Annotated in this window: 223 protein-coding genes, 1 tRNA gene, 2 pseudogenes and 1 riboswitch (1 of these 227 cut by a window edge); of the genes and pseudogenes, 143 read left to right on the top strand and 83 right to left on the bottom strand. The window is 63.5% G+C overall.

Translation table 11 applies throughout. From position 1 onward, the window contains the following. The first annotated feature begins 334 nt into the window (after window positions 1-334). Window positions 335-742, top strand: coding sequence for a hypothetical protein (locus JGU71_RS14810; protein ID WP_199704899.1), 408 nt, complete (start codon window positions 335-337; stop codon window positions 740-742). Here JGU71_RS14810 and JGU71_RS14815 read toward each other — a convergent pair. Further along, entirely contained in the window at window positions 724-1,551 is an 828-nt protein-coding gene (locus tag JGU71_RS14815) for a PIG-L deacetylase family protein (protein WP_199704900.1), read from the bottom strand. The two genes, JGU71_RS14810 and JGU71_RS14815, sit on opposite strands and share 19 nt — an antisense overlap. Before the next feature lie 157 nt (window positions 1,552-1,708). On the opposite strand from JGU71_RS14815, the gene JGU71_RS14820 reads away from it, so the two are divergent. After that, window positions 1,709-2,368 carry a hypothetical protein gene (locus JGU71_RS14820; protein ID WP_199704901.1) on the top strand — a complete coding sequence of 220 codons (660 nt, stop codon included), beginning with the start codon at window positions 1,709-1,711 and terminating at the stop codon, window positions 2,366-2,368. Between the two features lie 42 nt (window positions 2,369-2,410). Further along, entirely contained in the window at window positions 2,411-3,112 is a 702-nt protein-coding gene (locus tag JGU71_RS14825) for a hypothetical protein (protein ID WP_199704902.1), read from the top strand. Between the two features lie 13 nt (window positions 3,113-3,125). Here the strand turns inward: JGU71_RS14825 and JGU71_RS14830 are convergent, their stop codons facing one another. Next, on the bottom strand, window positions 3,126-4,331 hold the full coding sequence (locus tag JGU71_RS14830) for an amino acid deaminase/aldolase (RefSeq protein WP_199704903.1): 1,206 nt from the start codon (window positions 4,329-4,331) through the stop codon (window positions 3,126-3,128). A 102-nt stretch (window positions 4,332-4,433) separates the two neighbouring features. Next, window positions 4,434-6,809, bottom strand: a complete 2,376-nt coding sequence (locus JGU71_RS14835) for a lysylphosphatidylglycerol synthase transmembrane domain-containing protein (RefSeq protein WP_199704904.1) — start codon at window positions 6,807-6,809, stop codon at window positions 4,434-4,436. Window positions 6,810-6,993: 184 nt separating this feature from the next. Between JGU71_RS14835 and JGU71_RS14840 the strand changes: the two genes are divergently transcribed. The 5 genes and pseudogenes from JGU71_RS14840 (at window position 6,994) to JGU71_RS14860 (ending at window position 8,899) form a co-directional block, all read left to right on the top strand. After that, on the top strand, window positions 6,994-7,293 hold the full coding sequence (locus tag JGU71_RS14840; RefSeq protein ID WP_199704905.1) for a trypco2 family protein: 300 nt from the start codon (window positions 6,994-6,996) through the stop codon (window positions 7,291-7,293). Between the two features lie 102 nt (window positions 7,294-7,395). Beyond that, window positions 7,396-7,635 carry a hypothetical protein gene (locus tag JGU71_RS14845; RefSeq protein WP_199704906.1) on the top strand — a complete coding sequence of 80 codons (240 nt, stop codon included), beginning with the start codon at window positions 7,396-7,398 and terminating at the stop codon, window positions 7,633-7,635. A 12-nt stretch (window positions 7,636-7,647) separates the two neighbouring features. Further along, window positions 7,648-8,100: pseudogene (locus JGU71_RS14850) on the top strand (RDD family protein); the annotation flags it as partial. Window positions 8,101-8,136: 36 nt separating this feature from the next. After that, window positions 8,137-8,592: a DUF2752 domain-containing protein gene (locus JGU71_RS14855; RefSeq protein WP_199704907.1), complete on the top strand. Its 456-nt coding sequence runs from the start codon at window positions 8,137-8,139 to the stop codon at window positions 8,590-8,592. A 109-nt stretch (window positions 8,593-8,701) separates the two neighbouring features. Beyond that, complete coding sequence (locus JGU71_RS14860; protein WP_199704908.1) at window positions 8,702-8,899, top strand: hypothetical protein; 198 nt, start codon at window positions 8,702-8,704, stop codon at window positions 8,897-8,899. A 5-nt stretch (window positions 8,900-8,904) separates the two neighbouring features. Here the strand turns inward: JGU71_RS14860 and JGU71_RS14865 are convergent, their stop codons facing one another. Next, entirely contained in the window at window positions 8,905-10,224 is a 1,320-nt protein-coding gene (locus JGU71_RS14865; RefSeq protein ID WP_199704909.1) for a M1 family metallopeptidase, read from the bottom strand. Beyond that, complete coding sequence (locus JGU71_RS14870; protein WP_199704910.1) at window positions 10,221-14,192, bottom strand: Pls/PosA family non-ribosomal peptide synthetase; 3,972 nt, start codon at window positions 14,190-14,192, stop codon at window positions 10,221-10,223. Before JGU71_RS14870 ends, JGU71_RS14865 begins: the two co-directional genes overlap by 4 nt. Window positions 14,193-14,423: 231 nt before the next feature. Between JGU71_RS14870 and JGU71_RS14875 the strand changes: the two genes are divergently transcribed. Genes JGU71_RS14875 through JGU71_RS14885 form a run of 3 tightly spaced genes read left to right on the top strand, consistent with a single transcriptional unit; the run spans window position 14,424 to window position 17,615 of the window. Beyond that, on the top strand, window positions 14,424-14,840 hold the full coding sequence (locus JGU71_RS14875; RefSeq protein WP_199704911.1) for a TIGR03667 family PPOX class F420-dependent oxidoreductase: 417 nt from the start codon (window positions 14,424-14,426) through the stop codon (window positions 14,838-14,840). Between the two features lie 55 nt (window positions 14,841-14,895). Further along, on the top strand, window positions 14,896-16,131 hold the full coding sequence (locus JGU71_RS14880; protein ID WP_199704912.1) for an acetyl-CoA acetyltransferase: 1,236 nt from the start codon (window positions 14,896-14,898) through the stop codon (window positions 16,129-16,131). After that, the gene (locus tag JGU71_RS14885; RefSeq protein ID WP_199704913.1) at window positions 16,128-17,615 is read left to right on the top strand and encodes a carotenoid oxygenase family protein; all 1,488 of its coding nucleotides are present in this window, start codon (window positions 16,128-16,130) and stop codon (window positions 17,613-17,615) included. Before JGU71_RS14880 ends, JGU71_RS14885 begins: the two co-directional genes overlap by 4 nt. A 69-nt stretch (window positions 17,616-17,684) precedes the next feature. On the opposite strand, the gene JGU71_RS14890 is transcribed toward JGU71_RS14885, so the two are convergent. Together JGU71_RS14890 and JGU71_RS14895 are read right to left on the bottom strand one after the other, a co-directional pair. Continuing rightward, window positions 17,685-18,302: a LysE family translocator gene (locus JGU71_RS14890; protein WP_199704914.1), complete on the bottom strand. Its 618-nt coding sequence runs from the start codon at window positions 18,300-18,302 to the stop codon at window positions 17,685-17,687. Between the two features lie 47 nt (window positions 18,303-18,349). Further along, window positions 18,350-19,264: an aminoglycoside phosphotransferase family protein gene (locus JGU71_RS14895; protein WP_199704915.1), complete on the bottom strand. Its 915-nt coding sequence runs from the start codon at window positions 19,262-19,264 to the stop codon at window positions 18,350-18,352. Window positions 19,265-19,387: 123 nt separating this feature from the next. After that, a riboswitch (SAM riboswitch) is annotated at window positions 19,388-19,505 on the top strand. A gap of 48 nt (window positions 19,506-19,553) precedes the next feature. Here JGU71_RS14895 and JGU71_RS14900 point away from each other — a divergent pair. The 3 genes from JGU71_RS14900 to JGU71_RS14905 all read left to right on the top strand — a co-directional run bounded on the left by JGU71_RS14900 (window position 19,554) and on the right by JGU71_RS14905 (window position 21,640). After that, on the top strand, window positions 19,554-20,888 hold the full coding sequence (locus tag JGU71_RS14900) for an aminotransferase class V-fold PLP-dependent enzyme (RefSeq protein WP_199704916.1): 1,335 nt from the start codon (window positions 19,554-19,556) through the stop codon (window positions 20,886-20,888). A gap of 19 nt (window positions 20,889-20,907) precedes the next feature. Then, window positions 20,908-20,994, top strand: coding sequence for a putative leader peptide (locus JGU71_RS30580; protein WP_372433189.1), 87 nt, complete (start codon window positions 20,908-20,910; stop codon window positions 20,992-20,994). Between the two features lie 76 nt (window positions 20,995-21,070). Then, window positions 21,071-21,640 (top strand): LLM class oxidoreductase, encoded by a 570-nt coding sequence (locus tag JGU71_RS14905; RefSeq protein WP_199704917.1) that lies wholly within the window; start codon window positions 21,071-21,073, stop codon window positions 21,638-21,640. 51 nt (window positions 21,641-21,691) lie between these two features. Here JGU71_RS14905 and JGU71_RS14910 read toward each other — a convergent pair whose 3' ends face one another. The 4 genes from JGU71_RS14910 to JGU71_RS14920 form a co-directional block, all read right to left on the bottom strand. After that, entirely contained in the window at window positions 21,692-22,159 is a 468-nt protein-coding gene (locus JGU71_RS14910) for a flavin reductase family protein (protein WP_199705315.1), read from the bottom strand. Between the two features lie 154 nt (window positions 22,160-22,313). Continuing rightward, on the bottom strand, window positions 22,314-22,382 hold the full coding sequence (locus JGU71_RS30585; protein ID WP_372433190.1) for a putative leader peptide: 69 nt from the start codon (window positions 22,380-22,382) through the stop codon (window positions 22,314-22,316). A 64-nt stretch (window positions 22,383-22,446) separates the two neighbouring features. After that, complete coding sequence (locus tag JGU71_RS14915) at window positions 22,447-22,920, bottom strand: YbaK/EbsC family protein (protein WP_199704918.1); 474 nt, start codon at window positions 22,918-22,920, stop codon at window positions 22,447-22,449. A 10-nt stretch (window positions 22,921-22,930) separates the two neighbouring features. After that, window positions 22,931-23,251, bottom strand: a complete 321-nt coding sequence (locus tag JGU71_RS14920; RefSeq protein WP_199704919.1) for a 2-oxo-4-hydroxy-4-carboxy-5-ureidoimidazoline decarboxylase — start codon at window positions 23,249-23,251, stop codon at window positions 22,931-22,933. A 148-nt stretch (window positions 23,252-23,399) separates the two neighbouring features. Between JGU71_RS14920 and JGU71_RS14925 the strand changes: the two genes are divergently transcribed. The 5 genes from JGU71_RS14925 to JGU71_RS14945 all read left to right on the top strand — a co-directional run bounded on the left by JGU71_RS14925 (window position 23,400) and on the right by JGU71_RS14945 (window position 27,841). Continuing rightward, window positions 23,400-24,221, top strand: a complete 822-nt coding sequence (locus JGU71_RS14925) for a crotonase/enoyl-CoA hydratase family protein (RefSeq protein ID WP_199704920.1) — start codon at window positions 23,400-23,402, stop codon at window positions 24,219-24,221. Window positions 24,222-24,300: 79 nt separating this feature from the next. Continuing rightward, window positions 24,301-24,831, top strand: a complete 531-nt coding sequence (locus JGU71_RS14930) for a MarR family winged helix-turn-helix transcriptional regulator (RefSeq protein WP_199704921.1) — start codon at window positions 24,301-24,303, stop codon at window positions 24,829-24,831. Beyond that, the gene (locus JGU71_RS14935; RefSeq protein WP_199704922.1) at window positions 24,828-26,570 is read left to right on the top strand and encodes an MDR family MFS transporter; all 1,743 of its coding nucleotides are present in this window, start codon (window positions 24,828-24,830) and stop codon (window positions 26,568-26,570) included. Before JGU71_RS14930 ends, JGU71_RS14935 begins: the two co-directional genes overlap by 4 nt. A 16-nt stretch (window positions 26,571-26,586) precedes the next feature. Beyond that, the gene (locus JGU71_RS30415) at window positions 26,587-27,405 is read left to right on the top strand and encodes a helix-turn-helix domain-containing protein (RefSeq protein WP_199704923.1); all 819 of its coding nucleotides are present in this window, start codon (window positions 26,587-26,589) and stop codon (window positions 27,403-27,405) included. Between the two features lie 46 nt (window positions 27,406-27,451). Then, complete coding sequence (locus JGU71_RS14945; RefSeq protein ID WP_199704924.1) at window positions 27,452-27,841, top strand: DUF1761 domain-containing protein; 390 nt, start codon at window positions 27,452-27,454, stop codon at window positions 27,839-27,841. A gap of 12 nt (window positions 27,842-27,853) precedes the next feature. On the opposite strand, the gene JGU71_RS14950 is transcribed toward JGU71_RS14945, so the two are convergent. After that, complete coding sequence (locus JGU71_RS14950; protein WP_199704925.1) at window positions 27,854-28,342, bottom strand: inorganic diphosphatase; 489 nt, start codon at window positions 28,340-28,342, stop codon at window positions 27,854-27,856. 118 nt (window positions 28,343-28,460) lie between these two features. Here JGU71_RS14950 and dacB point away from each other — a divergent pair, with 118 nt between their 5' ends. Genes dacB through hpt form a run of 4 tightly spaced genes read left to right on the top strand, consistent with a single transcriptional unit; the run spans window position 28,461 to window position 32,510 of the window. Further along, window positions 28,461-29,846, top strand: coding sequence for a D-alanyl-D-alanine carboxypeptidase/D-alanyl-D-alanine endopeptidase (gene dacB, locus JGU71_RS14955; RefSeq protein ID WP_307829680.1), 1,386 nt, complete (start codon window positions 28,461-28,463; stop codon window positions 29,844-29,846). Further along, window positions 29,837-30,961, top strand: a complete 1,125-nt coding sequence (locus JGU71_RS14960) for an Rv3626c family coenzyme F420 biosynthesis-associated protein (RefSeq protein ID WP_199704927.1) — start codon at window positions 29,837-29,839, stop codon at window positions 30,959-30,961. The genes dacB and JGU71_RS14960 overlap by 10 nt, the downstream gene beginning before the upstream one ends. A gap of 6 nt (window positions 30,962-30,967) precedes the next feature. After that, window positions 30,968-31,930 (top strand): tRNA lysidine(34) synthetase TilS, encoded by a 963-nt coding sequence (tilS, locus tag JGU71_RS14965; protein WP_199704928.1) that lies wholly within the window; start codon window positions 30,968-30,970, stop codon window positions 31,928-31,930. A 13-nt stretch (window positions 31,931-31,943) separates the two neighbouring features. Further along, complete coding sequence (hpt, locus tag JGU71_RS14970; protein ID WP_199704929.1) at window positions 31,944-32,510, top strand: hypoxanthine phosphoribosyltransferase; 567 nt, start codon at window positions 31,944-31,946, stop codon at window positions 32,508-32,510. Here hpt and JGU71_RS14975 read toward each other — a convergent pair. The 3 genes from JGU71_RS14975 to JGU71_RS14985 are packed head-to-tail and all read right to left on the bottom strand — an operon-like array spanning window position 32,507 to window position 39,592. Beyond that, complete coding sequence (locus tag JGU71_RS14975; protein ID WP_199704930.1) at window positions 32,507-34,798, bottom strand: serine/threonine-protein kinase; 2,292 nt, start codon at window positions 34,796-34,798, stop codon at window positions 32,507-32,509. The two genes, hpt and JGU71_RS14975, sit on opposite strands and share 4 nt — an antisense overlap. 10 nt (window positions 34,799-34,808) lie before the next feature. Further along, window positions 34,809-37,313 (bottom strand): serine/threonine-protein kinase, encoded by a 2,505-nt coding sequence (locus JGU71_RS14980; protein WP_199704931.1) that lies wholly within the window; start codon window positions 37,311-37,313, stop codon window positions 34,809-34,811. A 2-nt stretch (window positions 37,314-37,315) separates the two neighbouring features. Further along, a complete protein-coding gene (locus JGU71_RS14985; RefSeq protein WP_199704932.1) occupies window positions 37,316-39,592 on the bottom strand; it encodes a serine/threonine-protein kinase in 2,277 nt (758 codons plus the stop codon). 112 nt (window positions 39,593-39,704) lie between these two features. Here JGU71_RS14985 and JGU71_RS14990 point away from each other — a divergent pair, with 112 nt between their 5' ends. Continuing rightward, window positions 39,705-41,063: an amidase gene (locus JGU71_RS14990; RefSeq protein ID WP_199704933.1), complete on the top strand. Its 1,359-nt coding sequence runs from the start codon at window positions 39,705-39,707 to the stop codon at window positions 41,061-41,063. A 56-nt stretch (window positions 41,064-41,119) separates the two neighbouring features. On the opposite strand, the gene JGU71_RS14995 is transcribed toward JGU71_RS14990, so the two are convergent. The 7 genes from JGU71_RS14995 to JGU71_RS15025 are packed head-to-tail and all read right to left on the bottom strand — an operon-like array spanning window position 41,120 to window position 48,013. Next, window positions 41,120-42,322: a TetR/AcrR family transcriptional regulator gene (locus JGU71_RS14995; protein ID WP_199704934.1), complete on the bottom strand. Its 1,203-nt coding sequence runs from the start codon at window positions 42,320-42,322 to the stop codon at window positions 41,120-41,122. A 22-nt stretch (window positions 42,323-42,344) separates the two neighbouring features. After that, a complete protein-coding gene (locus JGU71_RS15000; RefSeq protein WP_199704935.1) occupies window positions 42,345-43,892 on the bottom strand; it encodes a long-chain-fatty-acid--CoA ligase in 1,548 nt (515 codons plus the stop codon). A 38-nt stretch (window positions 43,893-43,930) separates the two neighbouring features. Then, entirely contained in the window at window positions 43,931-45,082 is a 1,152-nt protein-coding gene (locus JGU71_RS15005) for an acyl-CoA dehydrogenase family protein (RefSeq protein ID WP_307829663.1), read from the bottom strand. Between the two features lie 13 nt (window positions 45,083-45,095). Next, window positions 45,096-45,926, bottom strand: coding sequence for an SDR family NAD(P)-dependent oxidoreductase (locus JGU71_RS15010; RefSeq protein WP_199704936.1), 831 nt, complete (start codon window positions 45,924-45,926; stop codon window positions 45,096-45,098). A gap of 28 nt (window positions 45,927-45,954) precedes the next feature. Beyond that, window positions 45,955-46,365: a MaoC/PaaZ C-terminal domain-containing protein gene (locus JGU71_RS15015; RefSeq protein ID WP_199704937.1), complete on the bottom strand. Its 411-nt coding sequence runs from the start codon at window positions 46,363-46,365 to the stop codon at window positions 45,955-45,957. Further along, window positions 46,362-46,823, bottom strand: coding sequence for a MaoC family dehydratase N-terminal domain-containing protein (locus tag JGU71_RS15020; protein ID WP_199704938.1), 462 nt, complete (start codon window positions 46,821-46,823; stop codon window positions 46,362-46,364). Before JGU71_RS15020 ends, JGU71_RS15015 begins: the two co-directional genes overlap by 4 nt. A 5-nt stretch (window positions 46,824-46,828) precedes the next feature. Beyond that, complete coding sequence (locus tag JGU71_RS15025) at window positions 46,829-48,013, bottom strand: lipid-transfer protein (RefSeq protein WP_199704939.1); 1,185 nt, start codon at window positions 48,011-48,013, stop codon at window positions 46,829-46,831. A 185-nt stretch (window positions 48,014-48,198) separates the two neighbouring features. On the opposite strand from JGU71_RS15025, the gene JGU71_RS15030 reads away from it, so the two are divergent. Next, on the top strand, window positions 48,199-49,050 hold the full coding sequence (locus JGU71_RS15030; protein WP_199704940.1) for a LysR family transcriptional regulator: 852 nt from the start codon (window positions 48,199-48,201) through the stop codon (window positions 49,048-49,050). Between the two features lie 9 nt (window positions 49,051-49,059). After that, window positions 49,060-50,295, top strand: a complete 1,236-nt coding sequence (locus tag JGU71_RS15035; RefSeq protein WP_307829664.1) for a PucR family transcriptional regulator — start codon at window positions 49,060-49,062, stop codon at window positions 50,293-50,295. A 3-nt stretch (window positions 50,296-50,298) separates the two neighbouring features. Here the strand turns inward: JGU71_RS15035 and JGU71_RS15040 are convergent, their stop codons facing one another. Continuing rightward, window positions 50,299-50,580: a DUF2277 domain-containing protein gene (locus tag JGU71_RS15040; protein WP_199704941.1), complete on the bottom strand. Its 282-nt coding sequence runs from the start codon at window positions 50,578-50,580 to the stop codon at window positions 50,299-50,301. A 9-nt stretch (window positions 50,581-50,589) separates the two neighbouring features. Beyond that, window positions 50,590-52,917: a serine/threonine-protein kinase gene (locus tag JGU71_RS15045; protein ID WP_199704942.1), complete on the bottom strand. Its 2,328-nt coding sequence runs from the start codon at window positions 52,915-52,917 to the stop codon at window positions 50,590-50,592. Window positions 52,918-53,169: 252 nt separating this feature from the next. On the opposite strand from JGU71_RS15045, the gene ftsH reads away from it, so the two are divergent. The 13 genes from ftsH (at window position 53,170) to JGU71_RS15110 (ending at window position 64,047) form a co-directional block, all read left to right on the top strand. Continuing rightward, complete coding sequence (gene ftsH / locus JGU71_RS15050; protein WP_199704943.1) at window positions 53,170-55,512, top strand: ATP-dependent zinc metalloprotease FtsH; 2,343 nt, start codon at window positions 53,170-53,172, stop codon at window positions 55,510-55,512. A gap of 114 nt (window positions 55,513-55,626) precedes the next feature. Next, window positions 55,627-56,262, top strand: coding sequence for a GTP cyclohydrolase I FolE (gene folE / locus JGU71_RS15055; protein WP_199704944.1), 636 nt, complete (start codon window positions 55,627-55,629; stop codon window positions 56,260-56,262). Between the two features lie 41 nt (window positions 56,263-56,303). Next, the gene (gene folP / locus JGU71_RS15060; protein WP_199705318.1) at window positions 56,304-57,122 is read left to right on the top strand and encodes a dihydropteroate synthase; all 819 of its coding nucleotides are present in this window, start codon (window positions 56,304-56,306) and stop codon (window positions 57,120-57,122) included. Next, on the top strand, window positions 57,115-57,516 hold the full coding sequence (gene folB / locus JGU71_RS15065) for a dihydroneopterin aldolase (protein WP_199704945.1): 402 nt from the start codon (window positions 57,115-57,117) through the stop codon (window positions 57,514-57,516). Before folP ends, folB begins: the two co-directional genes overlap by 8 nt. Further along, window positions 57,513-58,031, top strand: coding sequence for a 2-amino-4-hydroxy-6-hydroxymethyldihydropteridine diphosphokinase (gene folK, locus JGU71_RS15070; RefSeq protein ID WP_199704947.1), 519 nt, complete (start codon window positions 57,513-57,515; stop codon window positions 58,029-58,031). The genes folB and folK overlap by 4 nt, the downstream gene beginning before the upstream one ends. Further along, on the top strand, window positions 58,031-58,498 hold the full coding sequence (locus JGU71_RS15075; RefSeq protein WP_199705319.1) for a DUF3180 domain-containing protein: 468 nt from the start codon (window positions 58,031-58,033) through the stop codon (window positions 58,496-58,498). Before folK ends, JGU71_RS15075 begins: the two co-directional genes overlap by 1 nt. A 112-nt stretch (window positions 58,499-58,610) precedes the next feature. Continuing rightward, a complete protein-coding gene (locus JGU71_RS15080) occupies window positions 58,611-59,618 on the top strand; it encodes a DUF6779 domain-containing protein (protein WP_199704949.1) in 1,008 nt (335 codons plus the stop codon). 109 nt (window positions 59,619-59,727) lie between these two features. After that, the gene (locus JGU71_RS15085; RefSeq protein ID WP_199704951.1) at window positions 59,728-60,669 is read left to right on the top strand and encodes a Rossmann-like and DUF2520 domain-containing protein; all 942 of its coding nucleotides are present in this window, start codon (window positions 59,728-59,730) and stop codon (window positions 60,667-60,669) included. Beyond that, complete coding sequence (gene panC, locus JGU71_RS15090) at window positions 60,666-61,613, top strand: pantoate--beta-alanine ligase (RefSeq protein ID WP_199704953.1); 948 nt, start codon at window positions 60,666-60,668, stop codon at window positions 61,611-61,613. The genes JGU71_RS15085 and panC overlap by 4 nt, the downstream gene beginning before the upstream one ends. Window positions 61,614-61,626: 13 nt before the next feature. Beyond that, window positions 61,627-62,046 carry an aspartate 1-decarboxylase gene (gene panD, locus JGU71_RS15095; protein WP_199704960.1) on the top strand — a complete coding sequence of 140 codons (420 nt, stop codon included), beginning with the start codon at window positions 61,627-61,629 and terminating at the stop codon, window positions 62,044-62,046. Window positions 62,047-62,059: 13 nt separating this feature from the next. Beyond that, window positions 62,060-62,863, top strand: a complete 804-nt coding sequence (locus JGU71_RS15100) for a type III pantothenate kinase (protein WP_199704961.1) — start codon at window positions 62,060-62,062, stop codon at window positions 62,861-62,863. Window positions 62,864-62,989: 126 nt separating this feature from the next. After that, a complete protein-coding gene (locus tag JGU71_RS15105) occupies window positions 62,990-63,595 on the top strand; it encodes a cysteine dioxygenase (protein WP_199704963.1) in 606 nt (201 codons plus the stop codon). 2 nt (window positions 63,596-63,597) lie between these two features. Further along, window positions 63,598-64,047 (top strand): rhodanese-like domain-containing protein, encoded by a 450-nt coding sequence (locus tag JGU71_RS15110; protein ID WP_199704965.1) that lies wholly within the window; start codon window positions 63,598-63,600, stop codon window positions 64,045-64,047. A 31-nt stretch (window positions 64,048-64,078) separates the two neighbouring features. On the opposite strand, the gene JGU71_RS15115 is transcribed toward JGU71_RS15110, so the two are convergent. After that, on the bottom strand, window positions 64,079-65,242 hold the full coding sequence (locus JGU71_RS15115) for an epoxide hydrolase family protein (protein ID WP_199704966.1): 1,164 nt from the start codon (window positions 65,240-65,242) through the stop codon (window positions 64,079-64,081). An 83-nt stretch (window positions 65,243-65,325) separates the two neighbouring features. Here JGU71_RS15115 and JGU71_RS15120 point away from each other — a divergent pair, with 83 nt between their 5' ends. The 3 genes from JGU71_RS15120 to JGU71_RS15130 all read left to right on the top strand — a co-directional run bounded on the left by JGU71_RS15120 (window position 65,326) and on the right by JGU71_RS15130 (window position 68,006). Further along, the gene (locus JGU71_RS15120; RefSeq protein ID WP_199704968.1) at window positions 65,326-65,967 is read left to right on the top strand and encodes a TetR/AcrR family transcriptional regulator; all 642 of its coding nucleotides are present in this window, start codon (window positions 65,326-65,328) and stop codon (window positions 65,965-65,967) included. A gap of 21 nt (window positions 65,968-65,988) precedes the next feature. Then, on the top strand, window positions 65,989-67,500 hold the full coding sequence (lysS, locus tag JGU71_RS15125) for a lysine--tRNA ligase (RefSeq protein ID WP_199704970.1): 1,512 nt from the start codon (window positions 65,989-65,991) through the stop codon (window positions 67,498-67,500). Window positions 67,501-67,649: 149 nt separating this feature from the next. Next, window positions 67,650-68,006, top strand: a complete 357-nt coding sequence (locus JGU71_RS15130; RefSeq protein ID WP_199704972.1) for a histone-like nucleoid-structuring protein Lsr2 — start codon at window positions 67,650-67,652, stop codon at window positions 68,004-68,006. A gap of 67 nt (window positions 68,007-68,073) precedes the next feature. Here the strand turns inward: JGU71_RS15130 and JGU71_RS15135 are convergent, their stop codons facing one another. Then, the gene (locus JGU71_RS15135) at window positions 68,074-71,085 is read right to left on the bottom strand and encodes a serine/threonine-protein kinase (protein ID WP_199705320.1); all 3,012 of its coding nucleotides are present in this window, start codon (window positions 71,083-71,085) and stop codon (window positions 68,074-68,076) included. Between the two features lie 194 nt (window positions 71,086-71,279). Between JGU71_RS15135 and JGU71_RS15140 the strand changes: the two genes are divergently transcribed. Both JGU71_RS15140 and JGU71_RS15145 read left to right on the top strand, forming a co-directional pair. Beyond that, on the top strand, window positions 71,280-71,621 hold the full coding sequence (locus JGU71_RS15140) for a chorismate mutase (RefSeq protein WP_199704974.1): 342 nt from the start codon (window positions 71,280-71,282) through the stop codon (window positions 71,619-71,621). Between the two features lie 79 nt (window positions 71,622-71,700). Further along, the gene (locus tag JGU71_RS15145; protein ID WP_199704978.1) at window positions 71,701-72,324 is read left to right on the top strand and encodes an FHA domain-containing protein; all 624 of its coding nucleotides are present in this window, start codon (window positions 71,701-71,703) and stop codon (window positions 72,322-72,324) included. 12 nt (window positions 72,325-72,336) lie between these two features. Here JGU71_RS15145 and JGU71_RS15150 read toward each other — a convergent pair whose 3' ends face one another. Further along, on the bottom strand, window positions 72,337-73,263 hold the full coding sequence (locus JGU71_RS15150) for an AraC family transcriptional regulator (RefSeq protein ID WP_199704979.1): 927 nt from the start codon (window positions 73,261-73,263) through the stop codon (window positions 72,337-72,339). Between the two features lie 119 nt (window positions 73,264-73,382). On the opposite strand from JGU71_RS15150, the gene JGU71_RS15155 reads away from it, so the two are divergent. Together JGU71_RS15155 and JGU71_RS15160 are read left to right on the top strand one after the other, a co-directional pair. Then, complete coding sequence (locus JGU71_RS15155; protein ID WP_199704980.1) at window positions 73,383-74,246, top strand: NAD(P)H-binding protein; 864 nt, start codon at window positions 73,383-73,385, stop codon at window positions 74,244-74,246. A 4-nt stretch (window positions 74,247-74,250) separates the two neighbouring features. Then, window positions 74,251-74,751, top strand: coding sequence for an anthrone oxygenase family protein (locus JGU71_RS15160; RefSeq protein WP_199704981.1), 501 nt, complete (start codon window positions 74,251-74,253; stop codon window positions 74,749-74,751). Between the two features lie 10 nt (window positions 74,752-74,761). Here JGU71_RS15160 and JGU71_RS15165 read toward each other — a convergent pair whose 3' ends face one another. Next, window positions 74,762-75,718: an alpha/beta fold hydrolase gene (locus JGU71_RS15165; RefSeq protein WP_199704982.1), complete on the bottom strand. Its 957-nt coding sequence runs from the start codon at window positions 75,716-75,718 to the stop codon at window positions 74,762-74,764. Between the two features lie 391 nt (window positions 75,719-76,109). Here JGU71_RS15165 and JGU71_RS15170 point away from each other — a divergent pair, with 391 nt between their 5' ends. The 3 genes from JGU71_RS15170 (at window position 76,110) to JGU71_RS15180 (ending at window position 80,920) form a co-directional block, all read left to right on the top strand. Then, window positions 76,110-78,644 carry an ATP-dependent Clp protease ATP-binding subunit gene (locus JGU71_RS15170; protein WP_199704984.1) on the top strand — a complete coding sequence of 845 codons (2,535 nt, stop codon included), beginning with the start codon at window positions 76,110-76,112 and terminating at the stop codon, window positions 78,642-78,644. 129 nt (window positions 78,645-78,773) lie between these two features. Then, window positions 78,774-80,294: an LVIVD repeat-containing protein gene (locus JGU71_RS15175; protein WP_199704985.1), complete on the top strand. Its 1,521-nt coding sequence runs from the start codon at window positions 78,774-78,776 to the stop codon at window positions 80,292-80,294. Continuing rightward, entirely contained in the window at window positions 80,291-80,920 is a 630-nt protein-coding gene (locus JGU71_RS15180; protein ID WP_199704987.1) for a DUF305 domain-containing protein, read from the top strand. Before JGU71_RS15175 ends, JGU71_RS15180 begins: the two co-directional genes overlap by 4 nt. Before the next feature lie 2 nt (window positions 80,921-80,922). On the opposite strand, the gene JGU71_RS15185 is transcribed toward JGU71_RS15180, so the two are convergent. From JGU71_RS15185 to JGU71_RS15195, 3 genes are all read right to left on the bottom strand, one after another. After that, the gene (locus tag JGU71_RS15185; RefSeq protein WP_199704988.1) at window positions 80,923-81,384 is read right to left on the bottom strand and encodes a hypothetical protein; all 462 of its coding nucleotides are present in this window, start codon (window positions 81,382-81,384) and stop codon (window positions 80,923-80,925) included. Between the two features lie 133 nt (window positions 81,385-81,517). Then, window positions 81,518-82,324, bottom strand: a complete 807-nt coding sequence (locus tag JGU71_RS15190) for a CbtA family protein (protein ID WP_199704990.1) — start codon at window positions 82,322-82,324, stop codon at window positions 81,518-81,520. Beyond that, on the bottom strand, window positions 82,315-82,509 hold the full coding sequence (locus JGU71_RS15195) for a CbtB domain-containing protein (RefSeq protein ID WP_199704992.1): 195 nt from the start codon (window positions 82,507-82,509) through the stop codon (window positions 82,315-82,317). The genes JGU71_RS15190 and JGU71_RS15195 overlap by 10 nt, the downstream gene beginning before the upstream one ends. Window positions 82,510-82,884: 375 nt before the next feature. Between JGU71_RS15195 and JGU71_RS15200 the strand changes: the two genes are divergently transcribed. Both JGU71_RS15200 and JGU71_RS15205 read left to right on the top strand, forming a co-directional pair. Next, window positions 82,885-83,289 (top strand): hypothetical protein, encoded by a 405-nt coding sequence (locus JGU71_RS15200; protein ID WP_199704994.1) that lies wholly within the window; start codon window positions 82,885-82,887, stop codon window positions 83,287-83,289. 82 nt (window positions 83,290-83,371) lie between these two features. After that, complete coding sequence (locus JGU71_RS15205) at window positions 83,372-83,998, top strand: DUF305 domain-containing protein (protein ID WP_199705002.1); 627 nt, start codon at window positions 83,372-83,374, stop codon at window positions 83,996-83,998. Window positions 83,999-84,061: 63 nt separating this feature from the next. Here the strand turns inward: JGU71_RS15205 and JGU71_RS15210 are convergent, their stop codons facing one another. After that, on the bottom strand, window positions 84,062-86,203 hold the full coding sequence (locus JGU71_RS15210; protein ID WP_199705004.1) for a heavy metal translocating P-type ATPase: 2,142 nt from the start codon (window positions 86,201-86,203) through the stop codon (window positions 84,062-84,064). A 195-nt stretch (window positions 86,204-86,398) separates the two neighbouring features. Between JGU71_RS15210 and JGU71_RS15215 the strand changes: the two genes are divergently transcribed. Genes JGU71_RS15215 through JGU71_RS15225 form a run of 3 tightly spaced genes read left to right on the top strand, consistent with a single transcriptional unit; the run spans window position 86,399 to window position 91,198 of the window. Next, a complete protein-coding gene (locus JGU71_RS15215) occupies window positions 86,399-88,192 on the top strand; it encodes a hypothetical protein (protein ID WP_233529217.1) in 1,794 nt (597 codons plus the stop codon). Between the two features lies 1 nt (window position 88,193). Next, on the top strand, window positions 88,194-90,026 hold the full coding sequence (locus JGU71_RS15220) for a hypothetical protein (protein WP_199705006.1): 1,833 nt from the start codon (window positions 88,194-88,196) through the stop codon (window positions 90,024-90,026). A 47-nt stretch (window positions 90,027-90,073) separates the two neighbouring features. Continuing rightward, window positions 90,074-91,198, top strand: coding sequence for a PucR family transcriptional regulator (locus JGU71_RS15225; RefSeq protein WP_199705008.1), 1,125 nt, complete (start codon window positions 90,074-90,076; stop codon window positions 91,196-91,198). Between the two features lie 13 nt (window positions 91,199-91,211). Here JGU71_RS15225 and JGU71_RS15230 read toward each other — a convergent pair whose 3' ends face one another. Beyond that, window positions 91,212-91,520: an antibiotic biosynthesis monooxygenase family protein gene (locus JGU71_RS15230; RefSeq protein WP_199705010.1), complete on the bottom strand. Its 309-nt coding sequence runs from the start codon at window positions 91,518-91,520 to the stop codon at window positions 91,212-91,214. A gap of 46 nt (window positions 91,521-91,566) precedes the next feature. On the opposite strand from JGU71_RS15230, the gene JGU71_RS15235 reads away from it, so the two are divergent. Further along, entirely contained in the window at window positions 91,567-92,307 is a 741-nt protein-coding gene (locus JGU71_RS15235; protein ID WP_307829665.1) for an alpha/beta fold hydrolase, read from the top strand. Here the strand turns inward: JGU71_RS15235 and JGU71_RS15240 are convergent. Next, complete coding sequence (locus tag JGU71_RS15240; RefSeq protein ID WP_307829666.1) at window positions 92,265-93,194, bottom strand: HhH-GPD family protein; 930 nt, start codon at window positions 93,192-93,194, stop codon at window positions 92,265-92,267. The genes JGU71_RS15235 and JGU71_RS15240 overlap by 43 nt on opposite strands. A gap of 98 nt (window positions 93,195-93,292) precedes the next feature. Here JGU71_RS15240 and JGU71_RS15245 point away from each other — a divergent pair, with 98 nt between their 5' ends. Together JGU71_RS15245 and JGU71_RS15250 are read left to right on the top strand one after the other, a co-directional pair. Next, the gene (locus tag JGU71_RS15245) at window positions 93,293-93,916 is read left to right on the top strand and encodes a carbonic anhydrase (protein WP_199705012.1); all 624 of its coding nucleotides are present in this window, start codon (window positions 93,293-93,295) and stop codon (window positions 93,914-93,916) included. Window positions 93,917-93,995: 79 nt separating this feature from the next. After that, a complete protein-coding gene (locus JGU71_RS15250; protein WP_199705014.1) occupies window positions 93,996-94,697 on the top strand; it encodes a hypothetical protein in 702 nt (233 codons plus the stop codon). Between the two features lie 43 nt (window positions 94,698-94,740). On the opposite strand, the gene disA is transcribed toward JGU71_RS15250, so the two are convergent. From disA to JGU71_RS15270, 4 genes are all read right to left on the bottom strand, one after another. Further along, window positions 94,741-95,820 carry a DNA integrity scanning diadenylate cyclase DisA gene (disA, locus tag JGU71_RS15255; RefSeq protein WP_199705016.1) on the bottom strand — a complete coding sequence of 360 codons (1,080 nt, stop codon included), beginning with the start codon at window positions 95,818-95,820 and terminating at the stop codon, window positions 94,741-94,743. A 120-nt stretch (window positions 95,821-95,940) separates the two neighbouring features. Continuing rightward, window positions 95,941-97,287 carry a VWA domain-containing protein gene (locus JGU71_RS15260; RefSeq protein WP_199705018.1) on the bottom strand — a complete coding sequence of 449 codons (1,347 nt, stop codon included), beginning with the start codon at window positions 97,285-97,287 and terminating at the stop codon, window positions 95,941-95,943. Window positions 97,288-97,324: 37 nt separating this feature from the next. Beyond that, complete coding sequence (gene radA, locus JGU71_RS15265; RefSeq protein WP_199705019.1) at window positions 97,325-98,707, bottom strand: DNA repair protein RadA; 1,383 nt, start codon at window positions 98,705-98,707, stop codon at window positions 97,325-97,327. 66 nt (window positions 98,708-98,773) lie between these two features. Further along, entirely contained in the window at window positions 98,774-99,424 is a 651-nt protein-coding gene (locus JGU71_RS15270) for a copper chaperone PCu(A)C domain-containing protein (protein WP_199705021.1), read from the bottom strand. Between the two features lie 282 nt (window positions 99,425-99,706). Here JGU71_RS15270 and carD point away from each other — a divergent pair, with 282 nt between their 5' ends. The 11 genes from carD to JGU71_RS29895 all read left to right on the top strand — a co-directional run bounded on the left by carD (window position 99,707) and on the right by JGU71_RS29895 (window position 109,660). Beyond that, the gene (gene carD / locus JGU71_RS15275) at window positions 99,707-100,195 is read left to right on the top strand and encodes an RNA polymerase-binding transcription factor CarD (RefSeq protein WP_007528440.1); all 489 of its coding nucleotides are present in this window, start codon (window positions 99,707-99,709) and stop codon (window positions 100,193-100,195) included. A 72-nt stretch (window positions 100,196-100,267) separates the two neighbouring features. Further along, window positions 100,268-100,990 (top strand): 2-C-methyl-D-erythritol 4-phosphate cytidylyltransferase, encoded by a 723-nt coding sequence (ispD, locus tag JGU71_RS15280; protein WP_199705023.1) that lies wholly within the window; start codon window positions 100,268-100,270, stop codon window positions 100,988-100,990. After that, complete coding sequence (gene ispF, locus JGU71_RS15285) at window positions 100,987-101,463, top strand: 2-C-methyl-D-erythritol 2,4-cyclodiphosphate synthase (RefSeq protein WP_199705025.1); 477 nt, start codon at window positions 100,987-100,989, stop codon at window positions 101,461-101,463. Before ispD ends, ispF begins: the two co-directional genes overlap by 4 nt. A 300-nt stretch (window positions 101,464-101,763) precedes the next feature. Further along, complete coding sequence (locus JGU71_RS15290) at window positions 101,764-104,442, top strand: sensor histidine kinase (protein ID WP_199705027.1); 2,679 nt, start codon at window positions 101,764-101,766, stop codon at window positions 104,440-104,442. Further along, window positions 104,439-104,858 carry a roadblock/LC7 domain-containing protein gene (locus tag JGU71_RS15295; RefSeq protein WP_199705034.1) on the top strand — a complete coding sequence of 140 codons (420 nt, stop codon included), beginning with the start codon at window positions 104,439-104,441 and terminating at the stop codon, window positions 104,856-104,858. The genes JGU71_RS15290 and JGU71_RS15295 overlap by 4 nt, the downstream gene beginning before the upstream one ends. 2 nt (window positions 104,859-104,860) lie before the next feature. Next, complete coding sequence (locus JGU71_RS15300; protein WP_372433191.1) at window positions 104,861-105,232, top strand: DUF742 domain-containing protein; 372 nt, start codon at window positions 104,861-104,863, stop codon at window positions 105,230-105,232. Continuing rightward, window positions 105,213-105,794, top strand: coding sequence for a GTP-binding protein (locus JGU71_RS15305; RefSeq protein ID WP_199705038.1), 582 nt, complete (start codon window positions 105,213-105,215; stop codon window positions 105,792-105,794). Before JGU71_RS15300 ends, JGU71_RS15305 begins: the two co-directional genes overlap by 20 nt. A gap of 48 nt (window positions 105,795-105,842) precedes the next feature. Beyond that, window positions 105,843-106,760, top strand: a complete 918-nt coding sequence (locus JGU71_RS15310; RefSeq protein ID WP_199705040.1) for an MHYT domain-containing protein — start codon at window positions 105,843-105,845, stop codon at window positions 106,758-106,760. 62 nt (window positions 106,761-106,822) lie between these two features. Next, a complete protein-coding gene (cysS, locus tag JGU71_RS15315) occupies window positions 106,823-108,247 on the top strand; it encodes a cysteine--tRNA ligase (RefSeq protein ID WP_199705042.1) in 1,425 nt (474 codons plus the stop codon). Next, entirely contained in the window at window positions 108,247-109,212 is a 966-nt protein-coding gene (gene rlmB, locus JGU71_RS15320; protein ID WP_199705044.1) for a 23S rRNA (guanosine(2251)-2'-O)-methyltransferase RlmB, read from the top strand. Before cysS ends, rlmB begins: the two co-directional genes overlap by 1 nt. A gap of 43 nt (window positions 109,213-109,255) precedes the next feature. After that, entirely contained in the window at window positions 109,256-109,660 is a 405-nt protein-coding gene (locus JGU71_RS29895) for a DUF4190 domain-containing protein (protein ID WP_233529218.1), read from the top strand. Between the two features lie 66 nt (window positions 109,661-109,726). Here JGU71_RS29895 and JGU71_RS15330 read toward each other — a convergent pair whose 3' ends face one another. From JGU71_RS15330 to kstR, 8 genes are all read right to left on the bottom strand, one after another. Beyond that, entirely contained in the window at window positions 109,727-110,896 is a 1,170-nt protein-coding gene (locus tag JGU71_RS15330; protein WP_199705046.1) for an acyl-CoA dehydrogenase family protein, read from the bottom strand. Window positions 110,897-110,980: 84 nt separating this feature from the next. After that, complete coding sequence (locus tag JGU71_RS15335; RefSeq protein WP_199705048.1) at window positions 110,981-111,700, bottom strand: serine hydrolase; 720 nt, start codon at window positions 111,698-111,700, stop codon at window positions 110,981-110,983. 92 nt (window positions 111,701-111,792) lie between these two features. After that, window positions 111,793-112,644: a metal ABC transporter permease gene (locus JGU71_RS15340; protein ID WP_233529426.1), complete on the bottom strand. Its 852-nt coding sequence runs from the start codon at window positions 112,642-112,644 to the stop codon at window positions 111,793-111,795. A gap of 29 nt (window positions 112,645-112,673) precedes the next feature. After that, window positions 112,674-113,528 carry a metal ABC transporter ATP-binding protein gene (locus JGU71_RS15345; protein WP_307829682.1) on the bottom strand — a complete coding sequence of 285 codons (855 nt, stop codon included), beginning with the start codon at window positions 113,526-113,528 and terminating at the stop codon, window positions 112,674-112,676. Window positions 113,529-113,575: 47 nt separating this feature from the next. Further along, window positions 113,576-114,556 carry a metal ABC transporter solute-binding protein, Zn/Mn family gene (locus JGU71_RS15350; protein ID WP_199705059.1) on the bottom strand — a complete coding sequence of 327 codons (981 nt, stop codon included), beginning with the start codon at window positions 114,554-114,556 and terminating at the stop codon, window positions 113,576-113,578. A gap of 160 nt (window positions 114,557-114,716) precedes the next feature. Further along, the gene (locus JGU71_RS15355) at window positions 114,717-115,448 is read right to left on the bottom strand and encodes a DUF8020 domain-containing protein (protein ID WP_199705061.1); all 732 of its coding nucleotides are present in this window, start codon (window positions 115,446-115,448) and stop codon (window positions 114,717-114,719) included. Between the two features lie 384 nt (window positions 115,449-115,832). Next, window positions 115,833-118,388 (bottom strand): trehalose-phosphatase, encoded by a 2,556-nt coding sequence (gene otsB, locus JGU71_RS15360; RefSeq protein WP_199705063.1) that lies wholly within the window; start codon window positions 118,386-118,388, stop codon window positions 115,833-115,835. Between the two features lie 74 nt (window positions 118,389-118,462). Next, window positions 118,463-119,107: a cholesterol catabolism transcriptional regulator KstR gene (gene kstR / locus JGU71_RS15365; protein ID WP_199705064.1), complete on the bottom strand. Its 645-nt coding sequence runs from the start codon at window positions 119,105-119,107 to the stop codon at window positions 118,463-118,465. A 153-nt stretch (window positions 119,108-119,260) separates the two neighbouring features. On the opposite strand from kstR, the gene JGU71_RS15370 reads away from it, so the two are divergent. The 6 genes from JGU71_RS15370 to JGU71_RS15395 all read left to right on the top strand — a co-directional run bounded on the left by JGU71_RS15370 (window position 119,261) and on the right by JGU71_RS15395 (window position 126,236). Further along, window positions 119,261-121,423 carry an acyl-CoA dehydrogenase family protein gene (locus JGU71_RS15370; RefSeq protein ID WP_199705065.1) on the top strand — a complete coding sequence of 721 codons (2,163 nt, stop codon included), beginning with the start codon at window positions 119,261-119,263 and terminating at the stop codon, window positions 121,421-121,423. A gap of 100 nt (window positions 121,424-121,523) precedes the next feature. Beyond that, window positions 121,524-122,570 carry an acyl-CoA dehydrogenase family protein gene (locus JGU71_RS15375; RefSeq protein WP_199705066.1) on the top strand — a complete coding sequence of 349 codons (1,047 nt, stop codon included), beginning with the start codon at window positions 121,524-121,526 and terminating at the stop codon, window positions 122,568-122,570. Continuing rightward, complete coding sequence (locus JGU71_RS15380) at window positions 122,555-123,709, top strand: acyl-CoA dehydrogenase family protein (protein ID WP_199705067.1); 1,155 nt, start codon at window positions 122,555-122,557, stop codon at window positions 123,707-123,709. Before JGU71_RS15375 ends, JGU71_RS15380 begins: the two co-directional genes overlap by 16 nt. A gap of 9 nt (window positions 123,710-123,718) precedes the next feature. Further along, the gene (locus JGU71_RS15385) at window positions 123,719-124,660 is read left to right on the top strand and encodes a bifunctional MaoC family dehydratase N-terminal/OB-fold nucleic acid binding domain-containing protein (RefSeq protein ID WP_199705068.1); all 942 of its coding nucleotides are present in this window, start codon (window positions 123,719-123,721) and stop codon (window positions 124,658-124,660) included. Next, window positions 124,657-125,070: a MaoC family dehydratase gene (locus JGU71_RS15390; protein ID WP_199705324.1), complete on the top strand. Its 414-nt coding sequence runs from the start codon at window positions 124,657-124,659 to the stop codon at window positions 125,068-125,070. The genes JGU71_RS15385 and JGU71_RS15390 overlap by 4 nt, the downstream gene beginning before the upstream one ends. Continuing rightward, the gene (locus tag JGU71_RS15395) at window positions 125,067-126,236 is read left to right on the top strand and encodes a lipid-transfer protein (RefSeq protein ID WP_199705069.1); all 1,170 of its coding nucleotides are present in this window, start codon (window positions 125,067-125,069) and stop codon (window positions 126,234-126,236) included. Before JGU71_RS15390 ends, JGU71_RS15395 begins: the two co-directional genes overlap by 4 nt. 41 nt (window positions 126,237-126,277) lie before the next feature. Here the strand turns inward: JGU71_RS15395 and JGU71_RS15400 are convergent, their stop codons facing one another. Continuing rightward, window positions 126,278-126,889, bottom strand: a complete 612-nt coding sequence (locus JGU71_RS15400) for a TetR/AcrR family transcriptional regulator (protein ID WP_199705070.1) — start codon at window positions 126,887-126,889, stop codon at window positions 126,278-126,280. 45 nt (window positions 126,890-126,934) lie between these two features. Here JGU71_RS15400 and zapE point away from each other — a divergent pair, with 45 nt between their 5' ends. The 8 genes from zapE to JGU71_RS15440 are packed head-to-tail and all read left to right on the top strand — an operon-like array spanning window position 126,935 to window position 133,990. Then, window positions 126,935-127,921, top strand: a complete 987-nt coding sequence (zapE, locus tag JGU71_RS15405; protein WP_199705071.1) for a cell division protein ZapE — start codon at window positions 126,935-126,937, stop codon at window positions 127,919-127,921. Between the two features lie 10 nt (window positions 127,922-127,931). Next, window positions 127,932-129,281 (top strand): GntP family permease, encoded by a 1,350-nt coding sequence (locus tag JGU71_RS15410; RefSeq protein WP_199705072.1) that lies wholly within the window; start codon window positions 127,932-127,934, stop codon window positions 129,279-129,281. Continuing rightward, window positions 129,278-129,796, top strand: coding sequence for a gluconokinase (locus JGU71_RS15415; RefSeq protein WP_199705073.1), 519 nt, complete (start codon window positions 129,278-129,280; stop codon window positions 129,794-129,796). Before JGU71_RS15410 ends, JGU71_RS15415 begins: the two co-directional genes overlap by 4 nt. Window positions 129,797-129,837: 41 nt before the next feature. Then, window positions 129,838-130,764, top strand: a complete 927-nt coding sequence (locus JGU71_RS15420) for a DUF4129 domain-containing protein (RefSeq protein WP_199705074.1) — start codon at window positions 129,838-129,840, stop codon at window positions 130,762-130,764. After that, window positions 130,761-131,246, top strand: a complete 486-nt coding sequence (locus JGU71_RS15425; protein ID WP_199705075.1) for a hypothetical protein — start codon at window positions 130,761-130,763, stop codon at window positions 131,244-131,246. The genes JGU71_RS15420 and JGU71_RS15425 overlap by 4 nt, the downstream gene beginning before the upstream one ends. Before the next feature lie 13 nt (window positions 131,247-131,259). Next, the gene (locus JGU71_RS15430) at window positions 131,260-132,219 is read left to right on the top strand and encodes an AAA family ATPase (protein WP_199705076.1); all 960 of its coding nucleotides are present in this window, start codon (window positions 131,260-131,262) and stop codon (window positions 132,217-132,219) included. After that, window positions 132,216-133,478, top strand: coding sequence for a DUF58 domain-containing protein (locus JGU71_RS15435; RefSeq protein ID WP_199705077.1), 1,263 nt, complete (start codon window positions 132,216-132,218; stop codon window positions 133,476-133,478). The genes JGU71_RS15430 and JGU71_RS15435 overlap by 4 nt, the downstream gene beginning before the upstream one ends. Then, entirely contained in the window at window positions 133,475-133,990 is a 516-nt protein-coding gene (locus JGU71_RS15440; RefSeq protein WP_199705078.1) for a hypothetical protein, read from the top strand. Before JGU71_RS15435 ends, JGU71_RS15440 begins: the two co-directional genes overlap by 4 nt. Here JGU71_RS15440 and chsH3 read toward each other — a convergent pair. Together chsH3 and kstD are read right to left on the bottom strand one after the other, a co-directional pair. Continuing rightward, window positions 133,952-134,812 carry an enoyl-CoA hydratase ChsH3 gene (gene chsH3, locus JGU71_RS15445; protein WP_199705079.1) on the bottom strand — a complete coding sequence of 287 codons (861 nt, stop codon included), beginning with the start codon at window positions 134,810-134,812 and terminating at the stop codon, window positions 133,952-133,954. The genes JGU71_RS15440 and chsH3 overlap by 39 nt on opposite strands. 9 nt (window positions 134,813-134,821) lie before the next feature. Next, window positions 134,822-136,525 carry a 3-oxosteroid 1-dehydrogenase gene (gene kstD / locus JGU71_RS15450; RefSeq protein WP_199705080.1) on the bottom strand — a complete coding sequence of 568 codons (1,704 nt, stop codon included), beginning with the start codon at window positions 136,523-136,525 and terminating at the stop codon, window positions 134,822-134,824. A 96-nt stretch (window positions 136,526-136,621) separates the two neighbouring features. On the opposite strand from kstD, the gene JGU71_RS15455 reads away from it, so the two are divergent. The 4 genes from JGU71_RS15455 to dmpG are packed head-to-tail and all read left to right on the top strand — an operon-like array spanning window position 136,622 to window position 141,024. Continuing rightward, entirely contained in the window at window positions 136,622-138,241 is a 1,620-nt protein-coding gene (locus JGU71_RS15455; protein WP_267908412.1) for an FAD-binding protein, read from the top strand. Between the two features lie 16 nt (window positions 138,242-138,257). Continuing rightward, window positions 138,258-139,043, top strand: a complete 786-nt coding sequence (locus JGU71_RS15460) for a 2-keto-4-pentenoate hydratase (protein ID WP_199705082.1) — start codon at window positions 138,258-138,260, stop codon at window positions 139,041-139,043. Between the two features lie 8 nt (window positions 139,044-139,051). Continuing rightward, window positions 139,052-139,954: an acetaldehyde dehydrogenase (acetylating) gene (locus tag JGU71_RS15465; RefSeq protein WP_199705083.1), complete on the top strand. Its 903-nt coding sequence runs from the start codon at window positions 139,052-139,054 to the stop codon at window positions 139,952-139,954. 11 nt (window positions 139,955-139,965) lie between these two features. Further along, entirely contained in the window at window positions 139,966-141,024 is a 1,059-nt protein-coding gene (gene dmpG, locus JGU71_RS15470; protein ID WP_199705084.1) for a 4-hydroxy-2-oxovalerate aldolase, read from the top strand. On the opposite strand, the gene JGU71_RS15475 is transcribed toward dmpG, so the two are convergent. From JGU71_RS15475 to JGU71_RS15485, 3 genes are read right to left on the bottom strand one after another with little or no spacing between them, the layout of a single operon-like run. Further along, complete coding sequence (locus tag JGU71_RS15475) at window positions 141,021-141,512, bottom strand: hypothetical protein (RefSeq protein ID WP_199705085.1); 492 nt, start codon at window positions 141,510-141,512, stop codon at window positions 141,021-141,023. The genes dmpG and JGU71_RS15475 overlap by 4 nt on opposite strands. Next, complete coding sequence (locus JGU71_RS15480; protein WP_199705086.1) at window positions 141,509-142,582, bottom strand: DNA polymerase III subunit beta family protein; 1,074 nt, start codon at window positions 142,580-142,582, stop codon at window positions 141,509-141,511. The genes JGU71_RS15475 and JGU71_RS15480 overlap by 4 nt, the downstream gene beginning before the upstream one ends. 17 nt (window positions 142,583-142,599) lie before the next feature. Then, window positions 142,600-144,336, bottom strand: a complete 1,737-nt coding sequence (locus tag JGU71_RS15485; RefSeq protein ID WP_233529222.1) for a dihydroxyacetone kinase family protein — start codon at window positions 144,334-144,336, stop codon at window positions 142,600-142,602. Between the two features lie 552 nt (window positions 144,337-144,888). Here JGU71_RS15485 and JGU71_RS15490 point away from each other — a divergent pair. Then, a complete protein-coding gene (locus tag JGU71_RS15490; RefSeq protein WP_199705088.1) occupies window positions 144,889-145,392 on the top strand; it encodes a transglycosylase family protein in 504 nt (167 codons plus the stop codon). Window positions 145,393-145,455: 63 nt separating this feature from the next. Here the strand turns inward: JGU71_RS15490 and JGU71_RS15495 are convergent, their stop codons facing one another. After that, window positions 145,456-145,803, bottom strand: coding sequence for a hypothetical protein (locus JGU71_RS15495; RefSeq protein ID WP_199705089.1), 348 nt, complete (start codon window positions 145,801-145,803; stop codon window positions 145,456-145,458). A 3-nt stretch (window positions 145,804-145,806) separates the two neighbouring features. Beyond that, window positions 145,807-146,976, bottom strand: coding sequence for a 3-ketosteroid-9-alpha-monooxygenase, oxygenase component (locus JGU71_RS15500; RefSeq protein ID WP_199705090.1), 1,170 nt, complete (start codon window positions 146,974-146,976; stop codon window positions 145,807-145,809). A gap of 192 nt (window positions 146,977-147,168) precedes the next feature. On the opposite strand from JGU71_RS15500, the gene hsaA reads away from it, so the two are divergent. The 5 genes from hsaA to JGU71_RS15525 all read left to right on the top strand — a co-directional run bounded on the left by hsaA (window position 147,169) and on the right by JGU71_RS15525 (window position 151,678). Further along, complete coding sequence (hsaA, locus tag JGU71_RS15505; protein ID WP_199705091.1) at window positions 147,169-148,344, top strand: 3-hydroxy-9,10-secoandrosta-1,3,5(10)-triene-9,17-dione monooxygenase oxygenase subunit; 1,176 nt, start codon at window positions 147,169-147,171, stop codon at window positions 148,342-148,344. 9 nt (window positions 148,345-148,353) lie between these two features. Further along, window positions 148,354-149,232 carry a 4,5:9,10-diseco-3-hydroxy-5,9,17-trioxoandrosta-1(10),2-diene-4-oate hydrolase gene (gene hsaD / locus JGU71_RS15510; protein WP_199705092.1) on the top strand — a complete coding sequence of 293 codons (879 nt, stop codon included), beginning with the start codon at window positions 148,354-148,356 and terminating at the stop codon, window positions 149,230-149,232. After that, window positions 149,232-150,137 carry an iron-dependent extradiol dioxygenase HsaC gene (gene hsaC, locus JGU71_RS15515; protein WP_199705093.1) on the top strand — a complete coding sequence of 302 codons (906 nt, stop codon included), beginning with the start codon at window positions 149,232-149,234 and terminating at the stop codon, window positions 150,135-150,137. Before hsaD ends, hsaC begins: the two co-directional genes overlap by 1 nt. 7 nt (window positions 150,138-150,144) lie before the next feature. Beyond that, on the top strand, window positions 150,145-150,711 hold the full coding sequence (hsaB, locus tag JGU71_RS15520; protein ID WP_307829667.1) for a 3-hydroxy-9,10-secoandrosta-1,3,5(10)-triene-9,17-dione monooxygenase reductase subunit: 567 nt from the start codon (window positions 150,145-150,147) through the stop codon (window positions 150,709-150,711). 88 nt (window positions 150,712-150,799) lie between these two features. Beyond that, a complete protein-coding gene (locus JGU71_RS15525; protein WP_199705094.1) occupies window positions 150,800-151,678 on the top strand; it encodes an SCO6745 family protein in 879 nt (292 codons plus the stop codon). Window positions 151,679-151,729: 51 nt separating this feature from the next. On the opposite strand, the gene JGU71_RS15530 is transcribed toward JGU71_RS15525, so the two are convergent. Genes JGU71_RS15530 through JGU71_RS15550 form a run of 5 tightly spaced genes read right to left on the bottom strand, consistent with a single transcriptional unit; the run spans window position 151,730 to window position 157,398 of the window. Beyond that, window positions 151,730-152,809, bottom strand: coding sequence for an acyl-CoA dehydrogenase family protein (locus tag JGU71_RS15530; RefSeq protein WP_199705095.1), 1,080 nt, complete (start codon window positions 152,807-152,809; stop codon window positions 151,730-151,732). Beyond that, window positions 152,806-153,807 carry an acyl-CoA dehydrogenase family protein gene (locus tag JGU71_RS15535; RefSeq protein ID WP_199705096.1) on the bottom strand — a complete coding sequence of 334 codons (1,002 nt, stop codon included), beginning with the start codon at window positions 153,805-153,807 and terminating at the stop codon, window positions 152,806-152,808. Before JGU71_RS15535 ends, JGU71_RS15530 begins: the two co-directional genes overlap by 4 nt. Continuing rightward, entirely contained in the window at window positions 153,804-154,943 is a 1,140-nt protein-coding gene (locus JGU71_RS15540; protein ID WP_199705097.1) for an acyl-CoA dehydrogenase family protein, read from the bottom strand. The genes JGU71_RS15535 and JGU71_RS15540 overlap by 4 nt, the downstream gene beginning before the upstream one ends. Next, window positions 154,943-155,824 carry an enoyl-CoA hydratase gene (locus JGU71_RS15545; protein ID WP_199705098.1) on the bottom strand — a complete coding sequence of 294 codons (882 nt, stop codon included), beginning with the start codon at window positions 155,822-155,824 and terminating at the stop codon, window positions 154,943-154,945. The genes JGU71_RS15540 and JGU71_RS15545 overlap by 1 nt, the downstream gene beginning before the upstream one ends. After that, entirely contained in the window at window positions 155,821-157,398 is a 1,578-nt protein-coding gene (locus JGU71_RS15550) for a FadD3 family acyl-CoA ligase (RefSeq protein ID WP_199705099.1), read from the bottom strand. The genes JGU71_RS15545 and JGU71_RS15550 overlap by 4 nt, the downstream gene beginning before the upstream one ends. A gap of 53 nt (window positions 157,399-157,451) precedes the next feature. Between JGU71_RS15550 and JGU71_RS15555 the strand changes: the two genes are divergently transcribed. From JGU71_RS15555 to JGU71_RS15575, 5 genes are all read left to right on the top strand, one after another. Next, window positions 157,452-158,639, top strand: coding sequence for an acyl-CoA dehydrogenase family protein (locus tag JGU71_RS15555; RefSeq protein WP_372433182.1), 1,188 nt, complete (start codon window positions 157,452-157,454; stop codon window positions 158,637-158,639). After that, a complete protein-coding gene (locus JGU71_RS15560) occupies window positions 158,636-159,433 on the top strand; it encodes an SDR family oxidoreductase (RefSeq protein WP_199705100.1) in 798 nt (265 codons plus the stop codon). The genes JGU71_RS15555 and JGU71_RS15560 overlap by 4 nt, the downstream gene beginning before the upstream one ends. Before the next feature lie 48 nt (window positions 159,434-159,481). Continuing rightward, a complete protein-coding gene (locus tag JGU71_RS15565; RefSeq protein WP_199705101.1) occupies window positions 159,482-160,093 on the top strand; it encodes a TetR/AcrR family transcriptional regulator in 612 nt (203 codons plus the stop codon). A 29-nt stretch (window positions 160,094-160,122) separates the two neighbouring features. After that, entirely contained in the window at window positions 160,123-161,277 is a 1,155-nt protein-coding gene (locus JGU71_RS15570) for an acetyl-CoA C-acetyltransferase (RefSeq protein WP_199705102.1), read from the top strand. A 90-nt stretch (window positions 161,278-161,367) separates the two neighbouring features. Further along, window positions 161,368-161,907 carry a hypothetical protein gene (locus JGU71_RS15575; protein WP_199705103.1) on the top strand — a complete coding sequence of 180 codons (540 nt, stop codon included), beginning with the start codon at window positions 161,368-161,370 and terminating at the stop codon, window positions 161,905-161,907. A 51-nt stretch (window positions 161,908-161,958) separates the two neighbouring features. On the opposite strand, the gene JGU71_RS15580 is transcribed toward JGU71_RS15575, so the two are convergent. Then, window positions 161,959-163,365 carry a cytochrome P450 gene (locus JGU71_RS15580; RefSeq protein ID WP_307829668.1) on the bottom strand — a complete coding sequence of 469 codons (1,407 nt, stop codon included), beginning with the start codon at window positions 163,363-163,365 and terminating at the stop codon, window positions 161,959-161,961. A 101-nt stretch (window positions 163,366-163,466) separates the two neighbouring features. Here JGU71_RS15580 and JGU71_RS15585 point away from each other — a divergent pair, with 101 nt between their 5' ends. After that, window positions 163,467-164,069, top strand: coding sequence for a TetR/AcrR family transcriptional regulator (locus JGU71_RS15585; protein WP_199705105.1), 603 nt, complete (start codon window positions 163,467-163,469; stop codon window positions 164,067-164,069). On the opposite strand, the gene JGU71_RS15590 is transcribed toward JGU71_RS15585, so the two are convergent. The 5 genes from JGU71_RS15590 to JGU71_RS15610 are packed head-to-tail and all read right to left on the bottom strand — an operon-like array spanning window position 164,063 to window position 168,227. Then, on the bottom strand, window positions 164,063-164,728 hold the full coding sequence (locus tag JGU71_RS15590) for an NAD(P)H-binding protein (protein WP_199705106.1): 666 nt from the start codon (window positions 164,726-164,728) through the stop codon (window positions 164,063-164,065). The genes JGU71_RS15585 and JGU71_RS15590 overlap by 7 nt on opposite strands. Before the next feature lie 19 nt (window positions 164,729-164,747). Further along, window positions 164,748-165,809, bottom strand: a complete 1,062-nt coding sequence (locus JGU71_RS15595) for an NAD(P)H-dependent flavin oxidoreductase (protein ID WP_199705107.1) — start codon at window positions 165,807-165,809, stop codon at window positions 164,748-164,750. Then, window positions 165,806-166,558 carry a CoA-transferase subunit beta gene (locus JGU71_RS15600; RefSeq protein WP_199705108.1) on the bottom strand — a complete coding sequence of 251 codons (753 nt, stop codon included), beginning with the start codon at window positions 166,556-166,558 and terminating at the stop codon, window positions 165,806-165,808. Before JGU71_RS15600 ends, JGU71_RS15595 begins: the two co-directional genes overlap by 4 nt. Continuing rightward, complete coding sequence (gene ipdA, locus JGU71_RS15605; RefSeq protein ID WP_199705109.1) at window positions 166,555-167,454, bottom strand: cholesterol ring-cleaving hydrolase subunit IpdA; 900 nt, start codon at window positions 167,452-167,454, stop codon at window positions 166,555-166,557. Before ipdA ends, JGU71_RS15600 begins: the two co-directional genes overlap by 4 nt. Next, entirely contained in the window at window positions 167,454-168,227 is a 774-nt protein-coding gene (locus JGU71_RS15610) for an enoyl-CoA hydratase family protein (protein WP_199705110.1), read from the bottom strand. The genes ipdA and JGU71_RS15610 overlap by 1 nt, the downstream gene beginning before the upstream one ends. A gap of 60 nt (window positions 168,228-168,287) precedes the next feature. Between JGU71_RS15610 and JGU71_RS15615 the strand changes: the two genes are divergently transcribed. The 5 genes from JGU71_RS15615 (at window position 168,288) to JGU71_RS15635 (ending at window position 172,832) form a co-directional block, all read left to right on the top strand. Beyond that, entirely contained in the window at window positions 168,288-169,106 is an 819-nt protein-coding gene (locus JGU71_RS15615; RefSeq protein ID WP_199705327.1) for an SDR family oxidoreductase, read from the top strand. Next, window positions 169,107-170,015: an SDR family oxidoreductase gene (locus JGU71_RS15620; protein ID WP_199705111.1), complete on the top strand. Its 909-nt coding sequence runs from the start codon at window positions 169,107-169,109 to the stop codon at window positions 170,013-170,015. 161 nt (window positions 170,016-170,176) lie between these two features. Continuing rightward, complete coding sequence (locus tag JGU71_RS15625; protein ID WP_199705112.1) at window positions 170,177-171,331, top strand: hypothetical protein; 1,155 nt, start codon at window positions 170,177-170,179, stop codon at window positions 171,329-171,331. Then, window positions 171,331-171,843 carry an ImmA/IrrE family metallo-endopeptidase gene (locus tag JGU71_RS15630; RefSeq protein ID WP_199705113.1) on the top strand — a complete coding sequence of 171 codons (513 nt, stop codon included), beginning with the start codon at window positions 171,331-171,333 and terminating at the stop codon, window positions 171,841-171,843. Before JGU71_RS15625 ends, JGU71_RS15630 begins: the two co-directional genes overlap by 1 nt. Continuing rightward, the gene (locus tag JGU71_RS15635; protein ID WP_199705114.1) at window positions 171,840-172,832 is read left to right on the top strand and encodes a hypothetical protein; all 993 of its coding nucleotides are present in this window, start codon (window positions 171,840-171,842) and stop codon (window positions 172,830-172,832) included. The genes JGU71_RS15630 and JGU71_RS15635 overlap by 4 nt, the downstream gene beginning before the upstream one ends. A 12-nt stretch (window positions 172,833-172,844) precedes the next feature. Here the strand turns inward: JGU71_RS15635 and JGU71_RS15640 are convergent, their stop codons facing one another. Next, window positions 172,845-173,261 (bottom strand): helix-turn-helix domain-containing protein, encoded by a 417-nt coding sequence (locus JGU71_RS15640; RefSeq protein ID WP_199705115.1) that lies wholly within the window; start codon window positions 173,259-173,261, stop codon window positions 172,845-172,847. A 612-nt stretch (window positions 173,262-173,873) separates the two neighbouring features. Between JGU71_RS15640 and JGU71_RS15645 the strand changes: the two genes are divergently transcribed. After that, the gene (locus tag JGU71_RS15645) at window positions 173,874-174,116 is read left to right on the top strand and encodes a hypothetical protein (RefSeq protein WP_199705116.1); all 243 of its coding nucleotides are present in this window, start codon (window positions 173,874-173,876) and stop codon (window positions 174,114-174,116) included. 42 nt (window positions 174,117-174,158) lie between these two features. Here JGU71_RS15645 and JGU71_RS15650 read toward each other — a convergent pair whose 3' ends face one another. Further along, window positions 174,159-175,322 carry a steroid 3-ketoacyl-CoA thiolase gene (locus tag JGU71_RS15650; RefSeq protein WP_199705117.1) on the bottom strand — a complete coding sequence of 388 codons (1,164 nt, stop codon included), beginning with the start codon at window positions 175,320-175,322 and terminating at the stop codon, window positions 174,159-174,161. 174 nt (window positions 175,323-175,496) lie between these two features. On the opposite strand from JGU71_RS15650, the gene JGU71_RS15655 reads away from it, so the two are divergent. After that, complete coding sequence (locus JGU71_RS15655; RefSeq protein ID WP_199705118.1) at window positions 175,497-176,744, top strand: cytochrome P450; 1,248 nt, start codon at window positions 175,497-175,499, stop codon at window positions 176,742-176,744. A gap of 78 nt (window positions 176,745-176,822) precedes the next feature. Here the strand turns inward: JGU71_RS15655 and JGU71_RS15660 are convergent, their stop codons facing one another. From JGU71_RS15660 to JGU71_RS15680, 5 genes are read right to left on the bottom strand one after another with little or no spacing between them, the layout of a single operon-like run. Next, a complete protein-coding gene (locus JGU71_RS15660) occupies window positions 176,823-177,236 on the bottom strand; it encodes a nuclear transport factor 2 family protein (protein WP_199705119.1) in 414 nt (137 codons plus the stop codon). Window positions 177,237-177,239: 3 nt separating this feature from the next. After that, entirely contained in the window at window positions 177,240-178,112 is an 873-nt protein-coding gene (locus JGU71_RS15665) for a TIGR03619 family F420-dependent LLM class oxidoreductase (RefSeq protein WP_199705120.1), read from the bottom strand. Then, complete coding sequence (locus tag JGU71_RS15670) at window positions 178,109-179,302, bottom strand: thiolase family protein (RefSeq protein WP_199705121.1); 1,194 nt, start codon at window positions 179,300-179,302, stop codon at window positions 178,109-178,111. The genes JGU71_RS15665 and JGU71_RS15670 overlap by 4 nt, the downstream gene beginning before the upstream one ends. Beyond that, on the bottom strand, window positions 179,299-180,348 hold the full coding sequence (locus JGU71_RS15675; protein ID WP_199705122.1) for a thiolase family protein: 1,050 nt from the start codon (window positions 180,346-180,348) through the stop codon (window positions 179,299-179,301). Before JGU71_RS15675 ends, JGU71_RS15670 begins: the two co-directional genes overlap by 4 nt. 8 nt (window positions 180,349-180,356) lie before the next feature. Further along, window positions 180,357-181,358 (bottom strand): Zn-ribbon domain-containing OB-fold protein, encoded by a 1,002-nt coding sequence (locus JGU71_RS15680; protein WP_372433192.1) that lies wholly within the window; start codon window positions 181,356-181,358, stop codon window positions 180,357-180,359. Between the two features lie 80 nt (window positions 181,359-181,438). Between JGU71_RS15680 and JGU71_RS15685 the strand changes: the two genes are divergently transcribed. From JGU71_RS15685 to JGU71_RS15700, 4 genes are all read left to right on the top strand, one after another. Then, window positions 181,439-182,479 (top strand): LLM class F420-dependent oxidoreductase, encoded by a 1,041-nt coding sequence (locus tag JGU71_RS15685; RefSeq protein WP_199705123.1) that lies wholly within the window; start codon window positions 181,439-181,441, stop codon window positions 182,477-182,479. 29 nt (window positions 182,480-182,508) lie between these two features. Further along, entirely contained in the window at window positions 182,509-184,071 is a 1,563-nt protein-coding gene (locus JGU71_RS15690) for an acyl-CoA synthetase (protein ID WP_199705124.1), read from the top strand. Between the two features lie 42 nt (window positions 184,072-184,113). Beyond that, window positions 184,114-184,518 (top strand): Rv0361 family membrane protein, encoded by a 405-nt coding sequence (locus JGU71_RS15695; protein WP_199705125.1) that lies wholly within the window; start codon window positions 184,114-184,116, stop codon window positions 184,516-184,518. 270 nt (window positions 184,519-184,788) lie between these two features. Next, window positions 184,789-186,219, top strand: coding sequence for an MFS transporter (locus JGU71_RS15700; RefSeq protein WP_199705126.1), 1,431 nt, complete (start codon window positions 184,789-184,791; stop codon window positions 186,217-186,219). Between the two features lie 13 nt (window positions 186,220-186,232). Here the strand turns inward: JGU71_RS15700 and JGU71_RS15705 are convergent, their stop codons facing one another. Beyond that, window positions 186,233-187,087, bottom strand: a complete 855-nt coding sequence (locus tag JGU71_RS15705; RefSeq protein WP_199705127.1) for a crotonase/enoyl-CoA hydratase family protein — start codon at window positions 187,085-187,087, stop codon at window positions 186,233-186,235. 79 nt (window positions 187,088-187,166) lie between these two features. On the opposite strand from JGU71_RS15705, the gene JGU71_RS15710 reads away from it, so the two are divergent. The 4 genes from JGU71_RS15710 to JGU71_RS15725 all read left to right on the top strand — a co-directional run bounded on the left by JGU71_RS15710 (window position 187,167) and on the right by JGU71_RS15725 (window position 190,694). Then, on the top strand, window positions 187,167-188,819 hold the full coding sequence (locus JGU71_RS15710) for an acyl-CoA synthetase (RefSeq protein ID WP_199705128.1): 1,653 nt from the start codon (window positions 187,167-187,169) through the stop codon (window positions 188,817-188,819). After that, complete coding sequence (locus tag JGU71_RS15715; protein WP_199705129.1) at window positions 188,819-189,958, top strand: NAD(P)H-dependent flavin oxidoreductase; 1,140 nt, start codon at window positions 188,819-188,821, stop codon at window positions 189,956-189,958. The genes JGU71_RS15710 and JGU71_RS15715 overlap by 1 nt, the downstream gene beginning before the upstream one ends. A 239-nt stretch (window positions 189,959-190,197) precedes the next feature. Beyond that, window positions 190,198-190,395, top strand: coding sequence for a hypothetical protein (locus tag JGU71_RS15720; RefSeq protein WP_199705130.1), 198 nt, complete (start codon window positions 190,198-190,200; stop codon window positions 190,393-190,395). Window positions 190,396-190,424: 29 nt separating this feature from the next. Further along, the gene (locus tag JGU71_RS15725; protein ID WP_199705131.1) at window positions 190,425-190,694 is read left to right on the top strand and encodes a hypothetical protein; all 270 of its coding nucleotides are present in this window, start codon (window positions 190,425-190,427) and stop codon (window positions 190,692-190,694) included. A gap of 4 nt (window positions 190,695-190,698) precedes the next feature. Here the strand turns inward: JGU71_RS15725 and JGU71_RS15730 are convergent, their stop codons facing one another. Then, complete coding sequence (locus JGU71_RS15730; protein WP_199705132.1) at window positions 190,699-191,820, bottom strand: acyl-CoA dehydrogenase family protein; 1,122 nt, start codon at window positions 191,818-191,820, stop codon at window positions 190,699-190,701. A gap of 28 nt (window positions 191,821-191,848) precedes the next feature. After that, window positions 191,849-193,030: an acyl-CoA dehydrogenase family protein gene (locus tag JGU71_RS15735; RefSeq protein WP_199705133.1), complete on the bottom strand. Its 1,182-nt coding sequence runs from the start codon at window positions 193,028-193,030 to the stop codon at window positions 191,849-191,851. Window positions 193,031-193,173: 143 nt separating this feature from the next. On the opposite strand from JGU71_RS15735, the gene JGU71_RS15740 reads away from it, so the two are divergent. The 12 genes from JGU71_RS15740 to JGU71_RS15795 all read left to right on the top strand — a co-directional run bounded on the left by JGU71_RS15740 (window position 193,174) and on the right by JGU71_RS15795 (window position 204,844). After that, window positions 193,174-193,365 carry a ferredoxin gene (locus JGU71_RS15740; RefSeq protein WP_199705134.1) on the top strand — a complete coding sequence of 64 codons (192 nt, stop codon included), beginning with the start codon at window positions 193,174-193,176 and terminating at the stop codon, window positions 193,363-193,365. Window positions 193,366-193,408: 43 nt separating this feature from the next. Further along, a complete protein-coding gene (locus JGU71_RS15745; protein WP_199705135.1) occupies window positions 193,409-194,329 on the top strand; it encodes a 3-oxoacyl-ACP reductase in 921 nt (306 codons plus the stop codon). A 480-nt stretch (window positions 194,330-194,809) separates the two neighbouring features. Beyond that, window positions 194,810-195,574: an MlaE family ABC transporter permease gene (locus JGU71_RS15750; protein WP_199705136.1), complete on the top strand. Its 765-nt coding sequence runs from the start codon at window positions 194,810-194,812 to the stop codon at window positions 195,572-195,574. Between the two features lies 1 nt (window position 195,575). Then, the gene (locus tag JGU71_RS15755) at window positions 195,576-196,430 is read left to right on the top strand and encodes an MlaE family ABC transporter permease (RefSeq protein WP_199705137.1); all 855 of its coding nucleotides are present in this window, start codon (window positions 195,576-195,578) and stop codon (window positions 196,428-196,430) included. A 9-nt stretch (window positions 196,431-196,439) separates the two neighbouring features. Next, the gene (locus JGU71_RS15760; protein WP_199705138.1) at window positions 196,440-197,606 is read left to right on the top strand and encodes an MCE family protein; all 1,167 of its coding nucleotides are present in this window, start codon (window positions 196,440-196,442) and stop codon (window positions 197,604-197,606) included. Then, the gene (locus JGU71_RS15765; protein ID WP_199705139.1) at window positions 197,606-198,649 is read left to right on the top strand and encodes an MCE family protein; all 1,044 of its coding nucleotides are present in this window, start codon (window positions 197,606-197,608) and stop codon (window positions 198,647-198,649) included. Before JGU71_RS15760 ends, JGU71_RS15765 begins: the two co-directional genes overlap by 1 nt. Further along, entirely contained in the window at window positions 198,646-199,704 is a 1,059-nt protein-coding gene (locus tag JGU71_RS15770; protein WP_199705140.1) for an MCE family protein, read from the top strand. Before JGU71_RS15765 ends, JGU71_RS15770 begins: the two co-directional genes overlap by 4 nt. Continuing rightward, window positions 199,701-200,966: an MCE family protein gene (locus tag JGU71_RS15775; RefSeq protein ID WP_199705141.1), complete on the top strand. Its 1,266-nt coding sequence runs from the start codon at window positions 199,701-199,703 to the stop codon at window positions 200,964-200,966. The genes JGU71_RS15770 and JGU71_RS15775 overlap by 4 nt, the downstream gene beginning before the upstream one ends. Further along, entirely contained in the window at window positions 200,963-202,186 is a 1,224-nt protein-coding gene (locus JGU71_RS15780) for an MCE family protein (RefSeq protein WP_199705142.1), read from the top strand. Before JGU71_RS15775 ends, JGU71_RS15780 begins: the two co-directional genes overlap by 4 nt. After that, a complete protein-coding gene (locus tag JGU71_RS15785; RefSeq protein WP_199705143.1) occupies window positions 202,183-203,595 on the top strand; it encodes an MCE family protein in 1,413 nt (470 codons plus the stop codon). The genes JGU71_RS15780 and JGU71_RS15785 overlap by 4 nt, the downstream gene beginning before the upstream one ends. Beyond that, window positions 203,592-204,341 carry an Rv1363c family protein gene (locus JGU71_RS15790; protein WP_199705144.1) on the top strand — a complete coding sequence of 250 codons (750 nt, stop codon included), beginning with the start codon at window positions 203,592-203,594 and terminating at the stop codon, window positions 204,339-204,341. Before JGU71_RS15785 ends, JGU71_RS15790 begins: the two co-directional genes overlap by 4 nt. Next, entirely contained in the window at window positions 204,338-204,844 is a 507-nt protein-coding gene (locus tag JGU71_RS15795) for an Rv1363c family protein (protein ID WP_199705145.1), read from the top strand. The genes JGU71_RS15790 and JGU71_RS15795 overlap by 4 nt, the downstream gene beginning before the upstream one ends. On the opposite strand, the gene JGU71_RS15800 is transcribed toward JGU71_RS15795, so the two are convergent. Beyond that, window positions 204,841-206,292 (bottom strand): alpha,alpha-trehalose-phosphate synthase (UDP-forming), encoded by a 1,452-nt coding sequence (locus JGU71_RS15800; protein ID WP_199705146.1) that lies wholly within the window; start codon window positions 206,290-206,292, stop codon window positions 204,841-204,843. The two genes, JGU71_RS15795 and JGU71_RS15800, sit on opposite strands and share 4 nt — an antisense overlap. Window positions 206,293-206,443: 151 nt before the next feature. Beyond that, window positions 206,444-206,611 carry a hypothetical protein gene (locus JGU71_RS15805; protein ID WP_199705147.1) on the bottom strand — a complete coding sequence of 56 codons (168 nt, stop codon included), beginning with the start codon at window positions 206,609-206,611 and terminating at the stop codon, window positions 206,444-206,446. 160 nt (window positions 206,612-206,771) lie between these two features. Here JGU71_RS15805 and JGU71_RS15810 point away from each other — a divergent pair, with 160 nt between their 5' ends. Next, on the top strand, window positions 206,772-207,575 hold the full coding sequence (locus tag JGU71_RS15810) for an alpha/beta fold hydrolase (protein ID WP_199705148.1): 804 nt from the start codon (window positions 206,772-206,774) through the stop codon (window positions 207,573-207,575). A 5-nt stretch (window positions 207,576-207,580) separates the two neighbouring features. Here the strand turns inward: JGU71_RS15810 and JGU71_RS15815 are convergent, their stop codons facing one another. Next, window positions 207,581-208,384, bottom strand: coding sequence for an alpha/beta fold hydrolase (locus JGU71_RS15815; protein ID WP_233529226.1), 804 nt, complete (start codon window positions 208,382-208,384; stop codon window positions 207,581-207,583). Window positions 208,385-208,515: 131 nt separating this feature from the next. Between JGU71_RS15815 and JGU71_RS15820 the strand changes: the two genes are divergently transcribed. Next, the gene (locus JGU71_RS15820; protein ID WP_199705149.1) at window positions 208,516-208,755 is read left to right on the top strand and encodes an MbtH family protein; all 240 of its coding nucleotides are present in this window, start codon (window positions 208,516-208,518) and stop codon (window positions 208,753-208,755) included. Window positions 208,756-208,811: 56 nt separating this feature from the next. Here the strand turns inward: JGU71_RS15820 and JGU71_RS15825 are convergent, their stop codons facing one another. Further along, on the bottom strand, window positions 208,812-209,189 hold the full coding sequence (locus tag JGU71_RS15825; protein WP_199705150.1) for a nuclear transport factor 2 family protein: 378 nt from the start codon (window positions 209,187-209,189) through the stop codon (window positions 208,812-208,814). 59 nt (window positions 209,190-209,248) lie between these two features. Between JGU71_RS15825 and JGU71_RS15830 the strand changes: the two genes are divergently transcribed. The 5 genes from JGU71_RS15830 to JGU71_RS15850 all read left to right on the top strand — a co-directional run bounded on the left by JGU71_RS15830 (window position 209,249) and on the right by JGU71_RS15850 (window position 211,447). Then, window positions 209,249-209,323 (top strand) — tRNA-Thr (locus JGU71_RS15830). A gap of 265 nt (window positions 209,324-209,588) precedes the next feature. Continuing rightward, window positions 209,589-209,789 carry a hypothetical protein gene (locus tag JGU71_RS15835; protein WP_199705151.1) on the top strand — a complete coding sequence of 67 codons (201 nt, stop codon included), beginning with the start codon at window positions 209,589-209,591 and terminating at the stop codon, window positions 209,787-209,789. Between the two features lie 93 nt (window positions 209,790-209,882). Beyond that, complete coding sequence (locus JGU71_RS15840) at window positions 209,883-210,041, top strand: hypothetical protein (protein ID WP_199705152.1); 159 nt, start codon at window positions 209,883-209,885, stop codon at window positions 210,039-210,041. 131 nt (window positions 210,042-210,172) lie between these two features. Then, on the top strand, window positions 210,173-210,742 hold the full coding sequence (locus tag JGU71_RS15845; RefSeq protein WP_199705153.1) for a LemA family protein: 570 nt from the start codon (window positions 210,173-210,175) through the stop codon (window positions 210,740-210,742). 3 nt (window positions 210,743-210,745) lie between these two features. Continuing rightward, complete coding sequence (locus JGU71_RS15850; protein ID WP_199705154.1) at window positions 210,746-211,447, top strand: dienelactone hydrolase family protein; 702 nt, start codon at window positions 210,746-210,748, stop codon at window positions 211,445-211,447. Here the strand turns inward: JGU71_RS15850 and JGU71_RS15855 are convergent. After that, window positions 211,438-212,151 (bottom strand): ABC transporter, encoded by a 714-nt coding sequence (locus JGU71_RS15855; RefSeq protein WP_199705155.1) that lies wholly within the window; start codon window positions 212,149-212,151, stop codon window positions 211,438-211,440. The two genes, JGU71_RS15850 and JGU71_RS15855, sit on opposite strands and share 10 nt — an antisense overlap. A 144-nt stretch (window positions 212,152-212,295) precedes the next feature. Here JGU71_RS15855 and JGU71_RS15860 point away from each other — a divergent pair, with 144 nt between their 5' ends. Both JGU71_RS15860 and JGU71_RS15865 read left to right on the top strand, forming a co-directional pair. Beyond that, window positions 212,296-213,015, top strand: a complete 720-nt coding sequence (locus JGU71_RS15860; RefSeq protein WP_307829670.1) for a response regulator transcription factor — start codon at window positions 212,296-212,298, stop codon at window positions 213,013-213,015. Window positions 213,016-213,068: 53 nt separating this feature from the next. Beyond that, window positions 213,069-214,427: a sensor histidine kinase gene (locus JGU71_RS15865; protein WP_199705331.1), complete on the top strand. Its 1,359-nt coding sequence runs from the start codon at window positions 213,069-213,071 to the stop codon at window positions 214,425-214,427. On the opposite strand, the gene JGU71_RS15870 is transcribed toward JGU71_RS15865, so the two are convergent. Continuing rightward, complete coding sequence (locus JGU71_RS15870) at window positions 214,403-214,828, bottom strand: HIT family protein (RefSeq protein WP_199705156.1); 426 nt, start codon at window positions 214,826-214,828, stop codon at window positions 214,403-214,405. The genes JGU71_RS15865 and JGU71_RS15870 overlap by 25 nt on opposite strands. 79 nt (window positions 214,829-214,907) lie before the next feature. Here JGU71_RS15870 and JGU71_RS15875 point away from each other — a divergent pair, with 79 nt between their 5' ends. From JGU71_RS15875 to purD, 3 genes are read left to right on the top strand one after another with little or no spacing between them, the layout of a single operon-like run. Next, window positions 214,908-216,134, top strand: coding sequence for a bifunctional glycosyltransferase family 2/GtrA family protein (locus JGU71_RS15875; RefSeq protein WP_233529227.1), 1,227 nt, complete (start codon window positions 214,908-214,910; stop codon window positions 216,132-216,134). Beyond that, window positions 216,131-218,104, top strand: a complete 1,974-nt coding sequence (locus JGU71_RS15880; RefSeq protein ID WP_199705157.1) for a glycosyltransferase family 39 protein — start codon at window positions 216,131-216,133, stop codon at window positions 218,102-218,104. The genes JGU71_RS15875 and JGU71_RS15880 overlap by 4 nt, the downstream gene beginning before the upstream one ends. Window positions 218,105-218,155: 51 nt before the next feature. Continuing rightward, window positions 218,156-219,409, top strand: a complete 1,254-nt coding sequence (gene purD / locus JGU71_RS15885; protein WP_199705158.1) for a phosphoribosylamine--glycine ligase — start codon at window positions 218,156-218,158, stop codon at window positions 219,407-219,409. 65 nt (window positions 219,410-219,474) lie between these two features. Here purD and JGU71_RS30695 read toward each other — a convergent pair. After that, window positions 219,475-219,855, bottom strand: a pseudogene (locus JGU71_RS30695) (M23 family metallopeptidase); the annotation flags it as partial. Between the two features lie 546 nt (window positions 219,856-220,401). Between JGU71_RS30695 and JGU71_RS15895 the strand changes: the two are divergent. From JGU71_RS15895 to JGU71_RS15910, 4 genes are all read left to right on the top strand, one after another. Then, complete coding sequence (locus tag JGU71_RS15895; protein WP_199705159.1) at window positions 220,402-221,553, top strand: pyridoxal phosphate-dependent aminotransferase; 1,152 nt, start codon at window positions 220,402-220,404, stop codon at window positions 221,551-221,553. A 74-nt stretch (window positions 221,554-221,627) separates the two neighbouring features. Beyond that, window positions 221,628-222,239, top strand: a complete 612-nt coding sequence (locus JGU71_RS15900) for a TetR/AcrR family transcriptional regulator (RefSeq protein WP_199705160.1) — start codon at window positions 221,628-221,630, stop codon at window positions 222,237-222,239. A gap of 42 nt (window positions 222,240-222,281) precedes the next feature. Next, window positions 222,282-223,703 (top strand): adenylosuccinate lyase, encoded by a 1,422-nt coding sequence (purB, locus tag JGU71_RS15905; RefSeq protein ID WP_199705161.1) that lies wholly within the window; start codon window positions 222,282-222,284, stop codon window positions 223,701-223,703. 3 nt (window positions 223,704-223,706) lie between these two features. Continuing rightward, window positions 223,707-224,126 carry an HIT family protein gene (locus JGU71_RS15910; protein ID WP_199705334.1) on the top strand — a complete coding sequence of 140 codons (420 nt, stop codon included), beginning with the start codon at window positions 223,707-223,709 and terminating at the stop codon, window positions 224,124-224,126. Between the two features lie 32 nt (window positions 224,127-224,158). Here the strand turns inward: JGU71_RS15910 and JGU71_RS15915 are convergent, their stop codons facing one another. Next, on the bottom strand, window positions 224,159-225,232 hold the full coding sequence (locus tag JGU71_RS15915; protein WP_199705162.1) for a DUF2330 domain-containing protein: 1,074 nt from the start codon (window positions 225,230-225,232) through the stop codon (window positions 224,159-224,161). Between the two features lie 132 nt (window positions 225,233-225,364). Here JGU71_RS15915 and JGU71_RS15920 point away from each other — a divergent pair, with 132 nt between their 5' ends. Together JGU71_RS15920 and JGU71_RS15925 are read left to right on the top strand one after the other, a co-directional pair. Then, the gene (locus JGU71_RS15920; RefSeq protein WP_199705163.1) at window positions 225,365-226,249 is read left to right on the top strand and encodes a phosphoribosylaminoimidazolesuccinocarboxamide synthase; all 885 of its coding nucleotides are present in this window, start codon (window positions 225,365-225,367) and stop codon (window positions 226,247-226,249) included. A gap of 23 nt (window positions 226,250-226,272) precedes the next feature. Continuing rightward, on the top strand, window positions 226,273-228,373 hold the 5' portion of the coding sequence (locus tag JGU71_RS15925) for a S9 family peptidase (RefSeq protein ID WP_199705164.1). Its footprint extends 47 nt past the window's final position; the window shows 2,101 of its 2,148 coding nt (coding positions 1-2,101); it begins with the start codon at window positions 226,273-226,275; its stop codon lies beyond the right edge, outside the window.

Genomic DNA, 228,373 nt, shown 5'->3' on the forward strand with positions numbered 1-228,373 from the left:
CGGGGTCTAAGTCACGCGCGCTTCCCTCCTTCTCTGGTCGCTCCGCTCCCGCCGTCGTCAGTCCAGCTCGCGTGGACCCCTTCGCCGTGACACTGGCTCGCTTCGCTCGCTGGCTTCGGGGTCTGAGACGGAACTGCGCAGTGCCGGGACGCGCTGCGCAGTGCGGGAGCGCGTTGCGTAGTTGGGCGGTGTAATCGGTTCGTTCCCAACGAGTGTTAACACTGCACACACCCGTAGTAGCAGGACACCGATTCGTCGGACGGATCCGCAAACTCTGTGTTAGCTTCCCTGAAATCTGCCGCAGCTGGCGGCGGCTTCCTCCGAGGAGTGCCGTATGTCCCGTCGATGGATTGCTATTGCCGGATTGGCTGCGGCGCTGATGGTTCCGGGTTGTTCCGCCGACGAGAAGACGGGCTCACCCGTGGCGGAGTCGAGCAAGACCTCGTCCGCCGCGTCGACGTCATCGGAGGACGAGTCGGCTTCGGACGACGAAGCAGTGACGCCGCTCGACCTGAATGGGTGCGTCGAAGTGACCGACGCCAACCTCGACCTCTTCGTTGCCACTACCAAGGAAGACGCGCAGAAGGCGGCGGATGTGCTCGAGAGCTACGATCCGCCTGCCTCGGCCAAGGCTGCGATCGACCACTTCGTCGAAACCGGTGGCATTCAGTTCGACGACCCGGATTACGACAAGTACAACGACGCCATGGAGAAGTGGATCGATCAGCTCTGCCCGTCCTGAGACAGGTAACCATCCGTGGCGTCGAGAAACCAGCCGTCCACCATTCCTGCCGGCCGACCCGGTTCGATGTAGAACTCCGTCCCGAATGCGCCCGCGAACATCTCGGGCGGCATCGCCATGAACATTCCTATATCGGTGACCTGGCTGGCATGGGCTTGCATTGCCGCGCGTCGGTGACCGATGTAGGGAGACACGTCCACCTGCCAGTGAATGTCGGATTCGGGTGTGCCCATTGGGTTTCCGTCGTCCATCGGCCCATCGGGATCGAATTCGGATTCGGTACCCGATGCCTTCGCAAGGTCGCGCCACATCCGCATCCGGTCGCGGTTGGACGTCGCCTCTAGCACCCGTGGCTTCCGCGCGGCGAGCTCGGCTGCTCGATGGGCGACGTGATGCACCTTGATGTGGTCCGGGTGGCCGTAACCGCCGTGCCAGTCGTAGCCGATCAGAATGTCGGCGTCTTCCTCGTCGAGAATGAGGACCAGTCGTTTGGCAGCTTCGTCGAGATCGACCTGCAGGAAGGACTCGGGCGCGGTGTTCTCCACCCAACCGGTCATGCCCGAATCGACGTAGTCGAGCCAGGCGACACGGTGTGTTCCCGTTGCGGCTGCGGACGCGTCGGCTTCCTTGCGGCGGCGATCTACGAGGGACTCCCCGGGTGCAAGATCGTCCGGGACTTCGCCGTGATCACCGTTGGTGGCGTAGACGACGACCACACGATGACCTTCCTCGGCCGCACGAGCCATCGATCCGGACGTCAGCGAGCTTTCGTCGTCGGGGTGGGCGTGGAGAAAAACCAGAGTCGACACTCGGTCATCTTGCCTGATGGCGGCATTGACGCAGTGCAAAAGCGGTGTCGGTTACGCTCAGCCTGCTCGTTCATCGGAGGGGTGACGACGAAATGCTTGGGGGAATCTTTTGAAGCGGTCAATCAACTTTTTGGCGTGCGCGTCCATATGCTGCGCTGTGGTTATCGTCGTATCCGGCTGCGGGTCAACGGCCGCGCAGGATTCCGGCAAGCCTGCTTCCCCGCGTGACGAGTTGCTCCTGAGTGAGTCGGAGTTCCCGGCGGGCAGCAAAATGCAGCCGATCACCACAGAGCAACTCGAAGATGGAGCCAGCGAGTTCGCCGAGATTCTCGAGCGCGCCGTGACTACGCCGCCGGAGTGTGCGACCGGACAGTTGGGCCTCGCTGCCACGATGAAAGGCTTCTACGAAGATGCCTCGGTTGCTGCGGCTCTCACGGATTCGACGATTTACACGACAACAGTGGCCGATCGCGAGTTCGATCTCGGGAGCCAGTCCGACGCGACTAGCGATAAGTGCGCAGACACCACTCAAAAGTTCGATATCGGTGGCACTGCCGTTGCCGGTGTGACTCGCAACGAGAAGATCGACCTTCCATCCGATCTTCAGGGCGACAACGTGGTTGCGATCCGCAGCAAGACCACGATCACTTTCGGTTCGGACTCACCGCGTGACGAAGTCAGATACCAAGGGTTCGCCGTAGTCCGAGGAATGTCCGTTGGTGTGAGTGTTGCTGACCTCGACGGCGGTTCGCCTGACACCGCTGAATTCGTCGATTTCTTCGCCGCAGCAGTGCGTAAGGTCGAGAACGCGAAATAGCTGGTTCGACGTCAGCTGACAATTACTACCCGGAGGATTTCGATGCGCTCGTTTACTACGAGAACTGTTGTCGGTCTGGCCGCAGGAATGCTCCTACTCACCGGCTGCGGTGGGTCGTCGGAGTCCGATTCGGATAACCCCAGCACACCTCGGGAAGAAATGCTGCTGAGCGAAGCGGAGTTCCCAGAGGGAAGCAAGGTGCAGCCGATCACGGCGGCGGATCTGCAGGCCAAGTCCGACGAGCAGGCGAAGCTCCTCGAGACCGCCGAGATCGATCCGGCCGAGTGTATGTCCAGCGAGAAGGATGTTGCGGGTGCAACGAAGGACCTGTTGAACGAGGCGTCAGTGATCGCCGCGTTCGCCGAGTCGACGCTGTATTTCGAAGCAATCATCGACCGTGAACAGGATCTCTCCAAGCTGGCTGCTGCCACGACCGATCCGTGCGCGGAAACCACCCAAAAATTTGTGACCGAGGGTAAGTCGGTCGTCGTCGTCAACAGCAACAAGAAGCTCGAGCTACCCGACGATCTGCAGGGTGACAACGTGCTCGCATACGGCAGTTCGACGAAAACGTCGATCGGAGAGGGCGAGCCGATCGAGGGAGGCTCGTACCAAGGCTTTGCGAACGTCCGCGGCGTCACGGTGCTGGTGAACGCCGTGAACATCAGCGAGGGGACGCCGGATGCACAGGCGTTCATCGACCTGTTCGCGGCTGCGGTTCGCAAGGTCGAGGACGCGAAGTAGTCGCCCGACTACCTCAGAGAAACGCGTGCCCCTCGCCGCGGTAGGTGGGGACCTCGTCGACGATCGCTTCGCCGGAAATGAGGTGAACGCTGTCGAAGCGCTCGAACAGTTCGCCGGCCTTGGCATGCCGCATCCATACTTTGTCGCCGATCTTCAGTCGGTCGGCAGCCTCGCCGAGTAGCGGCGTCTGAGCTTCGCCTGCGCCTTCTCGTGCGTCTAGTCGCAGGCCCGAAGGGTATTCCGGCTGCGGCAAACGATCGGGTCCTGTTGCGCCGGACGCAACATATCCGCCACCGAGAGCGGTGACGACACCTTTGCCTGGACGACGCACGATCGGAAGTGCGTAGAACGCGGCAGGGGTTGGATGGAATCCGGCGTAGGTGTCGAAGAGGCGCGGCGCATAAAGCCCCGAACCGGCTGCGACCTCGGTGACGCCGGGTTCGGCCGATGACGTTTCCAGGCTTCCCGTTCCGCCCGCATTTACAAACTCCAGCGGCGTCAACGCGCGGATGCGTTCGACGGTTTCGGTTCTGCGAGAGACCAATTCGCGCGCAGACAGATGTTGCATGCCTCGAATCAGCAGATTGGTGAGCGGCGCGCCTGCGACGTTGTTGCCGACCCCGGCGATCTGACCTTCGTAGCCCATCAGTCCGACGAGGCGCAGACCCGGCCGACGCAGAACTTCCTCGGCAAGGCCGACCACGTCGGCAGGAGTGTGTAGCGGTGACCGGCGAGGCCCGAGTTTGATCCGCCCGCCGAGCAGCCACAGGCCCGCGTCGAGTTCGAGGCACACCCGCACGGGCTCCGCGGCGTTGGCGCCGGCTGCTTCGATGAGGTCGAGATGCTCGACGCTGTCGACCATGACCGTGATCCGACCGCCCGCGCCGACCAACGACGCGAGTGCAGCCCGATCTGTGGACGGGTACGCGACGACGATGTCCTCGAAACCCTCCTTCGCCAACCACAGCGCTTCGGGGAGCGTCAATGCGAGGACGCCCTGAAATTCGGGTGAGCTGTCCAACGCGCGCTGTACCAGCGCGCGCACCCGTATCGACTTGCTCGCTACGCGGATGGGAGTGCCACCTGCGCGGCGAACGAGGTCGGCAGCGTTGGTGTCGAAGGCATCGAGGTCGACGACGGCAAAAGGTCCGTCGAGGTCTGCGCACGCGCGTTCCAGCCGGTCGTATTGGGTGCTCGAGGCCGTGATCGCGCGGGTCATGGTTCCAGTGTCAGTGGTATCGGTCTGGGAGTGAAACAGGCATGTCGAACCAATTCACAACGGTGCGTTGTAGAAGGGACCCGGCGGCGAAGGCGTCGGGGATCAGATCATGTCCTTCTTGGTCAGCCACCGCATCGTCGGCCAGCCGCAGAAGACCGGTAGCCAGCAGGTGAGCACCCGGTAGAGCAGCACCGACGGCACCGCAATCGTGGCAGGAAGTCCGAAAGCTGCGAGTCCACCGATCAGTGCGGCCTCGACAGCGCCGACCCCGCCTGGTGTCGGTGCTGCCGACGCGAGAGTGCCGCCGATCATGGTTACGACTGTGACGGTCACGAACGTCGTGCCGCCACCGAACGCCTCGATGCTCGCCCACAGCACCAGCGCGGCACCGAGAGTCTTTGCGCCGCAACCGAGAAAGATCACGGCGAAACGCTTGGGGTCGCGGACCAATTCGACCAATTCGCCGAAAACCTCCTTGACCTGTGGGCGTACCGAATAGCGAAGCCATCGACGAAGTTTGGGGACGAACATAAACGTCCCAACCACCCCAAGGGCGGCGCCGCAGATCAGAAAGATCACGGTCGGGTCGGGAACGAAATGCCCGAGGTCCGCCGATGTCCCGGCCGCGATGCTGAAGAAGATCAGCAGTCCGACATGGGTGATTACCTGAACCGACTGTTGCAGTGCCACAGCGGCAGTCGCGCGAACAGTGCCAAGTCCGCCCTTCTGCAGGAAGCGAACGCTCAGTGCGAGTCCGCCCACGCCTGCGGGGGTCGTGGTGGCCGCAAAGGTGTTGGCCACCTGCATGATCACGAGATTCCGGTACTTGACCAACCCGGACGCGCAGGCCCAGAGCGCGGCCGCAGCACCGAGGTACGTCATTGCCGAGACTCCGAGGCCGAGGAGCGCCCACAGCCAGTTGGCCGTTTTGAGCTGGCTGAAGAACGTCGGAACCGAACTTATGAACGGGTACGCGACGTAGACAAGTCCGATCAGCAGTACCAACTGGATGATCTGATTGCGGCTGAACCGGGTGACCTGTTCGGTCTTGATTTCGTCGGTGCCGGTCTGTACGACGACCTCGTCGCGTAGTGCGGTCAGCGCAGCACCGGCCTCTTGTACCGAGTTTCGAATACGAGATGGCATGGCGGCTTTGGTCAGCCGCCGTGACGCTGTCAGAACAGCTTTCGAGCCGAATATGTCGATCGCTGTTCGCACAGCGCGCTCGGCGCCACACAATGCTGACGTCGATAGCAGCAGTTGCGCGATGTCGGACTGCAGTTGTGCTTGCGACGCACCGAGTTCGGATACTTCGAAACCTCCGAAAAGTACTGTGTCGTCTTCGATCCTAAGGTTGGAGAGTTGTAGGTCACCGTGTGCGATCTGGTTGGCATGCAGCACGGCAAGCGAACGCCAGATGTTGTCGCTAAGCTCGTCGTCCGAGTCGGCCGTGATCGCTCTTCCCTGTAAAGGGCTCTGCGCGTACAGCTCCCAGCCACGTCCGAGCGTGGCAATGGCAACAGGCTTGCTACTTGCAAGTCCGAGATCGCCGATCGCGATCCCCATCAAAGCCCTGTGCTCGACCGCCCTGTGCAGCGACGTGTGTATGGGTGCGCTTTCGCTTTTGCGAAAAGTCAGCCAGCGCCAGAACTGTCGCAGTGCGCCGCCGCTGCGCTGATTCTGTCCGTAGAGGTCGACGATCAGATTGTCGTGTGGCACCTCCCGTGCGGCCGACAACACGAGCGGACCAGGTCCGGCCGGCCTCAACACTGTGAATCCGGTTACGACATAACCACGTTGGGCGAGCAGGCGAACCGCCTGCGCGAGAGGGACCTCCAAAGCGGGTGTCCCGACGACCAGAACGATCATCGCGCCGACGAACCAACCGACCGACAGTCCGAGCATCGACCTGGCAGGAACAACGGTGCTGACCACGAGGTGGATCGGTACGAACGCAAACAGCAGTACCCACCACCAGCGTCGCCACCGCGCGGGCAGCCACGGACTCGACACCGTGAGCACGGCGGCGAGCATGCCGATCCACCGTGAGTCGTCGAGGAACTGGCCGAGGAAGGTATCGAGTCGCTCGGGAACGCCGAGATGCACGTCGGGGAGGGACAATCCGGAGTCTGTGATCGAAAGAGCAAGTCCCGCCACGATTGCGGCAGTCGCGTAGCCGGCGAGCAGTTTCCACTGCCTGCTCGCGATCAGGCCGATGAGGATCGCGAACGGCAGGGCGAGGATTGCGATGCCGTAGCAGATGTAGACCAGATTGGACTGATCCGGTGTGAGCACTCCGACGATGTTCGATACCGACGTCTCGAGCGCATCCCACTGATTGCGTGTGATCAGCGAACCCGCGACGACGGTGACGAGGAACAGGCCCGACAGTGCTACGCGAACGATATCGCTCGTCCGCCGGATCAATGGTTGCAGCAGGCTCCCTGCAACCGTGATCTCCCGCCCATCGACTCGCATGTCGGTCAACCTATCGCGGGTAACCCGGCAATCAGCCGAGGTCGTCGATTCAGCCTCTCTTCGTCGTCGCCGAGCGAACTTTGCGCAGCCGTGCCATTGTTGAGCACGCACAATAGCTGTACCTGATCCCTGATTGCACGGGCAATTACATATAGAACGGTCGGGTTATGTCGGGAGGGTGAGAATGGCGGATCAAAACTGGGTCGGGCTTTCCGACGCGCTCGAAGTGCTGAAACGGCAGTTGATCGAGTCGGAAGCGAAGAATCGGGACGAGCAGGTCTCCTTCTCCTACGGCAAATTGGAAGTCGAGTTGGCTCTCCAGCTACGCGGTAGCGACTCCGCCCCCGACGGTCTGGAGTTCGGTCTCACGACAGTGAACGACGACGCAACTGTCGCGACCGCGCCGATCCATCGAATTTCGCTACAACTGCAGCTTCGGGACAACGGATTGCCATTGAAAGGCGCACGACACCGCCGCGCGTGACGCAGCGTGTGTGATGGGCGCCGAAATGGACTCTCACCCGGCCTTTTCGAGCTCGGTCCGGTTACGCTAGGGCGCCCTCGTACTTCGATCAGGAGCGTCGCAGTGTCCTACCCCCAGAACCCAGATCCCAACAAGCCGCCCCAGTACGGGCAGCAGCCGAATTACGGCCAGCAGCCACCGCAGTACGGACAACCTCAGTACGGTCAGCCGCAGCAGCCTCAGTACGGTCAGCAGCCCCCGCAGTACGGACAACCGCAGTACGGGCAACCGCAGTACGGACAACCGCAGTACGCCGGTGCCTTCGGTGCTCCTGGGGGCCAGTACCCGGGCGCAGGCAACTAAGCATCATGGGGATCACGCGTCCTCGCCTACATCCTCGATGCGCTGGTTTCCCTGCCCGGCACGATCATCATGATCATCGGCTACGTCGTGCTCTTCTCGAGCGCCGAGACCTCGACCGACAGCTACGGCTACACCACCGTCGACGACGTCGATTCAGGCGGCGCTGGACTCGGCATCGGACTGATCTTCCTCGGAGCCGTCGTCGGCCTGGCGATTGCGGTGTGGAACCTCGGCTTCCGCCAAGGCAAGACCGGCCAGTCCCTCGGCAAGAAGTGGCTGAACATCAAGGTCGTCAACGAGGCAAGCGGCCAGCCGCTCGGCGTCGGCGGCGCGATCCTTCGTTGGATCCTGCTCGCCGTTCTCGGCGGCCTGTGCTTCCTCGACTTCCTGTGGCCACTGTGGGATCAGAAGAAGCAGACCTGGCACGACATGATCATCAAGTCGGTCGTTCTCAAGACTCAGTAGGCTTGACGTATCGATCACAGCGAAAGCTCGAACTCCATGACGTCCCGTACCCCGAACCATGCCGTTGCGCACTCGAGCGTCGGCAGGCCTGCCCGATCGCGAGCGTTGTTCACACCCGCGATCGTGGCAGGCGTCGGGGTCGGTGCTGTGGCGTTGCTCCATTTTCGCGATCCGCATGTGCAGAACTCGTACGGGATCTGCCCGTTCCACTACCTGACCGGATTGTGGTGTCCCGGATGTGGCGGGATGCGTGCCGTCAACGACCTGACCAACGGTGATCTGCTCGGATCGTTGTCCAGCAATGTGATCGCTTTGCCGCTGCTTGTGGTGCTCGTCGGTGCCTGGGTGCTGTGGGTGCGCCGAAGGTTGCGAGGCGACTCGGGTCGAATGATCGTGCTGCACAAGCCCGCAACGATCGCGGTGATTGTTTTCCTGATCGTCTTCACCGTTTTTCGAAATACGCCGTGGGGCCATTGGCTCGCACCGGCCTGACGAGACGAGTACCCATGCTTCTCGAAATCGTGTCGATCATCGTCCTCGTCGGCGCGCTTGTCGCACTGATACCGGTTGCCCGGCAGGTCTTTCGGAAGGGTGACGACGAATGACCGATTCGCTCAAAGAACGGTTGCGAGCAAAGCTGCGCCGCCAGATAGCCGAGGACGGTGGCGATGCAGCCGACATTGCCGAAGGCGACGACCCCCGATTGATCGTGTTGGAGAACGATCTCGCTGTCCTCGACGAGGTCGCCGACGACGACCCCATCATCGAAGAACTGGCAGCCAAGTATTGGGTGCCGTAACTCGCTTACCTGGGTGGCAGTTCCGGCAGCACCTTCTCGCCGAGCCACTGGTCCCACAGCGGATGCAGCGGGATGTGGGTGAAATGTGCTGCCAGATCTGTGAATTCGTCTGTGCTGATCCAGGAGTGGCGATGCCGAGTGGTCCAGGTGCGGAGCAGTTCGAAGAAACGTTCGTCGCGTAGTTCAAGGCGCAACGCGTGCAACGTCAAGGCGCCCCGCTTGTACACGCGGTCGTCGAACATCAATTCCGGACCCGGATCGCCGATCGTGATGTCCTGGGGCAGCCGAGAAAGGTTGTGCCGCGCTGCCTTTGCCAACTGCTCGGCTGTCGGTCCGCCGGATTCCTCCGACCACAGCCACTCGGCGTACGTCGCGAAACCCTCGTGGAGCCAGATGTCTTTCCACGCCTTGATCGTCAAGCTGTTGCCGAACCATTGGTGGGCGAGTTCGTGCGCGACCAACCGCTCGGCGCCGCGCCTGCCGTCGCAGTGGTTGGAGCCGAAGATCGAGATGCCCTGTGCTTCGATCGGGATCTCGAGTTTGTCGTCGGTGACGACCACGGTGTAGCCGCTGAACGGATACGGACCGAACATCCGCTCGAAGGCAGACATCATCAACGGTTGACGACCGAAATCGTGGTCGAAGGCGTTTCTGAGGTTCGTCGGAATGACGGCGTTCATCGGCACTGGCTTCTGCCCGACCCGGCGGCGTTCGTAGCGTCCGATCTGAATCGTCGCGAGGTAACTTGCCATGGGTTCGGTCTGCTCGTACACCCACGTCGTCTGGCTGGCCTTGGTCTGCTTGCGCAGCAGCGTGCCGTTCGCCAACGCGTAGAACGGCGAATCGGTCGTGATCGAAATCCGGTAGCTCGCTTTGGAACTCGGGTGATCGTCGCAGGGGAACCAGGAAGCCGCGCCGTTCGGCTGACTTGCCACGATCGCGCCTTCGGTGAGTTCCTCCCAACCGACCGTGCCCCACAGCCCGCGGATCGGCTTCGGGGTTCCGCCGTAGTGCACGACGATCGACAACACACCGCCTGCCGGAATTCGATCCTGCGGCGTGACGATCAGCTTGCCGCGCTGATGCTGGTGCTTGGCCCCTTTGCCGCCGTTGACGAAGACCTTCGACACCGAAAGGCTCTGGGACAGATCGAGTGTGAACTTCGTCCTGACGTCGGTGGTGACAGCCGTGATCGAGGCCTTGCCCATAAGTCTGTTGCTCGCGACTCTGTAGTGCAGTTCGAGCTCGTATCGAGAAACCCGGAAACCGCGGTTCCCGTTCTGTGGGATATAGGGGTCGATCGGCTCTTCGTAGAACTTCGTCATCGACCATCACCCCGTTCGGTCGGTTCGGTTGCAGGCGAATCATTCCATGGTGCAATCGGATTGCCCTGCCAGCGGGTAGAGGGTGGCACCGTGTCGCCGCGCATGACGAGTGACGCCGGACCGACGGTTGCGCCGTCGCCGATACCAGCGGCAGGCAGAGCGACGCAGTGCGGACCGAGGGTCGCGCCCGCGCCGATCGTCACCGTGTCCATAGCCATGATCCGATCATGAAAGAGGTGAGTCTGCACGACACACCCCCGCTCGACAGTTGCGCCGTCACCGAGCGTCACGAGATCAGCCTCAGGGAGCCAATAGGTTTCGCACCACACGCCGCGTCCGATCTTCGCGCCGAGTGCGCGAAGCCACACATTGAGAACCGGAGTACCCGTTGCAGCGCGGGCAAACCATGGTGCTGCGACCGTCTCGACAAACGCGTCCGACACCTCGTTGCGCCAGACGAAAGAACTCCACAGTGGATGCTCGACGTTGGAGATTCTGCCGACCACGAGCCATTTCGCGATCACGGCACAGGTTCCCGCTATCGCTCCCGCGACGAGTAGCACGACGCCGCTGACCAGGGCGGCAACCCAGTAATCGGCGGCTGCGGCGATCGCGGCAAGGGAGAACAGCACACCGAGTCCGATCCCGAACGTGACGACCATCGGGATCAGACGGCACGTCTCCACGGCCGCACGCGCAAGTTTGAGTTTGCGCGGCGGGTCGAAGGTGCGTTCGGAATCGTCCGCCTCGTTGGTTGCGCGGCGCAGTCGAACAGGAGGACTACCCAGCCACGACGACCCAGCTTTCGCCTTCGACGGCGCTGCGGACAGCACTGCGACGAGGCCGTTCTTCGGAACTCTTCGCCCCGGCGCGGTCATGCCGGAGTTGCCGAGGAATGCGCGCTTGCCGACCTTCGCTTCCGCGATGTGCAGCCAGCCGCCGCCGAGTTCGTAGCTTGCGATCATCGTGTCGTCGGCGAGGAAAGCGCCGTCGGCAACGGTCGTGAATTTCGGCAGGAGCAGGACGGTCGACGCTTCGACGCCGTCGCCGATGTTCGCGCCGAGCAAACGCAGCCAGCCGGGGGTCAGCAGGCTCGCGTACAGGGGAAACAGGAAGGTCCGCGCGGAGTCCATCAGTCGTTCGGTCGCCCAGACCTGCCAGCCGACGCGGCTGCGAACCGGATAGTGGCCCTCGGTCAGCCCGATGCCGAGCAGTCGGACCGCGATCAACGTCGTGAGCGCGAACACGACCATGCTCAGAATGGTCGCGAGGGGAAGCATGACGAACGATTGCGCGGCTGCCGACGCGAGCGTGTCCGCGTCCGAGATCCACCAGCCGATGAGAGCGACACCCGCTGCCAGACCGAAGATCGGCATGCCCGCAAGAGCGAACGACGTGATCGCAAAAACGATGACCCAATGTGGTGCGCGAGGTGGGGTCTGATCGGGCCACGCGTGCCCTGCCTTGCCGACCTTCACCGCGGGCGAGCCGGCCCATTCCTGTTCGGCCTTTACCTTGCCGATGACGGCCGACCCCGCAGCGACCTCGGCGTTGCGGCCGATCCTGGTACCGGGGAGCAGAGTCGATCGCGCACCGACCACCGCGCCGGGACCGATGCTGACGGAACCGATGTGGACGACATCGCCGTCGATCCAGTGTCCCGAGAGGTCCACTTCGGGTTCGACCGAGCAACCGTCGCCGAGTTCGAGCATGCCCGTCACCGGCGGCAAGGTGTGCAGGTCGACCCCGCGTCCGATCTTCGCGCCGAGTGCGCGGGCATAGGGGACCATCCAGGGTGCGCCCGAGAGGTTCTCGGCACCGCTCGCCTCAGACAACCGCTGGGTGATCCACAGTCGCAGGTGCACGCTGCCACCGCGTGGGTAGGTACCCGGCTGCACGTTTCGGAGCAGTAGCCGTGCACCGACGACGCAGATGGCCATCCGCCCGATCGGGGTTATGAAGAGCACGAAGCCGAGCGTGACCCACCACCACGAAAGGGTCGGAAGTACCGGGTTGATGTGGGAAAACACGTTGGCCACGATGGCGAGCCAGGTGACCCACTGCAGCCCGGTGAGTGTGGTGAGCGGGACCGTGCAAGCGACCTGCAGCAGTTGCGAGCGCCGCGGCGTCGGTCGCACGGTTCGTGGTTCCGTCGCGACGGTCGGTGCGAACTCGTCGAGCATGTCGGCAAGGGATCCGAGCCGAGGATGATCGTAGAGTTCGGCGACCGTCACCTTGGGGAAGCGCTCTCGCAGGGCTGTGACGAGTTGCGCCGCTGCCAGCGATCCGCCACCGACGTCGAAGAAGTCGTCGTCCGGGCCGGTGATGTCGGCGCCGAGGATCGAGTACCAGAGTCCGGCGACCCATTCCGACGTTCCGGTCAGTCCATGGTCGGCTGCATCGGGACCCGAACCTGGGATCGGCCACGGCAGCGCTGCGCGATCCACCTTGCCGGAGGTGCGGGTCGGTAGCTCGTCGAGCAACGCAAGACGAGGCACGAGAGCAGCAGGCAGTTGCACGGCGAGACGCTCGCGCGCCGCCTTCATGTCGAAGTCACCGTCGGCGCTGGCGACGTAGCCGACCAGAATCTGGTGCCCCGCACCGGTCGTGCGGACGGCGGCCGCGCCACCCGCGACGCCGGGCAGGTTCTGTAGAGCGGCGTCGACCTCGCCGAGTTCGATACGGCGTCCGCCCAGCTTGACCTGGTCGTCGGCACGGCCCTGGAACATCAATCCAGTCTGTTCCAGACGGACCAGATCGCCACTGCGATAGGCGCGTTGCCAGCCCAAAGTTGGCATGGGAGCATACTTTTCGGCGTCCTTCTCGGCGTCGAGGTACCTGGCGAGACCGACGCCGCCGATGACAAGTTCACCGATCTCGCCGTCGGCGACCGGGTGGTCGTACTTGTCGACGACGGCGAGATCCCACCCGTCGAGCGGCAGACCGATGCTGACGGGCTCACCGGCAACGCACTTCGCGGCGCACGCGACGACGGTGGCCTCGGTGGGTCCGTAGGTGTTCCACACTTCACGACCGTCCACGGCAAGACGTTCGACAAGATCCGGTGGGCATGCTTCACCGCCGAAGATCAACAGCCGCACCGCTTCCAGTGCCTCGGCCGGCCACAGGGCGGCGAGCGTCGGCACCGTGGACACGATGCTGACATCGTGCGAAACGAGCCATGGTCCGAGGTCGACGCCGCTTCGGACGAGCGCGCGCGGCGCCGGAACCAGGCAGGCTCCGTAGCGCCACGCCAACCACATTTCTTCACAGGACGCGTCGAATGCGACGGAGAGTCCCGCCAGCACCCGATCGCCGGGGCCGATCGGCGCCTCCTGCAGGAACAGCCGGGCCTCGGCGTCGACGAATGCTGCAGCGTTGCGATGGCTGACAGCAACACCTTTGGGTGTGCCCGTCGATCCCGATGTGAAGATGACCCAGGCGTCGTCGTCCGGCGTCGGACGTCGTTTCGTTCTGTTCGGGTCGCTCTCGCGCTGTGTCAACTCCTCGGGCGAGAGCTTCGACTCGATTCCGTGTTCGGTGATGATCGCCGTCACTTCGGCTTCGCCGAACACCAACTCAGCCCGCTCTTCGGGGTCGTCGGCGTCGACGGGGACGTAGGCGGCACCGACCGAGAGGATCGACAGGATCGCGGCGTAGAGGGAATAGGACCCCGAGGGCATCCTGACGCCGACCCGGTCGCCCGCCCGAACGCCTGCGCTGTCGAGCCAATGCGCGCCCTCGTCGATCGCTTCGAGCAATTCGGAGTAGGAGAGACTCACTGAACCGTCGTCGATGGCGGGCGCGTCGGGGAATTCGGCAGCGGTGGCGGTCACGACGTCGACGAGGGTGCGCTCGTCCGCAGCGAGGGAGGAGCGCAGGTACGCACTCGGCACCTGTGCCAGGAGTGCAGCATCCTGCGGCTCTTGCTGCTGCGTCGGGTCAGCGTCGCGAGACTGGAGAGACAACCGGCCTACCTTCGTATCGAGCGAACCCGCGTATCGGGTCCACGCGCAGACTCGTTATCCCACGGTTGTCTTTCCAACAGGTGAACGGCGCGCGTTCTCGACACGGTGTCGAATGTCCGGTCTCAGGCTAACGCCAGGCCATGCGGTTCGCTGCGCTGCAAAGGAAGATCGCGGCCGTGTCCTGTGTTGTGCCACACAGTGGTCTCGTGGGAGTCGACGAAGGAGCTTCAGATGGCGCTCGACGTATCGGAAATCTCGGAGAAGGTGACGGGCCGGCTGAACGCCGAAACCGTCATCTGGTTGACGACGGTCGGCAAGACGGGCACACCCGCCCCGACCCCTGTGTGGTTTCTGTGGTCGGGAACGGAGTTTCTCGTCTTCAGCCAGCCGGGTGTCGGCAAGCTCGCCAACATCGGTCGCAATCCAGCGGTGGCTTTGAACTTCAACAGCAGCGCCCAGGGTGGCGCGGTGGCAGTGTTCACCGGTATCGCCCGGGTCGACGACACCGGACCGACCGACGCCGAATGGCAGCGTTACGTCGCGAAATATGCAAACGACATCGTCGGGCTCGACTACACGCCCGAGAAGTTTCGCGCCGACTACTCGGTGCTCGTTCGGATCGAGCCGGACAAGCTGCGCGGTTGGTGATCATCGATCCGTGAACTTCCTGGCTGCGGCGTCGTGGCGCGAGTAGCGTGGCGTCGTGTCCGGATCGGATTGCTACGTCGTCGGCGGGTATCAAACCGACTACGCGCGTAACTGGCATCGAAGCGGCCTCGGCTACGACGCCTTGTTCGCCGAGACGATCACGCGTTCGTTGACAGCCGCGGCAGTCGACGTCGACGAAATCGAGGTCGTCCACGTCGGCAACGCCTTCGGTCAGTTGTTCACGGGCCAGGGCCACCTCGGTGCCATGCCCGCGACGGTGCTGCCCGAACTGTGGAACGTCCCGTCGTCCCGTCACGAAGGTGCTTGTGCGTCAGGCAGTTTGGCTGTTCTCGGTGCGATGGCAGACCTCGAATCGGGCCGTTACGACTGTGCCTTGGTCGTCGGCGCCGAACTGGAGAAGACTGTGCCCGGCGAGGTCGGTGCGAAGCACATGGGCGCCGCCGCCTGGGTCGGTCACGAGGCGCAGGACACGAACTTCGTGTGGCCGCGGATGTTCGCCCTGTTGGCGGACGAGTACGACCGCCGCTACGGACTCGACGAGACCTATCTGCGTGCTATCAGCGAGCTCAATATCAACAATGCGCGCGCCAATCCATGTGCGCAGACGCGGGACTGGGAGTTCGGTCCCGCCAGCTTCGCCGCCGACGACGCCGCAAATCCCGTCGTCGACGGGCGGCTGCGGCGCCAGGACTGCAGCCAGCTGACCGACGGCGCTGCGGCAGTCGTGCTCGTGTCGGATCGATTCCGACGAACGCCCGATCGGGCACGGATCGCCGGGTGGGGGCACCGGACCGTCGGACTTCCGCTCGATCGGAAACTGCAACGCAGCGCCGACGACGTCTACGTCCTCCCGCACGTCAGGCAGACCTTCGTCGATGCACTCGGGCGTGCGGCGCGAGGGTCGGTCGACGACGTCGACGGGGTCGAGGTGCACGACTGCTTCTCGATGTCGGAGTACCTGGCGATCGACCATCTCGGCATCACACCGCCCGGGGAAAGCTGGAAGGCCGTCGAAGCCGGTGTGCTGGCACGCGACGGTCGGTTGCCGGTGAATCCGAGTGGTGGCCTGATCGGCGGTGGACATCCTGTCGGAGCAACTGGCGTTCGGATGCTGTTGGACGCCTACAAGCAGGTCACCGATCAGGCGGGTGCCTGCCAGGTCGACGGCGCGCGGACGTTCGGGACTGTGAACATCGGCGGCAGTACAACGACTGTTGTCAGCTTTGTCGTAGAGACCGATTCGAGTACACAGAAGTCAGGGGCGTTGTGACAAATATCGAGCTGGTAGGCAGGGTCCTGAGTTCGTTGCCTGCCGATGACGATCACCCGTACCGGACCGGAGCCTGGGCGCCTCAGACCACCGAGTGGGATGCGCCGGATCTCGAGCTGGTCGAAGGCGCGATACCCGACGACCTCGACGGCGTCTACCTGCGCAACACCGAGAACCCCGTGGCTCCGTCCATCGGTCGCTACCATCCGTTCGACGGTGACGCGATGGTGCACGTCGTCGGCTTCCGTGACGGAAAAGCGTTCTACCGCAACAGGTTTGTACGCACCGATGGTCTGCTGGCCGAGCAGGAGGCCGGACATGCGTTGTGGGCGGGCATATCCGAGCGACCGTCCAAGGCAATCCGGGAAGACGGCTGGGGTGCCCGCGGGCGGATGAAGGATTCGTCGAGTACCGACGTCGTTGTCCATGCGGGCGTTGCGATCACAAGCTTCTACCAGTGCGGTGACATGTACCGGCTCGACCCGCTGACCCTCGACGATCTTGGCAAATCGACATGGCACGGGCAGTTCCCCAGTGACGTAGGGGTTTCCGCGCACCCGAAGGTCGACGAGCGCACCGGCGAGATGCTGGTCTTCAACTACGGCACCGAAGCGCCCTACATGCACTACGGCGTTGTCGACGCCGACGATCGTCTGGTGCACTACGTCGACATCGAGTTGCTGGGTCCACGTTTGCCACACGACATGGCCTACACCGAGAACTACGCGATCCTCAACGACCTGCCGTTGTTCTGGGACCCCGACATCCTGAAGAAGGGCGGTCACGCGTCGAGGTTTCGGCCGGACCTGCCCACCCGGCTCGGAGTCATTCCGAGGCGCGGACAGTCGAGTGAAATCCGTTGGTTCGAAGCGGATCCCACGTATGTGCTGCACTGGTCCAACGCCTACGAGGACGGCGAGGAGATAGTTTTGGAGGGCTACTTCCAGGACAATCCCGAGCCGACGGTGCCGCCCGAATCGAGCTACTACCAACGCCTTTCGAGGTTCCTGTCGCTGGACGGCATGCAGACGAGATTGCATCGATGGCGCTTGAACATGCGTACCGGCGCGACGACCGAAGAGCGGCTCAGCGAATCTTTGAGTGAGTTCCCGATGCTGAACCCCGACTACATCGGTCGGCCGCATCGCTACACCTACGCCACGACCGGCGTTCCGGGGTTCTTCCTGTTCGACGGGCTGCTCAAACACGACGGCGCGACGGGCAAGGAGGAGCACTACTCGTTCGGAGACGGCGTCTTCGGCAGTGAAACCGCGATGGCACCCCGAATCGGGTCCACGGCCGAGGATGACGGCTACCTGATCACGCTCACCACAGATGTCGGCAACGATCGCTCGGAGTGCTTGATCTTCTCGGCGGCCGACGTAACCCTGGGACCAATTGCGAGGCTGCGTCTGCCCGAGCGCATTTCCAGTGGCACCCACAGCACCTGGGCCTCCGGTGACAGTCTCCCGAATTGGCGATAGGGCCTACGGCCTCGTGAGTCCTTTTGGTGGGCAGGCCCTGGCGAAAAGACTCACCAGCGGCGTAGCCGCCTATGCGGAGGCGAGGGTCCCGATGCCGAGTGCTGCGAGCATGCCCGCGCTCACGCGAGCCAGCCACTGAATGACTTTGGGCTTCTTCAAAACGACGACCGCGCGTGACGCCGCGAAGGCAAGCGCGGCCATCACCGTGCCCGCCACGGTGGCCTCGATCACGCCTAGCGTCAAGGTGTTTCCGAACGTCACCTCGGTGACGAACTGCGGAACCACAGCGAGGTAGAACAGGCCGACCTTGGGGTTGAAGACGGTCGAAAGGAACCCTGCGACGGCCGCGGACTTCATAGATGCCGCGACCGCAGTCAACGGTTCGCCTGGCTTGGCCGCGTTGCGCCGATGCTCCAACAGCGCGTGCACACCCAGGTAGACGAGGTACATACCGCCGACGATCTTGAGCGTCCGGTAGGCCACAGCCGACTGCTCGAGCAACGCGGCAAGGCCAGCCGCGACGACGATAGCCCAGGCGATCCCGCCGAACGCGGACCCGACCGCTGCAGCCAGGCCCGGTCGCACACCCGCGATGCTGTAACGCACGACCAAGAACATGTCCGGTCCGGGCGTTACTGCCAGCAGCACGCAAAGGCCGGCGAAGCTGAGGAGCAGAGTGATCGTCACCTAGCGATGAGAACGCACTGGTAGACCGTTTGGCAAACCATTTGACCTCAGGGGGCGAGTTGCTCGGCGACCGCTATCAGTTCGGGGCTGTCGAGCGACTCCTGGACGCACCGCGCGAACAGCCAGAGTCGGAGCCGGTCGCGGTCCAGATCGAGTAGCGCGGCCATCCGCCCGACGAATGATTCAGGATCGGCGGTGAGCCGGTCGGAGGCGTCGAGCATGTACTGAATCGGGTCATAGGCAGGGTCGCCGAGGTAGGGATTCGGGTCGATCGCGAGCCATGGTTCGCGTGCAGCAGCGCGGATGTTCCCGGCATGTAGGTCGGTGCACAGCAGTACGTGCCGGGCTGCGGTCGATGGCAGTGTTCTGAGCAACTCGATCCCCGCGGCTGTGATGCCCGGGTCTAGTCCATGGCTGGGTGCGTCCTGCAATTTCAGGTCGAACTCGTCGGCCCACAGATCGCACATACTGCTCAGCGGACGAAACGGATGTGGCGCGGCGGGCTCGATCCAGAGGCGTTGCAGGAGTTCGGATATCACTTCGTCTCGTTGCAGCGGTGGCAGTGCGGCAGACAATGCGGTCCCGGGATCACATTCCTCGATCAGTAGCGCGCAAGTGTCAGTGGTTGTGACCGAATCGACCAGTCGCACAGCGCCGTTGCCGTTCCACACTCGGAGTGCGTCGGCCTCGTGCAGTGCCTCTTCGTGCCGCCACCCTACTTTGAGAACGAGGTGGTCGCCATTGTCGTTGCGCGCCTTCGCAACCCATGATGCGACCCCGCCAGGTTGGAACGGCCGACCGACCGTGAGGGTCCACCGCGCGGACAGCTCGTCGATAGTGCCGGGCAGGTGCTCGATCCAGGTCCGTCGCCCGACCGTGGCGAAACCGCGGGCGATCAGGTCGGCATCGTCGTCGTCCTGCACCGACTCGAGCAGCAGGGCTGGCAGCTCCAATTCGCTCACGTCGATTCAACGTACAGGGCCTCCGGCCTCGTGCGTCCTTTCGGCGGGCCCGACCTCCGAAAGGACGCACGACTGCGGCGGCCCGGTTGACAAATTCGCGAGGGTTCTGCCAATCTTGGCGCAGGTCATGAGTACCAGCGCTTAGCCCCGGCTTGCTGGTCGGCAACCCTCCTCCGCGGTGGGGTGCTCCGGGTGACGACCTGGCTGACGCCCAAATGCCTGGGCGCGGCAAGCGCGGACTCCGAGGTTTACAACCACCGACGGGTCCCTGGGACGATGGGATTTCGTGATGACTGCTGTATTGACCGCCGCTGTTGCCTGTGCGCCGCTCGCCCGAGTTTCGGGCTGTGACCTGCAAGTTCCGCTTGTGCAGGGTGGCGAATGCACGTACGCAAACCTCGACTACGCGGCGAGTGCGCCTGCCTTGGCTGCAGTGACCGACTGCGTTGCCGACGTGCTGCCGTACTACGCAAGCGTCCACCGTGGCGCCGGTTACGCGTCTCGCGTTTCGACCGACTGCTACGAAGGAGCCCGCGAATCCGTCGCCCGTTTTGTCGGCGCGGCCGACGACCAGGTCGTCGTCTTCACCAGGAACACCACCGACTCGTTGAACCTCCTTGCCTCCTGTGTCCCGGGCGACACCGTTGTGCTCGACATCGAACATCACGCAAATCTGTTGCCGTGGAACAAGAACGGCCGTCGAGTGGTGACTGCCGCCGCGACGATCGACGAGACCGTCCGTCGTGTGATCGCAGAATTGTGCAGCCGACCTGCGGCACTCCTCGCAATAACCGGTGCCTCCAACGTCACCGGTGAAGTACTGCCCATTGCACGACTTGCCGACGCTGCACACCGTTGTGGCGCAAGGATTCTCGTCGATGCCGCGCAGTTGGCGCCGCACCGTCGTATCGACCTCGCGAGCAGCGGCGTCGACTATCTCGCCTTTTCAGGACACAAGCTGTACGCGCCGTTCGGTGCGGGAGTCCTTGTCGGACGCCGTGATTGGCTCGACGCTGCCGAACCGTACCTCGCCGGTGGGGGAGCGGTCCGCGAAGTCGGCCTCACCAGCACGGAGTGGGCACCGGCTCCGCAGCGTCACGAGGCGGGCAGCCCCAACGTCATCGGCGCAGCAGCAGTGGCGGCGGCCTGCGAGTACCTGTGCACCCTCGATTGGGACGTCGTTGCCGATCACGAACGTGACCTCGCCGATCGGCTTCGTAGCGGCCTGGAACAACTGAACGGCATCGAGGTCCTGCAGATCTGGGACGACACCGCCGATGCCGTCGGCATCGTGACCTTCACGGTCGACGGCTACGCCCCGAGTTATGTAGCTGCCTATCTGTCCGCCGAGCATGGCATCGGCGTACGTGACGGACGATTCTGTGCGCACCCGCTTCTCGCGCGACTCGGAGTATCCGCGGCGGTAAGGGCGAGCGTCGGTCTCGGCACGTCGAGTTCCGATATCGATCGACTGGTCGACGCCGTCGCCACACTGTGCGAAACCGGCGCGACCTGGCATTACGAGGAGACCGACGGCCGTTGGGACCCGAGCCCAGACACGAGATCCTTTCCGCGTCCCCGGTTTCGATCACCGCGAGGAGATGGCTCGCCTGCCTGCAAATAGCGCGAGTACGCTCGCACTTATGGCATGGGAATCGAAGGGGCGTCGGCTGGAACTCGTCCAGCGTCGACACGTCGATCTGTGTCGTACCGCGTCCGGCACCTGTTGAGGTTTTCGAACTGTTTCACGTTCGAATCCGTTTGGACCTTCAGCCCGTCACGCACGCATTTCGAGGGAATGTACCCATGTCATCGTCGGTTGTCCTTGCTCCAACCCGTCCGTTTCGTGTTGCGCTCGAACTGAGAAGTCAGACAGCGCATTCCGATTACTGGATCGAACTGACCAACCCGCACGGACCGTCGGGGCCGCTGGATCTCGTGGCGGTTCCCCCGACCGTCGTTCGCATCACCGCGACCGACCTCCGTGAGGCGCAGCGGATCCGGCACGGCATTCGTGCCGACCTCATCGGCACCGGCCGGGACCCTGAATCGGTCACGGTGTTACTCGACATCGAAACCATCGTTGCCGCAACCGCTGCAGACGCCCGAGTTCGGCTCGCCGAGGTCGAGTCCGATCCGCGGACCCGCCGTCGGAACGACTCGATCTCCTACATCGGGACGCCGTCCGGCTTGGTCGGACTGATCGCTGACATCCGGACCGCCGAGGTCGCCGACGGTGTGACGATCCGCCCGCTCGAATTGCCGGGATCGTTGGATTTGATTGTGCAGCAGGTGGTTCCGGGGCTGGGGCAGCGCGGCGTTGCCGTCGGCGCCGATGTGAACTCGGATGTGCTCAGGGCGCTTCGCGCCTCGTGAGCACTTTCGGAGGGCCGGCCCTCCGAAAGGACTCACGAGCGGCGGAGCCGCCTAGCCGTCGAGTGGAGTCGGCCGGTAGTAGCGACCGTTGTGATAGAGCAACGGCGCCGCTGCCGGCTCGTCACCTGTCTCGTCGTGGACGCGTGTGACCAACCCGATGACCAGGGTGTGATCGCCGATCGGAATCAGCTGATCGACAACGACCCGCAACCACAGCGGTGTGCCGTGTAGCACCGGCTCGTGTGTGTCTAGCTTCGTCCACAGCGACCGGTCGGTGAAGCGCTGATCCGCCGACCTCGCAAAACGTTGCGCCAGATGTTGCTGATGTTCGCCGAGGAAGTGGATCACCAGCGAGTCCGCTGCATGCAGTGCTCGAATGCTCGACGACGTGTGCGCGATATTGAACGAGACGAGCGGCGGATCGAGTGAGATCGACGCGAAAGATGTCGCGGTGAAGCCGACAGGGCCTGCCTCGGAATCGAGCGTGATGATGGTGACGCCAGCGGGAAAGTGCCGCATCGCCGATCGATACTGATCGCTGGTTATGCCACTGGCGTCGTCGGGGACAGCGAAGTCGGTCACGTCGTGAGAATGTGCTTGCTCGGACACAGCAGTAACTCCGGACCGCCCGGCGTGGGCGCGAGATGTGATATTCGGTCGTGAGTAGATACGACTACGAACAGATACTCGTTGAAATACGGCACAAGTCTACGTGCAGTCGCCGCCAGACCCGTGTCGTCATGATCCGTCGAGATTATCAGCGGGTCGCAGGGGTGAAACGGGTTACGAAACCCTCGAGCGAAAGGCTAGTCGACGTCTATCGCCAACCCCGCCGTGACTCGTAGCAACTCGGCGAACGAGGAACGGAACAACGTGTTCGGGTGCCCACCCGCAGCCCACAGTTCGGGGAATTTGGCCAGCGCATTGTCGAGGTAGGTCGGGAGATTCGTCGGGTGCCCGACAGGCGCGACCCCGCCGATCGGCTGACCGGTCGCATGCTTGACGACGTCGGCCGAAGCCCGGGTCAACTCGCCCTCGAGGCGCTCACCCGTGTTCTTCAGATTCACGTTGTGAGCGCCCGAGACGAGTATCAGGATGGGATCGTCGTCGAGGAGAAACACCAGCGACTTGGCGATCGCGCCGACGTCGATACCAAGTGCGGTCGCGGCTTGAGCAGCCGTTCGGGTTTCTTCCTCGCGCGTGACGATGACGCCGTGGTGCCCACGGGAGATCAGAATATCGGCGACGTGTGAAGCATTCGGGTGCAGCAGCTTCCGCATGTCCTCAAGACTAATATTCCGGATAGCCGCCGACGGGTCCAAGCATGCGAGAGATTCGTGCACGGGTGACCCGAGAGAGTTCTTCGACGGAGTTGTCGGAGGTTTCGCAGTGGACACAGGACTCGAACACGCGATTCAGGTCAGCCTGAGAAAACGCGAGTAGTTCTATGTCGCACTTCGTGAGCAAGTCTTCGTGAGTGTCGTACGGCCTCGCGTCGGCTACCTTGCGCGCCCATGTGACGCAACAGCAGCATTCGAACAACGCGTGGATCGCGCGTTCGCGCGGTATCGCGTTGAATCGGTCGAGGCCGAGACCTTGGTGCATCAACATCCCGGAACCTTTCGGAGGCGAGGTCATTTTTGCTGGCGAAATTCGATCATCCGCGTCCTCTCGTCGGTTTTTCTACACATGAGTACCCATTTGACAGAGTCTTAACGCGGCGTAACAGTGTGACGTCGCACTCGCTAGGCTGACCGGCATGACTGACTGGAAGGCTTTCACCGTCGAGACCACCGACAATGTCGCTCAGGTGACGTTGACGGGGCCGGGTAAAGGCAACGCGATGGGACCCGATTTCTGGGCTGAACTCCCGCAGATTTTCGGCCAATTGGATGCAGATCCGCAGGTCCGAGCGGTTGTGCTGGCCGCATCGGGGAAGCACTTCTCGTTCGGGCTCGACCTTCCTGCCATGTCGCCGCTGTTCGGTCCGCTGCTCGCCGACCGTGCACTCGCGGCGCCGCGCACCGACTTCCACAATCACCTCAAAGGTCTGCAAGCCTCGGTGACCGCAGTCGCCGATTGCCGCAAGCCGGTCATTGCCGCTGTTCAGGGTTGGTGCATCGGCGGCGGTGTCGACCTGATCGCCGCGGTCGACATTCGCTATGCCAGTGCCGACGCGAAGTTCAGTATCCGTGAGGCAAAGGTCGCGATCGTCGCCGACATCGGTTCCCTGAACCGGCTACCGGCGATCATCGGTGACGGTCATCTGCGCGAACTGGCGTTCACCGGCAAGGACATCGACGCAGCGCGCGCGGAGAAGATCGGACTCGTCAACGACGTGTACGACGACGCCGAAGCCGCGTTGGCCGCCGCGCACGCGACTGCTCGCGAGATCGCCGCGAATCCGCCTCTTGTCGTGCACGGCATCAAGGATGTTCTCGCCCAGGAAAGGGTCGATGTCGTCGCGGCAGGGCTGCGCTATGTCGCTGCATGGAACGCGGCTTTCCTCCCGTCGGAAGACCTGACCGAGGCGATCACGGCCCTCGCGCAGAAGCGCGAAGCGAACTTCAAGGGTCGGTAAAGTACGGTAAATATGTTGCCCCACCTGCGATAACCGCTACATACTTGCTTTGTACAACTAGTTGAGAGTTGCAAGCAAGATGACTGACGATAGTGAGCAGGGCGAGCTTGTCGACGCGATCGGTAGCGAACTGATCCGTCTGCAACGCATCAGGGATCGAACGGTTGCTCAGATCGCAGCGCTGTCGAAAGGCGAGATCGATCCGGCAGCGTTCACCTGTCTGTTCCGCCTCATCGCGGACGGACCGATGCGCTCGGGAGCGCTGGCGGAAGCTTTGTTCTCCGATCCCTCGACGGTCAGCAGGCAGGTTGCGCATCTCGTCGAACGAGGGTTCGTCGAGCGGCTTGCCGATCCCGCGGACGGCAGGGCAAGCGTGCTTGCAGTCACCACGGTCGGTCACGAACTTGCCCAACAGATGCGACGCCGTCGCAACGACAACCTCAGCCGGGTACTAGCCGATTGGCCGGACAGCGACCGACGAGAATTTCGCCGGTTGCTTGCGCTGTTCGTCGACGGCTACGAGCACAGGCGTCCGGAGATGCTCGCTGCCATGCACGCGGCCAACAAGGCGCACGCAGCGAACGTGACGACCAGAGAGGACCAGGCGTGACGACATCTGCCAAGTCTGACAAGAACCCGGCCGACAAGAACCCGGCCGACAAGAACCCGGCTGACAAGAACAGCGAGGCCAACGAGGCAGGCTTCACCCACCGCGAGATTCTCGTGATCATGAGTGGGCTCATGCTCGGCATGCTGCTCGCCGCACTCGATCAGACCATCGTCGCGACCGCGATCCGCACCATCGCCGACGACCTCGACGGTTACTCGCTGCAAGCCTGGGTGACGACCGCGTATCTGATCACGGCGACCCTCGCGACGCCCCTGTACGGCAAGTTGTCCGACATGTACGGGCGCAAGCCGTTCTTCATGCTCGCGATCACGATCTTCGTCGTCGGCTCGCTGCTCTGCACCATCGCGCAATCGATGTACATGCTGGCGGCATTCCGCGCGTTCCAGGGCCTCGGCGCAGGCGGTCTGATGTCGCTTGCCTTGACGATCCTCGGCGACATCGTCAGCCCTCGTGAGCGCGCGAAGTACCAGGGCTACTTCCTCGCGGTGTTCGGTACGTCCAGCGTCATCGGTCCGGTGCTCGGCGGCCTCTTCGCAGGGCAGGAAAGCATTCTGGGCGTGAGCGGCTGGCGCTGGGTGTTCCTCGTCAACGTGCCGATCGGACTGTTCGCACTCGCGGTCGTCTTCCGGGTGCTGCATCTGCCGAAGGTCCGTAAGCCGACCGTGCGCGTCGATTGGTGGGGTGCATTCGTGCTCGCAGTCGGCATCGTTCCCTTGCTCATCATCGCCGAGCAGGGACGCGTGTGGGGTTGGGGCAGCGGCCGAGCGATCCTGTGTTACGTCGTCGGCGTTGTGGGCGTCGTCGGTTTCGTCCTCGTCGAATCACGACTGAAAGACGCTGCACTCATTCCGTTGCGGATGTTCAAGAACTCGACCTTCGCAATGGGTGTCGTCATCTCCGTGGTCGTCGGTGCCGCGATGTTCGGCGGCATCACCTTGATCCCGCAGTACCTGCAGGTGGTACGCGGCGCCAGCCCGACAGACGCAGGCCTGCAGATGCTGCCGTTGGTCCTCGGACTGATGGTCGGATCCATTGTGTCGGGTCAAATGATCTCCCGCACCGGACGTTATCGCGCGTTCCCGATCATCGGTGCGACGCTGCTGACCCTGGGGCTGTTCCTACTGCACTTCATCGATGCCGATTCCCCGCTGTGGCTCGCCATGATCTACATGGCGATCACCGGTTTCGGGCTCGGCAACCTGATGCAGCCGATGACGCTCGCATTGCAGAATGCGTTGCCTCCCAAAGACATGGGAGTATCGACGGCTGCGGCCACGTTCTTCCGTCAGATCGGCGGAACCATGGGTGTCGCGATCTTCCTCTCGATTCTGTTCGCGCAGGTGACTCCGAATATCTCGAGCGAATTGCAAGCCGCTGCAAAGGATCCCACCTTCCAACAGGCCCTTGCCGACGGGTTGCAAAGCAGCAACCCCGTCGATGCTCAGTTGGCGAAGGGGCTGGCGAATCAAGATGTGTCCGCCGCTGCCGGTGTGCTGCAGGACAGTTCGATCATCCAGCAGTTGAGCCCGGAGTTGGCACGGCCGTTCAAGGTCGGTTTCGCCGAATCGATGTCGACGGTGTTCCTGTCCGCGACGGGTCTCGCGTTGATAGCGCTTGTCTTGGTGTTCTTCTGGAAAGAAGTGCCACTGCGAACGGCGGGCGGTATCGCGGCTGCGGCACAGGCCGCGAAGGAAGAGCGCGAAGCCGACGAGGCCTGACAGCTACTGTGCTCGAGTGCAGTACTTCGAGCGTCCGCCGGCACCACAGCTTGCGCCGTACGTGCGCAAGCTGTGGTTCCTGCGTGGTCCCCGACCGGCGCGGTACGAAAAGATTCTGCCTCTGCCGTTCGTACACTTCATCGTCAATCTGTCCGACCCGTACTGGGTCGTGGGCCCCGACGGTGATCGGCACACCGAATTGGCCGCAGGGTTCGTCTCGGGCATTCAGCCGCGCTATGTCGTGATCGAGGATCCTGAGGTGTTGCACCACGTCGGAATCGAGTTCCAGCCGTACGGAATTCGGGATTTCACGGCGTTGCCGGTCGCGGCTCTGACCACAACCGTTCGCGCAGGTGGCGACGTGCTCCCCGGTAGCGACGGGTTGCGCGAACACCTTGCCGGTTGCGCCGCGGAGCACGCCTGCGATCGCTTGGAGCAGTTCATTCTTGCGCTGCCGCGCTCGAAACCGGATCCTCGGGTCGTTGCAGCCTGCCGTCGGATCGATGCGGACTCCGATCTCGATATCGCAAGTCTGGCAACGGACTTCGGGATTGCGCATCGAACGCTGATCGAACTTTTTCGGCGGTACTGCGGTATCGCACCGAAGGCGTACGCCGATGTTGTTCGGCTGCACCAGTTTCTGAACGCACTACCGCTCGACGGCCGGACCCCGACCTGGACCGAGCTTGTCGCGTCGTCGTCGTACTACGACCAATCGCACTTCATCGCGACGTTCAAACGTTTCACCGGCTTCACACCAGCGCGCTATCTCGACATCGTCGGTCGGCTCGGACACGACTACGCGTCGTTCGTACCGATCGGCGACCTCGGGTAAATTTTCTACAATTCGAAGGACGTCTGCGACGGCTACCTTGCCGAGCATGAGCGAAGTGAATCTGCTGGCAATCGTGCTTGCCGCTGCGTCGACGTTCGTCATCGGCGGCGTGTGGTATTCGGCGCTCTTCGCGGCGCCGTGGCAGCGTGCGGCGGACGTGAGCGATGCCCAACTAGCGACGGGCGCTCCGCGCATCTTCGTTGGGGCCGCGGCACTTTCGTTGGTGATGGCCGCGACACTCGCACCCTTCATCGGTACCGAGGGAGTGGTGTTCGGGGCCGCGGCGGGTGCGGCCGCGGGTATCGGTTGGGTCGGCTGCGCGCTCGGAGTCGTCTATCTCTTCGAGCGCCGCAGCCTCACCCTGTTCGCCATCGACGCAGGCTACTTCGCCGTCGCGTATCCGGCGATGGGAGCAATCATCGGGGCGTTGCAATAACGCCAGTAGGACTTAGTGTCCCTGATCCTTGAGCCGCTGGATCGACGCAACGACCTCGGCTTCGGCCTCGGTGCGCCCGACCCATTCCGAACCCTTGACGAACTTGCCCGGCTCGAGATCCTTGTAGCGCTCGAAGAAGTGCTTGATCGCGTCGAGTTCGTAGGAGGGGACGTCTTCGAGTTCCTGGATGTGATCCCAGCGGTAGTCGCCTGCCGGAACTGCGAGGACCTTGTCGTCGCCACCCTTCTCGTCGGTCATCCGGTACATCGCGACCGGGCGAACGTTGATCAGGACACCGGGGAACACGGACTCGGGGAGCAGCACCAGCACGTCCAGCGGATCGCCGTCCTCGCCCAAGGTGTTGTCGATGAAGCCGTAGTCGGCCGGATAGACCATCGACGTGTACAGGTAGCGGTCGAGCCGAACCCGTCCGGTCTCGTGGTCGATCTCGTACTTGTTGCGCTGACCCTTGGGGATCTCGATGGTGACGTCGAACTCCACGCCATGCCTCTCTTCTTCTTGTGTCTCGGCAATTCGCTTCGGGAAGGCTAGCGCGTCAAGGATAGTGTTGGCTCACACAGGAGTGGAGGAAAGCTTGGTCGGCCAGGGCAAAAAGAACATCGGCGCATTGGCCGCTCGACGTCGACGCCACACCAGAACACTCGCAGTCACCGTAGTTGTGCTGCTGCTTGCTGCCGGTTCGGCAGTGCTGGTCGTCGCTGCGCCGTGGGATTCCGGCGCCTCCGGTAGGAAACTGACCGTAGCTACCGAACCTCCTCCCATCGTGCTTGCACCGCAGGTCGTCCCCGTTCCGGATTCGGCCCCGATTCCATCTTCGGCAGGGTTGTCCGCGGCCTTGACGCCTGCCCTCGGTAATCCTGACCTGGGCACTTTCTCCGGATCCGTCACCGACGCAGAGTCGGGGGCAGTGCTGTGGAACACCGAGCCGGATCGGCCGATGACACCGGCGTCGACGACGAAAGTTCTCACCGCAGCCGCCGCGATGCTGGCGCTGCCGCCCGATCATCGGGTGAGCACCACTGTTGTCGCAGGTCCGCAGCCCAACGAATTGGTACTTGTCGGTGGCGGCGATCCCACGCTCACAGCACAGGCGGTCGGCGAACCGAGCATCTACGCCGGGGCGCCGCGGCTGCAGGATCTCGTCGAGCAGATCAAACGCAGTGGTGCGGAGGTCGACACAATTCTCGTCGACACCCGCGCCTACAGCGGACCGACCCTTGCGAAAGGTTGGTTCCCGAGCGACATCGGTGGCGGCTATATCGCGCCGATGGAACCGGTGATGATCGACGGCGGTCGACTCAAACCACTCGAAGACGAATCACCGCGCACGGCGACACCCGCGTTGGACGCAGGCAGGCTGCTCGCTGTCGAACTCGGCCTCGATCCAGGGAAGGTTCGACCCGGTGAGGCATCCGAGGGTGCAGCACCGGTGGCGAGCGTGCAGTCGGCTCCGCTGCGTGATCGGCTCGGGCAGATGATGGGACGCTCCGACAACGTCCTCGCCGAAGCGATCGGACGCGAGATCGCGATCGAAGAAAAAGGCGAAGCGTCGTTCGACGGTGCGGTCACCGCGGTGCTCGACACCCTGACCGACGCCGAATTCGACCTCGGCGGCGTCACATTGCACGACCTCAGCGGACTCTCGGTCGACGATCGGGTGCCTGCCCGAGTGCTCGACGCGATCATGACGTCGGCGGCCGGTGAGGCCGAGCCAGAGCTTCGGCCGATGCTCGACTACCTGCCTGTCGCGGGCGCGACGGGCACCCTGTCCGACCGCTACGGCGCCGGCGATCGGGCCGGCGCGGGCTGGGTCCGCGCGAAGACGGGCACTTTATCGGACGCGAGCGCGTTGGTCGGATATGTCGTGGATTCGAGTGGACGAGTGCTGACGTTCGCGTTGATGTCGAACGGACGACCCCCGGAGGCGAGCAGACCCGCACTCGATGCGGTCGCCGCCACGTTGCAAGGGTGTGGATGTCAGTGACAGAGAACAAGACCGAAACCGCAGAAGGTACCGACGCCGAGTCGGACACTGCCACCGAGAAAACCAACAGCTTCGCAGGCGCGGTCGACTGGGAACTCGCTGCGAAGGCGGGGGTCCGGTTGTCCCCGCGCGGACCCAAGGTGTCGCGGTACACGGCCGAAGCAGCGGTAACCGAGCTGTCGGAGGCGTCGATACGCGCCGAAGGTCCGGTTCGCGAAGTCACTCGACTTGCCGACGGACTGCCGATCCCTGCCGCGCAGGTGGTCGACCGCGCAGGATGGGTCCGGGCCGCCGCGTATTCCATGGAGCAAATGACAGGGACCGGCCTCGGTGGCGACGATGCCGACAAGGGACTGCTTGCAGGCAAGCCTGCCGGCGTCCAGGCCGGCGCGATGCTCGCGTTCCTGTCGTCGGCGATCCTCGGTCAGTACGACCCGTTCACCGGCCCGGACGGCACGCTGTTGCTCGTCGCGCCGAACATCGTGATGGTCGAACGCGCACTGAAGGTCTCGCCCACCGATTTCAGGTTGTGGGTATGCCTGCACGAGGTGACGCACCGCGTGCAGTTCTCGTCGTCGCCGTGGTTGACCGACTACATGCAGCAGTCGGTCGCGGTGCTCGGCGAGGTCGGCGACGAATCCGTGTCCGAGTTGGTCGGCAGGCTCGGTGAAGCGCTGCGCGAACGGAAGCGAGCGAACAACGGTGACGGGCCCGCCGAACAGCGTGGCGTCGTCGGTCTGCTTCGCGCCACCCAGGCACCGCCGCAGCGGGAGGCACTCGACCGCTTGCTGATGCTCGGGACGTTACTCGAAGGCCATGCCGATCACGTGATGGACGCCGTCGGACCCGCTGTGGTGCCGTCGGTCGAGCAAATTCGACGCGCATTCGACAACCGGCGCAAACGCTCCGCCAACCCGGTGCAGCGCTTGATCAGGGCGCTGCTCGGCATGGACGCGAAGATGGAGCAGTACGTCCGGGGCAAGAAGTTCGTCGATGCCGTGGTCGGTCAGGTTGGAATGGAACAGTTCAACGCCATCTGGACCGGACCGGACACCTTGCCGTTGACGACGGAAATCGAAGCGCCCGACAAGTGGATCGCCAGGGTCCTGGGCTGACGCTCGATGCTTCCCGAAACGCCCGCGCTGCTGCTGCTCCGCCAGGCTGTTCGGCGTTGGCTCGACGCTCATCCCTACGACGACGTCGCGATCGCGCTGTCGGGTGGCGCCGATTCGCTCGCGCTGACCGCTGCAGCTGTGGCCGAAACCGATCGCGTCCGTGCGATCGTCGTCGATCATCAGCTGCAGCATGGTTCGGGCGAGGTCGCACGAACCGCGGCCACCCGGGCGCGCGAGTTGGGTTGTGCGACCGCCGAGGTCGTCGCAGTGACGGTGGGGACCGTCGGCGGTATCGAAGCCGCGGCGCGAACCGCGCGCTACGACGCGTTGGAAACCGCACGTGGCAGCGCTCCCGTTCTGCTCGGACACACACTCGACGATCAGGCAGAGACGGTGCTGCTCGGTCTGGCACGTGGCTCCGGCGGCAGGTCGATCTGGGGTATGCGCGCCTTCGATCCGCCGTGGGGGCGCCCGCTGCTCGACGTACGTCGCGCGACGACGCGGCAAGCTTGCGTCGACCTCGGTCTCGAACCGTACGAAGATCCGCACAACAGCGAGCCCGACTTCACCCGAGTCCGACTGCGGACCGAAGTTCTTCCGCTGCTCGAAGATGTGCTCGGCGGCGCTGTTGCTCCGGCACTCGCTCGTACTGCCGAGCAACTGCGCGAGGACGGTGCTGTTCTCGATGCTGCGGCGGACGCGATTCTGGCAAGGGTTCGCGTCGACGGCGACCTGATCGTCGACGCTCTTGTCGGTGAACCCGCTGCCCTTCGTCGCAGGGTGATCCGTGTGTGGCTACTCGACGGTGGAGCAAAAGCGTTGACCGACAAGCACTTACGCGCAATCGACGACCTGATGGTCGCGTGGCGAGGGCAGGGTGGAGTCGCGGTCGGTGGGGGCTCTGCGGGCGCCAGGTTGGTGTGCACCCGCGAACATGGCAGGCTGACCCTGGGTTTCGACAACAGATGAAGGGGTCCACGGCGTGTACGAGGGCGACATCGCATCGGTTCTACTCACCGAGGATCAGATCCAAGAACGCGTCAAGTCATTGGCGGCAGAGATAGCCGAGCGCTATCCGGTCGGTTCGCCGCAGGGCGACCTACTTCTCGTCGGTGTTCTCAAAGGCGCAATTTTCTTCATGACCGACCTGTCCCGCGCGCTGCCGATTCCTACGCAGATGGAATTTATGGCGGTCAGCTCCTACGGGTCGTCGACGTCGTCGTCGGGCGTTGTTCGGATCCTCAAGGACCTCGACAAAGACATCGCCGGGCGCAACGTGCTGATCGTCGAAGACATCATCGACTCGGGGCTGACGTTGTCCTGGCTGATCCGCAACCTTTCCAGCCGAAATCCGGGGTCGCTGGAGGTCGTCACGCTGCTGCGGAAACCCGACGCGGTCAAGACCGACGTCAACGTTGCGTTGATCGGCTTCGACATCCCCAACGAATTCGTCGTCGGCTACGGCCTCGACTACGCCGAGCGTTACCGCGACCTGCCTTACATCGGCACGCTGGATCCGAAGATCTACTCCGACGACGGCGACCTCTAACTGTTCGCGACAACCCGTTCGAGCGATTCGAGATCGGTGTCGATAAGCCGGAACAACCAGTACGACACCGCAAATGCGACGAGTGCGCCGACGCACAGTATGCGCACCGCGACGAAGACCGACGGTATGTCGCGCACGTCGAGGAACGTCACCGTTGCCACCGCTAGCAACGGGACCGACGCCGCAAGCGCGAGGTAGAAGCTGTTCCTGCTCCGCAGCCTGCGCAGTAGGGCAGCGTCGCGCTGGTCGATATCGCTGTAGGGCAGAAATATCGGATAGATGCAGCGGACCGAATAGAACGTGAGCAAGAAGAACGGATAGGCGACCGCAATGGCCGCACACACAACCTGCGCGGCGATGAAATGCACGTACGCGCTCACCGGAATGGTCGCGTCCGCGGAGGCGAGTCCGAACGGCCAACTGACACCCGACAGCATCCACAGACCGAACACGACGGCGACGATGCGACGACTGAGCAGCAGCGCGTCGCCCCGGGCTTTGGCTAGGGTGTCAGCGCTGTAGGTGCGACCTTTACGCAGGCCGCCTGGGACGGTCAGCAAGCGTCTGGACAGGTAGACGATCAGCAGCAACCCGAGTCCGAATCCGATGGTGTTGACCAGCAACGCAAGCAACTCGGTGCGCTGCTGCGCGCGCTCGGACAGGCGACTGAAGATCAGCATCTGGTTCTGCTGAATGTTGTACAGGCTGGCAATGCCGTTCGGGATGACGACGCACAACGCGACGATCGGCACCAGCCACTTGCGCAGCCGCAGCCGCCAGCTGCGCTCGGGCGGATCGACTAAATCGCGAGCACGATGATCGAGGGCAAGATCGAACTGTTGCGCCAATTCCCCGCCCGACTGCCACCGATCGTTCGGGTCGGGCGCCAAGCAGGTGAGCAACACCCGCCGCAGGGTCGACGGAGTGTCGGGCGGCAGGTCGTCGAGAGCGTCGGCGCTCACTCCTGCTCGGCGATCGTCGAGCAGGGCGTCGAGCGTTCTGTTGTCGCCCGCGGTCAACTCGTCCGAACCGGCGATGCGATTGTCGGGGAACGGTTTTCGGCCGGTGAGTAACTCCCACAACACGACGCCGAGGGAAAAGATGTCACTACGGGTGTCCAGTTCGGCCGCGGTACGGGAGCGACCGGGATGGCACGCCTCCAGCTGTTCGGGCGACATATACGACAGCGATCCACCGAAGTAGGCGACGGGGCTTGCACCTGCCACCTTGCCGCTGAAGCTGATGTTGAAATCCGCAAGCTTGGGGACACCCTCGGCCGTGAGCAGGACGTTGGCGGGCTTCACGTCTCGATGCAGAACGTCGTGGCGGTCCGCGTAGTCGAGAGCGTCGGCAAGCCGTCGGCCGAGCCAGGCGATCGTCTCCGGCCACGACAATGCCGCAAGCTCCGTGCGGATACTCGAATCGGTCGGCCGGATCTCACCCCGCGACTCCATCGACTCGTCGATCGCATCGAGCAGAAATTGACCACTTCGGCTCGGTTCCCACGTCGTTCGGCGAACGTTGCGCAGCACGTTCAGCAGCGTTCCGCCCGGCAGGTACTGCATGTAGAGCAGCCGCAGTTCGCGCTCCGGCACCAGGCGTTGGTCGAACACCCGCACGATGTAGTCGTGATCCAACAGCGCGAGCGTCTGTGGTTCGGTACCGCGGTCTTCCGAGATCTTCACGGCGACCAACCGCTGCATCGATCGTTGCCGCGCGAGAAACACCCGTGCGAAGGCGCCGCTGCCAAGGCTGGTGAGCAGGTCGAACTCGTCGACTCGCTGCCCGACCGCCAACTCTTCGAGCGGTTCGAACGGTCCAGGCCGTGCCACCGTCGTACTGCCCGAGCGGTGCGTTGCGGTCCGCTCTGCGACGTTGGTGACGTCCGCCGTCGAGTACGCCGTCTCGTCGTCGACGGTCAGCAGGCCACGTAGTTGTTCGGCGTGCGCCGGGTACTCGAGCAGATACTGGCCGGGGTCGACGTTCTCGCCGCGACGCTGCCGAATCACGAAGTCCTCGTGCACGGTCGTGAGCGGTACCAGGTCAGCTGTGAGCTCGGGGAACTCGGCGCGGTAGTCGGCGAGGTGCTTCGGTTCGGCACCTCGCAGCGATCGCTGTCGTAAGTCGATGCGAATCAGTTCCAGCAGCGTGCCGATGCGGATGGCGTCGGGGTCGGGCAGAAACGCGGCAAGTTCGGGTGGTGTCGCCGCGGTCGCCCATGCCACGGTGAACCGCCCGACGGCGTCCGCGGCATGCAGGCTCGGACGGCCGGCATCGAATCGGTTCATTCGATGACGGTCACCGGTCGGACTCGCTGGAGACGACCCGCTGCAGCGCCCGCAGGTCCTCTTCGAGCGATCGGAAGATCCAGTACGTCGCCACGAACGCAATGATGCCGCCGACGCACAGGACACGCACCGCAAATATGACACTCGGAATGTCGCCCGGCGGTATGAACGTCACGCCTGCCACACCCAACAACGGAACGGACGCGGCGATGGCGAGGTACTGATTGCAACGCCTGTCGAGGTTTTGCAGTTGTCGAGCGTCCGCTCTGCTCGTCTCGCCGTAGGTGAGGAACATCGGGTAGATGCTGCGGACGATGTAGAGATTGACGAGGAAAAACGGGTAGGCAACCGCGATCGCGCCGCAGACCACAAGCGAACCGATGAAATGCACGTACGCGTCCGCGGGAATGTTGCCTGCGACGAGTTGCAGCGTGATCGGGAAGGCGATGCCGGCGATCACCCAGAGTAGGAAGGCAATCGCGACGACGACGTCGCCCATGCGCAGCGCATCGCGACGAGCGCGAGCAAGAATTTTCGGATCGTAGGTCTTGCCTGCGATCATGCCGCGCGACACCGACAGCACGTACCGACAGATATAGATGATCACCGCTGCGCCGAGCGGGAAGAACGTCAGGTTGATGATCTGGGTGATGATCCCGAACTTCAGCTGCGCATCCTCGCTGAGGCGACTGATGATCAACGTCTGGTTGTGGTGGATGTTGTAGACACTTGCGAGCGCGTTGGGGATGCCCATCGCCAGCGCGATCACCGGAATTGCCCACTTGCGCAGCCGCAGCCGCCAGCTGTCCGGCGGCGGATCCACCAGGTCGCGGGCTCGGGCGTCCATACAGAGGTCGAGTTGCTGAGCCAACTCCGTCCCCGTCGACCAGCGGTCAGCCCGCGCGGGAGCCAAACACGTCATCAGGACGCGGCGCAGCGCAGCAGGACAATCGGCGGGCAGATGAGTGCAGGCATCGGCGGCGACGCCGTCGTTTCGCCGTTCGATCATTCGGTCGAGTGTTGTTGTGTCCCCGCCCTGTACACCCTCGTTGCCGAACGGCTTGTGTCCGGTCAGTAGCTCCCACAGCACGACACCGAGGGAATAGATGTCGCTGCGCGTATCGAGTTCGGCGGCACTGCCCGGCCTGCCGGGATGGCACGCGGCCAACTGCTCGGGCGACATGTAGGACAGCGAACCGCCGAAGTACGCGACAGGGCTGGCACCGGTGACATTGCGACTGAAGCTGATGTTGAAGTCCGCGAGCTTCGGCACACCCTCCGCGGTCAGCAACACGTTGGCAGGTTTGACGTCGCGGTGCAGCACACCGCGTCCACCCGCGTAGTCCAAGGCGTCGGCGAGCCTGCGGCCCAACCAGGCAACGGTCTCGGGCCACGACAACTGGGCGATCTCGGCCCGAACACTCGAATCGGTCGGCCGGATTTCGCCCTTCTCCTCCATCGCGGCATCGATCGCGTCGAGCAGAAGCGCACCGGAACGGTTCGCCTCCGGCGTGGCGCGCACCCACTGCAACACCCCGAGGAGGGTGCCGCCCGGCAGGAACTGCATGTAGAGCAGTTTCAGCTTGCGGTCGGCGATCAGACGCTGATCGAAGATGCGGACGATGTAATCGTGGTCCAACTGAGCAAGGGTCTGCGGTTCGGTGCCGTGATCGGCGGACACCTTGACCGCGACGAGCCGCTGCATCGACCGCTGTCGCGCAAGGAACACCCTGGCGAATGCGCCGCTGCCGAGCACCGTCAGCAGATCGAAGTCGTCGATACTCATCCCGACCTCGATGGTGTCGAGATCCTCCATGCCGCCGGGTTCGACGAACGCGCCAGCGGCCGCAAGGCTCGGATCCTGATACATGGCGGTACTCGTCGAATCCTCCGTCGCCGCCGCGAACGTCATCGAATCCATCCCGAGGGCGGTGGATTCATCTGCGTAGGCGGTGTTTTCGACGTAAGCGGTCTTTTCGGCGTAGGCCGTGCGCTCGGCGTATGCGGTCGCCTCGTCGGCGACCTCGGTCGGATCACCCGAATACTGTGTCGGTTCGTCGGCGACCTCGGTCGGATCACCCGAGTACTGCGTCGGCTCGTCGGGCACGGGCGGTCGAGCCAGCACCGTGCTCGTGTCCTCGTCGGTGTTCAGCAGTTGTTTGAGTCGCTGTGCCTGCGCCGGAAATTCGCTGAGGTAGTCGCGCGGGTCGACGGTCTGGCCACTGTGCCTCCGGATCACGAATTCTTCGTAGATCAGGCTGGCAGGCAGCTCGGCGCGCTCGAGTTCGGGAAACTCGTCACAGTAGGCGTCGAGGCGCTTGCCGAGGCCGGTCCGCAACCACCGATGCCGCAGGTCGATGCTGATCAGTTCCAGTAGCGCCGTCCGGCGTATCGCTGCGGTGTCGGGCAGGAAGTTCGCCAGGATCGGTGGCACAGCGGTCGACTCCCACGCGGTGACGAAATCGTCTACGACGCTGGGGTCTGTTGCTGGACTGCCGAGGTGCTCCGTGCTCATGGTCAAGGTATCTGTTCCGAGGTGTTCGACGTGACGCCCTCCAGTGCGTTCAGGTCGGCTTCGACCTTCCTGAACAGCCAGTAGACGCCGATGAACGCAATGACACCGCCGATGCACAGGATGCGTACAGCGACGATAACCGAACCTATTTCGTCGAGTGGGACGAATGTCGCACCTGCCACCGCAACCAGCGGGACCGCAGCCGAAAGCGCGAGGTAGCGAATGCCTCGACGGTGCAGGCCGACCATCACTGTCGAATCCTTGCCGCTGACCTCACCGTGTGGCAGAAACGTCGGGTAGAGGCAGCGGACCGCGTAGAACGCAACGAGAAAGTACGGGTACGAGACGGCAATGGCAGCGCACACGACGATCGACGCGAAGAAGTAGACGTAGTCGCGCTGTGACAGATCACCGATCACGATCGCCATCGTCACGGCCCAGCCGATACCGAAGCTGATCCACACGCCGAAGAGGATGGCCGTGACGCGGTCGCCGAGCAGCAGCGCATCGCTACGCGCACGGGCGAGGATGTCGGGCGGATAGGTCTTGCCGTGTTTGAGCCCGTGCGGGACAAGAACGAGGTAGCGACGCATGTAGAGGATGAGCAGGGCGCCGATGGGAAACGACACCACGGTCACGACGAACCAGATGACATCGAAGCGGTGTTGGGCTGCTTCGTCGAGTTTGCCGGCGACCAGTGCACTCACGATGAAGTAGTTCAAGTACGCGGCGAGTGCGTTCGGTACGACCACGCCGAGTTCCATGATGAGAATCGACCATGGACGCAGTTTGAAGCGCCAACTTCCCGGTGGTGGATCGACGAGATCTCGGGCGCGCGCGTCCAGACACAGATCCAATTGCTGTGCCAGTTCGGCGCCCGTCGCCCAGCGGTCGTCGCGCTCGGGTGCGAGGCAGCGCAACAGCACTCGGCGCAGCGTCGCGGGGGTGTTGGCAGGCAGGTCGGCGAGCATCTCGTCCGACACACCGGAGCGGCGATGGAGGAGCAACGCGTCGAGTGTGGTCCGATCGCCCGGCAGCGCCCTACCCGGGGTGTTTTCGGCGGCGATTCTGTTGTCAGGGAACGGTTTTCTCCCCGTCAGCAGTTCCCAAAGGACGACCCCGAGTGAATAGATATCACTGCGGGTATCCAATTCTGCTGCGGTGGAGGGATTGTCGGGATGGCAGGCTTCGAGTTGCTCGGGCGACATGTAGGACAGCGAGCCACCGAAGTAGGCGATCGGGCTCGCACCGTCGACGTTTCGGTTGTAGCTGATGTTGAAGTCCGCGAGTTTGGGAATACCCTCCGCGGTCAGCAATACGTTGGCGGGCTTGATGTCTCGGTGCAGCACCAAGTGGTTGTGCGCGTAATCGAGTGCCTCGGCGAGCCGGCGGCCCAGCCAGGCAACCGTCTCGGGCCAGGTCAGGGTGGCCAGCTCGTCGCGTGCTGTGGAGTCGGCGGGGCGGATCTCGCCACGGTCGACAAGGACGCTGTCGATGACGTCCAGCAGCAGTTGGCCACTACGAAGTTCGGCAGGCGTCTGTCGGATGCGGTGCAGTACGCCGAGCAGCGTCCCACCCGGAACGTATTGCATGTAGAGCAATTTGAGACCGCGGTCGCTCACTACCCGCTGATCGAAGACCCGGACGATGTAGTCGTGGTCGAGTTGCGCGAGCGTCTGTGGTTCGGTGCCGTGATCCTCGGAAATCTTGACCGCGACGAGCCGTTGCATCGACCGCTGCCTCGCCAGGAAGACCCGTGCGAATGCACCACTGCCGAGACCGGTGAGCAGATCGAATTCGTCGACCCGCTGACCGACCTCGACGTATTCGAGCGCATCGGGAACCCGGACCGCGTTCGTGACTGCATCGGTGCCGACCTCGGTTCGCGCTGCGACAGTTCGGGTGTCCTCCGCGGCGTCGAGCATGGCCGCCAATTGCCGCGCCTGAGCTGGGTATTCACGCAGGTAGGAGAGTTCGTCCACAACGTCGCCGCTGCGTCGGCGGAGTTGCACCTCTTCGTAGATCAACGTCGCGGGCAACCTGTCGGCACGTAACTCCGGGTAGTCGACGCAATAGTCGGTGAGCCGTTTGGGGAGTCGTGCATGCAACCAGCGGTGTTCGAGATCGATTCTGATCAGGTCGATGAGTGCGACACGACGGATCGCTTCGGCGTCGGGGAGGTAGGCGTCGAAATCGGGTGGCCGACCCGTCGATTCCCACTCCGCGGTGAATCGATCGGCGACATACGGTGGTACGACCGTGTGCTCAGCCTGTGTCATTGCGTGTCATGACCGTGGGTTCTCGCATTCCGGCGTCGTCCGGGAGGCATGAAGAATGATAACTTGCGGCACGACACTCCTGCCTTCGTGGAGCGCTCGGAAGGTGACCGCAATGTCGATCGAGGACCGAAATCAGGACCGATACGCCGCCGTGACAATTGCGGAGGACTGCCGATCCGGCCGTGCCGATCCCGTCGACGTCGTCCGGCGAGCGCTGGAGAACATCGCAGAACGAGACGGCGAGATCGGTGCATTCGTCGCTGTCCGCACCGATAGAGCGCTCGCGGAAGCTGCGGCGCTCGCGGACCGCAGTGGTTCGGAATCCTTACCGCTGTACGGAGTTCCGATTGCAGTCAAGGACAATCTGCCGGTTGCGGGTGAGCCGATGCTGTCCGGCTCGCGCGCGGGAAGCAACGTGCCGTCGGCTGCCGATCACGAAGTCGTCGCACGACTGCGAGCGGCAGGGGCCGTCGTCGTCGGCCTGACCGCGATGCCGGAGCTCGGTGCCTGGGGTGTGACGGACCGTCCCGGTGTGATCACCAGGAACCCGTGGAACCTCGAGCGCACCGCGGGCGGGTCGTCCGGTGGCAGTGCTGCCGCTGTCGCCGCAGGCATGGTGCCCGTCGCGCAGGGCAACGACGGACTCGGCTCGATCAGAAGTCCGGCCGCGTGCTGCGGACTGGTCGGCGTCAAACCCGGGTTCGGTCTGGTGCCGGCAGGCATCGGCGGCAACGACTGGTACGGAATGGCCGAAAACGGTCCGCTTGCAACAACAGTCGCCGACGCAGCGCTGGTCCTGTCGGTCATGGCCGATCAGCCCGAGCTCGCGACGATAGGACATCCGGGAAAGCTGAAGATCGGTCTCGCGGTCGGATCGCCGTCGCCGATCGTCCGCGTAGACCGGCACTGGACAGCAGCCGCGCGGACGGCGGCGGGCGTGTTCGTCTCGGCGGGGCACCTGGTGCAGACGACCGCACTGCCGTATCCGAAGAACCCCGTCGGTGAGATCGCGCGTTGGACCGCCTCGACCGCGCTCGATGCGCGAGACCTCGATCGCACGCAGTTGCAGAAGCGGTCGCGCTGGCATGTGCGCCTTGGCAAAGCCGTAACGCGGCTCGGACTGGTCAGGTCCGCACAGTCGGATCGTCTCGACAACAATTTGCGCGAATTCTTCGCCGAATTCGACGTCGTGCTCACGCCGATGCTGGCGCAATCGCCTCCGAAGGCCGAAGCGTTCAGCGAAAAATCGTGGCTGTCGAACATGTTCGCGAGCATTCGATATGCGCCCTACGCGGCACTGTGGAACGTGTCGGGCTATCCCGCGGCAAGTGTCCCGATCGGCATACACCCTGTCACCGGGACGCCGCTCGCTGTCCAGATTGCGGCGGCACCCGGCCGAGAAGCCGTCATTCTCGCCCTCGCCGCGCAGTTGGAACAACGCCGGCCGTGGGCTCGTCTTGCGCCAGACTGAGAGAGGCCGCTCCGCGGCTCGTGAGTCTTTTTGGTGGTTCCGCCCTCCGAAAAGACTCACGAGCGGCGCAGCCGCCTTATCCCGAATATGTCTGCACCGATCGAGATCAGCGCCGTCGGCACAGTTGGATTCGTCGACGGCAACGACACGATCTCGTTGATCATGATTTGCACGGCCTGAACACGTAGTCGTGCACGTGCGTAGTCGAGTTCGGGATGGATCAGCCGGAGCAGATGTACCCACTCGGCGATGTAGGAGTGCTGAGCGTTGCGGGCACGAGTGCGTTCGGCTTCCGGAAGATGCATCGTCTCGGAAACGATCAGCGTGGTGATGTGGGGGTTGTCGGAGAAGGTGGTGCAGTAACCGACGAGTAGTCGGTGCAGGCCGTCTTGCGGATCGCGCGCCGCAGCGAAGGCCCTGTTCATCTCGAGCTGCAGATACTCGTCACCTCGAAAAATGGCCGCCGCGAGGATGTCCGATTTGTTCGGGAAGTGGTTGTAGACACTCGGTCCGGCCATACCGACGCAAGCTCCGATGTCGTCGACACTCACGCTCGAGTAGCCGTTCGTCGCGAACAGCCGAGTGGCTTCGGCGAGAATGGCCTCGCGCCGTGATCGCGCGGTCAGCGCTCCAGCGGTTTGCGCGATCACACCGGTCGACCGCTCGCCAACCCGCGGAATCCGAGCGGTCAGCACGGAGGAGACGAGATCGCTCAGCACCGTAACGAATTCGGGCTCCGGAAGCGAAACACCGTGGAAGGAAATGCTGTTCGCGACGGCAAGTGCGCACTTGGCGAGGAAGTCTGCTTCGGCAGAACCGAGGTCTCCCCGCGTGCGGACGATCGCGGCAGCGACCCGACCTTCGATTCGACGCGTTTCCGCGCGCATCGCCTTGCGCTCGGCCGGTAACAGGTGGCGCGCTTCGCGGCGCCACAGCACGCCAACGCCGCGGTAGTCCACAGCGGCCGCTGCCAGCACTGTTGCGATGTCGACCGACTCGTCGGATTCTGCCGCGGTCAGCGAGGCAGCGAGCTTGGCGAGCGCGGCCGAGACGACCGTCGCAAGTAGGTCCTGCTTTCCACGGAAGTGCCGGTACAGAGCCGACGGACCGATTGCGACCGCTGCCGCGACATCGCTCATTCCCACATCGGCAAAGCCGTTGCGGTAGAACAAGTCCGCGGCAGCGTCGACGATGAGCTGGCGGCGGTTGGCGGGCCGTGTGCCCCGAAGCGGACCGACCGCTTCGGGATCGGTCGTCATGGTCGGCCAACCCCGAGCGAGGTCAGGAGACCTGATTTGCGGCTGTATCCCAATACTGTTTGCGCAGTTCGCGTTTGAGAATCTTTCCGGCACCCGACATCGGCAGTGCCTCGACGAATTCGACGCTGCGTGGTGACTTGTAGCCTGCGATCAACGATTTGCAATGCGCCCGGATCTCTTCTTCGGTCGCCGAGGTTTCGGGCAGCAGCACGACGACGGCGTGTACCCGTTCGCCCCACTCCGCGTCCGGTACGCCGATCACCGCACACGAGGCAACCGCCGGATGGCCCGCGAGTGCGTTCTCCACCTCGGCCGAATAGACGTTCTCACCGCCGGTGATGATCATGTCCTTGATGCGGTCGACGATGAACACGTAGCCGTTCTCGTCCATACGGCCGCCATCGCCGGTGTGCATCCAGCCGTCGCGGATTGCGGCGGCCGTATCTGCAGGACGGTTCCAGTAGCCGAGCATGACGCTGTCGCCACGAACGACGACCTCGCCGACCGCACCCCTGTCGACCTCGTTGTCGTCCGGATCCACGATCTTGACTTCGACGTGCGGAGCAGCGCGCCCGGCAGCGCGACGCAGTGCCGGGTTGTCGTGATCTTCTGGCTGGAGAAGTGTTGCGACGGGCGACAATTCGGTCATGCCGTAAGCCTGCGTGAACCCCGCGGACGGGAACACCTTGCGTGCCCGTTCCAGTAGTGCCACCGAGATCGGGGACGCCCCGTACACGAGGTGGTCGAGCGAGGACAGGTCGAAATCGGCAATCGCGGGATCGTCGACGAGCATCTGGATCATCGTCGGTACCAGCAGCGCATCGGTCGCCGCGTGCTCCGCGATCGCCTTCATGACACCTGCGGGTGTGAACATCGGCACGATGACGTGTGTCGAACCGACGAGGTTGCCTGCCGTCCACGAGGCGATGTCTGCGAGGTGGAACATCGGAGCCGCGTGCAGCAGCCGTCCCGACGCCGAAATGAACTGTCCCGAAGCGAGACTGCCGATCGCCGACGTCAGCAGGTTCGTGTGGCTCAACATGACGCCCTTGGGATGGCCGGTGGTGCCGCCGGTGTAGAAGACGCCGACAAGTTCGCCGTCGCCGGTACGGGTGTCCTCGATCGGATCGTTGCCCGAAACGAGGTCTTCGTAGGAGAGCGCCCCGTCCGGTACAGCGCCTTCACCACAGAAGACGATGGTCGCCAAACCGGGAAACTGTTGCCGCAGAGCGGGGATCATCGGGGCGAAGGTGTCGTCGACGAACAGGATTCGGGTGTCGGACTCGACGAGGGAGTAGGAAATTTCCGCAGGACTCCAGCGGATGTTCACCGGATTCACCGCAGCGCCGATCCACGGCACTGCGAACAGGTACTCGTGATAGCGATCGGAGTTCAGTGCCAGGATGCCGACCCGGTCGCCATGTGCGACGCCGAGCGACGAAAGAGCACCTGCCAATCGTGCGATCCGGTCGGCGGATTCGGCGAACGTCCGCGTGCGATCGCCGAAGATCGTCGCCGGGCGGTCAGGCTGCTGCTGGACGTTTCGGTGCAGTGATTGTGTCAAATACATTGCTGTTCCTTCGGGTTCGGATTCTTGGCGTGGGTGCGCTACAGCGAGCGCGCGATCAGTTCCTTCATGACTTCGTTCGCGCCCGCGTAGATCCGCTGGACCCTGGCATCGGCGTACATACGCGCGATCGGATACTCGAGCATGTAGCCGTAGCCGCCGAAAAGTTGTACGCAGCGGTCGACAACCTGGCCCTGGATGTCGGTTGTGTACGCCTTCGCCATCGACGCAGTCGCGCCGTCGAGTTCGCCACGAAGATGGCGCTCGATGCAGCTGTCGACGAACACGCGTGACACATGTGCGAGGGTGGCGCACTCCGCGAGTTCGAAACGTGTGTTCTGCATCTCGAACAGTGTGGCCCCGAATGCTTTGCGCTCCTTGGTGTAGCGCACCGTCAACGCGACGGCAGCCTCGGTCGCGGCGGCCGCGCATACTGCGACGACCAGCCGCTCGTGAGCGAGTTGTTTCATGAGGTAGCCGAAGCCTGCTCCCTCCTCGCCGAGGAGATTGGCTGCCGGAACGCGGACATCGGTGAACGACAGTTCCGCGGTGTCCTGACCTTTCATGCCGACCTTGTTCAGCAGCCGGCCGACCTCGTAGCCCGGTGCGTCTGCTGTTTCGACGACGATCAGCGACGTACCTTTTGCGCCCGCACTCGGATCGGTCTTGGCGACGACGATCACGAGATCCGCGTGTTTTCCGTTCGAGATGAACGTCTTGGATCCGTTGACGACGTAGTGATCACCGTCGCGAACAGCTGTGCTGCGCAACGACTTCAGGTCCGATCCCGCGCCCGGCTCGGTCATGGCGATGGCGCCGACGATAGCGCCACTTGCCATACCGGGAAGCCAACGCTGCTTCTGCTCCTCGCTGCCATAGGCGAGGATGTAATGAGCGACAAGACCGCTGTGCACCATGTTGCCGAATGCGGTGTCGCCGAGTCCGTACTGAGCGTCGAACAGGGCGAAGTCGTGGGCGAGAGTTCCGCCGCCGCCGCCGTATTCCTCGGGTATCGACGCGCACAGCAGGCCGAGGGCGCCTGCCTGGTTCCAGAATTCGCGATCGACATGCTTCTGGTCGGCAAACCGTTCCTGGTGCGGAATGAGTTCTGTTTCGAAGAACTTGGTAGCCATGTCTTGCAGAGCGACGATCTCGTCGTCGATCCATGGCGAGCGGTACCCAGCGGTGGTCACGTGAATTCCGTTCTCAGATGCTGAAGCCGCCACCGCAGACGAGGGTCTGCGCGCTGACGTAGTCGGATTCGGGGGTGCACAGCAGGTAGACCGAACCGGCTGCTTCGGTCGGTGTGCCTGCGCGGCCGAGGGGAATCATCTGCTCCATCGCAGCGAGCAGGTGCGGGTTGACGCCGACTTTGAGCTTCTTGCCCTCGATGTCGATGGTGCTGCTGCCGTCGGCCGATGCCTCCGTGAGTCTGGTCTTGATGAAACCGAAGGCAACGGTGTTGACGGTGACGTTGTAGCGGCCCCACTCCTTGGCCAGCGTCTTGGTCAAACCGGTGATGCCTGCCTTGGCCGCTGAGTAGTTCGCCTGGCCGGCGTTGCCGCCGGTGCCTGCCATCGAGGAGATGTTGACGACCTTGCGGCAGGGAATCGGCTCGCCCGCTTCCCTGGCCTTCTTTGCCGCGGCAGCGATGACGGGCTGCGCCGCGCGCAAGATTTTGAACGGTGCTTTGAGGTGCACGTCGAGGATCGCGTCCCACTGTTCGTCCGTCATCTTCTGGATGACCGAATCCCAGGTGTAGCCAGCGTTGTTGATGATGATGTCGAGTCCGCCGAACGAATCGACGGCGGTCTGGACGAAACGCTCCGCGAAGCCGTCCTCGGTGACGCTGCCTGCGCAGGCAACGGCTTTGCCGCCGGCCGCTTCGATGTCGGCCACCGTTTCCGCGGCCGGATCGGCGTCGAGGTCGTTGACGACGACGCTTGCGCCTTCCCGGGCGAGTTTGAGCGCGATCTCGCGTCCGATGCCTCGGCCCGAGCCGGAGACGATGGCGACCTTGCCTTCGAGATTTCCCATGTGTTGCAGTCCTTTTCGGTTCGGATGATCAGATGGCGACGACTGCGTCGCCGGTGAGGGTGATCTGGCCGTCAGCGAGGGTGACGGTGAGGGCGAGCGTTGCGCGACGTTCGCCGTCGACGTCGTCGATCGCGACGACCTCCCCCGTCGCGGTCGGCTTTCCGTGTACAGGTGTGATTGACGCGAAGCGGACGCCGTAGGAGCGAATCGCTTGCGGATCAACCCAATCGGTGATCAGTCGACCGAGGTAGGCCATCGACAACATGCCGTGCGCGAAGACGTCCTCCAGGCCGATCGATTTGGCCACGTCTATGTCGACGTGCATCGGATTGTGGTCGCCGGACGCGCCTGCGAAGAGCGCAAGGGTTGTTCGGGAAATCGCGGCGATCTCGAGTGGCGGCAGTTGGGTGCCGACCTCGATCGTGTCGGTAGCTGTCATTTGTTCGCTCCTGCCGGGTTGCGGACCACGATGATCGTTGTCAGATCGGCGACAGCGGAACCGTCGGCGCGGGTCACCGCGGTGTCTTTGACGATGAAGTCCAACGCTCCGCCCTTCTTGCTGTAGATGTCGGAGATCGTCGATGTCGCAGTCAAGGTGTCGCCGGGGTAGGCAGTGGAGTGATAGACGAAACGCTGCTCGCCGTGCAGGACGTAACGGAGATCGATCTTCAGATCCGCAGCCCAACCGAACGGGTTCGGGTTTTCGAGTTCGATCGAGAAGAAGAAGGTCGGCGGTGCCGGGATGTCGCGATGTCCAGCTGCTCTGGCGGCTTCGGGATCGGTGAAGATCGGATTTGTCTCGCCGATTGCCTTGGCGAAGAAGCGAAGTCGACCGGCATCGAGGGTCAGTTCGGTGCCTGGGAACGTCGTCCCGATGATTGTGGTGTCGAGTGCCACGGAGATCAGCTCACTTTCTCGTAGAGGGTGACGACTGCGGCTCCGCCGAGTCCGATGTTGTGCTGCAACGCGAGGTTGACGCCCTCGACCTGACGGCCTTGCGCCTGACCTCGCAACTGCCACACCAGTTCTGCGCACTGCGCCAGACCGGTCGCCCCGAGTGGATGTCCCTTCGACAGCAGACCGCCCGACGGGTTCGTGACGACCTGGCCGCCGTAGGTGTTGTTGCCGTCGGCGATGAACTTTTCCGCGGTGCCTTCGGGCGTGAGGCCGAGGCCCTCGTAGGTGAGAAGTTCGTTGGTTGTGAAGCAGTCGTGCAGTTCGACGACGCGAATGTCTTCCGGTCCGACGCCAGCTGCCTCGTAGACCTGGTCCGCAGCGGCTTTGGCCATGTCGTAGCCGACGACGCGGAGCATGTCGCCGGAGAACGTCGACGGGAAGTCGGTGGTCATCGCCTGTGCCTTGATCAGGACGGAATCGTCGAGTCCGTGCGCGGCGGCGAATTGCTCGCTGCACAGAATGGCCGCGGCTGCTCCGCACGTCGGCGGGCAACACTGGAGGCGGGTGAGGGGACCGAAGATTCGTGGGGATTCCAGGACTTGCTCGACGGTGATCGGATCGCGGAAGACGGCGTACGGATTGTTGGCGGCGTGCTTTCGTGCCTTGACGGCGATCTGCGCGAACACTTTCGGGTCGACGCCGTACTTGTTGGCGTACGCGGTGCCCGCGCCACCGAAGTACTGCGCGGCGAACGGTGCGTCGTTGTCCCAGCCCTGCAGCGCCTTGGTGCTGTCGTTGAATCGGCCGAATGCGTTGGGTCGATCGCTCCACATCGATCCGAGTGCGCCGCGTTGCATCTGTTCGAACCCGAGGGCGATCACGCATTCCGCTGCGCCGGTCTCGATCGCCTGTCGCGCGAGGAACAGCGCGGTGGATCCGGTCGAGCAGTTGTTGTTGACGTTCACGATCGGGATGCCGCTCTGGCCGAGGCCGTAGAGGGCTGCCTGGCCGGACGTGGAATCGCCGTAGACGTAGCCGACGTAGGCCTGCTGCACCGACGTGTAGTCGACGCCCGCGTCGGCGAGTGCCTTCCGCGCTGCCTGTTCGCCCATCGCGCCGTACGGCTCGGCATTTCTCGGTGTCTTGAAAGGAATCATTCCGACGCCCGCTACCACTACTCGTTTGCTCATGCGCGACCTCTCCGAATCGAACCTAGGTGATATTCACTTAGTAGACCGCAGTCGAGTTCAAACCGCAATAGGCGGGGCTCGTAGCGCGCGCCCATGCCTACATTGGATTCACATGGTCGAGGAGGGCCCCAGCGTCAGCCCGCGCCTGGTTGGACCTTCAATCAAATTTCTGATAGCCATTAGCTATGGAGCCGCACCTGCGTGACCTGCGATACTTCGTCGCCGTTGCCGAGGAATTGCATTTCACCAATGCCGCGGTGCGACTCGGGATCGCGCAACCGACGCTGTCGCGACAGATCCGCCAGCTCGAAACACAATTGGAAACGACGCTCTTCGACCGTGACCAGCGGTCGGTCGCGCTCACGGTTGCAGGTAAGGAACTGCTCGAAGGTGCGCGCAGCATTCTCGCGGCATGGAACGGGATCAGCCTGCGGCTCAATCACGCCGGGGAGACGCTGCGCGTAGGTCTGCAAACGGCGATAAACCGTGGCCTGCTCAACGATCTCGAACGGGGAAGCGGGCAGACCCTCGAATTCCACCCCTCGCCGTGGATCGACCCGACCTGTGGACTCGCGACTCGGAAAGCGGATCTGGCGCTTGTCTGGGTCCCGCCGGCCGACGAACGGTATCTTTCGCGCACCCTCCGCAGCGAGCTGCAGTGGATTATCATGCCCGAAAGCCATCGACTGGCCGAATCCGACGGGGTGAACATGGTCGACCTATTCGACGAGCCCTTCATTGCCCTGCCACCCGAAGCTGGAGCCCTTCGCGACTACTGGCTCGCGACCTACGCGCGTGGTGGTCGCCCTGTCGTCGTCGGTGCCGAAGCCGATACAGCCGAGGAGAAAATCGAAGCAATCGAGCACGGGCTCGGCATCTGCTTGATCGCCGAGGGTGCTGTACCGCTCTACCGCTGGCCGGGCATCGTCGCTCGACCGGTCCTCGACCTTGCGCCGTGCGAACTGTCGATAGCCTGGCGGGTCGACGACGATCGTGATGCAGTGCGTGACTTCGTCTCTCACGCGTCGGGTCGGTAGGCGCTCAACGTGGTGAGCGCCGCGCCGGAGGCCGAGATCAGGGATTGGTTGCGTGCCTACGTTGCGGAAAACCTCAATCCTGAGCGGATGATTCCGCTCGTCGACCGGCTCGACTCGCGGATTGTTGCGCTTGTTCCCGGGCTCGCCGACCGTGAACTGCAGCACGATCTGAGGGCGAGTACCAGAGCGCAGTTGCACAGCCTGCTCGTTGCCTTCACGGACGACGACTTCAACGTCGTCGTGCCACCCGAGGCGCATACCCTCGCGCGAACGGTCGCGCGGCGCGGCCTGGAAATGCGTGTTCTTATGCATATCTATCGGGCTGGTCAGCAGGCGGGCACCGAGTACATGGCCGACGTGATCACCGAACAGGATCTGCCGTACGCGTTCGAGCGGGCAATACTCCTTCGCCTTTTCGAGTTGGCGAACAAATGGCTCGGCATCTCCCTGGAGTTGCTGACCGATACCTTCGTCGAAGAGCGGGAACTGAGCCTGCGCGATGTGTTCACCCGCCGTGCCGAAACGGTCCGCGCGATCCTTGCGGGCGATGCGACCGACCCCGATACTGCGTCGAGGCGGCTCGGCTATCGACTCCCCGGGCGCCATGTCGCGTTTGTCGTCTGGTCCGACGACGCTGCGGCCGACGGCGATGTGATCGCCGCGCTCGATCGCGTCGCGGCGTCGATCGCAGAGCGGGTAGGTGCGACCAACAAGCTGACGGTGCCATCGGGTGCTCGGGGATTGTGGGCCTGGCTGGCGTTCGATTCGGCGACGGATCTGGTCGACCTGCGCGCCGATCGGCTTGCGGACAGTTCGATTCGCGTCGCACTCGGTGGCTGGGGAACCGGTGTTGCAGGCTTCCGTCGAAGCCACCGCGAGGCTGTCGCGGCGCGGGCCGTCGCGCAGAGCGCAGGCGGGTCCGAGTGGCTGACCGACTACCGAGACGTGGAGCTGGTGCACCTACTGTCGGCAGATCGAGAAGGTATGCGCGCGTTGATATCTCGTGAGCTCGCAGGCATCGACGGTCAGGACGTGGGTTCGGCGCGCCTGCGGCAGACGCTGCACGTCTACCTGCAGTGCCAGCGCAGTCCGGATGCGGCGGCCAAGGTGCTCGGCGTCCACAAGAACACGGTCAGATATCGCATCCAGCGAGTCGAAGAACTCCTCGGTCACGACGTCGAAGGCCGAAGGCTACAGCTGGAGACCGCACTGGCGTGCGCCGCAACCTACGGTGTGAGCGGCTAGCACTCAGGCGTGCGTGTGCGGGTGCGCGTGGGTGTGCTGGCGAGCGTGAATACGTCGCAACGGCGGATCGTTCTTGGGCGGAACCTTACGAGCAGGCAGGTCGTCGAGCAGGCGAGCCGTGATCGCGGCGATCTCCGCGACAGCCACGTCGACGGCAGCCTTGTTGTTCGCCGAGATAGAGGACAGACCACCAACCTTGCGAACGTATTGCAACGCTGCCGCGGTGATCTCGTCCTGCGTCGCAGGTGGCTCCAGTCCGCGTAGTGCGGTGATGTTTCGGCACATGTTTTCAGCCTACGTGTCAGTCGATGGGTTGGCAGGCCCGTTGAGAGGGCTCGAGGACGCGACCCGTTCCAGCGCGCGCAGATCGTTTTCCAGCGTTCGAAACACCCAGTAGACGCCGACGAACGCAATCGCGCTGCCGACGCACAGCACCCGGATGGGAACGATCACCTCGGCCAGGTCGTCGGGCGGAATGAACGTCGCTCCCGCAACACCTATCAGCGGCACGGCCGCGGCGACGGCGAGGTAGAAAGTGCTGCGCCGATCGAGCAGGCGCAGCATCGTCGCGTCGTCGTCGCTGATGGCACCGTGTGGAAGGAAGATCGGATACAGACACCGCACGGCGTAGAAGTTCACGAGAAAGAACGGGTAGGCCACGGCGATCGCGCCACATACGATCTGCGTCGCGAAGAAGTGGATGTAGGTGCCGGTGGCGATCTCGGTGCCGGTCACAGCAAGTGTGGCCGGCACACCGATTCCGGCGATCACCCATAAACAGAAGCAAGCCAACGCATTTCGATGACCGAGCCGCAACGTGTCCGCACGCGCGCTGGCCAAGGCCGCGGCATCGTAGGACCGGCCTTTCCGTAGACCGAGCGAGACGAACCAAAGGTGATAAAGGAAGACGTTCGTCGCGATGAAGCCGAGCAGAAACGCGATCGAGTAGGTCCACAGCGTCAGTTGGGTGAAGCGTTGCTGCGCATCGTCATCGAGTTTGCTGATGATCAGCGTCGCGTTGTGGTTGTAGCCGTATGCGATTGCAAGTGCATTGGGAACGGCGATCGCGAGCGCCATCACCGGCAGCGCCCACAACCGCAACCGCAGTCGCCAACTGCGCGGGGGTGGATCGACGAGATCTCGCGCGTGCGCGTCGAGACACACGTCGAGTTGCTGAGCCATTTCGTTCCCGGTCGACCAACGATCCGCGGGCTCGGGCGCCAGCGCCTTCAGCAGTACTCGCCGCAGGGCCGTCGGACAATCGGCGGGTAGATCGTCGGGAGCGGGATGGCGTCCGTCGCGGCGGCGCCGCAGCATCGCTTCGAGTGTGGTTCGGTCACCTGCCTGCGCGACGTCGCTGTCGTCGAACGGCTTGACGCCTGTCAGAAGTTCCCACAGCACCACAGCCAACGAGTACAGATCGCTTCGCGTGTCCAGATCCGCAGCGCTGACCCCGGAGTCGGGTTGCACGACGGAAAGTTGCTCTGGCGACATGTACGCCAGCGACCCGCCGAAGTAGGCGACAGGACTCGAACCCGACACGTTGCCGCTGAAACTGATGTTGAAGTCGGCAAGCTTCGGCACACCTTCGGCCGTCAGCAGCACGTTCGCCGGTTTGACGTCACGATGCAGCACACCGTGGCGGCCTGCGTAGTCGAGAGCATCCGCCAAGCGCCGACCGAGCCATGCAACGGTCTCGGGCCAGGAGAGTTCGGCCAGTTCGGTGCGCACGCCTGGCTCACTCGGGCGGATCTCGCCCTTGTCCGCTAGGCCCGCGTCGATGACGTCAAGCAGCAAACGCCCCGACCGCTGCTCGACCGGTGTCGTACGAACCTTCTTCAGCACGTCGAGCAACGTTCCGCCGGGAACGTACTGCATGTAGAGCAGCCGCAGCTTCCGTCCCTCGAGCACCCGCTGATCGAAGACTCGAACGATGTAGTCGTGATCGAGTTGGGCGAGCGTCTGCGGTTCGGTGCCGTGGTCCTCGGAAATCTTGACGGCGACGAGTCGCTGCATCGACCGTTGCCTTGCCAGAAATACCTTCGCGAACGCGCCACGGCCGAGGCTCGTCATGAGGTCGAAGTCGCTGACACGCTGTCCGACGTCGACTTCGTCCAGTGCGATCGGGTTCCCCGAGTGCGCTATGAGCGTGCCTTCGAAATCTCCGGTTGTCAGGATGGACGACAGTTCGTCGGCCTGCTCGGGGAACTGCTCGGTGTACTCGGCAGCATCGACGGATTGCCCGCTGCGACGCCGGACGATGAACTCCTCGTAGATCAAATCGGGAGGCAGCGGCATCGCACGCAGTTCCGGAAGTTCGTCGCAGTACTCGGCGAGACGCTTGTGGCGCTTGCCGTGGCGATCGGCGCCGAGCCACCGGTGTTCGAGGTCGATCTTGACGAGTTCGATCATCGTGACGCGGCGGATCGCGGGCGACTGCGGAATGTAACTGATCAGATCGGGGGGTGTATCCGATGCAGTCAGTCCGTTCCAGGCGGCGGCGAAACGCTCGACGACGTCGGCCAGCACGGTCCGCGATTGCCCACCGACAGGCTCCGCGGCGTCGGACGCCGCGGTCGGTTCGGTCGATCGAGCGGTGTGAATCCCGGTACCGGGAACCATTCTGCAGATGCTATCGGGGCAGGGGAGGTTGCATCGCGATTGCCGGCGATCGGGGCTGTCGCAACCCGGCTGGGAACCTCTCGTATCGCGTGGACGTTGTAGTCGTGAGCGAGTGCGGCACTTATCCGGCGAGACCGCCTGCTATCTGGACACCGAACCTTCGCGGTAACCTGGTTTCCTCCGGCGGGAAAGACCGAAACACTCGATGATCCGAGTTCACGCGAAAGGACTGGCCATCGCGGCCGACGCTGTATGAACCGCAAGACTGTGTTTCGAAACCTGGCGATACTTGCCGCCGTCCTCCTTGCCGTCTACGCATTCAGCTACTTCGGTAACGACACACGTGGCTGGCAGAACGTGGACACCTCCGTCGCGCTGTCGCAGCTGAAGGACAAAAACGTCGACGAGGTGCAGATCGACGACCGCGAGCAGCAAATTCGCCTGAAGCTCAAGAACGGTAACGACGCGACGGACGGCAAGACCCAGGTCATCGCGAAGTACCCGAACGCGGCGTCGGGCGACGTCTTCCGCGCCGTGCAGGATTCCGGGGCAAGCAAGTTCAACACCGAGGTCAACGGCGAAAGCTGGGTCAGCTCGCTGCTGCTGTTCGTGCTGCCGCTCGTGATTCTGCTCGGGTTGTTCATCTTCGTTATGGGCCGCATGCAGGGTGGCGGTCGCGGCGGGGTGATGGGCTTCGGTAAGTCGAAGGCGAAGCAGCTGACGAAGGACATGCCGAAGACGACGTTCTCCGACGTCGCCGGTGCCGACGAAGCTGTCGAAGAGCTCTACGAGATCAAGGACTTCCTGCAGAACCCGGCGCGCTACCAAGCACTCGGCGCGAAGATTCCACGGGGCGTGCTCCTGTACGGCCCACCCGGAACAGGTAAAACGCTTCTTGCCCGCGCGGTCGCAGGCGAGGCGGGCGTTCCGTTCTTCACCATCTCCGGCTCCGATTTCGTCGAGATGTTCGTCGGTGTCGGCGCGTCGCGTGTGCGTGACCTTTTCGAACAGGCGAAACAGAACAGCCCCTGCATCATTTTCGTCGACGAGATCGATGCGGTCGGCCGTCAGCGCGGCGCAGGCCTCGGCGGTGGGCACGACGAACGCGAACAGACGCTCAACCAGCTGCTCGTCGAGATGGACGGCTTCGGTGAGCGCACCGGCGTCATCCTGATCGCCGCCACCAACCGTCCCGACATCCTCGATCCCGCGTTGCTGCGGCCAGGACGTTTCGATCGCCAGATCCCGGTCGGCAATCCCGATCTTGCCGGCCGCAGGTCGATCCTTCGGGTGCACTCGAAGGGCAAGCCGATAGCCACCGACGCAGACCTGGACGGTTTGGCGAAGCGGACGGTCGGCATGTCGGGCGCCGATCTGGCGAACGTCATCAACGAGGCCGCACTGCTCACCGCGCGCGAAGGCGGCACCGTGATCGTCGGCGATGCGTTGGAGGAAGCCGTCGACCGAGTGATCGGCGGGCCCCGTCGCAAGAGCCGGATCATCAGCGAGCACGAGAAGAAGATCACGGCCTATCACGAAGGTGGCCACACCCTTGCCGCGTGGGCGATGCCCGATATCGAGCCCGTCTACAAGGTGACGATCCTGGCCCGCGGGCGCACGGGTGGCCACGCCATGACGGTGCCCGAGGACGACAAGGGCCTCATGACGCGTTCGGAGATGATCGCGCGCCTCGTCATGGCGATGGGTGGGCGAGCAGCCGAGGAATTGGTGTTCCACGAGCCGACCACGGGTGCCTCGTCCGATATCGATCAGGCGACCAAAATTGCTCGCGCGATGGTGACCGAGTACGGCATGAGTGCGAAGCTCGGTGCTGTCCGTTACGGCCAGGAGCAGGGCGATCCGTTCCTCGGTCGGTCGATGGGTGTCGCACCGGACTACTCGCACGAAATCGCACGCGAGATCGACGAGGAAGTGCGCAACCTGATCGAGGCCGCACACACCGAGGCCTGGGCAATCCTCAACGAGTACCGCGACGTGCTGGATATCTTGGCGACCGAGCTCCTCGAGCGAGAAACGTTGCACCGCACGGACTTGGAAGAAATCTTCGGCGACGTCGAGAAGCGTCCTCGGATCACCGCGTTCAACGATTTCGGCGGTCGTACGCCGTCGGACAAGCCGCCGGTCAAGACACCACGCGAACTCGCGACCGAACGCGGCGAGACGTGGCCGCCCGAGTTGCCGCCGACGCCGAGCGATCCGTCGCAACTGCCGCGGCACGCTCCGGCGAACGGCTATCACCAGCCTGCAGCGGTTCCGGGTGGCGGCTACGGTCCGCCACAGCGGCAGGCACCGCAACCATCACGTCCCGACTACGGTGCACCTGCTGGTTGGTCGGCCCCCGGCTGGCCGCCGCAGGAAACCGACGAACCTCACGGTCCGACACCGGGGGATCGGTGGACGCCGGGTCAGCATGGCTATCAGCCAGGTCAGCCACCTCGACCGCCGCAGGGCAACGGTCCTTCCGGACCGACGCATGCCTGGAATCCGCAGCCAGGTGGCCGGCACGACGGATCGGATCGATACGGCCCGAACGGCGAACCTGAATCCTGGGAAGGCCCGAACGGGCGGCACTAGGGTCCGGCCTAGGGTTTAGCCGCAGGGCTCTATTCGAATGCTCGACCGTCGGATGCTCGGCCTGACGACAGGCCCTGACGCCGAAGGAGAGCCACAAACTGGAGGTGGTGTCACTTGGCGCTCGAGCAACTCGACAGCAACGGCAGCGCCGGCGAATTCGCCGAGGCACTGCAGACCGGCAATCCTTTCGACCAGCCGCGGGCCGAAGCGGCCGTCCGCGAGCTGTTGCTCGCGGTCGGCGAGGATCCGGATCGCGAAGGGCTGAAAGACACGCCTGCGCGGGTCGCTCGCGCCTACCGCGAAATGTTCGCAGGCCTCTTCGTCGAACCTGCAGAAGTTCTCAACACCACGTTCGACGAAGGTCACCAGGAGTTGGTGCTGGTCCGCGACATCCCGCTGTACTCGACCTGCGAGCATCACCTCGTCGCGTTCCACGGGGTCGCGCACGTCGGGTACATCCCCGGCACCACCGGCCGCGTCACCGGGTTGTCGAAGATTGCGCGCGTTGTCGATCTGTACGCCAAGCGACCGCAGGTCCAGGAACGGCTGACGAGCCAGATCGCCGACGCCTTGATGCGGAAGTTGGATCCCCGCGGAGCGATCGTCGTTGTCGAGGCCGAGCATCTCTGCATGGCTATGCGCGGAATTCGCAAGCCGGGAGCCAGTACGACGACCTCGGCGGTGCGTGGACTCTTCCAGTCGAGCGCGGCCTCACGATCCGAGGCCCTGGACCTGATGTTGCGCAAGTGAGCAACCTGCCCGCGGCGCGTCACGATCGTGGTCTCGTCGTGATGGGTGTTCTGAACGTGACGAGTGATTCGTTTTCCGACGGTGGCCGGTATCTCGATCACGACGCGGCGATCGCGCACGGTGTCGAGCTCGCGGCAGCAGGCGCCGACATCATCGACGTCGGCGGCGAGTCGACGCGGCCAGGAGCCGCACGCGTCGATCCAGCTGTCGAAGCAGCGCGAATCGTCCCCGTGATCGAAGATTTGGTGGCTGCCGGCATCCGTGTCAGCGTCGACACAATGCGGTCGACGGTCGCCGAGGCTGCGATTTCCGCTGGTGCTTCCGTGGTCAACGACGTATCGGGGGGCAGGGCGGATGCCGGGATGAAGAACGTCGTCGCGGCGGCGAAGGTGCCGTGGATCCTGATGCATTGGCGTTCCGCGGCGGACTATGTCCATACCGGTTCCGCCGAACATTACGACGATGTGGTTGCCGAAGTCCGTGCCGAACTGCTGGTGCAGTTGGATTCGGCCGTAAACGCAGGAGTCGATCCGGCTGCGATCGTGCTCGATCCCGGCCTCGGTTTCGCGAAGAATGCCGACCACAACTGGGCTCTGCTTGCCGCATTGCCCGAGCTCACCGGTCTAGGTTTTCCGATCTTGATCGGTGCGTCGAGGAAACGCTTCCTCGGCAGCCTGCTTGCCGAAGACGGGATGATTCGGCCCCCCGACGGCCGCGAGACAGCGACGGCTGTCGTGTCGGCACTGGCAGCGGTCAACGGCGCGTGGGGTGTCCGGGTCCACGACGTCGCAGGCACAGTCGACGCGCTGCGAGTCAGCGCCGCCTGGCGTGCCGCTGGGGAAGGCGCGAACCATGTCTGATCGCATCGAACTCGTCGGGCTGGAGGTTTTCGGCCACCACGGGGTGTTCGACCATGAACGCCGCGACGGCCAACTGTTTCTCGTCGACATCACAGTCTGGTTGGACATGTCGCACGCAGCGGTCACCGACGACCTTGCCGACACCGTCGACTACGGCGGTCTTGCTGCTCGTGCAGCCGCGATCGTGGCAGGTCCGCCCCGGAATCTGATCGAGACGGTTGCCGTCGAGATCGCCGAGGACGTCATGACCCTCGAACTTGTGCACGCCGTCGAGGTAATGCTGCACAAACCGGCCGCGCCGATCCCACTCACCTTTGCCGATGTCCGCGTCGTCGCTCGCCGATCTCGCAAAGGTGCTCGTCGCAGCACTGACGATCCAGGACTGCTCGAGTGAGCAGAGCGGTGCTGTCGATCGGTTCCAACATGGGCGATCGAGTGCAGAATCTGCAGTCGGTTCTCGATGCCTTCGGAGCGTCCGTCGTCGATGTTTCACCTGTATATACAACTGCGCCGTGGGGCGGTATCGATCAGGACGACTTTCTCAACGCGATACTCGTTGTCGACGATCCCGCTGTCGATTGTCTCGGCTGGCTGCACCGCGGTCAGCAACTCGAGCAGGCCGCCGCGAGGACGCGGACCGTGGTGTGGGGCCCTCGCACGCTCGATGTCGACGTCGTCACCTGTGACGATATTCGTAGCGACGACCCGGAGTTGACGTTGCCGCATCCGCGCGCGCACGAACGCGCGTTCGTCCTCGTTCCCTGGATCGACGTCGAACCCGACGGTGTGCTCGACGTCGGTGGCGTTGCCACACCTCTGACGCAGCTACTCGCTGCCCTGCCCGACGACGAACGTACGGGTGTAGCCGCCACAGAACTTGTGCTGCAGCTTCGAAGGCGGGCGCAGTGATGAAGCCGACACGGATACCCGACCTCGTTGTATTGCTCGTCTTTGCCACCGCGGCGACGTGGCTGCTCGTCCGAGTGTTCTACGGCCAGCTACCGCCGATTCCGGTCTACGCGGGAGCGTCGTTGTATCCGGTCGCCGTGGTCGAGGTGATTGCGGCGTTCATCATTCGGTCGCGTGTCAACAACCACGAGATCGGTGACGGCCTCCGTCAGTTGCACCCGATTACCGCAGCACGCGCAGTAGCACTCGCCAAGGCGTCCGCGCTGGTAGGCGCTGCGAGCGCCGGGGTATGGCTCGGCTTCCTGCTTTACGTGTTTCCGCAGCGCGACACGCTGAGCGCAGCCGTCGCCGACAGCACGGGTGCAATCGTCGGGCTGGCCGCGGGAGTTGTTCTCGTCGTTGCCGCACTGTGGCTCGAACACTGTTGCAAGGCACCGGAGGACCCGCCGGACGAGCCGGCACATTGATGCTCGAGGCGTCCGTCAACGCCGAAATCGGTCGCCTCTGCACGACTACCGAGCGGCGGAATCGCCGCACCGCTCCACGGTTCTAGACCTCGCGACGGCTACCCTTGGCGTCATGACGTCCGCTTCCCGCACCAAGTCGCCGCGTCGCGGCCGACGCAGCGCGGGCCAGCTGATCCTGGCGGCAATGCTCGGATTGGGCCTGATCGCGAGCATTTTTCTGATCTTCGCCGACAGCGTGCAACTGCTTCGCGTCGGAGTCGTCGCCGCTGCGTGGGCCGCCATCGTCGGCGGTATCGCGATGACGAAATACCGTCGAGAATCCGCTGTCGACAAGGCAAAGGCCCGCGATCTGCAGACGGTCTACGAGTTGCAGTTGGAGCGCGAGATCTCCGCACGACGCGAGTTCGAGATGGGTGTCGAGGCGCGCGTACGGAGAGAAGTTCGTGCCGATGCCGAAGAACTCGCCGGACTCCGTGCCGAACTTGTCGCGTTGCGCGCGAACCTGCAGGTCCTCTTCGACGGCCAGTTGCCGTCGGAACGCGTCGCCCTGCGTGCCGATTCGACGCGGGTCCAGGAATTGGCGAGTGGCCAGGACGGCGACTATCCGAATTATCGGGAACCCCGTGCTAGGGATAGTCAGAACGGCCGCGACGTTCCCGTGTTCGATCGCAATCGTCCGCCGGACCCCGCCTACGTTGCCGACAACAACCAACGACCGCAATTTGCGACGCCGTACGACGAGCCGGTCACCGCAGAGGTCGCAGCCATCCCCGAGTTCGGTCCCATGCCAACCACGCCGGCGTCGGCGCCCGAGCCGCCTATCGTTACCACTCCCCAGCAGCACCTGCCGCAGGATGATGCAGCCGACACCGCGCCCGAACCGTTTGTCGAGCCTGAGGCGGAGTTCGAGCCAGAGTTCGAGCCTGACGTCGACGCCGAGCTGCCGTTGCTACCCGAGCCTGCCGCGGGCTCACGACGTCGTCGCCGTGCCGAAGCTGAGGCCGCTGAGGTCGACGGTATGGCGCCGAAGAGCATCTCGGTCGCCGAACTGATGGCGAATCTTCGGTCGGAGACGGTCGGCAGCGAGGGTTCCGGTCGTCGTTCACGCCACGGCCAGTGAGCTGTAGATCACTCTCCGCTGCATAGCTTCGGCGATGTTCTAGCCGATATCCTGTGCGAAGGACGTCTGGTACCCGCCGAGCGGGACTGGAACGAACGAGAGGACAGCGTTGACCTCCTATGGGTTGACCTCAGCGAGCCACGTCGGTGGCCCAGCACCTGCACGATTGACGGTAGGAATCGTCTCGGCAGGTCGCGTCGGAACAGCTATCGGTGCCGCTCTCGAACGCGTCGGCCATATCGTCTTCGGAGTTTCCGCAGTGTCGAGCGCTTCGGTGCACCGCGCCGAGACCCGGCTTCCGGAATCGCGAATTCTCCCGATCGACGAAGTGGCCAAGCGAAGCGAACTGCTCGTTCTCGCCGTCCCCGATTCCGAACTTGCAACGATCGTCAGTGGTTTGGCGTCGACGGGCGTTGTGCGCCCGGGTGCACTTGTCGCGCATACGTCCGGTGCAAACGGCATCGGCGTCCTTGCGCCGCTGACCGCACTCGGTGCGACGCCGCTCGCCATTCACCCTGCAATGACCTTCACCGGCCACGACGAGGACACCGCGCGCCTCGCCAACGCTTGCTTCGGCATCACTGCAGCTGACGAAATCGGTTATGCGGTCGCGCAATCGTTGGTAATCGAGATCGGCGGCGAACCGGTCCGCGTCGCGGAGGCCAACCGAACTCTCTACCACGCGGCTCTCGCCCACGGCAGCAATCATCTCGTCACGTTGGTGGTGGACGCTGTTGCGGCACTTCGGGTTGCGTTGGCGGGTCAGGAACTGCTCGGTCAGCAGACCATCGACGAACAGCCGAACGGTGTCGCAGAACGTATGCTCGCGCCCCTGCTTTCGGCGGCGCTGGACAATGCGCTGCGACGCGGACAGTCGGCATTGACCGGCCCCGTCGCCCGTGGCGACGTCGCTGCGGTCGCGGCTCACCTCGCGGTGCTCGAAGCCGCCGATCCAGACCTGGCAGCCGGCTATCGAGCGATGTCGTTGCGTTCGGCACAGCGCATCGGTGCCGGTGCGGAACTGATCGACCTGTTGGAGGAGGGGAGATGACTACAACAGCTAACCCGTTGCAGGGTGCCTTCGTCCCGGGTGAACTGACGGTTCATCACGATCCGAAAGTTGTCACGGCTATCTCGAACGCGCTGCGCGGCGTCGGTCGAAGTGTCGCGCTGGTTCCGACGATGGGAGCGCTGCACCGCGGACACATCGAGATCGTCCGGCAGGCCAAGCGCGCCAATTCGGTTGTGATCGTGTCGATTTTCGTCAATCCACTGCAGTTCGGCGCAGGGGAGGACCTCGACGCGTATCCGCGGACGCTCGATGCCGACATCGCGATGCTGCGCAACGAAGGTGTCGAGGTTGTATTCGCACCATCGGTGGCCGACATGTATCCGGACGGCCGTCGCACGATGATCCATCCGGGCCCGGTCGGTGCTGATCTCGAAGGTGCAAGCAGGCCTACACATTTCGCGGGGATGCTCACCGTCGTCGCGAAACTGCTGCAGATCGCCCGACCGACCAATGCCTACTTCGGCGAGAAGGACTACCAGCAGCTCGCTTTGATCCGGCAGCTGGTCCGCGACCTGAACTTCGACGTTCGGATCGTGGGAGTCCAGACCATTCGCGAAGCAGACGGCCTCGCGATGTCCTCCCGCAACCGCTATCTCGACCCGGATCAGCGGGAAGCCGCGACTGCGTTGTCGGCGGCACTGCTCGCAGGCGCGAGCGCGGGCCCCAAGGGTGCCGACGCCGTGCTCGCTGCGGCTCGGTCGGTGCTGGCGGCGGTGCCCGAGTTCGAGGTCGACTATCTGGAACTTCGTGGCGCCGACCTCGGTCCGGCGCCGGAGAACGGCCAAGGTCGATTGCTGGTCGCGGCCCGTATCGGTACCACCCGTCTTATCGACAACGTCGGTGTCTCGCTCGGTATCCGGACAGAGGATCCGCAGACCGGCGACCACGCACAGTCCAACCCACTCAGCAGTTCCACCCACTAGGAAAGGGCCAGCGATGTTCCGGACCATGATGAAATCGAAGATCCACCGCGCGACCGTAACTCATGCCGACCTGCATTACGTGGGGTCGGTGACCGTCGACCGCGACCTGATGGAGGCAGCCGATCTGCTCGAAGGCGAGCAGGTCTGCATTGTCGACATCACCAACGGCGCGCGCCTCGAGACCTACGTCATCACCGGCGAGGCGGGTTCCGGCGTGATCGGAATCAACGGTGCTGCAGCGCATCTCGTCGCGCCTGGCGATCTGGTGATTCTGATCGCGTACGGCACGATGAACGAGCAGGAAGTGCGCGACTACAAGCCACGGGTTGTGTTCGTCGACGAGGCGAACAAGCCTGTCGAACTCGGGTCCGATCCGGCTCACGCGCCGGCCGGTTCCGGATTGATCACTCCCCGTACGCTTTCCGTAGTCTGACCGGCGCCGGTAGATGCTGCTCACGATCGATGTTCGCAACACGAACATCGTCCTCGGTCTGTTCACCGGCTCGGGATCGCACTCGAAGCTGGTGCGGGACTGGCGTATGCACACCGACGCCAGGATCACCGCAGACGAGCTTGCGCTTGCTCTGAGAGGCCTGCTCGGCAGCCATATCGAGGGAATCACCGGTGTGTCAGCACTTTCCACGGTTCCGTCGGTGCTGCGCGAGCTTCGTACGATGTTGCGAAAATACTGGGGTCACGTACCGCACGTTGTCGTGGAGCCGGGTGTTCGCACCGGAGTGCCGTTGCTCGTCGACAACCCGAAGGAGGTCGGCGCCGACCGGATCGTCAACAGCATTGCGGCACATCACCTCTACCGGACGCCCGCGATCGTCGTCGATCTCGGAACAGCGACGTGCGTCGACGTGATTTCCGCCAAAGGTGAATTCCTCGGGGGCTGCATCGCCCCCGGGGTCGAGATCTCCATGGATGCGCTTGTGCACAGCGCATCGTTGCGTAAAGCGGAGTTGCTGCGGCCGCGATCGGCAGTCGGCAAGAACACTGTCGAATGTATGCAGGCTGGAGCGGTATTCGGTTTCGCGGGAATGGTCGATGGACTCGTCAGGCGGGTCAGGGCGGATCTTCCCGGCTTCGAAGGCGACGACGTCGCTGTGATTGCCACCGGTGACAGTGCACCGCTGATCATCCCGGAGTCCGACGTGATCGCCCATCACGAGCCGGACCTCGCGCTGGAAGGCCTGCGCCTGGTCTACGAGCGCAATCTCGCCAAGGGCCGCCTGCGCAACGCTTAGGTTTCTCCCGCTCAGGTTTGTGACCGTAGGTGCTACACTTTTCTGGTGATTACCCGCATGAGTGCCCAGGAGTGTTGTCGAGGCTGACCTCTGCCTTGACCAACTAACACTTCCTGGAGAAACCTCATGCTCTCCGCATCTTCTGTGGAAACACGTGTATCTGCTCGTCCCGCACCGCACGCCTCCCGCGACGTCTCCGATCGCGTTATCGCTTCGGCGCTTCCCACTCGCCTGCGCCCGGCCGACCTGCTGCGGCTCACCGACGAAGGCGCTGTCGACGTCCTCAACGGGCACTACGACCACCTGCTGCCATCGGGTGGGCAGTGGCCGACGGGCAATCGCTGGGCAGTTCGCCTCAGCTCCGACGACGACGTCGACGTGTGGCTGATCAGCTGGGTTCCCGACCAATCGACCGAACTGCACGATCACGCGGGCTCCCTCGGCGCACTGACCGTTCTCAGTGGTGCGTTGTCCGAATACCGTTGGACCGGTGCGGAACTGCGACGCCGGACCCTGAGCGCAGGCGACCAGGCCTCGTTCCCGATCGGGTGGGTGCACGACGTGATGCGTGCTCCTGATGTGCCAGGTGGTTCCGACGTTTCCGAACCGACGCTCAGCGTCCACGCCTATTCGCCACCGCTGACTGCGATGTCCTACTACGAAGTTGCCGACGGGCAGCGATTGCGTCGCACTCGGACCAAGCTCACCGACATGCCAGAGGGAGATCTGTAGCGATGACACGAAAGCTTGCAGAACAACGACTTTCGATCGACGAGATGCTGGAGCAGGCGCGTGAGCAGCTCACCCGCATCTACGCATTCGAGCTACCCGAGGCGGTTGCGCGCGGCGCGATTCTGGTCGATATTCGACCGCAGGCGCAGCGGGTCCGTGAAGGCGCGCTTCCCGGCGCACTGGCCATCGAGCGCAATGTGCTCGAATGGCGTTGCGATCCAACCAGTTCGGCTCGGATCGCGTTGGCGGTCGATCACGACGTCGAATGGATCGTGGTGTGCTCGGAGGGGTACACGTCGAGCCTGGCGGCGGCTGCCCTGCAGCAGCTCGGCCTACACAGGGCGACAGATCTGGTCGGTGGCTACAAGGCGATCCAAGCGGCAGGCCTACTTCAAGTCGCTTCGGGTGCAGCCCATTTCGACCGGGTGTCCGAGACCGTCGTCGCAAGCTGACGGCCCCGGACGCCCGGGCGGTGGAGCGGTTTCAGCCGAGTGCGGCGAAGAACTCACGGATATCGCCTACCAGTAGGTCCGGAGTTTCGAGCGCGGCGAAGTGCCCGCCGACCTCGAAGTCGCTCCAGTGCACGATGTTGTGCCCTTCCTCGGCGTAACGGCGGATGGAGACGTCTTCGGCGAATGCGGCAACGCCGGTCGGAACGTTCGACGGGACCGGCCATTCGCCGCCGTGTGTGCTCTCGTAGTACATGTTCGCCGACGACGTCGCGGTGCCTGTGAACCAGTACACCGACACGTCGGCGAGAATCTCGTCGCGCGAAACAGCGTCCTCGGGAAGCGCTTTGGTGCTGTTGGTCCATTCCTTGAACTTCTCGACGATCCACGCGAGCTGACCGGTGGGGGAGTCGGCGAGTCCGTACCCGACCGTTTGAGGCCGCGTTGCTTGAATCTTGAAGTAGCCGTCCTGCTCGGCCGTCCAATGGCCGAGGCGTGCGATTCGTTCACGCTCGGTCGCCGTCATGTCCGCTAGGTCGTCGTCCGACACCGGGCCGAGGGGGATGAAGCCGAACGTCGCCGCGTTGACGTGCACGCCGATCACACGGTCGGGTGCGACACGACCCATATCGGGCGCGACGAAGGCGCCGTAGTCGCCACCTTGAACGCCGTATTTTTCGTAGCCGAGCATGCTCATGAGCTGTGTGAAGGCCTTGGCGTTGCGCATGCTGCCCCAGCCGCTGTCGGAGAGGGGAGTCGAGAAGCCGAAGCCGGCCATCGAGGGAATGACGAGGTGGAAGGCCTGGTCGGGGTCCAATCCGTGCGCACGAGGATCGCTGAGCGGACCGATGACATTGAGGAATTCGACCACCGATCCCGGCCACCCGTGCAGGAGTACCAGCGGCGTCGCATTGGGCTCGGGGGAGCGGACGTGGAAGAAATGGATGGTCTGCCCGTCGATCTCGGTCAGGTATTGCGCATGCTGGTTGAGTCGCTCTTCCGCTGCGCGCCAATCGAATTCGTTACCCCAGTAGGCCGCAAGTTCCTTCAGGTAGGAGACGGGAACGCCACGTTCCCACTCGGCGCCGGGGAGTTGCTCGGGCCAACGGGTGTTGGCGATACGGGCCTTCAGATCCTGGATCGCCGCTTCCGCGATCTCGACTCGGAACGGACGGATCTGCGCGCTGGACTCTGTCATTGTGCTGCTCCCCTGAATTGAACGGATCATTCCGTTCAAGAATAACTGAACGGATCATTCCGTTCAAGGGGTAAGGTCGAGGAATGTCAGAGCAGACATCGCACTCTCGGCGCGGCCGGTTCGCCGAGGCCGAACGCAACGACGCGACGATTCTGGACGCAGCGCGAGAAGTGTTCGTGACGGATCCGTCGGCACCGATGTCGGCTGTCGCGAAGCGCGCAGGCGTCGGAATCGGTGCGCTGTACAACCGCTATGCAGGCAAGGAGGACCTCCTCGCCACCCTGTGCTCCCGCGGGCAAGACAAGTACCTCGAAGAGGTGGAACGTGCTCTGAGCAGCGACGCGGACCCCTGGGATGCCTACGTCGACTTCCTGCGCCGCATCGTCGAGGCCGATACGCACTCACTGACCGTCAGGCTGGCAGGCACCTTCACTCCGACAGCCGAACAGCTGGACAAAGCAGAACGAATGTTGGCTCTCGGCGTCGAATTGTTCGAGCGAGCCCAGGCGACAGGACAATTGCGATCGGGCGTCACGTATCTGGACGTGTCCTACCTGCTCGAGCTAATCGCGAAAAGCGCACTCGGCGACAGCGCCCGGACCGCCGAGCTACGCACGCGGCAACTGGCCGTGATCATCGACGGACTGCGGAACACCGGTGGCGACGAACTGCCGGGGACCCCGCCGACCTGGGAGGAGCAAACCGCCCGCTGGGTACGGGAGTGACTACCGATAGGCTGCGTGGTCGTGAGTGATACGAATACGCCGCCCGTCGACGACACCCCCGAGCAGATCAGGGTGCGTCAGGCCAAGCGCGACCGACTGCTCGAGCAGGGCCGTGAGGCGTATCCGGTCTCGGTTGCTCGTACCCATACGCTTGCCGAAGTTCGCGCGCTGTACCCGGACTTGGCCGTCGACATCGCAACGGGGCAAACCGTTGGCGTTGCGGGCCGAATCATCTTCCTGCGCAACACCGGAAAGCTCTGCTTCGCCACTTTGCAGGAAGGCGACGGGACGCAACTGCAGGCCATGATCAGCCTCGCCGGTGTAGGCGCAGAATCGTTGGCGGACTGGAAGTCCGACGTCGACCTCGGTGATTTCGTATTCGTTCGTGGCGAGGTAATCAGTTCGCGGCGTGGCGAATTGAGCGTTCTAGCCGATTCGTGGGAGATGGCAGCGAAATCGCTACGACCACTCCCGGTCGCGCACAAGGAAATGAACGAAGAATCGCGGGTCCGGCAACGCTATGTCGACTTGATCGTTCGTCCGCAGGCGCGCGAAATGGCGCGCAAGCGGATTGCTGTTGTGCGTGCGCTCCGAAATGCACTGGAGGCACGTGGTTTTCTCGAAGTCGAGACACCGATGCTGCAAACACTGCACGGCGGTGCGGCGGCCCGTCCGTTCGTAACGCATTCGAACGCACTCGACATCGACTTGTTCCTGCGGATCGCGCCCGAGCTATTTCTCAAGCGGTGTGTGGTCGGTGGCATAGAGAAGGTCTTCGAGATCAATCGGAACTTCCGAAACGAAGGTTCCGACGCGACGCATTCTCCGGAATTCGCGATGCTGGAAACCTACGAGGCCTACGGAACCTACGACGATTCCGCGAAGATGATCAGGGAATTGATACAGGAAGTTGCTCAGGAGGCGCTCGGAACTCAGGTCGTCACTCTCGCCGACGGCACCGAATACGATCTGTCGGGCGAGTGGACGACGGTGCAGATGTATCCGTCGTTGTCCGAAAGCATCGGAGTCGAGGTCACCCCTGATACCAGCGTCACAGAATTGCTCGAACTTGCCGAGCGCGTCGGACTGGAGATTCCCGAAGGCAAGGGGTACGGCCACGGCAAACTTGTCGAAGAGTTGTGGGAACACCAGTACGGCGACAAGTTGCACGCCCCTACTTTCGTTCGCGATTTCCCTGTGGAAACGTCACCGCTGACTCGTGCGCACCGATCCGTTCCCGGTGTCACCGAGAAGTGGGACCTTTATGTTCGCGGTTTCGAATTGGCAACGGGCTATTCGGAATTGGTCGATCCCGTGGTGCAGCGCGAGCGTTTCGTCGATCAGGCTCGCCTGGCGTCGGCGGGTGACGACGAGGCTATGGTTCTCGACGAAGAGTTCCTCGCTGCAATGGAGCACGGAATGCCGCCTACGACCGGAACGGGTATGGGAATCGACAGGTTGCTGATGGCGCTGACCGGACACGGAATCAGAGAAACCATCTTGTTCCCAATTGTGCGGCCGACCGCGCGCTAGCCGCCTTTGCGGAGTCTTTCGACCGCAAGCGAGTGGTCTTTATTGCATTCGCATTATCTTTGTCGTGGAATATCTCGCAATAGGGGTACTCTAGGCGCGAGTAGTAGGCCTGCAATGGAGGCCACTCCATTCGAGAGGAAAGTCACCCCATGGCTAAGAAGGTCACTGTCACGCTCATCGACGACGTGGACGGCGAAGCGTCGGCGGATGAGACCGTTGAGTTCGGTATCGACGGCGTCTCCTACGAGATCGACCTGTCGTCGACAAACGCAGCCAAACTGCGTTCACAACTCGACCTGTGGGTTTCGAGTGCGCGCAAGGTGAGCGGCCGTCGCCGGACCCCCAAGCCTGCGATTGTGGCCAGCGGCACAAAGAGCCGCGTTTCCGTCGACCGCGAACAAAGCGCAGCAATTCGTGAATGGGCTCGCCGAAACGGACATAAGGTATCTGCCCGCGGCCGCATCTCCGCAGAAATCACCGACGCCTACAACAAGGCGAAGAAGTAGCACCACTCGAAACTCCCACCTCGGGCCGAGTCGATCTTGGGTATCGACTCGGCCCGAGCTGTGTTTTCTACGAGAAATCCAACGCTTCCGTCGCAGCGGTCGATTGTGCGTGCGTCGGTTTCGTTCCACCACCGATCGCATAGACCGTATTACCTACCGCCGCGACCGCAAGACCGTGTCGTGCCGTATGCAGTGCGGGGAACGTTGCCCAGGTCCCCGTTGCCACATCGAATGCCTCGACGGTGCCGAGCACCCGCGTCGGTTCCTCACCGCCGACGGCAACGATGCGTCCGTCGACGTACACCGCTCCTAGCCCGCCACGCGGGGTCGGCATGGCCGCCAGCGTCGTCCAGGTCCGGGTAGCCGGGTCGTACCGCTCCACTGCGCCCGTGTTCTTGTCCGACGACAAATCTCGTCCACCGAGTGCATAGAGGTAGGTTCCGTCGGTAGCCGCCGCGAGATGCTCGCGTGCCGTAGGAGCGCCGGGGGCATCGCGCCACGCAGTGCCGTCGAATACGGCGGTTGTCGTGGAGAGCGTGCTGTTCGCCTGACCTCCCGTGACGATGATCTGATCACCGACGACAGCGGCCGCTCCTGCTGCGCGTGGTTCCGGCAACCTCGGCAGTTCGACCCAGGCGCCGTCGCGGAGAACGAACACCCGGTCCGAGGTCGTCGCGGTCAGGTCGTGGCCCTGCGGTTCCCAGCCGCCGATGACGACAAGTTCACCCCTGTAGTCGACGGCCATCGGGTGATTGAGCGCGATAGGTAGGTCGGGACCGGACTTCCACGTGTCGATCGCCGGGTCGTAGCCCTGCACCTTTCCTGTCGAGCCCTCGTTGTCGAGACCGCCGAACACCCAGATGGTGCCGTCGGACATGGCCGTGGCCGACTGCTGCCTGGCAAGGCGCGCATCATCGAGTTGCCGCCACGCTTCGGCCGGTTGTGCCGAACGTGCAGGCAATGCGAGCGCCTCGGTCGTCGCGATCGACGCCGCATGTGTCGGCTTGCTCGCACCGCCGATCGCGTAGATCCAATTGCCTACCGCTGCAACCGCCAGACCGTGCCGTGGTGTGTGCATCGGCGGAAGCGCGGACCACGATCGGGACACGATGTCGTAGGACTCGACTGTGCCGAGCACCCGGGTCGGTTCCTCGCCGCCGACCGTCATGATGCGGCCGTCGACGTACACCGCGCCGAGTCCGCCGCGCGGCGTCGGCATGGCGGGAAGCGAGGTCCACACCTCCGAGGTCAGGTCGTACGCCTCCATCGCTCCGGAGTTCTTGTCGGCCGACAGGTCTCTGCCGCCGACCGCAAAGACCGACTTACCGTCCGTTGTCGCAGCGAGATGCTCACGCGGTGTGATGACGCCGGGGGCAACACGCCAGGCCGTGCCGTCGAAGATCTCGGTTGTGGTCGACAGCTGCTGGTCTTCCCACTGGCCGCCGACGACGACGATCTTGTCGTCGACCACAACCGCGGCGCCGGCAGCGCGCGGTCGGGCAAGCTTCGCGATGTCGACCCAGGCGCCGTTGCGAAGTGCGAACACCCGATCCGACGTCTTCGCGGTGAGATCGGCGCCGCTCGGCTCCCAACCGCCTATGACGATCAGCTCGCCCCGGTAGGCGACTGCCATGGGGTGATTGAGTGCGAGGGGCAGATCGGGTCCGGACTTCCAGGTGTCGATCGCCGGGTCGTAACCCTGGACCGCGGCGGTCGACCCGTTGTTGTCGAGACCGCCGAAGACCCAGATCGTGCCGTCGTCGACGACCGTCGCGGACTGTTGACGAGCGAGTTTCGCGTCTTTGAGCGATCGCCATTCCAGCGGCACGGCTGCGGCAACCGTCGACGGTGCCGAGGACGCGCTCGACGCTATCGGCGAACCGGTCGAGTCGTTGCGGGCGAGCACGACTCCACCGACCGACGCGGCGACGACCAAGGCGGCAACGGCAGCGACCGCGAATGCCAGGCCGCGCCGTTTGCGCTCGGCACCAACGGGATTGGGGGCCCGATGGTGAGGGCCCGATGCCGCAGCGGGTACCGCGTGCTGAGTCGAGGGTCCGGACGGCTGCCCGAAGGCAGCGTCGTAGGGCAGCACCGGCTGATAGTGCGGACCTGATCGATGGCTCGGTCCGGAGTGTCCGGTAGGCGGCGCAGTGAAATATTCGGTCACCTCGTCGTCACCGGATGGCAGCGCCATCGCCTCGACCTTGAGGCCGTGCTGCTGCTGCGCCTCGCGTAGTGCGTTGCCGAAATCGGCGGACGTCTGCCATCGACCTGCCGGGTCGTCCGCCATCGCCCGCTCGATTGCGCGGCAGACGTCGTCGGGAACCCCGTTGGGTCGTAGGTCCGGTATCGGCGTCGTGCTGATTCGCAGGAACTGAGCAATCAACTCTTCGTCGGTTTTGCGTTCGTAGGCCGCGCGGCCCGCGATCAACGCGAAGATCGTCGCACCGAGCCCGTAGATATCGGCGGCGATCGTAGGTGGCCTGCCCTTGAGTACCTCGGGCGCGGTGTAGGCGAGCGAGCCGGTGAACGCGCCCGTGGCAGTCTCGAATCCGCCTGCGATGCGGGCGATTCCGAAGTCGGTCAACTGTGGTTCACCGTAATCACCGACAAGTACGTTCGCCGGCTTGACATCGCGATGCAGGGTTCCGCCCTCGTGGGCGGTCTGGAGCGCGCCGGCGAGTTTGACGCCGATCCGGACGGCGTCAGGCCACTCGAAGTTGCCGTCGCGGCGGACGCGGGTGGCAAGGGAATCCTTTGCGAGATAGGGCATCACGATGTACGGACGGCCCGTTGCCGTGACACCGAGCTGCAGGATGTTCACGATGTTCGGATGGCCCGAAAGTCGGCCCATCGCATAACCTTCGCGCAGAAATCGCTCGCGGTTCTCCCTGTCGAGGTCCGACGACAGCAGCTTGATCGCCACGGTGCGGCCGAGCGCGGGTTGCCAGCAGCGGTACACGACACCGAAACCACCGCGGCCGACCTCTGTTGCGCCTTCGAAACCGGCTGCGGCCAGCTCGGATTGAAGGCTCGGGTCAGCGGGATGACTCGGATCGCCCTCGTAGCCGGTCAGTGTCTTGCCTCTCGTAGCGGTTCTCGGGTGGTGGACTCGTGAGTTCTGTGTGAATCCATTGTGAGGGCGCAACCGGCTCGCAGGGGGTGCGGATTTGCCCCTCCTAGGGTGACTTCCGGTAGTCGGTCGGTCACGAAAGGATCTAGTTGTCCAACAGAGACGGACCACACCGCCGAATGCAAGGAGTTCCGGAAATGACAATCACCACGCATGCCCCGTTCGAGGCCAAGATCGACGAGATCGATGCGGCCCCGATCGATGCGCTGGAGAGCCTCTCCGACGAACTCGACCAGCTGATGATGCGGGAAGAAATCGACCACCTGGACGCACAGATCGTGGCTCTCGTCCGCCGGCGCGTCGAGATCACTCGGCGTGCCGGCCTGGCCCGAGTGGGTGCGGGGCTGCCTGAAGTGACCCGACATGCCGAAATGGGTGTGCTGCGCCGTTTCGAAGCACAGCTCGGACGCGACGGCGTCAGCCTCGGAATGCTGCTGATCCGCCTTGGCCGCACCGGTCTTCCCGGCCGCGGAAAGTAGTTCGAGCGCGACACGTTCATCGACGATCTTGCTGTAAACAGAGGTAAGCGGCACGATTGACCCGTGAACAGAGGTCGATGTGTCGGTACTTGACGGGCCGTGCCTGCGATATGCAGACGAAGTAGGACGCCAGCAGGAGCTGGTTTTGTCACCCGAGAGCCCTCGGGTGACCCTTGGACGGTCACCTCAGGCGGACGTTCCCTTGACGTGGGACGACGAGGTATCGCGCCTGCATGCCGCGATCGAGTGGATGGGAACGCACTGGACGATCCTGGACGACGGTCTCTCGCGCAACGGCACTTTCGTCAACGGCGAGCGGCTGGCCGGTCGGCGCCGGTTGCGTGCAGGTGATCGCATTCGCATCGGCGGCGCGCTGCTGACCTTCCACGAATTCGGCGCAGGGGTCGACGATGTGACGCGGGTGTCGTCGAGCGCGGTCCCGACGTTGCGTTCGCTGACCGAGACACAGCGCTCGGTGTTGGTCGCACTGTGCAGGCCGTACAAACACAGCGCAGCATTTGCGAGCCCGGCGTCGAATCAGCAGATCGCGGCCGAGCTGTATCTGAGCGTCGACGCGATCAAAACCCATCTACGCGCGCTGTTCGCGAAGTTCGGGGTCGAGGATCTACCGCAGAATCAGAAGCGGGTCCGGTTGGCCGAACTCGCATTGCAGAGCGGTGTCATCTCCGAACGCGATCTCTAGCGTGGATCGTCGTCACGCGCCGAGTCGGTGTTCGCGTGGACTTACCCCGTGTTCACGCTTGAAGGCCGTACTCAGCGCGAAGGCGCTGCCGTAACCCACTTGTCGGGCAACGGTTTCGATGGTCGCATCCGATTCGCGGAGGATGTCCGCAGCGAGCGCGAGACGCCATTCGGTGAGGAAAGCCATGGGTGATTCGCCGACAAGTTCGGTGAAGCGTTTGGCGAGCGCGGCGCGGGACGCACCCACTTCGGCCGCGAGATTCGCCACTGTCCAGCCGTGCGCCGGATTGTTCTGCATCAGCCGAAGTGCCTTGCCTATCAATGGGTCCGCGTAGGCGTGGTACCAGGCGGGTGCATCCTCGCGCGCAAACCAGGCTCGCAGTGCTGCAATGAGCAGCAGATCGAGCAGTCGATCGAGCACAACACCTTGTGCGGGTTCGTCTCTGCCGATCTCGAGTTCGAGCAATTGCAGTAGGGGACCGCTCAATTCGCCGTTTCGCAGGACCGTGAGCGGAGGCAGTGAGCGCAGTAGTCGCTGGCTGACCGCTCCGGCCATCTCGTAGGTTCCGGTCACGATCATGTCTTCGCCTGCCGGATTGGTTCCCCAGCTGCGGATGCCCAAACTTAATGTTTCGCAAAGTATTTCACCGTCCGGCGTCATCGTGACCTGGCCCGGCGCGATGATGATCTGCGGTTCGGTAGCAGGATCGTCGGCGACCGTATAGGCCTCCGGGCCACGGCAGATCGCTATGTCGCCTGCGGCGAGTTGGGTTGTGCTCCCGTCGTCCTGACATATCCACGCGTCACCGCGCAGCACCACGGCGAGGGTGAGTGGCGCTTCGTCCTGCACACGCAACGACCACGGCGGATCCAGGATCGAACGCATCAGAAACGCCCCGCGAGCGCGGGGGCCTTCGAGCAGGCTCGCAAGCACATCCACGCCGTCGATCGTAGACGATCGAACATGGAAACGAGAGTCTGAGCGATGGATCGTCTCGCCTAGCCGAACTGTAATTGGAGGCACAACGAAGGACACACCAACCCGAAAGGCTCGAAACAATGACAATCAACAGGACGATCGATACGAATTCCACGATCTTGGTAGTCGGCAGCACCGGCAAGACCGGCCGTCGCGTCGCAGAGCGATTGAGCGACCTCGGCTACAACGTCCGCCACGGCGCACGCTCGTCGGACGTTCCCTTCGACTGGGCGGACCGCGAGACCTGGGGCGCCGCGCTCGCCGACGTCGACGCGGCCTACGTCACCTACTTCCCCGATCTCGCAGCGCCGGGATCGATCGCCGACATCCAGACCTTCACCGAGCTGGCTGTCGCACGGGGAGTGCAGCGGTTGGTCCTGCTCTCCGGCCGGGGTGAGGAAGATGCCGAGGCGTGCGAACGGGTCGTCCAGGCCGCCGGCCTCGAATGGACGATCATCAGGGCGACGTGGTTCGCGCAGAACTTCAACGAGTCGTACTTCTTGGAGCCGATCCAGGCAGGCGAGGTCGCATTGCCGGTCGGTTCGGTCGCCGAGCCGTTCGTCGACGCGGACGACATAGCCGACGTTGCCGTCGCAGCACTGACCGACGACCGGCATGTGGGTGAGTTGTACGAGTTGACGGGTCCGCGGTTGCTCACCTTCGCCGATGCTGTTGCCGAGATCGCCTCGGCAACAGGTCGCGAGATCGCCTTCGTTTCCATCACCGCTGAGGAGTTCGCCGCGGGTCTCGCCGAGCAGGGTGCGCCCGAGGAGGTAATCGGTCTGCTGATCTACCTCTTCACCCACGTCCTCGACGGCAGGAACGCCTCGCTTGCCGACGGCGTGCAGCGAGCACTCGGTCGAGAGCCACGCGACTTCAAGGTCTTCGTCGCAGACGCTGCGGCGACAGGCATCTGGGCCGCCGTGACCGAGCAGGGAGAGTAACGCCATGCAGACGATTCGCACCCTCACCTTGATCGTGGCAACGCTGACCTCCGGCTTGCTTGCCGGCGTGTACTACGCCTACGCGACCTCGGTGATGCCCGCGCTGAACCAGGTCGACAACCGTGCGGCGGTTGACGTCATGCAGCGGATCAACAGCGTGATCGTGAATCCGATGTTCATGCTGACCTTCCTCGGCGCACCGCTCGCCACCGTCGGAGCGGTTGCCTTGGTACTCGGCAAGGACACCAGATCTCTGCTCGCCTGGGTCGCGGCAGCTGCGGTCCTCAATATCGTTGCCACGATCATCACGATCGCCCTGAACGTTCCGCTCAACGACCAACTCGACGCGGTGGGGGATCCGAGCAGGCTCGGTGATCCAGCCGCAGCATGGGCGGACTTCTACTCCTCCTGGGTCAACTGGAACATCGTGCGAGCTGTTGCGCACACGGCAGCCTTCGGAACCTTGGCCTGGGCGCTGGTTCTGCTCGGCCGTAAATCCGTGTAGGCAGTTCCGTTCAGGCCACCAGGGCGAGCCCGGAGATCTCGTTCGAGGTCGTGCCGCCGACACGTGCAAGCAAACGAACGATCGAATCGGAAACCAGCGCCGGCTGCTCGAGAATCACCGAGTGGCCGGCGCCTTCGACGATCACCAGATCCGAGTACTCGACATGAGCGGCCATCGAGATCGAATGCGACGGCGGCGTCATCAAATCAGCGGATCCGCACAGCACGAGTGTCGGAATCGCGGAGAGCAGATCGAGCGATTCCGTCTCGTCGTAAGTCATGAACGAGCTGAGGAAGGTTGCCATCGTGACGATCGGGGTCGCGTTGTGCATCGCGTTCGCAAGAGCGAGGACACGGGGATTGACCTTGCGGGTACCGAACTCGGCGGAACGGACGACCGGCGCGAACACCTTGCAGCCGAAGCGCTTGGCCTTCTGCATCGTCACAGGTGAACGGCGGACGGCAGCCTGGAAGACCGAGACGATGGGGTTGCGGAGCACGCGACCGAAGCCGGCTTCGGCAAGGCCGCTCGCCGCGGTGGCGATCAGCGCGACACCTGCGATGCGGTTGCCGATCTCGTGCGGAAACAGACCCGCGTAGGTCAGTGCTGTCATCCCACCCATCGAATGTCCGACCAGCACGACCGGGCCGGTCGGAGCGACGGCGTCGAGGACCGAATGCAGATCGTGAGCGAGCTGAGTGATCGTGTACGTCCCGGCGGGAGCTTCGGCGGAGTCGCCGTGACCGCGGTGATCGTAGGAAACGATGCGGGCATCGGGAAACTGATTCCGCAGTGTTGCGCGGACGTAGGTCCACGACTCGGTCCGCAAGCAGTGCCCGTGCAGGAAGACCACGGTCAGTGCCGCGTCGACGGATCCGATTTCGCGAACCGAGAGCAGTACACCGTCAGCTGTTGTCACCATGGCACGACGTTCCACCGCTTCGGCGATTGTGCTCGTGATCGACATGGTGGGCTCCGTGAGTTCGTGTACTGGACTGGGTGCGATAGGACTCACTCTGCTCCGGTGGACGACTCCGAATAAGGCCCCTGAGTGCTGAGCCGAAGCACCCCGGGGGTGCGACTATCACCACCAAGGTGGGCAAGGGGTTGCTGCTGGGGTGCTGTCGGGGTCCTACAGGGGTCGTGTGCACCCTTGTTCGCTGTTGGCGTACAGGAACGGAAACGAAACCCCTAGCTGCGGCGTTAACTACGTATGCCGGCATTCACAGCCCGCCTAAATGGGTGGACGAGCGGCGGGTCGAATCCTGGGCAACTAGAGTAGTACCGGGGGACTGGAACCTTGATTGGTTCGGCGATCGATCCGGAGACAGTGCCGGGCAAGAAGTGAGGGAGAGCAGATGTTCGAGAGGTTTACCGACCGCGCACGTCGCGTCGTCGTCCTGGCCCAAGAAGAGGCCCGGATGCTCAACCACAACTACATCGGCACCGAGCACATCCTGCTTGGCCTCATCCATGAGGGTGAAGGCGTAGCGGCGAAGTCTCTGGAGTCGTTGGGCATCTCCCTCGAAGGCGTTCGCAGCCAAGTCGAGGAGATCATCGGTCAGGGCCAGCAGGCCCCGTCCGGCCATATTCCATTCACGCCACGCGCCAAGAAGGTGCTGGAGCTCAGCTTGCGCGAAGCTCTGCAACTCGGGCACAACTACATCGGCACGGAGCACATCCTGCTCGGCCTCATCCGCGAGGGTGAAGGCGTAGCAGCTCAGGTGCTCGTCAAGCTCGGCGCCGACCTCAATCGGGTCCGGCAGCAGGTCATCCAACTGCTGTCCGGCTACCAGGGCAAGGAACCGTCCGAGTCCGGCACCAGCCGTGGCGAGGCAGGCACGCCGTCCACGTCGCTTGTGCTCGATCAGTTCGGCCGCAACCTCACCCAGGCTGCGCTGGAAGGCAAGCTCGACCCTGTGATCGGCCGCGCGAAGGAGATCGAGCGCGTCATGCAGGTGCTGAGCCGCCGCACCAAGAACAACCCCGTCCTGATCGGCGAGCCCGGTGTCGGTAAGACAGCGGTCGTCGAAGGCCTCGCGCAGGCCATCGTCAACGGCGAGGTCCCGGAGACGCTCAAGGACAAGCAGCTCTACACGCTCGACCTCGGTTCGCTCGTTGCGGGCAGCCGCTACCGCGGTGACTTCGAAGAGCGCCTCAAGAAGGTGCTCAAGGAGATCAACACCCGCGGCGACATCATCCTGTTCATCGACGAGCTGCACACGCTCGTCGGCGCGGGAGCTGCCGAAGGTGCAATCGACGCGGCATCGATCCTCAAGCCGAAGTTGGCTCGAGGCGAACTGCAGACCATCGGTGCAACGACCCTCGACGAGTACCGCAAGTACATCGAGAAGGACGCTGCACTCGAGCGTCGGTTCCAGCCGGTTCAGGTCGGCGAGCCGACTGTCGAGCACACGATCAGCATCCTCAAGGGACTACGCGACCGGTACGAGGCACACCACCGCGTGTCCTTCACCGACAGCGCTCTCGTCGCGGCAGCAACGCTGGCCGATCGCTACATCAACGACCGGTTCTTGCCGGACAAAGCGATCGACCTCATCGACGAGGCGGGCGCCCGGATGCGCATCCGCCGGATGACCGCACCGCCGGACCTTCGCGAATTCGACGACAAGATCGCCGATGCCCGTCGCGAGAAGGAATCTGCGATCGACGCGCAGGACTTCGAGAAGGCAGCGAGCCTGCGTGACAAGGAGAAGACCCTCGTCGCACAGCGCGCAGAGCGTGAGAAGCAGTGGCGCTCGGGTGATCTCGACGTCATTGCCGAGGTCGACGACAACGAGATCGCAGAGGTCCTCGGCAACTGGACCGGCATCCCGGTCTACAAGCTGACCGAGGAAGAGACCAGCCGTCTGCTTCGTATGGAAGACGAACTGCACAAGCGGATCATCGGCCAGGAAGACGCAGTGCGAGCTGTGTCGAAGGCGATCCGTCGTACTCGTGCAGGCCTCAAGGATCCCAAGCGTCCGTCGGGCTCGTTCATCTTCGCCGGCCCGTCCGGTGTCGGTAAGACCGAGCTGTCAAAGGCGCTTGCGAACTTCCTGTTCGGCGACGACGACGCTCTGATCCAGATCGACATGGGCGAGTTCCACGACCGCTTTACCGCGTCGCGGCTCTTCGGTGCACCTCCCGGCTACGTCGGGTACGAAGAGGGCGGCCAGCTCACCGAGAAGGTCCGCCGTAAGCCGTTCTCCGTCGTTCTGTTCGACGAGATCGAAAAGGCACACCAGGAGATCTACAACACCCTCCTGCAGGTGCTGGAAGACGGCAGGCTCACCGATGGCCAGGGTCGTACGGTCGACTTCAAGAACACCGTGCTGATCTTCACGTCCAACCTCGGTACGTCCGACATCTCCAAGGCGGTCGGGCTCGGCTTCACGCAGTCCAACGCTGCCGGGTCGAACTACGAGCGGATGAAGCAGAAGGTCAACGACGAGCTGAAGAAGCACTTCAGGCCGGAGTTCCTCAACCGTATCGACGACGTCATCGTCTTCCATCAGTTGACGACCGACCAGATCGTCCAGATGGTCGACCTGATGATCGCTCGTGTCGGGCGCCAGCTGGCAGGCAAGGACATGGACATGGAGCTGTCCGAGCAGGCGAAGTCGCTGCTCGCGAAGCGTGGCTTCGATCCCGTCCTCGGCGCTCGTCCGCTGCGTCGCACGATCCAGCGCGAGATCGAGGATCAGCTCTCGGAGAAGATCCTGTTCAACGAGATCGGACCCGGCCAGACGGTCGACGTCGATGTCGAGGGCTGGGACGGCGAAGGCACGGGCGAAGATGCGAAGTTCACCTTCAAGGGTCGCCCCAAGAAGGTGCTCGTCGACATCGCTGCAGACGATGCAGCCCCCGCCCCGGTCCTGACCAAGGACTAGGCAGCTACGCCGCTCGTGAGTCCTTTTGGAGGTCCTGGCCTCCGGAAGGGCTCACGAGCGTTTTGCGTTGAAGCTCGAATTATGTGAATACCGTGTCATGCTGGCGCCGAGCAACCTACTCTCGGGTCTATGGACGGTGCACGCAGTCGCAGACCGATCGGCATTCTCGCTCTGACGCTCGGAGTTGTTCTGGCAACTCCGGGTACCGCGGTTGCTGATCCGGTCGGCGACTTTTTTGCTGTGCACCGGACCGCGGTCGCCCGAGCCGACTGCGGACCCGGGTCGGCGCCGGAGCCCGGGCTGCAGGGCGAGGTCCCGCTCGCCGACCGCGACAGCGGCCGCAGTCAGACCGCGTACTCGTGCAACATGAGCCTGATCGGCCAGTACCAAGGCGAAGGTGCCGGGATTGTCAGCCCGACCTACAAGAACTGCTCTTACACTGGATCAAATTGGCCTACAGGGTTTTTGAGCCCGCACCCCGGCGTGCAGGTGATCGACGCCGCCGATCCGGGCAACCCGCGGATGACGGCGAACCTCACCGAACCTGCAATGGACGGCGGCACCTGGGAGTCGTTGAAGGTCAACGAGAAGCGCGGTCTCCTCGCTGGTACCGGTACCGGAATTCTGGTCGGCGCCGGCTACTTCTCCGTCTACGACATCTCCCAGGATTGCGCGCATCCTCGCCTGCTCAATCCGGGAACCGGCAGCAATCTGACGATGCCGATTCCGATCACGACGCACGAGGGTGGCTTCTCGCCTGACGGCAATACCTATTGGGCAGCAGGGACGGTCGGAGGACTGCTGCATGCGATCGATATCAGGGACCCAAGCAATCCGCGGGTGATCTGGTCCGGGTTCACCGGACTGGAGAACCACGGGTTCGGTGTGAGTCCCGACGGCAACCGGCTCTACATCTCGACCCTCGGCGGTATCACCGTTCTGGATGTCAGCGCCGTGCAGCGCCGCGACCCGTACCCGAACGTTCCGCACATCTCGCGGCGATTCTGGATCGACGGCCAGATCACGCAGCACACGATTCCCATCGAGAAGGACGGTCGCCAGCTGTTGCTGACCGTCGACGAGGCCGGTTCGGGCGGCGTGAAGATTCTCGACGCCACCGACGAGCAGAATCTGCAGTTGGTCAACACCATCAAGCTGGAGATCAACCTGCCACCCAACGCCGACCGCTGGTCGCAGTCGGCGGCGGGGAACAGCGTGTTCGGCTACGACGCCCACTACTGTTCGGTCGACCGGCCGGTAGACCCGACTGCATTGGCGTGTGGCTGGATTCAGTCGGGCATCAGGGTTTTCGACATCCGAGATGTGAACGACGTCAAGGAGATTGCGTACTACAACCCCGGCGGCGAGGCAGGAAAGAACGGCGTTCTGGTGAACTCGCTGCATGCAACGGTCGGTAATCTTGCGGCGCCGCCGCTGATCGGCACCATCGCGATCGCACGCGCGATCGTCGAAGGCCAGATCTCGGCAGGCGAAGTACTCAGTCCACGTTCGCATCTGGTGATAGCCGACATGAGTGCGGATTGGTGTATGTCGCCGCCGGAGTTCCACGGCGATCAGATCTGGGTCAGCTGCATGGACAACGGGTTCATGGCCTTGCAACTCGACAACGGGGTGTATCCGCTCAGGTGAACAGACGTCGAACCGCAACGATTGTCTCTGTTGTCGCCGCATTGCTGATCGGGCTTGCCGCCGGTGTCTTTCTCGGCAGACCGAATTCGACGGACGACGGCGGTCCGGTGCTCGGCACCGTCGAAATCGGGTTCGCGCAAGACATGTCGATTCATCACGAACAGGCAATATCGTTGTGCGACAACCTGGCTGCAGATGTCGACCCGAAGGTCGGCCAGGTATGCGCAGGCATCAGAGCCAATCAGGGGCGTGAGATCGGAATGCTGCGCGGTTGGTTGGAACTGTACGACCTACCGCAGTCGTCGCCGACGCCGATGGCCTGGATGGGTTCGGAACATCATGGCGGCCATGATATTTCGTCGGCGCAGCTGCCAGGTATGGCGAGCTGGATGGAGATCGACGAATTACGCGGGCTCAACGGCCGAGCTGCCGAGGTTCGTTTTCTGCAACTGATGCTCCGCCACCATCAAGGCGGGCTGGACATGGCGGGTTACGCGGCCGGCCACACCGACGTCGCACCGATCGAACGGATCGCGACGGGAATGGTTTACGAGCAGACGCAAGAGGTTCTTGTGATGGACCAATTGCTGCGAGATCGCAGTTCCGCAGCGCTGCCATACCCGTAGGGCTATCCTCGTCCGGCGAAACGGTCGCGCGCATCGCGTCGAAACATGTATCGCAATGCTGCGACGACAGCGACGATGTGGACGATTCGGACGACGCCGATCAATACTGATACCGGGTCGAGGTCGTCGATCAGCTCGCCGAAACCGTTGGCGGACAGTGTCGCGGCCATCGGCTCGATGATGAGCGACGCCAGCCCGACGGTGCCGAGTCCGACGGCCAGCGTCGTGCGGGCCCAGCCGTCGCCTGCCCGAAGTCGCAAGGCAATACCGAGAACGACGAGGTAGACAACGGCGCGGACCCCGAGACCCGCTGCCAGAGCGCCGATGTCCGACCCGGGCTCGTCGAGTTCGACGGCTGTTCGCAGGACCGCCTCGACCGCACCGGCGGTGACTGCGACGACAACGGCGACGAAGGCTCGCTCGACCGAAACCGAGGTGGATGGCGTGAGAACTGTTGCGGTCATGGAGAAATCCTGCGTCGGCACATCGGCGCGCCACATCAACCCGTGGTCGTGATTCGATGTCCCTCTCAGGTATGACCGATGGCAACGAAGAGCGGGCCCGCCGTTGGGCGGGCCCGCTATTGTTCGTGTCGTATCAGCGAGTGGCGGAGAGCTTTTCGGCGTCCGAACGCTGGCGGGTAGCCAGATCGGTGAGGACGGCGAAGGCGAGACCGAGGCCGATCCACAGCGTTGCCTGTGTGGCGAGTGAGGACAGTCGGAATTCCCACAGCAGCGTGGCAGGGAAATCGGGACCGACTTCGTTGACACCCGGCAGCAACACGTAGCCGAGCACGACGATGACGAGGAACGACGCGACCGGTGCAGCGAGGCGAACACTGAACTGCTGCGTTGCAACGATCTTCGACACGTATGCGGCTGCCGCGATCGCGGCGAGGCCGAGGATCACAGCAGCAAGCCAAAGCAACGTGCGTTTGTTGATGGTCTCGGGATCGCCGACCGCGGGCGGGTTGGCCGGATATTTGAAGAACGGCACTGCTTCGATGGCGAGCCAGCCTGCGGTTGCAAGGGTTACCGCAAGCACCGGTCCCGGAAGGTCGACCACGCGGCGTGCGTAATGCGCTGTCGCCGCGAAGATGGCACCGAGGGCGAGACCCGCCAACGCCGTCGCGAGGAACAGGCCGCCCTTCTGGCCGTCCCTGGAGACGAGCGCATCGTCGCCGTGCGAATGGCCCTCGGTAGCTTCGTCACCGTGCGAATGACCGGCGACCGCCCCGGAGTCGTCGTGTGGCTCGGCGGCAGAGTTGGCCTCTTCGATCGCGATGGCTGCGTCGACGTGCGGTTCGCCGATGAAGAACGCGACACTGCCCGCGAGGAGGCCGGCGATCAGGCCAGCGAGCAGACCACGAATGAGGAGGGTTTTCAGAGTTCCGGTCAGTGGCACGGAAGCCCCAGCAGGTGACGACCGTCGTGCATCAACTCGTGCAGATACATACCGCTGCGCGAGATGGTGCCCTGGTCGAAACCGACAAGGTACAGCGTGAGCAGTGCCATGAGCACGACACCTACTGTGATCAACAGCGTGCCGACCGAATCGGTCGCCTGGCTGGGAGTGTGTGCAATTGCCATTTGGATCCTCCTGGGATTACGCGTCCCGGTCGAGCGAATTGCGATGGTGGGGCGTCTGGCTGACCAGCGTATAAGCGCCGGATCACAGTGGCGCGACCGCTCCGGTGTTGCACCGGTATTACCGCTTCACCATCACGTTGTCATCGGCACTTTCGCACCTGTGAACAGGTGGTGTCAATCGTAGTTGGCGCCGGCTCGCGTCGTGATGCAAATGCTGCCCAAACGTGGCACTACTCTGCGTGCGCGGAACTTCCGACCACATAGAGAGTCCGGTGTCGAGAAGCCATTCGACCACGTCAGGTGCATTGGTGCGGTTCCAATCGAAGTTCGTAGGCGAATATACCCCCTGGCGGTATATTGGGTAGGATCGAAAACGTGCAGCCAGTGATCCGACGCCGTCGACCAGGCGCAGCCTTGGCGACTGGATTGCTGATTGCACTGACAGCTCTCGGTGTGTTGTCGATGCACTCGGTGACGGCTACCGCTACGTCGATGTCGACGAGTGGAGGCCACGCCTCGATGGCGGCCACGCCTTCGGTCGACAATTCGATTCCGATCGCGTTCAGCGAGCACGACTGCCCTTCGGCGCATCAGATGACGCATCCGTGCGCGGGCACTGTGACGTCGTGGCCTGCATCGACAGCGCCGACCTCGCGCGTCGGCATCGAACTCTTCCCCGCAGCGGTGGACGGAATCGGCGGCCGAACCCAGTCGCCGATGGGACGCGCGCCACCGTGGGCCGTGTGGGTGTTGGATCGATCGGTGACTTTGCGAGTGTGACAGGGAGTCCGAGATGTGTAGTCGTCTCGGCGGGTCGTTAGGCCTTGATTCCTGTATTGACCACTCTTGCAAGGAGTTTCACATGCGTACCAAAATCAGTACGACGCTCGCTGCTGCCGCAGTCAGCGCGTTCGTCGTCTCCGGCTGTACCGACAACCCGACCGATTCGTCGATGGAAGGGCACTCGATGGCCCCTTCGTCGACGGCGCAAAACTCGACACCCCCGGCTCCTGCGTCCGTGGAGTTCAACGATGCCGATGTGATGTTCGCGAAGATGATGTACCCGCACCATGCACAGGCTGTCGAGATGGCTGCGATGGCAGTCGGCCGCACAGACAATCAGGAGGTGCTGTCGTTGGCTGCGGCGATCGAATCCGCACAGCAGCCGGAAATGGACCAATTGACGGCGTGGCTGGCCCAATGGGGCCAGCCGGCACCCTCTGCAGACATGGGTGAGATGAGCGGAATGGATCACAGTTCGCAGAGCGGCATGATGACTCAGCAGGACATGGATGCGTTGATGTCGGCGTCCGGTCCGGACTTCGACCGGCTGTGGCTGACGATGATGGTTGCCCACCACACGGGTGCGATCGAGATGGCGAACGTCGAAATCGCGCAAGGTTCCAATCCCGATGCCATAGGGATGGCTCGCACGATCGCCGAAACTCAGCAGCGGGAGATCGACGCTATGCGGCAGCTTCTCGGCTGACCTGATCCGCTAGGGACCGAAGGCCGCACCCTCTGCTCGGGGGTGCGGCCTTCCGTACGAGATTCAGCCGATAGCCATCGGCTCGTTCTGCTCGTCCCGGCTGTCCTGGCCCAGAGAACCGGTGACGGCGTCCGGACTAAGGTCGAGTCGGCGCAACAATTGTGCGTTCGCTGCTACGACGATCGTCGAGAGGGACATCAGGATTGCCCCGACCGACATCGGGAGCACGAATCCGACCGGTGCCAGCATGCCTGCCGCTAGCGGAACGGAGATGAGGTTGTATCCCGCTGCCCACCAGAGGTTTTGCTTCATCTTCCGGTAGGAAGCTCGCGAGAGTTCGATCACCGAAAGGACCGATCGGGGGTCGTCGCTGGCCAGGATGACCCCGGCCGATGCGATCGCTACGTCGGTGCCCGCGCCGATCGCGATGCCGACGTCGGCCTGGGCGAGTGCCGGCGCATCGTTGACTCCGTCACCGACCATCGCGACGGTCCGGCCTTCTGTTTGCAACGCAGCGACGCTGTGCGACTTGTCTTCTGGTTTCACTCCGGCGAAGTAGCGGTCCACGCCGAGCTCGGTGGCGACGGACTTTGCGACGGCGTCGGCGTCACCGGTGATCATGACCACCGTGATTCCGCGGTCGTGGAGCGCGTCCACCGCTGCGTGGGACTCGGGCCGGATCTCGTCGGCGAGCTCGAGTGCTCCGATCACGACGCCGTCCGCGAGGACGTGCAGGATGATCGCCCCTTCGGCGCGCCAGCGGTCGGCGACTGCGAGCTCGGTCGCGTGCTCCTGCTCCAGGAGGGCCGGACCGCCGACCTGAACTCGGGCTCCGTCGACTTCGGCCGACACTCCGATGGCCGGGGATGACCGAAACTCGGTGGCGGCGAGGACCGTCAGGTTCCGGTGCCGTGCGGCGGCGACGATAGCGCGTGCGAGTGGATGCTCGGAATCTGTTTCCGCTGCAGCGGCGAGTGCAAGGACCTCGTCTGCAGTGCGGCCTGCGGACACCTCGACGGCGGTGACGGTCGGTTCGCCTTTGGTCAGGGTGCCGGTCTTGTCGAAAAGCACCGTGTCCACGGTCCGCATGGTTTCGAGTGCCAATCGGTCTTTGACGAGAACGCCGCCTCGGGCTGCTCGTTCGGTGGCGATGGAGACCACAAGCGGAATGGCAAGGCCGAGTGCGTGCGGGCAAGCGATGACCAACACGGTGATCGTGCGGATGACGGCATCGTCACCCATTCCGAACTGGGTCCACACGACGGCAGTGATTGCTGCTGCTCCGAGCGCGAACCAGAACAACCACCCTGCTGCGGTATCCGCGATGCGCTGTGCACGTGACGTCGAATTCTGCGCGTCGGCGACCAACCTGCCGATTCCGGCGAGGGTGGTGTCCTGCCCAATCGCGGTGACCTGGACCCGAATGCCGGAGTCGGTTGCCACGGTTCCCGCAACGACCTGATCGCCGTCGCCGCGGCGGACGGTGCGCGATTCTCCGGTGATCATCGATTCGTCCATACTCGCCGAACCGGCGACGATGGTGCCGTCTGCGGGCACCCGCCCTCCGGGGCGAACGACGACGACGTCGGAGAGTTGCAGTTGGTCCGGAGATACCGAAACGACGTCGTCGCCCTCGACACGTTCGGCTGTGTCTGGCAGTAGAGCGGCCAGTGAATCCAGGGCGGACGTCGTCTGTGCGAGTGAGCGCATCTCGATCCAGTGCCCGAGCAGCATGATCACGATCAGCAATGCCAGTTCCCACCAGAAGTCGAGCTGGTGATCGAGCACACCGAGGCTCGCTCCCATCGATGCAACGAATGCGACCGTGATCGCCAATGCTATGAGAAGCATCATTCCCGGTGTACGCGAACGTATTTCGCTGACTGCCCCGGTGAGGAACGGAGATCCGCCCCATACGAACATAACTGTGCCGAGGACGGGTGAGATCCAGGCGATCCACGAGGCGTCGGGTAGCGAGTAGCCGACGAGCATCGCGAACATGTCCGAGGCGAATACCACTGGGACCGCGAGCGCCAACATGATCCAGAACAAGCGTCGGAACATGCCGACGTGATCGCCGTGACCCGCATGCCCACCGTGGCCCGAGTGCTCCGAATTGCCGGACCCGGCTGGGCTGTGCTCGGACCCGACGTGGTCCGGATCCGTGGTGGTCGTTTCGGTATCGGCATGGGTGTCGTTGTGCATCTTTCTGCGCCGTCCTTCGATTGAAACCTGGTACCCCCTGGGGGTATTAGTTCGCAGTTCGGACTATACCCCCTCCCGGTACTTCTGAAAAGCGGTCGTTCACGACCGACGCTTGGAAATTCGCACAACCCGTCCATTGAGCGTTGGCACAGTGCCTAATGACACGACGGGAAATCGCTGGCACCGTCAGTGCACATGAACAGTGCGGTTCGGAGTGGAACCTTGTCGGCGGGTCGAACCCGCAAGCGGTCGGTAGCGGCCTTCGTCGCCTTCCTGCTCGGGTTGTCGGTCGTCCAGGTGGTAGCTGCGCCCGGTGTGAGCGCAGCGCCGGTCAGTTCGGCGACCGACCGCCAGGAGCATCCGGTGTACTCGCGTGACGGGATCGCGGTCACCTACGTCAGCTACCTTCTGCCTCTGCCCGCAGACGCGCCGGCGCATCCCGCGGAATGCGACCGGGTCGGCTTCCTTCGCTACCGCGTCGCAGACGGCCCGACCAACTCGCGCGACGCAGACCACGTTGTCGTCCAGCAGCAAGGACTCGGCGGCGGTGCCATCAACTCCGACGGTGTGTCGTTCAATACCGTCAACTCCGCCCGCAACCTCGGCACCGAAATCGAGTACTGGGCACTCGCCCGACGCAGTGCCTGCCTCGACGAAACGTTCGGTTTCGACGTCGCGCTTCGAACCGGCAACTACCTCGACGCAGTCGACTACTACTTCAACGGCAAGCAACTCGACGGGCAGAAGTTCCCCGGCTTCAAGCAGTCTCACGACCTGCAGGTGACCGACTGGATGGGCCTCGAGCGCGTCGTCCGCGACCAGTACGAGATCATGCTCGCCGAGTTGCCCGACCAGGCCGAGCGCCAACGAAAATTCGTCTGCACCGGAATCTCACTCGGTGGTTTGGTGACCGGAATGTTCGCCGACTGGGATTTCGACGGCAACGCTGCGACGAACGACGATGCCGGCTTCAACCAGTGCGCGGCGTTCGCGGCTCAGGACTCGATGATCACCTCGGATCCGGTCGCAATTCAAAACACTCCCTTCTTCCGAGACGTCACCGACGTCATCGTCGGTACCACCAACGGCGTCCTGCAGACCGGATTCCGTGCCGGTGTATTGCCGCGAACTCTCGGCCCCGCACCTGTCGTCGGGACGAAAGCGTTTATGATCTACCGCCTTGCAGGCTTGGCCGCGCATCTCGAGCCGGACGCGGAATCGCAACTCCTGAGCCATCTTCCACATGATCTCGAGGTGGATCTGACGCTCAACACCCTCTTTGCCCCGACGTGGAGTTCGTTCGTCACCAACGGTGCCGACGGCTCGGGAACGATGCGCGATTTCCGTTTCACCAACGACGCTCTGCTCGGTGTCTTCATCGACAACAACTCGTCCAATTTCTCGCTGCTCCAGCAAGGTATCGGTGCGCTCGACGGTGGACCGTTGCAGGACAAATCTTTTCCGAATCCGGGCGAGGTCACGCAGATACCGCTCCTCGGCACCTACCTGCGGTTGAGTGCGGGTTCGCAGAAACGAGTCGCTCCGACCGACCGCACGGTGCTCTACACCTGGCGTAACTACGACGATGTTCGCGGCGTGCCGTACACGGCGCCGAACCATGAGGTCGCCGATATTCGGGATGTGGCGAGGCAATTGGCGACTGGCGGTCCGACCGCGTACTGGGAGACGTACTTCCCGTCGCGCGTGGTCGTCGATATCGGCGCAGGCTTCGGTGGTGCCAGGAGCGGTGAAATGGTGAATTTGCGGTACGACAATATGAGTCGCACCAAACCTAACTTCGCGGCTTTTGCAGGGGACGGCGTCGTCGGAAGCACAGCAGGCGTGCTCTTTCCGCCACCCATGCTGGCGCAGGTGAACACTCTGCCCGGGTACAACCACATCGACACGATCGGTGCGGCCGCGATCCAGAACAACGGCCAACCCGACTACAGCGGTCAGTACCTCGCCGAGTTCATCACGGGGCTGTGAGGTGACAACGCGTAAGGGCCACTGGCTGATCGGCGCCATTGTTGTTGCGCTGCTGTCGAGTTCGGTGTTGGTAGGGACCCCCGTCGAGGCCACTGCGGCACCGATCGTGCCCGGCGTACCCGACCAAGAGGTCGTCACACCGGTCACCGACCCGGCTCTCGGTGACGACGTCGAGCAGACCTACGTGCGACTGCACTATCCGAGCCCGTTCTCGACGACGAACCATCCGGAGGCGTGCGACTGGATCTCCTACCTCCGGTACCGCTCGACGAAGGGGCCCAAGGACTCCGCGAAAGCGGATGCGATCCTCACCATGCAGCCGGGCCTGTACTCCGGTGCCGCCAACCTCAATGCGCAAGCGCCGCAGGTTGTTCGGAAGGCGGCAGCGCAGGGCAAGTACGTCGAGTATCTCTCGATCGACAGGCGAGCGAACTGCGCGGAGGACCGGACGGGGTGGGCCGCGGCCGAGGAGGTAGGCGACTATCACGTCGCAGCGAACTACTACTTCGGCGATGCCGAGATCGACGGCAAGAAGTATCGGTACCAGACCCCGCAGGACCTTGCCTTCCTCGGCGAATACGGTCTGGCGCTGACCCTGGACGACTGGCGGGCCGTCATCGAACATGCCCTGCCGAACGAGGCGGACCGCACCAGGTCCTTCTGCGGTGGCCATTCGCTCGGGGCGTTCCTCGTCGGTCCGATGATGGCCTGGGACTTCGACGGCAAACGCGAGACCGAGGCCGACGCCGGCTTCAACCTGTGCGGTGGCGGCAGCGTGCCGTTGGACGGATTTGCGATGACAGATCCCGCGGGTCTGGAAGGAACGGGGCTGCTCGACGAGTTCGTCTCGACTGCAGGCGGTTTCGTCCGTAAGGGCGTCGACTATCTGCTCGCGAACGGTCTTGGCGTCGGTCAACTCCCCGTCATCGCAGCATCGGAGGTGATGAACACCTATCAGCTGGCTGCTATGGCCGCTGCGCAAGATCCGACGGGGGAGAGCGATCTCGGCAGGATCGTCCCAGCCGATCTGCGGACCGAACCGTGGATGCGGCTGTTCTACGGGCGCGACTACCTCGATCTGTTCACCGGATCCAACCTGCCTCGTGATTTCCGGATCACCAACACGGCCGCCCTCGCCATGTTCTTCGATCAGAACTCGGCGGAATACGTCCTACAGACCGGAATGGGGTTCTACGACTGCCCCGTGCAAGGCAAGACGTATCCGATTCCGAACGGCCTTGCGTCGGTGCCGATCCTCGGCCCCACGATCTTCGTCATCCCGCAGCGTGTCGGCTTCGGCCAGAATTACACGCCCGCCGACAAATCAGCGTTGTGTGGCTGGCGGAATTACGACGCCGTCGCCGAGTCGAGCATCGACGGACCCGATCTGGGCCACGGTCCACCGACCGACCAGGACCATGAAGTGACCGATGTGCAGCAGTTCGCACGAGCTATGAACCCAGGCGGGCAGCCGACCGACTTCTTCGAGCTCTACACGCCGATCAAGTTGATCACCGACATGATCTTCGCGCTCGGTGTCGGTCGAGACGGCGACCTCGAGCACCTCGAATACCGATCCGGCGGCGTCCTCGATTTTCTGCTGCACCTCGGCCGCTGGCAGAGCACACCGGCGGGCGCGCGGAACCTCACGTTGCTGTCGGGGGATTCACCGGTGCAGAACGCCGGTTTGGGTGGACTTCTGCCGTACAACGCCAAGTTCCTACCCGGCTACCGGCACTATGACGTAGTGACCGCAGCCGAGAAACAGAACAACGGCGTACCCGAACTCGCAAGCTCCTACATCGCGGGGTTCATCACTAAGCCTGTGTCGTGATGTCGCGGCCACAACCTCCGCGGCTCCAAGCCCACGTCGTTGCGGCCATGCGAACGAGAGCGGCAGCGCTGATCGGGGGCTTCTCCGCAGCGTTGCCGCCCTACGAACAGGTGCCGGCAGCTCTGGTGGAGACCCAGTTCGTCGAGGGTGCAAAGGCGAACGTCGAAGCGTTTTTCGAGTGTCTGGAAAACGGCTTCCCAGTGCCGGCCGACAAACTTGCGGTTATCACCAATCTGGCACTGCAACGCGTTCGCGACGGGGTGCCACTGGAAACCGTTCTCGGTACCTACCGCGCTGGTGCCGGGTTTCTGTGGGCGGAACTGGAACGCACGTCCGATGACGACGAACTGGCTGCATTGCGCGCCGCCGGTCCGTTGCTGATGGAGTACGTCGCGACGGTGACGTCGCACGTGGCGGTCGCGTGTATCGACCACGTCAGCGACCCGTTGTGGGAACAACGCGACCGGCGCCGCGCGATGATCGACGCGCTGATCGACGGTCGCACCCCACACGAGTGGATGGACGATGGAACCGTTGCCGTCGCGGACGCTTTTCTCGTCGTGGTGTTTGCGGTCGGGGGATCGGCGAATCCGGCTCTTGCCGCGATGGTGCGCAGCAGACTCGACCGGATTCCAGGGGCGTTCGCGAGGCTCGACCGCACAGGCTGGACCGCTCTTGTACCGCTTTCAGGTTCCGTGGAGAACACCGCGGCCACGGTGGCGAATTGCTTGCAGAAGACCGAATCGACAGGTCCGACGGACGGGTTGTGGATCGGCGTCGCCCCCGCGGATACGCACGCCGACATACCGACCGCGGTTCGGGATGCAACTAACGTCGCGTCGATCTGCCGACACCTCGACAGGCACGGCGTAGTGACGCGGCCCGAGGACGTACTCGTGCACTTCGCATTGCTGAGTGGGGTCGGCGTGCGGCGCTATCTGGCCGATGTGATCGATCACTTGCGCGCGCAGCCGACACTCGACGAAACCTTGACCGCGTTCTTCGACAGCGACTACAACCAGATCGCTGCCGCCCGCCGACTCGGGATCCATCGCAACACCGTGACCTATCGGCTCACAGGCGTTGCGACGCTCACCGGCTTGGATCCGATGCGCCCGCGGGAGGCGATGGTGCTCCTCGCCGCGCAGTTGGTCGCGTCGTTGCAGGACTGATCAGGTGTGGGTGTCAGCCTTTGGCTGCCACGTCGAGGACAACCTCGAACTCGAGTAGCGAGGCACCTGAGGCGACGGGCTTCGCGCGCTCACCGGAATGGGCCTCACGGGCTGGCCCGTCCCGCCACGTTGTGAAGGACTCCTCGGAGTCCCATTGCGTCACAACGAAATAACGGTCGTCACCCTTGACCGGACGGAGCAATTGAAAGCCGAGGAAGCCCGGCGAATTCTCGACCGCGTGCGCACGCGCAGCGAATCGTTTTTCGAGTTCGGGTCCCGCGCCTTCGGGGACCTCGATTGCGTTGATCTTCACGACTGCCATGCTTGAAAACAGTACCCGGCCGACAGAACCGAGAGGGGTGCGTCAGGTGTTGCACGACGAAGGTGGCTCGGGAGCCCCGATCGTGCTGTTGCACGGACTGATGGGCAGCGCGCGCACCTGGCGTCGTCACGTCCCGTGGTTGCGCGAGCACGGCCACATCTACACCTTCGACGCCGCAGGCCACGGCAGACCCGCGCCGACGCACCTCACCACCGAAGCGTTCGTCGACGACCTCGCGGCTGCGGTCGCGCCGATCGACGATCCGCTGACGGTGATCGGGCACTCGATGGGCGGTTTGCACGGTTGGTGCTTCGCTGCGGCGTACCCCGATCGAGTGACCGCCCTCGTCGTCGAGGACATGGCTCCGGACTTCCAGGGTCGAACTGCCGCGCACTGGGCGGCGATGATCAGGGCGTGGCCGCAACCGTTCCGAACGGAAGCGGAGCTCGTCGACTTCTTCGGAGATGTTGCGGGACAATACTTTCTGGACTCGTTCAGTCGTCGCTCCGACGGCTGGTACCTCCACGGCGACGTGGACACCTTTCGTGACATCTCCGAGGAATGGGGCACGCGGGACTTCTGGGCGCAGTGGCAGGACGTCCGCGTGCCTGCACTACTGATCGAAGGCGAGTACACGATCACCCCGGAGGGACAGATGCAGCGAATGGCTGACCTGCACCCCGATTCGACCTACGTCCGCATCGAGCAGGCAGGCCACCTCGTGCACGACGACCAGCCGGACGCCTATCGCGTCGCGGTCGAAGAATTTCTCGGCGGGCTCGGCTGAGCACCCTCACCGGCCAGTGCGAACAAGCCGTCCTCGGTCTGCTCGATCAAACCGTCGACCAGCAGCGAATCCAACGCGCGATCACGCTGTGCAGGATCGTGGGACCAGACGATGTCGAGGCGTGCTCGTTCGACCGCCGCACTTGCTGCTCGAAGCACGTCGAGCAGTTTGCCGCGGACCTGCCTGTCGGTCCCTTCGAACTTCTGGACCTTCTTCGGCGCAGCCGTGGACGGGGGTTTGCCAGCGTCGACCCACGCGCAATCCGGCAGCGGACACCGAGCGCAGTCGGCCGCGCGTGCCGTGCAGATGACCGCGCCGAGTTCCATCAGTGCGGCCGACATCGTCGCGGCGCGTGCCATATCTGTCGGCAGCAGCGCTTCGACGTCTGCGAGGTCGCGCGTCGTCGACGGATTGCCTGCGTCAGCGAGGCCGTGCACAGCGCGTGCGACAACTCGGCGAACGTTCGTATCCACGACGGGCACCCTGGCGCCGTAGCAGAAGCAGGCAACGGCGCGTGCGGTGTAAGCGCCGACGCCCGGCAAAGTTAGTAGCGCATCGACGTCGGCGGGCACGACGTCGTCGAATTCGGCTGCCAGGACGCGAGCACATTCGTGCAGGCGCAAGGCGCGGCGGGGATAGCCCAATTTGCCCCAGGCTCGCAGCACTTCGCCCTGTGAGGACGCGGCCATCGCTGACGGAACCGGCCAGCGGGCCACCCACTGCTCCCAGATCGGCGCGACCCGCGAAACCGGCGTCTGCTGCAGCATCACCTCGCTCATCAGGATCTGCCAGCCCGTCACCCCAGGACGCCTCCACGGCAGGTCACGAGCGTTGCCGCGGTACCACTCGAGCAGCTCCTCGGTGCCGTTGCCCTTGCTCAAAGACACGGTTCTCACAACCTCCCTGCAGCCGCTGTCGGTGAGAGTTTCCGCATGCTTTACGCGTCGAACTCGCTGGTAACCTGCAGAATATGCACAATGGCACCATGCCGAATGCCAACCCGATCAGCGCCTGGAAGTCCCTACGTGAGGGCAACGAGCGATTTGTTGCCGGAGCTCAGGAGCATCCTAGCCAGGGTGCGGCCTATCGCGCGCAGCTCGTCAACGAGCAGCATCCGACCGCCATCCTGTTCGGTTGCGGCGACTCGCGGGTCGCCGCGGAGATCATCTTCGATCAGGGCCTCGGCGACATGTTCGTCGTTCGGACGGCAGGCCATGTCGTCGACAGTTCCGTTCTCGGGTCGATCGAATACGGAGTGGCGATTCTCGAGGTCCCGCTGATCGTGATTCTCGGTCACGATCGCTGTGGTGCCGTGCAGGCGACCCTCGACGCACTCGACCGCGGCAAGGTCCCTGACGGATTCATCCGCAGTGTCGTCGAGCGTGTGACCCCGTCGATCCTGATGGGCCGCAAAGAAGGTCTGACGACCGTCGACGAGCTGGAGACCCGCCACGTGGTCGAAACCGGGTCACTGATCATGCAGCGTTCGCGGATCATCGCCGATCGTGTTGCGTCCGGTAAGTGTGCAATCGCACATGTCACCTACAAGCTCGCCGACGGCAAAGTTCAGCTGCACAGCTCGCTGGGTGACATCGGCGAGGTCGTCTGAGCGCGTCTGTGACGCGTTCGATGCCGACACGCCGAGTCAGGTCGCTCGCTCCCTAGGTCGAGACACCTACCGTGTAAACGTGTTGGAACCGACCGGACCGCTGCCACCCGAAATCTATTGGCGTCGTCGTATGCTCGCGATCGGCGTCGCGGTGGTCGTGCTGGTCCTCGTCGTCTGGGCCGTCAGTTCGATCGGCGGGGACGAATCGCCCGACACCACCGCAGCTGCAGCGAGTTCCTCGTTGACGCTGCCTTCTGCCGCATCGTCGACCTCGGTCGTCGACACCGGCGAGCCCGGTAGCTCGGGCGGCGGTTCGGGGTCGGGCTCGGATTCGAGCGAAACGTCGACGGCTGCAGGGACGCCCACATCGGCAGCCCCCGTCGCACCGGGACAGTGCCCCGATCAGTCACTTGCCATCAAGGCCACCGTCGAGCAACCGACCTACCAGGTCGGTCAGGAACCCGTCTTCGGCATCGTGATCACGAACATTTCACCGACGCCGTGCGAACGCGAACTCGGCGCGGGCTTGCAGCAGGCGATGGTCTACACCATCGACGGTCAAGTTCGGCTGTGGTCGAACATCGACTGCTTCCCTAACCCGGAATCGCGCATACAGCAGCTCAAGCCGGGCGAGCAGGCACTGTTCACCGTGAAGTGGTCCGGGACGACGTCACAGCCGGAATGTGCGGGAGATCGCGCACCGGTCGCACCCGGCGCCTACACGGTCATCGCGCAGCTCGGGGCATTGCGCAGCGGTCCGGAACCGTTCAACATCGCGTGAGGCGGTCGGTCAGGTTGGATGGTCGCTACGCAAAGCTCCGCGCCTAGTCGTACGGACCCGAGATGCTCGCCTCCGCGAGCCTCGACAGACCTTCGCGGATATGACGCGCCCAGCTCTGGCCTATGCCGTCGACCGTTTGCAGGTCGCCGGCAGTGGCAGCCAGAATTCCTTGCAGTGAGCCGAAAGAGCCGACCAGCCAATGGATTTGGTGAAACGGCAGTCGCGGAACGCGCGTCAGTACGCGGTAGCCACGTGGATTCATCGGAGTATCGAGCGCCTCGATAGTCGGGGGATAGCCGAAGATCTGCGACAGCATCGTGAGATCGAGCAGGTCGACATCGGTGAGCGTGTCGACGGATTCCAGCGTCTCGTCGATCGCCTGCCCGCTCGGCGGTTCCTGCCCGGCCAGGTAGTCACGAATGAGCAGCTGGCGCGCAAATTCGTTGTCGCCAACCAGTTCTTCGAGCTGCAACGCCAATTGCCGCCCGTCGGTGCCGAGTTCGAGGACGTCCTGCTCGATCTCGACCGAGATTCGACGGACCATCTCGAGTCGTTGCACGACGGTCAGGGCATCGCGAAGCGTCACGAAGTCTTCGATCTCGACGACCGACAGTTGCCGATTCACCTCGTCGAGACGGGCTTTGTACCGTTCCAGCGTTGCGACCGCCTGGTTCGCCCGTGACAGGATCGTCGCAGAACCTGCCATGACGTGCCGGATACCGCCGACGTACACACTGACGATGCTCATGGACTGGCTGACCGACACAACCGGAAAGCCGGTCATGATCGCCGTGCGCTCGGCCGCGCGATGGCGGGTGCCGGATTCGACGGTCGGGATCCTCGGGTCGGGAACCAGCTGAACGTTGGCGCGCACGATGCGCGCGGCATCGGTGGAAAGCACAACTGCGCCGTCCATCTTGGAGAGTTCACGAAGCCGGGTCGGTGCGAATTCGACGTCGAGTGAGAAGCCACCGTCGCAGATGGCCTCGACGCTCGGGTCGTAGCCGAGCACGATCAACCCGCCGGTTCGGCCGCGCAGAATCCGTTCGAGACCGTCGCGCAGCACAGTGCCTGGGGCCAGTCGGGCGATGGCGTCGCGCAAGGCAGCTGTCGGCTCTTCCACTCCACCCTCTCCCTCATGGTTGATTCGCTACGGTCGGTCGCGTGTGTTTCGAGCTTGCGCCCGAACATGTGTGCATCTCAGATTACGCATGCGTGTGTGCGAATGTGGACGCCGCCGTGGTCAGGCCAAGATGCCCAGTCCGCGTGCCGCGCCGATCCAGGACGGAAATTCCGACAGCAGCAAGTCGTAGAGTTCGGCGTCGGGGACCTTTGCGATGTCCGCGACGGCGAAGAAGCCGACGTTGTCGACGGCTCGATCGGTCAACGTATCGAACTTCTCCAGTATCCCGAATCCGGATTTGCCGAGGCCGACGAACTGCCAGAAGATCGGCTCCTGCACCGCACCGCGAAGTTCTGTTTCGATCTCGCGATTGCGGTAGACGCCGCCGTCGGAGAAGAAAAGCACGAGTGTCGGTGCAGGCGTTGGGTTGTCGGCGACGAAGCGACGGACCTCGGCGATCACCTTCTGTTCCTCGTTGCCGATTCCGATACTGCGCATGTCGAGTCGACCGCTCGGGTCCGCCTTCAGCTTACGGCCGGGAAACTTCATCGCGCCGACGCGAACGTTGTTCGCGAGCCAGTCGGGTAGGTCCGCGATGTGGAGGTCGGGCAGCCGCGCGCAGTTCGTAGCAAACGTGTAGGCCTGCATCGCGCCGTCGTCGTCGAGTTGGGCCGCGACCGCAGCCATGCGTTCGACGACGTCGGCGACGGTTCCCTTCAGGTACAGCGACGTCATGGAACCGGAGGCATCCAGTATGAGGATCACCCGCGCGACGACGCCCGTTGCGCCCTTCTTTGCGAGTGACACCGCGACCTGCTGTTTGCGCAAAGACAACCGTTTGCGCATGTCGACCGGCAGAGCTTCCTCGCCCGCGGTGTTCGATACCGAGGCTGCCTGCACTGGTCGGGCTGCCCGGGGTTGAGTAGGTACGGGCGTCGGTGATTCGTCGACGCTGATCCCGAAATCTGTTGCGAGCCCGTGTAATCCGGAGTCGTAGCCCTGCCCGACCGCGCGGAACTTCCAGCCGTTGCGACGGTAGATTTCGCCGAAGACGAAGGCCGACTCGGAGCGGGCATCGGTGATGTCGAATCGGGCAACCACGCTGTCGCTCCCGTCGACGAGCTGCAGGACGAGTCCACGCACCTGACCGAACGTGCCGCCGTCCGCGGATGCTGCAACGACGATCCGGTCGATGTCGGCTTCGATCGCCCCGAGTTCGATAGCAAACTGATCGTGGCGGACGCCTGCGCCATTCTGCTTGCCGCCGTGCACAATTGCGCCTGACGCATGCCTCGGTTGGTTGTAGAAGACGAAGTCGTCGTCGGACCGCACCTTGCCCGCGGGGGTGAGCAGCAAGCACGACGCATCGACATCGGGTGTGCCGACATCGACGGTCCACGTCAGCACAGCGCGGACACTGTCCGCTTCGAGTGCGATGTTGGTGCCCTTGTGCATCGATTCCTGCATGCGGGCGAGATTACCGGTCTGTCCGAAACGGTTTCGCTCAGAAGCCCGGCATCGCGCCGCGCAGAGCTTCGCCGAGATCGGCGACCGGAATCGCTTTGATTCCCGCAGGAATCGGCCCGTGGTCGAGGGGGACTACCGCTTGGGTGAAGCCGAGGCGCTGAGCTTCGGCCAAGCGGCGGCCGATGTTGGAGACCCGACGCACCTCGCCCGTCAGGCCCACTTCGCCGATCACGATCGTGCCGGCCTGCACCGCCGTGGTTTCGAGTGTCGACGCGAGGGCAACCGCGATGGCGAGGTCTGCCGACGGCTCGGTCATTCGCATGCCCGCGACCGTGGAGACGTAGACCTCGTGCTTCGAGAAGTACTTTTTCGCCCGGCTCTCCAGGACCGCGAGCATCATCGCGACCCGGTTGTAGTCGAGACCGCTGACCGCCCGCCTGGGTGTCGGCATCTGCGAAGGTGTTGTGAGAGCTTGTATTTCGCCGAGCATCGGGCGCTTGCCGTCCATCGTGACGGCGACTGCGGTACCGGGAACCGCGTTGGCGCGATTGTGCAGAAACAGCCCGGAAGGGTCGCTGATGCCCTCGATGCCGTCCTCGTGCAACTCGAAGCAACCGACCTCGTCGGAGGCCCCGAAGCGGTTCTTGATGCCGCGCAGCATCCGCAGCGTCGAGTGCCGGTCTCCTTCGAAATTGAGCACGACGTCGACAAGATGCTCCAGGGTCCGCGGACCCGCGACCGCGCCTTCCTTGGTGACGTGGCCGACCAGCAGCACGGCGATGCCTGAGGCTTTGGCAAGCGATGTCAACGCTGTCGTGACCGCGCGAACCTGGGTGACGCCGCCGATCACTCCGTCGACATCGGTGGCGGACATGGTCTGCACCGAGTCGACGATCACGAGTGTGGGTCCGACCTGCTCGACATGGCCGAGGACGGTAGCTAGGTCGGACTCCGATGCCAGATAGACCCGTTCGTGGACCGCGCCGGTGCGGTCGGCGCGCAGGCGCACCTGCCCAGCGGATTCCTCGCCGGTCACGTAGAGGGCGCGTTCGCCCGCGGCACGTCTAGCCCACTGGTGAACGACTTCGAGCAGCAACGTGGACTTGCCTACACCGGGTTCGCCGGCGAGTAGTACCACCGAACCAGGAACGATCCCGCCACCGAGAACCCGATCGAGCTCGCCGACCCCGGTGGGCAGCGCGATGTTCGTTTTGCCGTCGACCTGCGTTATCGGCGTTGCAGGGGTGGACGGCAGCATCGCTGCGCGTGGCGCGCCGATTCCGCGAGCTGTACCTACCGCGGCCAGTATCGGAACCTCGTCGACCGAACCCCAGGTACCGCAGTCAGGGCATTTGCCGACCCATTTTGCGACCGTGTGCTGACAGGACGAGCAGCGATAGCTCGATTTCGGTTTGGCCACGTTCGGGAGCCTAGGTCCGCCGTCCGACAATCGGACGGCGGCGTGCCGGGTGTGAGCCCAGGGGAACTAGTGGCCGCCCTCGGCCTCTTGCCCGCCTGCTGAACCGTGCTCTTCGGTAAGCCCCGATTTCTCGGTCTCGATCCGTTCGGCTGCGGCGGCATCGACAGGAACGTTGATCGTGATGTCGCCTGCTTCTGCGAAGGTGAACGTGACCGCGACGGTCAGCCCGGGGGAGACGCTGCGCTTCAGATCGTTGATCTCGACCACGAGCTTCGTCTTACGTACGGTCGCCTGCTCGGACGCTGTGGAGGGTGCCGTCGATTCCGACTCCGACTCCGATGCCAGAGCAGTCGGCGGCACGGCCTCGATTGCTGCCTGCGGGTCGAGCTCTGGCGTGGCCTCCGGCTTGATCGTGACCGACCCTGCGTCCGAGGTGATCTTCTCCAGCTTGTCGGCTTTGTCCTCGCTGGTGTTGACCACGAAGAACGCGAGGGCAGCCTTGCCGCCCTCGGCATTGGAGTAATCAGCGCTCGGATACAGCACGTGAAGGTTGCGCAGCGAGATGGGGCCCAGTTCTCCTGCGCTGCCGTTCACCGCTGCGACCTGCGTGGTCATCTGTGAGATCTGGCCCGAGCCGCAGCCGACGAGGGCGAGCGTCGTGCCCGCGGCGAGCGCAATGAGTGCGGCGACGCGACGTGTGGGCGCTACGGTCTTCACGGGGGTCCTCCATCGAGTTCTGACGTTGGGGGCGTGGGTACTCTCGCTCCAACCACGCAGCGTAGTAGTCCACTGCAGAGCCTAAGCCGCTGGGCCGGTTCCGTAACGGAGAACGCGACCATTTCTCTGTAGCCGGGAACCTGTTCCGGCACAGCACAATGCACGTATCGCCGCCTGTGTCAACCCCCACGATCAGGTCGCGATGCCCCTGACCTGCACCGTTGATCCCACCGCCCGATTGCGCCGTGTTAAACTGGCTACATCGAAAGGGGCACGGGACACATGATTTTCAAGGTCGGAGACACCGTCGTTTACCCCCATCACGGAGCGGCGTTGATCGAGGCAATCGAAACTCGCACCATCAAAGGTGAACAAAAGGAATATCTCGTTCTCAAAGTTGCACAGGGAGATCTCACCGTTCGCGTTCCTGCGGACAACGCAGAGTACGTCGGTGTTCGCGACGTAGTCGGCCAAGAAGGCCTCGACAAGGTCTTCCAGGTGCTCCGCGCACCGCACACCGAAGAGCCGACCAACTGGTCGCGTCGGTACAAGGCAAACCTCGAAAAGCTTGCTTCCGGCGACGTGAACAAGGTCGCCGAAGTTGTGCGCGACCTGTGGCGTCGTGAGCAGGACCGTGGTCTCTCTGCCGGAGAGAAGCGCATGCTCGCCAAGGCTCGTCAAATTCTGGTCGGCGAATTGGCTCTCGCCGAAGGCACGGACGACGCCAAGGCCGAGATCATTCTCGACGAGGTTCTTGCTGCAGCGTCCTGATTCGTTCAGGACAGTGATTTTCAGAGCAATGTCCGCTGAAGGAACATCGTTCCTGGACTTGGCAGTACGCCTGTGACCACAGCATCCGGCGGCCGCGTTGTCGCATTGGTACCCGCGGCCGGCCGGGGCGTTCGCCTCGGTGAACAAACGCCCAAGGCGTTTGTCACCCTCGCGGGCACGTCGATGATGCGGCTTTCCGTCGACGGTCTGCTCGCCTCCGGCGTTGTCGACCATGTCGTCGTCGTTGCACCCGCCGAATTGATCGGTGCGGCCGTTGCGCTGCTTCCAGCCGGTGTACAGGTTGTCGAAGGTGGCGCCGAGCGTATCGATTCGGTGCGCGCCGGAATCGCCGCGGCACCCGATGCCGACATCTACCTCGTGCACGATGCCGCACGGGCTTTGACACCGACCAGCTTGATCGCGCGCGTCGTCGCGGAACTGCGTAGCGGTCGCAAGGCTGTGGTTCCCGCTTTGGAAGTCACCGACACCATCAAAACCGTCGACATTCTCGGTGGCGTGACGGGAACTCCGAAGCGCAGCGAGTTGCGCGGGATTCAAACACCGCAGGGGTTCGACGCCGCACTGATGCGTCGCGCATACGAGGCGGCGTCGGCCGACGACCCAGCGACAGACGACGCGGGACTTGTCGAGCGGCTCGGCGAGCGCGTGCGGACGATCCCCGGCGACCCGCTCGCTTTCAAGATCACCACCCAACTCGACCTCACCTTGGCTCGGGCACTGACTGCAGCAACAACGAAACCAGCAACGAACACTGCCGACGAGGGGTTGGGATGAGAGTCGGAATCGGTACCGATGTGCATCCGATCGAACCTGGCAGGCCGTGTTGGATGGCCGGACTGCTGTTCGAGAACGCAGACGGTTGTTCCGGTCATTCCGACGGCGACGTCGCGGTCCACGCATTGTGCGACGCCTTGTTGTCGGCTGGTGGGTTGGGCGATCTGGGAGCGGTTTTCGGTACCGGTCGGCCGGAGTGGGCCGGAGTGAGTGGCGCTGCGATGTTGACCGAGGTCCGCAGGTTGCTTGCCGAGCAAGGCTTCATTGTCGGAAACGCCGCGGTTCAGGTGATCGGGAACAGTCCCAAGATCGGCCCACGGCGAGCCGAGGCGCAGGACGCACTGTCTGCCCTGCTCGGTGCTCCTGTTTCGGTTTCGGCCACTACCACGGACGGCCTTGGTTTGACAGGCCGCGGCGAGGGCATAGCCGCTGTGGCGACGGCATTGATAACGGTGGCATCGCCGGTCGCGTGATCGCGGGAAGACACCTCTGAACAGGCATGTTCGCGGGTTTGACGCGATCCGATCGGCCTGATTCAGCAACTCGCTAGTTACCGATACGTGATCAAGTCGCAGCACATCTGCGGCTGCGTCGTTACGTAATAGATGCGAAGTTGTGACCCGTGGTCTATGCTCCCTTTCACCGGTGTGTCGCACGTCTCACCCCTCGAATCCGGGGCGTGCGACAGACCGGCAGCTATTCGCCGCGAACGTCCTTCAACTGCTCTGCAGGCCAGAAGCACAGAAGACCTGCTATCGAACGGGTGGTAACTCATGGTTGTCGATGAACCAGACGCCGTCACCAACGACGAACCTCGAACTGTGCCGGCCTGGTCGGTAGCGGCGTGGCCGCTGCGGTGGAAGGTTGCCGCGATCTTGATTCTGCCTGTTGTGCTGGCTATGACGCTCGGCGCACTTCGAGTCCAATCGGAACTACGTGACGCCTCGCGGCTGAGTATCGCTGCGGACGACTCCGACATCGTTTCTCCCGCGGTCGAATTCATCGGTCGCACAAACGATCTCGCCGTAGCGGCCGCAACGCGCACCGACGTAGCCTCGGCTACCGCTCGTTTCGACGAGATCGCAACACGATTCGGCGAATTGATCAGGTCCGGCGAATTCGAAACCAGCGTCGCCGCCGACTTCGCAACGGCGACAACAACTGCTGACTCCCTGCGTAAGTTGGTGTCGGCAGGTGCAGCGCCGGTTTCGCAGTTGGCTCAACTCTCCGACGACGTCACTGCGAGCACGTCGGCGGCACTCACGTCCACGATGCGATCGATCGACGACGACGGCGTCCGGACTTTGGCCGACAGCTTGGCGGTCGCTCTTTCGGCGCAACGCTCGCTGACCACGCAGGAGGTGCTGGTCGAGTCCACCGACTTCGGTGACGACGTCGCGGTCCGCGTCCAGGTCGCTGCCGCTGCGGGAACCGAGACGGCTGCCCTCGACGAATTGGCACGACTCGGATCGACATCGGTCGACGTCAGTGCACTGCTGTCCGCTGTGCAGAACCGCAGAGATGCCTACAGCAGGCCGGGCGCGGCCGCCGTCGAGGCCAGCCAGTTCACGACGTCGGCCGAGTCGAGTGCCGAACAGTACGGCCAACTCACCAGCGGACTCGGCACGGAACTGAGCGAGACCGTCCAGGGACGCGCCAACGACCTTCGGTCGGCGGCTTTGCGCGATGCGGCAATCGTGCTCGGCGCCGTCCTCGTAGCGCTTGCTCTTGCGCTCGCCGTCGGCCGGTCGCTGATCCGGTCGATCAGTACGTTGCGTCACGGGGCGCTTCAGGTTGCCAGGCTCCGACTGCCGGAAGAGATCGAACGCCTCGGTTCCAGTGGCGGCGTTCCGGTCATCACGGCCGTTCCGGTGCATACGAAGGAAGAGATCGGTCAACTCGCGAGGGCTGTCGACGACATTCACTACCAGGCCCTGCGCCTGGCGAGTGAGCGCGGCCAGCACCTGCAGATCGGCGACATGTTCGAAACGCTGTCCCGGCGCAGCCGTTCACTCGTCGAGGAGCAACTCTCCCTCATCGAGACGCTGGAACGCGACGAACAGGATCCCCAGCGGTTGGAGCATCTGTTCCGCCTCGATCACCTCACGACCCGTATGCGACGCAATGGCGACAACCTTCTCGTCCTCGCGGACACGACCGAACGCAGTGGGCGGTTGGATCCGGTTCCGGTCGGCGATGTGCTGCGTGCCGCGATGTCGGAGGTCGAGGAGTATCGCCGCGTCGAGATCGGTCCGGGCACGGACGCCGCATTGACGGGTTCGGCCGCCGCGGATATCAGCCATCTGCTTGCCGAACTCATCGACAACGCATTGCGCTTCTCGCCACCCGACACGAACGTCGCGTTGACGGTGTCACGCGCTGTCGACGGCGGCATCCTCGTCGAGGTCGTCGACGGCGGGCTCGGGATGCCGGAGGCCGACCTGCGCGCTGCAAACGACAGGCTGTCGATGGGTGGCGAGGTTACGCCCGAAACTGCAAGGCGCATGGGACTTTTCGTTGTCGGCCGGCTCGCCCGACGCCACGATGCGACAGTGCGGATTCGAAGTACATCTGGCCAGCACGGGCAGTCGGGTGTCACGGTCAGCGTGCATCTTCCCGGCGCGCTGATCGCAGCGCCACGTGCCGTCGACCGCACCAACGGCCAGAACGCAGGCACACCGGTCCGCAGCAGTGCCATCGAATCTGCCGACTTCTTCGGTGCTCGACGGGTCGCCGACAACACCGAACGCAAACCCGACGATGCGGTGTTCGCAGGCAGGATATCGACGCCTGTCGAACCTGCATCGGATCCGACGTATTCGCCAGGTCTGCCGCGACGTTCACCGGGTGCGAGTGGTGTCAGTGCGGAATCGATGCTCAGGCCGATCGGGGTGACGCCGACCCCGGCACCGGCGACGACATCGGACACCGGACGTCCCATTCAGTCGGAGACCTACGACTTCTTCAGCCCTAGGCCTGCCATCGACAATTCCGACGGCCAGCCCGCAGGCGATCCCGTCTGGCCCACGGTCGAGTTTCCGGTCCCGGATCCTGCCCCACCGGCTGTGTCTGTGGACGCCGAGCCGATGGCCGCGGCCGACGCTCCGCCGATCTTCCAGCGCCTCACCTCGGAGTGGCTGCTCGAGACGACGCCAGGTGACTCGGGCGAGCGCAACTGGTCGACGCCAGCCGATACAGGTTGGTCGGCCGCGCAGCACGCCAGCGAAAGCAGGATCGACCGCTACACCGAATCCGGGCTTCCGTTGCGAGAGCGGGGCGCTCGCCTCGTTCCAGGTCACGCGCGCTGGAATGCGAGCACCGGCGGCGGAACGATCCGGAACGTGCGTGATCCAGCAGAGGTTCGTGCACTACTCGACGAGCAGTTCGCAGGTGTCCGACAGGGACGGACCCGCACCGAAGAAGGCCGACACAGCCGCGAAGGAGACCGATGACAACCGGAACCAGGCCTACGACCGACCGCACGCTCGATTGGTTGGTATCGAACTTCGTACGCGAGGTACCCGGCGTTTCGCACGCTGTTCTGGTATCCGCCGACGGACTGCTGATGGCAGCGAGCGCTCAGTTGCCGGTCGACCGCGCTGAGCAGCTTGCCGCGGTCACGTCGGGGCTTGCGAGTCTGTCGCACGGCGCAGCCAACCTGTTCGACGGTGGCACAGTTCTGCAATCGGTCGTCGAGATGCAGAACGGCTACCTGCTGCTGATGAGCGTCGGTGACGGTTCGATACTTGCCACCCTCGCCTCGACCGCGGCCAAGATCGGCCAGGTCGGCTACGAGATGGCAGTTCTTGTCGACCGCGTCGGCAAGACGGTGCAGGCGTCTGCCCGTTCGCATCAGGGCGCTCGATGACGATGACCGTCAGTTCGTCGGCGGGGACTGGTGGACCGAACCTCGCGAGGCCGTACACCTTGACCGGCGGCCGGACGAGGTCGTCGATCGACCTGCCGCTCGAGGCAGCTCTGGAGACGACCGCGGAAGCCTCGTCCCACCACTGGGCGCCAGGCGACCTACGCGCCGACATCGTCGAATTGTGCAAACGCAGTCCGTCCGTTGCCGAGGTCTCTGCTCTGCTTTCGATTCCGATCGGAGTCGCACGAGTACTGCTCGGCGACCTCGTTATGTCGTCGCATCTCCGAGTCCACGCCACACTCACCGAGCGTTCGACCGTTTCCGAACGCCGCATCCTGATCGAAAGGACCCTCGGTGGCCTTCTCGCACTCTGAAAATCGTGGGGTCTCGTCGACCAAGATCGTCGTCGCCGGAGGTTTCGGCGTCGGCAAGACGACCTTCGTCGGTGCGGTGTCGGAGATCGTCCCGCTTCGGACCGAAGCGTTGGTGACCACGGCATCGGCAGGGATCGACAACGTCGACTCGACCCCGTCGAAGGCAACGACGACGGTTGCCATGGACTTCGGCCGCATCACGATCGCAGACGATCTGGTGCTGTACCTGTTCGGCACACCGGGCCAGCGGCGCTTCTGGTTCATGTGGGACGACCTGGTCCGTGGGGCGATCGGGGCTGTCGTTCTCGTCGACACTCGCCGCCTGGACGACAGCTTCGCCGCGGTCGACTTCTTCGAGGCGCGGCAACTGCCGTTTCTGGTCGCAGTCAACGAATTCGACGACTCGCCGCGGTATCCGGCAGAGGATCTGCGCGGTGCACTTGCGGTCGGGCCGCACGTTCCGATCATCAGCATCGATGCGCGCAAACGCGAGTCGGCCAAGCGAGCCCTTGTCGCTGTCACCGAATACTCGCTCGATCGTCTTTCGACGATGGCGTTGTGAACTACCCGTCTCTGTAAGGCCGATCGACATCTCCTGTAAGGACAACCGATGACAACGCTAGAGATTCTCGCCGAATCCCACACGCACAGCGTCTCCGATCATGTGCACCACTTCGAGATGGGCAGTTGGCTCCTGATTCTGGCCTACATCGTTTCGGTGGCGGGGTCGGTCGTCGGGCTGGCCTGCACGCGGCGATCGGCGGACGCCGAGGTTCAGCGTGATCGGCTGCGCTGGCTGGCGATGGCGGCCGTCGCCATCGGTGGCGTTGCGATCTGGCTGATGCATTTCATCGCGATGCTCGGGTTCGCGGTACCTGGCAGTGTCATTCGCTACAACCTCGGCTGGACGTTCGCTTCGGCCGTGTTGTCGATCGGTGCGACGTTCCTTGGCCTGGTTGTTGTCGGTCGCACGGTCAACGTGCCGCGGTTGCTCGTTGGTGGCGTGATCATGGGACTTGCCGTCAACCTCATGCACTACACCGGGATGTGGGCGCTGCAGCTGCAGGGCGAGATCAGCTACAACAAGGTCTACGTGGGGCTGTCGATCGCGATCGCTGTCGTCGCTGCGACAGTCGCGCTGTGGTTCACCTTAGTGCTCGAATCGCTGTGGCTCCGCTTCGTTGCAGGTCTTGTGATGGGCGTTGCCGTTGTCGGCATGCACTTCACCGGTATGGCTGCCGTCAGCGTCGAGGTCGACCAGTCGGCCCCGATTCCGGGCGGGCTCGAGGTGTTCACGTTCCTCTTCCCGGTCTTCGTTGTCGGCCTGCTTGCCTTGGCCGTTCCGATCACGGCAGTGCTGATGGCACCCGATCGAGGCGCGATCGATCTGGAAGCCGAAGCCGATCGGCTGGCTGTCGAGTTGGCGAACGCGCGGCGCAGCGAAGCCGCCGCGATCGGTTCGGGTATCGGCGCGACTCCGCAGAACGGATCCGCACGGACGGCACCATCCGCGAGGGCGAGCGTCTGATCTGCGCGACCACATCGCCCATCGGTCCGTCGGACCGAAAGGGCCAGGTAGAATCGCTCGTCGTGACCCTGCGCCTGTTCGACACCGAGACGCGGACCTTGCGGGAATTCGTTCCCCGGGTCCCCGGCCACGCGTCGATATACCTGTGTGGAGCAACGGTTCAGGGCGAACCACATATCGGCCACGTACGTAGCGGCGTCGCATTCGACGTGCTGCGGCGCTGGCTGACAGCTCACGGCACCGACGTAGCTTTCATCCGCAACGTCACCGACATCGACGACAAGATCCTCAACAAGGCCGCCGCCGCGGGCAGGCCATGGTGGGAATGGGCGACCACGTTCGAGCGGGCTTTCGACGACGCGTACTGCCGTCTCGGAGTGTTACCGCCGTCGATCGAACCTCGTGCGACCGGGCATGTTCCGCAGATGATCGAGATGATGCAGCGTCTGATCGACAACGGTCACGCGTATGCGTCGGAAGGCAACGTCTACTTCGACGTGCGCAGCTACCCGGACTACGGTCGCCTGTCCGGTCACAAGCTCGACGACGTGCACCAGGGCGAGAGCGCGGGCGAAGGCAAACGCGACGCTCGCGACTTCACACTGTGGAAGACGGCGAAGCCAGGCGAGCCGTCATGGGCGACACCGTGGGGACGAGGCCGTCCCGGGTGGCATCTCGAATGCTCGGCGATGGCCGAGTTCTATCTGGGCCCCGAGTTCGATATCCATTGCGGTGGTTTGGATCTGGTGTTCCCGCACCACGAAAACGAGATCGCGCAAGCGAAATGCGCAGGCGACGCCTTCGCTCGTTACTGGCTGCACAACGGCTGGGTCACCATGGGCGGGGAGAAGATGTCGAAGTCTCTCGGCAACGTGCTCTCGGTACCCAATGTGCTCGAAAACGTTCGGCCACAAGAACTTCGGTACTACCTCGGCAGCGCGCACTACCGCTCGATGCTCGAGTACTCCGACAATGCGCTCGAAGTCGCGGCCAAGTCGTATCAGGGTGTCGAAGCCTTTGTCTTGAAGGTGCGTGATCGGGCGGGGGACCTGCCCGTCGGCAAGTGGACAGACGCCTTCGCCGCGGCACTCGACGACGACCTCGGCGTGCCGAAAGCTCTTGCGGAGATTCATGGTTCGGTATCGGACGGCAACAAGGCGCTCGATGCGGGCGACCTCGCGGCCGCCGTCGACATTGCCGGCCAGGTGCGGGCGATGCTGCAGATCCTCGGTATCGACCCGCTGGACCCGCACTGGGCGGATGGCTCGGACAACAGTGCTGCAACGGCTGCGCTGGACGTGCTTGTGAAAGCAGAGTTGAACCGCCGCCAGCAGGCGCGGGCGGACAAGAATTGGGCGGTTGCAGACGAGGTCCGCGACCGCTTGACCGAAGCGGGAGTCGAAGTCACCGACACCCCGAACGGGCCTGAGTGGACTCTGAAGTCGGGCCACAAGGTGCACTCGATGCGAGAAGGAAATTTGAACTGATGGCCGGAAACTCCAGCAGGCGCGGCGCAATCCGCAAGACCGGCACCAAAAAAGGTCAGGTTGTCGGGTCCGGCGGCCAGCGGCGGCGTGGTCTGGAGGCTCGGGGTGCAACACCGCCCGCAGTCGAACGCACGAAGCATCCCGCGTCGAAGCGTGCGCGAGCGGCAGCCAAGGCCGCACCGACACGTGGGGGAGCTCGCACCGCGGGACGTAAGGCAGAGGACGGTCCGGAGACTGTGCTCGGTCGCAACCCCGTCGTCGAATGCCTGCGAGCAGGAGTGCCCGCGACGGCGCTGTGGGTAGCGACCGGAACCGAGAGTGACGACCGGCTGAAGGAAGCCGTGCAGCGGGCCGCCGACGCAGGCATCTCGATCCTCGAGGTGCCACGCACCGACCTGGATCGCTTGAGCGCCAACGGCTTACATCAGGGGATTGCTCTTCAGGTCCCGCCGTACCGCTACGCCCATCCTGACGATTTGCTGTCGTCGGCCAGGTCGGCCGCGGAACCGGCTCTGCTTGTCGCGCTTGACAACATCACCGATCCACGAAACCTCGGCGCCGTCGTTCGGTCCGTCGCCGCGTTCGGTGGCCACGGTGTGTTGATTCCGCAACGCAGAAGCGCGAGTGTCACTGCGGTGGCCTGGCGGACGAGTGCGGGTGCCGCGGCGCGCCTTCCTGTCGCGCGGGCGACGAACTTGACTCGGACACTGAAGGATTGGCAGAACAAGGGGGTCACGATCGTCGGCCTCGACGCCGGTGGCGACACCACGCTCGACGAGTTCGACGGGTCTGGTCCGGTGTGCATCGTCGTCGGTTCCGAGGGTAAGGGGCTCTCTCGCCTCGTCCGCGAGACCTGCGACGCTGTGCTCAGCATTCCGATGGCCGGTGACGTCGAATCGCTCAACGCCTCGGTGGCGGCAGGTGTCGTACTTGCCGATCTAGCCAGGCAACGACGAACTCGTTGAGCTACGGATTGCGATTACGGCTCCGATTCTGGACTATTTACCCATGAGCTACCCATCGGGCGATCCGAACAAGCCGTACGACCCCAATTTTCCTTCGGGTGCTGAGCCGTACCCGAGTCAGCCGTACGGCGACCAGTCCTACGGCGCGCCCGGCTACCAGGCGCAGCCGTACGGTCAGGGATACGGCATCCCGCAGGATCATCCGCAGTCGACGGTCATCCTGATCCTTGGGATTCTCGGCATCGTGCTGTGTGCGATCTGTGCGCCGTTCGCCTGGATCATGGGCAAGAAGGCGCTCAAGGAGATCGACGCCTCCGGTGGTGCAATCGGTGGTCGCGGTCAGGTGATGGCGGGTTACATCATGGGCATCATCGGCACGGCACTCATCGCGATCGGTCTGTTGGTCGCGATCGGCATCATCCTGCTCGCAGTTCTTTCTTCGACCTAGGCCTTCGGCTCGTGAGTCTTTTCGGAGGGCGGGCCCTCCGAAAAGACTCACGAGCGGCGTAGCCGCCTAACGCAGGATCTGGCGGCCGATTGCGTATTTGTGCACTTCGGTCGGTCCGTCGTAGAGGCGGAACGCACGCATGTCACGGAAGATCATTTCGACGACCGTCTCGTCGCTGATACCGATGCCGCCGAGTACCTGCACACAGCGGTCGGCGACCTTGAACAGTTCTTCGGACACGTAGGCTTTCGCGATCGAACTTTCGTGGCGGCCTTTGGCGCCGCTGTCCATCAGCCAGCAGGCGTGCCAGATCGTCAGACGGCATTGGTGCAGCGCAATCTCGTTGTCCGCCAACATGAACGACACGCCCTGGTGCTCGCCGATCGGCTTGCCGAACGCCGTGCGGGTCTTCGCGTGAGCGATGGCGATGCTTTGGGCACGTTCGGCAGCACCGAGCCAGCGCATGCAGTGGGTCAGACGTGCTGGCGCCAGACGCAATTGGGCGTATCTGAAGGCCTGCCCCGATTCGCCGAGCAGCGCATTCTTCGGCAGGGTCAGGTCGCGGAACTCGACGACCGCATGGCCTTCGACATAGTTGCGGTCCATGGTGTTCATGATTCGTTCGATGACGATGCCCGCCTGGTCCCCGTCGGTGAGGAACAAGGTCGGCCCACTCGGCAGGTGCGGGTTGTCCTCCAGGTTGGCCATGATGATCCAGGTCTTCGCCCCCCGCGCGCCCGTGATGAGCCATTTGCGACCGTTGACGACGAAGTTTTCGCCGTCGAACGTCGCCGAGGTCTGCAGCTGGCCTGGATCGGAGCCGGCGCCACCAGGTTCGGTCATCGCGAAAGCGGAACGTTGGTGGCCTGCGATCATCGGCGCCAGATAGGTTGCGGCCTGTTCGGGTGTGGTGATCTTGCCGAGCAGGAACATGTTGCCCTCGTCGGGGGCGGCGCAGTTCATCGCGATCGGCCCGAGAGTCGACCAGCCTGCCGCCTCGTACAGAACGGCCTGCTCGACGTGCGACAGTCCCCAGCCGCCGTCGGCTCGAGCTGCCTGGATGGTGAGAAGCCCTGCGCTGCGGGCGAGTTCGACGAGTTCGTTGCGCAATTCGTCGGTCGGTCCGTGCTGGGTGAGGCGGGGATCGCGTTCGTACGGAACGATCTGCTGCTCGACGAATCGGCGGATCCGGTCTCGCTTGGCGGCGAGGTCGTCGGAAATTGCGAAGTCGATCATCGGTGTGCGCCTCTCGTCAGCTCCATTGCCGCGATAAGTTAACCATGATTCGCACTACGAGACCGGATTTGAGGAAGGTCGAAACTAGGGCTTGTGGGTATCGGTCGAGAACGCGTCCGCGACGTCGGCGGTCTGTATGTCACCTGGTCCGAACGTGGTTGCTGCGACGACGAAGCCAGGTCCGACCGAGGCCGACGCCACCATCGGCGAACCCATGTCGGACCAGCCCCACTTGCTACCCGTGACGGCCGGAACTGTCGAGGTTCCCCAGTCCTGGATCGTGCCGTCGCTTGCGACGCGATCCGCCGTTGCCATCAAGGGGAATATGGGCGACCCGCGATCGGATCTCAGTTTGGCTCGCAGGAAGTTGGCAACGTCGTCCGTAGTCGTGTACGAGGTACCCCAATCGGGTCCGGCTGTGGTGTCGGTGAGTCGGAACTCGGCCGCGGTCGCGTCGATGGCGGTGGGATATTTGCTCTCGAGCTGCGATGCCGAGAAGTCGTCGGAGTAGCGAATCATTTGTTCGACCAGATCGAGATCAGTGATCGAGCGATCGCCATGGCGTAGTGCGTAGTCGGCGATGTACAGCTTGACCATCGACAATGCCGGTCGGGGTTCGCTCGCGTTGGGAGTCCGAGTGATCGAGCCGGTCCGCAGATCGATGACCGTGATGGCAGTTCGATCCGGTACCCGGGTGAGGTTGTCCGACGCCGCGGGGGTCGCCGAGGCGAACGCAGGAAGTAGCACGGCAAGCGACGCACCCAGAGCCAACGCGGCGGCGGGGAGGGTTGTTCTCGTATCCATCGCTCGTACCTCTCGTGACCCCGACTTCGATCATGACCGAAATTCCCCAATCGCGCAGCGCGAAACCGTGGAAGTTGCTCTGAGCAGCGAGTTCAGGCGGCGATGGGGACTTTGCGGCCCGCGTTGCGGTCGCGACGAGAACCGATGATTCGGCACACGACATAGATGAGGAACGAGATCGTGGTGACGAATGTCGATACCGGGACACCCGGTGCCAGCGAAAGGAGGATGCCGCCGACAGCTGCTGTCAGCGCGAACGCGCACGACAGGTAGGTCGCACGCAAGGGGTTCGCGGTGATTCGCGCGGCAGCGGCCGCCGGGGTGATGAGCAACGACAGAACCAGTAGGGCGCCGACGATCTGCACGCCGAGCGCGGCGGTGATACCGACCAGCACCGCGAACACGATCGACAGTGCGCGGACCGGCACGCCGCGGGCGAGCGCCACCTCGGGGTCGGTACTTGCAAACAGCAGCGGTCGGTAGACGACGGCGAGCACGCCGAGAACGAGGACAGCACAGATGAGCATCAGGGTGAGGCCGGTGTTACCGACTCCGACGATCTGGCCGACCAGCAGGGAGAAGCTTGTTCCTGTCCTGCCCGGGTAGAGCCACATCAACAGCACCGACAGCCCGAGGCCGAACGACATGATGACGCCGATGACCGAATCACGTTCGCGTGCTTTGGTTCCGAGGATTCCGAACAATATCGCCGCAATGACCGATCCTGCGATTGCGCCGAGTCCGACGCTGACGCCGGCGAGCAATGCGGCCGCCGCGCCGGTCAGCGAGAGTTCGCTGGTGCCATGTACAGCGAACGACATCTGCCTGCTGATGATGAGCGGCCCGATCATGCCCGCTAGCAGGCCGAGGATGAAGGCAGCGAGCAGAGCCTGTTGGACGAAGTCGTACGACAGGAGATTTGCGGTGATCGAAAAGTCGAACATTTTCGAAAACACTTCGGCCAGTTTGTCGTTCACGAGTGGTCCTCGTCGACGTGGTGTTTGCCTGCGGACCCGAGGGCGTCGAGCGCGTCACCGGTTCCAACGACGACGAGCCGACCGCGAACCTTCAGCACGTCGACGTCGGTGTTGTACAACTCCGACAGCACAGCAGAGGTCATCACTTCGTCCGGTGGTCCGATTCGGAACTGGCCGTCGACGAGGTAGAGCACCCGATCGACAAGCGGCAGAATGGGATTGATCTCGTGTGTCACGAAAAGTACTGCGGTGCGGTGAATTCGGCGGCGACGATCGATCAGTTCGGACACCAGGCGCTGGTTGGCGAGGTCGAGGCTGAGCAATGGCTCGTCACACAACAGCACCTTCGGATCGCCGACCAGTGCCTGGGCGACGCGGAGGCGTTGCTGTTCGCCACCGGAAAGGGTTCCGAGCGGTGCGTAGGCGAAGGCCTGTGCACCGACCTCGGCAATCGCTTGCTCGACGATGCGTCGACGCTCACGGCGGCGCCGCAGTCCGGTACCCCAGCGATGACCGTCGACACCGAGACCGACCAGGTCGACACCGCGCAGTGGCAGGCCCTCGTCGATCGACTTCTGCTGTGGGATGTAGCCGACCGCCGAATTTCCGGTCCGGGCAGGCACGCCCGCGACGTCTGCCGTCCCCGCAGACAAAGCCAACTGGCCGAGCAGAACTTTCAACAGTGACGTCTTGCCTGACCCGTTCGGTCCGAGCACCGCAACGAATTCGCCTGCCTGGACCGCAAGATCCAGTTGGTCCCACAGCGTGCGTTCACCGAACGCCAACCGTGCACCCGCGAGAGCTATCGCGGGTGCACGGTTGGCGGTGAGCGCTGAATCGGGCTGTGACACAGGCTGGTCGGCTTCGTGGTCGGCCGCGACGGCGCTTGCGGCAAGGGTCAATTGAGCGCCTCGGCGAGTGCTTCGGCGTTGCGGGTCTGCCATTGAATGTAGTCGAGCCCATCGGGCAGAGTCTCGGTGACCTCGACGATCCGGATGCCCGCGCTCTCGGCATTGGCCCGCATGTCCTGGGTCACTTTGTCTTCGGTCTGAATGTTGTAGACCAGCGCATCGACCTTCTTGCCGACGAGCAGGTCCCGTGTCGCCGCGACTGCACTCGGCGAGGGGTCGGAACCTTCTTCGATGGCACTCTCGAACTCTTCGGGGGTCAGGTCTTCGACGCCGGCTGCTTCGAGCAGGTAGTGCGCTATCGGCTCGGTCTGTGCGACAGGCGCTTTCGGGTGATCGACGGCGATCTTGGCGGTGATATCCGAGATTGCGTGCAGCTTGGTGTCGAACGCATCGACGCGATCCGTGTAGTTCTGCGCGTTGTCCGGGTCGAGTTTGCTCAGTTCGTCGGCGATCTTGTGAGCGACGGCGTCGACGGTCGGTATGTCGTACCAGACGTGCTCGTTGACGGCGCCGTGGTTGTGGCCCTCGTGGCCCTCGCTGTCATGGTCGTCTCCCGCGCCAGCGTGGTTGTGTGCGTCGCCTTCGCTGTCGGAATGACCGGCACCGAGCAGTTCGTAGGCGTCGACAACCGGCTTGTCCTTCGCCGATCCGAGAATTTTTTCTATGAACTCGTCGTAGCCGCCGCCGTTGAACACGACGAGGTCGGCATCGGTGACCGCTGCGGCGTCGCTCGGGCTCGACTCGTAGGAGTGGGGATCGGCGCTCGGATCCTGGATCACCGAGGTCACGTTCGCGTCGTCGCCTGCGACGGCGGCGGCGACGCTGCCCCACACGTTCGTCGAGGCAACGATCGTCGGCTTGCCGTTCGAGGTCGCGTCGTCGGAACTGCAGGCACTGAGGGTCGCCGCCGAGGCGATGGCGAAGCCGACCGCTGCGATGGCAGTCCTGGATGCGCGGGATCGAGACACGGGTCGCTCCTGAATTCGAACGTTAATGGAAATCGTTACCGTTACAGATTAGCGGTCGATTTCCCCTATTGCGTAACTCGCATATGACCCGTACGGGAGCCGCGACACCGAAACGGCCCGACTCGGAAACCGAGTCGGGCCGCGTCGAGCTTGTGGAGAACTACTTCTTGGGCTCCGCAGGCGGAGTGAACGGTGCATTGATCGTGGAGAAGTACTGAATCGCTGCGCCGATCGCGACCGGCGCTCCGACGAAGATCGCTCCTCCGAGGGCGCCGACGGGTGCCAGTACGAGTGCGCCCGCGACACAGCCGGCGAGCGGACCGAAGACGGCGGTCAGCACGGCAGTCGGAGCGGCAACCGCGCCGCCGACGATGCAGCCCGCGGCTCCACCGATCACGGCGCCCGAGATGGCGCCGATGCCGGTGCCGAGAGTGATCGTCTGCGTGAGGCGGGTCCAGGCAGCAACTTCACGCTCGTACGGCGTCTTCCACGGTGCCTGGTTTTCGAACGGCAGCGCGACGGGCTTGTAGTAGGCGCGGGCCGGGTCGGTCGACGGCGTCAGCGTTGCTGTGTTGCCATCGATGGACGCATCGATCGGGAAGGCGATGTCGTCGATGCTGTATTCGAGCGGAACGCCGGCAAGGGTCTGGCCGGAATTCGACCGGATTTCGAACTTGCCGTCAGCGACGATCAGCTTGCCTGCGTTGTCGATCGTGATGACAGCCGAGGCACCGTTCTGGTACGCCGTGTAGTTGACGCTCGGTGCGATGTCGATGCTGAGAGGAGCCTCTTGTCCAGGCTCGGGCGCCGGTGCCGCGTATGCGGTGCCTGCGGAGATTCCCGTCGCGGCAATCACGAGTGCCGACGCAGCGGCATATTTGCGGATCTTCATTCTCGGTCCTTTATGTGTTCACGGTCTGTCTCGTCCGGTTGGTCCGAGCTGAAAAACATTGCCATGGAATATCTTTGGCTGAGCTGGCGATGTCTTCTCCGTTCGGAGCGAAACCGTATGTCACCTGAGAACGAGCTGAGAACAGTTAAAATCAGCGCTGAACGGAATGTGTCGGTTGAACAAACAAACGGTAACTTTCACATAAACACGGCTGATCAGGGCCTTTGCTGGGGATCCGCCGCTAAGGCGAGATGCACTGCTGTGGCGCAGCTCTCACCGGGAATCTTCGCGACGTCGCCAACAAATTGCCGACCTCACACGCCTGATCAGGCATGTGAAGTCGGCAATCGGTGAGCGACGTGGTCGAACGGGGTGGGCCGAAACTCAGTTCGCGGAAAGCAATTGAGCACAGCGCAGCAGGCCGAGGTGGCTGTAGGCCTGCGGATGGTTGCCGAGCGAGCGTTCGGCGACGGGGTCGTATTCCTCGCTGAGCAGTCCGGTCGGTCCGGCAACGCTGACGAGCTGCGCAAACAAGGCCTCGGCATCCGAGCGTTTGCCGGTGAGGAGATAGGCCTCGACGAGCCAGGCCGCGCAGAGGTGGAAGCCGCCTTCGCCGCCGGGCAGACCGTCGTCGTGGTGGTAGCGGTAAACCGTTGACCCGCTGCGTAGTTCGGCTTCGGTGGCGACCACGGTCGCGGCGAAACGCGGATCGGCAGGATCGATGAGCCCGCTGAGGCCGATGTGCAGCGTTGCGGCATCGAGGTCGGTGCCGTCGTAGGCGGCGGTGAACGACTGGACCTCGTCGTTCCACCCCTTCTGCAGGACCTCGTCGGAGATCGTCTGTCGCAGTTCGGCCCAGGCGGGATCGATGGAGCGGCCGAACTGCTCGGACAGCGTCACCGCGCGGTCGACCGTGACCCATCCCATCACCTTCGAGTACACGTGATGGCGTGGATTGCCGCGGATCTCCCAGATGCCGTGGTCGGGTTCCTGCCAGCGGCGCTGCACCGCAGAAACCATGGCGCACACCAGTTCCCAGTCGACATCGGGCAGCGCCTCGTCGGGATCGGTGATGCCCTTGGCTACCCGGGCATGGGCGAGCGTGGAGATGAGGTCGACGATCGGCCCGAACACGTCGAGTTGGACCTGCATGTTCGCGGCGTTGCCGACGCGGACCGGTCGCGACCCGGCATAACCCGGAAGGTTGTCGATCACGGCTTCGGGCGGTAGGCCGGTGCCGTAGATCGTGTACAGCGGGTGCAAACGCTCAGGGCCGGGGAGCTTTTCGAGCACGTCGTGCACCCAGGCGAGGTACTCCTCGGCCTCGCGTAACGAGCCGACCGATACGAGTGCCGACGCTGTGAGGGCCGCATCGCGTAGCCAGCAGTAGCGGTAATCCCAGTTGCGGACGCCGCCGATGTCCTCGGGCAGCGAGGTTGTCGCCGCGGCGAGGATCGACCCCGACGGTGCGTGCACCAGCCCTCGAAGGGTCAACGCCGAGCGACGCATGAGATCCGGCTTCAGGGGTGGCAGAACCAGCTGATCCGCCCAGGTGCTCCAGTAGGACTCCGCAAGCGCGCGCCGTTCCGGCTCTTCGAGGGTGGACGGCGCTAGATCCCAAGTACCACAGCGCAGTTCGAGGGTGATCGGGCCTTCGGAAGGGTCGACGACGGCGAACGCGCTCTGGTTGACGCCGTCGGTTGTGATGTCCCAGTGCACACCGGGGGACCGCAGCACCAATGGATCGTTCGGCCCGAAGACCCTGAGTCCGAACGTCTCTCGCTCGATCTGGATCGGCACCTGGCCGAACTCGGGACGAGGCGCGAAGCTGACGACCGCTTTGGCGTCGCCGGTGATGACCCTCGTGAGGTCGGTGCGTTCGAGGCCGACGTCGTGGGGAAGGTAGTCGGTGACCTGCAAACTCGACCACCGTGTTTCGACGGTCATCGTGCGATCGACGTAACGCTGCGACAGCGGAAGCGCGGCGCGTTGTGGGCCGACCGAGAAATGACCGGCATCCGGACCGCCGAGCAGGTGAGCGAAAACCGCGCCCGAATCTGGTTCGGGATGACACATCCAGGTGATCGTGCCGTCCGGTGTGACAAGCGCGACCGACCGCGGGCTTGCCAGCAGCGTCAACCGCTCGATCTGCGGTGCGCTCGCGCCCGACAGCCATCTGCGGCGCTCGTCGAGTAGGAATGCCAACGCTGTCGACACGTCTTCGGTGCTGTCGACTCGGTACTGGGCGAGGCTTTCGCCGTCGCCGATCTTGATGCCGATGTCCGGCCCGTGCAACCGTGCGAAGGCCTTCTCGTCGGTGACGTCGTCGCCGAAGAATACTGCTGCGGAGGCGGATTCCTGATGGCGCAGGATATCGAGAGCCTCGCCCTTGTCAGTGACGATAACGGCGAGTTCGATCACCGCCTTGCCTTCGGTGACCTGCACGCCGACCCAGTTGGCAGCGCCCTGGCGCACCTTGTTGAGGGCCTGGCGGGCAATCACGGGTTCTGCATTGCGGACGTGCAGCGCGACACTCGCCGGTTTGTGTTCCACGGTGACGCCCGCGTTCGCAGCGGCGATCTGCTCCAACTCGACGACCAACTCGTCGAGCAGTTGCTTTGCGTCGTTGTCGATCGCGTGCACGAAGCCGACGTCGAACTCGGACCCGTGGCTACCGACGAGCTGCACCTCGACGGGCAGTCGCGACAGCGCAGCAAGGTCGCGTAGTGCGCGACCGGAGATGACAGCCGCCGTCGTGCCCGAAAGCCCTGCGAGCGCGCGGAGAGCGCGCACGGATTCGGGATGCGGAAACGCCTTGGTCGGATCCGAGACGATCGGCGCGATCGTGCCGTCGTAGTCGGATGTGACGAGCAATCGCGGGGTACGGGCAATAGTTGCCAGTGCACGCCGCAGCTCGAGGGGTAGATCCAAAGCACTCACGCTGCAAACCTATGCGATCGACCGCGCCTGGTACTGCATTGCCGTCGGGAATCTGTCTCAGATCACAGTCGCTGCTACAAACCCTGTTGAATCTCGTCGTCGGCACTACCCAGCAGCAGGCTGACGGTCAGCTCGAGTCGAGCCGTCACGTCCGTCGCAGACGATCGCCTCGTCAGCCACGCAACCAAGTTGGACAGCCACACGTCGCTGATCACACGTGCGATCGCGAGTTGCCTTTCGGAGGGTTCGCCGTCGCTCATCGCCCGGGCAAACAGGCGGTCCATGGCTTTGCCGACCCGGTCGACCTCTGCGGCGGCCGAAGCGTCGGCGAACATAAACGCGCGGGTCATGGCCTCGGTGAGCAGCGGATCACGCTGCATCGCCTTGGTGATTTGCACGAGCATCAGGTGCATACGCTCTTGCGGCGAGTCGCCGGGTGGGATGCGACGACGGTTGTCGATGCGCTCGAACTCGCGCGCGAGGGCGGAGACGAGCAGGTGCACCTTCGATGGGAAATAGCGATACAGCGTGCCGACCGCGACATCGGCCCGCTCGGCGACGGCACGCATCTGGACGGCGTCGTAGCCGCCTTTCGATGCCAGTGCCAGGGTCGCGTCGAGGATCCGCTTACGACGTTCACGCTGTGCGTTCGAGCTCAGGTCTTCGTCGCTGAGTGTCGGCACAGCGCCGTTGCTCGCGGTCCGTGACGTAGAAGGCATTGAGGACGATGCCATCGACAAACCCCCGCTCTCGTTATAAGGCCCGGTGCAGCGAGCTGACCTGGTGCTTCGGTACCCACTTGACACTTGACTGGAGTACACATTAGAACACGTTCTACGAGCCGATGTCATTTGTGAGAGGCGGCAAAAACTGTGAGTATCGCCACGACCGACGAGCAGAACGCTGTGCAGGAGTCCATTCGGGCATGGGCGCGGGGTGCTGCGCCGATTGCAGCGCTGCGCTCGGTCGAAGCGGATCCGGCGCGCGCGGACTACTGGCGTGGGCTGTGGCCCGGGGTGGCGGAGGTCGGCCTGCTGTCCGTGGCGATGCGCGAAGAACTCGGCGGCGCAGGTGGAACCGTCGTCGACCTGGCGGCAATGCTGGAGGCCGCGGCCACGGCGTTGGTCGGTGGTCCGGTGCTCTCGACCGCACTTGTCGGGCTGATCCTCGACCGGTCGGGGGAACCGGTCGCCAAACGTAGGGGTCCTGAGATCGCCGATGGGACGAGGCCCTGCGCGGTTGTCGTCGACGGCACACCCGCATCGGCGACGTCGGCACCCGACGGCGGTCTCGTCCTGAACGGTCCGGTGGGCCTGGCGATCGGAGCTGTCGGTGGTGCCGATGTGCTGCTGTCCTACGTGCTCGACGGCGAGGTCGCCTGGTGCCTGGTCGACGGTTCCGCGAGTGGCTTGCACTGCGAGCCAGTCGATTCACTCGATCGCACGGTCGGGGTCGCGCGCGTCGAATGCGCCGATGTGCACGTTGCACCCGATCGAGTGCTCACCGGCATCGGGCCAGGCCTCGTTCTCGACCTTGCGGTCACGCTCGCAGCGGCAGAGGCGGCAGGAGTCGCGGGTTGGTGTCTGGACACCGCTGTCGACTACGCCAAGATCCGGGAGCAGTTCGGCGCCAAGATCGGGTCCTTCCAGGCGGTGAAGCATCTGTGCGCCGAGATGCTGTGCAACGCCGAACGTGCACGTGCTGTCGCGTGGGATGCAGCCAACGCTGCCCAGGACGAGAAAGATGTGCCGCTCGCCGCCGCCGTTGCAGGAGCGGTTGCCCTCGACGCGGCGGTCGCGGCCGCGAAAGACTGCATTCAGGTGCTCGGCGGCATCGGCTTCACCTGGGAACACGACGCTCATCTCTACCTGCGTCGAGCTACTGCCTTGCGGCAACTGCTCGGTGGGTCCTCGCGCTGGCGGGCACGGGTTACCGACCTCAGCAGGGCAGGTGCCCGGCGCGGATCGACGATCGACCTCAGCGGTCTCGTCGACGCTCGGGCAGCGATCCGGGCCGACGTCGCCGCAGTCGCGGCGCTGCCTGTCGAGTATCGTCGAGTTGCGTTGGCGGAGAACGGACTTCTCGCTCCACACTGGCCGTCGCCGTTCGGGCGCGACGCCGATCCCGCAACTCAGTTGCTCATTGCCGAAGAATTGGAGGCCGCCGGAGTCGAATCGCCCGACCTGGTAATCGGTTGGTGGGCAATACCGACAGTTCTCGGCTACGGATCCACAGAGCAGATCGAGCGTCACGTGCTGCCGACGCTGCGCGGTGAGGTGGTGTGGTGCCAGCTGTTCAGCGAGCCGGGTGCTGGATCGGATCTGGCTGCATTACGTACAGCCGCAACCAAAGTCGACGGTGGCTGGACGCTGGCTGGGCAGAAGGTGTGGACGTCGCAGGCGCAGATTGCCGATTGGGGTATCTGTCTCGCGCGTACCGACCGCGATGCGCCGAAACATCGTGGGATCACCTATTTTCTGGTCGACATGCGGTCGGCGGGCATTCGCATTTCGCCGTTGCGCGAGATCACCGGCGAGGAACGTTTCAACGAGGTGTTCTTCGACGACGTCTTCGTCCCGGACGATTGTGTCGTCGGCGCTGTCGACGGTGGGTGGCGTCTTGCCAACGCGACGTTGGCGAACGAGCGCGTTGCGATCGGCAAGGGGTCCGCACTCGACGAGTCGCTGACCTCGCTGCTCGACAAGACTCCGGCATCGGACGCCGTGCTGTCCGACCGACTCGGCGCCTTGATCGGCGACGCCATGGTCGGGAATCAACTCGAAGCGCGGATGACGCTGCGTCAGCTGGAAGGCCAGGATCCCGGGCCGCTGTCGAGTGTCAGAAAGCTGCTCGGAGTCCGGTATCGGCAGGATGTCGCAGAGTTCGCGTTGGATGCGTCCGGTGTCGACGGAGCGATGGAAGGGCCTGCGTCACATGGGTTTCTGCTCACGCGCTGTCTCTCGATCGCCGGTGGGACAACGCAGATTCTGCTCACCGTCGCCGCCGAACGGATCTTGGGGTTGCCGAGGAAGTGAACGTCGGCGACTTCCGTCGATCGCGGTTCGGTGATACAACTGGAACGTGTTCTAGAATTTGACATCGAGAGCTCAGTGCAGAGGACTTCGAGGGACGAGCGTGGACTTCACAAGAGACGAGACTCAAGTCGCGGTGGCGCAGGCCGCGAACGAGTGGCTCGACCATGCCTCCGACCTGTCGGATCAGGAGTTGTGGCAGAGCCTCGCAGCTGCGGGACTGCTCTCGCTCGCGTTGCCCGTGCGGGTCGGCGGTGACGGACTCGGCGTAGCTGCGGTCGCGACACTGCTGACCGAACTGGGTCGCAGAGCTGTGCAGAGTCCGGCGCTCGCAACACTCGGCTACGGGGTACTGCCGCTCGTTGCACTCGGTGGCGATGAACGCCACGACGACATTCTCGCGGCCGTTGCCGACGGTGCCGTGCTGACGGCCGCTCTCGGCGAGCCGGGTTCGCCGTTCACGACGGCGCCTGTCACGACGGCCGTGCTCGATGGTGATTCGGTGCTGGTATCCGGAACGAAGATCGCGGTTCCCTACGCGGACCGAGCGCTGCGGATGCTTACGCCGACCGACGCGGGCATCGTTCTGATATCGCCTGATGCCGAAGGGGTTTCGCTCGTACGGACTCCGTCGTCGACGGATGCCCCCGAATTCGCCGTGCGGTTGGATCGCGTCAGGGTCGACCGGACGGCAGTTCTGACCGGCGATGTTCGAGCGCTTTCGCGGCTTGCCCTCGCGAGCATCGGCGCCTTGTCGGACGGGTTGCTCACCGGCGCAACCGAACTAACCTCGACACACATCGGCACGCGGCATCAGTTCGGCAAGCCGCTCGCAACGTTCCAGGCGGTAGCGCAGGAGATCGCGGACATCTACGTCACCTCGCGCACGCTGCATGTCGCCGCGGTATCCGCGGTGTGGCGGCTCGAACAGGGCCTGGATGCGGACGACGATCTCGACGTGGTCGGCTACTGGCTTGCCACGGAAGTGCCTGCGGCAATGCAGGTCGCGCACCATTTGCACGGTGGTCTCGGTGTCGATGCCAGCTATCCGATGCATCGCTACTCGGCTGCGATCAAGGATCTCGCACGGATCATCGGCGGATCCTCCTACCGGCTCGAACTGTTGGGGGCACGGTGTACATCGATCTGACCGAGGCGCAGAAGGCGTTGCAAGACGAACTGCGCGAATACTTTTCGACCTTGATCGGCACCGACGAGGCCGAGATCATGATGACCGAACGTCACGGACCCACCTATCGCGAAGTCATCAAGCGAATGGGGTCCGACGGCTGGCTCGGCGTCGGCTGGCCGAAAGAATTCGGTGGCCGCGGTTTCGGTGAAGTCGAGCAGCAGATCTTCGCGAACGAAGCGATACGAGCCGACGTGCCGTTGCCGGCCGTGACGCTGCAAACCGTCGGACCGACGCTGCAGACCTACGGCACCGACGAGCAGAAGCGCAGGTTTCTACCTGCGATCCTCGCGGGCGAAGTGCATTTTGCGATCGGGTACTCCGAGCCCGAAGCAGGCACGGACCTGGCCGCGTTGCGGACCACGGCTGTTCGTGACGCCAACGGTGACTGGATTGTCAACGGTCAGAAGATCTTTACGACAGGCGGTCACGACGCGGACTTCGTGTGGCTTGCGGTCAGGACCGGCGCGCCGGATTCGCGGCACCGCGGCATCTCGATCCTGATCGTCGATACAACCGATCCCGGCTACTCGTGGACTCCGATCATCACGTGTGACGGTGCCCACCACACCAACGCCACGTATTACTCCGATGTGCGTGTGTCTGCCGACATGCTTGTCGGAGAAGAGAATCAGGGTTGGCGGTTGATCACGACGCAGCTGAACCACGAGCGTGTGATGCTCGGGCCCGCCGGGCGGATCGGCGGTCTGTACGACAAGGTGCATGCGTGGGCGGCGCAGCGCGAACTGCTCGGGCACGGCGACGTTCGGCGTGCGCTCGGCGAAATTCACGCCACGTACCGATTGAACGAGTTGCTCAACTGGCAGGTGGCGTCCAGTGCCGATGACGCGGTCTCCATCGCGGACGCATCGGTCACCAAAGTCTTTGCCACCGAACGGATACAGCGCATCGGCCGCCTGGCCGAGGAGATCGTTGCCCGCTACGGTGACCCGTCGGATCCGGCGACGGCGCACTTGATGAACTGGCTCGACAAGCAGGTCAAACGAAACTTGGTCATCACCTTCGGCGGTGGTGTCAACGAAGTGATGCGCGAACTGATTGCGACCGCAGGCCTGAAACTACCCCGCGTACCCCGATAAGGATCTTCCGTGACGGAGACAATAGAAGCTGGCGCGGAACGTATTTCGGCTGCCGGTGCAAGCAAGCCACGTCCTGGGCGCGATCCGGTGAACCAGCCGATGATCAACAACTGGGTCGAAGCGCTCGGTGACACAAACCCGATCTACGTCGACGACGCCGCGGCTCGTGCGGCGGGCCACGACGGCGTGGTAGCTCCGCCTGCCATGGCCCAGGTGTGGACGATGGGCGGACTGCATTACACCCGAGCCGACGACGACCCGCTCGGCGCGATCATGGAGCTTCTCGACGAGGCCGGCTTCACCTCGATCGTCGCCACCAATTGCGAGCAGACCTACCACCGCTACCTTCGCCTCGGCGAAGAAGTGACGATCTCGACGGTGCTGGAAGGTGTTGTCGGACCGAAGAAGACAGGCCTCGGCGAGGGTTGGTTCGTCACCACCCGCAACGTGTGGGCGGTCGGCGACGAGGTCGTAGCGGAGATGCTGTTCAGAGTTCTGAAGTTCGCGCCGAGGCAGGCTGCGTCGGCGCCAGAGGGCATCGATCCGGCGGAAGCGATCCGGCCGATGGTTTCCAAGGACACCGAGTTCTTCTGGGCAGGCGCTGCGCTCGGTGAGCTGAGAATTCAGAAGCTGCCCGATGGTTCGCTGCGCCATCCACCGATACCCGCTGTGTGGCTGGACAAGTCGGAGCAGTCCGACTACGTCGTCGCGTCGGGTCGCGGCGAAGTATTCAGCTTCGTAGTCCACCACGCACCGAAAGTGCCCGGTAGAACCCTGCCGTTCGTGGTTGCGCTGATCGAGTTGGAGGAAGGTGTGCGGATGCTGGGTGAACTGCGTGGTGTCGACCCTTCGTCCGTCGAAATAGGGATGGGTGTCGACGTGGAGTTCGTGAAGATCGACGACGACCTGACGCTGCCCGCATGGCGTCCGCGGTCGGGAGCGACGGCATGATCGCGCCGGTGGCAGGGGACAGGCTCCCGGAGTTCACGGTCACGGCCGACCCGACGTTCGTCGTCAGTACGGCATTGGCTACCAGGGACTTTCAGGATGTCCACCACGATCGTGACAAGGCGATCGCACGGGGTTCCAAGGATATCTTCGTCAATATCCTTACTGACACCGGTCTAGTGCAGCGGTTCGTCACGGACTGGGCAGGCCCGACAGCGGTTGTCCGATCGATCGCATTGCGCCTCGGTGTGCCGTGGTACGCCTACGACACCCTTGTTCTGACGGGTGAGGTCACGGAAGTGGTCGGCAACGACATCGGTATCGACGTCGTCGGCAAAGATGCGTTGGGAGACCACATCACGGCAAAAGTGACGATTACCCTTCCGTCACAGGCAGCAGGGTCTCAGCTATGAGCGGCCTCTCGAACAAAGCGGCCATCGTCGGTATAGGGGCAACCGACTACTCGAAGGACTCGGGGCGAAGCGAACTCCGACTCGCGACCGAAGCAGTGACTGCCGCGCTCGCCGACGCCGGTCTCACCCCTGCCGACGTCGACGGACTTACGACGTTCTCGATGGATTCCAACCGGGCAACCGCAGTCGCGCGATCGGTCGGCATCCCTAGCCTGAAGTTCTTCAGCCTCATCGATTTCGGTGGCGGCGCCGCGTGCGCGACCGTGCAGCAGGCTGCGATGGCCGTTGCGACCGGGGTGGCCGATGTCGTTGTCGCCTATCGTGCATTCAACGAACGCTCTGCAACCAGATTCGGCCAGGTGTCTACAGCCTTGGCGGGGACGCCGTCGTCGGCAGGCGTCGACGCGAGTTGGTCGTATCCGCACGGGCTCGGCACTCCCGCCAGCCAGGTCGCGATGGTCGCCAGGCGCTATATGCACGTATCCGGTGCTACCAGTGCCGATTTCGGTCGGGTCGCGGTCGCTGATCGTAAACACGCGGCAGTCAATCCGGCAGCCTTCTTCTACGGCAAGCCGATCACACTCGAAGATCATCAGGCGTCGCGGTGGATCGCCGAACCGCTGCATCTGCTCGATTGCTGTCAGGAATCCGACGGTGGCATCGCGATCGTTGTCACCTCCGTCGAACGTGCGAAGGATCTGCGCTGCAAACCTGCCGTGATCGCTGCGGCGGCACAGGGCTCAGGAACGGATCAGTTCATCATGACCAGCTACTACCGCGACGCCATGACAGGCCTGCCGGAGATGGGACTGGTCGGCGATCAGTTGTGGGCGCAGTCGGGTTTAAGTCCACATGACATGCAGATGGCAGTTCTCTACGACCACTTCACACCGTTCGTGTTGATGCAGCTCGAGGAACTCGGCTTCTGTGGTCGTGGCGAAGCGAAGGACTTCATCGCAGACGGCGCAATCGAACTCGGCGGCAGGCTGCCCATCAACACTCACGGCGGCCAACTCGGCGAGGCGTACATTCACGGCATGAACGGCATCGCCGAAGGTGTGCGGCAAGTTCGCGGGACGTCGGTGAATCAGGTGCCCGATGTCGAAAATGTGCTGGTTACCGCCGGAACAGGCGTCCCCACATCGGGTCTCGTACTGACGGTGTGAAGATCGTGAAGACTCGAGCCCCCTACAGGGGGTATAGGTCTTCACGATTTCGGAGCAGTGCCGACACCGCGCAGGAAGGTCGACACGGCTGCGGTCAGCTGGGCAACACTCGCCGACGTGCCGGCCACGAATTTGTCCAGCGATCGCGCACCGGCGAATCGGTCGAACACCAATCCTTCGCAGAGGCTGACCAGGTCCGCGGCTGCAGCGTAGGGATCGGCGGCGTGCAATTGTCGAAACAACTCGGTCGCATGGTCGCGGGAGAAGAAGCACGACGCGAGCGCTGCTCGCAGATCGGGATCGTCGGCCACCTCGATTGCAAGCGCGTAGCGAGCGGCAATGTCCGCACGTCGTCTGGCGAGTAAGTGATCCAGCGATCTGCCGATGACGACGCTGGTTCTGTCGAGATCCGGTAGCGCAGCCCTACGGGTCGAACGGAAATCCTGGCGCGACTTCTCGGTGAGGTGCCCGACCATTGCCTCGAGTAGCGAGCGCCTGGTGCGGTAGTAGTACGACGTCGAGCCGGCTGGCAGTCCGAGCCGGTCGTCGACGGCCCGATGCGTCAGTGCGCGCATGCCGTCGGTGCCGACGATGTTGATCGCGCATTCGGCTATACGACTGCGCCGGTACGGATCTCGGGATGTCTGCTCCATCACTGCTCCTTGCTGCAGTTCGCTCGGTACTCATAGAGTAACTCTATGGATGTAGAGGAACGGCGTCTCGTCGACACAATCGCCGAACGAGCGGTCCGCGAAGGGTTCGCCCTTGACCACGCACAACTGCGAGCCGCTGAGGTTCTGGCCGCACGAGGCGCGCACGGGGTGTACCTCTCCGGTCCGGTCGGTCGCGGTAAGACCTGGTTGCTCGATGCCTACTTTGGTTCCCTTGTCACGCAGCGCAAGCGCCGCTACCACTTCCATTCCTTCTTCGCCGACCTGCACCGAGGCGCGCACAAACAGGGGTCGATCGACAGCGCAATCGCGTCGCTCGTCGGCGACTGCGAAGTGCTCTGTTTCGACGAGCTTCACGTTCACGACATCGGCGACGCAAAGCTCGTCGCGAAGGTGCTCGAGTACATTTTCGGGCGCCAGATCCGCCTTGTCGTCACCTCGAACTATCGGCCCGACGAGCTGCTCCCAAATCCGTTGTTCCACATGAAGTTTCTCCCGACGATCGCTTCGATCCTGCGGATGATGACCGTCGTCGCCGTCGACGGCACGCAGGATTATCGCCGGACCGCTACGTCTCGCGCAGCTACGGGATTCGCGGGTGGCTCGTACGCTGTTGGGCTACGAAATCCACGTTGCGGCACGATCATGATCCCGGTCGGTGGTAATCGGTCGGTCCGCGCCATTGCGTTCGGGGAGAACGACATCCGACTGACGTTCGACGACCTGTGCGGTCGGCCGACGGGTCCGGCGGACTATGTGATTCTTGCCAAGACGTTCAAACGCTGGACGATCGTGGGTGTTCCGCGCCTGGCCACTTCGAACTCCGACGCGGTCGCCCGCTTCTGCAGCGTTGTGGACGTACTGCACGACTCAGCTGTCCAACTGTCCGTCGAAGCCGAGTTGCCCCTCGCCGAAGTGCTGAGGGGTACCGAGGAGGTGCTCGACATAGGCCGCGCAGCAAGTCGCCTGTACACACTGCACGAGGCTTCCCCGAGTTCGGTGTCTACGGCGTAGTGTGCCGGGAATGGGCAACGCACAGCTCATCATTGCTGCCATCGTCGGCGTTGCCGTCATCGTGGTAGCGATCACGTGGCTGAAACTCCATCCATTCGTATCTCTGACGGTCGGGGCCATCGGCGTCGGCATCGGCGCGGGACTCGGTGCAACCGACTCGGTGAAAGGCTTCACCAACGGGTTCGGTTCCACCATGGGCAGCGTCGGAATCCTGATCGGCTTCGGTGCCATGTTCGGCAAGCTGCTTGCCGATTCCGGTGGCGCCGACCGCATCGTCGACACCCTCGTCGGTCGGTCCAATACCAAGTATCTGCCGTGGACGATGGGACTGGTCGGCGCGGTCATCGGTCTACCGATGTTCTTCGAAATCGGGCTGGTGCTGTTGATGCCGGTCATCATTCTGGTTGCGCGACGGTCAGGTCTGTCGCTGATCACGATCGCGATCCCGACTCTCGCCGGTCTATCCGCGATGCACGGTCTCGTACCACCGCACCCAGGACCGCTGGTCGCGGTGGCAGCGTTGGACGCCAATCTCGGGCTCACCCTGGGATTCGGTGTGCTCGTTGCGATCCCGACGATCGTGATCGCGGGCCCCCTGTTCGGCAAGCTCGCCGCGCGATGGGTGGACGTGCCAGTGCCTGCACTGTTTCTGACATCGGAGGACGACGAGGAGGCAGAGGCAAAGAAGCAGCGGCCATCGTTCGCGATCGCGCTGACCGCGATCCTGCTTCCCGTTGTTCTGATGCTCGGTAAGGCACTCGCCGATGTGGTTGCCGAGGAGTCGACGTCCCCGGCGAAGGCAGTGCTCGACTTCCTCGGCACGCCCGTCATCGCGCTCGGACTCGCGTTGCTTGCGGGCATCGTCCTGCTCGGTCGTGGCGGCGGTATGGACCGCAACGACATCTCCAAGACTCTGGAAAACTCGTTGCCGCCGATCGCGGGCATTCTGTTGATCGTCGGCGCGGGCGGTGGCTTCAAGCAGGTGTTGATCGACACCGGCATCGCCGATGCGATCGCCGATGCGATCAAGGGCAGCTCGCTGCCGGTGTTGTTGCTTGCGTGGTTCGTCGCTGTGCTGATCCGCGTCGCAACCGGTTCGGCAACGGTTGCGACGGTGACGGCGTCCGGAATTCTCGCGCCCGTTGCGCTCGATCTGTCCAGCACTCACGTGTCGCTTATGGTGCTTGCAATCGGGTCCGGATCGCTGTTCCTGTCCCACGTCAACGACGCCGGGTTCTGGCTGGTGAAGGAGTATCTCGGGGTCACCGTCGTCCAGAACCTCAAGACCTGGACCGCGATGGAGTGCGTCATCTCGGTGTCCGGGCTCGTCGGAGTCCTCGCGTTGAGTGTTGTCGTATGACGGTCCTCGTCGTCATGGGTGTGTCCGGGACCGGAAAGTCGACTGTTGCAACTGCTCTTGCGGAGCACTTCGGCTGGCAACTGCAAGAGGGCGACGACCTCCATCCGAAGGCGAACATCGCCAAGATGGCGGGCGGTCAACCGCTCGACGACAACGACCGCTGGCCGTGGCTCCAGCTGATCGCGGACTGGATCGGCGCCCACATCGATTCGGGAACGTCCGGCATCGTCACGTGTTCTGCACTCAAACGAACCTATCGGGATGTGCTTCGCCGAGACGGCGTCGTGTTCGTTTACCTGGAGGGTTCGGAGGAACTGCTACGGGGACGGATGGAGAGCCGGACCGGCCACTTCATGCCTGCGTCGTTGCTGACATCGCAGCTGCACACACTCGAACCACCACAGTCGGACGAGGCAGCCATCACTGTCGACATCGATCAGACCGAGGATGAGTTGACCGCGGCGATCATCGAACAGTTGGTACCGCTGATCGAGGTGCCAGACGTACCATCGTGACAAACGACCCGGTCGTCGTCGTCCGGGATTGAGGATCACGGATGGGCGGTACCGGTCGACCAGTTGGACGCACCGCCGCACTGTTGGCGCTCGTAGTCATTGCGGCAGTGTCGTTGCGCGGCTATCTGCCCGCGGTCGACGCGCCCCTCAAACATGAAGCCGCAGGCGGAACGGCATCTTTCCTCGCCGTTCACTTCCTGCTCGGAGCGTCGGTTCTGATCTTGCTTATGGCTGTCATCGCGTCGTGGAACCAACGTAAGACGCGGGTGCACCTGCCGATCGACACCAGTTCGGTCGCACTGGATCGGCGCACCGTCGCCGCGGCCATCGTCATCGGTGTGCTGTTCGTCGCCGTGTTCGCTCTGCTCGGCAGAGCATCGCTCGGCGCCGAACCCGAAGACACGAGCGATGCGACGTCCGAACCGGATGCTGCGGAGGCGGGAGACGGCGGACCAACGGCCGACGTTGTCGAGCCCGTTGTCTCCGACGAGCCGACGCTCGGGCCGACGATTGTTGTGACCGGCTTGCTGTTGCTGATCATTGCAACAGCTGGCGTTGTGATCGCGGCTCGACGACCTGTGCGCGACGTCGGTGCCGAACCGACCGGGGACGACACCGAGGACAGCGAAGACTCGGTTTCCGAATCACTGGCTCGCGCTGCCGAATTGGGTTTGGCGGCAATGTCGGATCCGGATCGCGACCCGCGTACCGCGATCATCGCCTGCTACACGGCGATGGAGCGAGCCCTGTCCGCGGCTCCGGAGGCCGCGCCGCTGGCATCGGACACTCCGACCGAAGTGCTGGCCCGTGCAGTCGGGAACGGTGTGCTGCATTCGGGTGCGGCCGCAGAGTTGGTCGGCCTGTTCACCGAAGCCAGATTCAGTCAGCATCGGATGACGGAAGCGGACCGTGAGTCCGCGATCGGACTGCTCCGCTTGGTGTCCGAGGACCTGCGGAGCCCACTGTGACAAAGATTCTGGGCGGTGGCATCGCGGTGGTGGTGGCGGTCGAGCTATTGGTGCTCGCTGCGGATCGCCGCTCGATACTGTTGCTCGTGACGGGTATTGCGGTGGCGCTCGTGCTGCTGGGTTTCGTGCTCTGGTTGGCGAGCACCGAAGACGATGCCGGACAGGTCGAATCGGACTCGCTTGCCGTTGAAGCGTTGCGGCGGTGGCGATCTCGAACCGAGATCAAGTTGAGCTGGTCGGAGGGATCGAGGGGCGACTGGGACCGGCATCTGCGGCCACTGCTTGCTCGGGAATTCTCCTCCTCCAGCGGGCATCGACAAACGAAAGACCGTGCAGCACTTGTTGCGTCGGGCCGCATGCTGTTCGGCCCGACGCTGTGGCAATGGGTCGACCCACTCGACGTGTCGTTCGCCGACCGCGACGACCCCGGGCCTGGGCGGACTGCTTTGGACGAGATCCTCGAGCGATTGGAGAAGTTGTGAAGGTGAGGTCACCATGACTGCGCCATCGGACATCACGACTGCGCGCGCCGAGGCGGTGCTCGTCGAACTCGAACGTGTCGTCGTCGGCAAACGCGACGCCATGACCATGATCATGATGGCGGTACTTGCCGGCGGGCACGTACTGATCGAAGATCTGCCAGGTCTCGGAAAGACGTTGATAGCCAGATCTTTTGCTGCGACTCTCGGGCTCGATTTCAACCGCGTCCAGTTCACACCCGATCTGCTGCCCGCCGATCTGCTCGGCTCGACGATCTACGAAATGCACTCGGGCAGATTCGAATTCAGGCCCGGTCCGATCTTCACGAATCTGCTGATGGCGGACGAGATCAACCGAACACCACCGAAAACCCAGGCGGCCCTGTTGGAGGCGATGGGTGAAGGGCAGGTGAGCATCGACGGTGAAACGCGAAAGTTGCCGTCACCGTTCATCGTTCTAGCGACCGACAACCCGATCGAGTACGAGGGCACCTATCCGCTGCCGGAAGCTCAGCTGGATCGCTTCGCCATGCGGCTGCGGCTCGGCTACCTAGGCGAGGAGGACGAGCACACGATGCTGCGCCGCAGACTGGACCGGGGGTCCGTCGTGGCCACGGTGCGGCAGGTGATCGACTCGACCGACCTACTCGCCATGCGCGAATCGGTCGAGCAGGTGTCCGTGCACCGAGATGTATTGCGCTACGTCGTCGCGCTTGCGGGTGCGACGCGCAGTCATCCGCAGGTCGAGGTCGGCGCGAGTCCGCGCGCGGAATTGGACCTGGTGCAGCTCTCGCGGGCACGGGCATTGCTGCTCGGCCGTGACTACGTCATACCCGAAGACGTCAAGGCACTTGCTGTCCCAGCGATCGCCCATCGAATCAGTCTTCGACCGGAGATGTGGGTCCGCAGAATTCACGGTGAGGACATCGTCGAGGAACTGCTCAAGCGATTGCCGGTCCCTCGGACGTCGGGATGACCACCTCGATTCCAGCGGCGCATGATCGTGCAAGCAACGAGGTTGCCTTGCGTTGGAGTCCATCGGCATTGACGCTGTCGGTGGTCACCTGCGCCGCTGCCGCACTCGCGGTCGCGGTCATCGGTTCGAGTTGGCAGTTGTTGGCTTTCGCCGCACCGCTGATAGGTGTGCTTGCCTCGGTGCTGTGGCAGCAACGGGAGACGAGGGTGCGGGTCACGGCCAGTCCCGGACTTGTCAGGTGTTTCGAAACCGAAGACGCCGAGATCGAGGTTCGGTTCGACACGACGGATTCGTCGAATTCGATTGTCCGCGTTGCCCCGACAGCGGTTCGTGGTCTCGACGTCGAATCCGACGGCGATACCATGCGCGTCTCGGCGCAATTGTGGGGCCGGTATCTGCCGATGGTTCGCGTCGAAGTCACCTCCGCGGCGGGGCTGTTGGTCGGCACCGCGGACGCGGAGGTCGGGGAGGTCCACGTCTACCCGCTCGCGGCCACACAGCGCACCCCGATCCCTCGCATCGATCTGCCCGACCGCCTCGGCACACATCTGACGCGCCATCACGGACCGGGTGTGGAATACGCCGACATTCGGCCGTATGTACCGGGAGATCAACTGCGAGTGATCAATTGGCCTGTGTCCGCGCGGCGCGGGCGATTGCATGTGACCGAACGGCTCACCGATCGGGCGGCCGACGTGGTCGTCGTGATCGATACCTACGACCAGGCGCCGGGGCCTGCGACCGAGGCGACCGAGCGTTCGGTACGCGGTGCAACACAGGTGGTGCAGAGCGCGCTGCAACGTGGTGATCGCACGGGAGTCATCGGGCTCGGTCGGGCGCCGCGTTGGCTTGCGCCGGACATGGGTCGTCGCCAGTTCTATCGGATTTTGGACACAGTTCTCGCTGTCGGCGACGAGTTTGCCAGCACTACAGGCACTTTGGCGCCACGGGCGGCCTTGCCGCCCGGAGCGTTGGTGGTTGCGTTCTCCACGTTGCTCGACACCGAATTTGCGTTGTCGCTGATCGACCTCCGGAAGCGGGGACATCCGGTAGTTGCGGTCGATGTATTGCGTGGACCCCCGTTCGAAGACGAACTCACCCCTGGGTTGGCACGAATGTGGCGGCTCGAGCGCGCTGCGATGTATCGCGACATGGGGACGGTCGGGGTGGATATCGTGGCGTGGCGAGAAGGAATCACCCTCGACCTGGTGCTGCAGTTGGTCCCCGACCATGCAGGCAAACACAGGGTGCGGCGATGACCTCGACGAAGACCTCGCAAAAGCTCCCGCAGAACCTCGCCTATCGGCTGTTCGCCGTCGCAGCGGGCTTGGTCATGGTTGCCGCGACGCTGCCCAGCGCGCCAACGATTGCGATGGCTGTCGCTGCCCCTGCCGCCCTGCTCGTCGTTTTGAGTGCGTGGATTCGTTCCGCGGCAGCGCCCGCGGTACTTGCCTGCGTCGCGGTTCTGGCGTTGGGCGAGCCGTCGGCAGTACTGGCCTCGGCAGCCGGTCTTGCCGCGACGTTGTATCTGCTGATGATTCACGCAGAGGCGACGACCACCGTGCAGTCGCTACCGACGACGTGGCAGACCCTGCTCGGCGCAGTCGGTTTCGCGTGCGTCGGTCTTGCGGTCGTTGCTGTTCCACTGGAGGTGGCGTGGCTGCCGGTGTTCGCCCCGGTTGTCGTCGTACTGCTGTTCGCGTTGGCCGTTGCGCCGATCGCGGCGGCTACTTCAGGCCAACGTAAGGACCACATCGGACAGGGCAGGTGAGTTGTCGCGATCGACGACCGACGCGTCGACGATCAGGTATCCGTCCGCCTGCCAGATGCGGATACGGAGCGTCTCGCCGGGAAACACAACTCCGGCGAAACGGGCGCGGAAACCCTTGACGCGCGCGGCGTCGCCGCCGAGCGCCGCGTCCACAACACTCTTGCAGACGATTCCGTACGTGCAGAGGCCATGCAGAATCGGTCGCGGGAATCCTGCTGCAGCGGCGAACGCGGGATCGGAATGCAGCGGATTTCGGTCGCCGCACATCCGGTACAGCAGCGCCTGCTGGGGCAGCGTCGTCGTCTTCACCTCGAGGTCGGGTGCGCGGTCGGGCAATTCTCGCGACTCGGAAGGGCCACGCTCACCGCCGAATCCGCCTTCACCACGGGCGAAGATGGACGAGCGGGACTGCCACAGCTCGTTGCCGTCCACGTCGACCGTTGTCGATTCCTGAACGATCACCGCAGCCTTGCCCTTGTCCCACACCTCGGCAATGCGCGTTGTCGTCGTCGCTTTTCCGGATGCAGGCAGCGGCCGGGTGACGGTGACCTCCTGGCTGCCGTGCACGATCTTTGCGAGATCTATTTCGACGCCGGGAAACGACACCCGAGGTGCTTCGGTTGCATGGAAGGTTGCTGCGACGGTTGCAAACGTGGGAAGCACCTGTGGTGCAACATCTTCCAGGTAGCGCAGCTCGGTGTCTGCCAGCGGGCTCGCGCCCGCGCCGAGTGCGAGATGGTAGAGCTGCACGTCGGACGGGTCCCAGCTGAACGACGCCGCGGGTAGTTCGGCACCGATTGCGGTACTCGGATCGATGGGCACTGATCGTCCTCAGTTCGTGATGCGGTCGGCGGTCTGGGACTTCGACTTCGCCCGTTCGGCGATGTCGAGTACGGCGAGATAGCCGAATGTCATTGCGGGACCGATGGTTGCTCCGGGGCCGGCGTAGGTGTGTCCCATCACCGGTGCGCTGGTGTTGCCGACCGCGTAGAGACCGTCGATGACGCTGCCGTCCTCGCGCAGCACTCGAGCAGCGGTGTCGGTGCGCAACCCGCCCTTGGTGCCGAGGTCGCCGGGCACCATCTTGATCGCGTAGTAAGGCGCCTTTTCCAACGCTCCGAGACTCGGGTTCGGTTTGTTGCGCGGATCGCCGTAGTAGTGGTCGTAGCCGCTGACTCCGCGACCGAAGTCGTCGTCGTGGCCTTTGTGCGCAAAGCCGTTGAACCGCTCGACCGTTGCAGTCAGAGCGTCTGCAGGCAGACCGACCTTGGTCGCAAGCTCGGCGATGGTCGGCGCCGAGGTGACGATTCCGGCCTCTACCCATCGTTTCGGAAAACGTTGCTCCGGTTGCAGTCCCGCGAACATATAGCGGTCGCGATAGCGCTGATCGAGGATCATCCACGTCGGGACGTTTTCGCCTGGCCCCTCGCCGATGCCGTTTTCGCCGCCGTACATCCGGTGTACTGCTTCGACGTAGGGTGCGGCCTCGTTGAGGAATCGTTGCCCGCGGTCGTTGACCATGATCGCGCCGGGCAGGTTGCGTTCGGCAAGGCAGAACCACGGCCCGCCGGTGAGCGGGATCGATGGACCCCACCATGCGTCTTCCATCAGATCTGTTGCAGCACCAAGTTTCTGACCGGCCTGGATGCCGTCGCCGGTGTTCGCTTTCGCGCCGACAGTCCACTCGATGCCGATGGGCTCGCGCTGATACTTCTTGCGCATCTCCTCGTTCTGTTCGAAACCGCCGGAGGCGAGGATGACACCGTAGCGAGCTGTGATGAGCTGCGGTTGCCCGTTGATCAACACGTCGACGCCGGTGACGACACCGTTCTCGGTGCGGAGATCGGTCATCGGGGTGTCGAGCATGATCGGAACGTTGGCGTCCAACAACCCTTTTCGCATGCCGGCGACAAACGCCTGGCCACGACCGAGCAGATGTTTGCCGGTGAGCCGCGCGAGCGTGAGCCGCGCACCGACCCGCATGATACGAAGTTTGCCCCTGTAGTGCCGCTTGCGGAGGTTGAGCCACTTGTAATCGGCCTGTGTGACAACGACGTTCAGCGGAGCTTTGCCGTAATCGGGCTCGAGATTGGCAAGTTCGGCGCCGAGCGTCTTGGCGTTGAAAGGTTTGGGCTCCATCGTGCGGCCACCGAGACGACCGCCGGGTGCCTCGGGGTAGTAGTCGGAGTAGCCGGGAACCCAACTGAACCGCAGCGGGGTGTGTCGCAGCACGAACGAGATGACCTCGGGTCCACGATCGATGTAGGTGTCGATCTTCTCGGGCGGCACGTCTGCGCCGACGATGTGGTGGAGGTAGGTCCGCGCGGCTTCGAGGTCGTCGTCGACGCCGTCCGCAGCGAGTGCCTCGTTGGTCGGGATCCAGACGCCACCACCGGAGCGGGCTGTCGAGCCGCCGTAGTGGGGTGCCTTTTCGATGATGACGACACTCAGTCCGCGGTGGGCCGCGGTGAGGGCGGAGGTCATGCCGCCGGCGCCACTGCCGACAACGACGATGTCGTATTCGAGCTTGCTCATGTAGAACACGTTATAGAATGATGGGCCTGCGGGTCCAATCTTTCTGCCAGGAAGTATCGCGGAATTTTGCGAGCCAAACCGAAACACGTTGCAGTTTTGCGAGAGGTGCAATCGATGACCTGGGATCTTTCGGCCGATGTGGTCGTTATCGGCTACGGCGCGGCCGGTACGTCGGCGGCACTGGAGGCTGTGGCCGGGGGCACGAAGGTCGTTGCGATCGACCGTTTCAACGGCGGCGGTGCGACCGAACTCTCCGGTGGCGTCGTGTACGCGGGCGGCGGAACGTCGATCCAGCGGGCAGCCGGAGTCGAGGACACACCGGAGGCGATGTTGGCCTACCTGACCCACGAGGTCGGCGACGCTGTGTCCCCGGAGACGCTGCGTCGATTCGTCGACGGCAGCCCAGCGATGATCGATTGGCTCAGCGCACACGGTGTCCCGTTCGAAGGGTCGCTGTGCCCGTACAAGACGTCCTACCCGAGCAACAAGCACTATCTCTACTACTCGGGAAGCGAAGCGGCAGGTGCCTTCCGTGGCATCGCAAAGCCCGCGCCGCGAGGACACCGCGCGAAAGCCAAGGGAACGTCGGGCAAGAAGATCTCGGGTCCACTGGCAGCCGCGGCGAAGGTTGCGGGTGTGGACTTCCGGCCGCACACCCGCGCGACGAAGTTGGTCACCGACGACGAGGGGCGAGTGATCGGCGTGGAGGCCACGACGATGCGCGACGCACCGGCAAAGGTGCAGACCCTGTTCGCCAGATTGGCGCGGCTCTCGGCAAAACCTGGCATCTACTACCCGCCACTGCGGCGGGCGTTGGAAGCTCGGATCCTGAAGCTCGAACGCGCGCATGCCAAACCGATTCGTATCGAAGCTCGGTCCGGTGTGATCGTGAGTGCAGGCGGCTTCATCGCCAACCGCGAACTCGTCAAGGAACACGCACCGCAATACCGTGGCGGCCTGGTTCTCGGAACGACGGGTGACGACGGCAGCGGTATCGCGCTCGCGCAGAGTGTCGGCGCCGCCACCGATCGGCTCGGCAACGTCTCCGCATGGCGTTTCATCGTTCCGCCGTCAGCGTTCCTGCGGGCATTGGTCGTCGACAAGGCCGGGTCGCGGGTGATCGACGAATCCCGATACGGCGCCGCAGTCGGTCACGCCCTCATCGCCGACCACGAGGGCAGGGGCTGGTTGCTCGCCGACGCCGACCTCGTTCGCGAAGCGCGTTCCCAACTCGGCGACCAGTCGACCTGGTTTCAACGATTGCAGGCCGAGGGGCTCTTCCGGCTCGAAGCCAAGAAAGGCGCCACAGTCGAGGAAGTGGCGCGACGTGCGGGTGTCGACCCCGCGGGTCTGCTTGCAACCGTGACCGAACACAACCTCGCCATCGACGCGGGCGAACCCGATCCGGTCGGGAAGCCCGCCGAGTTCACCAAAGCCGTACGGACGCCGCCCTTCTCGTTGTTCGATATCTCTATCAAACCGAGCGTGACGAATCCGTGCCCGATGCTGACGCTCGGTGGCGTCGTCGTCGACGAAGCAACGGGAGCCGTCAAGACAGCGGGTGGGCAGGATATTCCAGGTTTGTATGCGGCGGGCCGGACCGCCGTCGGAATTTGCTCGAACTCCTACGTCAGCGGGTTGTCGATCGCGGACTGCATTTTCTCCGGCAGGCGCGCTGGTTTGCATGCCGCGCAGCGTGCCCGGGTAGCCAGGTAGGACAGGGAAGGGACCAATGCTCACCACAGAGGAACGCGCCGACATCGCGGGCAGGCTCGCCGCTGCCGAGCGTGACCGGACGCCGATCGGTCCGCTCACCGCAGCTTTTGCCGACATCGACGTCGTCGACGCCTACGAAATTCAGCTACTCAACATCCGGAACAGGCTCGCCGCCGGAGCCAGGGTGGTCGGGCACAAGGTCGGGCTGTCGTCGAAGGCGATGCAGCAGATGATGGGCGTCGACGAACCCGATTACGGCCACCTCCTCGCCGACATGGCGGTGAGCGAAGACGAACCGATACCGGCTGCGCGATACTGCTTTCCGCGCGTCGAGGTCGAGGTCGGGTTCGTACTCGGCGCCGATCTGCCCGGCGAGGACTGCACCGAAGCCGACGTCCTCGCGGCAACCGAGGCCGTCGCGCCGTCCATCGAATTGATCGACAGTCGCATCACGGATTGGAAGATCAAGCTCGAGGACACCATCTCCGACAACGCGTCCTCCGCGGGTTTCGTCCTCGGCAAGGAACGAGTAAAGCCCGGCGACATCGACCTGCGCGGGATCGATGCGACCCTGCATCGCAACGGCGAACTCATCGCCGAAGGTCGCAGCGACGCGGTTCTCGGTGATCCGGTGATTGCCGTCGCGTGGCTTGCCCGCAAGGTCGCGAGTTTCGGTGTGCGGTTGAAAGCCGGCGACATCGTCCTGCCCGGGTCGTGCACGCGGGCGATCGACGTTCGGCCAGGTGACAGTTTCCACGCAGACTTCAGCGGGCTCGGGTCCGTTTCGCTGCAATTCGTATAGGGGTTCAGATGACTAAAGCGACAGTGGCCATTGTCGGTTCCGGCAACATCAGCACCGACCTGTTGTACAAGTTGCAACGCTCCGACGTTCTCGAAGCGCGGTGGATGATCGGTATCGATCCCAACAGCGACGGACTTGCCCGGGCCCGCGGTCTCGGCCTGGAAACCTCTGCGGGTGGCGTCGATTGGCTGCTTGCACAGCCCGAGTTGCCCGACCTGATCTTCGAAGCCACGTCGGCATACGTGCACAGGGCCGCGGCGCCAAGGTATGCCGAAGCTGGCATTCGCGCGATCGATCTGACACCCGCTGCGGTCGGGCCTGCCGTCGTGCCGTCGGTGAACCTCGGTGAGCATCTCGACGCGCCGAACGTCAACATGATCACGTGTGGGGGACAGGCGACCATCCCCATGGTTGCTGCGGTCTCGCGTGTCGTCGAAGTCTCCTATGCCGAGATCGTCGCATCGGTGGCCTCGGTCTCCGCGGGTCCGGGGACGCGCGCGAACATCGACGAGTTCACCAAGACGACCAGCCGTGGCGTCGAAACCATCGGTGGCGCGAAGCGGGGCAAGGCGATCATCGTGCTCAATCCGGCCGATCCGCCGATGATCATGCGCGACACCATCTTCTGTGCCATCCCCGAGGATGCCGACACAGCCGCGATCACCGAATCGGTACACCGGATGGTGGCAGCCGTGCAGGACTACGTACCCGGCTATCGGTTGCTCAACGAACCGCAGTTCGATCCGCCGTCGGTGGTGTCCGGCGGTCTTGCGAAGGTGTCCATCTTCGTCGAAGTGGAAGGTGCCGGGGACTATCTGCCGCCCTACGCGGGCAATCTCGACATCATGACCGCGGCCGCCGCCAAGGTTGGCGCCGAAGCCGCGAAGCAAATACTCGACGTGCGTGTGTGAGGAACAGACTTATGACGAACAAGACGAATACGCCTCGCCCCTTCTCCGACGCGATCGACATCCGAGTCACCGACACCTCACTGCGTGACGGGTCCCACCACAAGCGGCACCAATTCACGGCGGAGGACGTCGAGAACATCGTTGCGGCGCTCGACGGTGCCGGCGTACCTGTCATCGAGGTGACCCACGGGGATGGCCTCGGTGGCTCGTCCTTCAACTACGGATTCTCGAAAACACCTGAACAGGAATTGATTTCGATCGCGGCAAAGACTGCCAAGAATGCGAAGATCGCCTTCCTGATGCTGCCTGGTGTCGGTGTCAAAGAGGACATCGTGATCGCTCAGGACAACGGTGCATCGATCTGCAGAATCGCGACGCACTGCACCGAAGCCGACGTGTCGATCCAGCACTTCGGTCTCGCCCGCGAACGCGGCCTGGAGACCGTCGGCTTCTTGATGATGTCGCACACGCAACCGCCGGAGTTCCTGGCCAAGCAGGCGCGGATCATGGCGGACGCGGGATGTCAGTGCGTGTACGTCGTCGATTCGGCGGGAGCCCTGGTTCTGGAGCAGGTGTCGGATCGAGTCGCCGCCATCGTCGACGAACTGCACGGTGATGCTCAGGTCGGGTTCCACGGTCACGAGAACCTCGACCTCGCTGTCGCCAACTCGGTGTATGCGATTCGCGCGGGTGCCTCGCAGATCGACGGCAGTACAAGGAGATTCGGCGCCGGTGCCGGCAATACGCCGGTCGAGGCTTTCGTCGGTGTCTGCGACAAGTTGGGCGTGCAGACGGGCATCGACTTCTTCAAGATCGCCGACGCCGCCGAAGACGTCGTCCGGCCGGTCATGCCGCAAGAATGTCTGCTCGATCGGCAGGCGCTGATGATGGGCTACGCGGGTGTGTACTCCAGCTTCCTCAAACATGCTGAGCGGCAAGCGGAACGCTACGGGGTATCGTCCGCCGAGATGCTCGTGCGAGCAGGTGCCCGAAAACTGGTCGGCGGCCAGGAGGACCAATTGATCGACATAGCAATCGAACTGCAGAAGGAAGCGGCGGCGAAGGGTTAGTGCCGTCGCTCGGTCGAGCGGTCCTGAATTGCTGCCTCGACTTCGTCGAGAGCGGTACGGATGAGCGTCCCGTACGCGTCGTCGGGAAGCGTGTCCAAACAGCCTCTGGCGGCGACGATCTCATCGTGTGCGACGTCGAAAGAACCGAGTAGACGGTAGTTTTCGGCCAGGTTGAGATGCAGCGACGGGTAGAACGCCCGGACGTCCAGGTCGGCGTGGTGTTGCTGCGCACGGTCGTTGGTCAGGCTGTCCGCCGCGTCGAGTGCTCTGATGTCCCAGACAAGCGCCTGAGCGGGGTCGGTGTACAGATCGGCCAGGTAGTGGGCGAGCGTGCGCCGGTGCAGTGGATCGCCCGCAGGCCCGATCGTCGCCCAGGCTTCTAGCAGTGCCTCGCGTGCACCATCCTGATCTCCGTCGTGTCCCAATGCGACCGCCTGCGTTATGACGGCCATCGTAGCGTTCGCGGTGACAGTGTCCGGTGTGGTCATTGCACTCCTTCGGTGAAGTTGTCGGGCATACGTGGCATCACGAGAGTGGTCAGATCGCCGTCGTCGCCCGAGCGGACGACGACGGGTTGGTCTCCTCGTGCGAGATCGAGCATGAGGTCCGGCCCAACGGTGGTCGCAATGGCCGGACGCAGCGTCGCGGGATCGAAGGAAACGTCGAAGCGAGGGCCCGTCACCGTCGCAGGTAAGTGTCTTGGTCCCTCGTGTGTAGCCGACACCATCGCGATGTCGCCGTCGAAAGTGCATCTCAGCGATGCGCCTCCCACCTCGTCGATCGCTGCGAGCATCGCCTCACGGGCGACGACAACCCGGGTCACTACAGGCGCGAGGCTCCCGATCATCGTCCGATAGTCGGGAAACGGTTCCCTGATCGTCATGCAGCGGAATTGGGCACCGGCGCCGGCGACAAGCAAACCGCTGGACGTCGGCGTCAACGCCACGATGTCTAGCTGCCGCAGCGCAGGTGCCAGTGCCGCAAGGTCGCTGGACACGACGACTGTCGACCAATCCGAGCGTGCATCGTGGTGGAGCGCAAGACTTCGCGTGATCAGTCGGTACCTATCGGTCGCGGTGAGGGTCAGTGCGTTCGAACGAGTTTCGAGGAACATGCCGGTGAGTACTGCATGGTCGTTGCTGCATGCGGCCGCTGTACCTACCAGGTCGATGGCACCTGCTAGCGCTGCTCCGGACAGAGTCACGGTGTTGAGAGATTGCAGTGACGCCTTGACTGAGGCGGCGACCTTCGCGGCGTTGTGCGCCCTCCGCTCTAGTTCACCCACGTGTTCGTCGAGTAGTCGGGCGGCTGCGTCGTCGTCGCTCGACAGAATCACGGCGACGGCATCGAGCGGAATATCGATCGCCCGCAATTGTCGAATCAGCACCGCTCGTTGGCATTGGGCCTCTTTGTAGTAGCGGTAGCCGGTGGCGTCGTCCACCGCCGCAGGAACAAGGAGACCGCAATCGCCGTAGAACCTGATTGCGCTCGGGGTTAGCCCGCTGGCTCGAGCCAGGACGCCGATCGTGATCAGCGGGTCGTCGCGCGAATTGCTCACGGGCCAATCATGAAGGTTCAGGTAAGTCGAAGGTCAAGTCGATCGACCGCTGCAGCGGCTTCGGCGAAGAACCACGAGATGACCAGCGCACCAGGATCGATAACCCCGCGCGCGGCGGCACCGACGTAGCTTGCCCTGCCACGTTTCGCGACGAGGTCGGTGGTTGATCGGGCCCCGCGCCCTGCTGCGTCGGCAGCAGCGGACAGTCCTGCTGCGAGATCGCTCCCGTCTGCGACCGCATGCTCCAGCGCGTCGACTGCTGGTGCGATGGCATCGATCATGGTCTTGTCACCCGTTCTTGCATTGCCTAGCTCGGCGATGGTGTCGAGGCCCTGTCGGGCGGCAGCAGCAATGGTGGCTACCGTCAGCCCTTTTTCGGCTGCTCGATAGAACTCACGAAACCAGATTCCGAACAGCGCACCGGACGTACCGCCTGCATGGCCGAGGTAGGCGTCGGAGATGGTTCGGAACGCCGTTGGCAGCGTGAACGTGTCCCGAACCCCGGAGATATCGACGTGATCGAGTGCGGCGACCATGTTGGTGCCGAAGTCACCATCGCCGGCCTGTCGATCGAGGTCGGTGAGCTCGGGCTCGGCAGCGACAACCTTCTCGACGAAGTTGCCGAGCCAGCTGCCGACGGCTGCGCGGTCGAGGCAGTCGGGTTCGGTGCTCGCCTCCGAGTCACCGCGGTCGGCGGCGATCGGCGCACGAAACACGACGTCGGAGGATGCGGGAACCTGCGCGGCCTCGGTTGACGGCGCATTGGGCCACCCCGGCGCCGCAGTCGGCGCGTCCCACAGTTGCACGATCTCCTCGTCGCAGCGTACGAGGGTTACGGATGCGCCTTCCATGTTCAACGCGGTGACGAAGCTGCCGACTATGGTCCGCCGCACGACGATCGACCTGGTGGCGAGGTAGTCGACGAGTTCGGCGAAAAGCAGCTGTAGCTGCAGCGGATGGGTGCCGCCGAGGCCGTTGACGATCACGAACACTTCTTCGTCCGCGTCAAGGCTCAGCGACGCGATCACAGGATCGGCCAGACGACGAACGAGTTCGTTCGCCGGCAGTGCGGCGATGCGATCGACACCGCGTTCGCCATGGATGCCGATGCCTATTTCGATCTCGTGGTCGGCGAGATCGAACGACGGCGACGAGGCACCTGGCAGGGTGCACGCGCGCAATGCAACGGCCATCGTGCGAGCGTTGTCGGCGACGCGCTGGCCAAGCATGGTTACCGTGGCCAGGTCGTCACCGCGCTCTGCAGCTGCGCCGCATATCTTTTCGACCGCGATGACGGCTGCGGTCCCGCGTCGTCCAGGTCCCTCGTCGCTTTCGGTGGCGACGTCGTCGGCCACGAGTACCTGGCTGACGGTGACCCCCGATTCGGCCGCAAGGTTGCTGCCGATCCGGAAGTTGAGAACGTCGCCCGTGTAGTTCTTGACGATATGAACGACCCCGGCTCCTGCGTCGACGGCGCGAGTAGCTGCGGCGATCTGCAGTGCGTTCGGCGATGTGAAGACCAATCCCGGGCAGGCGCCGGTCAGCATGCCCGCGCCGACAAACCCTGCATGTAGGGGCTCGTGGCCCGAACCGCCGCCAGAAAGCAGCGCGACCTGCCCAGGCGGCAACGGCTTTCCTCGGGTCAGGTAGCCCGGTTCGGAGTGCCAGACGAGGTCGTCGGCCGAGGTGAGTGCCCCGCGTAGAGCATCTGCGACGAAGGTCTTGGCCGAGTTGAGAAACTGTGGCTGCGGCATCACACGAGGCTAGTGCGCATCGGCTGCTGCAGGTGGCAATTCGTTCTAGATAAAGCCAGCAGTTCTTGCAGGTCAGGAATGCTTTCGCGTTGTCGGAAACGATGCGGAGACGAGTCGGCGTCGTTGCAATTTTTGCACGACACTATTGCGTCGATTTCGACGTTTCGTGTCCGAGGAATACCCTTTGAATCAGATCGAAAACGTGACCCACGTCTCAACATGGATATGACGCGGCTTACATTTGCGGACGTAACAATGGCGTAGTTTGATCAGAGAAATGAATTCTAGCTGGGCTTTTGCTTCATTTTTGATAGATGCAGCGATTGTCAATAGTGATGTTCGACCGCAGACAATGGCGCGACGTTACGGTAACGTTATCGGCAGTTCGAAACCGCTGATACGACCTACGTATTACGAGTACTTGCCCGCCAGGTGAGGACGATAAACATCCCCGGCGGCAAATGCGAGAAGCGATCACCACAACGGAAGACGCTTCAGCGCGCCCGACATGCGCTGATCTCGCCAAACAATGTGGAAAGGGTTCACAAACTTATGAGTACCGTCATCACCACCATCAAGCGCACCGCCACCTTCGCAGCAGCTGCGAGCGCCATCGCCGTCGCGCCGCTGGCACTCGGCAGCGGCACCGCCTCGGCAGCATCCGTCGCACAGTGGGACGCTGTCGCACAGTGTGAGTCGGGCGGCAACTGGGCCATCAACACCGGCAACGGCTACTCCGGCGGCCTGCAGTTCTCGCCGAGCACCTGGTCCTCGAACGGTGGTTCGGGTTCGGCGCACAACGCGTCGAAGGAAGAGCAGATCCGCGTTGCCGAGAACGTTCTCGCGTCGCAGGGCAAGGGCGCATGGCCGACTTGTGGCACCGGCTTGACCACCGACAGCAAGCCTGACCTTGCACCGGCCCCCGAGGTCGCTCCCGCGCCGGCACGTCCGGCCGATCCGATCGTCCTTGCAGCCGAGCAGGTCGACCAGGCCGCGAAGCAGAACGGCATCGACGTCGACGTCTCCAGTGCGATCGAAAGCGTCGTTCGTAACTGATCCAAAAGTTTCGACACAGAACCCCCGACCGAATCGGTCGGGGGTTCTGTGCGTGAGTGCGGTCTAGCTGCCGTCTCGGTCGCGCACTTCGATCAATCCTTCGACGACCGCGCGGTTGATGCTGGCCTGCAGTTGTGCACAGGAGTCCGGGCGTGGTGCGCCGTTGCCCTGTGCGGCCGCGTCACGGAAAACTGGGCATGTCCGTTCGGGTTCGGCGGTCCACTGCACGCTTGTGTGTTTGAAGCTGTTCTTGCGAACGAGCACGTTCGTTGCGCACGTCCGGCACTGCACGGGTTGCATGCCGGAGTCGAGATAGTTCTGCTTGTCGACGGCGGTCTGGGCGCGGACGGCATCGATCCTGCCGGGTTGGCCTGCGAAATCCGGTGCCTTTGCCCATGACGGCCCGCTCATCGGCTACACGCCCGCGGGATGTTCGGCGACAGTCGGCTGATTTTCCGCTGCAGCTTCTGCTTCCTTCTTTCGGCGCAGATTTTCCTGCACCTCCGCCTCCCACGCTTCGTTCGCCTTCGTGGTGTCGACCTCGAACTCGAATCGCTGCGTCATCTTCTCGGTGACGTCGGCGATATCGACGTAGAACTGGTCGTACCAGCGTCGCAGCTGATAAACGGGTCCGTCGTCCTCGCAGAGCAGCGGGTTGTCGATCTTCGACTTGTTCTTCCAGATCTCGACATCTTGAAGAAAGCCGACGCTGATGCCTTCGGTGAACTTCTCGGCGAGCCTTTGTGACGTCTTGTCGTCGATGCCCGCGGGCTTCTTCACACTGACACCCCACTGCAGGACGAAAGAATCCTGCGTCACGGGGTAGTGGCAGTTGATCAGCACCGATTCCACTTCGTAGCCGCCGTAGATGTTGATCAACGGATTGACCATGTACGACGGGCCGAAGTAGGAGGCTTCCGACTTGAGCAGGGTGTCGCCACCGTACTGCGACGCCATCCCGATGTCGGGCCTGCCTTTGGTATTCAGGTACTGCGTAGCGACCTGGCCTTCGAAGACGTTTTTGAAGTACGTCGGGAACGCGTAGTGAATGTAGAAGAAGTGCGCCATGTCGACGACGTTGTCGATGATCTCCCTGCAGTTGGCACCCTCGATGAGCATCGAGTTCCAGGTCCAGTCGGTCCACTCGTCGCTGTACGCGCCTTCGATGCGTGGGATCGTGACGTCGTCGGGTGGGGGATTGCCTTCGTGGTCGTGCCAGACGAACAACTGTCCGTTCTGTTCGAGAGTCGTCCACGCGCGCGTGCGAGCCAGCGGCGGTACTCGGCGGGCATAGGGAATCGACGTACATTTTCCGCTCGCGCCCCAGCGCCAGTCGTGGAACGGGCAGGCGATGTCGTCGCCTTTCACTTCACCCTGGGTGAGATCGCCGCCCATGTGACGGCAGTACGCGTCGAGGACTCGCAGTACGCCCGCGCTGTCGGCCCAAATCACCAACTTGGTTCCGAACGCTTGGATCGCGTGTGGCTTGCCGTCCCTGAAGGGTTCCGTGAGTCCGAGGCAGTGCCAGCCTCGTGCGTACCGGGTCGGCGTAGTGCCGACATCGATCTCCCGAATCTTCGCCATAGTGTCCTGTCCGCTCCCTTGGCTTGTACTAGAACACGTTATAGAACTTGTGTCAGAAACGCTAGATTTTCGCCGGTTCCGCCACGCCTGCTGTGTTGTCTGACCTGCTAGCAAGGCCGCATCTCGACATAAACGGTAACGTGTTCTAGTCTCAGGAGCAGTGAAACACGGCACCGAAAAAGGAGCGTCGGAGTGAGTGACCACGACAACCATGAGGTCGTAGCAAGGGTCGAAGCGCTGCTACCGACATTGCGTGAACGCGCGCAGGACGCCGAAGATCTACGGCGCATTCCGGACGAATCGATCAAGCAGCTACAGGAGACCGGGTTCTTCCGCCTGCTACAGCCTTCCCAGTGGGGCGGCTACGAGGCCGACCCGACCCTGTTCTACGACGTGGTTCGGCGGATCGCGAGTGCCTGCGGGTCGACGGGATGGGTGTCCTCGATCATCGGTGTGCACAACTGGCATCTCGCGCTGTTCCCCCAAGAGGCGCAGGAAGACGTGTGGGGCAAGGACTCCGACGTCCGCATCTCCTCGTCCTACGCGCCGATGGGTGCTGGGGAGGTCGTCGACGGCGGCTACAAGGTCAACGGCGCCTGGGCTTGGTCGTCGGGTTGTGATCATGCGGATTGGGCTGTGCTCGGCGGTCCGGTGATCAAGGACGGTCGCCCGGTCGACTTCGTCAGCTTCCTGATTCCGCGCGAGGACTACCGCATCGACGACGTCTGGAATGTTGTCGGTCTACGCGGCACCGGCAGCAACACCGTCATCGTCAAAGATGCCTTCGTTCCTCGTCATCACACCCTCAGCTTCCGCGCGATGAGCAACCTCACGGCGCCAGGCCTCGAACGCAACACCGCTCCGGTCTACAAGATGCCATGGGGCACAATCCATCCCACGACGATTTCCGCTCCGATCGTCGGTATGGCATACGGCGCCTACGACGCTCACGTCGAGCATCAGGGCAAACGGGTCCGCGCCGCATTCGTAGGCGAGAAGGCCAAGGACGACCCGTTCGCCAAGGTCCGCATCGCCGAGGCATCCAGCGACATCGACGCCGCGTGGCGCCAGTTGTCGGGCAACGTCGCCGACGAGTACGCACTGCTGACCGCGGGCAAAGAGGTGCCGTTCGAAATGCGTCTGCGTGCTCGACGTGATCAGGTGCGCGCAACGGGCCGGGCAATCTCGTCCATCGACAAGCTCTTCGAAAGTTCGGGAGCAACCGCTCTGTCGAACGGCACACCACTGCAACGGTTCTGGCGTGACGCCCATGCCGGACGTGTTCACGCGGCAAACGACCCGGAACGCGCATACATGATATTCGGTGCCGGCGAGTTCGGTCTGCCGATCTCGGACACGATGGTCTAGGGGATATTTGTGACTGCTGTCGAGCAGGCCGTTACCTACGAATCAACCTCTCGGATCGCGCAGGTGCGGCCCGACTTGGCGTTGCACTATCACGAAGCCGGAGCCGGAAACGGGCCGACGATCGTGCTGCTGCACGGCGGCGGACCAGGTGCCTCGTCGTGGTCCAACTTCGCGCGCAACATTCCGGTGCTCGCGGCGAAGTTCCACGTCATCGCTGTCGATCAACCCGGCTACGGGCAATCCGACAAGCCGACCGAGCATCCGCAATATTTCGTACACAGTGCGACGGCTCTCAACGATCTGCTCGACACCCTGCAGATCACCGAACGTGTTCATCTGCTTGGTAATTCGCTCGGTGGCGGTACGGCGGTGCGGTTCGCACTCGACTACCCGAAACGAGCGGGCAGGCTGGTGTTGATGGGTCCGGGCGGCCTGAGCGTCAACCTCTTCGCGCCGGACCCGACCGAGGGTGTCAAGAACCTCGCGAAGTTCAGCGGAACGCCGACGCGTGAGTCGCTCGAAGCATTTCTGCGCATCATGGTGTTCGACCAATCCTTGATCACCCCGCAGTTGATCGACGAAAGGTTCGCGGCAGCAAGCACTCCTGAGTCGCTTGCGGCCGCCAAGGCGATGGGTCGGTCGTTCTCCGGTGCCGATTTCGAAAAGGGCATGCTCTGGCGCGAGGCGTACAAGCTGCGGCAACGGGTCCTGCTCATCTGGGGTAGGGAAGATCGCGTCAATCCGCTCGACGGCGCCCTCGTTGCCTTGAAAATGATTCCGCGTGCGCAACTGCACGTATTCGGCGGCTGCGGGCACTGGGCGCAACTCGAAAAGTTCGACGAGTTCAACAGGCTCGCAGCAGATTTCCTGCTAGAGGGAGGCGCATGATGGGTATTCGATCACTGGCGTACATGCGCATCGAAGCCACCGACATGGCGGCGTGGCGAGAATTCGGTCTCAAGATTCTCGGAATGGTCGAAGGTAAAGGCAGCGACCCGAATTCGCTCTACCTACGGATGGACGACTTTCCAGCGCGCCTCGTCATCACCCCCGGCGATAAGGACCGATTGCTGGTCTCCGGCTGGGAGACCGCCAATGCCGCTGAGCTGCAGGAAATTCGCGACCGGCTCGACACCGCGGGAGTGCCGCACAAGGAAGGCACAGCAGAACAGCTGAAAGACCGTCGGGTCGACGAGATGATCTCGTTCGAGGACCCGTCGGGAAACGTGCTGGAGGCTTTTCACGGTGCAGCGCTCGAACACAGGCGCATCGTCAGCCAATACGGTCACAAGTTCGTCACCGGCGAACAAGGGCTCGGGCACGTCGTACTGTCGACCACCGACGACGCAGCGGCGCTGCATTTCTACCGCGACGTACTCGGGTTCAAGCTGCGTGACTCGATGCGGCTACCCCCGCAGATGCTCGGTCGCCCTGCCGACGGCACACCGGCATGGCTGCGCTTCTTCGGGTGCAATCCGCGCCACCATTCCCTCGCGTTCCTGCCGATGCCGACGCCGAGTGGCATCGTTCACCTGATGATCGAGGTCGAGAACTCCGACGACGTCGGGCTCTGCCTCGACCGAGCCTTGCGGCGCAAGGTCAAGATGTCGGCGACCCTCGGTCGGCATGTCAATGATCTGATGTTGTCCTTCTACATGAAAACACCCGGTGGTTTCGACGTCGAATTCGGTTGCGAAGGAAGGCAAGTCGAAGACGACGACTGGATTGCCAGAGAAAGCACGGCGGTTAGTCTCTGGGGTCACGACTTCAGCGTCGGCATGACTGGTGGGTGATCGAACGGTGGCCGTGAATCCCGGTGTGCTCGATCCCCGTACCTTTCGTACGGTATTGGGCCAGTTCTGCACCGGCGTCACCATCATCACGACGATGGACGCCGAGGGGCCTGTCGGATTCGCCTGCCAGTCGTTTGCCGCACTGTCCCTCGATCCGCCGCTCGTGCTCTTCTGCCCGACCAAGGTGTCGCGGTCGTGGTCGGCGATCGAGCAGTCCGGAAAGTTCTGCGTGAACGTCCTCGCCGAGGATCAACAGGCGACCTGTGCCCGGTTCGGCTCCCGCGAGCCGGACAAATTTGCCGGCATCGGCTGGCAACCGTCGCCCTTGGGGTCGCCGATCCTCGACGGCGCCCTCGCCCACATCGACTGCACGGTCGAGCAGGTACACGATGGCGGCGACCACTTCGTCGTCTTCGGTCGTGTTTCGTCGCTCAGTGAACTCAAAGACGAACGGCCGCTGCTGTTCTACCGAGGTCAGTACACCGCAATCGAGCCGGACAAGACGGTTCCCGCGCCTTGGCGCGACGACCTCGAAGCCTTCCTCACGACAACATCGCTCGATACTTGGCTGTAGGGCCTTCGGCCTCGTGAGTCCTTTTGGTGGTCGGGCCCTCCGGAAAGACTCACGAGGCGCGTAGCGCCCCGCACGGTAGGTTGCAAGCATGGATGCTGCGACAGTCGGGCGATACGCCAAACCACTGGACACCGTACACACGCTGTCGTACTTCTCGCCCCTTGTGGCGGAAAGCCTCGTAGACGCAGGCCTCGAAGCAGGCCGAATGTGCTACTTCGCCAGTCGGTCGGCTGCGATGGGTCAGGTCAGTGCGCCCGTTGTCGCCGCGACGTTCTACAACTTCAATCCCGTATTGATCGCCGAGTCGATTCCGCGAGCCTGGGAACTCTGTACGCCCGAGGAGATCGTGGCCGCCCGCGTCCGCGGTGTCGATGCGGCCATGCGTGCTGTCCTCGGTGACCGACTTGTCGAATCGTCGAACGTCGCCGAGGCCGCGGATCTTGCAGCCACAGCGGCACTTTCGGCGGCGCCGGACGGGCGTCCCCTTTTCGCCGCGCACGCTGGGCTGACTTTGCCCGATGAACCGCATTTGCGCCTGTGGCACGCGTTGACGCTGCTGCGTGAATACCGCGGCGACGGACATACCGGTGCTTTGATGACGGTCGGACTGTCGGGGCTCGAGGCGCTGATTACGCACACAGCGACCGAGCGCGGCTTCGTCGCCGACATGGCCATGGCCCTACGAGGGTGGTCGCAAGAGCAGTGGGACGGCGCTGCTGCAGGCTTGCGTGATCGGGACCTGCTCGACGGCGCCGGCGTACTGACCGAACTGGGCACCGAGGTGCGACAAGCCGTCGAGGAGCTGACAGACGATCTGGCGCTGGCACCGTGGGAAGCGTTGGGAGACGACGGATTCGAGCGTCTGGGGTCGATCTGCCACGAGTTGCACACAACGATCATGGCGTCGGGGGTCTTCCCACGCAGTGCGTTCGGAGCATCGTGGGCGAACGAGGTCTGGCCGGACTAGGGCGCTGCGCGCCTCGTGAGTCTTTTCGGAGGGCCCGACCACCAAAAGGACTCACGAGCCGAAGGCCCAATTTGCAGCGAATCGCTCGACATACTCGTCGGGCTGACCGAACAGTTGCGAACTGCCATGCGCGCGTTTGAAATACAGCTGCGCGTCGTGCTCCCACGTGATCGCGATACCGCCGTGCAGCTGAATTGCTTCGGCTGCAACGTGGCTGAACGCCTCCGAGCAGTACACCTTGGCGACCGCGCAGTCGGCGGGATCCAGCGAAGCCGAAGCGGCGTCGGCCGCCGACCTCGCGGTCTCGACGAGCGCGTACATGTCTGCCATTCGATGCTTCAGTGCCTGGAAACTGCCGATCGGTCTGCCGAATTGCACGCGTGACCTGGTGTAGTCGACGGTGAGTTCGAGGCAACGTTGGGCGGCGCCGACCTGCTCGGCAGCAAGTGCCGCACACGCGATGTGTCGAACCCGCGCCAGTGTCTGTTCGGCGTCTACGGTTGCGATGGGTCTGGCATCGACCTCGGAGAACTCCACGACCGTAAGCGGTCGCGTCGGGTCCATGCCGGGTGAGGTACGTCGGACGACGCCGTCCTGTCCCGGATCGACCTCGAACAGCGATACGCCCTGCGACGCGCGTGCGGCGACGATCAAGACGTCGGCGCCTTTGCCGTCCAGCACGTAATGTGCTGTGCCACTGAGGGTGCCGTTGCCAGCGACACGCGGACCCGGCGTCGACCAACCGGATGCGTCTGCCCAGCAGAAGGCGGCGATCGTGGTGCCGTCGGCAATCCCGGGTAGCAGTCGTGCGCACGCGTCGGGGTCGTTCGACTCCAGCAAAACGTGCGCTGCGAGCACGGCTGATCCGAGCATCGGCGAGGGCACGAGCGCTCGTCCGAGTTCGGTGAGCACGAGGTTCGCTTCGACGAGGCCTGCTCCGATTCCGCCGTACTCCTCCGGTATCGCCAGTGCCGCGACTCCGACCTGGTCACACAACAACGCCCATAGCTTCTCGTCGTAGCCGCGTTCGCTCGAGGCGGCCGCTCGCACCGCTGTCGGACCTGCATGTTTCGCGAAGACCGCGCGGACGGTCGCGGCAAGCGTTAGCTGTTCGTCGGTCGGCGGGCTCATGACACGGTCCGCAAGGAATCGGCCACACGTTGCCGGTGTATCGCTGGAGTTCCCCAGGCAGCGAGCAGAGCGCGGATCTTGGTGAGCCACAGGGAAAGGTCGTATTCGGCGGTGTACCCGATTGCGCCGTGCGTTTGCAACGACTTCCGCGCTGCGCGGTAGGCGGCGTCCCCACATGCGACCTTGGCGGCAGAGATATCGCGCGACGCAGTCGGTTCGTTGTTCGAGACGGCGACCGCGGCGCCGTACAGCAGTGGCTTCGCCATTTCGAGGCTTACCATCGCGTCGGCCAAATGGTGCTTGATCGCTTGGAATTCGCCGATGGGTCGGCCGAATTGCACTCTGCCCTTCGCGTATTCGGTGGCCATGTCGAGCGTGGCATAACCCGCACCGAGCAGTTGAGCAGCGCACGCCAGCGCTGCTCGATCGAAAGCTGCTGCTGTTGCCTGCTTTACGTCGGAACCCGACGCGATCGACTCTGCCGCGTCGACCTCGTAAAGCCGCCGTGCTGCATCGACCGACTTCACGCTGGACGCTGCATTGCCGTAATGCAGCATGGACCCGTCGCTGTGCACCACGACGTCGCAGATGTCGGCATCGAGGGCGCGCGGTGTCCACGGTTGCACGACGAGTGAGCCGAGTGCATCGCCGTCCGCAATGCGCGGTAGCCAGTGCTCCGCACTTGCGTTGTCCTGCAATGCTCCAAGTAGCGCGGGGATCGCCGCAGCCGATTCGACCAACGGACCGGGTACACCGGCGCGGCCAATTTCGACGAACGCTGTCACCAGGTCGACTGGATGATCGCCGAGCCCGCCCGTCTCCTCAGCGATCCCGAGCCCGAACACCCCCGTGTCTGCCAATCGGCGTAGCAACTTGCGGCCCTGATCGTGTTCGCCCGCACCCCAGGATCGGATCACATCGGGCGTCTTCGCGCTGGCGAGGAGGTCGCGCAGGCTGGCTGCGAAATCCTGCTGCTCGGTGGAAAGGGCGAATCTCATCGGCTCGCTTTCGGAAGTCCAAGTAGCCGCTCGGCGACTATGTTGCGTTGAATCTCGTTGGTGCCCGCGTAGATCGGACCCGACAGTGAGAACAGGTAGCCGTCCTGCCACGAACCCGCGAGTTCGGCATCGGGTCCGAGAAGATCGAGCGCGGTCTCGTGCAGCGCCACGTCGAATTCGGACCAGAAGATCTTGTTGATGGACGACTCGGCGCCGAGCGAGCCACCGTCGCTGAGCCGGGTAACGGTGCCGAACGTGTGCAGGCGGTATGCCTGTGCACCTATCCACGCGTCGACGACTCGATCGCGCAACGCGGTGTCGGCAGGGTCGGCGCTCGAATTCCACAGTTCCACAAGCCGATCGGCGGCTGCATTGAATCGGCCCGGGCTTCGTAGCGACAACCCCCGCTCGTTGCTCGACGTACTCATGGCGACCCGCCAACCGTCGTTGACAGTCCCGATGACGTCGCTGTCCGGTACGAAGACGTCGGCAAAGAAGATCTCCGCGAACCCTGGCTCCCCGTCGAGTTGCGGTATCGGGCGTACTGTCACGCCGTCGGCAGTCAGCGGAAACATGAAGTAGGTCAGGCCTTTGTGACGCTGCGCAGCCGGGTCGGTGCGGAACAGCCCGAAGCCCCAGTCAGCGAAACTGGCTCGCGAACTCCAGGTCTTCTGCCCGTTCAGGATCCAACCGCCATCGGTCTGCCGAGCAGTGGACCGGATGGAGGCCAGGTCGCTGCCCGCTTCGGGCTCCGACCACGCCTGCGCCCAGATGTCGTCGGCTCGGGCCATCCGAGGCATCAATCGAGCGAGCTGCTCGGGAGTTCCGTGCTCGAAAAGGGTTGGTGCCAAAAGGAAGATGCCGTTCTGACTGACCCGTCCCGGTGCCTGTGCCGCGTAGTACTCCTCCTCGAACAACACCCACTCGAGCAGCGATGCGTCTCGGCCACCCAGCTCGGTCGGCCATGCGACGACGGACAGCCGCGCCGCCGCCAGTGTGCGTTCCCATTCGCGATGCGCCTCGAAACCCGCTCTGGTGTCCATCGATGCCAGCGGAGTGGCGGGGACATTGGCCGCGAGGAAATCGCGGACCTCGTCCCGGAACGTCGTCGCAGCCTCGTCGAGGTCGAGATCCATTATTCTGCAGCCTTGTCCTTGGAAGCGCCGACCTCGGAAGCACTGTCTTTCATGGACTTCGCGTTCATCCCACCGAGTGAATCGGCGCCGACCTCGGCATTGTGAGCGTGCGCGAAGTGGTGCAGACCGAACACGGAATCCATACCGTTACGCATGCCCATCTGGTCTTCGCACTGATTGACAGCCTTTTTGGTGAGTGCCAACCCGAACTGTGGCATTGCCGAGATTCGCTCCGCGATGGCAAAGGTTTCCGTCTCCAGATCTTCGCGTGGCACTACACGGTTGACCATGCCCCACTCGTAGGCGCGCTGTGCGGAAAAGCGGTCGCCGGTGAACAAGATCTCCTTCGCGGCTCGTGGCCCGAGCACCCATGGATGTGCGAAGTATTCGACACCCGGGATACCCATTCGCACAACGGGATCGGAGAAGAACGCGTCGTCGGACGCCACGATCATGTCGCAGACCCAGGCCAGCATCAGTCCACCGGCTATACACGCGCCCTGGATCATGGCGATCGTCGGCTTCGGCAGTTCGCGCCAGCGCCGACACATGCCAAGATAGACCTCCATCTCCCTGGCGTAGCGCTGATCACCGCCTGCACGGTCGACGTGGTCCCACCACATGACCGCCTTGTTGTCGTAGTGCACGTGATGGTCGCGACCAGGGGTGCCGATGTCGTGTCCCGCGCTGAAGTGTTTTCCGTTGCCCGCCAACACGATCACCGACACATCGGCGTCATCGACCGCCCGCTGAAAGGCAGCGTCCAACGCGTAGGTCATGACGGAGTTCTGCGCATTCCGGTACTCGGGGCGGTTCAGCGTGACAACCGCGATCTTGCCGCGCTTGGCGTAGGTGACCGCTTCGTTCTCGGGATCTGTCACGACGACTCCTCGCGTAGCTGACGTTTGAGTACTTTGCCGCCCGCGTTGCGGGGAAGGGCATCGACGAATTCCACCACTCGTGGCACCTTGAAGTTCGCCAATTCTGTTCTGGCGAAGGTGATCACGTCGTCGGCGCTGACACTGCGGCCGGGTGCGGTAACAACGAACGCTTTGCCGACCTCACCGAGGCGTTCGTCGGGAATGCCGATGACGGCAGTCTCCGCGACCCCGTCGATTCTGGCCAACGCCTGTTCGATCTCGGCGGGATAGACGTTGAAACCACCACTGATGTACATGTCTTTGAGGCGGTCGGTGATACGAAGATTGCCGCGTTCGTCGAGCGACCCTATGTCGCCGGTGTGCAGCCAACCGTCGGAATCTATTGTCTTGGCCGTGTTTTCGGGATCGTCGAGATATCCGAGCATCACGTTCGGTCCGCGTAGCAGTACTTCGCCGGAGTCGGCGATGCGCAACTCGAAGTCGGCGATCGGGCGTCCGCAGGTCGTAGCAACAGTGACAGCGTCATCGTCGGCGTTGCACATGGTGCCGAAGCCCGATGCCTCGGATAACCCGTAGGCCGTCAACACGATATCGATGTCGAGTTCGGCTTGCATACGTTCGATCATGACGACAGGAATCACCGCGGCGCCGGTGACTGCGAACCGCAGCGAGCTGAGATCGTATGTGCCGCGAGCGGGGTGGTCGAGAATTGTTTGATAGATCGTCGGAGGACCGGGCAGCACGGTGATCTTCTGTTCGTCCACGTTACGCATGGCCGCTTCCACGTCGAAGACGAGTTGCGGTACGAGCGTCGCCCCGGTTTGCAGGCACGCCAGGATGCCGGCCTTGTAGCCGAAGTTGTGGAAGAACGGGTTGATGACCAGGTAGCGGTCGGCGCTGCTCAGTTGGCCGCATTTCGCCCAGGCGCGCGATGTGGCCAACGATTGTCTGTGTGCCGACATCGCGCCTTTGCTGCGTCCTGTGGTGCCCGAGGTGAACATGATGTCGGCGAGGTCGTCGGGTGCGACAGCCAGCGCGCGTTCGTCGGCATCGTTGGGCGACACCGCGCGAGCGAACAGTTCGAGGTCGGCCCAGGTGAGATCACCAGATGTGGCATCGGTTTCGTCGTCGTCGACGGGGATTCGGATCACCGTCTCGATCGCCAGCTCGCCGGAAACCGAACGTAGGTCGGCGAGTCGGTCTTTGCCGAGGAACCTGCCTGCGACGAAGAGTGCTCGCGCCTGCGAACGGTGGATGATGTCGTGCGCCTCGGTCCCGGTATAGCGGGTGTTGATCGGGACGACCGCGGCTCCCGCGTACTGCGCGGCGAGGGCGGCGACGATCCAGTGGTGTGTGTTGGGTGCCCAGATCGCGATGCGATCCCCAGTGTCGATGCCGCGCGCAATCAACGCGCGAGCTGCGGTTCTGACCTGTTGCAACAGGTCGGAGTAGGTCCACCGCACGGTGCCGTCGACGATTGCGTCGTGGTCGCCGAAGGCGCGCGCAGCATGATGCAGCGCAGCCGGAGTGGTCTGCGGGGCCTCGGTTGCCCCAGAGACAGCGTCGTCTGTCACTCACATTCCTAACCGCTCGACAAAGCAAGTGCTTGGTAGGTTATCCTACCCGTGTGGGAGTGAGCCAGGGCAGGACCGACGACGACGAGTTGTTCGCGACGTCCATACGGACGTGGCTTGCCGACAATCTGACGGGTGAGTTCGCGAAGCTACGCGGCCTCGGCGGTCCTGGTCGTGAACATGAAGGTTACGACGAACGGCTGGCGTGGGACAGGCATCTAGCGGCAGCCGGTTGGACGTGTCTCGGCTGGCCGACGGAGTACGGCGGACGTGCGGCGACGCTGGAACAACAGGTGATCTTCCACGAGGAATACGCCCGCGCCAACGCACCGGCGCGCGTCTCCCATATCGGCGAAGAACTGCTCGGCCCGACGCTGATCGCATTCGGCACCGAGGAGCAGAAGCAGAGATTTCTGCCGGGTATCAAGAACGTCACCGAGCTGTGGTGCCAGGGCTACTCCGAACCCGGGGCCGGATCGGATCTGGCGTCTGTATCGACCGCGGCCCGTCTCGACGGCGACCGCTGGTCCATCAATGGTCAAAAAGTGTGGACCTCGCTTGCTCACGTCGCGGACTGGTGTTTCGTCGTCGCGCGGACCGAGCCGGGTTCGGTTCGGCACAAAGGGCTTTCCTACCTTCTTGTCCCCATGAAGCAACCGGGCATCGCCGTGCGCCCGATCATTCAGCTGACCGGTACGTCGGAATTCAACGAGGTCTTCTTCGACGACGCACACACCGATGCGGATCTGGTGGTCGGTGGCATCGGCGAAGGTTGGCGAATTGCCATGGGCACCCTCACCTTCGAGCGTGGTGTCTCGACGCTGGGTCAGCAGATCGGCTTCGCACGCGAACTGGACGGTATTGCCGAACTCGCGGAACGTAATGGGGCAGCGCAGAATCCGCTGATCCGCGCCAAGCTCACTCGCGCGGCCATGGGGTTGCGCGTCATGCGCGCGCACGCGCTGCGAACGATGGACTCCGCCGATTCGTCCGGCGGCGCTGCCTCGGTGGCCAAACTGTTCTGGGCCAACTGGCATCGAGGTCTCGGTGAGCTTGCGATGGAGGTGCTGGGCGCGCAGTCGCTCGTCGCCGACGGAGCCGTCGAGAACGGTGGACTACAGGAACTGCAACGGCTGTACCTCTTCACCAGAGCCGACACGATTTATGGCGGTTCGAACGAGATACAGCGCAACATCATCGCCGAGCGTGTGCTCGGCCTGCCGAGAGAGGCGCGACCGTGACCGACTCGTTGTCGATTGCACCGCAAGAGATTCCAGGCCACGGACTGCTCACCGGTCGAGTGGCGGTGGTAACCGCTGCTGCGGGAACCGGTATCGGGTCCGCGACGGCGCGCCGCATGCTGGCCGAGGGCGCTGACGTCGTTGTATCCGATTGGCACGAAAGACGTTTGGAGGCGACACGTGCCGAACTGGCCGAGGCTCATCCGGAGCAGCGGGTCGGCGCGGTCGTGTGCGACGTGAGCTCGTCGGAACAGGTGACCGCATTGTTCGCGGCGGCGGCGGATCAGTTGGGGCGCGTCGATATCGTCGTCAACAATGCCGGCCTCGGGGGAGAGGTACCGGTTGTCGACATGACGGACGAGCAGTGGGACCGCGTCATCGACGTCACCTTGAACGGCACGTTCAGGTGTACGCGGGCAGCGCTGAACTATTTTCGGCGCGCGGGACACGGCGGCGTGATCGTCAACAACGCAAGTGTTCTCGGCTGGCGGGCGCAGCATGGCCAGGCGCATTACGCCGCGGCGAAGGCAGGTGTCATGGCGTTGACCCGCTGCAGTGCAATCGAGGCGGCGGAGTTCGGGGTCCGAATCAACGCGGTCGCGCCGAGCATCGCCAATCACGCATTCCTCGCCAAGGTGACGTCGGAGGAACTGTTGTCGCGACTCGCCGCGGGTGAAGCGTTCGGTCGCGCTGCGGAACCATGGGAGGTTGCGGCAACGATCGCGATGCTCGCAAGCGACTACACGACGTACCTGACGGGCGAGGTTGTCTCCGTCAGCAGCCAGCGAGCCTAGGGATGTACAGATATGCCTAGCAAGCGTTTGGTAACTAAAGTTCCAGATATGACGTCGTCACTTGGATTCAACGATCAGACGAAGGCAACAGGACGCCGAGACGAGTTGCTCGAGCTTGCTGCCAGGCTTTTTGCCGAACGCGGCATGCGCGCGACGACCGTCCGCGACATCGCAGATGCGGCAGGCATCCTGTCCGGCAGCCTCTATCACCACTTCGACTCGAAGGAGTCGATGGTCGACGAAATCCTCAGCAGCTTTCTCGATGCACTGTTCGCTCGCTACCGCGAGATCGTCGACGCCGGGCTCGGTCCTCGCGACACCTTGGAGGCCCTGGTTGTCGCGTCCTTCGAAGCGATCGACGCGTCGCACTCGGCTGTCGCGATCTACCAGGACGAGGCGAAGCGGCTGCGCACCGTCGAGCGGTTCGCCTACATCAACGACCGCAACGTCGAGTTCCGAGCGCTCTGGATCGGGGTGCTCCGCGCGGGCGCCAAGGACGGCAGCTTTCGCCCGGACATCGACGTCGAACTCGTCTATCGATTCCTACGCGACACCGTCTGGGTCGCCGTGCGGTGGTACCGCCCTGGCGGATCCTTCACCGCCGAGACGATTGCCAAACAGTATCTTGCCGTCGTACTCGACGGCCTTGCCAAACCCTGACTGCAACAACAAGATCCGAGGAGTTCGTCATGCCCGACGCCTATATCGTCGATGCCATCCGCACAGCAGTAGGGAAACGTGGCGGTGCACTCTCCACGGTTCACCCCGCCGATCTCGGTGCGACGGTGATTCGAGCGATCATCGAACGTAACGGCATCGATGCTGCGAAGGTCGACGACGTCGTCTTCGGCTGTGTCGATGCGATCGGTCCGCAGGCTGGAAACATCGCTCGCACAGCGTGGTTGGCGGCAGGTCTGCCCGAGGAAGTGCCAGGCGTCACCGTCGATCGCCAATGCGGATCGAGCCAGCAGGCGATTCACTTTGCGGCGCAGGCGATCATGAGCGGAACCGCCGACCTCGTTGTAGCCGGCGGTGTACAGAACATGAGTCAGATCCCGATTGCAGCAGCGATGTTGGTCGGGCAGCAGTATGGGTTCCAAACTCCGACCGCTGGGTCGAAGGGGTGGGCGGCTCGCTACGGCGACCAGGAGGTATCGCAGTTCCGTGGCGCGGAAATGATCGCCGAGAAGTGGGATATCAGCCGAGAAGACATGGAGCGTTGGGCTTTACGTAGCCACGAACGCGCGCGAGCGGCCATCGCCGATGGCCGTTTCGACAAGCAGATCGTCCCGGTCGGTGACTACAGGACCGACGAAGGTCCACGTGAAACAAGCCTGGAAAAGATGGCGTCACTCAAACCGTTGAGTCCTGAGGGTCGACTGACTGCCGCTGTCGCAAGCCAGATTTCCGACGGTGCGAGTGCAACGTTGCTGGCGTCGGAACGCGCTCTCGCTGAACATGATCTGGTCCCACGTGCTCGCATTCATCATCTCAGTGCCCGCGGCGCCGATCCGATATTTATGCTGAGCGCCCCGATCCCCGCGACCGAATACGCACTCGCCAAGTCCGGCCTTTCGATCGACGACATGGACGTCATCGAGATCAACGAAGCGTTTGCGCCGGTCGTGCTCGCCTGGTTGAAGGAGACGGGTGCAGATCCGGACCGCGTCAACGTAAACGGTGGAGCAATAGCGCTCGGGCACCCGCTCGGCGCGACGGGGGCGAAGTTGTTCGCGAGCCTGCTCGCCGAGTTGGAGCGGACCGGCGGCCGCTACGGACTGCTGACGATCTGCGAAGGTGGCGGAACGGCGAACGCGACGATTATCGAGCGTCTCGACCACTGAGTGGCGTTCAGCGTTCGTTAAGAGGCCGCACAGGGCTACCGGCGAAGCTTTCTCTCAACGCACTACTTCACACCGAGAGAAGGCAACAACATGATCACCATCCGTACGTTCGCCCGCACCGCCATCGTCGCAGCCGTCATCGGCACCACTGCGGTATCCACTGCGGCGCTGTCGAATGCAGCACCGAAGGCGCCGTGGGGACCGGCGCAGGCGATCGCCGACGCGTTCCCCGATCTGCTCCCCGCCTCGCCGTCGGCCACCGGATACCACGGTGCCTCGTGCGAGACGAACGCATCGCCGGGTGAGGAATCCGGTGCCACGGCCGGCATCGAGTGCAAGGACGCCGACGCCGTCGAGTTCGGGATCTACAGCTTCCCGACGGCGTCCGCTGTCGACACCGCGCTGGCGACGCTCGAACTGTCGGAGCCGCAGCCGGGCCAGCTCGATGATGGCTCGGACTACACGCTCTACTCGCTCGAAGACAGCCCCGAAGGCGCCGTCGTGTTCCTCACCTTCGAGGCGAAGAATCTGCAGAAGTACCTGCTGGTCGTCGGCAAGGAAGGTGCGACGGTCGACGAACTCGGCGAGACCTGGGGCCACGATGCCCCGATCGGCACCGACCGGGCGTAGGGCGCTGCGCGCCTCGTGAGTCTTTTCGGAGGGCCGCACCTCCGAAAAGACTCACGACCGGCTGCGCCGCCTCAGGTGCAGGCGGAAGCCCTCCGGCATAAGCGTCAGCCGTTCCTGCACCCGCAGCTGGTAGTCCGCGTCGGGCTCGAGGTCGTACCGACGCAGGATCGTCCCCAAGACGAGCACCGCCTCGTGAAGCGCGAATTGTCTTCCGATGCAGGCGCGTTCACCTGTTCCGAACGGTTTGTAGATGTGCGCCGGACGTCCTTTCACCCGGGCGGGGAGGAAGCGGTCGGGGTCGAACACATCGGCGTCGTGTCCCCATGCCGGGTCGCGGTGCAGCGACGGTATGGACACGAGAACACCGTCGCCTGCTCGCATCGGATACTTGCCGACGAGCGTCGTATCCTCGCGAGCTTCGCGACCGTAGATGGGTGCGGTCGGCCACATCCGAAGGGCTTCGTCGAGCACCCGGCGGACGTGCCGAAGCTTGGCGATCTGTTCGAACGACGGGTCGACTCCTGTGTCGGGACCCCACACCTCGTCGACCTCGGCCTGCGCTTTCGCGAGTATCTCGGGATGTCGGGACAGATAGTAGAACGCGAACGACAAGGCGCCAGAGGTTGTTTCGTGCCCGGCGACGAGGAAGGTCAGCACCTGGTGTCGGATGTTGACGTCGTCGATACGGTCGGGGTCGTCGTCGCGCGCCGCCCGCATCATCAACTCCAGCAGGTCGTCGGGGCCGGTATGGCCAACCTCGCGCCGCTCACGAATCACCTCGTCGACGACGCCGTTCATAAAAGCGATGCGGTCCAGGTTGCGTTTGTCCGCGCGGCGCCACAGCAGTTCTCCGACCAGCGGCGGACTGAGAAACGTACGTAGTTGCGCATGCCGAAGCGCGCCGACCATCGCCTCGACGAACGGGTGCAACCGCTCGCGTCGGAACGAGTCGAACGGATGGCTGAACCCGGTGCGGCCGATCGTCTCCAACGTCAGCTTGGTCATGTCGGCGGATACGTCGACGGTCGTTCGGGTGTCCCAATCCGCGACGAGTTCGCGCGCTACGTCGACCATGATCTGGTGGTAGGAGCGCATCGCGGCCTGAGTGAACGCGGGACGCAGGAGATTGTGTGCTTTGCGCCAATTGGGCTCGTCGTTGTAGGCGGTGAAGAGACCGTCGCCGCCGATCTGCCGCAATCGTGCGACCGCTGGACTGAGGTACTTTGCGAATCGGGCCTCGTCGGACAACTCGGCAACCATGTCGGCGCCGGAAACGAAGACGAGCCTGCGTCCGAAGATCTTGCGCTCGAAGATCGGTCCCAATTGCTTGCCGAATCGCATCACATCTTGAATAGGTCTGCGCGGACTGGAGTTTCGGACGTCACCGAGGATCGGGATACGGCCCGGCGGGTGTGGAATCGACGCCGGTGACTCTTGTTCGAGAACCTCGGTGCTCACAGGCGCCTCCACATATAAACGAGCCAGCTCCGTTGCTGAACCCATGTCTAGTAGCGAACTTACGCGCTACTGAACCCGTGTCAAGTAACATCGAGGCGGCAATGACATCGGCACGAAAGAGACTCGATCCGGAGCAACGGCGAGAGCAGTTGCTCACCATCGGCGCGCGCTTGTTCGCGGGACGTCCCTACGAAGATGTGTGGATCGAAGAGGTCGCCGAACTCGCCGGTGTATCTCGCGGTCTGATGTACCACTATTTCCCGACCAAGCGCGACTTCTTCGCGGCGATCATTCGGCTCTCGGCCGAGAAATTACTCGCCTCGACCGAGGTCGATCCGGAACTGCCGATCGCCGACCAGGTCGCTGCCGGACTCGACGCTTACATCGACTTCGTCGTCGACAATCCGCACCACGTCATGGCGGTCAATCGTGGCGCACTGTCGGGGGAGAAGGACATTCGCGAGATCGTCGAATGGGAACTCGGTGTGCTGCAGCAGCGGATCGTCGAAGCCGTTGGTTTGCAAGGGCATTCGAAAGACGTCGCAACGATTGCGGTCCGCGGCTGGCTGGTCTTCACCCGGGCGGTGTGCGTCGACTGGGTCGAAAGTCGTGCGGTCACCCGCGACGAGCTACGAGAGCTGTGCCTGCGTACGCTCGCCGGCGCCCTCGGTCCGTCGGTGCCGCTCGACGAACCGCCTCACTGACGAGAGGCGGCGCGAATGTCGCCGGATTCGAGCACACGTTTGTCGGTGCCGTTGGCGGCTACCGCAAGCATCGCTGCACCGATCTGGTCTGTCGTAACGACGAGATTGGGCGCCACTCGCTTCAGCACGAAGAACAGCGGGGTCGCGGCGGTGTATGCGGTGCGGTACAGCCGCGTCTTCGACTGCACGCCGTGCAGCGGCTGAATTATTCCGGGGCGAAACATGTAGGCAGAGAACGGGAGTGCAAGCAGTTCGTTCTCGGTTCTACCTTTGACCCTGGCCCACATCGAGCGACCCTGCTCTGTACTGTCGGTTCCTGCACCGGAAACGTAGACGAACGTCGAATCCGGGTTCAGCCGCGCCAGGGTGCGCCCGACCGACATCGTATAGTCGTACGTCACCCGGGTGTAGTCGGCTTCGTCCATACCCACCGACGATGTGCCGAGGCAGAACAAGCAGGCGTCGTACCCGGTGAGTCGGTCCTCGATAGACTCCAAGTTCAGCAGATCCGAATGAATCAACTCGGTGAGCTTGGGGTCGTTGCGCTGCAACGGAGTCCGGCCGACCGCAAGTACTTCGGTCACGCGCGGGTCGAGTAGGCATTCACGTAGAACGCCTTGGCCGACCATCCCGGTCGCACCGAACAGGATCACCTTCATGATGACCAGTCTGCACTGCTCAGCGAGTCAGCGTCGCAATCGCATGGATGCGGTCGGCTGCGTCGTCGACGATTCGGGTGATCAGATCAGCACACGTTGGTAGGTCGTCGAGCATGCCGACAACCTGTCCCGACGCGAGCACCCCCGCAGCGGTGTTCCCCTCGACGAGCCCCGCGCGGAGCAGCATCGGTGTGTTCGCGGCCATCACAACCTGAGACCACGTGAGTTCCTTGGCCTTGCGCATCGCGAGTCCGTCGCGGACCAGTGTCGACCACTTCATGCCGGTCATGTTCTTGAACTTCGCCGCATTTCCGACAGCTGCGACGAGTCCTCTTGTGCTGGAGGAATCTTCGAGTTTGTCGACCAAGTCGGTTCGCAGCACTCGATGTGGCATACCATCGACCTTCTTCGACACGATCGTGTCTTGCAGCCCGCGCTGCAGATACTCCTGCTTCACCGAATCCGGCACCGTCGATTCCTGGGTGAGCAGGAAGCGTGTCCCCATTGCGACGCCTGCCGCGCCGTAAGCCAACGCCGCTGCCAAACCTCGTCCGTCGTAGAAACCGCCGGCTGCGACAACCGGAATATCGACCGCGTCGAGAACCGACGGCAGCAGCAGGGTCGTCGCGACCGGACCCGTGTGTCCGCCGCCCTCACCGCCCTGCACGATCACCGCATCCGCACCCCACGCTGCGACCTTCTTGGCATGTTTGGCGGCACCGATGGACGGAATCACCACCACGCCAGCTGCTTTGAGCCGTGCGATCAACGCTTCCTTCGGAGCAAGGGCGAACGACGCAACTCGTACTCCCTGCTCGATAAGTAGCTCGATTCGCTGCGGGGCGTCGCTTGCGTCGGCACGGATGTTGACGCCGAACGGTCGATCGGTCAGAGTTTTGGTCTTCGCGATAGCGGCTTCGAGTTCCGGGTAGGTCATGGTCGCAGACGCCAGAATTCCGAGTGCACCCGCCTCTGCCGTCGCCGCAACCAGTCGTGGTCCGGCTACCCAACCCATCCCGGTCTGGACGATCGGATGTTCGATGCCGACCAACTCGGTCAGCGGTGTCACGAGTGTGCTCACGCCGCGACCTCCTTGTTTCGGAACCCGCGCGGATCGATCACCTCGCGGATCAGTTGCAACTCATCGGCATTCGGCAACCTGGTGGTTCCTGCGGCGGCGAGTTCGACGATCTCGAAGGTTGTGTTCGCTACGACGTCGTCCGGGCTGACACCCGGGTGGAGGGTCACCGCACGCATCGCGTGATTCGGTCCGCCGAAGTCGAACACACCGAGATTGCTGACGACGCGGTGGACGTTCAAGTATTTGTACGCCGGGTTGTCGGGATCGATTGCGTCGTAGCCGACGCCCGATACGACGTCGACCTTGTCGACGAAGACACGGGCCGAATGCTTCGGTACCCAGTAGCTCGTCGCATGATTGATCGTGTTTCCCGGCGCGCCTCGAACGCCGAACATCTGTCGCGTCGGGTGCTGCAGCGGTCCGAAGGCGGACAGGTTCTGGTTGCCGTAGCGGTCGATCTGATTGGCGCCCATCACGACGTGCCGTCGTCCGGACGCGACGACGTCGAACACCTTGCGAAACGGGAGCCAACCCTCGATCGGAGCCTTCGCACCGAGCGCCGGGGTAGCAGCGAGGAGCAGGGCCTCACCGTCGGAGATGAGGAGGTCGGGTTCGGTCGTCAGACGTGCGAGCCGAGCTCCGATACTCGGTAGGGTCGCCATCGGACTTGCCATGATTTCGCCTGCGCCGGTGAAGAGTTCGGCGCAGGCTATCGCGCAAACCTCTGCTCGGGTGATCTGCTCGCTCATTGCCTGCCCTCACCGTTCGTTGCGGCGTCCGTGAACTTCCGCACGGCCGCTTGGTAGTCGTCCTCGCTACCGGCGAGGTACGTGTCGACGAATTGTTGCCACGCAGCAGGATCTTTCGCGGCCTCGGCATAGTGGCGCTGGAACTTCTCGTCTCGGCCGTAGCTCTCGCCCGCGAGTGTGAAGTGCGCTCCGCCCGGCGCCTCGACGACGCCGTCGACCATCATCCTGTTCAACAGAAGTGCCTGCAGGGGAACAGCTTCGATCAACTCTTCGGTCTCGACTATGCGCTCGACCGATACGTACCGCTTCGTTGCGGCCATGCAGTAGAGGTCGTCGAAGTACGGATCGACGCCGGTGTAGGCGGCGTTGCCGTGCTTGTCGCCGAGGTTCAGATGCACCAGCGCTGCGTCGAGCGTCAAGGCAGGCATCGCGACAAGAGTTTCCGCCCGACCCGATTCGTCGAGGTAAGGCGATGTGACGGTGCGTAATTCGTCGCCCCAGAAGTTGCGAACGTCGGAACCGAGTCCGGCACGGATCGGCAGGAACGGTAGACGTGCGCCTGCTGCCTCGAGTCCGCATTTCAGCATGCCTTCGTCCATTTCGCGAACTTCGATGCTGCCGGTCGTGCGGGCCTGTGCGAACCATGGATCGTAGAACGGTGCAGAGTCCAGGGATACGAAGCCGTAGTAGGCCTTTCGGACCTTGCCTGCCGAACAGAGCAGGCCGAGGTCGGGACCGCCGTAGGTGACGATGGTCAGATCGGTCAGGTCCGATCGAAGGATCGCTCGGATGAATGCCATCGGCTTGCGGCGCGAGCCCCAGCCGCCGATTCCGATCGTCATGCCGCTGCGGAGTTCGCCGACAACTGCGTCGAGCGTCGTTCGCTTGTCTCGCATCAGTGCGTTCCTCCTGCAGCGCGCTGTCGCGCGAGGTCGTCTTCGAAACGTTCACGGATCTCGTCGGCCGCACCCGAGAGGTTGAGTTCGAAGGTGAATCCCTGTTCGTAGCGGTAGCTGCGGTGCACGTTCTGTAGATCGATGCCGTTCAAGGCTTCCTTTGCAGCGCGGATGACCCGGCCGTCTTTGGCTGCGATGTCTGCTGCGACTTCCATAGCGGCATCGTCCAACTCGCTCCTCGGGACAACTTTGAACACCGAGCCGTGGTGCTGCAGTTCCTGTGCTGTGATCGTCCGCGCCGTGAAGAACAGTGCGCGCATCAAGTGCTGGGGCACCAGACGGGCGAGATGTGTTGCGGCGCCGAGCGCACCACGGTCGACCTCGGGCAAACCGAAGGTGGCGTCGTCGGAGGCGACGACGATGTCGGAGTTGCCTACGATGCCGATGCCGCCGCCGAGGCAGAAGCCGTTGACCGCGGTGACCACTGGGACCTGGCAGTCGTATACCGCTGAAAACACCTCCGCGCAGCCACGATTGGCGTCGATCAGGCTTTGATGGCCGGGATTGCGCTGGATCTCCTTGATATCGACGCCAGCGCAGAAGCCGCGATTTTCCGCTCTGACGACGACGACACGGTTGCGCTGGTCGCGGCCGGCGTTGCGCACGGCGTCCGCCAGATCGAACCAGCCCTTGGTGGGAAACGCGTTGACCGGCGGGTAGTCGATGGTGACTACTGCAACCCCTGATCCGTCGGTCTGTGAAGTGATTGGCATGTGTGGTTCCTAAGGTTGTCGCCAAACCAAGCGATTGCTTGGTAGGTTAGCACGGTGAGTATCGACGTATCCCTCGACGGCACGGTCGTCCTGGTGACCGGTGGCGTCCGCGGCGTCGGCGCAGGCATCAGCCGGAAGTTTCTGGAAGCAGGCGCTTCTGTAGTCGCCTGTGCTCGACGACCACCCGAGCACACCGTCGAATTCGGTGGCCGCACGGTGCATTTCGAATCGTGCGACATCCGAGATGCCGCGGCCGTCCGAGACCTGACGGCCCGCATCGTCGCCGAGTACGGCAGCCTGGACACAGTTGTGAACAACGCGGGCGGATCACCGTTCGCCGCGGCGGCCGAGGCGAGCGCGAACTTCCACGCCAAGATCGTCGAACTGAATTTGCTTGCACCATTGCTGGTGTCGCAGGCCGCCAACGAGATCATGCAGAAGCAGCCGAACGGCGGATCGATAGTGATGGTGTCGAGCGTCAGCGGGGGTCGCCCGTCGCCCGGCACGGCTGCCTACGGCGCTGCAAAGGCTGGACTCGACAACCTCTCCGCAAGCCTCGCCGTCGAATGGGCGCCGAAAGTTCGGATCAACTCGATCGTCGTCGGTCTCGTCGAGACCGAACTCAGCGATCTGCACTACGGCGGTCCCGACGGACTCGGGCGGGTCGCGAACACGATCCCAATGCTGCGTATGGCGAGGCCAGAGGATGTCGGCAACGCCGCGGTGTTCCTCGCGTCCCCACTTGCCTCCTACATCAGCGGGACGACCTTGACAGTCCACGGCGGCGGCGAACGTCCGGCATTTCTTGCTGCGGCCGCGGGTCGAGAACCTGCCGCCGTTGCGCCATCTACTACCGACAACACGAACAGGGAGAACTGAGTGACCGGAATATGTGCCGATCGCGTCGTCATCGTCACCGGCGCCGGCCGAGGTATCGGGCGAGCGCACGCCCTCGCATTCGCGGCGGCGGGCGCGAAAGTGGTCGTCAACGATCTCGGCGCAGGGCTTGACGGCTCGGCATCGGTGGACGATCCAGCGCAGGCGGTGGTGGCTGAGATCGAGGCGGCAGGTGGTGCTGCCGTCGTCAACGGCGACGACGTCGCGGACTGGGCAGGCGCGAAGCGCCTTGTCGGTACCGCGTTGGAGCATTTCGGTCGACTGGACGTATTGGTCAACAACGCCGGCTTTCTGCGCGACCGAATGCTCGCGAATCTGAGCGAGGACGAGTGGGACGCCGTTGTGCGAGTTCATTTGAAGGGGCATTTCGCACCGATGCGGCACGCGATCGAATATTGGCGAGCGGAATCCAAAGCGGGCAGGGCAGTCGATGCGCGCATCATCAATACAAGTTCGGGTGCCGGATTGCAGGGCAGCGTAGGTCAGGGCAATTACGCAGCAGCGAAGGCCGGCATTGCCGCGTTGACCCTGAATGCAGCGGCAGAATTCGCGCGATACGGCGTGACGGTCAATGCAATAGCGCCAGCAGCCCGGACCCGTATGACCGAGTCTGCCTTCGCCGACACGATGGCGAAACCCGACGCCGGCTTCGATTCGATGGCGCCGGAAAACATCTCTCCCCTCGTTGTGTGGTTGGGCAGCAGCGAATCGGCGCAGGTGAGCGGTCGTGTATTCGAGGTGGAAGGCGGCAAGATCGCGATCGCGGATGGCTGGCGACACGGGGACCCGATCGACAAAGGCGAACGTTGGGATCCGTCGGAACTCGCCGATGTCGTAAGCAAACTAATTTCGAGCGCCCAGCCTCCTGTGCCGGTATACGGCTCGATGTAGCGCAGAGCGAATTTGTTGAATAGGGTTGACATAAGCACAGGCCGGGGAGCGGATTCGCGCAGTGCGTGACGGCGAGTTATGTCGTGGGGTTACTCGGCGGCTATTCTTGCGAAGGCTCGAGTACGATTCGCCGGGCTGGTCCGAGACAGAGGGGAGGGACCGTGATTCGCGACCGTGCTGTCCGCCTCGCGGCCGCTGTCGGCGTAGCCGTCGGCCTCGCTTTTATGGCTCCGAACGTCGCCGACGCCGCGCCCAAGAACTCCGACAACGGCGGAAATTCGTCCAACCACGGACCCTCGGGCAACTCGAGAGGTGGCCCGAACTCGGGCGGCAGCAGCAGGCCGAGCAACAACGGTCCGTCGAATCACGGTCCCTCGAACAGTGGTGGCCCCTCGAACAGTGGACCCTCGAGTAGAGGCCCTTCCAATAGCGGACCCTCGGGCAACTCCGGTCAGCCCAATCGTGGCGGCGCAGGAAATCGTGGTGGCGTACCGGACTTCGACGGTCCGTCCAACCGCGGTCCGTCGAACAATGGCCCTTCCAGCAGCGGTCCGTCGAACAGCGGAAACAGCTCGGGCCATCGCTCTGGAAACGGCGGCCCGAGTTCGTCGCCGAATGCCAACACGAACTCGAACTCGCCGAACAGCCTGAACTCGCCCAACACTCAGAACTCGCCGAACAGCCTGAATACGCAGCATTTCCACCCGGATCCGCCCGGCTTCGAGCTACCCGATGTCGACTTGCCCGACGTAGACCTGCCCGAGGTCGAGCTGCCTGAGGTCGAGCTGCCGTGGATCGACCCGCCGTGCCATCACCATCCTTCGCCGCCGTCCTCGGGTGGTCGGGGAAGGTCGTGGGGGTCCAGCCCGTCGGTGGTCACTCCGTCGGTCGAAACGCCGGCGCAGCCGACAATCGGCACGAGGCTTAATCCGCGACTCGGTGTGCCTGCCGTGCCCGCGGCACCTCCGATCATCGTTCCGGGATTGCCGCTATCGGGAGCACCCGGCATTGTCGCGCTGTCTTCGGAGACAAGCGCACCTGCCGAGCAGATCGTGGCGCCGCCCGCAGCAGTGCCGCCCGCAGTAGTTCTGCCACCGCCTGCGGCGAGTATCCCGGTGATCGTGAGTGCGCCGCCCGATGTCGCCAACACCAATGCATCGTCACCGTTGCCGAACCCGCTCGGCGTGTTGGGCGGCCTGCTCGCGCTTGCTCTCGCAGGCGGCGGCGCGGCCGTGATCAGCTATAACGGCGCCAACCTCGCGCAGGCTCGTATCGCGTCTGCGCGTGCCGAATTGTTCGGTCCGGGCGTCGGCTGATGACTCCGAACTCCACGAGGGGCGGCACTCGGTCGTACCGCAGAGTCGCGGCTGCCGTCGATGCGGTGTGTGACCTGGCGGCAGATTCCGACTCGGTGACGCTGGATCAGGTGGTGGACGCAGTTGCGCGCGAGCGCAAGCGACCGATCGAAATAGCTGCTGCGGATCTAGGTCCTGGTGTCTGCGGTCAGCGTCGCGCCTACCCGGACCGTGACGTCATCGTTCTTGCGAAAGGCCTGCCGAGTCGTAATCGGACGCTCGCACACGAACTGGGACACATCGTTTTCAAGCATCCTGGTGCTCCTGCCAGAGAGGTGACTCTCGAGGCGAGCGACGACTTGATTGCGTACATGCTCAGTCAGCGCTCGTATCAGCAGGTCGACGACGGCGACGACGATCTCGCCGAGTGGGAAGCAGAAACCTTCGCGAGCATGCTGCTCAACCGACTGAGGGTTTTCGGGAATCGAGGAACAGGCGTTTCGGTCCTGAGATTCGACGAGGCTCTCGGGTGATCTTTTGGTTGACCGCGCTGGCAGTGTGGATCGCAGCCGGCGCGAGAGTTGGACGCGTGCTGGTTCGACCGGCAACCACTGTGCGCGTCGCCATCGTTGTTGCCGTCGCGTGTGTGGCGGCTGCCTCGACGGTCGCGATACCGGATGTCGCTGTGAGTATCGATCGACTCGCCCCCGGTGGAGTCCGTGACGGTGAACGACTGTCGGTGTTGCTTGTCATCTCGATGTGGGTCGGGTTCACGACGGCGACGACCGTTGTCGCGGCGGCGACCTGGCCGATCACGTCGCGTAAGAACCTGCGTCATTCGGCCATGATCATCTACGCGCTCGGGACTGCCGTCGTTCTCGCAGTTCTCATGTGGTCGGCGCGATTCGGCTGGGGTGCGGTCACATTCGGATCGGTCGTCATCGCCATCACAGGTCTGCGGGCTCTCGATTGGACGCCGCTCGGTCGCGGTATCGCCATCTTCGTTGCTGGAACGGCCCTGGTGGCGGCGTTGTCTGCCTGGCAGTTGCGGCATGAGATTCTCGACGATTCGGTCACCGCGCGTACCCAGGAATTCGCCTGGGCCTGGTCGATCGCAAGTCTGCTGATCAGCATCGGTGCGATCTTCATTTTGGTAGAGATCTGGATTCGTGCTCGTGTGTTGTTACGTCGGGTGCGGGTCCTCCATCGAGTTCTCACCGAACGGTTCCCTGAGGTCACCCAGGACGATGCCGAGCACACGACGACTGTTCTACGTGCGTCGGACCAGGTAGCTCAGATCATGGATGCGCTGTTTCTGCAGGCGGGTAGCGGTGCATTCGTCGACGGAGGTTCGACGCCGATCGAGGGCCCCGAACGTGCTCGTTCGGTTGCGCGCTGGGTGATCGATCCGCTGCAGTCGGATCCACTCGATACTCGCTGGATTTCGCCGCCGGGCGGGGTCTCGACTCGGCGTTGGGTAGGCGACATAGCGGTCGCGTACGCGAAGGAATCCGGAAGCTGAGCTGACGAGGTGTTATTCGGTGCCGTCGGGTGGGACCTCGGGCAGTCCCTCGCTTGCGCGCAGCTTCTCCGCCATCGACGTCAGCAGGTTCTGCGATTCTTCCGACAGGTCGAATGCGCGACTGGACAGCCGTCGCAACCCGTAGCCCTGCAGCTGTGACAGGAGCTCGAGGTCGTGATCGATCTTGGCTGCGTAGATGTCGTTGAAGAAGTAGTCGGACTTTACCTTGAAGAACTTCGCAAGCGCGGCGACCGTCTCGTCGGACGGATTGGTGCGCTGCCCGGATCGCAGCTGCGATAGGTAGGGCTTGGATATCGGATGCCCGCTCTCCGTCAAGGCAGCTGCTACCTCGGCGTTGGTGTGGGGCTTGCGCCCAGGCGGGTGCACGGTTTCGAACAGCTTGTTCAGCCGCGCAGAAAAATCAGCCATGATGAGCCGCCCCACATCCCTTCGTTGGTATCTGACCTGTTACTTGCAAAGAGCTCTGTTTCGATATTAGCGGCTCAGTAACTGAAATCATACGATTGGGGTCCGTTTTATGGCCAACGTCCGAGCGCGCGTACTCCCGTGACCACGTGGAAACGCCAGTTTGCCAAAAGTTGCAGCGATGTTCTGGTCGCGTGTCCAGTTTGGAAAAGCGCCCAGTCGCGACGCCCAGTAGGGCGATCTCTTGGGTTGCTGAAAGGTAGCTATTGTTGTCTACTTGGTCGGTCATCCAACTTGGATTGTGGCGAGGAACACCGGGAGTTACGCATGTGTAAGCGCGAATCTGTGCTCGTGGCTGCAAATGCACGCACGGTGCGGGCGGTATCTCGCGCACGGAGCTCCTGGTGTGATCGAGCGTCCGACCTCGGTTGTGCATGACCGAAGCAAGCGCCTGTGGAAGGTGTCGATGGTGCGTTCGGGGGAGTGGCTTGCGGAGTGCGTGGGGAGCGACTGGGGAGTGATGTTGTGATAGAGCGGTTTTCGTTGCACTATCGGCAGAGCGAGTGGGTCCTTGGAGCGGGTGGGGAGCGGTCGAATCCGGACTATGAACAAACGGTGCCTACCGAACGGGCGATCCTTACGCACGTCTCGGCCGAACTCGATCGGTGGGAGCAAACGTTTCCTGCTGCGCGATCGGAAACCGCACCCGTCCTGGCACCGCGATTCTCGGTCGAGCTGTCGTCGTCGCCCGGCTGGGTATGCCTGACAGTGACTCACCCGAGCATCGACGAATCCGATCAGATTACATTGATGCGTCAAGTTGCAGCGATCATCAACGACCTGACACGCCGAAACTGAGTTGGCTTCTGTCCGAGGAGGTTCGGCAACGAGTAGGCCCGATCAGATTCTCTCGATGATGGTTCCGGTCGACAGCGCACCGCCAGCACACATCGTGATCAATGCCGTCGAGCCGTCACGGCGCTCCAATTCGTGTAGAGCCGTCGTGATGAGTCGTGCCCCAGTGCTGCCGACGGGATGGCCGAGCGCGAGTGCGCCACCGTTGACATTGACCAGATCCGGATCGGGTCGGTGCACTGCCGCCCAGGAAAGGGCGACGGAGGCGAACGCTTCGTTCACCTCGAACAGGTCGAGATCGCCGATCTTCATACCGCTCAGTTCGAGGAGTCGTTGCGTCGCCTGAACCGGGCCGTCGAGATGGAACTCGGTCTCAGCACCGACCAGGCACTGCGAGATGATCCGCGCGCGGGGGGTGAGTCCGAGGGCACGTGCTTTCGCTTCGTCCATCAGCATCACTGCCGCGGCGCCATCCGAGATCTGTGAGGACGTACCCGCGGTATGCACGCCGTCTTCCAATACTGGCTTCAGGCGGGCGAGGGATTCGAGGGTGGTGTCGCGCAAACCTTGATCACGGTCGACCACGGTTGTCTCGCCGGTCGGGTTTCCGTCCTTGTCGAGCACAGGCGCGGTCACGGGCAGCACCTCGCGATCGAACCGGCCTTCGAGCCACGCTTGTTTTGCACGCTGCTGTGAGGAGACGCCGAGGGCGTCGACATCCGCGCGCGATATTCCGCGTCGACGGGCAATCCGTTCAGCGGCTTCGAACTGGTTCGGCAGGTCGATATCCCACGAATCCGGCCGCCGTGGACCCGCGTTTTCGCCGACGTTGGCCCCGAGTGGGACGCGGCTCATTGCCTCGACACCGCAGGCGATCCCGACGTCGATCGCGTCCATCGCAATCAGTCCCGCGATCAGATGGTTCGCCTGCTGGGCCGAGCCGCACTGGCAGTCGATCGTTGTCGCACCTGCTTGCCACGGAAGACCGTTGTGCAGCCAGGCCGTGCGGGTGATGTTGTTGGATTGCTCGCCTGCCTGAGTGACGCAACCGCCGATGACCTGCTGCACGAGCGTCGGGTCGATGCCCGCGCGGTCGATGATTCCGCGCTGCACCGCTCCGAGAATTTCGGCGGCATGCAAGCCGGCCAACCAGCCTCGGCGTTTGCCGATCGGTGTGCGTACTGCCTCGACGATCACTGGGCTACCCATGGGTGGCTCCTTCCCCGACCAAGCGTTGGTCACTTCAAAAAGTAGAACACGTTCTCCCTTGAATGCAAGGCGCTACCTGCCATTTCTTCACAACTCCTGACACCTGTGCTTGAATGCATGTAGAACGTGTTCCACATCATGGACGATGTGCACAGCATCCTTGAGGAGATACTCGTGGCAGAGCCGAACCTTCCCCCGGGATTCGATTTCACGGACCCTGACGTCTACAAGGATCGAGTTCCGTTCGAGGAATATGCAGAGCTTCGCAGGGCAGCGCCCATCTGGTGGAATGCCCAGCGGCCGGACGTCGGCGGATTCAACGACGGCGGCTTCTGGGTCGTGAGCAAGCACGCGGAGGTCAAGGAAGTTTCGCGCCGCAGCGACGTCTTCTCGACGCACGAGAACACCGCAATACCGCGCTTCTCGGACGACATACCGCGCGAGAACATCGACCAGCAGCGGTTCATCCTGATCAACAAGGATGCGCCCGAACACACGAAGCTTCGCAAGCTTGTGTCCCGCGGCTTCACCCCGCGAGCGATCAACAGTCTGCGTGACGAACTCACGGCCAGAGCAAAAACGATCGTCGAGACGGCGGCCGCGGCCGGCGCAGGCGACTTCGTGACGCAGGTGGCGTGCGAGTTGCCGCTGCAGGCGATTGCCGAACTCATCGGTGTTCCGCAAGAGGACCGTATGAAGATGTTCGATTGGTCGAACCAGATGACGTCGTACGACGATCCCGAAGTCGACGCGGACCCGCGTTTGGCGTCCATGGAGATCCTTGGCTACGCCTACAACCTCGCTGCCGAACGTAAGAAGTGCCCAGCTGACGACATCGTGACGCGGTTGATCGAAGCAGACGTCGACGGCGACGAGCTCAGCCCCGAGGAGTTCGGCTTCTTCGTGATTCTGCTTGCGGTTGCAGGCAACGAGACGACGCGCAACGCCATCACACACGGCATGGCAGCCTTCATCGACAATCCGGATCAGTGGGAGCTCTACAAACGAGAGCGCCCTGCGACTGCCGCGGACGAGATCATCCGATGGGCAACGCCGGTGACGTCGTTTCAGAGAACTGCGCTCGAAGACACCGAACTCGGCGGCGTCGCCATCAAGAAGGGCCAACGCGTCGTCATGCTCTACAGTTCGGCGAACTTCGACGAGGACGTGTTCGAGAACGCGACGAAGTTCGACATCACGCGAGATCCGAATCCCCACGTCAGCTTCGGCGGAACGGGCGCGCACTTCTGCCTCGGCGCCAACCTCGCTCGCCTCGAGATCGATCTCATCTTCAACGCAATTGCCGATGTTCTGCCTGACATCACCAAGGTCGGCGACGAGCGACGACTGCGCTCGGGATGGCTGAACGGAATCAAGGAGTTTCAGGTCGACTACCAGACGAAGTGCCCTGTCGTGCACTGACAGGTCTTTCGCATCGATAAGGCCCCTGCTCGAGGAGCAGGGGCCTTATCGATATCTTGGTCGAGATTGTGCGAGGAATCAGACTTTGCGCGCCGTGCGCATTGCGCGCTCGATCTCCCAGAAGGCCCGCAGTGCAAGGATTTTGCCACTGTCGTCGACGCGATAGGTGAAGACCCCTTCGGCGTCGATCACCATGCCGCCCACCACCGACCTGATCGTCCCGGTGAAAACGGCCTCGCTACCGCATGCGAACGAATCGTCGAACAGGAACTCGATGGACTCGGTGGTACCGATGCTCATGTCCCAGAACTTTCCTATGGCCGCACGGCCGTGATGGCCCGTACCGGCGGGGTCGAAACCTGAACGCCCGACCGGATCTTCGACAGAGCCATCCGCGGCGAACAGATCGAGCCAACTCTCTTTGTCCTTCGCGCGAACGGCTGCCTGCGATGCGAGTCCTGCTGCGCGCGCCGGATGTTGCTCAACGGTCATCGATCATGCCTGCCCGGAGATGTTGACAGCGGCAAACTTTCGCAACGATTCCTGCTTTGCTTCCAACGGTCCGTCGAAGGCAACGCCGTCGAACAGCCACGGCACGACTATCGCATCGGTGATTCCCGCTGCGTCCATCTCCTCGTAGCCCGCGGTATCGAACCTGTCGATGCACACCGCCTGAATTTCGAAAGGTTCGTCGGCGCGACCGTATTCCGAACGCAGTCTGTCCAATTCGGCTTTCGTCGAAACGAGGTCGTCGAAGGTCATCATCGCCGAACACCAGCCGTCGCCGACCTTTGCTGCCCTGCGAAGCGCGGGTCCGGTGTGGCCGCCGACGTAGAACGGAACAGGCTGTGTCGGTGTAGGACTCATCTGCAGTTTGTCGAAATCGAAGAACTCACCGTGGTATTCCACCATTCCACCGCCGAGAACGAGTTTGATCACCTCGATCATTTCGTCGACACGGGCGCCGCGCTTGGCGTACGGCGCACCGCACCACTCGAATTCCTCGGGTGCCCAGCCTATTCCGACGCCGAACCCGAACCGATTTCCCGTCATCGCTGCTACCGAGCCGAGTTGCCGCGCAAGCAGCAGCGGATTTCTGGAGCCGAGCTTGAGCACATTGCTGTAGAACCGCAATGTCGTGGTCACGGCTGCCATTGCGGTCGCGCCGATCAATGGATCGACCCACGGTGTGTCGGCGTTCCACATCCGTGAACCGTCGGGGGTGTACGGGTATTTCTCCGCCGCCGTTTCCATGTAGAACAACGAGTCGGGCAGAGCGATGGATGCGAAGCCGCATTCTTCGGCGGTCTTGGCAAGCTCCGTGAGTTGATCGAGCGGACTCATCGCGATGCCGAGTGTGAACTTCATGCGGACCGGCTTCCGTTCGTTTCGGGGCGCTCGGAGCCGACCACCCACATCGAGAAGTATTGCGAACCACCGCCGTACGCGTGGCCGAACGCTTTCTTGGCATCGGCCACCTGGTGATCGCCTGCGCGACCCATAACCTGCATGGCTGCTTCCGCGAAGCGAATCAGCCCGGACGCTCCAATCGGATTGGACGACAGCACGCCGCCGGAGGGGTTGACGGGCAACCTGCCGCCGCGCTCGGTTTCGCCAGCGGCCGTCAGCTTCCAACCTTGGCCTTCAGGTACGAATCCGAGGTTCTCCAACCACATCGGTTCGAACCAGGAGAAGGGGACGTAGATTTCCGCGACATCGATTTCGGCGAGTGGGTCGGTAATGCCTGCGGCACTCCACAATGCGGCTGCCGCGTCTTTACCCGCCTGCGGGTTCACTTGATCGCGGCCTGCAAAAGTCGTCGGTTCGGTTCGCATAGCCGTCGCGTGTACCCAGGCCACCTTCCGACCTCCGTCCTCGACTCGACGCGCAGACTCCTCGTCGCCGATCACCAAGGCACAGGCGCCATCGGAAGACGGGCAGGTCTCGTCGTAGCGGATCGGGTCCCACAGCATCTGTGACGACTGAACGGATTCGAGCGTGATCTCCGGCTGCTTCAGGTGCGCATAGGGATTGACGCTGCCGTTGCGGCGGTCCTTCACGGCGACCATCGCACCGACGTGGTCGGGTGCACCGGAGCGGCGGATGTAGCTGCGGACGTGTGGCGCGAAGTACCCGCCTGCACCCGCGCCGACTGGCATGTTGAAGGGCACGGGAATCGACAACGCCCACATGGCATTCGACTCGGACTGCTTCTCCCACGCGACGGCGAGAACCCGCTTGTGCACACCGGCCTGAACGAGGCTCGCCGCAACCACTCCGGTCGATCCGCCGACCGAACCGGCCGTGTGCACGCGGATCAGCGGTTTGCCGGTGGCACCCAAGGCATCGGCCATGAAGAGTTCGGGCATCATGACGCCTTCGAAGAGGTCGGGTGCCTTGCCGACCACCACTGCATCGATGTCGTCCCACGTGACGTCGGCGTCCGACATAGCGCGATCGATAGCCTCGCGGCACATCCCTGACATCGTGACGTCGTGCCGTTTGGCGACGTAGTGGGTCTGGCCGGTGCCGAGCACAGCCGCAAGCGCTTTGGTCATTCTCCGGCCTCCAGAACTGCGACGAGGTTGTGCTGCAGCAGCGGACCGCTGGTTGCGTGCGCGAGGGCTCGTCCCGCGGTGCCCGAAATGATCTGCTGCGCTGCGAATCCGATGCGCTCGAGCCCCGCGGCGAACATCGGGTTGGCTGCGAGCGGGCCGCCCGAAGGGTTGACGATCGTGCGGTCGCCAAGTCCGAACGCTTCGGTGAGGATCAACTGCTGGTGGGTGAACGGTGCGTAGATCTCCGCGATGTCGTAGCTGGTGTCACTACCCGATGCGGCGGCTGCGGCGGCTGCCGCGGACGGTGCGATCGTCAGGTCACGCGCACCGATGTTCGGGGAGTCGATGCGGTGCTCGATCCCGCTGATCCAGGCCGGCCGTGCACACAGTTCCCGTGCTCTGTCACCGGCTGCGAGGACGATCGCGGCGGCGCCGTCGGTGATCGGTGCGCAGTCGTGTCTGCGGAGTGGATCTGCCACATAGGGTCCCGAGAGGAGTGCGTCGATGTCGACGGGTCCTCTTCGGATGCCCTGTGCTGCTCGAGAACTCCCGAACGCGACTTCGGCCATCGACCGTTCCGTCCACTTGCCGGCGTCGATGCCCGCGCGCGCTTGCAAGCCGGCAAGGGCTATCGAGTCGGGCCACAGTGGTCCGACCGTGTACGGATCGAGCTGCATGGCAAGGACTTTGCGGAGCGGACCGGCGGAGGACTTGCCGAAGCCGTAGACCAGCGCGGTGTCCACCTCGCCTGTCTTGATCTTGATCCAGGCCTCGTACAGCGCCCAGGCGGCGTCCATCTCCACGTGTGATTCGTTGATCGGTGGCACAGCGCCGACGGCGTCGATCGCGGAAATGAACGAGAAGGCTCGGCCTGCCAGGTAGTCGGACGACCCCGAGCACCAGAAGCCGATGTCTGCCTTGGTGATTCCCAGTTCGCGGTAGAGCTGTTGGAAGCAGGGGACCAGCATTTCGACGCCGTTGGTCGTGCCATCCGTCTCGCGAACATGGGGAGCGTGCGCGAAGCCGACTATCGCAACGTCGGTCATGGGGCTCCTCAGAGGTGGTTTTTGTAGGTGTCGTATTCCGCATCCGGTTCACCGGACGGGCGGAAGTGGTCGATGTTCTCCAGCGTGAAACCCCACTGGTCCTGCGGTTTCCAGACCGCCTCGACCCGCATGCCCATGCGCACCTCGGCGGGATCGCAATCGAGGATCAGGTGCAGGAACGCGATATCGGCGCCGTCGAGCAATACGTACGCCGCGATGTAGGGCGGTTTGATGCGTTGCCCGAGGAAGGGCACGTTGACGATGCAGAACGTGGTGATGGTGCCTTTGTCGGGCAGTTCGACCTGCTCGCGGGTCGGCAATCCGTCGGTCGGACTTGCACCGCGCGGCGGAATGTAGACCTTGGCGCCCTGGTGTGTTCGCCCGCCGATCAGCTTGCCCTCCGCGAGTCCGCGCAGGTAGAAGCTTTCCTCGTAGGACGCCGAGTGGTGGAACTGCAGTCTGACCGGCGTCGTGATCATGGTCACCGGTTCGGAAGCCGCTGCTGCGGAATCGCTTTCGCTGCTGGCCTCGGCTTCGCCTGGTTCGAAGCAGGCGATGTCGAGGATCGACCCCGTTGTCTGTTCTGCCCACCGAATGTGGACCCGCATACCGGTGCTCATGCGCTCGGGCGAGCCTGCGTCGACGGCGTGAAGTATGGCCGAATCGGCGCCGTCGAGCTGTACGAAGGCCCAGGCGAACGGGTGTTCCAGTGGCTGACCGTCGATCGGTTCGGCCGCCCAGGTCCAGGTTTTCACCGTGCCGACTGATTCGACGTCGACGAAGTCGGTCAGCGGTTCGTGGGTGACGGCGTCGAATTCGGGTGGTGGAACGAGAACACGTCCGTCGCTGCCACGGACACCGACGACGCGACGATCCCGCAGCCCGGTGAGAAAGCCGCCGATGGTCGGACCGACGGACCTCGTGTAGTCGAACTGCACGTTCAGGGGGGCAGTGAGCGGCTTGTCGCGCTCGTCGATGTGGTGAACATCTGGTGCCGTACTGTTCACAATGGTCACGAAGTCGAGTAGAACAGGTTCTTATTCTGGTGGCAAGTGCCACTGTTGCAGCGCCGCTCAGGTGGAGGTCGACGATGAAGCTCGGATTGCAGCTCGGCTACTGGGGCGCGCAGCCTCCCGCGAACCACGGTGAGTTGGTTGGTGCGGCGGAGGCCAACGGTTTCGACGCGGTTTTCGCCGCCGAATCCTGGGGATCGGATGCGTTCGCGCCACTCGCCTGGTGGGGCTCGTCGACGCAGCGAGTCAGGCTCGGCACGTCGGTTGCGCAGCTGTCCGGTCGGACGCCGACGAATTGCGCGATGCACGCGTTGACGCTCGATCACCTGAGCGGGGGGCGCGCGATACTCGGATTGGGTGTCTCGGGGCCGCAGGTTGTCGAGGGTTGGTACGGGCAGCCGTTCGAGAAGCCGCTAGCGCGAACTCGTGAATACGTCTCGATCGTTCGGCAGGTGCTTGCTCGCGAGGCGCCGGTGCGAAACGACGGTCCGCACTACCCGCTCCCGTACCTGGGCGCCGGTTCGACGGGGCTCGGCAAACCGCTCAAGCCGATCACCCATCCGCTGCGGGCAGACCTGCCGATATGGCTCGGTTCGGAGGGTCCGAAGAATGTCGCGCTGACGGCGGAGATCGCAGACGGCTGGTTGGCGATCTATTTCTCGCCGCGCTTGGCGCCGATGTACAACGAGTGGCTCGACGAAGGTTTCGCGCGCGAAGGTGCGCGCCGAACGCGTGCCGAGTTCGAGATCGCCGCGTCCTGTCAGGTCGTGATCACCGACGACCGCGCAGCCGAGATTGCGCGCGTCAAGCCCGTCGTTGCGCTGTACGTCGGTGGGATGGGTGCGCCGGAGTTGAACTTCCATGCCCAGGTGTACCGGCGGATGGGCTACGAGTCCGAGGTTGCCGAGATCGGTCGACTTTTTCAGGAAGGACGCAAGGCGGAGGCCGTTGCGGCCGTGCCGGACGAGATGGTCACCGAGACGATGATCATCGGGGATGCAGAGCACGTTCGCTCCGAGATCGGAGTGTGGGAGGCGGCCGGCGTGACCATGCTTCTGGTTACCTGTGGGGACACCGAACAACTCCAGCGGCTCGCATCTGTCGTTGGGACTTGCTGAGTCGGTAGAACACGTTCTAGATTCGAGTGGTGACCGACACCGATACCGTCGAACCTGGTTTGTGGAACATCGCCGCGAGCGATCCGGATCGAATCGCCCTTGTCGACCCGGGCGGCGCCGAGACGACCTACGCAGAACTGGCCGCTGCCGCCGACCGCTACGGCAGGGGTCTGCAGGCGATGGGTCTGCGGCCCGGCGATTCGGTTGTGATGATGCTGCACAACTCCGCCGACCTCGTCGCGTTCTACTTCGCGGCGTTCGAGACGGGTCTGTACATCGTCGCGGTCAATTGGCATCTGACGGCACCGGAAGTCGCGTACATCCTTCGGGACAGCGAAGCGAAGGCGTTCGTCGCAAGCGATCGCTTCGCGGCAGTCGCCAGAAATGCGGCCGACGAAGCGGAATTGCCTGCCGGAGGACGGTTCTCGGTGGGGACGATCGACGACTTCACGCCGCTGTCCGATCTCGGCGCCGACGAGGTCGGCAGGCCGGACATCCGCACGGCAGGTGGTCCGATGTTGTACACGTCGGGAACAACGGGTCGGCCGAAGGGCGTTCGACGTCCGCTCACCGGCAACGACCCCGACACGGTGCCCGTTGCTGCGAGCGGTTTCTTCGGAATCTTCGGCATCCGCCCGTTCGACGACCACGTGCACATCTGTGGGTCGCCGCTATATCACACCGCTGTGCTGAACTTTGTCGTCATCTCGATTCAGTTGGGGCACAAGGCGGTCCTGATGGATCGGTGGGATCCCGAGGACATGTTGGCGCTGATCGAGCGGCATCGGGTCACCCACAGCCACATGGTCCCGACGCAGTTCCATCGCCTGCTCGCGCTGCCCGACGAGGTCCGTGCCCGGTACGACGTGTCGTCCTTGCGCTGCATGATCCACGGCGCCGCTCCGTGCCCGCAGGAAACGAAACGCCGAATGCTCGAGTGGTGGGGACCGGTCGTCACCGAGTATTACGCGGCGACCGAAGGCGGCGGCACAGCGATCAACGGCGAGGAGTGGCTGCGCAAGCCGGGATCGGTCGGCAAGCCGTGGCCGTGGTCGGTCATCAAGGTCCTCGGCGACGACGGTGCGGAGCTACCGGTCCGCGAGCCTGGCCAGGTGTACATGCGAATGGGTGGGTCCAGCTTCGAGTACCACCACGACAAGAAGAAGACCGAGGAAGCCCGCGTCGGCGACCTGTTCACCCTCGGCGACATCGGTTATCTCGACGAAGACGGCTACCTGTATCTGTGCGACCGCAAGTCGGACATGATCATCTCCGGTGGCGTCAACATCTACCCCGCTGAGATCGAAGGTCAGCTGGCAATCCATCCCAAGGTTGCCGATGTCGCCGTTTTCGGTGTCCCACATGCGGATTGGGGCGAGGAGATCAAGGCCGTAGTGCAACCGGTCGACGGGGTCGTCGGTGACGACGCTTTGACGGCGGAGTTGCTCGCCTTCGCCAGCGAGCGCCTCGCGAAGTTCAAGCTCCCTCGCTCGGTCGACTACATGACCGAGCTGCCGCGAGATCCGAACGGCAAACTGCCGAAACGCAAACTCCGAGATCCGTACTGGGCAGCCCAGGAGCGGGCAATATAGGAGTCGCGACGATCTTCGTCGCATCGATGGGGGCGACGAGACGTGGCGACAGTGCACAAGGCGATGCTGCTCGCGACCGTACTTCTGCTGGGCGGTTTGGTTGCATGCGGTTCGGGCGGTACCGAAGGTTCACCGACCGGTGTGAGCGACGAGGAATCGATCCGAGACGTGGTCGAGCAGAGTTTCGACGCGCTGCGAACATTGGACGACGAGCGGTTCCAGGGCTACGCATGCGAAGCGAAGCGGCAGCCTGTCAGTAGTTCGCGCGAATCATCGCCGTTCGACGAGGTGTTCCTCGGACTCCGATTGCAGAGCGTCGACGACATTCGCGTCGACGGCGCGAAAGCTTCGGCACAAACCCGCCACTACAGCGTCGACGAACCAGACGACATCCTGTCCGACTCGATCGATCTTGTGCGCGAGGGTGGCGCTTGGAAGGTCTGCTGACCCGCGTCGGGTTGTGGGGAGAGAAGTCCCCATGCAATATGGGTAGCCCATATTTTGAACCAAGTGCACATCTGACCCGTATCGAGTCGATTCTTCTAATTTAATTCGTCTGTTGGACAACAACTTTCGTGCATCGCCAATGGTGTCTCGAGGCGGCCGACGCCAGTGTCGCAAGGTGGACAGTTTGCCCACCCTTAGGTGTCTTTCTGCCGAATGTGCAATTCGGACAACCTCGCAATAGTCCTGTCAGCACGACTATTGGAGCGGCACATGTCATCTCACCAGCGTCCACCAGACGATCACGACGAACGCCGGACCAAGCGACGACGAATCGGCGCACTGGTCGCAGCATCGGGCGGTGCCTTCATCGGCCTGCTCGATGCGACGATCGTCAACGTCGCGTTTCCGAGTATGTCGGAGACCTTCTCCGGCGCGGATCGATCCCAGCTCTCGTGGATTCTCGACAGCTATTTCATTGTTCTTGCGGCGCTGATGGTTCCGGCAGGAGCGCTGGCCGACCGCTACGGTCGCAAGAAGGTGTTCCTCGCCGGAATCGGAGCCTTCGTCGGCTCGAGCATTCTGTGTGCAGTAGCCCCGACATTGGAACTCCTTGTCGCGGCACGGGTTCTGCAGGGCGCGGCAACCGCTGTCATCGTCCCTGCGTCACTTGCGTTGGTACTGCGCGAATTCCCGATCGGCCAGCGCAGCACGGCGGTTGCTGTGTGGAGTGCTGCCGCAGCGTTGGCTGCGGCATCCGGACCGCCCGTCGGCGGCCTGTTGGTCGAGATCGCCGACTGGCGCTGGATCTTCCTGATCAATCTGCCCCTCGGCGCAGTTGTCGCTGTCCTCGGCATTCGCACACTTCGCGATAGCCGGGATACGGAGTCGACCGGACTTCCGGACCTTCTTGGGTCCGCCGTCGCTGTCGGTGCGCTCGGTCTGTTGACACTCGGTCTCGTCGAGGGTGACAACTGGGGCTGGACGAGTCCGGCCGTGCTCGGGTCGTTTGCGGTGTCGGCTCTGCTCGGTTGTGTGTTGGTGTGGCGTTCGCTGCAGCACGACCGTCCCGTGATCGATCCCGCCCTCATGGCCATTCAGTCGTTTCGAGTCGGCAGTCTCGGGATGCTGGTCTTCGCAACGGCGATGTTCGCGGTGATCCTCGGCAACGTCCTCTTCCTCACCAGCATCTGGGACTACTCGGTGCTGCAGGCTGGATTGGCCGCCGTGCCAGGGGCTTTGGCTACGACGATCGTCGCACGCCCAGCCGGCCGACTGGCCGACCGCTTCGGTCATCGTGCCGTGATCCTGCCCGGTGTCGCGTTGTACGCACTCGGTGTTGTCGGGCTCTGCTTCGTGGGGTCCGAGCCGAATTTCCTGCTCGACTGGATGCCGTGGACGATCACGAGCGGGATCGGCATCGGATTGGCGTTGCCAATCATGGGAGCCGCGGCGGTTGCGGACGTGCCTGAGCAGCGATTCGGTGCGGCGAGTGCGCTGAGCGCGACGTTCCGTCAGATCGGGGCTGTCATCGGAACCGCAGCACTTATTGCGATTCTCGGTTCGCCCGTATCGATCGACGACGCGATGAGCCATGCGGATCGGGCGTACCTGTTCGCCGCGATCGTCGCAGTCGTGTCAGGGTCGTTGGTGTTGTCGCTACGGCCGGCAAACAAGGTGAAGGAGCTGGTTCCCGCACGCTAGGCGCGGGCACGAGCTATCGGCCCTCGAACGTTGGCGGACGCTTCTCCGCGAACGCTCGAGGGCCTTCCTTGGCGTCCTTGGACTTGAAGACTTCGACGCCGAGGCGGGCGTCGATCTGGAAAGCCTCTTCCTCGTGCAATCCTTCGGTGTCGCGGATCGTCTTGAGGATCGCCTGGACAGCGAGCGGTCCGTTCTTGGCAATCAGTTCGGCCAGTTCGAGCGCCTTCTCCAGAGCCTGACCGTCCGGTACGACGTGTCCGATCAGGCCGATCTCCTTGGCTTCGGGTGCCTTGATGTGCCGGCCGGTCAGCAAAATGTCGGCCGCGATCGTGTACGGAATCTGCCGAACGAGCCGAACCGCGGATCCACCGAGTGGAAACAGTCCCCATTTGGCCTCGGAGACACCGAATTTCGCACTCTCACCCGCGACTCGGATATCTGTGCCCTGCAAGATCTCGGTGCCACCTGCGATCGCCGGACCCTCGACTGCTGCGATGAGCGGCTTCGTCAGCCGTCGTCCCTTCAGCAGTGCCTCGATCTTCGACATGTCCCAGCCGCCGCTCGAAAACGAGTCGCCGGGGTGGGTCGACGTCATTGCTTTGAGGTCGGCGCCTGCGCAGAAGGCGCCGCCCGCGCCGGTGAGGATGGCGACGCGGATCTCCGGGTCTGCGTCGACGCGATCCCATGCGTCGCGCATGATCGCCATCATTTCTCCCGACAGCGCGTTGCGTGCCTCGGGACGATTCATCGTCACGATCAGGACGTGGCCGCGCTGTTCGACCAGGCAGTGTGGTTGCGATGCAGGCGATGTAGAGGCTCCGGTCGAATTGTCCGGTTCGGTCGTTGTCGATGTCGAAGCGGTGGACATGTCTGGTGCTCCCGATTCGGTGTGAGCTGGGTCTCGTTACGGTCTTGCCAGAAACGGTAACACGTTCTATTTTTGTGACGTGGCCTATAACATTGCCGACCTTGTCGAGCACGCCGTCGACCTGATGCCCGAGCGCGTTGCGCTCGCCGATGAACGACGCGAGGTGACCTATGCCCAACTGGAGGAGCGAGCTAACAGACTCGCTCATTACCTGCACGAACAAGGTGTGGAGCCCGGCGACAAGGTAGGCATCTACTCGCGGAACACGATCGAAGCCGTCGAGGCGATGGTCGCTGTGTTCAAGCTGCGCGCAGTGATGGTCAACGTCAACTACCGCTATGTCGAGAACGAGTTGCAACACATCTTCGAAAATTCGGACATGGTGGCCCTGGTGCACGAGCGCCGATACTCCGACAAGGTCGCCGTTGTCGCGGAGAAGTGTCCGCTGCTGAACACGTTCGTCGTCGTCGAAGACGGCACCGATCTCGCCTACGCCGGAGTCGAATACGAGGACGCGCTCAGCCAGGCCTCGCCCGAACGCGACTTCGGCGAGCGCAGCCCGGACGACCTCTACATGCTCTATACCGGCGGAACGACAGGCAATCCGAAGGGCGTCATGTGGCGTCAGGAAGACGTCTGGCGCGTACTCGGTGGTGGCATCAACTTCATCACCGGCGTGTACGTCGAGAACGAATGGGAACTCGCGAAAGCTGGCGCAGCGAATCCGCCGATGACGCGCTTTCCCATCCCGCCGATGATTCACGGCGGCGCCCAGTGGGCCACGTTCCAGAGCCTCTTCGGTGGTGGCCGCACAGTGATGCACCCCGAGTTCGATGCACACGGTGTGTGGCAACTGATCGACAAACTCGGCATCAACCTGATGTTCATCACCGGCGATGCGATGGCGCGACCGATGGCCGACGCGCTTATCGAGGGCAACCCGGAAACCGGTAAGCCGTACGATCTTTCATCGCTCTGGGTGATCGCCAGCAGCGCCGCGCTGTTCTCGCCGAGCCTCAAGGACAAGTTCTGCGAACTACTCCCGAACCGGATGATCACCGACTCGATCGGCAGCTCGGAGACCGGCTTCGGCGGCCTGAGCATGGTCACCAAGGGCGGTGAGCACAACGGCGGGCCCCGCGTGAAGATCGACGCGTCGACCACCGTCCTCGACCAGGCAGGCAACCCCGTCGAACCGGGCTCCGACGTGATCGGGGTGATCGCGCGCAAAGGCCACATCCCACTCGGCTACTACAAGGACGAAGCGAAGACCAAGGCGACGTTCGTCGAATACAACGGCGTCCGCTACTCGATCCCCGGCGACTATGCGCGCGTCGAAGCGGACGGAACGGTGACGATGCTCGGCCGCGGCTCGATGTCGATCAACAGCGGCGGCGAGAAGATCTTCCCCGAGGAAGTCGAAGGCGCGCTCAAGTCGCACCCGGACGTGTTCGACACCCTTGTCGTCGGTGTGCCCGACGAGCGATTCGGTGAACGCGTCGCTGCCGTCGTCCAACTGCGCGAAGGGGTTCGGCCTCGGTTGGAAGAGCTCGTCGAGACCTGTCGCACCCAGATCGCGTCGTACAAAGTGCCGCGCAGCGTGTGGTTCGTCGACGAGATCAAGAGATCGCCCGCGGGCAAGCCCGACTACCGCTGGGCCAAGGAACAGACCGAAGGACGGGAAGCCGACGACCACCTGCGGTCACAGACTACGGCCGGGAGTTCGAGCTGATGCGGACCGAGTTGTGCGACAAGTTCGGTATCGAGTATCCGATCTTCGGCTTCACCCCGTCCGAGCACGTCGCCGCCGCGATCAGTAGAGCGGGCGGACTCGGCGTACTCGGTTGTGTCCGATTCAACGACCCCGAAGAGTTGGAGGCCGTCCTCGTCTGGATGGACAACAACACCGACGGCAAGCCCTATGGCGTCGACATCGTGATGCCGGCAAAGGTACCGACCGAAGGTACGTCGATGGACCTCGACGCGATGATCCCCGACGAGCATCGCGCCTTCGTCGACAGGACTCTGAACGACCTCGGGGTGCCGCCGCTGGCGACCGGCGTCGAACATGCGGCAGGAGTGCTCGGCTGGCTGCACTCGGTCGCTCGCGCGCACGTCGACGTCGCGCTGCGGCACCCGATCGCGCTCATCGCCAACGCACTCGGATCGCCGCCGAAAGATGTGATCGATCAGGCGCACGAACGTGGTGTGCCCGTGGCAGCTCTCGCCGGTGCGGTGTCACACGCTCGCCATCACGTCGAGAACGGCGTCGACATCGTGATCGCCCAGGGCTACGAGGCCGGGGGTCACACCGGTGAGATCGCGTCGATGGTGTTGGTGCCGGAGATCGTCGACGCGGTCGGGGACGACGCGCACGTGCTCGCCGCAGGCGGTATCGGCAGCGGTCGTCAGGTGGCGGCAGCGCTCGCGCTCGGCGCCCAGGGTGTGTGGATGGGCTCGTACTGGCTGACCTGCTCGGAGTACAAACTCGGCAGTGCAGCAGGCTCCGACGGGCCGTCCGTCGTACAGCGTGCACTGCTCGGGGCAACATCGGCAGACACCGTAAGGACCCGGATCTTCTCCGGCAAGCCTGCTCGATTGCTCAAGACGAAGTGGACCGATGCGTGGTCCAAACCCGATGCGCCGAGCCCACTTCCGATGCCGTTGCAAAACATCCTGGTCAGTGACGCGCATCGTCGGATTGCCGACTCGTCGGATCCGGAAGTGGTCGCGATGCCGGTCGGTCAGATCGTCGGACGGATGAACGAGATCAGGCCCGTCGCCGAGGTGATGGCAGAGCTGGTCAGCGGATTCGACAGCGCTGCAACACGAATCGCCACGGCAGCGCGAAAACCTGCGTCCACTGCATAGTTCTACCGGCCTCCGGCCTCGAAATCGCCTGCACAACTATGCATTCGGGAGTTTATCGACAGGCAAGCTGTTTCCGCAGGTCGCCGAGGCTGAGCCGGATGGTCGCTGTCGCACAGTAGTCGGATGAGATCGAAACCGTGGTTCGGCACGGCCGCTGGATCCGGGTGTTTCGCGGTGTCTATCGCGACCAGGACCAGCAACCGACGCCCATGTTGTCGCTTGAAGCCGCGCGTCTGTCTATGGGTGCCAGCTCCGTGACCGCCTGCCGCAACACTGCCGCGCAGATTCACGGGATTTCGGTAGTCGACGACGACACAGTCCACCTGCTCACTCGCGACGCGCGGATGACGCGCCGGCAATCGGGCCTGATCGTCCATCGCGACGAGTTCGACGACTGCGACCTCGTCCAGATCGGCAACGCCACAGCGACCACGTAACTGCGAACAGCGGTAGACACTGCAATGCTTTGGCCATTCCGGATCTGGCTCTGCGGCGACGTCACACGCGCGCCGAACTGGCGAAAGAATTCGAATCACACGCCGGTAAGCGTGGCTGCCGGCAGGTCGCCGAGTTGTTGCAGTACGCGGATATGCAGGCTGAGTCCGCAATGGAGTCGCGAACCCGTCTGCGATGCATCGACGCCGGTGTCGTCCGCAGACTCGACCTCGGTTGGCAGATGTTTTATGCAGCGATCGAGTGCATAGCTGTTCAGGCAAATTCCGCCCGCGGAACCTGAACAGCTATGCACTCGACGTTGTCATGAGGTGGCGCCCGAGCCGCCGCAGCTGATCCGTCGCCGAGCCGAGTGCGAACTCGTTGTGCTTTGCGGCGAGGAAGTAGCGGTGCACCGGATGATCGCGGTCGAGGCCTACGCCGCCGTGCACGTGGATGACCGTATGCGCTACGCGATGGCCGGCATCGGCGGCCCAGAACTTCGCGGTCCTGATCGACGCCTCGGTTGCCGATCCGTCGTCGAGTTGCCACGCCGCTTGTGTGACCGCTAGCCGCACGCCCTTCACATCGATGTAGGCATCGGAAAGGCGTTGTGCGACAGCCTGAAAGCTGCCGATCGGGCGATCGAACTGGGTGCGCTCACGGGCGTAGTCGCTCACCATTTCCAGCGCTCGCTCCAGCGTGCCCAGCTGTAGTGCGCTGATACCGACGGCTGCTCGGGTCAGCAGCCAGTCGATGATCTCGGGTCCGCGTTCTTCGGTGCCGACAAGATCGGAGGCAGCGACGCGTACGTCGTCCAACTCGACGATCGCTTCGGCACTCAGATCAACGACCTGCTGGCGGGTGATCGTCACACCGGGCGCCGCCGGATCGATGAGAAACACAGCTGTCCCGTTGGGGGTCGACGCGGGAATGAGCAGGCGAGCGGCCAATGTCGCCACGGGCACAGTCGTCTTCGTTCCCGATAGCACCCAGCCTGCACCGTCCGGCTCTGCTCGAGTTGCCGGTCGCGCAGGCTCGTCGTTGTATTCCTCGGCCAGAGCAACGGTCAGAATCGTCTCGCCCAGTGCGGCTTTGCGTGCCAAGTCGCACTGCTCAGCGGAGCCGAATTGGGCGAGTGCGCTTGCCGCGAGCGTGATCGATGGCAGGTAGGGGACTGCCGCGAGGGTCCGCCCGAGCTCTTGCAGCACGCTGCATTGTTCGAGGATGCCGAAGCCGCTACCGCCGACCGTCTCGGGAAGTGCCGCCGACAGCACACCGGATTCGGCGAGCGAACGCCAGGTGACGTCGTCGAAGCGGTCCTCGGCTCCATCGAGCGCGCGTAGTCGATCCGACGTAACGAGCTTCTCCGTGATGCTGCGGGTGAGCTGTCCGAGGTCGTCCTGTGCCTCGGTGCGAGTGAAATCCATTGTTGCCCCTATATCTACGACGAAGCCTTCAACGCTTCGCAGGTGGCTGGCGGAGGGCTGTCATTGCAATGATGTCGCGCTGGACCTCGTTGGTCCCGCCGCCGAACGTGAGAATCAACGCCGATCGGTGCCATCGTTCGATGCGACCGCGGATCGCGGCGCCGGGGGAGCCCTGGCGTAGATACGCGGACGCGCCGAGCACTTCCATCAACAGTCGGTAGGCCTCGGTCGCGAGTTCTGTGCCGTAGACCTTGCACGCCGACGCGTCGTACTTGTTCGGCGCAGCGCCGACCGTCCAGGCGATCTCCCAGTTCATCAGCTTGAGGTACTCGACCTTGGCGTGGACTCGGGCGAGATTGATCTGGACCCATTCGCGGTCGATGATGCGGGAACCGTCGATGGCCTTGGTGTTCTGCGCCCACTCGAGGACCTCGGCCAGCGAGGTCTGCAGCGGGGCGGCGGAGGTGAGGGCCACACGCTCGTGGTTCAGCTGATTGGTCATCAGCGGCCAGCCGCCGTTGACCTCGCCGACCAACGCAGTGGCAGGCACTCGAACGTCCTGGTAGTAGGTGGCGCTGGTGTCTGGACCTGCCATCGTGTGGACCGGAGTCCACGAGAAGCCTTCGGCATCGGTCGGCACGATGAACATGCTGATGCCCTTGTGCTTCTTCGCGTCCTGATCGGTCCGACAGGCCAGCCAGACGTAGTCGGCGTAGGCGATGAGGCTCGTCCACATCTTCTGGCCGTTGATGATCCAGTCGTCACCGTCGCGGACGGCCGTCGTTCGCAAGCTTGCGAGGTCGGTGCCGGCGCCGGGTTCGGAGTAGCCGATCGAGAAGTGCAGTTCACCGGCCGAGATCTTCGGCAGGAAGTAGTTCTTCTGTTCCTCGGAGCCGTAGTGCATGATCGTCGGCGCGACGGAGTTGATCGTGAGGAACGGGACTGGCGCGCCCGCGATCGCGGCCTCGTCGGTGAAGATGAGTTGGTCGATCATCGAGCGTTCCTGGCCGCCGTATTCCTTGGGCCAGCCGAGCGTGAGCCAACCGTCGTGGCCCATCTGCGCGACGATGTCGCGGTAGACGGTGCCCGAGCCGACTTCGCCGGATTGCGAGCTGAGTGCCTCGCGGCGCTCCGGCGTGACCAATCGAGCGAAGTATTCCCGCAATTCGTCGCGCAGCTGCTGTTGCTCCGCGGTGTACGCGATTCGCATGTCTCTTTGCCTCTCATCCCACTTGTTCGAATCATTGCACAGGAGGTGGAACAGGTTCTAGTGTTGAACCTCGAAGGCGAGTAACCGCAGCCCGGTTTCGACGCCCTTCGTCATCGCTTTCCGATTCGCTGAGGGGTGCTGTCATGGAGATCAAGGTCGACTTCGATCAATGCGAGGCGAACGGCATTTGCGTTGGAATCGCGCCCGATATCTTCGATCTCGACGATAACGACGAGCTTCAGGTGGCTAGTGGACCTGTGCCTGCCGGTCGTGAAGAAGATGTCCGCGATGCGATAGCGCAGTGCCCGAAGGTCGCGTTGCGCGAGCAGCCATGACCCATGGTTGCTCGGAACGAGAACACGTTCTAAAGTTCGGCGTGTGAGCGAATCGGAAGTGAGTCTCGAAGGCCTGGTGGCGATCGTGACCGGAGCGGGTGCGGGTCTCGGACGTTCGGAGGCGATCGCACTTGCGCGTGCAGGTGCCGCGGTGGTGATCAACGACCTCGGACCAAGCGACGCGGTCGACGACACCCTCGATCAGTTACGGGCGGTGGGGGCGGACACGGCATTCGTCGGTGGTGACGTCGGCGAGCGGGTGACGGCCGATGCCTTGATGTCCACCGCGCAGGATCGGTTCGGCAGCGTCGACATCGTCGTCAACAACGCGGGTGTCGTGCGTGATCGGATGTTGTTCAACATGTCCGACGACGACTGGGATCTTGTTCTCAAGGTGCACCTGCGTGGCCACTTTCTGCTGAGTCGCAATGCTGCTCAGTACTGGCGCGCGAAGTCGAAGGATGCCGGAGCGCCGATCTACGGACGTCTGGTCAACACCTCGTCCGAAGCGGGTCTACTCGGTCCGGAGGGTCAGGCGAACTACGGTGCGGCCAAGGCAGGCATCACAGCATTGACCCTTTCTGCTGCCCGCGGATTGTCGCGGTACGGGGTCCGAGCGAATGCGATCTGCCCTCGAGCTCGGACCTCGATGACCGAAGGCGTATTCGGTGCGGCACCCGACGACGGTGACGATCCGCTATCGCCCGAACATGTCGCGGAACTCGTCGCCTATCTGGCATCGCCGGCCGCAGCCGCGATCAGTGGGCAGGTGTTCGTTGTGTACGGGCCGATGGTTGCGCTGATGGCTGCTCCGACCGTCGAGCAACGCTTCGATGCGGTCGGGTCGGCGTGGTCGGCGGGCGAACTTGCAGGCGGCCTCGGTGACTACTTTGCCGATCGGGACGCAACGCTGACCTTCTCGGCGTCGCAGGCGCTGCGACTGGAGCCGAAGATTAAGGTCTGAATCCGGCCCATTTCCTCGGCTGGGGGGTCAAGATGGGCTGAGGGGCGCGCAGAGGGGCTAGGCGCAAGTGGGAACTTAGGTGCAACGTGTTTCAATATACGGTGTAAATCTGGACACGGCGATCTCTCTGTACCCATTGCTCGTCGCCTGGATTTCTTCCCGAGCGCGGCAAGGGCGCGTGGTCTCGGTTTGGTCGCGGCCCGAGGTCACCAGCCGGTTGGGACGCAGGAATCGATGCAGCAATTGTGTTGCAGCGCAGTACTGTTCAGTCGAAGTCGGAGATCGCCGATCGGTATGGCGGTCTTCGTGCGGGGTGAGGTGTGAACGGACTCGGGACTGTGGAAGTATTCGGCAGTTCGCCGAACCGAGTGTGTATATATTGCAAGTAAGCGTCGATGCTGGTCAGGGCTTTGACACGTGAACACGTTCTAGTTACGCTAACCCGAGTTCGGGACGACAGGAGTGAGTCGAGGTGCTGTGTTGAACGACCTCCTTACTGTGCCCTTGCGCGCCGTCGGCGGATTCTTCGAACTTGTTGCCAATACGGCCCGTGCGTCTGTTCGTCGGCCGTTTCAAACTCGCGAATTCATCGACCAGTCCTGGTTCATCGCCAGGGTGTCGATCATTCCGACGATCCTGGTTGCAGTCCCTTTCACCGTGCTCGTCAGCTTCACGATCAACATTCTGCTGCGCGAGATCGGCGCCGCCGACCTCAGTGGCGCCGGCGCTGCCCTCGGCTCGATCACACAGGTCGGACCGATCGTCACCGTGCTGATCGTCGCGGGTGCGGGCGCTACCGCTGTCTGTGCCGACCTCGCCGCCCGCACGATCCGCGAAGAGATCGACGCGATGCGCGTACTCGGCATCGATCCCATTCAGCGCCTCGTTGTGCCGCGAGTGCTTGCGTCGACGTTCGTCGCCCTGCTCCTCAACGGTCTGGTCTGCACGATCGGCATCCTTGGCGGCTTCCTCTTCTCCGTATTTCTGCAGGACGTCAATCCCGGCGCCTTCGTCAACGGGATCACGCTGCTCACCGGGTTCGGCGAACTGATCATTTCTCAAGTCAAGGCGGGACTGTTCGGCATGATCGCCGGGCTGATGGCGTGTTACCTCGGACTCGGCGTCAAAGGTGGACCCAAGAGCGTCGGCGACGCGGTCAACCAGACAGTCGTGTTCGCGTTTATGGCGTTGTTCGTCGTCAACGTTGTCGTCACCGCCGTCGGCATCAAATTGACGGCGGGCTGACATGGCCGTAGTTGTTCTCTCCCAGCGGTTTCCGCGGACGAAGATCCGCGCGAAACGCGCATCGAAATCGTTGGATTCACTCGGCGAACACGCGATCTTCTACGGCAAGGCCATTGCCTACGCACCGATGGCGCTCACCCATTATCGCCGCGAAACGATCCGCCTGATCGCCGAGATCAGCATGGGCAGCGGCGCACTGGCCGTCATCGGCGGCACCGTAGTGATCGTCGGATTCCTGACGCTGTTTGCGGGCGGAACAATTGCGGTGCAGGGCTACAGCTCGCTCGGCAATATCGGCGTCGAAGCTCTGACGGGCTTCTTCGCGGCCTTCATCAACGTCCGAATCGCAGCCCCCGTCATCGCGGGCATCGGCTTGGCAGCCACGATCGGGGCGGGATCCACCGCGCAACTCGGCGCCATGCGGGTCTCCGAGGAGATCGACGCGCTCGAGGTGATGGCCGTGCCGTCGATCCCGTATCTCGTCAGCACCCGGGTGATGGCCGGAATGATTGCGATCATCCCGCTGTATTCACTGGCGGTCATCGCGTCGTTCCTCGCGAGCAGGTTCGCGACTGTCTTCATCTACGGGCAGTCGCCGGGTGTGTACGACCACTACTTCTCGACGTTCCTGATACCGACCGACATTCTGTGGTCGTTCGCGCAAGCCATCGTGATGGCCATTGCCGTGATGATGATCCACACCTACTACGGCTACAACGCATCGGGCGGTCCGGTCGGCGTCGGCGTGGCGGTCGGCAACGCCGTCAGAACGTCGCTGATTGCGGTCGTCACCGTCACCCTGCTCATCTCGCTCGCCATTTACGGTTCCTCCGGCAATTTCAACCTGTCGGGTTAGGTGATGGCGATGCTGGAATCGGGATGGTTCAAGAAGCTTGTCGGGTTCGGCATGGTCGCCGCACTCGCGGTGATCGTCGTCGTCTCCATGGTGATGTTCGCGGGCGGATTCACCGAAACCGTTCCCGTCAAGGTCACCGCACCACGCTCCGGGTTGGTCATGGATCCCGATGCCAAGGTCAAGATGCGCGGCGTCGAAGTCGGTCGGGTCGCCTCGATCGATCTGACCGCCGACGGCTCCGAGCTGACGCTCGACATCAGGCCGGACATGCTGAAGATGATCCCGTCGAATGCGACGGTCGATATCAAATCGACAACTGTGTTCGGCGCGAAGTACGTCAACTTCGTTGTGCCACAGGATCCGTCGTCGACGCCATTGAAGGCGGGCACTACCATCGCCGCGGATTCGGTGACCGTCGAGTTCAACACGCTGTTCCAGCACCTGTCCGATGTGCTGCGCACCCTCGAGCCGGAGAAGCTCAACGCAACCCTCGGCGCGTTGGCGACTGCTCTGCAGGGGCGCGGTGAAAAGGTCGGTGAGCTGCTCGCGCAGACGGATTCGTATCTGAAGAAGATGAATCCGAGTTTGCCTGCGCTGCAACGAGATTTCGCAGCGGCGGCCGAGGTCACCAATCTCTACGCGGACGTTTCGCCCGAACTGCTGAAGACCCTCTCCAACGTCACCGGTACCAGCGACACCATCGTCGCCGAGGAGCGCAACCTGGATTCGTTGCTGCTCAGCGTGATCGGACTGTCGGATACGGCGAACGGGGTGCTGACCGAGAACGAGGCGAGCCTGGTATCCGCGCTCGATCTGCTGCGACCGACCACCGGACTGTTGGAGATGTACGCGCCCGTGCTCAACTGCCTGATCGTCGGAATCAGCGACGCCCTGCCGTTGGCCGAAGCTGTGTTCGGCGGCAATCAAGAAGGCATCGCACTGAATTCGAGCTTCATGTACGGCGTGGACCCCTACGTCTACCCGCGTGATCTCCCCGTGGTGAACGCGACCGGCGGACCGAATTGTTACGGACTGCCGCACCCCGTGCCCGGCGAACACGCGCCCTACGTCGTCCTCGATACGGGCGAGACCCCATACGTGCCAAACAGTCAACTGACGGTCAACGCGCCCAAAGTGTTTCAGATTCTCTTCGGTGGAATGCCGGGGGTGAACTGATGAAAGGTAGGAGAAGGCGCGGCCAGCGGGCGACCACTGTCAAACTCACCATCTTCGCTGTAGTGATGGCACTCATCTTCGCCGGTCTCGCAATCGTTTTCAGCCAGGTCAGGTTCGCGAGTACCAAGGACTATCACGCGACTTTCGTCAACGCGTCGGGTCTCGGGTCGGGTGACAAGGTCCGGATCGCAGGTGTGCCTGTCGGCTCGGTGAGCAGCGTCGAGGTCGGGCGGGACAACCTTGCTCACGTCGAATTCGACGTCGAATCGAAGTACCCGCTGCTGCGCAGCACCAAAGCGACCGTGCGATACGAGAACCTCGTCGGCGATCGTTATCTCGAACTGCTCGACGCGCCGGGATCCGGGGAGGAACTGCCGGAGGGCGCGACGATTCCGAAGGAGCAGACGGCACCCGCTCTCGACCTCGACATGCTGCTCGGTGGTTTCAAACCGCTACTGCGCGCACTGGATCCCGATCAGGTCAACGACCTGACAGCCGCGCTGATTCAGGTGTTCCAGGGTCAGGGGCAGACGCTTGTCGCACTGCTCGGTGGGGCCGGATCGTTCACCAAAACGCTTGCCGACCGCGACGATTTGATCGGCAGCGTGATCACCAACCTCAACGTCGTGTTGAAGACGATCGACGATCGAGGGGACCAATTCTCGACGACGATCGACAAACTGCAGCAGCTCATCAGTGGGCTGGCACAGGATCGTGAACCGATCGGCGACGCCATACCTCGAATCGCAGGTGCAACAGGTGATCTCGCCGAGTTGCTCGAAGCGGCACGACCCGATCTGCAAGCCACTATCGAGCAGACGGGACGCACAGCGAATCAGCTCGACCTAGGTCGCGACGACATTCAGTGGGTGCTCGAACGACTCCCCGACACCTATCGGAAGTTGATCCGGCTCGGCACCTACGGCTCGTTCCTGCAGCTCTACGTGTGCTCGACGAAGCTGAAAGTCACCGGACCCGACGGTAAGGACCTCGTCATCAACCTGCCAGACGGTCAGACGAACGGTAGGTGTGCGCCATCGTGAACGAGCAACCCTCGCGCCTCGTGCAGAGCGGGATCGTCGGCATAGTCGTCGGTCTCGCGATCGTCGTTGCAACGCTGCAGTACGAGAAACTGCCGTTCATCCACTCCGGAATCGCCTACACCGCGAACTTCGCCGATGCCGGCGGTCTGGTCACAGGTGATCAGGTGGAAGTTGCAGGCGTGAACGTCGGCAAGGTGGAGAACATCGAACTCGACGGCACCGCGGTGCTCGTCGAATTCACCGTCTCGGAAGGCATCGAGCTGGGCGATCGGACGACGGCGGCAATCAAGACCAACACCGTGCTCGGCCGAAAATCGTTGTTCGTGACGCCGGACGGTTCCGGTGCGATCGACGCGGACGACACGATTCCGCTCGACCGGACGACGTCGCCGTACTCGCTCAACGACGCCCTCGGCGATCTCAGCAACACGATTCGCGATCTCGACACCGATCAGCTCAACACCACACTCGACACCCTCACCGCGGCGTTCAAGGACACCCCGGCGCCGCTGCGCGAAGCGCTCGACGGTGTCACGCGGCTTTCGCAGAGCATCAACGCGCGCGACGAGAGCCTGCGCGAACTGCTCACCAAGGCGAAGGGCGTCACACAGGTACTCGCCGACCGTGGCGAGCAGGTCAACGCGTTGCTCGTCGACGGCAATCAACTGCTCGGCGAGCTCGACTTGCGTCGCACTGCGATCAGCGAACTGATCACCAACATTTCGGCCGTCTCGCAACAGCTGTCGGGCCTGGTCGCGGACAACGAAGCGCAGATGAAGCCGACTCTCGACAAGCTGAATTCGGTTCTCGCATTGCTGCAGCAGAACAAGGACAACCTCGCGCAAGCACTCGAGGGGCTCGGTCCCTATGCGCTCGCGCTCGGTGAGCAGGTCGGCAGCGGTCCGTACTTCCAGGCCTACGTGTCCAACTTCGGATCGGGCGAAGTGATTCGCACGATGGTCGACGCGTTGGTGTGGCCGCAACATCTGCCCGACGACCTGCGCGCGTACTTCGATCCGTTGCCGTCCATCGAGCTGAGGGATCCGAACCGATGACCACGACAGCTACGCGACCCAATCGCAAGTGGCTCATCGCCACTGCTGCGGCATTGGTACTTGCCCTCGTTGCCGTCGTCGCCTACGTCTACCTGACCCGCGTGAGCAAGACCAGGATCGTTGCGTACTTCCCGTCCACGACGGGCCTGTACGCGGGTGACGATGTACGAGTTCTCGGCGTGAACGTCGGAAAGATCGACTCGATCGAGCCGGGCGCCGACTCCGCGAAGGTGACGATGTCGGTCGACTCTGCCGTCGAGATACCGGCCGACGCTCGTGCCGTCATCATAGCGGCGTCGCTGGTTTCGGCCAGGTTCGTCCAGCTGACGCCCGTGTACGACGGTGGTCCGGCCATGGCGGACGACGGGGTCATACCGCTGGATCGCGTTGCCGTACCGGTCGAATGGGACGACATCAAAGCCGAACTGACCAAACTGTCCACAGCTTTGGGCCCGGTAGAAAACGACGAACAGGGCTCGTTCGGCCGCTTCGTGAACACAGCGGCGGACAACTTGGACGGCAACGGCCAGAAGTTGCGGGAGACGCTGCACGAGTTGTCGGACACGATCAGGATCCTGTCGGACGGCCGGACCGACCTCTTCGCCACCGTTCGCAATCTGCAGGCGTTCGTATCCGCGCTGTCCAACAGCAATGTGGAGATCGTGCAGTTCGGCAATCGGCTCGCCTCGGTGTCCGACGTGCTTGCGTCGAGTTCGGATGCACTCGGAACTGCCTTGAGCGATCTCGATGTGGCACTCGGTGATGTGCAGCGGTTCGTCACCGACAACCGGGAATCGCTGAGCGAGAGCGTCGGCAGGCTCGCGGATGCAACGGCGGTGCTTGCCGAGAAGCGTCCCGAACTCGAGCAGGTCCTTCATGTCGGCCCGACGGCGCTGGCGAACTTCTATCAGATCTACAAGCCTGCGCAGGGAACACTCACCGGCGCAATCGCTTTGGGCAACTTCGCCAACCCGATCAACTTCATCTGTGGTTCCATCCAGAGCCTCGAAGCCAACGAGTCGCAGCGGAGCGCCGACCTCTGTGCGCAGCTGCTTGCGCCGGTGATGAATACGTTGGCGCTGAATTACCCACCGCTGCTGCTGAATCCGGCGTCCGGCGTGCACGCGTTCCCGAACCAGATCGAATACAGCCCGCCGTCGCTCGAAGCGGAGATTCCCAAGCGCGGACCACCCGTCGGTCCCGTGACCGCGCCCGCGCCGCTCGACCTCGGTTCGCTGCTACTGCCCGGCGGTGGCCGGTGAAGCGTCGTCAGCGGTTGCTCATTGCCACGGTGGCCGCCACCGTGGGTATCGGAGCGTCCGGATGCGGCTGGGAAAGTTTGAATTCGCTGCCGCTGCCCGGCGCCGAAGGAACCGGCGAGGGGTCGTACCAGGTCCGCATCCAGATGCCGAACGTCACGACGCTGTCGCCTAATTCGCCTGTGCGAGTTGACGACGTGACGGTCGGGTCCGTGCAGGACATCACGGTCGAAGGTTGGCACGCGCTGGTGACGGTGTCGATCAATCCCGGTGTCGAACTGCCCGCCAACGCCGTCGCGAAGATCGGGCAGACCAGCCTGCTCGGCTCCAACCATCTCGAACTCGCGCCCCCCACGGACGTGCGGCCCGAAGGCGTTCTGAAAGGCGGCGACGTCATACCGCTCGATCGAGCAGGGGCGTATCCGACGACGGAGCAGACGCTGTCGTCGCTGTCGGTCGTCCTCAACGGCGGCGGATTGGCCCAGCTGCAGGACATCACACGCGAACTGAACATTGCGCTGGACGGACGCGAGGGAGCGGTGCACGATCTGCTCCCACAGATCACCGAGTTGGTGACGAAGCTCGATGCGCAAAAGGGCGAGATCGTTGCCGCGTTGTCAGGTCTCGACCGGGTGGCCGTCACCTTTGCGCAGGAGAAGGACACTCTCGCCGCAGCACTCGAACAGATTCACCCCGCGTTGCAGGTTCTCGTCGAACAGCGACCGAACCTCACGAATGCTCTCGTCGCGCTCGGCGTATTGAGCGACACTGCAACACGGTTGATCGACAGCAGCGGGGAAGATCTCAGGGCGAATCTCAAAAGTCTTGCACCAGTGCTCAAATCGCTTGCCGACACCGGTGACGACCTTACGAATGTGCTCAGCCTGCTCATCACGTTCCCGTTCCCGATGAAAACCATGGATCACGCGATCAAGGGCGACTACGCGAACCTCATGATGATGCTCGACCTCACCGGACCGCGCCTCGACGCGAACTTCCTCACCGGCACACCTCTCGGTGGCTCGCTCGGTGGACCCGAGGGAGTCTTGGGTACGAGCGCGGGAACCGCAGCGCAACAGGGTGATCCATATGCGGATCCGCTCCGACCGATGCCACCCGCAGGTCCTGCGGCGGCGCCGACGATCCCTGGTCTCCCACCGATACCCGGGTTGCCCGCGATCCCGGGTATCACGGTTCCGTTGCCGGGGGTGCCGACACCATGATGCTTTCGAAATTCGTTCGCGTGCAATTGATCATCTTCTCGATACTGACCGTGATCGGCGTCGTCGCCATGGCGACGATCTACGTCAAGGCGCCCGCCATGCTCGGCATCGGACGCTACAAGATCACCGTGCAGCTCGAGTCGACCGGCGGTCTGTACTCGCACGCCAACGTGTCCTACCGAGGCACGAATGTCGGTGAGGTAGAAGCTGTTCGGCTGACACCAACCGGTGTCGACGCGGAACTGTCGATCGGCAGCGACTACAAGATCCCCGCAGATTCGCGTGCCGTCGTCAAAAGCGTCTCGGCGGTCGGCGAGCAGTACGTCGACCTGATTCCCAATTCCGACGAGGGACCCGACTTCCGCGACGGCGACACGGTTGCGGTCAGCAATACCGCCCTCCCGCAGGACGTCGGTCCGATGCTCGATCAGATGGACCGACTGCTTCGCGGTATCGCCGATACTCGCCTGGCGACTGTCGTCGACGAGGCGTTCAAGGCGTTCAACGGCGCAGGACCGGACCTGCAGAAGTTCCTCGACTCCGCGTACCTCTTCATCCAGGAAGCGGACGCCAATTCGGAACAGACGAAAACCCTGATCGATCAGGTCGGTCCGCTGCTCGACACCCAGGTCGACACGAGCGACGCGATCCGCAGCTGGACCCAGGATCTGATGACGTTCACCGATCAACTGCGTGCGAGTGATCCCGTTCTTCGATCGGTGATCGAACGTGGCCCCGGCGCCGCGAACGAGGCGAACCAACTGTTCCAGGACCTGCGGCCGACGCTGCCGATCTTCCTCGCCAACCTGGTGAGCGTTGGTGAGGTGAGCGCGATCTATCACTCGGGCATCGAGCAGATCCTCGTGGTTTATCCGCCGCTCATCGCCGCGCTCTACACAGCGGTGACCAGCGGGCCGCTCGACGAAGGCGCGTTGGTGGACTTCCATCTGGAACTCAACGATCCACCGGCTTGCACGACCGGCTTTCTACCGCCGGATCAGCGCCGCGCTTTCACCGACTACAGCGTGCCGCCGACGCCGCCCGGATTGTTCTGCAAGGTAGCCCCGGAAGGTCCGGAGGCAGTCCGTGGTGCGCGCAACACCCCGTGTATGGAAGTTCCAGGCAAGCGCGCGCCGAGTCCCGAAATATGCCGCAGCGACCAGGAATACGTCCCGCTCGGCACCAACCCGGCGCTCGGACCACCGCAACCTATCGAAGGCTTTACGCCGAGCAGTTACGAGCCGGGCGCCGCCGCCCCCGGCGCGACCGCGCGGCCGTACGATCCGCAAAACGGAATCTTCATCGGTCCGGACGGCCAGACCTACCGAGAACCCGGCCTCGCGCAGGATAGTGGAGAGAAGCCATCGACCGGATGGCAAACAGTGATGACCGAGCAATTGGGATTATGAGTAGCGACAACGAGCAGGACGCAGAGAACAAGCCGGACGAGGCAGTAGGCGCGACCCCCCGCGGTCGCCGTCGGTCGAGTCGGCCGGCGGGCCCGCCGCCCGGTGAAGCCCACGCGACGGTGGTGAGGAAGCCGACAACGAGCAAGCCCGTCGAACTGAGCAAACCCGTTGCTGCAAAAGCTGATTCGGGTGCGAAAAGTACCCCGGCACCTGTCGTCGCCACCCCCGCCGAGGCCGAGTCGAAGCAGCCGCGGGCGAAGCGGAGCGTGCGCAGCATGGTGTTGGCGGGCGCCGCCGCACTCGTGATCGTCGCACTCGTCGTTGCGACGGTCGTACTCGCGATCGCCAAACGCAACGACGATTCGCGGGACGCGCGTCGCGGCGAGTTCGTCAGCACGGCACGGCAAGTTGTTCTGAACATGACGAGTTTCAAGAAGGACTCGGCGAGCGACGACGTCAAGAAGCTCCTCGATCAGTCCAGCGGTGAGTTCATGCAGGACTTCGGAAGCAAGTCCGATCCGCTGGCCGACATCGTCCAACGGCTACAGATCGACGCGACGGGCGACATCATCGAATCCGCGCTCGAGAGTGACGACGGCGACACAGCTACCGTGCTGGTCGTTGCAGGCATGCAATTCACCAACGCGGGGACAACCGAACTGCAGAACCGCACGTTCCGGCTTCGTGTGACTGTGACCGACGCAGACGGCCGAATGACAGCATCGAAAGTGGAGTTCGTCCCATGACCGGCAATGGTGCACAACGGAATTACGTCAGGATCGCGGTCGCGTCCGTTGCAGGTATTGCGATCATTGCCCTGATTGCGGCAGTCGGATTGCTCTTCATGGATCACCGAGAAGACGAGCAGGTCGAGCAGACCAGAGCCGACGCGACAACGGCGGCACGGGAACTGGTCGTGCAGATGTTCGCCTACGACAGCGACACGGCCGACGCCAAGTTGCACGAGGCTCTCAACAGGTTGACGGGCGATTTCAAGGAGCAGTACAAGACCGTCATCGAGACCGCGATCATCCCGGCGGTCGAAGGTAAGCAGGTCAACGTCTCGGCAACGGTCGAGGCCGCGGGTGTGACGTCAGCGGGCGAAGACGACGCTGTCGTACTCGTCTACCTCAATCAGCTCACGACAGGCCCGGAGTTTCCGAACAACCCGATCACAGCGAGCCGCCTCCGGGTCAGCCTCGACCGCTCCGACGGCGAGTGGCTGATCTCGGGACTGGAAAAGATCTAACGCTCGTCCTCCGACATCAGCGCCGAGCCGCCGACTTCGCCGTTGCCGAGCGCGCTGAGGAACGACTTGGCCCAGCGGTCGACGTCGTGTGTCAGAACCTGGCGGCGTAGCGCTCGCATGAGGCGTCGCCGTGTCTCGCGATCCTGGTCGATCGCGGACATCATCGCGTCCTTCACGCTGTCCAGATCGTGTGGATTGCACAGGTACGCCTGGCGCAATTCGGCTGCGGCACCAGTGAACTCGCTGAGGACGAGGGCGCCGTCGAGATCGCTGTGACACGCGACGTACTCCTTGGCAACCAGGTTCATACCGTCGCGCAGCGGTGTCACCAGCATGACGTCGGCGGCGACGAAGAAGGCGATCAGTTCGTCGCGGGGGACCGGCCGATGCAGGTAGTGCACGACGGGATGGCCGACTCTGGCGTACTCGCCGTTGATCCTGCCGACCTGCTGCTCGATGTCACCACGCATCTTGACGTAGCTGTCGACACGTTCACGGCTGGGCGTCGCCAGCTGGACGAGCGCAGTCTCCTCAGGATCGACACGTTTCTCGTCGAGCAATTCGCGCAGGGCGTTGAGTCGAACGTCGATGCCCTTCGTGTAGTCGAGTCGGTCCACGCCGAGCATGATGTGCTTCGGGCTGCCGAGATCTTTGCGAATCTGCTTGGCGCGGTCGCGAATCGACTTGCTCTTCGATGCCTCGTCGAGTTGTCCGGAATCGATCGAAATCGGGAATGCGCCCACGCGAACCGTGCGGAAACCTACTTGTACGACACCGAGTTTCGAGCGCACACCGATGCTGCCGCGCGACGTCGATTGTCCCGCAAGGCGTCTCGCCAGATACAGGAAGTTCTGCGCGCCGCCCGGCAGATGGAAGCCGATCAGGTCTGCGCCGAGGAGACCTTCGACGATCTCGGTCCGCCACGGCAGCTGCATAAATAGCTCGACCGGTGGGAACGGAATGTGCAGGAAGAAGCCGATGGTGAGGTCGGGGCGCAGCATCCGCAGCATCTTCGGCACCAGTTGCAACTGGTAGTCCTGGATCCAGACAGTTGCACGGTCGGCTGCGACCTTGGCGGTCGCCTCGGCAAATCGGCGATTGACCTCGACGTACGCGCTCCACCACTTGCGGTCGTACTCGGGTTTGACGATGACATCGTGGTAAAGCGGCCACAGGGTGGCGTTCGAGAAGCCCTCGTAGTAGTCGGAGACCTCTTGCGCGCTCAACGGCACGGAATGCAGTTCGACGCCGTCCTCGATGAGCGGTTCTGGCTCGACATCGGGAACACCCGGCCACCCGACCCACGCACCCTGCGTTCCCCGGAGGATGGGCTCGAGTGCGGTGACAAGTCCACCGGGACTACGTTTCCACCGCGTACTGCCGTCAGGAAGGGTTTCGAGATCTACCGGAAGTCGGTTCGCGACAACGACAAAATCCGACCCTGTCACGTTTCTCCCGTTGCTATGCGCTCTTTGTAGACGCTGTTGTACGCGCCGGTGTTCGAGACCATGTTCCCTCGAGTGTGCGCGTTATGTCGGCTATTCCCGTTACGAGCGGTGCCCAACCATGCCCTGGTCGCCGGCCGTAAGGGTTGCTCGACTATTCGGTGCGACCGCTGGCGACGATTCCGAGCATCGACAGCAGCATGCGGCATTCGTCGGCGTCGGCTGCGTACGCCGCGACGACACGCTGTGCCTGACGCGCGGTCTCGTCGGCGACGGGCTCGAGATCTTCTTCGGCGATTTCGGTTGCAGTTTTGGTGGCCATCGTGGCTCCTCCCGGATAGCGGCCCGATCAGGGGCCGCAGCTTCTTTGCAGACGACTCTAGGAGAACTGGTTGCCTCGACGCCACTTGCTGCGCACTTGCATTACCGTTGCCTGCGGACTGCGCTCGCGTGCGTCCAAGATCTTTCAGGAGGGTGAGTCGATGCCGACGGCGTCTGTGAACGGTATTTCGCTGAACTATCAGGTCAAGGGGACCGGGCAACTGGTCGTCCTCATCATGGGGACCGGAAGCCCTGGCCGCGTGTGGGGCCTGCATCAGGTGCCCGCGCTGGTCAGTGCCGGCTATCGCGTCTGCACGTTCGACAACCGTGGCATTGCTCCCTCGACCGAGAGCGCCAACGGCATGCAGATCAGCGACCTCGTTGCCGACACCGCAGGCCTCATCACGCACTTGAACGAGGGGCCCGCGTTTGTCGCAGGCACCTCGATGGGTGCACGCGTCGCGCAGGAACTTGCGCTCGCGCGGCCGGAACTGGTTCGCAAAGCGGTCTTCATGGCCGGCCACGGCAGGCTGGACCAGTTTCAGAAGACGCTTTCGCTCGGTGAGCACGAACTCGATGCGAGCGGCGTGACACTGCCCGCGAAGTACGAAGCTGCGCTGACCGCCGTGATGAACCTCTCACCGGCAACGCTGGCGGATCCGCGGTCGGCGGCCGACTGGCTCGACCTTTTCGAGTTCACCGGCGGTGCTGTGTCGCCGGGTATTCGGGCGCAACGAAAGATGGACCACGACTTCAACCGGGTCGAGGCGTACCGAGCTATCCGAGTGCCATGTCTGTCCATCGGCTTCGCCGACGATCGGATGATTCCGCCCTACCTGTCGCGTGAAGTCGCCGACGTCATCCCCGGTGGCGTCTACACCGAGATTCCGGACGCAGGGCATTTCGGCTACCTCGAGCAACCGGATGCTGTGAACAAAGCTCTGATCGACTACTTCGCGAGCTGAGAGCGTTACTTCTGTACGGTCTTTCCCTGCAGGAAGGTCGTCACGTCGTCGACGTAGCGCTTGTTGGTGAAGGTTCCGATGTGCCCGGCCTTCGGGTAGATGATCAGTTCGGCGCCAGGGATGCCCTCGGCGGTCGCGCGGAAAAGCTCGGTCGAATACGCGAGATCGCGATCGCCGCCGATGACAAGGGTCGGCATCGAGATGTCGCCGAGGCGGTCTCCGACGTCGAACGAATCCTCGGCCTGCGCGAAATGCAGCATGTCCTGCGGATCTTCCGGGCGCAGGAACGGATCGGTCAGCCACAACACCGGCACCAGCAGAGCCTGCTCGAGCTTCGAGTCGACGGTGACGGGCGCCTGCAGATGCGCGCCGCGCTTACCCGCTGCGACGGCTTCGGTGTAATCGCGCTGCACCGCACGCGTTTTCTCACTGAGCGTGTATGCAGAGCCCGCGATCACAAGTTTGCGGACGACGTCGGGGTGGTCGACGGCAAGTTGCAGAGCAAGCGACCCACCCGATGACATGCCGAGCACGAACACGGCTTCGCCGAACTGCTTGCGGATGGCGTCGGCGTGGTCGTTGGCGATGTCGGCCATCGTCGTTCCCGCAGGCATATGCGGTGCACGATTGACGGCGTAGACACGGAACGATCTCCCAAGGTCTTCGAGGGCCTTCAGCTCGCTACGGCGTTCCAGCCCCGTCGGATTGGCATGGTCCGGTGTGAACCAGCGCAACACCACCAGGGCCTCGCCGGCTCCGAATGCGTAGTACGGAAGATCGTGTTCGAGCGTTCCTTCGACAATGTCCAACGGGTCAGCTCCTCGCTCGGTGATGTACTGCAGATCGGCAGGTCGTCGCGGTGATCAGGGCATCCTTGCTAGGGTCGTCCGTGCGGGGTGAAAGACTCGAACAACACAGCGTTTGCAACCAATGAGGTGAGATGAGCACCAATCCTTTCGATGACGAAGACGGCCGGTTCTACGTTCTGGTGAACGATGAGGACCAGCATTCCATTTGGCCGACCTTCGCAGAGGTTCCCGCTGGTTGGCGGGTTGTCTTCGGTGAGGAAAGCCGTCCGGCGTGCGTCGAGTACGTCGAGCAGAACTGGACCGACATGCGTCCGAAGAGCCTTCGCGAAGCGATGGCTGCCGACGAAGCGGCACGCGCGAAGAACGCCTGAGAGTCACGTCGAATTGCGACGCCGTCGACCTCGGTCGGCGGCGGCGTGAATCGGTTCTAGGAGTCGACCAGATCGGCTTCGCTGAGATCAGTCGCCGCGAGAGCCGTTTCGAGGTCGCCGTGTCGGAACACCGACACGACACGATCGCGCGAGACGTGAAACGCGGTCGCGACCGTCGAGGTGTTTCCAGGATCCGACGCCCAAGCCGCAGTCTGCTCGACGACGACGATGCCGTCGTGGGCATACATGCGTTGTGGTTCCAAGGTGATCCCTGCAGTGGTTGCCCAGTCCCGCAAGGCATTCAACCCCTGCGTAGCGCCCCTCGGGCCGCCGATTTCGATGTCGTCACTCGACAAATCCAGAAGTGTTTCCACGTCCGAAGAGTTGAGTGCGTCATGCCACGCCAAGACCGTCGCGATCTCCGATGTGCTCACACTTGAAACCTACGTGTTCGGTCGCATCCGTGCTGCCGGTATGATTGCAACGCTTCCCCGCCTCCTTAGCTCAGCGGTAGAGCACTCGCCTTGTAAGCGAGCGGTCAACGGTTCAATCCCGTTAGGAGGCTCCACTTCTGCATCCTGGCGTGACCGGGGTGCGACGTTTCCGCGACGAAGACCGCGAACGGGCCACCAGTGCCACATTTCGCGCCGAAACTGGACACTGACAGCCCGTTCGATGGAATCACGCCGGCGCGCGAGTCGGACCAGATCCAAAGTTTGCTGAGTATTTACTGTGTCGTCCATCTCGAGTACCTTCCGTAAAGTGCTTCGCTTGGGTAATGATTAACGCATCGGCCTCTTCGGTCGTACCAACCCAGTGAAAGGTGCTCCCTGATGGTCAGTATTTCTGCAGGTGAGCAGTCGGCCACCTGGAATGTTCCGCATTTCCATCCGCGTCCGCTCCGTGCTGCCGCTCTTGCAACCCTCGGCCGACGCGGCTATCGCACGATCGCAACTGTCACGCCCTACGTGACGGTCGTCGCAACGATTGCGACAGGATTGCTTGTTGCTGCCGGGCCGATGGCCGCTGTGTAATCCGCGATACAGGTAGCCGACTACTCGTGTCCTCGTCCGCAGCCGTACCTACTTTGGAATGACACACACGCTGCGGGTTGGCAGGAGGTCGAGATGATCGCCCGTTCGAAGTTTTCCGAAGCAGACGAGCGGCTGGTCAGCAACGACGTCGAGCTCGCAGAACTGCGTCGCAGTATCGAACGTGCGAACGCCGACACCCGCATGATGACCCGACTACTGGTGCGAATCCTGCGGCCTTCCGCCCGAGACTGAACCGGCTCTCGGATTCCAGACACCTAGGGTGGGTATTTGCCACCCGAGGGTGGCTACTTTCCTGTGCGTCCTACCTCGACACTTGTCTGGCCGATCCAAAATGTGGCTGGTATTTGCAGGTAGGGGTAGTAGTGGGCGTACTCGCCGTACTCGGGCCGGTCGTGGCGATCGTCGTCGTCGCGGGACTTGTGTTCGCAGTTCGCAATGCACTGGAGCGACAACGAAACTCGGTCACGGACACGTGGTCTCAGGTCGGCGTGGCATTGCGTCGCCGGTACGGAATCGTGCCGGGTCTCGTTCGGGCGGTAGACGGGTGCGACGAAGACCGGACGCGACTTCTCGACGTGGTCGAGGCAGCCCGTGCAAGTGCCGACGCCCCGAGCGGACCCGGCGTGCAGGCCGAGATCGAAGAACGGCTGACGCTCGCCCTTCGCCACGTGATCGCGGTCGCGGAAGAAAGCCCGCAAGCCCGATCGGATCGACGTTTCGCCGAGTTGCAGACCGAACTGATCGCAACCGAAAATCGGATCGCGTATTCACGCCAGACCTTCAACAGCGCGGCCCAGGCATACAACCGTTCTATAGCGTCCACGCCGAAGAATCTGCTGGCACAGGCCTTCGGCTTCACCCGGGTCGAGCTGTTCGAGGTGCCCGATCGAGCCACGCCGAGAGCCGGGCAGCCCGAAGAGCTACATTCGTGAACCATGAGCGACATCACGATCGAAACCCCAGCCGGCCCGATCGACGGCGTACTCGAAATCCCGAAGGGCGCCGGACCGTGGCCGGGGGTCGTCGTCGTTCACGACATGGCGACCTACGGCAGTGACATCAAAGAGATCGCCCGCCGGATTGCCGACGCGGGTTTTCTTGCCATCGCTCCGAACCTCTACTCACGCGGCGGAGTAGTCCGGTGTGTAAAGCAGGTGATGTCGGACCTCTACGCCCACAAAGGCCGAGCGATCGACGACCTGCAGGCGGCGAAAGACCATCTGATCGCAAGGGAGGACTGCACGGGATCGGTCGGCATCGCCGGGTTCTGCATGGGGGGCGGCTTCGCACTTGTGATGGCATCGCAGGGATTCGACGCTTCCGCGCCGTTCTATCCGTCCCTCGCCCAGAGCTACGAGAAGGTGTTCGAAGGCGCCTGCCCTGTTGTTGCGAGTCTCGGCAGCCGTGACGTCGTGAACATCGGGGCCGGTCCCAAGATGGAAAAAGCGTTGCAGCGCAGAAACATTCCACACGATGTCAAGGTGTATCAGGGCGCGGGGCACAGTTTCGCAAACAAATACCCGGCCGCTCCGCTACTGCGCATCGTCGGCTTCGGTTACGACGACGCGGCGACCGAAGACGCGTGGCGCCGAGTTTTCGCATTCTTCGGTACCCATCTCACTGCGGATCAGACCTGATCGTCGACCGCAGGGCGCCTACGCCAGCGTCCGGGTAGCCGCGCGGCGAGATCGGTGAGCGAGCCAACCGCCGACCCGAGCCGGTTCGTCGTGTCCTGCAGCAGGTCGATGCTTCGGCCGAGTTGGTCCAGATTCGGTGCCAACGACGACAGCGCAGAGGAAACTGTCGCAAGCTGATCGAGCGCACCGCCAGGGGTCACCAGCCGCTCGATAGCGCTCTCCTCAGCGACGAGAGTGTCGAGCAAGCCGCCCTCTTCGAGGAGCCGCTCGGCAATGCCGCCCTTGGCGGTCACCCGTTCCAATGGACCGTCTGGTGCAACGAGTCGGTCGATGAGCCCACCCGGCTCGAGCGCCCGATCGAGAATCCCGCCGGGTTCGAACAATCGCTCGACTGCACCGCCCTCTGCGAGCAATCTGTCGAGCGGGCCGTCGCGGACGGTCAACCGGTCGGCGACGCCACCCCGTTGCAGAAAGCGATCGACCGGTCCGCCCGGGCGCAGGGTCTGGCCGAGTGCTCGGTCGTCTTCCAGGAGCGACGCCATCCGGCCTGCGAATTCGAGCTGATCGGCGACCGCGGGCTTACCGAACGGTGTGGCCAGCGCCGACCGCGCGACGCCGATCGATCCCTCGGCAACCACCAACGCCGAGTCTGCCGCTGCGAGCGTCACTTTCACCGGGAAAAGCACGAACGAACCGACATCCACGCCCCAACCCTATGGGCGCCTCGGTCGATCTGCTCGGTCCGACGACCTGCATGTGAAAAGTCCCACCCGCCGCGCGACGGCATTCACAGGGAATTCGCAGGAATCACCCAGGTCGGGCAAAGCGATGGGGGTAAAGCTTTATGGGTGACCCTTTCGACTCCAACACCGAAGAACGCCGAGGCGCGTGTGCTGGTCGTCGACGACGAACCGATGATCGTCGAGTTGCTGTCGGTGAGCTTGCGCTTCCAGGGCTTCGAGGTGTCGTCGGCGGCGAACGGTGCCGAGGGGCTCGACAAGGCACGGTCGTTTCGGCCCGACGCGATGATCCTCGACGTGATGATGCCGGGGATGGACGGTTTCGGGCTGCTCCGCAGACTGCACGCCGACGGTATCGATGCTCCCGTCCTGTTCCTGACTGCGCGAGACGAACTCGACGACAAGATAACGGGACTCACGCTCGGTGCCGACGACTACGTCACCAAGCCGTTCAGCCTCGAAGAAGTGGTCGCCAGGCTTCGAGTCATTCTGCGCAGAGCAGGCAAGGGCGCCGGGGAGGTGCGGTCGTCACGACTGACGTTCGCCGACATCGAACTGGACGACGACACCCACGAGGTGTGGAAAGACGGTGAGCCGGTTGCGCTCTCGCCGACCGAATTCACCTTGCTGCGGTACTTCATGGTCAACGCCGGAACGGTGCTGAGCAAGCCGCGGATTCTGGATCACGTGTGGCGCTACGACTTCGGTGGCGAGGTCGGCGTCGTCGAGTCCTACGTCTCCTATCTGCGACGCAAGGTCGACACCGGCGATCGGCGGCTGATCCACACGCTCCGCGGTGTGGGTTATGTGATGCGCGAACCACGGTGAGACGACTTGCCGGCATCCCGCTGCGCGTCACGCTGGTTGCCGCGCTGGTTGTCATGGCTGCGCTCGGGCTCGTTGCATCGGGAATCGCCGTGACGTCGGCAATCGAGAACTCGCTGCTGCATCGGACCGATCAGCAACTGCGTGAAGCAGCCGACGGTTGGGCGAAGCCACGCATGATTCGAGCGTCCCCACCGGGTCCGCCCGGTATGCCAAGTCCAGGCCGGCCGCCGAGCCTGTTCTACGTACGGTTGCAGACCGCGGATCAGCGGGTGTTGACGATCAACGACGGCCCGGTCGAACCCGCGTTGCCGGGTTCACCGACCCGAGTTCCGGTGACTGTCGGGTCCGTCGGCGACTCGTCGGTCCAGTGGCGAGTTCTCAGCACCACGTCGCCGGAGGGGACAACCACCGTCGCGATCAAACTGGACGAAAATCAGGAGACCGTCGACCGGCTGATCGGGCTACAAGTAGGCATCGGCGCCGCGGTGTTGCTCCTGCTGGGGGTCGGCGCCTACTTCGTCATCCGGCGTAGTCTGCGTCCGCTCGTCGCTGTCGAGGGCACCGCCGCGGCCATCGCGGCAGGCGACCTGCATCGTCGAGTGCCCGTGCAGGGCAACAACACCGAGGTGGATCGGCTGTCGGTTGCGCTGAACGGAATGCTGTCGCAGATTCAACACGCGTTTGCCGTCTCGGCCGCGTCCGAAGCTGCGGCGAAGCGCTCCGAGGAGAAGATGCGCAGATTCGTAGCCGACGCGAGTCACGAATTGCGGACGCCGCTGACGACGATTCGCGGTTTCGCCGAACTGTTCCGTCAGGGCGCCGCCACCGACACAAAAATGTTGATGAATCGAATCGAGAGCGAATCCGCACGTATGGGTCTCCTCGTCGAGGATCTGCTGCTGCTCGCTCGTCTCGACGCGCAGCGCCCACTCGAGCGCAAGCCGGTCGACCTGCTGGCGTTGGCAAGTGACGCCGTCCACGATGCCAGGGCGGTCGCTCCGGAACGCACTATCGATCTGGTGGTACTCGACGGACCCGGGACGCCGGAAACCATCGGCGACTCGGCACGGCTACGGCAGGTGTTGTCGAACCTGGTGGGCAACGCGCTCACCCACACCCCGCCGGAAGCGACCGTCACCGTGCGGGTGACGACGACCGAGAACGACGCGATCCTGCAGGTCGCCGACACCGGACGTGGTCTGCCCGATTCCGATGTCGACAAGGTTTTCGAGCGGTTCTATCGAACCGACTCGTCCCGAACCCGCGGTAGTGGCGGCACCGGCCTCGGTCTGTCGATCGTGGCCGCGCTGGTGGCGGCACACGGCGGCACTGTGCAGGTCGACAGTGTCGCGGGCAAAGGCGCGACTTTCACCGTCGCGCTGCCGCGTCAATCCGGGACGTTCCCGCCGTAGCCCAGGTCGCGAAGGGCCGCTTTGATGGTCGCCGCTGCCTCGTCGAGCGATTCGCCCGACGCTTCGGTGTCGGCACTCGAGATGTCGAAGTTGCCCATGTCGAATGCCGGGAAGACGTGCAGATGCAGGTGCGGTACTTCGAGACCGGCAATGAGGAGACCGGCGCGGGGAGCATCCCAGCCTTTGCGAACCGCCTGCCCGATCGTCTGGGCGATGGTCGTCAGCTGCGCGAATTCGGCGGGGGAGACGTCCTGCCACTGGTCGATCTCTTTGCGTGGCACCACAAGCGTGTGGCCGGGAGTGACCGGGGCAATCGTGAGGAATGCGACGACGTCGTCGTCTTCCCAGACGAATCGTCCAGGTATGTCGCCGGCGATGATCATGGAAAAAACGGAAGGCATGGGTTCGACCCTAGCGCTGCCAGGTAACTCACAGCCTCGACCCAGGATCGGCGAAGCTTGCAGCACAAGAGTTCACCTCATGACCGAACCACTGACGCGGCCCGAGCGAGCTTCGACCCGCACGATCGGCGCCCCTATGCTCGACATCGTTGTGCCTGTGTACAACGAGGAGGCCGACCTCGAGCGGTGTGTGCGAAGGCTGCATCGGTATCTGAAGAGCGAAGTGCCGTACACGGCCCGCATCACCATTGCCGACAATGCGAGCACCGACGAGACGCTGTCCGTCGCCTATCGTGTCGCGTTGGAGTTGGACGGGGTCCGGGTGGTGCATCTGGATGCGAAAGGACGCGGTCGCGCCCTGCGGTCGGTGTGGACCGCATCGGACGCCGAGGTCGTCGCGTACATGGACGTCGACCTCTCGACCGACCTGAATGCGCTGATGCCGCTGGTTGCGCCGTTGGTATCCGGACATTCGGATGTTGCGATCGGATCGCGGCTGAACAGGTCGGCGCGCGTCGTCCGCGGACCGAAGCGCGAGTTCATATCCCGCGGGTACAACCTCGTTCTTCGTGCGTCGTTGCACGCGAAGTTCTCCGATGCGCAGTGCGGCTTCAAGGCGATGCGGAGAACCGTTGCGCAGCAGTTGCTTCCGCTGGTCGAAGATGGCGAGTGGTTCTTCGACACCGAACTGCTCGTGCTTGCCGAACGTATCGGTCTGCGGATCCACGAGGTGCCTGTCGATTGGGTCGACGATCCGGATTCGCGCGTCGACATCACCGACACCATCCGCAAGGATCTGCTCGGCGTCGCTCGGTTGAGTCGGGCGCTGTTCGTTGGAACGCTTCCGGTGAACGAACTGCGCCGCAGCCTCGGTCGTGAGCCGCTGGTGCAGGGCGTGCCGAGAGGGATGGTCGGGCAGCTCGTGCGATTCGGAATCGTCGGTGTGGCAAGCACTCTCGCCTACGCGCTGCTGTACCTCCTGCTGCATCCTGCCATGGGTGCTCAGGCTGCCAATTTCACCGCATTGCTCGTGACCGCGATCGGAAACACGGCAGCCAACCGCGCGTTCACGTTCGGCGTCCGCGGGTCGGGCGGCGCAGCCAAGCAGCAGATGCAGGGCCTCGTCGTCTTCTGTCTCGCGCTCGCCCTGACGAGTGGCTCGCTGTTCGTGCTGCACCAATGGGTCCCTGCTGCAAGCAGACACGTGGACTTGGCCGTGTTGGTAGCGGCAAATCTGGCCGCGACCGTGGTGCGGTTCGTCGGGCTGCGGTGGGTGTTCCGCACGGGCGTCGAGCAGGTTCGATGACGACGAGCGTTGCATCTTCGCCGACGAATGTTGGAAAGCGCTGGGAGCGTTGGGCGCTCGCTGCACTGCTGTTGGCCACCCTGATCGCCTACGTATGGGGACTCGGCGCTGCAGGCTGGGCGAACTCCTTCTATTCCGCTGCGGCGCAAGCAGGCTCGGTGTCGTGGAAAGCATTTCTGTTCGGTTCGTCGGATGCGGCGAACTCGATCACCGTCGACAAACCGCCTGCGTCGCTGTGGTTGATGGCGTTGTCGATCCGCATCTTCGGGTTGAGTAGCTGGTCGATCCTGGTGCCGCAGGCCCTTCTCGGCGTCGCCTCGGTCGCGCTGTTGTGGGCGACCGTGCGCAAGTATTTCGGCGCTGCGGCAGGCCTGCTTGCCGGGTTGGTACTTGCCGTGACGCCGGTTGCCGTGCTGATGTTCCGCTTCAACAATCCCGATGCGCTGCTGGTGTTCCTGATGATCGCAGCGGTGTGGGCATTGCTGCGTGGGGTCGAAGACGGCAGGATGCGGTGGCTCGTTGCGACGGGAGTGTTGGTCGGCCTCGGCTTTTTGACGAAGCAGTTGGCGGTGATGTTGGTGGTACCGCCACTTGCGTTGACGTACTTGCTCGCAGGGCCACCGAGGCTCGGTAAGCGGATCGTTCAATTGCTCGCTGCAGGTGCGGCTTTGGTCGCAACAGCCGGATCGTGGTTGCTGCTCGTCGAACTGTGGCCCGCCTCGTCGCGGCCGTGGATCGGTGGCTCGCAGAACAATTCGATCGTCGAGCTGACGCTCGGCTACAACGGTCTCGGCCGGATCGACGGCAACGAGCGCGGCAGCGTCGGCGGCGGCCCGGTCGGCGGCCAGTTCGCCGAAGAATTCGCCGAACACGGTGGCGGCAAGATGTGGGGATCGTCCGGGTTGACTCGGATGTTCGATCCCGCTCAGGGTGGACAGATCGCCTGGTTGCTCCCCGCCGCCCTACTGCTACTAGTCGTGGGAATTGCACTGCGGGGCAGAGCAGCTCGGATGGATCCGCAGCGCGCGTCGTTCATCGTCTGGGGTGGCTGGCTTGTGGTGACGGGTGGTGTCTTCAGCTATATGGCAGGAATCTTCCACTCGTACTACACGGTTGCGCTTGCACCTGCGGTTGCCGCCCTGGTCGGGTCGGGAGCGGTGGTTGCCTGGCGAAGTCATGAAAAGATCTGGGTACGAACAGCTCTCGGAATCGTGGTCGTGGCTACGGCGGTCACGGCCTGGATCTTGCTCGGCCGTACCGAGGACTTCGTGCCGTGGCTGCGTTGGGCGATTGCCGCCACTGCGATTGTTGCGACCGTCGCGCTGCTGGTACCGATCGCGCTGTCACGACGTTTTGCGGTCGTAGGCGTGGTCGCAGCGTTGTTCGTCGCGCTTGCGGGTCCGGCAGCGTATGCGGCGGAGACGATATCGCGGCCGAGGGTGGGTTCGCTGGTATCCGCGGGCCCGACACCGAGTGGGGGCGACATGTTCGGTGGCCGCCATCGTGGTCAGGGGCAGGGCGACGCGGGGCAACTCGGCGGCGGGATACCCGAATGGCTGGCCAATGCTGTCGAGGCGATGGGAGGCGGTCCTGGCGGTGGTCTGTTGAAGGGCAGCACGCCCGGCCCCGAGGTGGTCGAACTGCTTGAACGCGGAGCGGAGTCCTACACCTGGATGGCAGCGACCATCGGTGCCAACAGTGCCGCGGGATATCAACTGGCAACGGGCTTTCCCGTCATGCCGATCGGTGGTTTCAACGGGACGGATCCTTCGCCGACCTTGCAGCAGTTCGAGCGGGACGTGACCGACGGGAAAGTGCACTACTTCATCGCGAGCGGCATGGAGAGAATGCGTGGGTCGGGGTCCGGCGGATCGGCGCTGATCTCGGACTGGGTCGAGTCGAACTTCGCCTCGGCACAGGTGGACGGCGTGACCGTCTACGACCTGACCAAGCCCAAAGCGGGCAGCTGACGATCCGAGCGTTTCGACGCACCGGGTGCGCGCAGATTAGGCTGACTGATCGTGCGCGTACTCGTCATCGGCTCCGGAGCTCGTGAACATGCCTTGGCACTTGCCCTCGGGCGCGACCCTGGTGTGTCCGAGGTCCACTGTGCACCCGGCAACGCTGGTATCGCGTCTGCTGCGACCCTGCATCAGGTGAACGCGTCGTCCGCGGAGGACGTGGTTGCGCTGGCAACGAAGATCGCTGCGGACCTCGTCGTCATCGGTCCCGAGGTTCCCCTCGTGCTCGGCGTTGCGGATGCCGTCCGTGCTGCTGGTATTGCAACCTTCGGACCATCGGCAGCGGCCGCTCGTATCGAAGGGTCGAAGGCCTTTGCCAAGGACGTGATGGCCGCGGCCGGCGTGCGGACCGCCCTCAGCGAGATCGTCGACACCCCGGCGGAGCTCGACGCTGCCCTCGACCGGTTCGGGCCGACGTGGGTCGTGAAGGACGACGGCCTCGCCGCTGGCAAGGGTGTCGTCGTCACCGCCGACCGCCGCGCCGCACGGGATCACGCCGCCGAACTCCTCGAGCGTGGGCATCCAGTACTGCTCGAATCGTTTCTGTCCGGCCCCGAGGTGTCGCTGTTCTGCCTGGTCGACGGGGAGACCGTCGTCCCGCTGCTACCCGCGCAAGACCACAAACGCGTCGGCGACGGCGATACCGGGCCCAACACCGGCGGTATGGGCGCCTACACACCCTTGCCGTGGTTGCCCGCAGCGATGGTCACTCGCATCGTCGACGAGGTCGCCCGTCCGGTCGCCTCGGAAATGGTGCGGCGCGGCTGCCCGTTCTCCGGGCTGCTCTACGCGGGTCTTGCGATCGATTCCGAAGGCCCGACGGTGATCGAATTCAATTGCCGTTTCGGCGATCCGGAAACGCAGGCCGTGCTGGCACTGCTGGAAAGTCCGCTCGGTGAGTTGCTGAAGGCGACAGCGACGGGAACGTTGGAGGCTGTCGGTCCGCTCCAGTGGCGTGCCGGCGCCGCAGTGACGGTTGTGCTTGCGGCGGAGAACTACCCGGGGCGCCCACGCTCCGGCGACGTGATCACCGGCGCCGACGGCGACGAGGTGCTGCATGCAGGCACTGCCAAGCGGGACGACGGTGCGTTGATTTCGTCGGGTGGCCGGGTGCTCAGTGTTGTCGGTGTCGGGACCGACCTTGCAGGCGCGCGCGCGGATGCTTACGAGACGTTGGCAGCCATCAAGCTGGCGGGCGGGCATTTTCGCACCGACATCGGCTTGGCTGCCGTCGAGGGTCGCATCAGCATCTGATCCGTGGCGTGGGTGGTCCATTCACGCCGTCCAGCGAGGTCAGGGTGCCCCTGACGCCGTACCTGCTAGCCGACCCGCATGCCGTGCAAGGCCAACCAGCGCTGCGGGTCGACGTGTTGGCCTTCCATGATCACTTCGAAGTGCAGGTGCGGCCCGGTCGAATCGCCGCGGTTGCCCATACGCGCGATCTGCATTCCGGCGGGCACCCGCTCGCCGACGGAGACGAAGAAGTCGTACAGGTGGCCGTAGACGGTGACGGCACCGTCGTCGTGGCGAATGCGCACCCACAGCCCGAATCCGGCTGCCGGACCTGCGTCGATGACGGTTCCGTTGGAGACCGAGTAGATCGGTGTGCCGATCGGTCCGGCGATGTCTATGCCTGCGTGCATGGCGCCCCAGCGCGCGCCGAATCCCGATGTGAACACCCCACGCGCAGGCAGTGTGTAGCCGCCGACGCCGGGTAGTACCGAACCGGTTCCGCCCGAACCGGACATCCACGGCTGGTATTCGCCTGCAACCGCAGCAGCTGCTTCACGCTTGGCTCGTTCGAGCGTTGCCGCCGCTGCGATCGCAACTACCTTCTGCTCGCGGATCCGTTCGCCCTTCGCGATCTGCTTCAGATACGACAGGTCGGAGCCCGGTGTGGATAGCAATTCGATGTCGTGATCGAGGTCGAGTGGTTCGACCTCGGCACTGCGCGCAAACACCGCTGGTGCCACATCGGGTGAGTTCGTAGTGCGCGGGGTGACGTCGAGATGGGACGTATCGGACGCGACGAATAGTGCCGCGGCAGCCAATACCACGACAAGCGCGCGGGTTCGGCCTACCAAGCCCAGCAACAATCGTCCTTCGGTCGTACGTGTTCGCGCGTCCGAGCGGCAGCAGCCGGCACGGGCACCTGCAGCCGACCATAACAGTCGCGAAATACCCGAAGAGAGGTTCGGTCCAAGTCGATACCGGGTTGTAGTGCAACGCCAGCTAGCGTCGTGGAGGTGCGCTCCGAATCGCTGCGGTCCCAAGTCGAACCGTTTCACGTCATGGATGTCTTGAAGGCCGCGACCGAACGGGCTCGAACCCACGGCGATGTGCTCTCCCTTGCCGCGGGACAACCGTCGACATCGGCTCCAGCGCCGGTGTTGCGCGCGACTCGCGCAGCGTTGGACGCCGAGTTGCTCGGCTACACCGAGACATTCGGGATCGAGCCGCTACGGTCCGCCATTGCCGCGCATCATCGTCAGGTGTCCGGCATCACCGTCGACGCCGAGGATGTCGTGGTGACAACAGGATCGTCGGGCGCATTCACGCTGATCTTCCTCGCTGCCTTCGACCTCGGTGACACCGTCGTCGTCGCCCGTCCCGGTTACCCCGCCTATCGGAATACCCTTGCCGCACTTGGCTGTCGAGTCGTCGAACTCGACTGCGGACCCGAAGTCAGATTTCAGCCGACAGTGGCCATGCTGGAGGCGCTCCCGTCGCCGCCCGCCGGCCTGATCGTCGCGAGTCCCGCGAATCCGACCGGCACCGTGATCGATCCGCTCGAGCTCGCTCGGATCGCCCGCTGGTGCGACGAGCACGGCACCCTGCTGATCTCCGACGAGATCTACCACGGCATCACCTACGGCGACGACGTGACGACGTCGTCGGCGTGGGAGACCTCGCGCGAATCGGTGGTTATCGGATCGGTGTCGAAGTACTTCTCGATGACCGGCTGGCGGCTCGGCTGGATGTTGGTGCCGCCCGGTCTGCGGCGTGCGTTGCAGCGGTTGGCGTCGAACATGACCGTCTGTCCGCCCGCGATATCGCAGTACGCCGCGATACCTGCCTTCACTGCAGAATCGAAGGCAGAGTTGGACTCCCACGTGCAGCGGTACAGCGTCAACCGTGAGCTCCTCCTGACCGGATTGCCTCAGCTCGGCATCACCGAACTGGCACCGGCAGACGGCGCGTTCTACGTCTACGCCCACATCGGCCATCTCACCGACGATTCGACGACGTGGTGTCGTGACGTGCTCGCCGAAACCGGCGTTGCGCTCGCGCCCGGCGTCGACTTCGACACGGCGAGAGGTACTCGTACCGTTCGGTTTTCGTTTGCAGGCGCGACGGCGGAGATAGCGGAAGCGTTGCAGCGGTTGCAGAGCCTGTAGAAACGCAGAACGCGTTCCAGTCGGCCTTGCTCATTTCGTATGGATGGAACGTGCCGTGCTGGCACCATAGCCAGGTGACCACAGCGACGACACCCAAAGGCGAACGTCGTCGCCAGGCGCTGGTCGCAGCCGCTGCTGAGCTTTTGCTCGAGGGTGGTTTCGATGCGGTCAGGCACCGATCGGTAGCCACGCGCGCCGACCTCCCGCTCGCATCGACGACGTACTACTTCGCATCGCTCGAAGACCTCATCGCGCGGGCGGTGGAACACACCGGAAGCGCGGAGCTGTCGCTGATGCGCGACCGAGTCGCCGAGGTTTCCCATCGGCGCAGGGGAGCGGAGTCGACCGTCGATCTGATCGTGGACCTGCTCGTCGGCCCGGAGGGACCTGATCCGAGCGCGCGCGAACAATTGATCGTTCGCTACGAACGGTCCGTGGCGTCGGCACGTCATCCCGAGCTGCGCGATGTTCAGGTTCGGCTGCGTGCGCAACTCGACGATCTGCTCGCCGACGTCCTTCGTCGGTCCGGCCGTGCGTGTCGTCAGGAACAGTTGCGGCGTCTGGTCGCCATCGTCGACGGCGCTGTTGTGTGTGCATTGAGCGAACTCGACCCGGACCCCCGTGTGATGGCTCGGAGCGCGCTCCTCGAAGTGATCGATATCGTCGCGCCGCCTTTACAGCGGTAGAGCGCGTCGAGGGTCGGCCGCGAGTCCGTAGACTGGCCTTTCGTGAGCAACATCCCGAACGTCTTAGCCAACCGGTACGCCAGCCCCGAATTGGTCCGGCTGTGGTCGCCCGAATACAAAATCGTTCTGGAGCGTCGCCTCTGGCTCGAAGTTCTGCGCGCGCAGGCCGCCCTCGGCGTCGATGTGCCAGCCGACGCGATCGCGGATTACGAACGGGTGCTCGACAATGTGGACCTGTCCTCCATCGCCGCGCGCGAGCGAGTGACGCGCCACGACGTGAAGGCCAGGATCGAGGAGTTCAACGCTCTCGCCGGACACGAGCAGGTCCACAAGGGCATGACCAGCCGCGATCTGACAGAGAACGTCGAGCAACTCCAGATTCGGCTCTCGCTCGAGCACGTCCACGCTCACGGTGTCGCCGTTGCAGCGCGTCTGGCCGAGCGTGCGGCCGAATACTCGCCGCTCGTCATGGCTGGTCGTTCGCACAACGTCGCTGCCCAGGCGACCACACTCGGTAAGCGATTCGCATCTGCTGCCGACGAATTGCTGGTCGCGTTGACGCGGTTGGAAGAGCTCATCGCGCGGTACCCGCTTCGCGGCATCAAGGGCCCGATGGGTACCTCGCAGGACATGCTCGACCTCGTCGGAGGCGACGCCGCGAAACTGGATGCGCTCGAGCAGAAGATCGCGACGCATCTCGGGTTCTCCCACGTGTTCACCAGCGTCGGGCAGGTCTATCCGCGCTCGCTCGATCATGACGTCGTTTCGGCGCTTGTTCAGGTCGCCGCGGGTCCGTCGTCGCTCGCGCACACGATTCGCCTCATGGCAGGCCACGAGCTGGTGACCGAAGGCTTCCAGCCGGGTCAGGTCGGGTCGTCGGCGATGCCGCACAAGATGAACACCCGTTCGTGCGAGCGCGTCAACGGTCTGCAGGTAATTCTGCGCGGTTACGGCTCGATGGCAGCCGAACTCGCAGGCGCGCAGTGGAACGAAGGCGATGTTTTCTGCTCGGTCGTGCGACGGGTTGCGCTACCGGACTCGTTCTTCGCGATCGACGGTTTGATGGAGACGTTCCTGACCGTCCTCGCCGAATTCGGTGCCTACCCTGCGGTGATCGCGCGCGAGCTGGACCGGTACCTGCCGTTCCTTGCGACGACCCGGATCCTCATGGCAGCGGTCCGCACCGGAGTCGGTCGCGAGACCGCGCACGAAGTGATCAAGGAACACGCCGTCGCGGTTGCGCTTGCGATGCGTGAGCAGGGTAGGGAACCCGATCTGCTCGACAGGTTGGCAGGCGACGATCGCCTTCCGCTCGACCGTGCCGGGCTCGACGCCGCGCTTGCGGACAAGTCGGCGTTCATCGGTGCGGCAGATGCGCAGGTCTCGGCCGTTGTCGCGGCGGTGCAGAAGCTCGCCGAGCAGTACCCGGCGGCAGCGGCATACGTGCCGAGTCCGATCCTGTAGGCGATCGTGACCGTATTCGACGACATCCTCGCTGGTCGAGCGCCGGTGAGTCCGGTGTACGAGGACGACGACGTCTTCGCGTTTATGGACATTCGGCCGTTCACGCCCGGTCATCTGTTGGTGATCCCGAAGGTGCCCGCGCGCAGCCTCGCAGAGCTCGATCCCGCCGTCGGCGGCAAGCTGTTCCAGGTCGGGCAGCGGCTGGCGGCTGCGTTGCGGGCGAGTGAAGTCGCGTGTGATGGCGTGAACTTCTTCCTCGCCGATGGGGTTGCCGCAGGTCAAGAGGTATTTCACGTGCATCTGCACGTCATACCCCGCACCAGCGGCGACGGGTTCGGTCTGCGAGGCCGCCCGACGAGTCCGCGTCGTGCCGATCTGGACTACCTCGCCGGGTCGATCAGTAGGGCGCTGCGCGCCTCGTGAGTCTTTTCGGACGGCCCAACCTCCAAAAGGACTCACGACCGGTGTAGTCGGCCTGTTCGAACGATCGCGAACCCGAGAACCGCGAGACCGACCACGACGAACGCGCCGAGCGCGACCAGGAACGGTCCGCCCATGAACCCGAATATCCGCACGTCCTGCGAGACGTAGCGGTAGCGAACGTATTCGTCGTCGGTCGCCGCGTTCGAGAACTCGAAATCGGAGCTGATCTGCTTCGGATTACCGATGAACGTCGACAGCCGTGTCAGATACGCGCCTGACCCGACGAGTTCGGCGAGCTCGGGGTCGCTTGCGCCGTCGATTCGGCCGGCGAACTCGGTGTCGACGATCTGGGTGTCCGCGTCTGCGTCGCTGCGTCGCTGACGGTGCTCGGAAAGTGTGTAGACGGTGATGTCCTGAGATCGGTCTGCCGCGACGGACATTCGCATCGGATAGACCATGCGCGACGACGGAAACGTCAAGGTGACGGGGTCGAGGCCACCGGCGAGGGGGACGTCGCTCGTGAGCCGCATCGCGACGAAAGCCCAGCCCTCCTCGAGGTACGGCGCCAGCGAGGCCGTCACCTCGGGCTTCATCGTGTAACCGTTCGTGGCGAGCCAGGTCTGTAGGCCGGGCAAGTCGCCGCCCGAGAGCGTCGTCGCTTCGAGCGGGCCGAGTCGGACCTGCGTGAGGACCGTGGGTCCGCCGCTTGGTGCGCCCGCGGTGGCGGTGTCGTATTCGCCACTCCCGCCGCTTGTTTCGCGACTTTCCCACCACTGCAACTCGGTTCGGATGCGCGGGGCCGTCAATTCTTCCAATTCGTCGAACGTCGACGCCTTTCCGGCGGTCACCTCGGCGGGTGCCGGCGTCGGGATGACGAGGGCGGCGTTGTCGCCGCTCGATTGCAGTGTCAACCGCATGACGATCGTCTCGATCGAACCGTCCCAATGCACAAGTGCTGCTTCGCCGTTCACAGCCGCGGCGGGGTCGGTGCTCACTACGCCGCCGCAGGCACACGCCGACGCCGGTGCAGCGGTGGTGGCAACGAAGCCCGCGAGAAGAAGGGCTAGGACGGTTGCAGGTCGACCGAGCAGGGCGTGGACGCGCATGGGACGACATTAGCGATCGCGGGCCTCGTCGACGGACGAGAAAGTGGTACGGATTCCGACAACACCGTGTCGAAGACCGGTGAAGTTCTCACTAATCACCGCGGACGCACGTGATGCCGATAGGGTGCCTTCGTGCGCCCATCATTGTCTTCGTACAAGTACCTCTCTCGTGGGAAGGTCCGCGAGCTCTACGCCATCGACGACGACTACATGTTGCTCGTCGCGACAGATCGCATTTCTGCCTACGACCATGTCTTGACAACGCCGATTCCCGACAAGGGACGCGTGCTGACCGCGATGAGTTTCTTCTTCTTCGATCTGCTCGGTGCGGCGAATCATCTCGCGGGCGATCCGGAGGATCAGCGCATCCCGGCCGAACTCGTCGGTCAGGCCATGGTGGTCAAGCGGCTGAAGATGATCGAGATCGAATGCGTCGCCCGCGGCTATCTGGTCGGGTCCGGCTTGGTCGACTACCAGAAGACGGGTGGCGTGTGCGGGATCCCGCTGCCGAAGGGCTTGGTCGAGGGCAGCAAACTCGACGACCCCATTTTCACACCGGCCACCAAGGCCGACATCGGTCAGCACGACATGAACATCGATTTCCAGACCGTGATCGACCAACTCGGCCCGGAGCTGGCGTTCAAACTGCGTGAAGACACTCTGGACATCTACTTCCGCGCGTCGAACTACGCGGAGGGCAGGGGATTGATCCTTGCAGACACGAAGTTCGAGTTCGGCCTCGACAAGAACAACAACCTGATCCTCGCCGACGAGGTTCTCACGCCCGATTCGTCGCGTTACTGGCCTGCCGACGGCTACGCGGAGGGCAAAGGGCAGGCCAGCTTCGACAAGCAGTTCGTGCGCAATTGGTTGACCGGTCCCGATTCCGGCTGGGATCGCTCCTCGGACGAACCGCCACCGCCGCTTCCCGACGACATCGTCGCGGCTACGCGCACCCGCTACATCGAGGCTTACGAGCGGATCTCCGGACTCTCGTTCGCCGACTGGGTGCACTGAGGTCGTCCGCTACGGTTGACGCCATGTCCGCAGATGCTTCACAAGGAGAATTCGCTCTCGACCCGCCGATCGCCAAGAAGGTGCCCAAGGAGCGCGTCCATCACGGCGACGTGTTCGTCGACGAGTACGAGTGGCTGCGCGAGAAGGAGAACGCCGAGGTAGTCGCCTATCTCGAGGCCGAGAATGCGTACACCGATCAGGAAACGCGGCAGCTGCAACCGCTGCGCGACGCCATCTTCGGTGAGATCAAGTCGCGCACCCAGGAGACCGACCTGTCGGTGCCGACGCGGATGGGCGATTTCTGGTACTACTCGCGTAGCTTCGCGGGCAAGCAGTACGGCGTGCATTGCCGGTGCCCGATCTCCGGTCCGGACGACTGGACGCCACCGCAGCTGACGGCCTCGGTGGCTGTGCCGAACGAGCAGGTCCTGCTCGACAGCAATGTCCTCGCGGAGGGCCACGAGTTCTTTGCGTTGGGTGCGTTCTCGATCAGCCATGACGGCACGCTGCTGGCCTACTCGTTCGACATCGTCGGCGACGAGCGATACACCCTGCGTTTCCTTGACCTCACCACAGGGGAGTTGCTGCCCGACGAGGTGAGTGGTGTTGCGCCGGGTGCGACGTGGTCGCTCGATCGAGCGCACGTCTTCTACATGACCGTCGACGATGCGTGGCGTCCCGACACGGTGTGGCGGCACAAGCTCGGCACCGAAAAAGCCAGCGACGTCAAGGTGTTTCACGAGCCGGACGAGCGCTTCTGGGTCGGTATCGGATCGACCCGCAGCGAGAAGTATCTGATGATCTGGGTGGGATCGAAGATCACGACGGAGGGGTGGGTGCTCGAATCCGCCGATCCCGAAGGCGAATTCACCGTCATCATGCCGCGTCGCGAGGGTGTCGAGTACAGCGTCGAGCATGCGGTCGTCGGAGGTCGGGATCGATTCCTGATCCTGCACAACGATGTCGTCGACGGCGTCAAAGCCGAGAACTTCGTCTTGGTCGAAGCGCCCGTCGACGACGTGGCGAACACGACGATGTTGATCTCTCATCGTGACGACGTCAGGCTCGAAGAAGTCGACGCGTTCGAGGGACACCTCGTTCTGAGCTACCGCAGGGAAGCGCTTACCCGGCTTGCCATTTGGCCGCTGACCACCGACGGCTACGGCGAGCGGCGCGAGCTGGAGTTCCCGCTCGAGCTGTACTCGGTCGGGCTGTCCAGCAATCCGGAATGGGTACAGCCGACCCTGCGCATCGGATTGACGTCGTTCATCACGCCGACGCAGGTGTTCGATTACACCCTCGCGACGGGTGAGCTGGTGTTGCTCAAGGAACAGCCGGTGCTCGGTGAGTTCGACAGGAACGACTATGAGCAGCATCGTGATTGGGCGACGGCTGCCGACGGGACGAAGATCCCCATCTCGCTTGTCGCACGCAAGGGCATCGTAGGTTCGGGTGTGGCGCCACTGTTGTTGGGCGGCTACGGCTCCTACGAGGCAAGTCAGGACCCAGGCTTTTCGGTGGCGCGATTGTCGCTGCTCGACCGGGGCATGGTGATTGCGATCGCCCATGTTCGTGGCGGCGGCGAGATGGGTCGACTCTGGTACGAGAACGGCAAGAAGCTCACCAAGCGTAATACGTTCACCGACTTCGTCGATTGCGCACAGCATCTCGTCGACTCCGGCGCTACGACGCCGGACCGTATGGTTGCGACCGGTGGCAGTGCAGGCGGACTGCTGATGGGTGCCATCACCAACCTCGCACCCGAGTTGTTCGCCGGTGTCCTCGCCAACGTGCCGTTCGTGGATCCGCTGACGTCGATCCTCGATCCGTCGTTGCCGCTGACCGTCATCGAATGGGACGAATGGGGAAACCCGTTGGCGGACAAAGAGGTCTACGACTACATGAAGTCCTACAGCCCATACGAAAATGTGGAAGCCAAGGACTATCCCGCGATTCTGGCGATCACCAGCATCAACGACACCCGGGTGCTCTACGTCGAGCCTGCCAAGTGGGTCGCCAAGCTGCGCGCAACCAAGACCGGAGATTCGCCACTGCTGCTGAAGACCGAGATGACGGCCGGGCACGGGGGCGTCAGCGGTCGGTACGCGCGGTGGAAGGAAGCAG

Origin of the sequence: Antrihabitans stalagmiti (genome assembly GCF_016482825.1) — a bacterium.
Taxonomy (GTDB): Bacteria; Actinomycetota; Actinomycetes; order Mycobacteriales; family Mycobacteriaceae; genus Antrihabitans; species Antrihabitans stalagmiti.

What these genes read in the sequence shown, in the direction of transcription:
- JGU71_RS14810 (WP_199704899.1), top strand. Translation starts at nt 335, where the DNA reads ATGTCCCGTCGATGGATTGCTATTGCCGGATTGGCTGCGGCGCTGATG.
- JGU71_RS14825 (WP_199704902.1), top strand. Translation starts at nt 2,411, where the DNA reads ATGCGCTCGTTTACTACGAGAACTGTTGTCGGTCTGGCCGCAGGAATG.
- JGU71_RS14830 (WP_199704903.1), bottom strand. Translation starts at nt 4,331, where the DNA reads ATGACCCGCGCGATCACGGCCTCGAGCACCCAATACGACCGGCTGGAA.
- JGU71_RS14835 (WP_199704904.1), bottom strand. Translation starts at nt 6,809, where the DNA reads ATGCGAGTCGATGGGCGGGAGATCACGGTTGCAGGGAGCCTGCTGCAA.
- JGU71_RS14840 (WP_199704905.1), top strand. Translation starts at nt 6,994, where the DNA reads ATGGCGGATCAAAACTGGGTCGGGCTTTCCGACGCGCTCGAAGTGCTG.
- JGU71_RS14855 (WP_199704907.1), top strand. Translation starts at nt 8,137, where the DNA reads ATGACGTCCCGTACCCCGAACCATGCCGTTGCGCACTCGAGCGTCGGC.
- JGU71_RS14860 (WP_199704908.1), top strand. Translation starts at nt 8,702, where the DNA reads ATGACCGATTCGCTCAAAGAACGGTTGCGAGCAAAGCTGCGCCGCCAG.
- JGU71_RS14865 (WP_199704909.1), bottom strand. Translation starts at nt 10,224, where the DNA reads ATGACGAAGTTCTACGAAGAGCCGATCGACCCCTATATCCCACAGAAC.
- JGU71_RS14875 (WP_199704911.1), top strand. Translation starts at nt 14,424, where the DNA reads ATGGCGCTCGACGTATCGGAAATCTCGGAGAAGGTGACGGGCCGGCTG.
- JGU71_RS14900 (WP_199704916.1), top strand. Translation starts at nt 19,554, where the DNA reads ATGACTGCTGTATTGACCGCCGCTGTTGCCTGTGCGCCGCTCGCCCGA.
- JGU71_RS30580 (WP_372433189.1), top strand. Translation starts at nt 20,908, where the DNA reads ATGGCATGGGAATCGAAGGGGCGTCGGCTGGAACTCGTCCAGCGTCGA.
- JGU71_RS14905 (WP_199704917.1), top strand. Translation starts at nt 21,071, where the DNA reads ATGTCATCGTCGGTTGTCCTTGCTCCAACCCGTCCGTTTCGTGTTGCG.
- JGU71_RS14910 (WP_199705315.1), bottom strand. Translation starts at nt 22,159, where the DNA reads ATGCGGCACTTTCCCGCTGGCGTCACCATCATCACGCTCGATTCCGAG.
- JGU71_RS14915 (WP_199704918.1), bottom strand. Translation starts at nt 22,920, where the DNA reads ATGCGGAAGCTGCTGCACCCGAATGCTTCACACGTCGCCGATATTCTG.
- JGU71_RS14920 (WP_199704919.1), bottom strand. Translation starts at nt 23,251, where the DNA reads ATGTTGATGCACCAAGGTCTCGGCCTCGACCGATTCAACGCGATACCG.
- JGU71_RS14925 (WP_199704920.1), top strand. Translation starts at nt 23,400, where the DNA reads ATGACTGACTGGAAGGCTTTCACCGTCGAGACCACCGACAATGTCGCT.
- JGU71_RS14930 (WP_199704921.1), top strand. Translation starts at nt 24,301, where the DNA reads ATGACTGACGATAGTGAGCAGGGCGAGCTTGTCGACGCGATCGGTAGC.
- JGU71_RS14945 (WP_199704924.1), top strand. Translation starts at nt 27,452, where the DNA reads ATGAGCGAAGTGAATCTGCTGGCAATCGTGCTTGCCGCTGCGTCGACG.
- JGU71_RS14960 (WP_199704927.1), top strand. Translation starts at nt 29,837, where the DNA reads ATGTCAGTGACAGAGAACAAGACCGAAACCGCAGAAGGTACCGACGCC.
- tilS (WP_199704928.1), top strand. Translation starts at nt 30,968, where the DNA reads ATGCTTCCCGAAACGCCCGCGCTGCTGCTGCTCCGCCAGGCTGTTCGG.
- JGU71_RS14975 (WP_199704930.1), bottom strand. Translation starts at nt 34,798, where the DNA reads ATGAACCGATTCGATGCCGGCCGTCCGAGCCTGCATGCCGCGGACGCC.
- JGU71_RS14980 (WP_199704931.1), bottom strand. Translation starts at nt 37,313, where the DNA reads ATGAGCACGGAGCACCTCGGCAGTCCAGCAACAGACCCCAGCGTCGTA.
- JGU71_RS14985 (WP_199704932.1), bottom strand. Translation starts at nt 39,592, where the DNA reads ATGACACAGGCTGAGCACACGGTCGTACCACCGTATGTCGCCGATCGA.
- JGU71_RS14990 (WP_199704933.1), top strand. Translation starts at nt 39,705, where the DNA reads ATGTCGATCGAGGACCGAAATCAGGACCGATACGCCGCCGTGACAATT.
- JGU71_RS14995 (WP_199704934.1), bottom strand. Translation starts at nt 42,322, where the DNA reads ATGACGACCGATCCCGAAGCGGTCGGTCCGCTTCGGGGCACACGGCCC.
- JGU71_RS15000 (WP_199704935.1), bottom strand. Translation starts at nt 43,892, where the DNA reads ATGTATTTGACACAATCACTGCACCGAAACGTCCAGCAGCAGCCTGAC.
- JGU71_RS15010 (WP_199704936.1), bottom strand. Translation starts at nt 45,926, where the DNA reads ATGGGAAATCTCGAAGGCAAGGTCGCCATCGTCTCCGGCTCGGGCCGA.
- JGU71_RS15015 (WP_199704937.1), bottom strand. Translation starts at nt 46,365, where the DNA reads ATGACAGCTACCGACACGATCGAGGTCGGCACCCAACTGCCGCCACTC.
- JGU71_RS15025 (WP_199704939.1), bottom strand. Translation starts at nt 48,013, where the DNA reads ATGAGCAAACGAGTAGTGGTAGCGGGCGTCGGAATGATTCCTTTCAAG.
- JGU71_RS15030 (WP_199704940.1), top strand. Translation starts at nt 48,199, where the DNA reads ATGGAGCCGCACCTGCGTGACCTGCGATACTTCGTCGCCGTTGCCGAG.
- JGU71_RS15040 (WP_199704941.1), bottom strand. Translation starts at nt 50,580, where the DNA reads ATGTGCCGAAACATCACCGCACTACGCGGACTGGAGCCACCTGCGACG.
- JGU71_RS15045 (WP_199704942.1), bottom strand. Translation starts at nt 52,917, where the DNA reads ATGGTTCCCGGTACCGGGATTCACACCGCTCGATCGACCGAACCGACC.
- ftsH (WP_199704943.1), top strand. Translation starts at nt 53,170, where the DNA reads ATGAACCGCAAGACTGTGTTTCGAAACCTGGCGATACTTGCCGCCGTC.
- folP (WP_199705318.1), top strand. Translation starts at nt 56,304, where the DNA reads ATGGGTGTTCTGAACGTGACGAGTGATTCGTTTTCCGACGGTGGCCGG.
- folB (WP_199704945.1), top strand. Translation starts at nt 57,115, where the DNA reads ATGTCTGATCGCATCGAACTCGTCGGGCTGGAGGTTTTCGGCCACCAC.
- JGU71_RS15075 (WP_199705319.1), top strand. Translation starts at nt 58,031, where the DNA reads ATGAAGCCGACACGGATACCCGACCTCGTTGTATTGCTCGTCTTTGCC.
- JGU71_RS15080 (WP_199704949.1), top strand. Translation starts at nt 58,611, where the DNA reads ATGACGTCCGCTTCCCGCACCAAGTCGCCGCGTCGCGGCCGACGCAGC.
- panC (WP_199704953.1), top strand. Translation starts at nt 60,666, where the DNA reads ATGACTACAACAGCTAACCCGTTGCAGGGTGCCTTCGTCCCGGGTGAA.
- panD (WP_199704960.1), top strand. Translation starts at nt 61,627, where the DNA reads ATGTTCCGGACCATGATGAAATCGAAGATCCACCGCGCGACCGTAACT.
- JGU71_RS15100 (WP_199704961.1), top strand. Translation starts at nt 62,060, where the DNA reads ATGCTGCTCACGATCGATGTTCGCAACACGAACATCGTCCTCGGTCTG.
- JGU71_RS15105 (WP_199704963.1), top strand. Translation starts at nt 62,990, where the DNA reads ATGCTCTCCGCATCTTCTGTGGAAACACGTGTATCTGCTCGTCCCGCA.
- JGU71_RS15110 (WP_199704965.1), top strand. Translation starts at nt 63,598, where the DNA reads ATGACACGAAAGCTTGCAGAACAACGACTTTCGATCGACGAGATGCTG.
- JGU71_RS15115 (WP_199704966.1), bottom strand. Translation starts at nt 65,242, where the DNA reads ATGACAGAGTCCAGCGCGCAGATCCGTCCGTTCCGAGTCGAGATCGCG.
- JGU71_RS15120 (WP_199704968.1), top strand. Translation starts at nt 65,326, where the DNA reads ATGTCAGAGCAGACATCGCACTCTCGGCGCGGCCGGTTCGCCGAGGCC.
- JGU71_RS15130 (WP_199704972.1), top strand. Translation starts at nt 67,650, where the DNA reads ATGGCTAAGAAGGTCACTGTCACGCTCATCGACGACGTGGACGGCGAA.
- JGU71_RS15140 (WP_199704974.1), top strand. Translation starts at nt 71,280, where the DNA reads ATGACAATCACCACGCATGCCCCGTTCGAGGCCAAGATCGACGAGATC.
- JGU71_RS15155 (WP_199704980.1), top strand. Translation starts at nt 73,383, where the DNA reads ATGACAATCAACAGGACGATCGATACGAATTCCACGATCTTGGTAGTC.
- JGU71_RS15160 (WP_199704981.1), top strand. Translation starts at nt 74,251, where the DNA reads ATGCAGACGATTCGCACCCTCACCTTGATCGTGGCAACGCTGACCTCC.
- JGU71_RS15165 (WP_199704982.1), bottom strand. Translation starts at nt 75,718, where the DNA reads ATGTCGATCACGAGCACAATCGCCGAAGCGGTGGAACGTCGTGCCATG.
- JGU71_RS15170 (WP_199704984.1), top strand. Translation starts at nt 76,110, where the DNA reads ATGTTCGAGAGGTTTACCGACCGCGCACGTCGCGTCGTCGTCCTGGCC.
- JGU71_RS15175 (WP_199704985.1), top strand. Translation starts at nt 78,774, where the DNA reads ATGGACGGTGCACGCAGTCGCAGACCGATCGGCATTCTCGCTCTGACG.
- JGU71_RS15185 (WP_199704988.1), bottom strand. Translation starts at nt 81,384, where the DNA reads ATGACCGCAACAGTTCTCACGCCATCCACCTCGGTTTCGGTCGAGCGA.
- JGU71_RS15195 (WP_199704992.1), bottom strand. Translation starts at nt 82,509, where the DNA reads ATGGCAATTGCACACACTCCCAGCCAGGCGACCGATTCGGTCGGCACG.
- JGU71_RS15205 (WP_199705002.1), top strand. Translation starts at nt 83,372, where the DNA reads ATGCGTACCAAAATCAGTACGACGCTCGCTGCTGCCGCAGTCAGCGCG.
- JGU71_RS15210 (WP_199705004.1), bottom strand. Translation starts at nt 86,203, where the DNA reads ATGCACAACGACACCCATGCCGATACCGAAACGACCACCACGGATCCG.
- JGU71_RS15215 (WP_233529217.1), top strand. Translation starts at nt 86,399, where the DNA reads ATGAACAGTGCGGTTCGGAGTGGAACCTTGTCGGCGGGTCGAACCCGC.
- JGU71_RS15225 (WP_199705008.1), top strand. Translation starts at nt 90,074, where the DNA reads ATGCGAACGAGAGCGGCAGCGCTGATCGGGGGCTTCTCCGCAGCGTTG.
- JGU71_RS15230 (WP_199705010.1), bottom strand. Translation starts at nt 91,520, where the DNA reads ATGGCAGTCGTGAAGATCAACGCAATCGAGGTCCCCGAAGGCGCGGGA.
- JGU71_RS15245 (WP_199705012.1), top strand. Translation starts at nt 93,293, where the DNA reads ATGCCGAATGCCAACCCGATCAGCGCCTGGAAGTCCCTACGTGAGGGC.
- JGU71_RS15260 (WP_199705018.1), bottom strand. Translation starts at nt 97,287, where the DNA reads ATGCAGGAATCGATGCACAAGGGCACCAACATCGCACTCGAAGCGGAC.
- carD (WP_007528440.1), top strand. Translation starts at nt 99,707, where the DNA reads ATGATTTTCAAGGTCGGAGACACCGTCGTTTACCCCCATCACGGAGCG.
- ispF (WP_199705025.1), top strand. Translation starts at nt 100,987, where the DNA reads ATGAGAGTCGGAATCGGTACCGATGTGCATCCGATCGAACCTGGCAGG.
- JGU71_RS15290 (WP_199705027.1), top strand. Translation starts at nt 101,764, where the DNA reads ATGGTTGTCGATGAACCAGACGCCGTCACCAACGACGAACCTCGAACT.
- JGU71_RS15295 (WP_199705034.1), top strand. Translation starts at nt 104,439, where the DNA reads ATGACAACCGGAACCAGGCCTACGACCGACCGCACGCTCGATTGGTTG.
- JGU71_RS15300 (WP_372433191.1), top strand. Translation starts at nt 104,861, where the DNA reads ATGACCGTCAGTTCGTCGGCGGGGACTGGTGGACCGAACCTCGCGAGG.
- JGU71_RS15310 (WP_199705040.1), top strand. Translation starts at nt 105,843, where the DNA reads ATGACAACGCTAGAGATTCTCGCCGAATCCCACACGCACAGCGTCTCC.
- rlmB (WP_199705044.1), top strand. Translation starts at nt 108,247, where the DNA reads ATGGCCGGAAACTCCAGCAGGCGCGGCGCAATCCGCAAGACCGGCACC.
- JGU71_RS29895 (WP_233529218.1), top strand. Translation starts at nt 109,256, where the DNA reads ATGAGCTACCCATCGGGCGATCCGAACAAGCCGTACGACCCCAATTTT.
- JGU71_RS15330 (WP_199705046.1), bottom strand. Translation starts at nt 110,896, where the DNA reads ATGATCGACTTCGCAATTTCCGACGACCTCGCCGCCAAGCGAGACCGG.
- JGU71_RS15335 (WP_199705048.1), bottom strand. Translation starts at nt 111,700, where the DNA reads ATGGATACGAGAACAACCCTCCCCGCCGCCGCGTTGGCTCTGGGTGCG.
- JGU71_RS15340 (WP_233529426.1), bottom strand. Translation starts at nt 112,644, where the DNA reads ATGTTCGACTTTTCGATCACCGCAAATCTCCTGTCGTACGACTTCGTC.
- JGU71_RS15355 (WP_199705061.1), bottom strand. Translation starts at nt 115,448, where the DNA reads ATGAAGATCCGCAAATATGCCGCTGCGTCGGCACTCGTGATTGCCGCG.
- kstR (WP_199705064.1), bottom strand. Translation starts at nt 119,107, where the DNA reads ATGCCTTCTACGTCACGGACCGCGAGCAACGGCGCTGTGCCGACACTC.
- JGU71_RS15390 (WP_199705324.1), top strand. Translation starts at nt 124,657, where the DNA reads ATGATCGCGCCGGTGGCAGGGGACAGGCTCCCGGAGTTCACGGTCACG.
- JGU71_RS15395 (WP_199705069.1), top strand. Translation starts at nt 125,067, where the DNA reads ATGAGCGGCCTCTCGAACAAAGCGGCCATCGTCGGTATAGGGGCAACC.
- JGU71_RS15400 (WP_199705070.1), bottom strand. Translation starts at nt 126,889, where the DNA reads ATGGAGCAGACATCCCGAGATCCGTACCGGCGCAGTCGTATAGCCGAA.
- zapE (WP_199705071.1), top strand. Translation starts at nt 126,935, where the DNA reads ATGGATGTAGAGGAACGGCGTCTCGTCGACACAATCGCCGAACGAGCG.
- JGU71_RS15410 (WP_199705072.1), top strand. Translation starts at nt 127,932, where the DNA reads ATGGGCAACGCACAGCTCATCATTGCTGCCATCGTCGGCGTTGCCGTC.
- JGU71_RS15415 (WP_199705073.1), top strand. Translation starts at nt 129,278, where the DNA reads ATGACGGTCCTCGTCGTCATGGGTGTGTCCGGGACCGGAAAGTCGACT.
- JGU71_RS15420 (WP_199705074.1), top strand. Translation starts at nt 129,838, where the DNA reads ATGGGCGGTACCGGTCGACCAGTTGGACGCACCGCCGCACTGTTGGCG.
- JGU71_RS15430 (WP_199705076.1), top strand. Translation starts at nt 131,260, where the DNA reads ATGACTGCGCCATCGGACATCACGACTGCGCGCGCCGAGGCGGTGCTC.
- JGU71_RS15435 (WP_199705077.1), top strand. Translation starts at nt 132,216, where the DNA reads ATGACCACCTCGATTCCAGCGGCGCATGATCGTGCAAGCAACGAGGTT.
- JGU71_RS15440 (WP_199705078.1), top strand. Translation starts at nt 133,475, where the DNA reads ATGACCTCGACGAAGACCTCGCAAAAGCTCCCGCAGAACCTCGCCTAT.
- kstD (WP_199705080.1), bottom strand. Translation starts at nt 136,525, where the DNA reads ATGAGCAAGCTCGAATACGACATCGTCGTTGTCGGCAGTGGCGCCGGC.
- JGU71_RS15460 (WP_199705082.1), top strand. Translation starts at nt 138,258, where the DNA reads ATGCTCACCACAGAGGAACGCGCCGACATCGCGGGCAGGCTCGCCGCT.
- JGU71_RS15465 (WP_199705083.1), top strand. Translation starts at nt 139,052, where the DNA reads ATGACTAAAGCGACAGTGGCCATTGTCGGTTCCGGCAACATCAGCACC.
- dmpG (WP_199705084.1), top strand. Translation starts at nt 139,966, where the DNA reads ATGACGAACAAGACGAATACGCCTCGCCCCTTCTCCGACGCGATCGAC.
- JGU71_RS15475 (WP_199705085.1), bottom strand. Translation starts at nt 141,512, where the DNA reads ATGACCACACCGGACACTGTCACCGCGAACGCTACGATGGCCGTCATA.
- JGU71_RS15485 (WP_233529222.1), bottom strand. Translation starts at nt 144,336, where the DNA reads ATGCCGCAGCCACAGTTTCTCAACTCGGCCAAGACCTTCGTCGCAGAT.
- JGU71_RS15490 (WP_199705088.1), top strand. Translation starts at nt 144,889, where the DNA reads ATGAGTACCGTCATCACCACCATCAAGCGCACCGCCACCTTCGCAGCA.
- JGU71_RS15495 (WP_199705089.1), bottom strand. Translation starts at nt 145,803, where the DNA reads ATGAGCGGGCCGTCATGGGCAAAGGCACCGGATTTCGCAGGCCAACCC.
- JGU71_RS15500 (WP_199705090.1), bottom strand. Translation starts at nt 146,976, where the DNA reads ATGGCGAAGATTCGGGAGATCGATGTCGGCACTACGCCGACCCGGTAC.
- hsaC (WP_199705093.1), top strand. Translation starts at nt 149,232, where the DNA reads ATGGGTATTCGATCACTGGCGTACATGCGCATCGAAGCCACCGACATG.
- JGU71_RS15525 (WP_199705094.1), top strand. Translation starts at nt 150,800, where the DNA reads ATGGATGCTGCGACAGTCGGGCGATACGCCAAACCACTGGACACCGTA.
- JGU71_RS15530 (WP_199705095.1), bottom strand. Translation starts at nt 152,809, where the DNA reads ATGAGCCCGCCGACCGACGAACAGCTAACGCTTGCCGCGACCGTCCGC.
- JGU71_RS15535 (WP_199705096.1), bottom strand. Translation starts at nt 153,807, where the DNA reads ATGAGATTCGCCCTTTCCACCGAGCAGCAGGATTTCGCAGCCAGCCTG.
- JGU71_RS15540 (WP_199705097.1), bottom strand. Translation starts at nt 154,943, where the DNA reads ATGGATCTCGACCTCGACGAGGCTGCGACGACGTTCCGGGACGAGGTC.
- JGU71_RS15565 (WP_199705101.1), top strand. Translation starts at nt 159,482, where the DNA reads ATGACGTCGTCACTTGGATTCAACGATCAGACGAAGGCAACAGGACGC.
- JGU71_RS15570 (WP_199705102.1), top strand. Translation starts at nt 160,123, where the DNA reads ATGCCCGACGCCTATATCGTCGATGCCATCCGCACAGCAGTAGGGAAA.
- JGU71_RS15575 (WP_199705103.1), top strand. Translation starts at nt 161,368, where the DNA reads ATGATCACCATCCGTACGTTCGCCCGCACCGCCATCGTCGCAGCCGTC.
- JGU71_RS15585 (WP_199705105.1), top strand. Translation starts at nt 163,467, where the DNA reads ATGACATCGGCACGAAAGAGACTCGATCCGGAGCAACGGCGAGAGCAG.
- JGU71_RS15590 (WP_199705106.1), bottom strand. Translation starts at nt 164,728, where the DNA reads ATGAAGGTGATCCTGTTCGGTGCGACCGGGATGGTCGGCCAAGGCGTT.
- JGU71_RS15600 (WP_199705108.1), bottom strand. Translation starts at nt 166,558, where the DNA reads ATGAGCGAGCAGATCACCCGAGCAGAGGTTTGCGCGATAGCCTGCGCC.
- ipdA (WP_199705109.1), bottom strand. Translation starts at nt 167,454, where the DNA reads ATGCGAGACAAGCGAACGACGCTCGACGCAGTTGTCGGCGAACTCCGC.
- JGU71_RS15610 (WP_199705110.1), bottom strand. Translation starts at nt 168,227, where the DNA reads ATGCCAATCACTTCACAGACCGACGGATCAGGGGTTGCAGTAGTCACC.
- JGU71_RS15630 (WP_199705113.1), top strand. Translation starts at nt 171,331, where the DNA reads ATGACTCCGAACTCCACGAGGGGCGGCACTCGGTCGTACCGCAGAGTC.
- JGU71_RS15640 (WP_199705115.1), bottom strand. Translation starts at nt 173,261, where the DNA reads ATGGCTGATTTTTCTGCGCGGCTGAACAAGCTGTTCGAAACCGTGCAC.
- JGU71_RS15650 (WP_199705117.1), bottom strand. Translation starts at nt 175,322, where the DNA reads ATGGGTAGCCCAGTGATCGTCGAGGCAGTACGCACACCGATCGGCAAA.
- JGU71_RS15660 (WP_199705119.1), bottom strand. Translation starts at nt 177,236, where the DNA reads ATGACCGTTGAGCAACATCCGGCGCGCGCAGCAGGACTCGCATCGCAG.
- JGU71_RS15665 (WP_199705120.1), bottom strand. Translation starts at nt 178,112, where the DNA reads ATGAAGTTCACACTCGGCATCGCGATGAGTCCGCTCGATCAACTCACG.
- JGU71_RS15670 (WP_199705121.1), bottom strand. Translation starts at nt 179,302, where the DNA reads ATGACCAAAGCGCTTGCGGCTGTGCTCGGCACCGGCCAGACCCACTAC.
- JGU71_RS15675 (WP_199705122.1), bottom strand. Translation starts at nt 180,348, where the DNA reads ATGACCGACGTTGCGATAGTCGGCTTCGCGCACGCTCCCCATGTTCGC.
- JGU71_RS15685 (WP_199705123.1), top strand. Translation starts at nt 181,439, where the DNA reads ATGAAGCTCGGATTGCAGCTCGGCTACTGGGGCGCGCAGCCTCCCGCG.
- JGU71_RS15700 (WP_199705126.1), top strand. Translation starts at nt 184,789, where the DNA reads ATGTCATCTCACCAGCGTCCACCAGACGATCACGACGAACGCCGGACC.
- JGU71_RS15705 (WP_199705127.1), bottom strand. Translation starts at nt 187,087, where the DNA reads ATGTCCACCGCTTCGACATCGACAACGACCGAACCGGACAATTCGACC.
- JGU71_RS15715 (WP_199705129.1), top strand. Translation starts at nt 188,819, where the DNA reads ATGCGGACCGAGTTGTGCGACAAGTTCGGTATCGAGTATCCGATCTTC.
- JGU71_RS15720 (WP_199705130.1), top strand. Translation starts at nt 190,198, where the DNA reads ATGGGTGCCAGCTCCGTGACCGCCTGCCGCAACACTGCCGCGCAGATT.
- JGU71_RS15730 (WP_199705132.1), bottom strand. Translation starts at nt 191,820, where the DNA reads ATGGATTTCACTCGCACCGAGGCACAGGACGACCTCGGACAGCTCACC.
- JGU71_RS15735 (WP_199705133.1), bottom strand. Translation starts at nt 193,030, where the DNA reads ATGCGAATCGCGTACACCGCGGAGCAACAGCAGCTGCGCGACGAATTG.
- JGU71_RS15740 (WP_199705134.1), top strand. Translation starts at nt 193,174, where the DNA reads ATGGAGATCAAGGTCGACTTCGATCAATGCGAGGCGAACGGCATTTGC.
- JGU71_RS15755 (WP_199705137.1), top strand. Translation starts at nt 195,576, where the DNA reads ATGGCCGTAGTTGTTCTCTCCCAGCGGTTTCCGCGGACGAAGATCCGC.
- JGU71_RS15760 (WP_199705138.1), top strand. Translation starts at nt 196,440, where the DNA reads ATGCTGGAATCGGGATGGTTCAAGAAGCTTGTCGGGTTCGGCATGGTC.
- JGU71_RS15765 (WP_199705139.1), top strand. Translation starts at nt 197,606, where the DNA reads ATGAAAGGTAGGAGAAGGCGCGGCCAGCGGGCGACCACTGTCAAACTC.
- JGU71_RS15775 (WP_199705141.1), top strand. Translation starts at nt 199,701, where the DNA reads ATGACCACGACAGCTACGCGACCCAATCGCAAGTGGCTCATCGCCACT.
- JGU71_RS15785 (WP_199705143.1), top strand. Translation starts at nt 202,183, where the DNA reads ATGATGCTTTCGAAATTCGTTCGCGTGCAATTGATCATCTTCTCGATA.
- JGU71_RS15790 (WP_199705144.1), top strand. Translation starts at nt 203,592, where the DNA reads ATGAGTAGCGACAACGAGCAGGACGCAGAGAACAAGCCGGACGAGGCA.
- JGU71_RS15795 (WP_199705145.1), top strand. Translation starts at nt 204,338, where the DNA reads ATGACCGGCAATGGTGCACAACGGAATTACGTCAGGATCGCGGTCGCG.
- JGU71_RS15805 (WP_199705147.1), bottom strand. Translation starts at nt 206,611, where the DNA reads ATGGCCACCAAAACTGCAACCGAAATCGCCGAAGAAGATCTCGAGCCC.
- JGU71_RS15810 (WP_199705148.1), top strand. Translation starts at nt 206,772, where the DNA reads ATGCCGACGGCGTCTGTGAACGGTATTTCGCTGAACTATCAGGTCAAG.
- JGU71_RS15820 (WP_199705149.1), top strand. Translation starts at nt 208,516, where the DNA reads ATGAGCACCAATCCTTTCGATGACGAAGACGGCCGGTTCTACGTTCTG.
- JGU71_RS15835 (WP_199705151.1), top strand. Translation starts at nt 209,589, where the DNA reads ATGGTCAGTATTTCTGCAGGTGAGCAGTCGGCCACCTGGAATGTTCCG.
- JGU71_RS15840 (WP_199705152.1), top strand. Translation starts at nt 209,883, where the DNA reads ATGATCGCCCGTTCGAAGTTTTCCGAAGCAGACGAGCGGCTGGTCAGC.
- JGU71_RS15850 (WP_199705154.1), top strand. Translation starts at nt 210,746, where the DNA reads ATGAGCGACATCACGATCGAAACCCCAGCCGGCCCGATCGACGGCGTA.
- JGU71_RS15865 (WP_199705331.1), top strand. Translation starts at nt 213,069, where the DNA reads ATGGCTGCGCTCGGGCTCGTTGCATCGGGAATCGCCGTGACGTCGGCA.
- JGU71_RS15870 (WP_199705156.1), bottom strand. Translation starts at nt 214,828, where the DNA reads ATGCCTTCCGTTTTTTCCATGATCATCGCCGGCGACATACCTGGACGA.
- JGU71_RS15875 (WP_233529227.1), top strand. Translation starts at nt 214,908, where the DNA reads ATGACCGAACCACTGACGCGGCCCGAGCGAGCTTCGACCCGCACGATC.
- JGU71_RS15880 (WP_199705157.1), top strand. Translation starts at nt 216,131, where the DNA reads ATGACGACGAGCGTTGCATCTTCGCCGACGAATGTTGGAAAGCGCTGG.
- JGU71_RS15915 (WP_199705162.1), bottom strand. Translation starts at nt 225,232, where the DNA reads ATGCGCGTCCACGCCCTGCTCGGTCGACCTGCAACCGTCCTAGCCCTT.